Here is a 230,686-nt window from a genome sequence, read left to right on the forward strand (position 1 = left end):
GTTGGCGTGCCACGGATGGTGCGGGCTCTCGCCGAACTCGAGGTGGCGGTGCCACAGGCGGCGCCCACTGTCGTCATGAACAAGGTGCGTTCCTCCTCGGTCGGCAGGGCACCGGAGCGCCAACTGCGCGACGCCTGGGCGCGGTTCGGCCCCCAGGCCGAGCTCGGGGCCTTCCTGCCGTATGACCCGGAGGCCGCCGACGCGGCCCTTCTCTCTGGATCGCTGCTGCTCGAGGTGGCGCCCGACTCAGCGCTTCGACGATCGATCCACGAACTGATTTGTGCACCAGAACAGCGAAAAGCCAAATCCTCTGTATTTTCTTCCACACCACGTCGAGGAGCAAAAGGCTAGGCTCGCCATAAGAGCTGCAACGGTGCGGCGGATATCTCTGATGGAGGCGTTGTCGATGTCGTCTGGATCCAGTGTGGAGGACCAGCCCCTTTCCATTGAAGGCTTTGAAGGCTTCCTGGGGGACTATTACCAGCACCTGGCAGAGGAGGATGCCCGAAGCTACTCCCGGGATGTTTTGGAAGCCCGCGCGGAGGAGCACCGCCGCACAGCCTCCGAACGTCAGCCCGGTCAGGCGAACATCTCCATCATCGAAGAAGAGGACAGCAGCGTCATCTTCATCGTCACCGATGACATGCCGTTCCTGGTCGACTCGGTCAATGCCGAACTTGTCCGGCAGCACGCAGCGATCAGGCTCGTGGTCCACCCTTTGTTCGTGGCCACCAGGAACCGCGAAACTGGCGAACTGGTCAAGGTCAACCGGGTCCCGGCACACCTCGGCATTTCCAGCGGCGACACGGCGGCGATGCCCAACCTTTCCCACCTCATTGCGCAGGGTGAAAATGCCTCGCACATGGAGTCCTGGATCGCCGTCGAAATCAACCGTGTTTCCGGCGACGCGAAGACTTCGCTGCTCTCGGGCCTGACCCGTGTTCTGAACGATGTCAGGGCTGCGGTCGAGGACTGGCCCAGGATGCGCCAAAAGGCGCTGGAAATCGCTGAAGGCCTGGACAAGGTTGCCAATTCCGCCCAGATTGCCGAGTTGCGCCAGGCAAAGGACCTGCTGCGCTGGCTTGATGACGGGAACTTCACGTTCCTGGGCTACCGCGAATACGATCTGCTCAATATTGACGGCGAAGATGTCCTGGAACTGCGGGAAGACAGTGGGCTGGGGCTCCTCAGGGCCGCCGCGGATTCTCCGCACATCCAGCACCTAACCGACACGGGCCGTAAGAAGGCACGGGAAAAACGCGCACTGGTCATCACCAAGGCCAACTCGCGGTCCACCGTGCACCGGTCGGCGTATCTGGACTACATCGGCATCAAGAGCTTTGACGCCGCGGGCAACGTCAACGGCGAGCGCCGCTTCATTGGCCTCTTCGCCACCAGTGCCTACGCCGGTTCCGTCCGCGACATTCCCATCGTGCGGGAAAAGGTGGACGCCGTGCTCCAGAACGCCGGCTTCCCGCCGGACTCGCACTCGGGCAAGGACCTGTTGGGAATCCTCGAAACCTATCCCCGCGATGAGCTGTTCCAGATCGAAATTCCCGATCTGGCCGCAACAGCGTTCGGCATCCAGAAACTGCAGGAACGGCGCCGCACCCGGCTGTTCCTGCGGCCCGATATCTATGGGCGGTTCATGTCCGCCGTTGTCTACCTGCCCCGCGACCGGTACACCACCAACGTCCGGCTCCGCATCGAGCAGGAACTGCGGGAAACCTTCCAGGCAGTCTCGATCGACTACGAAGCCCGCATGACCGAGTCCGCACTCGCACGTTTGTTCTTCCGCATCCGGCTCCCGAAGGACGCTGACGTCAGCCATGTCAACAGCGACGAGCTGGAAAAGCGGTTGGTCCGGGCGGCGCGGTCCTGGAGTGAAGGTATTGCCGAGGTCCTGCGCGAGGGCCGGGACCCGGCCGAGGCCAAGGACTTGGCCGCCACGTGGGCCGAGGCATTCCCTGCCGGCTACCGGGTCGATTACGAGGTGGAGGACGCCCTCGAGGACATTGCGCGCTTCGAAAAGTACGGGGCAGCCGCCGAACGGAACACCGGTGCGCGGCAGGAACGTCCCGGCGTCCACGTGTACCTGCCAGAAGGCGCTGGTGCAACGCTGGAAGAGGATGCCCGGGTCAAGCTCTACATGCTGGAGCCCAAGAGCCTCAGCCAGATCCTGCCCTTCTTCCACAACCTCGGACTCGAGGTGCTGGACGAGCGTCCGTTCGAAATCGAAACAGCCGACCATCGGGACTTCTTCCTCTACGACCTGGGCCTGAAGTACCCGGCAGGAGTGGACGCCCTCTCTACCGGCGCCCTGCTTGCCGACTCCTTTGGCGCGGCCGTCACCGGCGCCGCGGAATCGGACAGCTTTGACCGGCTCGTGTTGCGGGAGGGGCTGCAGTGGCGGCAGATCACCATGCTGCGCGCCTACGCCCGGTACATGCGCCAGATGGGAAACAGCAGTTCCTTTGGCTTCATGGCGGACACGCTCCTGGCCAACGCCGACGTGACCAGGGGACTGACCGAGCTCTTCGCCGCCCGTTTCGATCCCACCATCAGTGACGATGAACGCGCAGGGGCCCAGGCGTCGGTGCGGCTGGAACTGGCAGCATCGATCGAAAAGGTTCCCACCCTCGACGCCGACCGCGTGCTGCGCACCTTCGTCAACCTGATCGAGGCCACCCTCCGCACCAACTTCTACCAGGACAAGCCGCACCTGAGCTTCAAACTGGATCCCGCCCGGATTGACGGGTTGCCGTTCCCGCGTCCCATGTTCGAAATCTGGGTCTATTCACCCCGTGTCGAGGGTGCGCACCTCCGGTTCGGCAAGGTGGCCCGCGGCGGGCTCCGTTGGTCCGACAGGCGCGAGGACTTCCGGACGGAGGTCCTGGGGCTGGTCAAGGCGCAGACGGTCAAGAACGCCGTCATCGTGCCTACAGGAGCCAAGGGAGGCTTCTTCGCGAAACAGCTCCCGGACCCGGCAACCGACCGCGCCGCCTGGATGGCGGAGGGCGTTGAAAGCTACAAGACGTTTATCCGCGGGTTGCTGGACCTTACGGACAACCTCCTTACTGAGGGCGACGGCGAACGGCTCGTGCCGCCGTCGAACGTTGTCAGGCATGACGACGACGACTCGTACCTCGTGGTGGCGGCGGACAAGGGCACGGCTACTTTTTCGGACATAGCCAACGGACTGTCCGCTGAGTACGGATTCTGGCTGGGGGACGCATTCGCCTCCGGCGGTTCCGTGGGCTACGACCACAAAGCCATGGGCATCACCGCCCGCGGTGCTTGGGAATCGGTGAAGCGCCACTTCAGCGAGCTGGACCTGGACACCCAGACCGAACCCTTCACCGTGGTTGGTGTGGGCGATATGTCCGGTGATGTGTTCGGCAACGGAATGCTGCTTTCACGGCACATCCGGCTGCTTGCGGCGTTCGACCACCGGCACATCTTCCTCGATCCCAACCCGGACGAGGAGTCCTCGTTCGCGGAGCGCCAAAGGCTGTTCGACCTGCCCAGGTCCTCCTGGGACGACTACGACAAGTCGCTGATCAGTGAAGGCGGCGGGGTCTTCGCCCGCCAGGCCAAGTCCATTCCTGTCTCACCGCAGGTGCGGGCCGCGCTGGGGCTGCCGTCGGAAACCTCCGAGCTCAGCCCACCCGAACTCCTGCGCGCCATCCTGCTGGCGCCTGCCGACCTGCTCTACAACGGCGGGATCGGAACCTACGTCAAGGCGTCCTCCGAATCCAACGCGTCGGTGGGCGACAAAGCCAACGATTCCATCCGGGTCAACGGCCGGGACCTGCGGGTCAAGGTCGTGGGCGAAGGCGGCAACCTGGGAATGACCCAGCGCGGCCGCATCGAAGCAGCCCTGCAGGGCGTCATCCTGAATACGGACGCTATCGACAACTCCGCCGGTGTTGACTGCTCCGACCACGAGGTCAACATCAAGATCTTCGTTGACCGGATGGTGGCCGCCGGAAAGCTGCCCGCAGACGAACGCGCAGACTTCCTTGCCTCCATGACCGATGAAGTGGGCCGCCTGGTCCTTGAGGACAACATCGACCAGAACATCCTGCTCCTGAACGACCGGACGCGGGTGGCGGAGTGGAGCCCGAGTTACGAGCGGCTCATGGACTGGCTTGAGAAGAGCGCGGACCTGAAGCGTGACCTGGAGGCGCTGCCCACCACTGAGACGCTGCGCGACCGGTTGCAGCAGGGACAGGGCCTGACGTCTCCGGAGCTGTCAGTGCTGGCCGCCTACGCGAAGATTGAGTTGGCGTCCGCCCTGCGGGACAGTGACCTTGCCGATGACCCCTGGTTCAAGGACACACTGCGTTCCTACTTCCCTCATCAGCTGCGTGAACGTTTCGACGCCGAGCTGGACACACACCCGCTGCGCCGCGAAATCATCGCCACGGTGGTGGCCAACGACATGATCAACCTTGGCGGCATCACCTTCGCCTTCCGGGTGATGGAGGAGACGTCCGCCAGCGAGGTCGCGGTGGCCAAGGCGTTCGTGGCGCTGCGCGAGGTGTACGAACTGGATGCGATGGTGGGGGAACTGAACGGCTTGCCCGCCTCATTCCCCACGGAGCACTGGAGCACCGTCCACCTGGACATCCGCCGGCTTCTGGACCGGGCGGTCCGCTGGCTCCTCAGCCAGGAAAGTGTTTCCCGTCCCATCGCCGAGGTGGTGGCTGAGTTCAAGCCGCTGATGGATCCCATGCGCGCCCGCCTGCTGGATTACCTTCGCGGGGATGACCACGAGCGGGTGGCGGAGTGGCTGGCCAAGGGCCGCAGCTGGGAGCTGCCGGAGAGCCTCGCCCTGCGCTGGGCTGAATTGTTCGAGAGCTTCGTGCTGCTGGACATCGCCAAGATCGCCCGCTCCAGGGAGGACCGGGTGGAGGACATCGCAGCCGTTTACTACACCGTGTTCAACCGGTTCCACGCGGACTCGCTGCTGGAACGGATCAGCAGCCTTCCCCGGCAGGACCGGTGGCAGGCGCTGGCCCGGGCGGCCTTGCGCGATGACCTGTACTCAACGGTGTCTGACATGACGACGGCGGTGCTGGACGCGACATCCGGCATCGGCTCGCCGGATGCCCGGCTCGAGGACTGGGAGGCGCAGAACGCCGAGCAGTTGGGCAGGGCAAAGAGCATGTTCGACGAGGTGAACGCACTGGAGGCCGACGACATGGCTTCACTGTCGGTAGCATTGAGGCTCTTGAGGTCAATCGTCCGGCGCTAGGAATACGGCGCCGCAACTGGAGGTGCAGTGGCAATCTTTACGGACCCCATCAGGGAACATGCTGATTTTGGGCCGGGCGATGCTGAGTGGCTGCACCTTTTGGTGGGGGACTGGCAGATGGTCGCAGACCTTGCGTTTGCCGACCTGGCGCTCTGGTTCCCCCACCCGGAGCTTGGCTACATTGCCCTGGCACACGTCCGTCCCTCCACCACGCACACCGCTTTTCACAGCGACTTCGTGGGTGAGGGGATCCGGTCCGACCTGCAGCCGCTCGTGGATAAGGCGTGGAACAGCAGGTCCATTGAGCGTTCCAGCGAGACAAACTGGAACAGCGAGATGGCCCTGCGGGTCGAAGCGGTGCCGATGGTGCGCAACGGGCGCACGCTGGCGGTTGTCACGACCCATATGGACCTCTCCAGCTCGCGGATGCCGTCCCGGCTTGAGCTGACCTACCGGCAGTGCGCCTACGACCTTCTTCGGATGGGCACGTTGGGGTTGTGGCCGGACTTTGCCTCACCCACCGGCTCCCGCCGCGGCGCACCGCGCGTGGGGGATGGGCTGATCAGGCTGGATGCCGACGGTGTGGTGCAGTACGCAAGCCCCAACGGCGTTTCCGCCTTCCGCCGGTTGGGCGACGGGGAATCCCTGGAGGGACGCTCACTTGCAGAAGTCACCGCCGGGCTGCTCAAGGACCGCCGGCTGGTCGACGAGACCCTGCCACTGGTGGTCACCGGCCGCATGCCCTGGCGCAGCGAGATCGAGTCCCGCGGAGTGAGCCTGTCCTTGCGTGCCATTCCGCTCCGGGATGAGCAGCAGCGGTTCGGTGCACTGGTCCTCTGCCGCGACGTCTCCGAGCTGCGCCGCCGCGAGATGGAGCTGGTGACGAAGGATGCCACCATCCGCGAAATCCATCACCGGGTCAAAAACAACCTGCAGACTGTGGCCGCGCTGCTGCGGATGCAGTCGCGGCGCATGGTGAGCGATGAAGCGAAGCAGGGTTTGGAACAGGCGATGCGCCGGGTGGCCACCATTGCGCTGGTCCACGAGACGTTGTCGCAGGGGCTCACGCAGAGCGTCGACTTCGATGAACTGATCGGACGCCAGTTCCGGCTCTCCGCCGAAGTGGCTTCGCCTTCACAGCAGGTCCGGACCGAACGCTCCGGAAGCTTCGGGGAGCTTCCCAGCGACCTCGCCACTCCGCTGGCCCTGGTCATTAACGAACTGGTGACCAACGCTGTGGAGCACGGCCTCGAGGGGAGGGCGGGAACGGTGTGGCTCGTTGCGGACCGGTCCGAGGGCGATGACGGCGAGGAACTGACCGTCACCATCGCCGACGACGGGGTGGGCCTGCCACAGACCCCCCACGTGGAGGGACTCGGCCTGCAGATCGTCCGGACCCTCGTTACGAGTGAGCTGGGCGGGACAATCACGTGGGAGCGGCGCGAGGGCGGTGGGACCGAGGTCAAGATCCGGCTCAGCCTGGCCGGCAAATAGCGAGGCTGTCCCGGCCCGGGACAGCCTGCGCGTGGAAATGGACGCAAAGAGGCCCCGTGACAATCCAGCGTGGATTGTCACGGGGCCTCTGTCATCCGGGTACGGCGTTTGGTGCCGTGCCGCAGCAGCGCCTAGGAGGCGCGGCGTGCGCGGGCGGCCCGCCGCTTGAGGGCGCGTCGCTCATCTTCGCTCATGCCGCCCCAGACTCCGGCGTCCTGGCCGGATTCGAGGGCCCACTGCAGGCAGGTGTCGACAACAGGGCACCGGCGGCAGACGCTCTTGGCTTCCTCGATCTGCAGCAGGGCCGGACCTGTATTCCCGACGGGAAAGAACAGTTCCGGGTCCTTCTCAAGGCACGCTGCGCGGTTACGCCAATCCATGCTGATCAGTTGCTCCATTTCTGGGAAGTGCCTTTGTGAAATTATTCACTAGTGGCTACAAAGGAAAGGGGCCCTCTGGGCCCCCTTGGTCATCTGCATCAAGCCTGTCATGTTAACGCTGTGTAAACAAGGGGTAATAACGCCTGATATCCCTCGAAACCTGAGCGATGCATCACAGTGGCGGCTCTGGCCCTCACCAGTGTCCGACTATGTCCGGTAGGGTGCCAGTGTGTCAAGACCCCCGGAAAACCCAACAGGTACACCCCGCTCGTCGGATGATCCCCGCGGCGGCCCCGGCGCCGGGACCGCTGGTCTACAGGGCGCGGTGCCCGGGGCTGCGAAGGTGGTGGCGGCCGTGGCGGCCGCCGAGGCCACCGCCCTCCTGGCAGCGGCCGGCTGGTATGCCTATGAACTGCTCAGCGGCAGCCCTGTCCTCTCTTTTTGGGGCGCCGTCTTCACCTTGGCGCTGCTGTTGGCTTTTTCGGCCTGGCTTTATGCAGTGGCAGTCTTCCTCTATCGGGGCTACCGCTGGACCAGGGCAGCTGCCCTGGTGGCCCAGCTGTTCGTCCTGACGATCGGGGTGCCCACTGTGACCAGCGGACTGGTCCTTCCCGGGCTGGCGATGCTTGTCCCGGCGCTCACTGCCATCGTCCTCCTGTTTACCAGCACGGTGGTCCGCCATGCCTCCCGCACAGGGAGCGAGCCCCCAGCCCTCTGATTCGGCAGTTCCCGCGGGAAGGACCCGGCCATGCGCGTTGGGTGATCTCCTGGAGTGTCACGCTTCTGCTCCGGCCCACGCAACCTGGAGCGGGGTGGAGCGGCCTCCGGTGATCAGGGCGGCGCGCCCCGGCGGTGGATTGGATTCGACGTCGAACCGTACCCCGAAAAGGTCGCCGTCAGCCACGGACCGCGGCCCCATCAGCAGCCCGACACCCGATGACCTTGCAGTCATCAGCAGCGGTACGCGCTGGTACAGGACGGGGCTGAAGGCAGCGGTGACCACCAGGGAGTGGCCCAGCGCATGCAGGTGGTCCAAGTCCTTCAGCGCCGAAGCGGGGAGTTGGTCGACGTCGTCAACCAGCAGGATCGTCTCCCGCGGAAGGGAACCATCGCCGGCGTGCCTGACGATGCCGGCCCAAAAGTCATCCGCATCGTGGTGCGCGCCGCTGTGCGCGCACCATTTTCGGCCCGGGTTGAGTGCCTCCAGCGCGCGCAGGGTGTTGCTCTTGCCGCTCCCCGGATTACCGAGAACCGCGACAACTCCGCTGGCGGGAATCTGGAGGGACTGTGCGGCCAGCTCATCCCCGGCCACACCCAACACGGCATCCCCTGGCTTCGCGGAGGCTATCCGCATCCCCGCCGGGTGGGCGCTGGCAGGCGGGCCCTGGCTTGGGCGAACCTCTACTGACAGTTCCCGTTCGAGCGCTGCCAGCGCCCTGACTTCCGCGACGTTGATGGCCGCAGGAAGGGGATCCACCCTGAAGGGGCGCAGCGAAGCCGGGGCGAATGCGGCGCCACTCATATTCGCTGACGACGCGGTGGTGCGGTAGAACTGGCAGACCGCCGGTCCGGGACCGACGACAGGGCCGAAAGCGGCGGCCCTGCCTTCAACGGAAGGCATGGCAGGCATCCGCGGCCACATGGCACGGCCTTCCTCCGTTGATCCGGCCGGAAAGTAGAAGCGGTTGGGAAGGGCGCCGAAAAACCTGGCCGTGACGAGTTCGCGTTCGCCCGAGAGCAGCAGGGTGATTCCTGCCTGGGCGCCGTCCCGTGCCAGGTCCTGGACCAGGTCCTCGGCCCACGCCAGCGGGCCCGAACGGAACGCCGACACCCAGGACCCCCAGCCGGAGATGACGAGGACCAGCGGCACTTCTGCGGAGGCGGGATGGCTTCGTCGTTGTCCCAGTTCCCGGACCATTCTCTGCAGGATCCGAACCCCGCGCCGCAGATCGTCCAGTCCGGCCAGCGCACCGATCCGGCCGGCACTGACCAACGGGAGGAAATCTCCCCCCGCGTCCAGAATGTAAAAGTGAGTCTCACCAGTCCCGGCAACCAGCTTCCGGACGGCCAATTCCAAAGCCGCCCTGGCTCCGGACGCAGGGCCGCCAATAAACGCTGCGTGGCTGTGGCGGGCAGGGCTCCACACCAGGGCATCCACCCGTTGCCGGTCCGGTACATCCGCCAGGCCCAGGGAAAACCCACTGTTCCGGTCCGCGGATTCCAGGAGCCTGGAGTCCGGAACTGCCGAACCGCCGGGATTTTCTTCCAGTTTTTCCGGCAGGGGAGGGGCGACAGGCTTCCTGGGGGCCTCCCTCTCCTGCTCGGTGCAGAGTCCCCGCACCATGGCGGCCAGCGGTTCAACCGCCTGCGCTGGGGTAGGCAGGGGAATTTTGGCGTGGCCTGGTCCGGTTGTGCGCCCGGCGAGAAGGTCCGTTGTTCTGAGGACACTCACAGGCTCGGGCTGCGCGCCTGTGGCCACCGATGTCAGTGACGCGCATTGGAACTCCGCGGCTGCCTCCGTCCCGCGTGCCAGGAATGCCCGGCCGGGAGCATCGACACTGATGGCCGCGGCACCCCTGCAGTTGACGATGTCGACGGACTCCATTTCCGATTGCACGCGAAGGGCGATGCTGGACGTGACGTTGGCGCGGATGTCCGCTGTCAGCGCTCCCTGCGGCCTCTGTGTTGCCATGATCAGGTGGATGCCCAGGGAACGCCCGATGGAAGCTATCCGCAGCAGTTCACGGAGCACCTCGGGCGCATCGTCAACCAGCATCCTGAACTCGTCGATGACGATGACAAGGTGCGGCAGGGCGAAGTCCTCCGCTGCCTTGGTGGATCGGTACGCGGAAAGGTCGGGTACGCGGGCGGAGGCAAGGCAGCTCTCCCGGAGCCGCACCTCCGCGCGCAGTGAGGCCAACGTCCGTTCCATCTCGAAGGTGGAAAGATCAGTCTGCAACCCGACACAGTGGGCGAAGCCGCTCAGCGGGCCAAGCCCCGAGCCGCCCTTGAAATCGATAAAGAAGAAGTTGACCCTGTCCGGCGGGTAGGACAGTGCGAGTGCGATGGTGAGGCTGCGGAGTAATTCGGTTTTTCCTGAGCCAGTGGTCCCGGCGACCAAAAGATGCGGACCGTCCTGCTGCAGATCAATACTCCTGATCCCTGCCGCGCTGACCCCAAGGGGTACCGCCAACCCATCCTTTTGTCCGTTGGAGCTCCAGCGGTTTGCGGTGGCAGCAGGTGTCAGCTGCAGAATATCGCCAAGGCTGCAGTCAGCGGGAACGGAAGCCGGTTCTCCTTCGTCCTTCTGCCGTTCTGCTGCCATCCGCCGGCAGAACGATGTGAAGACGTTCTCCGGGACCAGATCCGGGACAAACACGGTGTCTCCATGCTCCTGAACCAGGGTGGACCTGTGTCCGGAAAGAAGAAGGTCAGGCGGAAGCAGTTCTTCCTCTCCAGGCCGGAAGTGAATCACCTGCCATCCGTGACGAATCGCAGCATCCCTTACTGGGTCATCCGAGGACCCCGCGGAGCCCTCTCCGCGAAGCAAGAGGACGCCGCGCTCGCAGCCGCGGGGATGGGGGCTGCTGATAACGCTGAGGGCCGCCTGGGGTGTTGCGGCCAGGGTCACCCGTGGCAAAAAGCGGGCGGCGAGGGGCAGGCTTGCAGGCGCTCCCCAAACCAGCACCTGCGTGGTGCAGGCGAGGGGATAACCTGCCAGCTGCATGATGAAGGACCGGATGGCACCGTCCACGGCCGACGCTTGACCGCCAACGGTGGTGAGTTGGCGGTCAGGATTGAGGACGACGGGAACCGTCCCTGCCAGTGGAATCGCGGGACCGGTTCCGGCTGGTTCAATCCTGACATTGGCTGGCTGCCCAGTCTGGCCCAGCCGTAACCAGATGCCTCCGCCGGAAACGTTATCCGGTGCTTCCACGCCTCCTGGTGCTGCCAACGCTACGAGGGGCAACGACGGTGCGCTGCGTCGGCGTCGTTCCCTGTCTTCCTCCACCGCAGCCCGCACGGCGGCTGACACCGCCCGTTTCTGCCGGCGTCCACTGGCGGCAGGAATCAGGACGGACAAGGCGGAAGCCGCGGAAAAGGCGAGGAACATCCACATCCCCGTGATGACAGCCAGCAACACCCCGAGAGCCAAAGGGAGGACGGCTGTCAGGATGAGAACTGACCGGTTTCCGGCATCAGCGCTGGCGCGCACGACGATGGGTTCCGCCGCGGACCGTCCGGCATCCGCAAGTGCGCCCCCGGGCGGTTCCACGAACATCAGTGACAGGTCCGATTGTCCGCAAGTGATGGTGGACGCTGTGGAGATTACCGTGTTCCGTATCCGTTCACCGTCGACGTAGGTGCCATTGGCGCTGTCCAGATCGACCAGCAGGATGGCCGTGTCGGTGACCACCACCCGCGCGTGTTCACGTGACAGTTCAGGGTCGGGGATGACGATCTGCGTGCCGCTTCGACCGATGGTGTAGCTGCCGCGCCGCAACGGAACGACTGTTCCCGCCGCCGCTCCGCTGTTGATGGCCAGAGCCAGATGGGGCGCTGCTTCGATCGACTGCCGGCGCCTGGGCCGTCCGCACGATGATGCGGTGCCGCCGTCGACAAGGACCGTCCCCTCCACCAGGGGCGGCACTCCAAGCCTCAAGGACCGTAAGTCCTGCCCATCCACCGTGACGGCGCCAGTGCGGAACTTTTGCGCGAGGTGCCGGTGAACCATGTCGCCAGGCGTGCCGGTGGGGGCAATGATGGATAGTTCGATGGGCGCGTGGTCCGGTGACGCTCCCGGGGAGCCAACCAGGGTGCAGTTGAGTGTCATCGCTTGGGAACCTCCGTGCATGTTCCAACACGCTAGTTAAGGAGTGCAGGGCCGGTCAGGCCCGGCACTGCCTATGTGGATAAACGTGCGGTTTTCTGGGTCCCAGGACGGGCGCGGCGCGGTTAGGATCGCTACACCCCGGATCCGGCTGGGCGGTCCGGCAACGGCGAAGGAGTCTCCTTGAACATGATTGCTGACAGCGCGGACATCGATGCCCGGGCTTGGATAGGGCCCGGAAGCAAGGTGTGGCATCTCGCCCAGATCAGGGAGTCGGCCAAGCTGGGGGAGAACTGCGTCGTTGGACGCGGTGCTTACATTGGCCCCGGCGTGGTCCTGGGTGATAACTGCAAGGTCCAGAATTACGCGCTGGTGTACGAGCCCGCAGTGTTGGAGGTAGGAGTCTTTATTGGCCCTGCCGTGGTACTGACCAACGACGTGTTTCCCCGTGCCGTGACACCTGACGGCAGCCTGAAGACGGAGGACGACTGGGACAAAGTGGGTGTCACCGTCCGGCAGGGAGCCGCCATAGGCGCGCGGGCCGTCTGTATAGCACCCGTAACCATCGGGGCGTGGGCGATGGTGGCGGCAGGCGCCGTCGTCACCAAGGACGTGCCGGACTTTGGTCTCGTGGCGGGGGTCCCGGCACGCCGTATCGGTTGGGTCGGTAAGGCAGGCCGGCCCCTGCAACGGCAGGATGGGCGGTGGATCTGCCCGGAAACGGGGGAAGCCTATGTTGATGAGGACGGCGTGCTGCGCCCTGCTTGATGGGCGCTGTGCGCCGCCTCACGGCGGGCTTCCGATTCGACCGGCCCCGCAGACTCTCGGGTAGGCTGGAGCAGCAGACAATGCGCCTATTTGCGCTGCCCGCATTCGAACCAGGAGATTTTGTGACCGCTGACCTCGTCATCGTAGGGTCCGGCTTTTTTGGCCTGACAATCGCAGAACAGGCCGCTACTGAGCTCGGCTTGAAGGTGGTCGTTATCGACCGCCGCCACCACATTGGCGGCAACGCATACAGCGAAAAGGAAGAGCAGACCGGGATCGAGATCCATCGGTACGGGGCCCACCTTTTCCATACCTCCAACGAACGCGTGTGGGAGTACGTCAATAGGTTCACTACCTTCACCGACTACGTGCACAAGGTTTACGGGGTCCATAAGGGCGAGGTTTACTCGCTGCCCATCAACCTGGCCACGATCAACCAGTTCTTCCGGGCCAACCTCACGCCCGGGCAGGCCAGGGACCTCATCCAGGAGCAGGCCGGCGAACTGGCAGGAACCGACCCCCAGAACCTGAACGACAAGGGCATCCAGCTGATCGGCCGGCCGCTGTACGAGGCGTTCATCAAGCACTACACCGGCAAGCAGTGGCAGACGGATCCCAAGGACCTGCCGGCCGGAATCATCTCCCGGCTTCCCGTCCGGTACAACTACGACAACAGGTACTTCAACGACAAGTACGAGGGCCTGCCCACAAACGGCTACACCGCGTGGATCGAGAAGATGGCGGAGCACCCCAACATCGAGGTGCGGCTCAACACCGACTTCTTCGACGAGTCCCACGAATACAGCAAGGACAAAGTGGTGGGCAACATCCCCGTCGTCTACACGGGCCCGGTTGACCGTTACTTCGACTACGCCGAGGGTGACTTGTCCTGGCGCACCATCGATTTCGAAGAAGAAGTCCTGGACGTCGGGGATTTCCAGGGGACTTCGGTGGTGAACTACAACGACGACGACGTCTCCTACACGCGCATTATCGAACCCCGCCATTTCCACCCTGAACGCGACTACCAGACCGAGAAGACGGTTATCATGCGCGAGTTCTCGCGGTTCGCGGAAAAGGGCGATGAACCCTATTACCCCGTCAACACCTCCGCTGACCGGGAGCGACTCCTCAAGTACCGCGACCTTGCAGCAGCTGAGAAGGACGTCCTCTTTGGCGGCCGGCTGGGCACCTACAAGTACCTGGACATGCACATGGCCATCGGAGCAGCGCTGAGCATGTTCGACAACAAGATCAGGCCGCACTTTGAAAGCGGCGTTAAGCTGGAAAGCGGAGGCGTGGACGCATGATCGGTTCGCCGGGCTGGGCGACACTCCAGCGGGTGATATTCCCGCCGGAGTCCGGAGCTGACACCATGTCGCTCTATGCGGACCCCGGCCCGGCGGCAGGAATCCGCTTCCGGGAAAGCGACGAGTCGGCGCGCAATCCCAAACGGGCAGAAGACAAGCTGCAACTTGTCGGCTCCAGCCAACGCGAAGTGCACTTCGACGACCTGCTGTCCCGGTTTTCCATCCGGGTTCGTTCCGGAGAGCAAATCTCGCTGGGAACGTATTTCAACGCGTTTCCCGCCAGCTACTGGCGCAGATGGACCCACCTGCGCGAGGTCCGCCTTGTCGTTGAGACGTCCGGCCACGGCTCCATCACCGTCTACAAGTCAAACGCGCGGGGCACCATTCAACGTGTGGATGGAACCCGGGTCGACGGCGGTGCGCGGACCGAATTCAATCTCTCCATCAAACCCTTTGGCGACGGCGGATGGCTGTGGTTCGATCTTGCCTCAAGCCGGGGTGACCTGGTCCTGGAAGAGGCCCGCTGGGAGGGGGCGCCCGCAGAACGCCCTCTCGAAACGGCTACGATCCAGATCACCACGATGAATAAACCCGACTTCTGCCTCGCCAACGTCCGGGCTTTGGCCGAGCACCCGGAAGCCCTTGAGGTGGCCCGGGAAGTACTGATCGTGGATCAGGGCACCGCAAAGGTGGCTGACCACCCCGGGTTCGCTGACGTTGCTGCCCGCATCGGCCCCAAGCTGAGGATCATTAACCAGGCGAACCTGGGTGGTTCCGGCGGGTTTGCCCGCGGCATGTATGAAGCAGTGGAAAACGGCAGCGATTACGTCCTGCTCCTTGATGACGACGTCGTCATGGAGCCGGAAAGCATCCTGCGCATGAAGGCGTTCTCCAGCCGATGCCGTAAGCCCACAATTGTCGGCGGCCACATGTTTGATTTGTACAGCCGCAGCACTCTGTATTCCATGGGCGAAACGATCGATCCCCGCCGGTTTTCACCCAGCCAGCCCCACCAGGATATGCAGATGCGGCACGATTTCAGCGTGTCGAACCTGCGGCAGACGCCGTGGCTGCACAGGCGCATTGACGTCGACTACAACGGTTGGTGGATGTGCCTGATACCCACGTCCGTCATTCGCGACATCGGTCTCCCACTGCCTTTGTTCATCAAATGGGACGACTCGGAATACGGGCTGCGTGCCCAGGCAGCCGGCTACCGTACCGTTTCACTGCCGGGCGCGGCGCTCTGGCACATCTCGTGGATCGACAAAGACGACCTGGTTGGCTGGCAGGCATATTTTCATATCCGCAACCGCCTGATCACCGCGCTCCTCCACAGCCCTCAATCAAAGGGCGGCTCCGTTTTGCGGGAATCCTTCCAGGAAGACGTGAAGCACCTCGTTTCGCTTCAGTACTTCACCGTGCAGAACCGGCTGACGGCGAGGACGGACCTGGTGACAGGTCCTTCGCACTTGCATCCGTCCCTTGCCACCAAGCTTGCGAGTATCAACAAGCTGCGCGAATCCTTTTCAGATGCGCAGCTGCGAGAGGACGTGGATGATTTCCCCGCGCCTTCCCTCGGCGCCGGGCTCCCGGGGCAGGCCGACAGCCAGATGCCAGCCAAGAAGGACATGGTGAAGTGGGGCTTGACCACAGTGGCCAGGCAGTTGCTCAAGCAACCTTCCGAAGCCTCGCTTGAGCGCCCGCAGGGTTACCTTGCGCACGTGGATAATAGGTGGTTCCGTACGGCGCAGTATGATTCCGTGGTGGTATCCAACGCCGAGGGCACCGCTGCTTCGTGGTACAAGAGGGACCCCAGGAAGCTGAAGGCCATGCTAAGGCAGTCGGCTCTTCAGCACGCGGCGCTCTACAAGAACTGGGATGTGCTGGCCGCGGACTACCGCGCTGCGCTTGCAGATTTGGTATCCATGAAGGCATGGGCTCAAACCTTCGATAAACATGGATAGCTTGGCGAAGACAAAGAAACGGCTGCCGGAATTGAATCCGGCAGCCGTTGCTCTTTAATGCCTGCTACGACAGCTCTGCGTGTTCTCCGTGCGTACCCGGCAGCTTGGGCCGGCTGGATTTTGTTGTGAGAAGGCGGTACAGGCACACAGCGCCGGCGGTCAGCACCACTATGTAGACCACGGTGAGACCCTGCCAGGTCAGCGGAGGCTGCCAGCGCGGATCAAACATTTCGGTCCAGTTGACGTGGTCCTGGATGCCGATGGTGTAGCGCCGCAGCCCCTCGAGGAATATGTACGTGTGGGCGAGCACCCCCAGGACCAGCCCCCAGCGAATCATGGACTTGGACCAGGGGGTGATCCGGAACTGGCGGAACCGGGTAGTTACCCCGGCCGCGAGGATGAGTGTCACCACCATGGCGAGGGCATAGCGGCCTTGCCAGATCCAGCCAAGCTTTTCGCTTGAACTTGCCTGGAGGGCGGTGGGCACGGCGATCACCGTGACGGTGAGCAGGGCCATGGTCCAGCGGCCGCGGACGGGTCGCGCCGTGTAGGCGAGGAACAGCAGGGCTCCGAAGCCCAGCACCCAGGTGTAGAGGGTGGCCGGGGGAGGCAAGGTGTCAATCCAACCGAGGACCCCGACGTACTCGACCATGAAGAACACAGTCTTATCCAGCATGGCGACCGCCGCATCCTCTGCCGGGATCGGAGCACCCGCAAGAAGGCTGTCAAAGCTCTTTGCGTAGAAAACCCACCACAGGGCGAACGCACAGGACACTGCGCTGATAATCATCGCGATCTGGAATCCGCGCTGGGCCAAGGTCTTCATGAGTGTTCCGAAGCCATAGCAAAGCACGGCGGCGATTGCTGCCAGCGCCAGCCAGAGGAGTGACAGCGGGCGAGTATGGGCAAGGAGCGATGCTGACAGCGTAAGCAGGACCAGCGGCAGCCGCTGCAGGGGTGCCCGGCTGGCTGCCTGTTCAAAGACGGCGCAGAGACTAAGGAAAACGGCGCCCGTGGCAGCAATCTCCAGGGCGTTGGGATTTATTGCACCAGTAAGGAAGAAGACTGCCGGCGTCAAGGCGACAGCCGCGGAAATCACCGGGCGCCTAAAATGGCGAAGGGAATACGCGGCTGCGAATATTGCTGCAAGGAAGAATCCAACCAGCCAGCTGCTGATGATTCTCATGGCGTAAATTGCCGGCTCGCCGCTGAGGCCCCTGCTCCCCATCCCGACTATCCCGTAATAGACGGGGTTGTAATTACCGGCCGACGTTTTCCCTTCGGTCCACCCGCGATCGGTCGCGTCAATTGGCTTTGCGCAGTCCGCCGTTATATTCGAGTGTTGGGCGAAACAACTGCGGACGTTCAAGCCGGCGATGTAGCCGGGAACCTGGACTACGAGCGGATCACCCTGCACGCCTGACCCAGTGCCCATGAGTTGGCCTCTGGCCACTGCGGCAGCCTTGATGGCATGGGCCGGTTCGTCGGGAACCGACATCAGCGGCGACGCAAAACTCCAGATGCTGCCGATGGAGCCGAATATCAGCCACGCAATGAAAAGTACCTGAAGCGCCGAAGGAGGAAGGCGACTTGAACCGCCTGGCTTGGTTTTGGGCATGGGCAAGGAGCGAGTGGAATTCGGCATGATAGTTTTAAGAATACTTGGAGGCGGGCTGTGCAGAGGCTGAACACTCCGCAACCGTGAGAGGATCACCCACCCATGCCAACACCGCCGTCAGGCAGGTCTTCATCGCCGGAAACCCCCGTTGACGCCGCTCCAGCGGTTCCGGGGATGGTGATGGGGCTCTATCAGCACCCGGTGGTCAGGTTCCTGCTTGTTGGTGGCGTTTCTTTCGCCTTGGACCTGGGCCTGTTGGCCATTCTCCACGAGATATTCGATGTCGCGCTGTGGATAGCGACGCCTATTGCGTTCATCGTCAGCCTGGTCTTCAATTTCCTGCTGCAGCGCCTCTTTACTTTCCGTGCCAACAACAGCGGCAGCGTCAGTGCGTTGAAGTACATCCTGCTGGTTGTGGTCAACATCGTGATCAGCGATCTTATCGTCACCGGGTTTGACGCCGTCGGCTGGACTTATGTCATCGGCAAGACGGCTGCCACGATCCTTACGACAGCCTGGAACTATTTCCTGTACCGCCACTGGATTTTCAAGCGCACTCCCGAGGACGCAAACGCCTAAGGCAGTTTGCCCGGTCCCTCGCGGACTTCCAGCGTTGCACGCCGACGTCGGCCCTCGGTACGTTGCTGCCCGCAACCTTTTCTGACGGGGCCAGATCCAGATTCAGGGCCGTCCTGAAACAATCCGCAGGCCGCAGAGCTGTCCAGAACCCAGATGCAAGCCGCATCGGTATCTGCGGGCGGCAGGCATGGTGAAGGGCTCCCTCGATGCCGGGGCAGGACTGCCCTCAGCAGCGGGGAGCCCCCGACGTCCTAGGTGGACTGCCGCAGGCCTTCGCCTGAACTCAAATACTCTTGGCTCCGGACGCCGTACCTGAGGCCGCCGGCTCGCCGTCTTCCTGCGGGGCCGTCTCCGCTGCGGGAACATCCTGGACGCTCCTGATTCCTGGCTTCCGGAACAACGAGCCATTGACCAATGGGGTTCCCGGGTGAAGGTAGCGGAAGAGGAGGAGCGCACCGACGGCCGTGACCAACAGGTACAGGATGGTCAGGGCCAGCCAGCCCAGGGGCGGCTGCCAGTGCGGTGAAGAAAAGAGTGTCTGCCAGTTGGCAATTTCGCTGATTCCCACGACGTACCTGCGGAGAACGTAGACGAAAGCGAGTGTGTGGCTCCCAACGATGAGCCAAAAGAACACCCGGGATATCCGCTGAGCCAGAGCCCCTCCAGGGAACCTCAGCTTTCGCAGGCCAAGGCCCACACTGATGAACAGCACCACCACCAAAGGCAGCGTATAGCGGCCCTGCCAAATGAATCCCATCCCACGCCACAATGCCGTTTGCAGAAGCGCCGGAACCAGGTACAGCATGGCCAGCGCTACCCAGTAACCCGTCCAGTTCCGCAGCGGGCGGACGCAGAAGGGCACCACAAGGCCGGCGATCATGAGACCGCCCCACACAAGGGCAACCAGTTCAGGGACTGGTGTGTCCAGCCAACCCATGGTGCCGATGTACTGAGGGAAGAAATCGTATGTCTGGTCGAGCATGATGATGAAGCCTCTGTACAGGGGAGCATCGGGGTGCGGGCTGGCGATGCCTTCGGGGGCAACGCCCACGTTGGCGGGTCCATTTGCTGCGATGTACATCCACAGCAGGCCAAGCAGGGCCCCCGGAACCGCGAGTGCCACGGCTGTAAGCACTCTCCGGTCCTTGAAAACGGTCACCACCCTGCGCAAGCGGAATGAGCAAACCCCTACGATGAGTGCGCACAGCAACCACACCAGTGAGATTTGCCGGGCATTGGCCAGTACTACCGTGGCGGCCGCAACCGTGGCCAGGGCCGGCAGTACGCGTTTGGTTCCCTGCCTATTGTCCAGAACGACGACGAAGCCTGAGAAGGCGGCCATCGTTGCGGCAATTTCCAGTGAGTTGGGGTTGATGCCCCCTCCCAGGAAAAGCACCATGGGGGTCATGGCAAGGGCTGCCACGAGGACTGCGTACTTGGGCCTCCGAAGTTCCGTCAATGCCGTGAAGCCTGCGGCGAAGAAGACGGCGCACAAGAGTGCGCTTACCAGGCGCATGCCATAGATTGCGGGGGCGCCGGACAGGAAGAGGGTCGGCAACCCTACTATCCAGTAGTACATGGGGTTGTAGGAGCCTGCGGAGGTGACGCCAATGTTTGTGAAGGTGTCATCCACGTAGATGGGGGCGGCACAGTCGGCTGCCTGCGTCCTGTTGAACTTGTAGCAGCTCTGGGCATGGAGACTGGCAATGTAGTTGGGAACGCGGACGTGCACTCCGTGGCCAAATGATGTGCCGTCCTCAACCAGGACCTGGCCCCGGACCACGGCTGCCGCCTTGATGGCGTGTGCCGGTTCGTCAGGCACGCCCATGAGCGGTGTGGCCAGCGACCAGAGGCTGAACAGCAGGAAGAAGATCCCGGTCAGGAGCGCAAAGGTCGGCAGTGGCCGGGGAAGGGCACGGCCGCGAACATTTCTCAAAAATAGACTCACTGTCCGTCTCCAATTGCCTTGACGAGGGCGCGCCCTTCGTTCATCGCCTTCTTGCTTGGCGACATGACGAAGGCGTATGCGTTCGCGTTCTTCTGTGCTTCTTCGCTGAGTGCGCTCTCACCGAATGAGCGAACCAGTTGGCCCATCCGTTCGTCCGTGTACTGCCGGCACAGATACATATAGATGACAGTTGCCAAGGCATAACCCGACCGTCCGTCGAGTTCCTGGGTGATGGCGTCAGCCGACACGGTTACATTTCCGGTGGATACGGCGTCCACCACGGAGGAAGCCTGGAGCCGTTGGGGTTTGCCGTCAAAGACAAGCTGGGCAGCGACGAACCTGTTTCCAATGATGCTTCCATCCAGGATGGACAGGCCTCCATTCGTGTCATCCAACTTGTTCGCGAGATCAAGTGGGGGAGACTGGACCTGCCCTTTTACGCTGCCCGGCCACCGATCCTCGGCTGGTGGATTCCAGTTGGTTCCCGCGTCCTTGAGGTAGCTATTGACGGGGCGGACAGTATCTGCCGGGCCCTCCTGCACCAGGACGGTGATGGCGACGTCAGGAAGTTTTGCGTCCGGATTGAGCGCTGCGACGGCGGGGTCGTTCCAGCGAGTGATTCCGCCCTGCAGGATCTGCGCCAGTGTTTTGGCGTCAAGGATAATGTCGTTGACACCCTTGAGCTTGATGGCGACGCCCACGGGGAGGACGCCGGCAGCTATGGACATGGCCCCCTTGGTTGTGCACATACCCCGCACGGAGGAAGCCTGGCTGTCCGTGAGCGGGGCGGATCCAACGGCGAACTGTGCCTGCCCGTCCTGGAATGCTTTCAGCCCGGCAGCGGATCCGTCCGGGGAGTAGCTGACGTAGGTTCCCTTCACAGAGCTTCCCCACGAGAGGCCCCAAGCGCTGACCGCGCCTTGGCCGGCGTTGCTTCCGATTCCGGTGAGGGCACCTTCGATAGTTCCCGGCGGCGTGGTTGCGCATGCAGAGAGGGGGAGGAGTGCAGACAGCAGGACAGCGGCACCGATTTTAGTTCGTCGAGAAACGGGAATCACCTATCCAGCCTAATGGTCCAACCCTGCAGGTACGGGACAGCGCCGGTGCCGAACCCATGGAGGCCATATTCATTGACACCCGGAAATCCGGTAAAGCCGTGCGTCCTCGCCTTGCGAGTCGACGAGGGTCAATCCCTTGGCCGGCGCAAGATCGGTCAGGGCCGGGTACTTTTCGGACCCTGGGAGGTCAATCAGGTAGCGCGACCCGAAATCCAGGACATATTGAACCTTCTTGTTGCGGAGGGCGTTGCAGATGGCGGGGTTGCCGGCTGCGTCTCCGAGCTTTTGGTTGATGAGTTCGGTGTCGGGGTCGTCCGTTGAAAACAGGTGTGTTGTCAGGACACGCCGCCCGGTGTAGGCATACGCCAGCGAGCTTCCGTTCCAGGGATTGTCAGCTATGACCGCATCGGAGGGTACGTGGGTTGGAATCCGCTGTATCAGGGCCAACTCATCCGGTGTCAGGAGTTCTGATTGTGCATCGAACCGGTACACGGACGATGCGCCGTTGATGTAGTGGGTCAGCGGACCTGCGAATGAAGCGACCAAGGTGAAAACTACCACGGCTGCTGCAGACAGGACGGTGCTCCCGCTCGCACCCGTGCGGCTGATGGAGGCTTCCCATGATTCCCATTTCCGCGCTCCCAGGCGTGAGTTGCGGGCCTGGTCCCACAAGCGCAATCCGCCGATTACGGCAAGTGGGGTCACAAGCAACGGCAGGAGTGCAGCGAGGCGGTAGGTGTCCTGGTACCACGTGCCGATCAGGATGTCGCGGATGCTGCCTTTCGGGAACGACGCCGCAACGATGTAAAGGCCTCCGAGTACCGCGTAGCACGCAGTCATCCAGCGCCACTTCCGTACATTGAAAGTGGTGAGGAGACCGTAGACCGACAGGATGGAAACCACCACGGCCGGTATGGCTGACTGCATTGTGCTGGCGGTGAGAATTTCCCCGACGGCGGCGCCCGGCTTCACGGTTGGCCCCCAGTTGTCATAGGGGGCAGGGCGCAGCTTCAACCACAGGAGCGCGGCGATGGCGAGGATCCCGATGGTCCCGGCAGTGAACAGCCACGCTCCGGCCGGCCTGGCCCGCCACGTGTCACGGTGCGGCATGAACCGCCACCACAAAATGGCGAGGATCGGAAGGCCAAGCGCCACCGTGATGTTGATGGAGCTCGTGTGGGCAAAGGCGAGACCCGCCAGCGACAGCACGAGTGCCGCTGCCCAGCTGGGAAGTGGGTCTGTCCGCGTCCGGCCGATGCGGACCAGCGCGGCGAGTTCTACGATGACAACCGGCATCATGCTGAGGGCCATGGCGTAGGGGAACAAAGGTCCCCAGACAATCATGAGGAAGGGGAAGGCAACCTGTGTGCCGGCGATTACCGCGGTAATGATGAGGGCAGCCGGCCGGCGCGAGATGGTCTTCGTGACGAGGAACAGGCAGGACGCCGGCCAGAGAAGCACCACAATGACCAGGTTCAGGACGTTCTCAGCGGTAGGAATGTCCACTGAAGCCAGTTGCACCAGGAGGGCCGCAAAAGAATGCCACGCCGCGGGATAGACCGCGTCAAGGCCCTGCACTCCCTGGATCGACGCCAGCGTCAGCGACGAGGCGTTTCCAGTGTCGAGGATGAAACGGATGGCATTGAGGTGGAAGACGTTGTCGAAGACCTGTGACGGGTGGTCCGGTGACCCCACCAGTTGGATGACCCGCCAAGTCATGGGCAGCGTGGCCAGGGCAAGTGCAGTGAACGGCAGCAACGTCCGCCAGGAGGGTGCAGCCAGGCGCCACGGAATACGGCGCGTGAGAAGCAAAGATCCGACAGCAAGGAGGGCGCTCACCAGAAGATACGGGAGGACGCTCCACGGAACCTGCAGGAATCCGCCGATGACTCCGGCAAGTCCGGCGGCTGCTGTTGAGAGCAGTGGGGCAATGCCGAGGACACCGCCCAACCGAAACTTGAGGCACGAGGCGATGGCGGCACCGGGGATATACAGGAGCAGGATTGCAACTGCCGACGCCGGAAGAATGGTCAGCCAGGTCACGACGGTATTCCCTCAGTCCTGTCCTGCGCCGATGGTCCCCGCAGCAGGCGGACGATGGCGCGCAGCTGTATGACCGTTACGGCAACTTCGCCAACTACCAGACCCAGGGCGCCGCCCGGGCCGCCCATCAGGTGCGCCAGGATAACCATGGAGGGGAGCCCGACAAGGGCTCCAGTAATGGTGCTGGAGAAAACTACCCGCATCTGCTTGGCAGGCACCAGCCAGTGCGCTCCCGTGGAAGTTGTCACGCAGACGAGGAGGAACGACAGACCGAACCAGAAACAGGTCCAAAAGTCAGCTGCGTAAGCTGCGCCAAATATGGTGGTGCTGACCCAGGGGCCGAGGACGGACAGCATCAGCCAACCTGCTGCGCCCAGGACTGACAAAGCCAGAAGGGAGAACCTTCGCCGCTCCTTGTGGTCCGAGCCGAATTCGTTGACCCAGCCCTGAAGGCTGTTGCCCAACGCGGCCGTCGCGAGTTGCCCAATGCGGTACAGCTTTTCCGCTGATATGAACGCAGCCAACCCGGACGCGGAGATAGAAGCCTGCACCACAAGGACGGGAGTGGAAGCATACGCCCCTGCAGCGACCGTCACGCCCGCTCCGCCCCTCAGCTTCCAGATTTCCCGAATCACGGTGCGGGGAGTCAGCCCGTGGAAGTCCGCCCGTTGAGCGTGATCCTTGTTGAACCACAAGGTTCCCGCGAGGCCGAGCAGCAGCAGAGCCAGTGGGTAGATGAAGATCCCACCGGTCGCGAACAAGAGCGGGATGACGCCCAGGGTCGCGACCATACGGGGGATAACGTCGTACTTGGCAATCCTGCCGGCGTGCCCCGTCGCTATGCAGTACCACGCCGGAGTAAGCCCTGCAGCCGCCTGGGCACAGGCCATCAGGAAAGCGACCCAGAACTGCTCTCTAACACCCGTCAACGAGAGGACGCCTGCCATAAGGGGAACGGCGCAAACAAAGACATAAGAGCGGGTAACGAAACTGGTGGCATAGAGTCGGCGGCGGGTAACGGCGTCGCTTTCCGATGCGACGGCGGCAGGACCTGTCAATGGCCACCCGAGTCCGATGACAATTGCCGCGATTGCCCCTACAGCCTGGCCCACGGCCAGGGAATTCCAGACCGGCGGTCCACCAATTGTGGCGATGATGGGCAAGAGGATAAATGACGCAAGCGAGGCGAGCAGCGGCAACCCGGCGAAAGCCGCAATTCTTTTGATCATGCCGTCGTTCCGGCCGCCGTGGGTCGACTACACGTAGTCATAGGCATCCTTGCCCAGACGGCCGTTGACGAAGACGTCCTCAACCTCCCGCTTGAACCGGGATCGTTCGTTGAGGATGGTTTCGCGGTAGCTGCCTTGTTTCGCCACTTCCTGCTCGAAGTTGGCGATGAGCCGTGGCAGCATGGCTGCAGCGGTGGCAACTTCGGTGTCTCCGGGAGTGATTTTGTGTTCCCAGGGGATGGGAACGTCGGCGTAGAACGCGCCTGAACCCCGGCGGGCAACGATGGTCAGCGCGCCGGAGAGTGTTGCCTCCCGCGGCATGCGGTCTTTTCCGGGGTGGTGTCCCAGGTCCAAATAGACGCCGCATTGCTGCAGGGTCGCAACAACCTCGGCGCGGGTCATTCCGACGATGGGCTTCCACTCGATGCTGGGTGGGCTTGCCGCCTTCACCGCGTCGATGATGTGTCCGCCCTTGGCAGGGTTGTAGGTGACGAGTTGGCGGTTGCGCTCCGCGGGGGCCGTGGTTTGGAATTCTCCGGTGGGGGTGTAGTCGGACACCAGGGAGGGCACCACGTCCAATCTGGTGGCGACAAAGGCCCACGCATAAGAGGACTGAACGAGGTGGATGACATCCTTGTCCGTGCGCAGTTTTGCCGGCATCACGCCGTTCTTCCACATCCGGGCGAAGGGGACGGCCGCTTCCTTTGCCTTTTCAAACAGGCCGGCCGTGCTCCGGTACCACATGCGTTCGGCCATGAAAGTCAGCGAGTTGTCGATGCTGAGCCACCAGCACATGCGGCGGGCATGTTTGATATGGGACATCTCGTGGACGTAGGTCTCCGGATAGACCACCACATTTTCGGCGGAATCGATGATTTCAGGCGCCTCCGGGGCGTCGTAAACCCCGTACTGCTCCACCCTGTCGTTGCCTGTTGTGTGCGGGTGCGGGACCAGATAGGCGTCCTGCCCAAGCTCACGCAGCATATCAACGAGCTGATGGAGGGCTTCGGGCCCTCCGGTGCGCAGGCCGCGGTGATAGAGGACGAAGATTGATCCTGAGTTGGTGGTCATGAGTTTTCTTTCGATGTTGACCGGGCAGTGCAGGGGAATGGGGGAGCCGGCGCCTAGCGCAGGCGGGCCGCGAGGGCGTCGTCTATCTTGCCCATCCGCTGACGAACAGCGTCCCGGATGCCGGCTGCGGCGGCCACCGCGTGTTTGCGCCGGTTGGGACCAAATCCGAAGCGCACAATGTTGCTTTGGATTTCCATATAGATTCTGCGTAGAACCCAGGCCGGCTGTTTCAGCGCGTACCGGCGTGCGAGTGTCAGCGAGTTCCGGGTGATGTAGTAGACGCGGAACGGCGCGTGGTAGTAGATGTAGAGCTTCTTGGCCCCGATGTGCGCATGCCAGCCGAGGATCTTCATCGGCCGTGCGCTGCCCAGACTGTGTTCGAGGTTGCAGCCACGTCCAGCCAGTGCCCGAAGTCCTTGCTCGCGGAGCCGTGCATTGAATTCAGAATCCACGCAATCGATGAAGAACCCTTCATCGAAGAGGCCAACTGCATCGAACGTGCTTGCGCGCACCAACGTGCCGCTGGTCATGGGGTCGAAGATTTGGGGCTCATCGCGGCTGCCCCATACCGGCAGGGGGATATGGTTGTGCGACTCAGCGCACACCATGCCTACGCTCTGCGGGTCACGGGACGCTGCCGCAGTGGCCAGAGCGGCATCGATGTAGTCCCCAGTGAACCTGGAGTCCTGGTCCATGGTGACGATCCACTCCGGGCTCCAGCGCGCAAGAGCTTCCTTGATTCCTGTGTTCAGGGCACGGGCAATCCCGGAGTTGGTACCCTGGCGCAGAACCACGGCACCTGCCTGTTCCATCTCTGCCAGGGCCTGCGATACGTCATCGCGCGAGCCGTCGTCCACAACAATCACGTGGGCTACAAAGCGCAACAGCCACTGTACGTTGGCAACATTTTCTGCGCCGGGGTTATAGGCCGAGACGACGCCGCAGACATTCGGGTGCGGATTGACGGGGCTCGGTTCGGGCTGCGCCATTATGCCTGCCTCGCCTGCAGGGAGCGTCGTACGGCAACGTAGACGTTGCGCAGGAAGGCAATCCGTGCGCGGACTATTTTTGAAGCAGAACGGATACCGTGCGGCGTCAGGTTTTCGCCGTGAAGTCTATGCAGGATGGTGTCTTCTTCCAGGTAGACGATGGAGCGGTTGACATTGCCCACGGTCGCCAGCCACTGATCGTGCGATTCGTTCATGTAGTGCGGGAACGGCAGCGCCTGTTCCAAGAGATTCCGCCGGACTGCCATCGCGCACCCCCAGTGGAGCCGGTAACCCACCACGATGCCCAGGATGTTGCGCAGGTGATGAGTTGAATCCTTGGCCCGCAAGCGGATCTCGTGGAAGGCCCCGGTTGCGCCGTCAAAGTGCTTGCAGTTGCTGACCACCATCCCCTTGCCGTCCAGGGCTGCAATCATGCGTTCCACCCTGCCCGGCAACCAGACGTCGTCCTGGTCCGACAGGAAAACGAACTCTCCGCGTGCCTCCCCAAGGGCTCTTTCAAACGTTGCAACGTAGCCGCGGTTCACTCCGGCTTCGATCAGGCGGATACGGCTGTCGCGGACAGAGGCGACGACGGCGGACGTGTTGTCGGTGGAACAGTCGTTGACGACGATCACTTCGTCGTTGGGGCCGAGCTCGGGAAGGATCGAGTCAATCTGTTCTTTGATATGGCGCTCGCCGTTATAGGCAGCCATGCACACGCTGATGCGCGGCCGTGGGGTTGTGGGCTCCAAAAGTAATTCTCCTCACTCCGGGCGGTGCCAGCGGGGCGGGCAGGACCCCAAGCAGTCTAGCAAGCCATGCCTGACAGGCCCGACACGGGCAGGTCAACTATAATCGTGGGGAAACCGCCGAGTTCTTCGAGCGGAGCCCACGGAAGGAATCCCAGGTCCATGACCGTTGACGTAATGCTGCCCTACTACGGCGATGTCGATCAGATGAAGCTCGCAGCCCGAAGCGTGATGAACCAGGAAAATGAAGACTGGCGGCTCATCGTCATCGACGACGGTTACCCGGACCCCGAGCCGGAACGTTGGTTCTCAACGATCACTGACCCTCGCGTTACGTACCTTAAGAACGAGAAGAACCTCGGAGCCAACGGCAATTACAAGAAGGCTTTGACGATGGTCGAAGCGCCCTACGTGGTGATCATGGGCGCAGACGACATCATGCTGCCCAATTACCTGGACGTTGTGGTGGACGCATTCAAGACGTACCCGCACGCCAGCGTCGTCCAGCCCGGCGTCCAGGTTATCGACGAAAAGGGTATCGCCTGCACGCCGTTGGCTGATGCCGTCAAGAAGGCCTACGCACCGAAGACCCGCGAGCGGATTGAACTCAAGGGCGAGCAGATGGCCACCAGCCTGGTCCGCGCTGACTGGGCATACTTCCCGTCATTGGCTTGGCGGTCAGAGACGGTTGTGCGGATTGGTTTTACCGAGGGCCTGGATGTCGTCCAGGACCTCGCCCTTTTGCTGGACATCGCAGCTGAAGGCGGCTCGTTGGTCGTGGATCCTACGTTGTCTTTCCTGTACCGGCGGCACTCGGCATCGGACTCTTCCGTGCGTGCCCTGGACGGGCGCCGCTTTGATGAAGAGCGGCGGTTCTTTGAAGGACAGGCAGCCCGGTTCAAGGAACTGGGCTGGAACCGGGCCGCCCGCGCTGCGTCCTTCCACACCACGTCGCGGCTGAATGCGGCATCCTTGGTGGTCAAGTCCGTGGCAATGGGCAAGGTGGACTCCCTCCCGCGGCTGGCTAAGCACATTTTCGGCTGACCGGTTGCACAGGAAAGGGAGCGCCCCACGGGGCGCTCCCTTTTTTGTATGGTCCGCCAATCCTGTGGCCGGCGGGACTCTTCCTGCTAGGCAGTGGGGCCGGTGGTTCCGTCCTGTCGCGGGTGGGACCCCACCTTCTGCTGCAGCGCCGAAAGCTCTACCTTCAACAAGGCCACCTCTTCGCAAAGAATGCGTACCTCATCCTCGGCCTGCGACTGCTCACGGGACAGGTGGAGGCAGACCCCGACAAGGAGGACCAGGGTGGTGATAAAGAGGAGGTTTGCGGGGACCTGGATTCCGAGCAAGCCGCTGGCTTGTTCGAGCAGGGCGGGGAAAGCCGCCAGCAGAAGTGTGCCGATGCCGATAACGATCCAGAGAACCGCATATTTTTCGCGCAACTTTTGACGCCGGAGCATTTCGAAGACGAAGAAGAGAATCGCCACGACGACGATGGAGCCCATAAGGAGGGACATGTGGATTCCTAGTTGGTCGAAGGTGTAGATTTCTTGCGCGTCAGGGCGAACAAGAGCGCCATCCCTGAGCGGCCGAGGTAGATGGCCGCCTTGATCGGGTCATGGCTGGGCGTGCCTCCCTGGCGCTCCCTCATGGAAACGCCAACCTGGCGCACAGTACAGCCTGAACGGATGGCCACGACGAGTGAATCTATCGTGTCGCCCAGGTACTCGGCGGGGTAGTGATCCAGGTATTGGCGGATGGCTTTGGTGTTCGCTGCGCGGAAACCCGAGGTGACGTCGGTGAGCTTGGTCCGTGCCAGCCGGGATATGGTCCACGCCAGGACATTCATGGCCCACTTTCGGGGACCGCGAACGGTGTAGTTGCCCGCATCCGCAAACCGGGCACCGATGGCGATATCGGCGTCGCGCAATCCGTCCAGGACTGCCTTGATGTCCCTGGGGTCATGCTGGCCATCGGCGTCCACCTGGATGACTTGCCGGTAACCGTGCATCTGGGCATATTTGAAGCCGGTCCGCATGGCGCCGCCGACGCCCATGTTGAAGGGCAGCTGCACCACTGTGGCGCCGGCTGCCCGTGCTACGCGGGCTGTGTCGTCACGGGAGCCGTCATCGACAACCAAGACGTCGCAGGCCGGGCCAAACTCCAGGACTTCGGCGATGGTGTTGCCGATTGCTTCCGACTCATTCCAGGCCGGCATGATGACAAGGGTGTTGTGGCGCGCTTCAGTCATGCTGGAAATCCGCTCGTGGTCGCTTCAACGTACTCGGTCAGGCGCTGCCGGGCAGACGGTGCCTCGAAGCCGGCGGCCTGGATCTTTGAGAGGTCCAAGACACTGTTGAGCGGCCGAGGGGCGGCATCCTTCCCCTCGAAGTATTCCTTCGTGCTCACGCCCGTCACTGCTGTCCTGCTTTTGCCGGACAATTCGTAGACGTCCGCTGCGATGTCTGCCCACGATTGCGGGTCCCCGTCGTTACTCAGGTTGTACGTACCGAAGGGTGCGCGGATGTCCAGCAAATGCCGAATACCCGCCGCGATGTCCTCGGTGAAAGTGAGGCGCCCGTACTGGTCGTTCACCACGGAAGGTTCCACTCCGCGCGATGCGAGCGACGCCATGGTGCGGACAAAGTTGTTACCTTCCCCGATGACCCAACTTGTGCGGACGATGTAGTGCCGGGGGACCACGCTGACCACAGCGTCGCCTGCTGCTTTGGTCTGACCGTAGACACCAAGCGGGGTGAGGGCTTCCGTCTCCGCATGGACTTCCCTGGCTCCGTCGAACACGTAGTCAGAGGAGACGTGCACCAGGGTGAGGTCGTGCTCAATGGCAATTCGCGCAAGCTGGGTCAACCCGGTCACGTTGGTGGCCCAGGCGGCTGCGCGCCCTTCCGATGTCTCTGCCGCGTCGACTGCCGTGTAGGCCGCCGCATTGATGACGGTGGAATAGTTTTTCCAGTTGCGGCTAATCAAGGCGTCCGGATTGCTGAGGTCCAGCTCACTGCGCGATGCAAACTCAACGGAAGCATCGCCGTCGTACGTTTTCCGCAGTGCCTTGCCCAGTTGGCCGTTGGCTCCAATCACCAGGGTTTTCTTCGGTGGCATGGGCACGACGTCAGCAAGGCGGGGGTGCGCCTTGTCCTTGTCGGAAAGTTCGGCTTCGGAGAGCGGGATGGGCCATTCGATGGCCACGGTTTCGTCTGCCAGGTTCAGGAAGGTGTACTGACCCTGCGCGTCCGCGGACCAGTGGTCATTGACGAGGTACGTATACGCGGTCGTATCCTCAAGCGTCTGAAAAGCGTTGCCGACACCGCGCGGAATGAAGATCGCCTGGCTCGGATCAAGTTCAGCGGTGAAAACGGCGCCGAATGTGGGCCCCTGCCGCAAATCCACCCACGCTCCGAAGATCCGTCCAGTGGCTACCGAGATGAACTTGTCCCAGGGCTCTGCATGGATTCCCCGGGTGGTGCCTGCCTTCTCGTTGAAGGAGATGTTGTTCTGAACGGGCCGGAAGTCCGGCAGGCCGAGGGCTACCATCTTTTCCCGCTGCCAGTTCTCCTTGAACCAGCCGCGGTTGTCTCCGTGGACGGGAAGATCGTAGAGGACGACGCCAGGAATGGGCGTTTCGTGGGCAGCGAGCTTTTTGGAGAACTCGATGGACATGCCCTACTGGCCCTGTTCCTTGTACTTGGCCTCGGTGGCGGCCTTCTGCGGGCGCCACCAGTCCTCGTTGGCGCGGTACCAGGCAATGGTGTCCTCGATGCCGGTGTCGAAGTTGGAGAACCGGGGTTCCCAGCCGAGTTCGGTCCGCAGCTTGGTGGAGTCGATGGCGTAGCGCAAGTCGTGGCCGGCCCTGTCCACCACGTGGTCATAGGCGTCCGGCGCCTGGCCCATGTGCTTCAGGATCAGTTCGACGACGTCCTTGTTGTTCTTCTCACCGTCGGCACCGATCAGGTAGGTCTCACCGATGCGCCCCTTGGCGATGATTGCCAGGACAGCGGAGGAGTGATCGTTGGCGTGGATCCAGTCGCGCACGTTTTCGCCCTTGCCGTAGAGCTTGGGCCGGATGCCGTCGATCACATTGGTGATCTGCCGCGGGATGAATTTTTCAACATGCTGGTACGGACCGTAGTTGTTGGAGCAATTGCTGATTGTAGCCTGCAGCCCAAATGATCGGACCCAGGCGCCGACCAGCAGGTCGGACCCGGCCTTCGTGGAAGAGTACGGGCTGGACGGGTTATAGGGCGTCTGTTCCGTGAACCGCTCGGGGTCATCGAGTTCGAGGTCCCCGTATACCTCGTCCGTGGAAATGTGGTGGAAGCGTTTGTTGTGCTTCCGTGCTGCTTCGATGAGGGTGTAGGTACCAATGATGTTGGTATCGAGGAACGGCCGGGGATCGTGCAGGGAGTTGTCGTTGTGCGATTCTGCCGCATAGTGGACCACGACGTCGGCGTCGGCAATGAGACCGTCCACGAGCGCTGGATCGGCGATGTCCCCCTGGACGAAGGAGAAGCGGTCGGCTGGAAGCCCTTGGAGCGATGCGACGTTGCCGGCGTAGGTCAGCTTGTCCAGAACAGTGACATGGTCTTCCGTGTTCTCAATAACGTAGTGGACAAAGTTTGAGCCAATGAAGCCGGCGCCGCCGGTAACAAGAAGTCGCTGCATAATTCCCAAGACTACCGGATTTGCCGCTGCACTTAGCTAAAGGAAAGATAGGTGCATGCGCGGAATAATACTCGCCGGCGGTACCGGCTCGAGGCTCCACCCCATCACCTTGGGCGTCAGCAAGCAGCTGGTCCCGGTGTACGACAAGCCCATGATCTACTACCCGCTCTCCACCCTGATCCTCGCGGGCATCCGGGACATCCTCATCATCACCACCCCCCACGACGCTGAGCAGTTTGAACGCCTCCTTGGTGACGGGTCGCGGTTTGGTGTCTCCATCACTTACAAGCAGCAGCCGTCCCCCGATGGCCTCGCACAGGCGTTCGTGCTCGGTGCCGAGCACATTGGCGACGACAGTGTGGCCCTTGTCCTGGGAGACAACATTTTCTACGGGCATGGGATGGGCACGCAGCTGCGACGCTTCGAAAACATCGACGGTGGTGCAGTTTTCGGCTACTGGGTGGCCGACCCGAAGGCCTACGGCGTGGTGGAGTTCGACGAGAACGGCAAAGCCGTCTCGCTGGAAGAGAAGCCTGCAGAACCCAAGAGCCACTATGCGGTGCCCGGGCTTTATTTCTACGACAACGATGTTGTGGACATTGCCAGGAACTTGAAGCCCTCCGCCCGCGGAGAACTTGAGATCACCGATGTGAACCGCACCTACCTGGAGCGGGGCAAGCTGCAGGTTGAGATTCTTCCGCGGGGAACAGCGTGGCTGGACACAGGAACTTTCAACGACCTGAACGACGCCTCGAACTTCGTCCGGACCACCGAGAACCGGCAGGGCCTCAAGATCGGGGCACCCGAAGAAATTGCCTGGCGTTTGGGATTCCTAACGGACGATGAACTGCGTGACCGGGCTGAGCCTCTCGTCAAGAGCGGTTACGGTTCCTACCTCATTGAGCTCCTGGAACACGGCCGCTAAAAGGTAGACAAACAAGAGGGGCGGGACCGCGAATGCGGTTCCGCCCCTAATTGTTTGCAGTGGGGGTTCAGTTGAGGCGGGTCTTCACCCCGGCCGTGGAGCTCCAGGTGATGGTTCCGCCCTGGAAAGTCTGGCTGCAGGAGAGCTTGTCCGAAGTGCATGTCTGGCCGCTCGTGGGGAAGGCCAGCGCTCCGTTTTCGAAACCCTGCCCGGCCCAGCTCTGTTGAATGGGTCCAGGCATCATCACTTGGGCACCGCTCGCGGCGGACCACATGATGGTTCCCTTCTCGAAGTTCTGGAAGCAGCCGCCGTTCCGCAGGCCGCAGATGGCCCCGCTTGTGGGGTAGCCCAGTGAGCCACCCTCGAAGCCCGTCGTGGCCCACCTGTCCCGGATGGGTGCCGAAGACATGGTCTGGGCGCCGGTAGCGGGCGAGTACATGACCGTCCCGTTCACGAAGTTCTGGAAGCAGCCGCCGTTCCGCAGGCCACACATCTGTTCACTGGTGGGGTAGCCAAGGATCCCGTTCTCGAAACCGGACGCTATCCACGCGTCCCGGACCGGGCCGAATGACATGGCATGTGCGCCGCTGGCATTGGACCACATCACGGTGCCGCCCAGGTAGTTCTGGAAGCACCCGGCACCGACGAGTCCGCAGATCACATTCGACGCAGGGTAGCCAAGTGCACCATTTTCGAATCCCTGCTTCTGCCAGAAGTCACGGATCGGACCCAGCAGGCTGGGTTGTGCGCCCGCTGCGGGGGAGTACATGAGGGCGCCCTTGGCAAACATCTGGAAGCATCCGCCGTCTTTGAGGCCGCAGATCTGGGCAGACGTGGGGTAGCCGAGGGCACCTCCTGACGCGCCGAGGCTTGTCCAGGCCTGGACCATTGGCCCGGCCGGGACTGTCTGGATCGTGGTCGCGGGGGAGTAGGCCACGGTGCCCTTTTCAAACGACTGCCAGCAGTCGGTCTGAACGGCGCCGCAGCTGGCCGGGCCTGTGGGATAGCCGAGTTTGCCGTTTTCAAAGCCGGATTGTGCCCAGTAGTTGAGGATTTTGCCCGTCATGGCATAGGCGCCCGTCGCCGGCGAGAAGAGGATGCTGCCACCCTGGAACAGCTGGTAGCAGCCACCGCCCCGAAGCCCGCAGACCTCCTTGGCCACGGGAAGTCCGATCGGTTCCCCCTTTGCCCGTGCAGCCTTCCAGGTGTCGCCGATGCCCATGTAGACGGGCCACGCACCGGATGTGGAGGTCCACCCAATGACGCCGCCGGTGAACAGCTGGGTGCAGTCGGACGCCGTGCACGTTGCATCCTTGCTCGGGAATCCGAGGAGGCCGTTCTCAAAGCCGTCTTTCGCCCATGCGTCCAAAACCGGACCGGATTTCACCAGGTGCGCGCCGCTGGAAGTGCTCCACAGCACGGAACCTGCCTGGAACAGCTGGAAACATCCGCCGTACCGCAGTCCGCAGGTCGCATTGCTCGTCGGGTAGCCCCATGATCCGTTTTCATAACCCTGGGCAGCCCAAGCGTCCCGGATGGGACCGAACGGTACAAATGCGGCGCCAGTGGCGGGGGACGACATGATGCTGCCGCCCTGGAAGTTCTGGAAGCAGCCGCCGTTCTTAAGTCCGCAGATCAGGTCGCTGGTTGGGTAGCCGGCGGCGCTGCGTTCAGCGCCGAGAGCCTGCCACGCGCCGGTGACAGGACCGGCAGACACGGCGAAGGCCTTTGAAGCCGCGGACCACATGACTGTTCCGCCCTGAAAGCCCTGGTAGCAGCCCCCGCTGGTCAGCCCGCAGGTGATGGGTGTGGTCAAGCTGCCCAAAGCCGGGTGGCTGCTTGCGTACGCTTCTATCTGCTGGGTGGCCTGTGCCGGGACCTGGATGGCGGCAGCACCCGTTCCCGCGAAACGCTGGAGAGACGCGTAATCACCGTTCCAGACGTTCGAGTCACCAGCGAACGGACCCTGGCTGCTGTACTGCCAAATGCTGTATGTGCTCCAGCCCGCTGGCAGTACCCCGGGGGAAGAAGCCGGAGACATGGGATAGGCGGCGATCCACAGCGGGTAGTTGCTGAACGACGCAGAGTTTTTGGTGCACTGCGTCCACCAGTCCGTGGTCGAGTAGATCACCGGCAGCCGGCCCGTCAGCGCCAGCATGGTGGAGCCAAAGTCCTGGATCCAACCCGTCATCTGGGCGGGCGTCATGTCGTAGCAGGTGTTGCCGTCGTAGGGGTTGTATTCAATGTCAAGAACGGGGGGCAGCGTGTAGCCGTCAGCGCTCCATCCGCCGCCGTTGTTGACGAAGAAGCGTGCCTGGGCAGCCCCGGAGCTCGATGACGGGTGAGCGAAGTGGTACGCACCGCGGATCATACCCACGTTCCGTGCGCCCTGGTATTGGGAATTGAATAGCTCGTTCGTGTAATAAGTGCCTTCTGACGCCTTCACGTAGGCAAAGCGGGCACCCTTGTTCCACTCGCCTTGCCAGTCGACGCTTGGCTGCCACTTGCTCACATCCAACCCGAGAACCCCAGACGTGGGAGACCATGTGCCTTCAGTGGACAAGGATTGCGTTGACAAAGCTGAACCTGACGCAATGGCCTTATCATGTGTCACCCGTGCAGAACGTTGGCCCATCTGGGCCCCGCCAGCGGCGAGCAGCTCCTCTTTGGACAACTTCTTCGCCGCAGGCACAGCCGGGGCGCTCGTCGTGGGAGGCGTCGTGGCGGGAGGTGCAGGTGGCGTTGTTGGCGCCGGAGCGGGCGTCACCGCTGCGCCCGACGGAGTCGGCGCCGGCAAAGGCGCGGCCTGGGATTCCACTGTCATGGAACTGGGTGAAGGAGTAGGAGTCGGGCCGGAATCGACAGCGTAGGCGACTCCGCTCAAACCTGGCCCTGCCAACAAGGAGCAGGCAAGTGTTATCAGCCCGAAAGATTTCAGGACTGCGCGACGGGACTGAGACAGGTTCCGCTTCATATGTGCTCCGGAGACAATGGGGCGCTCCCCCAAGCGCCTCTTTGGATACTGCTCAGGTGAATTCCCCCAGGAATGCACCTGATAGTGCTATTTCGATAAATAACGCGCTCACCATAACACCCGTGTTACTGACGGAACCAGTGATTCTGATGTTACTTATGTGAATCTTGTTGTCATACCGGGAAATTCCTGAGGCCTGCTGGAGGGAATCTTGAGGTTCATCAGTTATCCACATTGCAGTCTGATGACTTGTTGCCGCCGGTGAAGCTCCTTAGGCTGTAGCCCAATCGCACTGCCTCCATCGGGGGCGGCAGTTGTATGGGGGAACGAATGGACGCGCTGGGAATCGTCGAGGACGAAGTCCGCGAGCTTATCCGCCGCCGCGGGCTGGATCCGCTGAGCCAGGCGGCTGAGGTCCGGCGGTTGGTGGAGGCCGCGGTCACCGACTACGACGAACGGGCCCTGATGGGTCCACTGCCGCCACTGGGGCCCCTTGATACGGCCCGTCGGTTCCTCTTCGACGCCGTCGCCGGATTCGGTGTACTCCAGCCCCTTCTCGACGACCCCTCCATCGAGGAAGTCTGGCTCAACTCACCGACCGAAATTTATGTTGCCCGCAACGGGGAATCGGAGCTGACGTCGCTGAGCCTCACGGAGCAGCAGGTCCGCGATCTTGTGGAACGCATGCTCAAAAGCTCCGGCAGAAGGCTCGACATGTCTTCGCCCTTTGTCGATGCCGCGCTGCCCGATGGCTCCAGGCTCCACGTGGTAATTCCCGACGTTACGCGCCGCCATTGGGCGGTGAACATCCGCAAGTTCGTGGTGAAGGCCAGCCGCCTGGAACATCTGGTGGAGTTGGGAACGCTGACGCCACAGGCTGCCCGCTTTCTTGGCGCGGCCGTGTCCAGCGGCCTCAACATCCTCGTGTCCGGGGCAACCCAGGCAGGCAAGACCACCATGCTCAATTGCCTGGCAGCGAGCATCGGAAGCCGGGAGCGTGTGATCACCGTAGAGGAAATCTTTGAACTGCAGTTTCCCCTCCGCGACGTTGTGGGCCTGCAATGCCGCCAACCTAATCTTGAAGGCGAAGGAGAGATTCCGCTCCGCCGCCTCGTGAAGGAAGCCCTTCGGATGCGTCCGGACCGGCTGGTGGTGGGGGAGGTGCGCGAAGCCGAAAGCCTCGACATGCTCATCGCCCTTAACAGTGGACTCCCCGGGATGTGCACCGTCCACGCTAACTCGGCCCACGACGCCGTCACCAAGATCTGCACGCTTCCGTTGCTGGCGGGCGAGAACATCTCAAGCGCCTTCGTCGTGCCTACTGTCGCGTCGTGCATTGATCTCGTTGTGCACTGCAGCAGGCACCCCGATGGGCGGCGGCAAGTCACGCAGATCCTTTCGCTGGGCCGCCGGGTGGAGGACGGCATTATCGAATCATCGTTGGTCTTTGGCATGGAGGACGGGGTCCTACACCCCCGCGCCAACGCCATGCCTTCTGCGGAGAAGTTCTCGAGGGCGGGGTACGACGTTGCTGCCCTGCTGGATGCGCGATGATGGCCACGGTGGTGGGAACGGTGGCGGGGGTTGGCCTTTTCCTTATCTGGTGGTCCTGCTGGGAAACGCCCAGCCGTGGTAAGCGCGAGCGTAGGCCTGGACGCCTCGCAGACCTGCTGGCGGCCGCCGGGGTGGATAAAGTCTCGGCGCGCGGACTGCTCGGCACGTGCTGTGGGCTGGGCATCTTTGTGGCACTCCTGTTTTACGCACTTAGCCGCTCATCGCCCATTGCCGGTTGCTTTGGCCTTTTCGGCGCGTGGCTCCCGATAACCATCCTCCGGTGGCGGGCCCGGAAGCGGACGGCGATGCTGCGCCAACTGTGGCCGGACGTCGTCGATCACCTCCGCTCTGCAATCCGGGCCGGCCTGCCTTTGCCTGAGGCGTTGATCCAGCTCGGCGACAAGGGGCCGGAGGAACTGCGGCCCGTCTTTCGGGAGTTCGGTGCCGATTACCGCGCTGGAGGTCAGTTCGATGGGTCCCTGAACAAGCTCAAACACCGGCTTGCCGATCCTGTGGCCGACCGCATCATCGAAGCGCTGCGGCTGACAAGGGAGGTAGGCGGCTCCGACCTCGGGAAGCTCCTGGGCACACTGGCCGAATTTTTGCGCGAGAATGCCCGGACCCGCAGCGAGCTCGAGGCCCGGCAGTCCTGGACTATTAATGCCGCCCGGCTTGCCGTTGCGGCGCCCTGGATTGTGATGACCCTCCTCGCCACCAGGCCGGAAGCAATCCAGGCATACAACACGCCCATGGGTGCTGCGGTACTGGTTGGGGGGCTGGTGGTCTCCCTGGTCTGCTACACGGTCATGTTGAAGATCGGGGCCCTCCCGCAGGACGAAAGGGTGCTCCGATGATGTTTCCCTCTCCGGCAGCGTTAATGTGCGGACTCGGCCTGGGCCTCGGATTGTGGCTCGTGATCTTCCGGTCGCCACCGATGCGCCCCCTGACCCTCTCGGAGCGCATCGAGCCCCAGCTAAAGTCGCAGAACCTGGAATCGCGGCTCCTCCGTGAAGGGGAGCAGAACCTGACACCGTTCGGACCCCTGGAACGGATCCTCCGCCCCGTATTCAAGGACTGGCTCTCAGCACTGGCCAGGCTCAACCCCTCACCCGGTGCCACGGGCCGTCGGCTGGCCCAGGCAGGAATCAACAAGTCACCGATCGACTTCCGCGCCGAACAGCTGTTGTGGGCAGCAGCCGGCTTCGTGCTCTCGCTGACAGTTATCCTCATCGGTGCCGCAGCGGGCAGGTTCAACCCTTTCCTGGCAGCAGCGGTGATTCTCGGCAGCGCGGCCGCGGGCTTCGCGCTGCGGGACTACTGGCTTGGCGAGCAAATCCGCCGGCGCGAGACCCGGATGATGGCAGAGTTTCCCAGCCTCGCCGAGCTGATGGCCCTGGCCGTCGGTGCGGGGGAAAGCGCAACAGGTGCTTTGGACCGCGTTTGCAGGAGCGCAAAGGGGGAACTGTCCAAGGAGTTCTCGAAAATCCTGGCTGAGACACGGGCCGGCAAGCCGCTGGTCCTGGCGTTGCAGGAGTTCTCCGCGCGCACCGATCTTGCACCGTTGGTCAGGTTTGTCGACGGGATCATTGTGGCAGTCGAAAGAGGTACCCCACTGGCAGATGTGCTTCGTGCCCAGGCGCAGGACGTCCGCGATTCGGCGAAGCGCGATCTCATGGAAGCCGCAGGGAAAAAGGAAATCGCCATGATGGTTCCCCTGGTGTTTGGGGTGCTACCCCTAACGGTGGTTTTCGCTGTGTTCCCCGGCCTCGCGGCGATCAACCTGGGCTTCTGACGATGGGAGCGCCCCGAAGCCCGCATGTCAGCAACACTTGCAAGTCCCCTCAACGAAACAGGAATAGGACGCAAAGATGAAAACCATGGGAATCCGCTGGGCGATGCTGCTTCTTTCCCTGGCGGCCTTGCCGCAACTCCAGATGATCCGGGCCGTTCACCTGCAGCCTCGTCGGGCGCCCCAGCGCCACGGCGGTATGGAAACCACAAGCGATCATCCGGAGCGTGGCGACGTACCCGGCTGGGTGATGATTACCTTGATGTCAGCTGTCCTGGTTGCAGCCCTGCTTGCGCTCGCAGGCCCGGCACTTGAGGCCATGTTCAACCAGGCCATGGACAAGGTGGGGAACTGACCCAGGGCAGCCCCGCCTGTCACGTGGCGGAACGGCGGCCGCTGCGCCGGCCCGACGAGCGGGGCTCCGCTGTAGTGGACTTCGTCCTGGTCGGCGGACTCCTGACGATGTTCTTCCTGGCAATCGTCCAACTGACCTTGGTCCTGCACGTCAGGAACACGCTCATTGACGCTGCCGCATCCGGCGCGCGGTACGGCGCCCTCGCAGACCGAACCGCCTCGGATGCCGAAGAACGGACCCGCAGCCTCATCAGCGTGGCACTGAACCCGGGCTTCGCCGAACAGGTCAGCACCCGGGAAGTAAACCTGCAGGGCATGCGCACCCTGGAAGTCACCGTCCGCTCGCCTATGCCTGTCATTGGCCTCATCGGGCCACGGGACCTGCTGGAGGTGAACGGCCATGCAGCCATTCAGCCCTAAGCCGTTCGATCGGGCGCCCCGCCACTTCATTCCGCCGGCCTCTACGGCGCCCGCAGCCATCCGGGCCCGCCTGGCGGAGGTACTGTGCAGGGACGCGGACCGTGAACGGGGGAGCGCGGTGGTCGAGTTTACGTTCCTCGCACTGCTGCTGATGGTCCCGCTGGTGTACTTCGTGATTACCGTTGGTCAGATCCAGGGAGGTTCCTTCGCGGTGGTGGGAGCCGCCGACCAGGCCGTGAAGGTCTACGTGGCCCAGCCTGATGCCTCATCCGCCCAGGCCGCTGCAGAGCGGGCAGTAGCACTTGCCCTCTCCGATTTCGGCCACCAGCCGGACCGGGCCAGCATGGTCACAGCCTGCAGTCCCGCCGACTGCCAGGCGCCGGGCACCACCGTGACGGTGACCGTCAGCCTGAGCGTGCCACTGCCGTTCATCCCCTTCGGCGAAGGCCTGTCCGCCACAGAGGTGCAGGCTTCTGCCTCCCAGCTGGTGGGGCGGTTCCGGTGACCTCCGGAAAATCGGACGAGGACGGCCAGCTGATGGTCATGATCCTCGGCTACGTGGCCCTGGCCCTTCTGGTGGCCACGGTGGTCATCGGAATCTCCTCCGTCTACCTCGAGCACAAACGCCTCCTGTCCCTGGCGGACGGGGCATCGCTTGCAGCTGCCGACAGCTACACGCTCGGCGAAGTCTCCACGCAGGGTGGCAGCCCGTCGGCGGTCCTCAACTCTGCCCGCGTCCGGAACGTGGCAGCTGACTTTGTCGCCAGGAGTCCGGCGTCGCAGCGTTTCTCCGGGCTCGCCGTCGCCGGGGCCACGGGCACTCCGGACGGCTCCACCGCCGTCGTGGTTCTGACGGCCGCTGTGCACCCGCCCGTGGTGAACTTCCTGATTCCCGACGGGATCCCCATCGAGGCAACATCCACCGCGCGCTCGCGGCTGACGCGGTAAACGGCAAGGCCCGAGCCGGACCGCATTCCCTCATAGCGTAGGCTTAAACCACCATGGCCAATATTGACTTTCCCGCTGAAATCCGCGCACTTCGCGCCACCTACGAGTCCATCGAACGCGTCACCGACGTGGAGGCGCTCAAGGAAGACATCGCCGAACTCAGCGAGCGGGCGGGGGAGCCAAACCTTTGGGACGACCCCGCCGCAGCCCAGAAAGTCACCTCCAGGCTCTCCCACCGCCAGTCCGAGCTGGAACGCCTCACCAACCTAGAGTCCCGGATCGACGACCTTGAGGTCCTCGTTGAACTCGGGCAGGACGAGGATGACGCCGACTCGATGGGGGAGGCGGCTGCCGAACTCGAGTCCATCAAGAAGGCACTCAAGGACCTGGAAGTGGTCACTCTGCTGTCCGGCGAGTACGACGAACGCGAAGCCGTGGTGTCCATCAGGGCGGGCGCGGGCGGCGTGGATGCCGCAGACTTTGCCGAAATGCTCATGCGGATGTACTTGCGCTGGGCTGAGCGGCACGGATACCCCACCACTGTCATGGACACCTCCTACGCAGAGGAAGCCGGACTGAAGTCGGCCACGTTCGAGGTCAAGGCCCCTTATGCGTACGGCACGCTCAGTGTGGAAGCCGGCACCCACCGCCTGGTCCGGATCAGCCCCTTCGACAACCAGGGCCGCCGCCAGACCTCGTTCGCGGCCGTCGAGGTCATCCCGCTGATCGAGCAGACGGACTCGATCGAGATCCCGGACAACGAAATCCGCGTGGACGTCTTCCGGTCCTCCGGCCCGGGCGGCCAGTCGGTCAACACCACCGACTCCGCGGTCCGCCTCACCCACATCCCTACCGGCACGGTGGTGTCGATGCAGAACGAGAAGTCCCAGCTGCAAAACCGTGCCGCTGCCATGCGCGTCCTGCAGTCCAGGCTCCTGCTGCTGAAGAAGGAACAGGAGGACGCGGAAAAGAAGGCCTTGGCCGGCGACGTCAAGGCCTCCTGGGGTGACCAGATGCGCTCCTATGTTCTGAACCCGTACCAGATGGTCAAGGACCTGCGGACCGAGCACGAAGTCGGCAATACGTCGGCTGTGTTCGACGGCGAGATCGACGACTTCATCGACGCCGGCATCCGCTGGCGGACTGACAACCGCAACGCCGAAAAGTAGCCGGGCCGGCCGGTCGGCTGCGGGCCGATCGGGCGACACGCCCCCAAAGCCCGTCCAACCTGCGGACGTTTTGCGTATAGTCAAGGGGCCGGGGCCCTACTTTCCCCAAACGATAACCCGTGCACCGGCTGCAGAACTGGGCTGCATCAGACGGATCAGCCATGCCCTGCAGGGTACTTAGGGCCATGATCCGATTCGAAAATGTCACCAAGGTTTACGACCAGAAAGCCCGCCCGGCGCTGGATGCCATCAACCTTGAGATTGACCGTGGTGAATTCGCCTTCCTCGTGGGTGCCTCCGGTTCCGGGAAGTCCACCTTCCTCCGGCTGGTGCTGAAGGAAGACCGCGCCACCTCCGGGGCCGTGTACGTGGCCGGCCAGAACGTCGCAAAGATCTCCAGCTGGCGCGTTCCCCGCCTCCGCCGCGGGATCGGCGTCGTCTTCCAGGACTTCCGCCTCCTCCCGCAGAAAAACGTGTTCGCCAACGTTGCCTTCGCCATGCAGGTAATCGGGAAGAGCCGCAGCGTCATCCGGGACACCGTCCCCGAGGTCCTCAAAACCGTGGGCCTGGAAGGCAAGGAACACCGCATGCCGCATGAGCTTTCCGGCGGCGAGCAGCAGCGCGTCGCGATCGCCCGCGCCGTGGTCAACCGGCCCGGGATCCTCCTCGCGGACGAACCCACGGGAAACCTGGACCCCACCACCTCCATGGGAATCATGGGCGTGCTGGACAAGATCAACCAGAACGGAACCACGGTGGTGATGGCCACCCACGACGACGACATCGTCAACGAGATGCGCAAACGCGTGGTGGAACTCAAGAACGGCGTGGTGATCCGCGATGAAGCCAGGGCCCTTTACACCTCGATGATCCCCGTGGTTGGCCAGTCACGGCGCCTGAAGGACGCCAGCGGCAGGGAAACGCCCGACGCCGGCCTGCCGGGCAATGCTGCCGAAGGCGAGGCCCAGCGGTGAGGCTCGCATTCATTCTGTCCGAGATCGGCAGCGGCCTGCGCCGCAACCTTTCCATGGTGGTCTCCGTCATCCTGGTCACCTTCGTGTCGCTCACCTTCGTGGGCGCGGCCGGCATGCTGCAGATGCAGATCAACCAGATGAAGGGCTACTGGTACGACAAAGTCCAGGTGGCCATCTTCCTCTGCAGCGACGGCTCGACGGCGCCGGGTTGCGCCTCAGGGCCCGTCACCCCCGAGCAGCAGCAGGGCCTGAACGCGCTCCTGGAGTCCCCGGCCGTGGCGCAGTACATCAACGACTTCCAGTTCGAGTCCAAGGATGAGGCGTACAAACACTTCAAGGACCAGTTCTCCAACTCGCCCATTGTCGACTCCGTGACGCCGGACCAGCTGCCGGCATCGTTCCGGATCAACATGAAGGACCCGGAGAAGTACCAGATCATCAGTGAGACGTTCTCCTCCCAGCCGGGTGTGGAAACTGTCATCGACCAGCGCCAGCTGCTCGAGCGCCTCTTCTCGGTGATGAACGGAGCCTCCCTGGTGGCGGTGGGCATTGCAGGCGTCATGATCGTCTGCGCCATCCTGCTGATCGCCACCACCATCAGGCTCTCCGCGTTCAGCAGGCGGCGCGAGACCGGGATCATGCGGCTCGTGGGCGCATCCAAAACCGTGATCCAGCTGCCGTTCATCCTCGAAGGCGTCATCGCAGCGGTTATCGGCGCAGCCTTGGCCTCGGGCACCTTGTGGGCGGTGGCGCAGTTCTTCCTGGGCGACTACATGTCCCGCCAATACCCCGACACGGCCTTCATCTCCTCCGGCCAGACCCTGATCCTCGCGCCGGCACTGCTGGTCCTTGGTGGATCCTTGGCAGGAATTTCGTCTCTCTTGACCTTACGCAGATATTTGCGCGTCTAGGCTGTGCACACCGACCAAGGAATGCCCATGAACGAAGTTGATCAAACCCTGCCCCGCCCCCGGCGGGCCGCTGCCCGCCGCCTGGGCATCGTCAGCGGAGTGCTCACCCTCATCCTTTCAGCAGGCATGGCCGTCGCCACGCCCGTCGCATTCGCCGACGACCTTGAAGACCGCAAGGCAGCGCTTGAGGCCGAGGCGGCCCGCGTCCAGGCGTCCCTTGAATTCGTGGATTCGAGGATTGCAAAAGCCGCCGGTGACCTGGTGATCTACCAGGGCCAGCTCCCGGGCGCCCAGCAGGCCCTGCTGGAAGCGCAAGGACGGGTGGCGGGCGCCGTCAAGGAAGTCGAAGCCCTCTCAGCCCGCGTAGACATGGCCCAGCAGAACAAAGCCAAAATCACCCAGCAGATGGAAACAGACAAGCAGAAGATCGCGGACACCAAGAAGCTGATCGGCCAGATCGCAACCCAGGCCTACAAGTCCGGCGGTGTCCCCTCCAACCTGTCGCTCTTCTTCGGTTCCAACAGCGGGAGCAGCCTGACCGAAACCATGGACTTGGCAGACCAGGCCATGCGCAGCCAGAACGCAGCCATGGACAAGCTCAGCCAGCAAAACGCCACGAACGTTAACTCGGAGGCCCGCCTCCAGGCTGTTGAAGCGGAGATCAAGGACCTCAAGGCCAAAGCCGACGCCGCCCTGGAACGGGAGAAGGCGGCCCGTGATGAGGCCGCAGCCAAGAAGGCCCAGGTGGACCAGCTGATTGCTGACACGACCCGCCTCGACAATGAGCTGCAGGCAGCCAAGCCGGGAATCCAGGCCCAGCTCGCCGGCGTCCAGGCCAACCAGAACCAAGTGGCCAACGAAATTGCCGAACGTGACCGCAAGGCACGCGAGGCATGGGAAGCCGAACAGCGCCGGCAGGCGGAAGCGGCGGCTGCCGCCGCAGCCGCTGCAGCCGCGGCAGCGAACCGACCGGCTCCTCCCGTGCAGCCGTACATACCGCCGGCGGCCGGTTCGCCGTCGGCCTTTGGCCTCCGCCATCCCTTCGACGGCAGCATTCCCATCACCTCCGGCTTTGGCTACCGCTCCACTCCGCCGGGAACGATCGACTTCTACGGGACCGGCGGGTACATGCACACCGGAATTGACTTCGGTGCTGCCTGCGGGACGCCCGTTTACGCCGCTGCAGCCGGGGAAGTCTTCAGCTCAGGGTGGAACTCCGCCGACGGCGGCGGCTGGCGCGTCAAGATCGATCACGGTGTAAGCCAAGGCAACACCCTCACCACCATCTACTACCACAACTCCAGCATCGTGGTTTCGAACGGACAGCGGGTCTCCCAGGGCCAGCTGATTGCCTACTCAGGCAATACGGGCAACTCCACCGGCTGCCACGCCCACTTCGAAACGTGGCTCAATGGCAGGGCTGTGGACCCCATGGGCCTGCTGTAGGGCAAACCGCGCTGCCGTAGACTTGTAGAGCTCCGTGCCGAAGGTCCGGAGTCACCCAACCCGAAACGAGGAGTTCTCCCGTGCCTAAAGAAAGTGGCCGGAAGGTAGTGGCCACCAACCGCAAGGCCCGGCACGACTATCACGTGCTGGACACTTACGAGGCCGGCATCGCCCTGATGGGCACCGAGGTCAAGTCGCTGCGCGAGGGCCATGCCTCGATGGTGGACGGATTCTGCACGTTCTACAACGACGAGTTGTGGATGGAAGCCATCCACATTCCCGAGTACAACCAGGGCAGCTGGACCAACCACGCTGCACGCCGCCGCCGCAAGCTGCTGCTGCACCGCGAGGAACTCATCAAGATCTCCCGCAAGGTCCAGGAAGCCGGATACACGATCGTGCCGCTCCAGCTCTACTTTGTGGACGGCAAGGCCAAGGTGGAAATCGCCGTGGCCCGCGGTAAGCGGGAGTACGACAAACGGCAGACGCTGCGCGAACAGCAGGACAACCGTGAAGCCCAGCGTGAGATGCGCGAACGCAACCGGCGCCGCTAGGAATTATTTCGGCGGGGCGTGCGTTAGTATGGATAGTCCGGCAGGCTTGCCAGCCGGTTTGGTAACAAAATACGGGGATGATCGGTTTCGACGGTGTTAGTCGCGACAGGTGAAGCGGGCCGAGGATGCAGAATTATCTCGTAAACGCTTTCTGCAAACCAATAAGTGCCGAATCTAAGCGCACTGACTTCGCTCTCGCTGCCTAAGCAGTAAGACAGTCCGTCAGCCCGGGGTTGCTATCGCCCCGGATCCTGGCGTCATTTAGATAGCCACTGCTGTTTGCTCCCGTCACCGGAGTAAACGGGACTTTTAGGTGACTGGGCCCGGATCAGCCAGCTGTTTGCGGCATGGCTGGGGCCGAGAAAATCCGACGCAAACTGCGCCCGGAGAAGCCCTGACAACACGACATCGGACGGGGGTTCAATTCCCCCCATCTCCACCCCCGTGGGCCGGGCATCCAACAGGATGCCCGGCCCACTTGGTTAACACCCCGGCCTTTGGCCGGGGTGTTTTTCTTTGCCCCCACCAACCAACGTCCGGGCCTAAAGGCTCTAGACCGCCTTTCCGGCCCGGCGCTACTTTCGTGGGTATGCACAACGACCCGGCGCAGCTGCCTACTGAAGTCCTGGATGCCGAAACGTGCTGGGACCTGATGCGCGGCGTATCCGTCGGTCATCTGGCCGTACTGGTGGACGGCTATCCGGAAGTCTTTCCGGTCAACTACAAAGTGGATCAACGGTCCGTCCTCTTCCGTACCGGGGAGGGGACCAAGCTCAGGGCAGCCGGGGGACCATTCGCCGTCGCGCTTGAAGCTGATGGCCACGACGACACGCAGGCGTGGAGCGTGCTGGTCAAAGGCAAAGCCTTGGTCCTGGACCCTTCGGACGAACTCCTTGCCGGTGCGGGCCTTACGTTGTTCCCCTGGCAGGCCGGCGAAAAGGACCACTTCGTCCGCATCGTTCCCACGTCCATCAGCGGAAGGCGCTTCACCATCACCTCGCCCCTGACGTGGTGGAATCACGTGGCTGCGCCTGCGGGGAAGAACACTGCCTAGCCACCTGCGGGCCAATGGACCCTTTGCTGGACGCTTCCTTGCTGGTACCACTGACCTATGACCGCGTCCCCCACCGCAGCCGCTGCCAAACCTCCGTTCGACGCCGTCATCTTCGACCTGGACGGCGTGGTCACCAACACGGCGCTGGTCCATCAGGCCGCATGGAAGGACGCCTTCGACCGCATCCTTCGGGACCCCAGGATTCCGCCCGGCACGAACCGCGCTCCGTTCAGCAGGACCGACTACCTCACCTTCGTCGATGGCATGCCGCGCGAGGAGGGGGTGGTGCGGTTCCTTGCCAGCAGGGGAGTGGAAATCGGGAAGGGACAGGAGACGGACGAAGCGGGAGCGTGGACGGGATTTGGCCTGGGCCGGTGGAAGAACGGCCTGTTCCTTGAACACCTCCGGCAGGACGGCGCCCAAAGCTATCCTGGAACGCTCCAACTGCTGCAAAGCCTCTCAGACGCGGGCGTGCCAACGGCCGTGGTCACCGCAAGCCGGAACGCGGCAGCGGTTCTGGACGCAGCGGGCATCCGTGGCTTCTTCACCGTGGTCCTCGACGGGGCGGACGCGGCAGGCCGTGGACTCAAGGGAAAGCCGGCTCCTGACGCTTTTTTGGCAGCAGCGGCAAAGCTGGGAGTCCCGCCGTCGCACACGGTGGTAATCGAGGACTCGGCCGCAGGCGTTGAGGCCGGGCGGCGGGGCGGTTTTGGCCTCGTCGTGGGGATCGACCGCACCGGCAACCGCAGGCAGCTCGAAGCCGCGGGCGCCGGCACAGTGCTCAATGACGTGGGCGAGCTGGACCTGGGCCAGGTCATCGGCAATGCCTGGCACCTCGTCTTTGAAGGATTCGACGCCGCCCACGAAGGGCACCGGGAAGCCCTCACCACACTGGGAAACGGCTACCTGGGTGTCCGCGGGGCGGCGCCGGAGGGTGGGCCGTCCAGCTACGCGGGGATGTACCTTGCCGGTGTCTACAACCGGGTCAGGGCCAAGTCCGCCGATGAGACGCTTTTGGAAGAACACATGGTCAACGCGCCCGATTGCCTCCCCCTCGATCTGCGCATTTCCGGCCAGCAGTGGTGGTCGGAAGGCGGAATGACGGTAGTGCGCGAGCGGAGGGTCCTGGACCTCAGGAGGGCGGTGCTGGAGCGAAGGCTGTTACTGGAAGGTCCCGGCCGGCGTCGCTTGGAGGTGGTGCAGACCCGCTTCGTGTCCATGGCCGAACCCCACCTGCTGGCCCTGCAAACGGTTATCACCCCGCGTGGCTGGAGCGGAGAGGTTGAGGTCCGCAGCGGCATCAACGCCGGCGTCCGCAATGCCAACCTGCCCGAACCCGCGCAGGGGTCCGATGTCCACCTGGCCGACAGGACGGCACCGGAGGATCCGGATCGGGACCTGGATGTGCCGGCGGTCGTCGAAGTGGAAACCACCCATAGCCTCATCCGTATTGCGGCAGCCGTCCGCACCCTGGTATCCACTGCGGCGGAGGGAGTATTGCCGGGCAGGAACGGTGCCTGCCACTTCCGGACGCTGCGGCTGTCCGTGCAGGCCGGCGCGGCCGTCAGCATCACCAAGACAGTGGCGGTGGTGACCTCCCGCGACGCTGCCATCGCATCGCCGGAAACGGGCGCCCGTGCGGTGCTTGAGCGTTCCGGGGGCGACTTTCAGGCGTTGCTGGCCGCACACGGGGAAGCCTGGCGGCGCGAGCTGCGCCCGTTCCTGGTGGAGATTGATGCACCGGTACAGGTCCGCCTGGTCCTGAACCTGCACATTTTCCATCTCCTGCAGACCTTGACCCACCATACGGCCGAACTGGATGCCGGCGTCACTGCCCGGGGCCTCCACGGCGAGGGCTACCGGGGCCACGTCTTCTGGGATGAGCTGTTTGTCCTCCCGGTCCTCACCTCAAGGACGCCTGATATTGCCCGTTCGGTGATCGACTACCGTTGGCGCCGGCTGCCCGCTGCCCGGCACGCGGCAGCAATGGCGGGGCTTGCGGGCGCAAAGTTCCCCTGGCAAAGCGGAAGCGACGGAACCGAAGAAACCCCAAAGTGGCTGTATAACGACAGGTCCGGCAGGTGGGTCCGGGACCACTCGCACCTGCAGGTCCACTCCGGGCTGGCTGTTGCCTTCAACGCCTGGCAGTACTTCCAGGCCACAGGAAACAAAATCTGGCTCCTTCACAAAGGCGCTGAGCTGATCATTGAGGTTGCCCGGTTCTTCCGCTCCCTGGCGGTATACGACGAGCAGGCAGGCAGGTACCACGTAAGGGGCGTCGTGGGACCGGACGAGTACCACACCGGCTATCCCGGCAACGGCAAACCCGGTTTGGACGACAATGCTTACACGAATGTCATGGCGGCGTGGGTCTGTTCGCAGGCGGCAGGCATCATGTCCTTCCTGCACGGCAGCGAGCGCGCCGGGCTCATGGAACGACTGGGCGTCACCGACGAGGAAACGTCAGGATGGCTGCACATGGGAACTTCGATGTACGTCCCCTTCCATGAGGACGGCCTCATCAGCCAGTTCGAAGGGTACGGGGACTTGAAGGAACTCGACTGGGAACATTACCGGGACCGGTACGGCGACATTGAACGCCTGGACCTGATCCTGGAAGCGGAAGACGACGCGACCAACGGCTACAAACTGGCCAAGCAGGCGGATGTCCTGATGCTCCCGTACCTCCTGGGACATGAAGGGCTCATCACCATCCTGCAACGGCTGCACTATGGCTTTACCCAGGACCAACTGAACCGGACCATCGAGTACTACCTGGAACGGACGGCCCACGGCTCCACGCTAAGCCGCGTTGCGCACGCATCGGTGCTGGCGGGCCTGGACGCGGACCGGGCGTGGGACAGCTTCCGGGAAGCGCTCGACGCCGACCTCGACGACACCCAGCACGGCACCACCCGCACGGGCATCCATTTGGGCGCGATGGCAGGAACCATCGACGTGGTGCAGCGCAGCTTTGCGGGGCTGCGTTTCAGCGGGGACACCATCCTGTTCGCACCCAACATGCCCACCGGGCTGCGCGCCGTAGCTTTTGAAGTCCTGTACCGGGGCCACCGCCTCCGGGTCCATCTCAAGGACGGGCATATGAGCATTGCTTCCGCTCCCGGCGATGCAGGCCCAATCACCGTGCGTGTGTCCGGTGCCGATGTGGTCCTTCCGCCGGGCCAGACCCGGCAGTTCCCCTTGCCCGCGCGGGATACGAAGGCGGCGGCGTCGTGAAGAAATTGGGGATCCTTACCAGCGGCGGTGACTGCCCGGGTGTGAACGCGGTCATTCGGGGCGCCGTGCTGGGCGGGGACGTTGCGCACGGGTACGAATTCCTGGGTTTCCGGGATGGGTGGCGCGGTGTCCTCGAGCAGGACATGGTGCCCCTGCCCCGGACGCGTGTGCGGGGGATTTCTCGCCTGGGCGGAACCATCCTTGGCACGTCCAGGACCAATCCACTGGCAGGGGACGGGATCGACGGCGTCCGCGCCTGCTTCCAGCGCAACGGGCTCGACGGCCTGATCGCCATAGGGGGAGAGGGCACCCTGGCCGCGGCCCGTGAACTCTGCGGACTGGGCATCAATGTGGTGGGAGTGCCCAAGACCATCGACAATGACCTTGGCGCCACGGACTATACGTTTGGCTTTGACACCGCTGTCCAGACTGCCACCGAGGCCATCGACCGCCTCCGGACCACTGGTGAATCCCACCACCGCTGCATGGTGGCCGAGGTCATGGGCCGCAACGCGGGCTGGATAGCGTTGCATGCCGGGATGGCGTCCGGCGCGCATGCCATCCTGATGCCTGAACACCCGGTCTCGCTGGACCAGGTCTGCTCCTGGGTGGTCTCGGCCCGTGACCGCGGAAGGGCACCCCTGGTGGTAGTGGCCGAGGCCTTCGCTCCGGAAGGCCACCCGGCTCCCTACGCCCCCCGCGGCCTGGATACCTTTGGACGACCGCGCCTGGGAGGCATTGGCCTGCTGCTGGAGGGGGAATTGCAGATGAGGACCGGCATCGAGACCCGGGCCACCGTGCTGGGCCACATCCAGCGCGGGGGCGAGCCGACAGCCTTCGACCGTGTCCTTGCCACGCGGCTGGGCCTCGCTGCTGTGGAGTCCGCAGCGGCAGGCAGATGGGGCACCATGGTCTCCCTCCGCGGCACCGATATTGTCAACGTTGGCCTGGAGGAAGCGCTGGGGGCACTCAAGGTGGTCCCGGAGGCCCGCTACCAGGAGGCAGCCGTTCTGTTCGGTTAGCCCGTCCCACTGACCCGGAGCACCGAGGACCCGGAGCACCGGACCGGCCAGGGCCTACCCTGCCGTCCGATCCGGCCGCACCCGCAGGACGGCTGAGCCGGTAACCCTGTCCGCCGCCAGGTCCTCCAATGCTTTGTCAGCTGCCTCAAATGGGTACGCCGTGGTGGTGAGTTCCAGGGAGAGCCGGGCAGCGAGGGCCAGGAACTCACGGCCGTCGGCCCGCGTATTGGCTGTCACGCTGCGCACCTGGCGTTCGTTGAAGAGCTCCCTGCCGTAATCCAGGGCTGGAATGCTGCTCAGGTGGATCCCCGCGATGGCCAGGGTCCCGCCCCTGTCCAGGGCGCGCAGGGCGACCGGAACCAGGCCGCCTGCCGGGGCAAAGAGGATGGCAGAATCGAGCAGTACCGGTGGGTTGTCGTAGGCGTCTCCGGCGTACTCTGCTCCCAGCTCCAGGGAGAGCGCCCGGGCGTTCTCTGAACGCGTCATGACGAAGACGGAGGCGCCCTGTTTGAGTGCAAGCTGGGCGGTGATGTGGGCGGAGCTGCCGAAACCGTAAATGCCCAGGCGCCCACCCGGCGGCAGGGCGGAGCGCTTCAGTGCCCGGTAGCCGATGATGCCCGAACACAGCAGCGGCGCGGCCTGCTCGTCGGTGAAGACCGAAGGGACCGGGTAGGCAAAGTCTTCCGCAACGGTCATCTCTTCGGCATAGCCGCCATCCCGGTCCCATCCGGTGAACACCGGGGACACGCACAGGTTTTCGTCGCCTCGACGGCAGTAGTCACAGCTGCCGCAGACTCCGCCCAGCCACGCCACGCCCACCCTGTCGCCGACGCTGAACCGGGTGCAGTCCGGCCCCGTTTCAATGACGACGCCGACCGCCTCGTGGCCGGGAACCACCTGCGGGTGCCGCGGTGGGAGGTCGCCCTCAGCGAGATGGAGGTCGGTGCGGCAGACGCCGCAAACGCTCACCTGCACCAGGAGTTCACCGGCCGTCGGCCGTGGTGTTGCCCGGTGACCCTGCACCAGTGGGCGTTCGGAAATGGGTCCGGGTTGGCCGACCCACCATGCACGCACCGTACCTCCTGCGGGAGCCGGGTGATCCCTTGCTTCCGGGCTCCGCCTATTCGAAGCCGGCCCGGGTTGCGTCGTCCAGTGGGGACTGCCACAGAAGGGGAGCGCTCATGGTGAAACGCCGTCCGGTGACCGATTCGGGAGTTATCCGGATGAAGTGCTCCTGCCCCACGCCCTGCCACGGAAACAAGGCGCGCCGGATGTCATCCAGGGCAGGCCCTGTTGGCACCGTTTCGGCAGCTTTGCCCTTGACCACGACGCTCCAGGCAAGGCCGAATTCTGCGCTGACGGCATCTGCTTCCAGCGCCACGATGGCGTCCGACTGGATGGCCTGCTGTTTGGTCCCGGGGCCGGTGCGGAAGACCAGTGTTTGGCCGTCCACCTTGTAGTTGACGGGAAAGACGTCGGGGTGGCCATCTGCGATGACGGCCAGCCGCCCCACCCCGGTTTGGCCAAGGAGCATCCAGCACTCTTCCGGGTCGAGGATTTCCGGGACAGGTATGTTCGTGTTGTCAGTCATAGGGCACAGCGTAGGCAACTCTCCTGCGCCGGAAAAGGGCACAAAGGCCCGGCGGCGGATGCAGGCAGGGGGTGGAGAGGGCGGCGGCCTGAACGGCCCTTACCTAAAGCCAGTCCGCGGAGAAATCGACCGGCGGCCACCAGCGCGAACGTGACCTGACGGCAAACCGGCGCCCGGTGATGTCCGTGGGGGTGAGGGCCACCAAATGGTCCTTGATCCCCGGCTCCCACGGTTCCCGGTCGGCATCGCTTTCAGGAAGGACCATCCGTTTGTCATCGAACGGTTCCGGCCTGCCTTTGGCCACCACGCTCCACACCTCCGTGGCATAGGGGTTGAGCCCGTCCACCTCCAGCGCCGCGACCGCGCCGCTGAGCAGAGCCCGGAGCTTGGTACCCGGCGCCGTCCGGAACATCAGTGTCTCCCCGGCGACCGAGAAGTTGACCGGAAAGATCTCGGGAACATCGCCGTTGATGACTGCCAGCCGGCCGATGTAGGAGGACCGAAGATAGCGCCAGCATTCGTCGGCATTCAACAGTTCAGTTCGAGGCCCGGCAGCGGAATCTGTCATGCTTCCGATCCTAGAGCCTTGACAGCAGCCGCGCACGGGCAGGCGCCGGGGCAGGGACGGAACCTGGACGCTGGAACAGGAACGTCAATCCGCACCGCCTGAAGAGGGACTCAACCCCCACGCAGGCTGCGATGACCGCTGCGGTCAAGGCGAGCGGATAGATCAGCGCGACCGGCAACGACGTGGAAATGGCCGGCCCAAGGGGGGCGAGAGGCCCATGGAAGGCCAGGACCAGGAAGTCCATGATCGGAGTGTGCAGAAGGTAGATGCCAAGCGTGCGCCGCCCTACCCACGAGCCCGCCACCGCAATGGGCCGGTACCTCGTCAGGGCGCTGATGAGCGCCACAAGCGCGGTTGCAGCTGCCAGTCCCTGGAGGATGAAGACGGCCTGGTCGAGGCCCGGGTGGATTTCCGGCAGCGCCATCAGGGCAGCGAAGGCGGGGAGCGCCACAGCGAGGTAGACCAGCCGTCGGTCGCCGGCGATGCGCATGAAGACGGCTTTTCCGTACACACCCGCGGCAAAGAACACCGCAAGTTCAGGCACTTTGCCCCACTGGCCGGCAGTACTGTCCATGAACATTGCGGTGCCGATGCTCACGGCAGCCAGCGCAGCCAGCACCACCGACGCCGGCAGCTTCCTGCAGAGGGTCAGCAGCGGAACGTAGACGGCGAGGGCGTAGATGAACCAGAGCGGTGTGTCCGGAGCAACGAGCTGCAGGAAGAAGTCGCCCACGGAGCCAACCCGCTGGGGCCGTGGCGAACCCGCCAGGACGATGCTGAGCAGGGCATAGATCAGCAGCCACACCGCGTACAGGTAGTAGTTGCTCAGGCTGGAGCTCCATGCTTTGCCAGTGCCGAACCCGCCGCGGACCTTGGACGCGGCGAGAATACCGGAGACGGCGAGCAGCAGCGGCATGCGGACCGATCCGAGCGCTGTTGCCACCATGCCCCAAAAAGTGAACGCTGCACTGGCATCATGTTCGAAACGGAGGAAGTGCCAAAGCCCCACATGGAAAAGCACCACCGCGACGACGCAGAGGCCCCTGGCCGCATCAATCCATTCGATGCGGGCCTTTGCTGCCGGCCCAGTGATGGCTGTTTTGTTATTCCCCCGTGACATTTTCCAAAGCTAACAGCGCCGCCCGCCCCATTCCTCGACTTGATGGAATATTGAGGGGGTAGGGGGTACCCCCCCCAAGTGCCCCTATCCTGACGGGCGGGCCGGAAGGGGGTATGGCTGAACGTCTACGGGCTGACCGGGGGCGCTTCCACGTCAGCGATGCCTACGAAACGCGTCCCCACACCGTCGTACTCACTCCGGACAAAGCCCGGGCGGGCGACGGGAACGTCGGACGGGGCGTGGTGTCCGCACACCACGTAGGTGAAGTCGGGCCACCATTTTTTGGGCCGGGCCGCTTCCTCGTACCCGCAGACCGCGCACACCAGGTGCACCCAGACGGGCCGCTTGCCGGTCCGGTTGGCCCGCGACTGCACCAGCCAGGGCGGGGGATTATCCATGATGCCGCGGAGTTCGGCCTCGGACATCCATTTGGGCAGGCCATGGCGCTGGGCCATCTCAAGGGGAACATCCAGGGTAATTGCTGCGTCGCGTCTGCTGATCATCACCTTCCACCATACGGGAGGCGGCCAAATCGGCAGCGGGTGACTGGGCTAGCTGTCCAGGATGCAGCCTGGGTGAGGGGTGTCGCTGGAGACCCACAACGCTGAGGCGATTTCATCGGCGAGGTCGTAATCGCGGGTGCCGCCGGGCCCATCGATGCGGACCATCAGGGCACCGCCAAACGGCCGCCTGCCCAGGACCTCCACACCGGCATCGAGGTCGATGTCCTGCGCGGCGAGGTACCGCAAGAGTTCAGGATTGTCATCGCTGATCCGGGTGATTTTGCCGCTGTGCCCCTGGTCCAGGCCCGCAAGGAGGTGGGCCCGGGGCATCAGCACCTGGCCGTCCGCTGTGGGGATGGGATCACCGTGCGGGTCCCGTGCCGGGTTCCCCAGTTTGGCGGCCACCCGTTCGATGAAGGTATCGGAAACGGCGTGTTCCAGCTGTTCCGCCTCATCGTGCACCTCATCCCAGCTGTAGCCGAGCCGCTGGACGAGGTAGGTCTCGATGAGCCGGTGGCGCCGGACCATTGCCAGCGCCAGTCGCAGGCCTTCCCCGGTCAGTGTGACGGCACTGTAGGGCTTGTGGTCCACCAGGCCTTGGTCCTTGAGCTTGCGTACCATTTCGGACACCGAAGAGTTCGCCACCCCCAGCCGCTGGGCCAGCTGGGATGAGGTGATGGGCTTGTCCTGCCATTCGGTGAAGGAATAGATGACCTTGACGTAGTCCTCGATCGAGGAGGAGGGCGCGCTGGTCTTCACCTGTCCAAGCCTACCGGTTCGGCCGCCGGAGCAGCATGCGCGGCCGCCCCGCCGCGGACCCCGTGCGTCACGCTTTGGTGGCCCGCCAGGCCAGGGTGAGGTAGGGAAGGCCCAGTTCCTGGCCGGGGGCATGGCCCAGGTGTTCGTGCAGGTACCAGTCCAGGTTGGCCAGGACTTTGGCCCGCGTCGATTCCCCGGCCCGCAAATAGTAGCTCCGCGACTTGGTGAGGTCCATCAGATCCTCCGTGGTCACGCTGTCCTGCCAGTGCGTCACGTGCCCTTCGAGCCCCTGGAATTCGGGTCCAACAACCGGTTTATGGCCCGGCCGGTACACGTCGCCGGCGTGCATGATCCGCGAGAGCCGGTGCACCCATGGGACTGAAGTGTCCAGCTGGTTCCAGACCAGGCCGAGTGTTCCCTGCGGGCGCAGGACGCGCGCCAGCTCGGTGCTTGCCGTGAGGGGGTCGCACCAGTGCCAGGCCTGGGCTACGGTGACGACGTCGAAGGTGGCGTCGGGAAGGCCTGTCGCCTCCGCAGTCCCCGGGACGGCCGTGGCGGCAGGGCAGTGGGCGTGCAACTGGGCGAGCATGTCTGCGGAGGGGTCGACGGCGGTGACCTCCAGTCCCATCGCCAGGAGCAGGGCGGTGAACTTTCCGGTACCCGCGCCGACGTCCAGGGCATCCTGGGCGCCGGCGGGTATTAGCCACCGTGCGGATTCCACCGGGTAGCCGGGACGGACCCGCTGGTAGTGCCGTCCGCCGTCCTGGAAGCTCTGCCCAAGCTCCTTGCGCCGGCTGTGATCAAGCCTGGGGCCACCCCGAACCACGCGTGGCCTCCTTCTGGTGCTGCCTGCGGATCTTCCTCGAATTTACCGCATGCCCGGCCTCAGCCGGCAGCCGCCGTTAGGCCGGCTCAGTCGTCAATGCAGGGGGCGGCTCCTGCCGTGCCCGGGGTGTTGGGTGCCCAGTGCGGGTAGGTGCGGAAGTCGTTGGCGGGAACCCACCGGCCCGCGTCCACCACGTAGTCCCAGCCCAGTCCATTGCGCCGCAGGGTGCGGATGCCGGTGAGGAGGCGTTCAGCGTCCTCCAGCCGGGAGCCTACGCCGAAACTTGCCCGCAGGGAGCCTGACGGCAGGCCCAGGCGTTTCAGCAGGGGGTGGGCGCAGAAACGTCCGTCGCGCAGGCCAACGCCATGTTCTGCGGAAAGGTAGGCGGCCACCAGCCCCGCGTCGTAGCCCTCTACCGAGAAGTTGACCACACCGATGGTGTCCGTTTCCGGGTTGGTGTCCTTGAAGATCTGGTGGACGGTGACACCTTCGATTTCCTGCAGGCCTTCCACCAGGAAGGAACGGATGGCGGATTCGTGGGCGTGCCACCGGTCCTGGTCGAGTCCGGCGATGACCTGGGTGGCCCGGGCCAGGGTGGCAGCTCCCAGGACGTTGGGTGAGCCTCCCTCGTGGCGGGCCGGGCCGGTGGCCCAGCTGACGCCGTCGAGCCGTGCTTCCTTGACGGCACCGCCGCCGGCCAGGTGCGGGACGCCCGCGTCCAGCCAGTCGGGGCGTCCCACCAGGACGCCCGCGCCAAACGGAGCGTACAGCTTGTGGCCCGAAAAGGCGAGGTAGTCGACGCTGTCAGCGCTGATGTCCACCCGGCGGTGCGGCGCGAGCTGGGCCGCATCAACCACGATCCGGGCACCGTGCCGGTGCGCCAGTTCGGCCAGCTGCCGGATGGGAAGAATCTCACCGGTGACGTTTGAGGCACCGGTGACCGCCAGCAGGCTGACCCCGCCCTGTTCCAGTTCGGCCCGGACGGCGTCAAGGGTGCCCGCCACCGTGTCCGCGGCAACGATGCTGCGGTGCGGGACGCCCTGCCACGGCAGAAGGTTGGCATGGTGTTCGATGTCCAGGTAGAGGACCTCGCCATCGTGACGGCCCCCGGTGGTTGGCAGGCAGCCGGCCAGGAGGTTCAGCGAATCGGTGGTGTTGCGCGTGAAGATGACCGAATCATCCGCGCGGCCGCCCACGAAGTCCCTGACGATGCTGCGCGCATTCTCGTACACGGAGGTGCTGATTTGGGAGGCGTACCCGGCCCCGCGGTGGACGCTCGCGTAGTAGGGCAGGATCTCGTTGAGGTAGGCAGAAACCACGGAGAGCGCCGGAGCGGACGCGCCATAGTCAAGGTTGGCGTACCGGACGTGGCCGCCGGAAATCAACGGCGCCTGGATTTCGGCGCCGGTAACGGCGGCGAGGGGGCGGCCCGCAACGGCCTGGCGTTCGCCGGCGGTCCCGGATTCGACGGTGGCGGGGTTGGGGGAGACGGTGGCAGTTGTCACAGAGACCTCACTTGACTACAGGACTCCGGCACAGGGAATCCGCGCTTGCCGTATCCACTCCGGACCGGCCTGGTCGTCACCCGGGGCACCCCGCCGCGAATGGAGGGTTGCCGGCCAGCAAACCGGGGTTTTGCGCTGGCACTCGTGACCTGCCTAAAAGCGTAGGACATGGGGCGGCCAGGATTAAAGCTGCGGCAATTGTTAAGGACTTTGTTACGCCCGCCCGAATAAACGACGCCGGACACCCCTCAGTGGAGGTGTCCGGCGTCGCAATATTCGTCTAAGTGGGAAAACCGTGCTTGTTAGAGCAAGTCGTCCAGGTAAGGGTTGAGGCGGTGCAGCACCTCTGAATGCAGGATCGAATTGGTGGCCAGCGCGTTTCCTCCGAACGGGCCGTCCTCACCCTCCAGGGACGTGAACCGGCCGCCGGCCTCCACCACGATCGGCACCAGGGCAGCCATGTCATAGAGGTTCAGTTCGGGTTCGCAGGCGATGTCCACGGAGCCCTCCGCCACCATGCAGTAGGACCAAAAGTCGCCGTACGCCCGGGTCCGCCAGACGTCCTCGGTCAGGCCAAGGAACTCATCAAGGTTTCCGCGTTCCTTCCAGCCGGTCAGGCTTGAGTAGGAGAGGGAGGCGTCGGAGAGGCTGGACACGTTGGAGACGCGGAGCCGGGTGGCCGCCGCCAGGGACCTGCCCATGTATGCGCCCATGCCTTTTGCGGCCCACCAGCGCTTGCCGAGCGCCGGGGCGCTGACCACGCCCACCACGGGTTCGCCTTCATCCACGAGGGCAATAAGGGTGGCCCAGACCGGAACGCCGCGGACGAAGTTCTTGGTCCCGTCAATGGGATCGATGATCCAGCGACGCGAACCGTGGCCGGTGCTGCCAAATTCCTCGCCCAGGACGGCGTCGCGGGGCCGGGAACGGGAAAGCTGGCCGCGGATGGCCTCCTCGGCTGCCTTGTCGGCGTCGGTGACGGGCGTCAGGTCCGGCTTGGTCTCAACGTGGAGGTCCTGGGCCTTGAAGCGGCTCATGGTCTGGTCATCCACGGAGTCGGCCAGGACATGGGCCAGGCGCAGGTCATCGTTGTAGCTGGAAGCGGGTTGGATCATGGTTACAAACTACCGTCTGAAGACGTTTCTGCCGGGAGAACGCGTCAGTTGACGCTGCCGAGCTCCTTGGTTTCCTGTGCTTCCATGCGCGGGTCAGCGCCGAGCAGCCGCCGCAGCGAAGCCAGGCGCGCCGGGCCGGTGGGGCCCGCGTGTCCGCCGTCCACCCAGTTATCGAGGCCGCAGTCCACCGCGGTTGCCGTGTGCTTGCAGCCGCGTTCACAGTTTTCGATGCCGGGGGAGAGGTCAGGGAAGGAACGCAGGATCCGGTCCGGGTCCACGTGGGCCAGCCCGAAGGACCGGATACCGGGGGTGTCGATGATCCAGCTGCCGGCCGGCGCATCCGCCAGGCGCAGGGCCAGGGCCGACGACGACGTATGGCGGCCACGCCCCGTCACCGCGTTGACGCCGCCCGTTGCCCGCTCGGCGCCGGTCAGGGCGTTGACCATGGTGGACTTGCCGACGCCGGAGTGCCCCAGCATCACGGTGACCTTGCCGTCGAGGTGGCCGCGGAGGGCTGCCACGGCCGCACTGTCCAGCCGGGCCGAGAGGCCGTCGTCGGATCTCGCGTCAATCCCGGAGGCCTGCGCGTCCGCGGTGCGGCTGATGATGACCGGAAAGTCCAGGTGGGTGTAGTTGGACAGCAACTCCGCGGGGTCCTTGACGTCCGCCTTGGTCACCAACAGGATCGGCTCGATTCCGGCGTCGTAGGCGGCCACCAGGGCGCGGTCGATGAATCCGGTCCGGGGCTCCGGGTTGGCGGCGGCCACGACGATGACCAGCTGGTCGGCGTTGGCCACCACGGCCCGCTCGACGGGGTCGGTGTCGTCGGCGCTGCGGCGCAGGAGGGTGTGGCGGTCCTGGATCTTCACCAGACGGGCCAGCGTGTCCGGTGCCCCGGACACGTCCCCCACCAGCGAGACGAAGTCGCCGGCAACCACGGGCGAGCGGCGGAGTTCGCGGGCACGGGCAGCGATGACAACGCGCTCATTGTCCGAGTCCTCGCCCACCACTGCCGTGTACCGGCCGCGGTCCACCGTGATGATCCGCCCGGTCACGGCGTCATCGTGGCTGGGCCGGTCCTTGGTGCGGGGCCGGGAGCCTTTCTTGCTGGGCCGGATCCGGACGTCGGACTCGTCCCAGGAGTCAGTGCTGCGCGCCACTGCCGCGCCCTTCAGGCACCGGTGCCACGGCGGCGTTCTGGGCCAGCATGCCTGCCCAGAGCTGCGGAAAGTCGGGCATGGTCTTGGCGGTGGTGGCGATGTCCTCCACCTGGATGCCCTGGACTGCAAGGCCCAGTATCGCCCCGGCGGTGGCCATGCGGTGGTCGGCGTAGCTGTGGACAACCCCTGCGTGCAGCGGGGCCGGCCGGATCACCAGGCCGTCGCTGGTTTCCTCGGCGTCGCCGCCGAGCCGGTTGATTTCCGCGACCAAAGCCGCCAGCCGGTCCGTCTCGTGTCCGCGAAGGTGGGCAATTCCACTGAGCCGGGACGGGCCCGAGGCCAGGGCGCACAGGGCCGCAACGGTGGGGGCGAGTTCGCTGGTGTCAGCAAAGTCGCCGCCCTTGATCTCCGGGCCGCCGGTGACGGTCAGGACACCGTCAGTGAGGGTGACGGTGGCACCCATCCTGGCCAGGATGCCCCGCCAGAGGTCGCCCACCTGCTGGGTCTGCGTGGGCCAGTTGGGGATCCGGACCGTGCCTTGCGAGGCCAGGGCCGCAGCCAGGAAGGGGCCCGCGTTGGAGAGGTCCTGTTCGATCCGTTGGTCGAAGGCGCGGATGGGCCCCGGCGCCACCACCCAGTGGTTGGGGACGGAGTCGTCCACGGACACGCCGGCGCCGCGGAGGACAGCGACCGTCATGTTGATGTGGTCCAGGCTTGGGACCGGTTTCCCGACGTGCTCAAGGTGCAGGCCGTCGTCGAACCTTGCTCCTACCAGGAGGAGGGCGGAGACGAACTGTGATGAGGCGCTGGCATCGATCACCAGGTGGCCGCCCCGGACTGCGCCGGTCCCTTCCACGACGAACGGGAGCGACGACGGAGCGCTGCCGTCTTCGGCGGACACGGCCACACCCAGGGCCTTGAGGGCCTCGATGATGGTTCCCATGGGACGCTTCCGGGCATGCGGATCGCCGTCGAACACGCTGGCGCCGCGGCGGAGCGCGGCAAGCGGCGGGACGAACCGCATGACGGTGCCGGCCAGCCCGCAGTCGATCCTGGTGGTGGATGGTGCGGCTGACGCGGGAATCGGAACAACCTCCAGGTCAGGACCGAAGTCACCGTCCCCCGGAACTTCGGTGACCGTGGCGCCGAGCTGCCTGAGCGCCTCGACCATGAGGGCGGAGTCCCTGGAATGCAGGGGCGCCCGGAGCCGTGACGGGCCGTCAGCGAGGGCCGCGAGGACCAGGTACCTGTTGGTCAGGGACTTCGATCCCGGCACCGTCACGGTGGCGTTGACGGGCCGGGACGCGAAAGGTGCGGCCCAGTGCTGGACGGGTGTTCCGGAGGCGTCCCGGGTGGCAGCTGCTGCGGTCATTCCTGCTTAGGCTCCCGCAGCGTGTTCGACGGCGCGGCGCACGGCCTTGTCCGCCTTGTTCAGCTTCTTGGTGGTGGTCCGGCGGGCATCGGCAGCCAGGTGCGAGGCGTTGCGCCGCGCGTCGGCAGCCAGGTGCTCGGCGCGCCAGGCCAGCCCGGGCCTGCCTGCCGTGTCCACGGAGGCAAGCAGGGCGCCGCCACTCAGGGAGAGGTTCTTGAGCAGCTGGTTGCGGCGGTTTTCGCGCCCTTCCTTACTGCTGATGTCAGCACTGCGCCATTCGACGAAGGTATTCAGGAGGGAAACCACGGTCAGCAGCCCGGCGGAAAGGCGGGAGAACTTGCCAAGGCCAAACAGGACGCCGGCGCCAACCTGTGTTCCGCCGATGACGCGGGCCAGGGTCTTCTCGCTCGTCTGGAAGGGAAGTGAGGCCGCAGCCTTGCGGAGCAGGGGTGAAAGCTGCTGTGCCGTGTCGTCGGAGTTCTTGAGCTTATCCAGTCCGGCAAAAACGAAACTGGAAGCGAGCATTGGCCTGGCGAGCGTGCGGACAAACGACATGGATTTCCTCCTGGATGGACGAGCCGCGCCGAGCGGCGGAGTCGGTCCTAGTCTTGCACTTTTGGGGAATATTTGCCCGCGGGAGGCGGTTATGTTGACTGGGTCCGCGACGTGGGCCCGGCGATCATCCACCCGATACAGAGCGGAGTTAAGCCTTGCGGAAGGTGTTGGACGGGACCAGACAGACTGGGCCGGTGGCAGTGGACAAGCTGGCCGCCGAGCCGCCCCAGTACGGCACGCCCTTGGCGGCACGCCGGACAGTAGACTTGAAGGCAATGAACACCCTGGATCCGGCCGTCGCGGCCATGTATGAAGCTTCCCCCGGCGAAGCGAACGGCAGGGCCGGCACCAAGCCGCTGTCCGCCGGGCAGGCAGGAACCGGTTCTCCGGCAGTTGCAGCGGACGCGGAAGACAGCGCCCTGGACGTTGCCGCAGAGAGCACGGAGCAACGCCGTCTGCGCTTTGAGCGTGACGCCATGCAGTACGTCGACCAGCTGTACTCAGCGGCGATGCGCATGGCCCGGAACCCGTCAGACGCGGAAGACCTGGTACAGGAGGCCTATACCAAGGCTTTTTCCGCTTTCCATCAGTACAAGCCCGGCACGAACCTCAAGGCCTGGCTGTACCGGATCCTGACCAACACGTACATCAACCTGTACCGCAAGCGGCAGCGGGAGCCGCTGCAGTCCAACTCGGACAGTATCGAGGACTGGCAGCTGGCGCGGGCTGAATCGCACACATCAAGCGGGCTTCGCTCTGCGGAGGCGGAAGCCCTGGACCACCTGCCGGATTCGGACGTCAAGCGCGCGCTCCAGGATATTCCTGAGGAGTTCCGGCTGGCGGTCTACTTCGCTGACGTGGAGGGGTTCGCCTACAAGGAAATATCGGACATCATGAACACGCCCATCGGCACCGTGATGTCCCGGCTCCACCGCGGCCGGCGAATGCTGCGGGACATGCTCGCGGAATATGCCGCCGAGCGGGGATTCAAGACAGCCGCGGATGCGTCGGATGCGGCAGGAAGCAAAGCACAGGAGAACAGGAAATGAGCGACTGCCAGGGATTGGGCGACTGCGACGATACCCGGATGCAACGCATCTACGAGTACCTTGACGGGGCACTGACCCGCGAGGATATTACCGAAATCAAGAACCACCTTGATGACTGCCCCGAGTGCACGGAACAGTACGACCTTGAATGCGTCATCCGCAACATGGTCAAGCGCTCGTGCACCGAGTCCGCGCCGGACAACCTCAAGAACGCCATCCTGGACCGGATCCATGCCATCCGCCCCGTGGAGGCTTAGCCACCGGACGCGATTGCCCGAAAGGCCGCAGACAGCAAAGGACCCCGTAAGCCGATTGGCTTGCGGGGTCCTTTGCTTGAACCGTAGTCCCTGGCATTTGCCTAGGTGTTGGGGCGCTTCCCGTGGTTCGCGCCGCCACGCTTACGGTCACGACGCTTGCGTGCACGCTTGCTCATAGCTGGCCTCCTAACTGTTGGTACTCAAAAGAGCTGCCCTCCAGTCTCCCACATGATCTGGCGGCCCGCGAACCGGGAAACGGCCGATGACCCGCGTTGGTGCCGCGGGGAGTGGTGCTAGGGCTGCAGTGTTTCGCGGATGTCCGCGCGGGCCTGGTCCAGGGCCGACCTCACGGTGGCCACTGTCAGGGGACTAATGGGGTGGTGCAGGGCCTGGCGCCGCAGGTCTGCACGGAGTTCGTCGCGGAAATCCTGCAGCAGCAGTTCAGCTTCCCGGAGCAGCTGGCCCCTGCGCGCAGCCGGCCGGACTGCCCCTGGCTGGGCCGCCGCGGACAACGCAGCTGTACGGGCGGCCTCTGCGGCTGCCGCGAGGTCGGTGCGAAGCTCGCGGACGCTCTTGCGGATGTCCTGCCTCAGGGCTCCGGAAAGCCGCTGCACTGATGCCGCGATGTCGTTTTCTATTCCGGCGAGGTCCTCCCGGCGCCGGTCCAGCTCGGCAATGCCGGCTGCCGTAATCCGGTAGTTGGTGCGCCGTCCCGCCGGTTCGGTAGCCACCAGGCCATCCTCTTCCAGCTTCCCCAGGCGGGGGTAGACGGTTCCGGCACTGGGTGAATAGGTACCGCCAAACCGGTCCTTGAGCGCCTTGATCAGCTCGTAGCCGTGCTTGGGGCCGCTCTCGAGAAGGAAGAGCAGATAGAGGCGCAACGCACCATGTGCGAAGACGGGGGCCATCAGCGGCCGGCTTCCCCGTGGGGGTCGACGTTTGCGGATGCGTGGGAAATGGACGTCTTGCCGGACACCGAGTTGGTCCTGACGAGCATCAGCTGCCCGTCAGGTCCTGAGATGGTCTCCACGGTGCCGTTGGCCAGGATCACCTGCCGGCCGTCCAGGATCACGGCGCCGCCGGCGGACTTGGCCACAAGGTCCACGCCCACGTCAGCCGGCAGGGTGATGGCGAGGTCCCCGGAGACGGAATTGGAACCAAAATCCTGGGTGTAATCGAGGAGGTCGAAGCTGAGGTGGCCGCTGACGGTGTTGGTGCGGACGTGGCTGAAGCGGCCCGAAGCGTTGATTTCGCCGGAGATGGACTTGGCGGTGAGAACGCCTTGGTGGTTCCTGACGGCCACGGCGCCGCTGACCGTATTCAGCTGGAGTTCGCCTGAAGTATTTTCTGCCGCAATGGAGCCGGACACGGTGTTCAGGCGCAGGTGTGCCGAAATGCCGGAAACGGTTCCTTCCCCGCTGGCCGTTCCTGCCTCCACGTCCACCCCGGGAGGAACCGCCACGGTGATGACGGCGAAGTTGTCACTGTTGTGGTTAACGGTTTCCATGAGGTTCTTGAACCAGCCTTGTGCACCGTGCAGCTGGTGCCGGACTTCCAGCCTCCCGTCGTTCAGGGACACTGCCACCGGGTCGCCGTGCACCTCGGAAAACTCCAGCCGTACCGTGGGCCCGTCGTACCCCACAATCTCGAACCTGCCCCTGACCATGCCCAGCTTGACGGAAGACACGGCGTCGACGTCGATGGTTTGCGGGCCGGCAACAGTCCAGTTTTCCCCGGTCATGGTCCCCTCCAGAAGACGATATATCGCGTTATGCCTTCAACGTATCGCCGCCTGGTGGGGAGGTCAAGATATATCGCGAGAAGAGGCTACTGGGGTGCGTCCAGGCGCAGCCACTGGAACCAGCCGCGGTGCAGCACGAGCCAGGCCATGAGGCCGTACCCCGCCTGGCCGGGTGTCCCTCCGTTGGCGGCCAGGTCCTGGCGCCACTGTTCATGGTTCAGCAAGGGCGAGAATGTGTCGACGTACAGGTGCTTCCTGCGGGTGGTGACATCCGCAAACGCGGTGTTCAACTCGTCCAGCCGGCGGTTTTGGGCGGGGTCGAGCGTGGGGGGCGGACCGACGACAAATACTTCGATCCGGTTCTGTGATGCCGAGTCCAGGATGTTGGCCAGGTTCAGCCGGCTCCGTGCAGTGGACAGGCCAAACTCGACGTCGCGCCCCGAGAGGCCGATGACCAGACGGTTCTCTGCCTGGGCGCTGAAGCGCCGGCCGGCTTCATCCAGCCAGCGCGCAGCGAGGCCTTCCGTACCTTCCTGCGGGCAGGGGAGGGCGTAGCTTTCCAGCAGCATTCCGTCCTGGGGAGTGCGGGCCAGGACGCGGCCCAGCCAGCCAAGGGCCCGGGGGTCACCCAGCCCAGCCAGCAGTTCGTCTCCTACAGCCGCGATCCGCAGCTTCCTGTCTTCCACGCGTTCCTCTTTACTTTGGTACGGGTTTGCTTCGATACGGCCGCTGCCATGCTTGCCCCCCGCATATGCGGCGGTCCAGGGAGGCGCTGTCAGTCCATTAAACAGAACTGCCCGGCCGGAGTCTGGTATTTCGACTCCGGCCGGGCAGCCTTATTGCTTACTTCCGTGCAAATGCCTGCTTCAGGAGGACATCCTGCTCGGCAGCGTGCCGCTTCATGGAACCGGCCGCCGTGGAGGCGGATGCCGGCCGGGACACCAGGCGGACCCGGCGGTCCAAGCTCTCCGGCAGGTGCAGCCCCATGAACGGCCACGGGCCCTGGTTTGCAGGCTCGTCCTGGGCCCACACCACTTCGGCGTTGGGGTACTTGTCCAGTTCCGCCTGGATCTCGGCCTGAGGCAGCGGGTAGAGCTGCTCCACGCGGACGATCGCCGTGGTCTTGTCCCCGGTCTTCTGCCGGGTGGACAGGAGATCGTAGTACAGGCGGCCGGAAACGAGGAGAACGCGTTCGACGGCGGTGGCCGGCAGCTGCTCGTGGTCACCGATGACGGGGCGGAACGTGCCGTTGGTGAAGTCCTCGACGGACGACGCGGCAGCCTTGAGGCGCAGGAGCTGCTTGGGGGTGAAGATAATCAGCGGCTTGCGCGGGCGGCTGTACGCCTGGCGGCGCAGCAGGTGGAAGTGCGAAGCTGCCGTGGTGGGGTTGGCCACGATCATGTTGTCCTCTGCACACAGCTGCAGGAAGCGCTCGATCCTCGCGGAGGAGTGGTCCGGGCCCTGTCCCTCGTAGCCGTGCGGCAGCATGAGGACCAGCGAAGAGCGCTGGCCCCACTTCTGCTCCGCGGACGAGATGAACTCGTCGATGATGGTCTGTGCACCATTGACGAAGTCACCGAACTGGGCTTCCCACAGGACCAGCGCGTCCGGGCGCTCCACCGAGTAGCCGTACTCAAAGCCCATGGCGGCGTATTCAGACAGCAGGGAATCGTAGATCCACAGCTTGGCCTGGTCATCGGAAAGATTGCCCAGGGGCAGCCATTCCTTGCCGTTGGCGCGGTCGTGGAAGACGGCGTGGCGCTGTACGAACGTGCCGCGGCGGGAGTCCTGGCCGGCCAGGCGCACGGGGACGCCTTCCATGATCAGCGAGCCGAAGGCCGCGATCTCGCCGAAACCCCAGTCGATGCCGCCCTCGCGGGACATCTGTTCGCGCTTCTCGAGGAGCTGCTTGAGCTTCGGGTGGACCGTGAAGCCGTCGGGGATCTCGACGTGGGCCTTGCCGATCCGGGCCAGGGTGTCGGCGCTGATGGCTGTAGAGGCCGGGGCGTTGACACTGGAGTCCGACTGCTGGGCCATGGGCCGTTCGATGTCTGAGACGGCAGCGGAGTCCGCGGTCACGATCGGAATCGGCGAGGTCTGGGCGGCGTGGGTCTCGGCGAAGACCCGCTCCAGCCGTTCCTGGTAGTCGCGGAGCAGCTGCTCGGCTTCTTCCTCGGTGATGTCGCCGCGGCCGATGAGTGACTCGGTGTAGAGCTTCCGGACTGAGCGCTTGGCTTCGATGAGGTTGTACATCAGCGGCTGGGTCATCGAGGGGTCATCGCCCTCGTTGTGGCCCCGGCGGCGGTAGCACACCATGTCGATGACAACGTCCTTGTGGAAGCGCTGGCGGAACTCGTAGGCGAGCTGGCCAATGCGGACAACAGCCTCGGGGTCGTCGCCGTTCACGTGGAAGACGGGCGCCTGGATCATCTTGGCGACGTCCGTGGAGTACGTGGAGGACCGCGATGAAGACGGGGCGGTGGTGAAGCCCACCTGGTTGTTGACCACGATGTGGATGGTTCCGCCCGTGCGGTAACCGCGGAGCTGGGACAGGTTGAGGGTTTCAGCCACAACGCCCTGGCCGGCGAAGGCGGCGTCACCGTGCACCATGATGGGCAGGACCGGGAAGGATTCGCCCTGGTCCAGCCGGTCCTGCTTGGCCCGGACAATGCCTTCCAGGACGGAGTCCACGGCTTCGAGGTGCGACGGGTTGGCGGCGAGGTAGACCTTGGTCTCCTTGCCGTTGTCCGACGTGAAGGTGCCTTCGGTGCCCAGGTGGTACTTGACGTCACCGGAGCCCTGGACGGAGCGCGGATCCTGGGTGCCTTCGAACTCGCGGAACACCTGGGCGTACGTCTTGCCGGCGATGTTGGTCAGTACGTTCAACCGGCCACGGTGGGCCATGCCGATGGCTACCTCGTCCAGGCCGTCGTCGGCGGCATCGGACATGATGGCGTCCAGCAGCGGGATGAGGGACTCGCCGCCTTCCAGCGAGAAGCGCTTCTGGCCCACGAACTTGGTCTGCAGGAACGTCTCGAAAGCCTCTGCGGCGTTCAGCTTGGAGACGATGCGCAGCTGCTCCTCGCGGCTGGGCTTGGAGTACGGGTGTTCCAGCTGGTCCTGGAACCACTTGCGCTCGGCAGGTTCCTGGATGTGCATGTACTCAATGCCGGTGGTGCGGCAGTAGGCGTCGCGCAGGACACCGAGGATGTCGCGGAACTTCAGCATCGGCTTGCCGCCGAAGCCGCCCGTGGGCCATTCGCGGTCCAGGTCCCAGAGGGTCAGGCCGTAGGTGAGCACGTCCAGGTCCGGGTGCTTCCGCTGCACGTATTCCAGCGGGTCGGTGTCCGCCATGAGGTGGCCGCGCACGCGGAAGGAGTGGATCAGCTGCTGGATCCGGGCGACCTTGTTGATCTCGTCTGCCGGGTCAACCTGCAGGTCGGGGCTCCAGCGGACGGGCTCGTACGGGATGCGCAGCGCTTCGAAGATCTCATCGTAGAAGTTCTGTCCGCCCAGCAGCAGCTGGTGGACCAGCTTGAGGAACTCGCCGCTGCCTGCGCCCTGGATGACGCGGTGGTCGTAGGTCGAGGTCAGGGTGAGGACCTTGCTGATGGCGTTCTGGGCAATGATCTTTTCGCTGGCGCCCTGGAATTCTGCGGGGTAGTCAAGGGCGCCGACGCCGATGATGGCGGCCTGGCCCTTGGAGAGGCGCGGGACAGAGTGCACAGTGCCGATGCCGCCGGGGTTGGTCAGGGACACGGTGGTGCCCTGGTGGTCCTCGGCCGTGAGCTTGCCGTTGCGGGCCCGCTTGATCAGGTCCTCGTAGGTGTGCCAGAACTCGGCAAAGTTGAGGGTCTCTGCCTTCTTGATGTTCGGGACCATGAGCAGGCGGGTGCCGTCGGGCTTGGGCATGTCGATGGCGATGCCGAAGTTGACGTGCGCAGGCTGGACGGCGACGGGCTTGCCGTCCACTTCGTCGTAGTACACGTTCATGGAGGGGAACTGGGACAGCGCGCGGATCACGGCGTAGCCGATGAGGTGGGTGAAGGAGACCTTGCCGCCGCGTGCGCGGGCCAGGTTGGAATTGATGACCACACGGTTGTCGATGAGCAGCTTGGCCGGAATGGCGCGGACACTGGTGGCGGTGGGCACCTGGAGGCTGGTGACCATGTTGGTGGCGATGGCCTTTGCCGGTCCGCGGAGGACGGAGACGACGTCCTCTTCGGGGGCGGTAGGAGCCTTGACGTTCTTGGGCAGCTGCGCCGGGATGGGCTGCGAGCCGGTGCCTGCCTCAGTCTTCTTGCCGCCGTCGCGGGCTTCCGTGGCCGGGGCCTTCTTGACGGGTGCGGGGGCTGCGGGTGCTGCGGGGGCCGGTGCGGCGGCGGGCGCAGCAGCCGGCGACGGTGCCGATGCTGCGGGGGCCTGCTTTACGACCGGGAGTTCCCGGGTGGGGGGATTGGCGACATGCGCGGAATTTCCATTGGAAGAAGAACCGTTGCCCGAGTCGAAGGATTCGAACAGGGGCCACCACTTGGCATCCACGGCGTTCTTGTCCTGCTGGTACTGCTCGTACAGTTCGTCAACGAGCCACTCGTTTCCGCCAAATTCCTCTGGTAGACGGTGGCTTGGCTGCTCTGGCACTTGAAATACGCCTCTTCCATGAGTTTGATTTCTCTTTGGCCCCCCGGTGCTTCAGCACTACGTTCGAACCAGTCTCTGTCCGCTGAACCCGGACCTTTGCAAGTCTAGTGAGCATCCCGTGTTAACTGCCAATAAGGGTGACCCAAATCATGAAGTGACGGACAAAGGTCCGAATATGGCATTGGCGGGGACGCCCCGAAGGCCTCGCCAGCCGGTGGTCGTGGCCAGGCAGGACGTGCGCTTCCCGCCTTCCCGCCAGCGGGGCGGCAGGGCCTGCTCCTGTAGACTGAAATTCTTATGGACAGTAAATCTAGGTGCCGGCCTGGGCGCTGTCAGCGGAGCTCCACGAGCGCCGCGCAGTCCGCCCCCAGAGCCGGCAAACCCCGACAGCGCGCCCATCACCAGCCCACGGCCCAGCTTGCCGCTACCCGCACGGACCAGGCATCGGTTTCCGCCGACCATCCTCCGCCGGGACGAAACAGCGTTTTCTCCCTCCGAACATCCGTCCTCTGTGCGGGTCCCGCAATCCAGGCGGGATGCTGAATGGAGTGGATCCTCGTTGCAGCAGGCCTGCTGCTGATCGCCGGCACGGGCTTCTTCGTTGCTGTCGAGTTTTCCCTTATCGCCCTTGACCAGGCAACCGTCCAGCGGGCAATCGACGACGGCGACACCCGCGCGGTGCCGCTGCTCACCTGCCTTAAGTCACTCTCAACCCAGCTGTCCAGCTGCCAGCTGGGCATTACGCTGACCACGCTGCTTACCGGCTACGTCATGGAGCCGTCCGTGGGCCGCCTCCTCAGGGCGCCGCTGGGCGCCGTCGGGCTTCCTGCTGTGGCGGTGGAATCCGTGTCGCTGGTCCTGGCGATGGTGGTGGCAACGCTGCTGTCCATGCTCCTGGGCGAGCTGGTGCCGAAGAATATGGCCATTGCACTGGCGTTCCCCGTGGGCCGGGCTTTGGCCGGACCGCAGTTGGTCTTCACCACCATCTTCAAGCCCGCCATCCTGGTCCTTAACGGTTTTTCCAACAAGGTCCTGCACGTTTTTGGGCTGGAAGCCAAAGAGGAGATCTCCGGGGCCCGGACGCCGGCAGAGCTTGCGTCGCTGGTCCGCCGGTCCGCAGCGATGGGAACGCTCGACGCCGGGACGGCCAACTTCGTTGCCCGCACCCTTAATTTTTCCACCCGCACTGCGGCGGACGTGATGACGCCGCGCATCAGGCTGGAGACGATCGACGCCGACCAGCCGGTCTCCGACATCGTCGATGCTGCGCGGCGGACCGGGTACTCCCGATTCCCTGTCATTGGTGATTCAGCCGATGACATCCGTGGGCTGGTCCACGTCAAGAAGGCCGTCGCCGTCCCTTGGGACCGCCGGCAGAACCTTGAAGCGGGCGCCATCATGACCGAAGTGCTGCGCGTGCCCGAAACCATCCACCTGGACGCCCTCCTGGCCGAACTGCGGGAGGGGAACCTGCAGTTGGCTGTGGTGCTCGATGAATACGGCGGAACCGCAGGCATTGCCACCCTGGAAGACCTGGTGGAGGAAATTGTGGGCGAGGTGGCGGACGAGCACGACAAGGTCCGCCCCGGACTCCTGCAAAGCGCCTCGGGGGACTGGTACTTCCCCGGTCTGCTGCGGCCCGATGAGTTGTCCGAGCAGATTCCCGGCCTGAGCGTTCCCGACGAGGCAGCCTATGAAACCGTCGGCGGTTACGTCATGAGCAAGCTCGGCCGGATCGCGGCTGTCGGCGATGCGGTTCCTGTCAACGGCGGGACACTCAGCGTGACGCGCATGGACGGCCGCAGGATCGACCGCATCTGCTTCCACCCGGAAGCGGAGCCAGCCCCGCTGGATACCAACAACAGGAGCAAGCCATGAGTGACTGGGCCGGAATCCTGTGGCTCGGCGTCCTCCTGCTGGGCAACGCCTTCTTCGTGGCAGCGGAATTCGCCATCATGTCCGCGCGCCGCAGCCAGATCGAACCCTTGGCGGACGAAGGCTCCAAGCGTGCCCAGACCACCCTGCGCGCCATGGAAAATGTCTCGCTGATGCTGGCGTGCGCACAGCTGGGCATCACGGTCTGTTCGCTGCTGATCCTGCTGGTGGCCGAGCCGGCGATCCACCATCTGCTTGCTGTGCCCATCGAATCGGTGGGCTTGCCCGCGGAAGTGGCCGACGTGGCAGCCTTTGCCGTGGCCCTGATGCTGGTGACCTTCCTGCACGTGACCTTCGGCGAGATGGTGCCAAAAAACATTTCGGTGTCCGTGGCGGACAAGGCGGCCCTGTTCCTGGCCCCGCCGCTGCTGTTTATCTCGCGGCTGGTCCACCCCGTGATTTCGGTCCTCAACTGGTCCGCGAACCACATCCTCAAAGCGATGCGGATCGAACCCAAGGACGAGGTGACGTCCTCTTTCACCTTGGAGGAGGTCCAGTCGATCGTCCAGGAATCCACCCGCCACGGGCTGGTGGACGACGACGCCGGCCTGATCACCGGTGCGCTCGAGTTCTCGGAGCACACGGCGGAGGACATCATGGTCCCGATCGAAAACCTGGTCATGCTGGGCGCATCCACCACGCCCGTGGAATTCGAGAAGGCCGTGAGCCGCACGGGATTCTCCCGTTTCCCGATGCTTGACGACGAGGACATGCTGTACGGCTACCTCCACGTGAAGGACGTGCTGTCCATTCCGGAGTCCGCCTATGAACGGCCGATCGCCGAGAGCCGGGTGCGCTCGCTGGCAAACCTGGCCCTGGGTGACGAGATCGAAAAAGCGATGTCGGTCATGCAGCGCACGGGCTCACACCTGGCGCGTGTCATCGGGCCGGACGGCACCACGCGCGGCGTCCTCTTCCTCGAAGACGTCATCGAACAGCTGGTCGGAGAAATCAGGGACGCGACGCAGGCCACCGGCATCCGCCGCCTGGGCCAGCCGAACGGGGGCTGACGCTCCGGCACGGGCCCCTGCCGCCTTGGCAGGGGCCCTTCCGCTGCCGTACGTAGTGGTGGAAGTCAACCTAAATAGGAATCATTCGCATTTAGGTATAGGCTGGGGATTGTTGTCCTCCCCATCCTGTGTGAACTGAGGTTATCCGTGCGCCGTCCAGCCGCTGCCAGCTCTTTCCTTGCCGCCCTCGCAGGGCTCGGCCTCCTGCTCAGTGCCTGCAGCCCGCAGCAACCCCAGGCCGCGAACCAAGGACAGGAGATCAGCGTCGTAGCGTCAACGAACGTCTACGGTGACATTGCCCGCACCATTGGTGGTGACAAGGTCCAGGTGACGTCCATCATCAACAGCGCAGGGCAGGACCCGCACTCCTACGAGGCGACCGCCCAGGACCGGCTGGCCGTGTCCAAAGCCCGGCTCGTGATCGAAAACGGCGGCGGCTACGACGACTTCCTCCACACCCTGGTGGCAAGCAACAAGCTGGACGCCGAGTCGGTGCTGACCGCCGTCGACGTTTCCGGCCTCGCCCAGCCCGGCGACGCTGCCACTGACGGGACCACGGCCACCCACGACGCCGGGGACGGGCACGACGGGCACGACCACGGCGGCCTCAACGAACACGTCTGGTACAGCCTCCCTGCCATGGAGCGGATTGCCGACGGCATTGCCGGCAAGCTTGCCGCCCTGGACCCCGGTTCAGCCGCCACTTTCACCGCCAACGCGGACTCCTTCAAGTCCTCCTTGTCCGACCTGCACGGCCGGCTCGATGCCATGAAATCCGCCGGGGGAGGCGGCAGGGTGGCCGTCACCGAGCCTGTCCCGATGTACCTGCTGGAAGACGCGGGGCTGTCGAACGTGACACCGGAAGAGTACACGGCCGCCATCGAGGAGGGCGCAGATGTTCCGCCCGCCGTCCTGAAGGAAGCCACCGATCTGGTCGGATCCAGGACAGTCCGCCTGCTGGCCTACAACGCGCAGACGGAAGGGCCGCAGACTGAGGCACTGAAAAAGGCGGCAGAAAACGCAGGGGTACCGGTGGTGGACTTTACCGAGACGCTGCCCGAAGGCAAGACCTACCTGCAGTGGATGACGGACAATGTGAACAACATCAGCAAGGTTCTGGAGACAAACAGGTGAAATCCGTCGTCAGCCTCAAAGGGGCGTGCCTCAAGTTCGGCCAACGCACGCTCTGGGAGGACCTTGACCTGGACATCAGGCCCGGCGAGTTTTTCGCCGTGCTGGGTCCCAACGGCAGTGGCAAGACCAGCTTCCTGAAAGTCCTGCTGGGCCTGCAGAAGCTGCACGCGGGAGAAGTGTCGCTTGGCGGGAAGCCTGTGGAGCGCGGCAGCAGCCTGATCGGCTACATTCCCCAGCAGAAGTCCTTTGCGCCGGACACGCCCATGCGGGCCCGCGACCTGGTGGGACTCGGAGTGGACGGCCACCGCTGGGGTATCCGGCTCTCGCCTGCCAGGACAAACCGCAAGGTGGACCAGCTCCTGGAGCTGGTGGGTGCCTCCGACTACGCCAATGTCCCGGTGGGCCAGCTCTCCGGCGGCGAGCAGCAGCGGCTTCGGGTGGCCCAGGCCCTGGCAAACGATCCGCAGGTCCTGCTCTGTGACGAACCCCTGTTGTCGCTTGACCTGCACCACCAGCAGGCTGTGAGCGCGCTGATCAGCAAGGAAAGCCGTGAGAACAACAGCGCGGTGGTATTCGTCACGCACGAAATCAATCCGATTATCGAGTACGTGGACCGTGTCCTCTACCTCGCCGGGGGCCGTTTCCGGGTCGGCGCCCCGGACGAGGTCATGACCACCGAGGTACTCTCGGATCTTTACGGCAGCCATGTTGAGGTGATCCGCGCCAATGGCCGGCTGGTGGTGGTCGGCCTTCCCGACGCCACCACCCATCACCACGCCGGGGCGGACGCGATGGCAGGGGAGGTGGCGTAATGGACGCCGACAGCATCCTGGGTGCGATCTTCAATTTCGACAACTACGGCGAACTGCTGGTCCTGGTCCAGAATTCCATCTGGGCGGGCGCCATCCTGGGGCTCCTTGGCGGCCTGGTGGGCACCTTCGTCATGAAGCGGGACCTTGCCTTCGCCGTGCACGGCATCTCCGAGCTGTCCTTTGCCGGGGCAGCCTTTGCGCTCCTGATCGGCGCGGACGTGGTCTTCGGGTCGCTGGTGGGATCGGTGGCGGCCGCGCTGCTGCTGGGCCTGATGGGCGTCCGGGCGCGGGACAAGAATTCAATCATCGGGGTCATCATGCCGTTCGGCCTGGGACTGGGCATCCTGTTCCTGTCCCTGTACCAGGGCCGGGCCGCCAATAAGTTCGGGCTGCTGACCGGGCAGATCGTCTCCGTCGACACAGTCCAGCTCCAGGTACTCGCCGGAACTGCCGTCGTCGTCATCCTTGTGCTGGCGGCCGTCTGGCGGCCCCTTAACTTCGCCAGCGTCGATCCGGAACTTGCCGAAGCGCGGGGAGTCCCAGTCCGCAGCCTGGCCCTCGTCTTCATGATTGTCCTGGGCGTCAGCGTGGCCCTGTCCATCCAGGTGGTGGGTGCACTCCTGGTCCTCGCCCTGCTGATCACCCCGGCTGCCGCGGCAATGCGGGTAACGTCCTCGCCGGTGGCGGCCGTGGTCCTCAGCGTGGTCTTCGCCGTGACTGCCACAGTGGGCGGCATCCTGCTGGCTCTGGGCGGACGGATCCCCATCAGCCCCTATGTCACCACGTTGTCGTTCCTGATCTACGTGGTGTGCCGGGGCATCGGATCGGTGCGGGCGTCCAAGGGAATCAACGGACGGGTGCTTACAGCTTCCCGGCAGCCTTAAGGGCGGTGCAGTCCGGGCACAGCCCGAAGATTTCCACCGTGTGGTCCACTTCGGTGAACCCATGCTCCGCCGCCGTGCGCACGGCCCATGTCTCCACGGCGGGGGCCTCCACCTCCACGGCCTTTCCGCAGTTCCTGCACAGCAGGTGGTGATGGTGGCCGGTCACAGCGCAGCGGCGGTACACGGCCTCCCCGTCCCCGTTGCGCAGCACGTCCACCAGGCCCTCATCGGCAAGGGACTGCAGGATCCGGTACGCGGTGGCCAGCGATACGGACACGCCCTGGTTCTGCAGGATCCGATAGAGCTCCTGCGTGCTGACGAAGTCGTCAAGCCTGTCCAGCGCGGCACTGACGGCCTTGCGCTGCTTGGTGACACGCTGTTCCTTGCCGCCTCCTGCCGGGGACAGGGCGGCGGAATCAGCCTTGGCGCCGATCGGCATGGACGAACTCGCTTCCGTGGGGGGCAAACATCAAGATTACCAGCCGGATCTTCATGGACAGCGTTCCGGAACGGACCCTAGGCTGGCGCGTATGAAGCTGACCAAATACACCCATGCCTGTGTCCGGCTCGAGAAGGAGGGCCAGGTCCTGGTCCTCGATCCCGGGACCTTTTCCGAATCCGAAGAGGCGCTCTCAGGAGCCCACGCCGTCCTGGTGACGCACGAACATGCAGACCACCTGGACGCCGAGGCAGTGCGGACAGCCATGGAGGCCAACAAGGGCCTTGAGCTCCACGCACCCGCGGGCGTGGCACAGCAGCTGCGCCAGGATGGCCCGAGTGCCGCGGACCGCATCCATGACGTGGATCCGGGGGCCTCGTTCCAGGCGGCAGGGTTCGACATCCGCAGCTTTGGCGGCCAGCATGCCCTGATCCACCCCCAGATCCCCATGGTGGCCAACATCGGCTTCCTGGTGGACGGGAACGTCTACCACCCGGGGGATTCCTTCGTCATCCCGGACGGCATCAGCGTCCAGACGCTCCTGGTCCCGCTGCACGCACCCTGGAGCAAGTCAGCCGAGGTGGTCGACTTCGTGATCGGCGTCCGGGCACCGCGGGCGTTCCAGATCCACGACGGCCTGCTCAATGCCACCGGGCTCGGCATCGTCGAAAGCCACGTCAAGCGGATTGGGGCCAAATACGGCACGGATTACCGTCATCTGGAGCCCCGCGAGTCAGCGGAGGTCTAGCCCGCCCATTCCCCGGTGTCCAGGAAACGCGCAATGACCGCTTCGTACGGTGCCGGATCCAGCCCTTGGCCAGCCAGCCAGTCCTGGTTCCAGTAGCTGCCCGCATAGCGGTCGCCGCCGTCGCACATCAAGGACACCACACAGCCGCGGCGGCCTTCCGCCGCCATGCCGGCAATGGTCTGCCACACACCCCACAGGTTGGTGCCGGTGGACGGCCCCGCGTGCAGTCCGGCGTAGGAACGAAGGTGCCGCATCGCGGCTACGGACGCCGCATCCGGTACCTGGACCATTCTGTCGATCACTGTCGGGATGAAGCTGGGCTCCATGCGTGCCCGCCCGATGCCTTCGATCCGGGACGGCAGGCCGGTGGGCTTACCGGCTGGTTCCCCCAGCCAGCCGGGGTAGAACGCGGAGTTTTCCGGGTCCACCACCAGCAGCCTGGTGGGATGGCTGTGGTAGCGCAGGTAGCGGCCGATCGTGGCGCTGGTTCCGCCGGTGCCGGCCCCCACCACGATCCAGTCCGGCACCGGGTGCGGCTCCAGGCCCAACTGGCCGAAGATCGATTCGGCGATGTTGTTGTTGCCGCGCCAGTCCGTGGCCCGCTCGGCGTAGGTGAACTGGTCCATGTAATGACCGTTGCAGGTGGCAGCCACCTCTTCGGCGGCCGCGTACACTTCTGACGCGTTCTCCACCAGCAGGCATGAGCCGCCGAACTGTTCGATCAGCGCGATCTTTTCGGGACTGGTGGTGCGTGCCATCACGGCGACGAACGGGAGCCCCAGCAGTTGGGCGAAGTAGGCTTCCGAAACAGCAGTACTTCCGCTGGACGCCTCAACGATGGTGGTGTCCTTGCGGATCCAGCCGTTGACCAGGCCAAACAGGAACAGCGACCTGGCCAGCCGGTGCTTGAGGCTGCCGGAGCGGTGCGTTGACTCGTCCTTGAGGTACAGCTGGATGCCCCAATGCTCCGGCAACGCCACGGAGTACAGGTGCGTGTCCGCTGACCGGTTGTTTTCCGCAGTGATGGTCCGGATGGCCTGGTCCGCCCAGTCGCGGTCCGTTCCACTGGTGCCCGTGCCGGTGCTGCCCTCGATCTTCACCGCACCAGCCTACCCGCGGCAGCCGGATTGCCCGTCTAAAGTTGGACCGTTGCCCGCGCCGGCAGATGGCGCTGATCCCGCAGAAGGAGCACCATGAAGCCGCTGATTGACGTTCCCGGCCTTGACGCCAGGATTGCTGCCGGACACCGGACGGTGCTGCTGGACGTGCGCTGGGCGCTCGGAGATCCGCACGGCCGCGACCACTACCTGGCGGAGCACCTCCCGGGCGCAGTCTTCGTTGACCTGGCCACGGAGCTGGCAGATCCGGCCGTACCGGACCGGGGGCGGCACCCCTTGCCGTCCCGCGTCCGTTTCCAAGAGACGGCCCGTCGATGGGGTGTGCGTCAAGGCGACGTGGTGGTTGCCTACGACGACAGCGGCAACATGGCGGCGGCGCGGCTCTGGTGGATGCTGCGCGACGCCGGCCTGGCGGAGGTTTACCTGCTCGACGGCGGCCTGGGCGCCTGGCGTGCCGCGGGCCTGCCGCTTGAAGCGGGCAGCGTCCACCCCGTCCCCGGCGACGTCGAGCTGGGCAGCGGGCAGATGCCCGTGGTCGACGCCGGTGCTGCCGCCGCCTGGCCACAGGGCGGCCTGCTGCTCGATGCGAGGGCGGGGGAGCGCTACCGGGGCGAGGTTGAACCGGTCGACCCCCGGGCCGGCCATATTCCCGGCGCAGTCAGTGCGCCCACCACAGCGAACGTGGACCAGTCCGGGAAATTCCTGGCACCGTCGGAGCTGCGGCAGAGGTTCGAATCCGTGGGCGTCCAGGACGGCCGCCCGGTGGCCGTGTATTGCGGCTCCGGCGTCACGGCAGCCCATGAGGTGGCCGCACTGGAACTGGCCGGGTTCTCCGCTGCCCTCTACCCGGGCTCCTTCTCCGAATGGTCGAACCGCGCTGACCTGCCGGTGGCCACCGGCGCGGAACCGGGGGACGGTGCCGGTCCGGGTGGAAACTACGGTCAACCCGGGGGTAGCGTCGCACTATGACTCCAGGACGCCCCGTACCACCGCCCCTTGCCCACCCGATCCCGACGGCCGCCGCCGCACCGGCAGCAGCCGAAGACACAACAGCCGCAGGCACCGGCGTGCTGGCAGCAGCGTACGGCGCAGTGTCCGGAGACAGCGGCCTGGTGCCGCTGACAGTCGCCCGGCGCGCCCCCAAGCCGGACGACGTGGAGATCGCCATTGAGTTTTGCGGACTCTGCCACTCCGATGTGCACGCCACCCGGGGAGAGTGGGGCGGCCAGGCATACCCGTTGGTCCCGGGCCACGAAATCGTGGGAAAGGTCAGCAGGACAGGCGCTAACGTCACCGACTTCGCGGTGGGCGACCGCGTGGGCGTTGGCTGTATGGTGAACTCCTGCCGCGAATGCGAGAGCTGCCTGGACGGCCTTGAGCAATACTGCGAAAACGGGATGACCGGCACCTACGGCGCCAAGGACCGGCGCAACGGAGACGCCGTGACCCAGGGCGGCTACGCATCCTCGATTGTGGTGGACCGCCGCTACGTCCTCCGCGTCCCGGAATCGTTGGATCCGGCAGCCACCGCGCCCCTGCTGTGTGCCGGCGTCACCACCTTTTCGCCGCTGCGCCACTTCGACGTCGAGGAAGGTGACGTGGTGGGCGTGGTAGGACTTGGCGGACTCGGCCACATGGCCGTCAAGCTGGCCAAGGCCATGGGGGCAAAGGTGGTGGTGTTCACCACCTCCGAATCCAAGGTTGCGGCCGCCCTCGAACTTGGAGCGGATGAGGTGGTGCTGTCCCGTGACGAGGACGCCATGGCCGCCGCAAACCGCACCATCGACCTCATCATCGACACTGTGGCCGCGCCACACGACCTGAACCCGTTCTTCCGCACCCTGCGCGTTGACGGCGCACTGTTCCAGCTGGGACTCCCCTCCGAGGCCATGCCGCCGGTCAACCCGGGTGCCCTGATCCGGCGCAGGATTGCCTACGCAGGGTCGCTGATCGGGAGCATCGCCGAAACGCAGGAAATGCTCGACTTCTGCGCTGAACACGGCGTGGTGGCCGATATCGAAATGGTGTCCGCCGGCCAGCTCAATGAGGCCTACGACCGGATGGTCGCAGGCGACGTAAAGTACCGCTTCGTGCTGGACGCCGGCACGCTCCAGGCAGCAGCAGGAAAGGCAGACGCATGAGCACACTGTTCACGAAGATCCTGAAGGGCGAGATTCCCGGCCGGTTCGTCTGGCGCGAGGACGACGTCGCGGCCTTCCTGACCACCGGCCCGCTTGCCGACGGCCACACCCTGGTGGTCCCCACCGCAGAAGTGGACCGCTGGACCGACGCGTCGCCGGAGACCCTTGCCAGGGTTATGGAAGTGGCGCGCCGGATTGGTGCCGTCCAGGTGGATATCTTCGGCGCCCGGCGGGCCGGCCTGATCGTAGCGGGCTACGAGGTCAACCACCTGCATGTGCATGTGTGGCCCTCGCAGAGCATGGCTGATTTCGACTTCGGGTCAGCGGACCAGAATCCCGATCCCGCAGTACTGGATGCCAACGCCGAAAAGCTGCGCAGTGGCCTCCGGTCGGCAGGGTACGGGGCATTCGTCCCGGCCGCCTGACGTCCCGCCCCGTCCTGCGTGCCCGGTTTTTCCGGCCGGGCACGCGGGACGCATTGAGCAGCAGAAGATGTTCAGGCCGGGGCGAGGGCCTTGTTCAGAACTGTTCGGATGCGCTTCTCGGACACGGAGTAGGCCGTTCCGAGTTCGACGGCGAACAGGCTCACCCTGAGCTCTTCGATCATCCAACGCACCTGGGTTAATTCCCGGCCGGCGCGCCGCCCCGGCAGCAGCGCCGACACGGCGTCGTCGTAGTCGTCCTCCAGCCGCTGCACCACCGCCATGTTCAAGGCGTCGCGCTGCACGTTTCCGGGCAGGCGCTCCAGGCGTTTTTCGATAGCCGTAAGGTACCGCGGGAGCTGGCTCAGCTGGGCGTAGCCCGTGCGTGCCACAAAACCCGGATACACCAGTTGTTCCAGCTGGCTCTTGATGTCGTTCAGCGCGCTGATCAGGGCCAGGCTGGAGGTGCCCTTGAGCTGCTTTTCAATCCGCCGGGTGCTGGCCAGGATGCGCTCCACGACGGCGGTGACGGTGAACACGGTGTCGATCAGTTCAGCACGCACCACCTCATACAGGGCATCGAATGCCGGCCGGTCCCAGGGGAGTTCCGCGGGAGTCAGCTTGTCGATGGCCGCCAGTGCGCAATCGGCAATCAGGGCAGTCACCGAGCCATGCGGGTTCTGGCTGAAGGTAAGTTTCTCGGTGTTGCTCAGGTGCTCCAGGACGTAGCGGTCCGGTGCCGGAACACGCAGTGCCAGCAGCCGGATCACCCCGCCGCGCATTGCATCGAGCTGTTCCTCTGCCGTCTGGAACACGCGCAGCGCCACCGCCTGGCCCTGGTCCACGAGGGCCGGATATCCAGTGACCGTGTGGCCCTTGACCATGCTGCTCACCTGGCGCTCCACGGCGCCGAAGCTCCATTCGGTCAGGCCTTCCCGTTCCACGAACCCTGCCGTGGCCGGGGCGCCCGGCGCCCCGGTGCCCTGCTGACCGGCCGGCCGCCCGGCGTCGGACGTCTTTCCCTTCCGGCGCTGCCCATTGGTGGCGGCACCGGGCGCAGTTGAGGCCGGGGTGGCGCCAAGGGATTCGGCAATGGCACGACGGGTGGCGGGGGCGAGCTGCTCCTGCAGTCCGGCCAGGTCCTTGCCCTCGCCCAGGATTTTGCCTTGGCTGTCCACCACCTTGAAACTGACGCGCAGGTGCGGGGGAACGGCGTCCCAATTCCAGGAGCCGGGCGGGATGACTGCGCCGCGGATCCGCCGCAGCGCCAGCTCCAGCGAGGGCTCCAGCCCGTCCGTGGCGGGATCGAAATCGGACTCGAGGAGCGCAACGGCCTGCCGGGCAACATCGGGCGCGGGAACGAAGTTCTTCCGGACCTGCTTGGGCAGCGACTTGATCAGGGCGGTCACCAGCTCCACCCGCTGGCCGGGGATCAGCCACCGGAACGGGGCGTCGTCGAGCTGGTTGAGGAACAGGACCGGCACTTCGGCCGTGACGCCGTCGGACGGATCCGGTGCGGACCCCGGCGCCACGGGATGGAACTCATAGGTCAGCGGAAGCTCGAAGCCTTTGTGCAGCCAGGTCTTCGGATAGGCCGAATCATCGAGGTCGTCCGCGTCGTCGCTCAGGAGCAGCGACTTGTCGTAGTCCAGGAGGTCCGGGTTCTCCCGGCGGGCGTCCTTCCACCATTTGTCGAAGTGCCGTTCGGACACCACATCGGGGCCGATCCTGGCGTCATAGAACTCGAACAGGGTTTCGTCATCCACCAGCAGGTCCCGGCGGCGCATGCGGGCCTCCAGTTCCTCCACCTCATGCAGGAGGGCCCGGTTGCGGTGGAAGAACTTGTGGTGGGTGCGCCAGTCGCCTTCCACCAGTGCATGCCTGATGAACAGCTCACGGGCCACCACCGGATCAACCCGGCCGTAATTGATCCGCCGCTGGGCGATGATCGGAACGCCGTAGAGGGTGACCTTTTCGTAGGCCATGACGGCACCCTGCTTGGTTGACCAGTGGGGTTCGCTGTAGGAGCGTTTCACCAGGTCCGGGGCTACCTGTTCAGCCCACACCGGATCGAATCTGGCCGCCACCCTGGCCCAAAGCCGGCTGGTTTCCACCAGCTCGGCTGCCATGACGAACGTGGGGGACTTCTTGAAGAGCGCGGAGCCCGGGAAGATCGCGAAACGGCTGCCCCGGGCGCCGGCGTATTCCCGCTTCCGCTCATCAAGGATGCCGATGTGGCTCAGGAGTCCGGAGAGCAGGCTGATGTGGATGCCATCGTGGTTTCCTACCGGATCCACCAGGCGCTTGTTATCCAGCGTAATTCCCAGCGGCCGGGCAAGCTGGCGCAGCTGGGCGAAGAGGTCCTGCCACTCCCGCACCCGCAGGTAGTTGATGAATTCAGCGCGGCACAGGCGGCGGAAGGCCGAGGACGAGAGTTCCTGCTGTTTCTCCTGCAGGTAATTCCAAAGGTTGAGGTAGCCGGTGAAGTCCGAGTTCTCGTCCCGGAAGCGGTTGTGCTTTTCCGCGGCCAGCTGCTGCTTGTCGGTGGGCCGTTCGCGTGGGTCCTGGATGGTCAGGGCGGCCGCCAGGACCATGACCTCGCGGACGCAGCCGCGTTTTCCCGCCTCCACGATCATGCGGCCCAGGCGGGGATCCACGGGAAGCTGGGCCAGTTTCTGCCCGACGGCGGTGAGGCCGCCGCCCGTCCGGCCGCCGGTTTCCCCCGGCTTGGTGCCGCTGCCCTGGGCACGTGCGGGGGCCAGGGCACCAAGCTCGCGAAGGAGCGTGACGCCGTCGTTGATGGCACGGGTTTCCGGCGGTTCAACGAAGGGGAAGTCTTCCACGTCCTTTGGTCCCCTGGCCACGCCCATGGCGGTCATCTGCAGGATGACGGCGGCGAGGTTGGTCCGCAGGATCTCGGGGTCCGTGAAGCGGGGCCGGGACTCGAAGTCCTCTTCGGAGTACAGGCGGATGGCGATGCCGTCCGAAACACGGCCGCAGCGGCCCGAGCGCTGGTTGGCGGAGGCCTGCGAGACGCGCTCGATGGGCAGGCGCTGGACCTTGGTGCGGTGTGAGTACCGGGAAATGCGGGCGGTGCCGGTATCGATGACGTACTTGATGCCCGGAACCGTCAGCGACGTTTCCGCCACGTTGGTGGCCAGCACGATCCGGCGTTTGCTGCCGGGATGGAAGACCTTGTGCTGCTCCTGCAGGCTCAGGCGGGCAAAGAGGGGGAGGATCTCGGTGTTGGCCAGCCTGCGGTTGGACTGGATCCGGGACTGCAGTGCCTCTGCGGCATCCCGGATTTCGCGCTCGCCGGAGAAGAACACCAGGATGTCGCCCGGCGCCTCCGCGGCGAGCTCGTCCACGGCATCGCAGACGGCGTCCAGCGGATCCCGGTCCTCTTCGAGTTCGTCGTCAGAGGCGTCTTCTTCGTCCTCTTTCGGCTGCGAGAGGGGGCGGTAGCGGATTTCCACCGGGTAGGTCCGGCCGGACACCTCGACAATGGGTGCCGGGTCTTCCGGGGTGCCAAAGTGCTTGGCGAACCGTTCGGGGTCGATGGTGGCCGAAGTGATGATGACCTTCAGGTCCGGCCGCTGGGGGAGGACCCGCTTGAGGTAGCCCAGGATGAAGTCGATGTTGAGGCTGCGTTCGTGGGCCTCGTCGATGATGATGGTGCTGTATTTCCGGAGCAGTTTGTCCCGCTGGATCTCGGCGAGGAGGATGCCATCGGTCATGAGTTTGACCTTGGTGGCCTTGCTGACCTCGCCCGTGAAACGGACCTGGAAGCCTACTTCCTGGCCGATCTCGACGCCGAGCTCCTCCGCGATGCGCTCGGCCACCGTACGGGCTGCCAGCCGCCGGGGCTGGGTGTGGCCAATGAGGCCTTTCTCGCCCAGTCCCAGTTCCAGGCACATCTTGGGGATCTGGGTGGTCTTTCCGGAACCGGTCTCGCCGGCGATGATGGTCACCTGGTTGGCGGCGATGGCCGCCATCAAGTCCTCGCGGCGCTCGGAGACCGGCAGCTCGGCGGGATAGGAGATATGAAAAGTCATGGCTGCAGACAGTCTACTGCCGCAGGGAACCGCACCTTCCGGTTCCAGGCCGCCGCGGCGTCAGGCAGGCGCGTCGGTGTCCGCGCCGGGAAGCTGACCGCCGGCTGCCTCGGCGGCGGCGCGCGCCGTATCAACCAGGATGCGCCACGGGCCGGTCAGGGCATGTTCGGGCAGGGCAGCCCTGCGCTGCCCCGCAGTGATGGAATAGATGAAACGGTCCGGCTGGGGCGCCTGGAAGGCCGCCGCGGCTGCCCGTGGAGTGCTGGGAACCGCATCCCACGGGCAGGCTTCGACAATGGGCTGCCACTGGTTGAGGTCGCTGTCCGTCCGGGCATCAACCGTCCACACACGGTTGATCGCCGCGATCCCGCCGGTGCGTTCCACCTTGATCTTCATGGCCTGGCCCTGGGCTTCCGTGCAGCCCGGGAGCCGGTGAGTGGCCGCCGGGGAGTGGTTAAACCTTGACCTTTACAGTTTCCCACGCCGACCCTACGGCGTCATGCTCCTTGGACCCGGAACCGAAGAGATCCGTAGCTGCACGCACCGTGGCGCGGGCAAAAACACTGAAGGTCGCCGATGGCGGCAGGGAGCCGTTGGTCAGGGTCTCGTACCAGATGCGGCCTGGTGCCTCCCATGCGTGGCCGCCCAAGGCCTCCGTCACGAGGTAGAAGGCGCGGTTGGGGATGCCGGAGTTGATGTGCACCCCGCCGTTGTCTGCGCTGGTGCGGACGTAGGAGTCCATGGAGTCAGGCTGCGGATCCTTCCCCAGCACGTCGTCGTCGTACGCCGTTCCGGGCGCTTTCATGGACCGCAGTGCCTGTCCCTGGACTTTGGATGTGAAGAGTCCTTCTCCGATGAGCCAGCTGGCCTGGGCCGCGGTTTGTTGTGCGGCGTACTGCTCGACGAGTGCGCCGAAGACGTCCGACATCGACTCGTTCAGGGCACCCGCCTGGTTCCGGTAGACAAGCCCGGCGGAATATTGGGTGACGCCGTGGGCAAGTTCGTGGCCGATGACGCTCAGTGATTTGGTGAAGCGTTCGAAGACGTCGCCGTCGCCGTCGCCGAACACCATCTGGCTGCCATTCCAGAAGGCATTGTCGTACAGCTTGCCGAAGTGCACCGTGGCGTCCAGCTTCATGCCGCGCCCGTCCACCGAATCACGCCCGAAGGCGCCGGCATAGAGCCGGTGCGTGGAGCCCAGTCCGTCGTAGGCCTCGTCAGTGGCGGGATCGCCGGTAGCCGGTCCGCCCTCTTCGCGGACCACCCTGCCGGGCAGGGTTTCCGCTCCGGCGGCATCGAAGACGGCGCGGTTGACGGGCCCGGGTTTTTCCAGCCGCAGGCCCGGCGGGAGCGCCGGGACAGCCTGTGACCGCGCAGCCTGGAACGATTCCACGTGGCCCAGTGCTTTCCTGGCGGCGCTGGCTGCGGACGAGAAATCCGGTGCGTCCAGCTGTGCCAGCCGGCGCAGCATGTACGGCGGAACAATGGAACAGAATGCAACATGCATGGCGTACCCCCTCGACTTGGTGGATTCAGCCTAAGAGGAGCCACTGACAATGGCTGGGACGCCACTGCCACGAATTCTCTCCGCCTGGGCGCCGTAGCGGGCCGGGCTGGGTACGGTAGGCGCATGGCCGAATCCGAGAAGCGAAACAAATCAAGCTCCACCCTGCTGACAGTCATCATTGCCTTCGTGGCGAACGTGCTGGTGGCCGCGGCAAAGTCGGTGGCCGCGGTGCTTTCCGGTTCGGCCTCGATGGCTGCGGAAGCAGCGCATTCCTGGGCTGACACCGGGAACCAGGTGTTCCTCTTTTTCGCGGAGCGGAGGTCTGCCCGGCCCAGGGACAAGAGCCACCCGATGGGATACGGCCGCGAAGCCTACGTCTGGTCCATGTTCGCCGCGTTCGGCCTTTTCACCGCCGGCGCAGTGGTGTCCATCATGCACGGCATCCAGGAAATCATTGCCCCGGAACCGGCATCGGACTTCACCGTGGCGTACATCGTCCTTGCCGTGGCTTTCGTTTTCGAGGGAGTGTCCTTCATCCAGGCGTTCCGCCAGACCCGGAAGGCAGCCCATGAGCTGGAACGGCACACCCTTGAACAGGTCCTGATCAGCTCCGATCCCACCCTTCGGGCAGTCTTCGCCGAGGACGCTGCCGCGTTGATCGGCCTCGTGGTGGCGTTCGTGGGCGTGTTCCTGCACCAGATCACCGGATCGCCGCTGCCGGATGCGATCGGTTCGATCGTCGTGGGCGTCCTGCTCGCCGTCGTCGCAGTTGTCCTGATCGACCGCAACAGGCGCTTCCTGGTGGGCCAGGGCGTGACGCCCGACATTGAGCGGTCCATGGCCCGGCGGGTCCTGGAGCACCGGGACATTGCCCGGCTGACGTACCTGCACCTGGAATTCGTGGGCCCGCGCAAGCTGTACCTGGTGGCAGCCGTGGACCTGCAGGGGGACCACCCTGAGCATGAGGTAGCGGTGGCCCTGCGCCGGATTGAGCGCGAACTGGAGGACCACGCAACGGTTGAGGAAGCCGTGCTGACCCTGGCGACCCTGGACGAGCCGGCCCTGCGGTTCTGATCTGCGGCTCACGGCCGGATGACGGCAACGAAAAACCCCCGCCGCTTCTACAAAGCGGCGGGGGTCTGACTGTGCCCTCGATAGGATTCGAACCTACGACCTTCTGCTCCGGAGGCAGACGCTCTATCCCCTGAGCTACGAGGGCATTTTCCGGGTATCCTGCCGTTCCCGGCGGGACGTCCTAGAGCTTAGCAGGAAGGTGGCCCGCAAGGGAAAACGCCGCCCGGAGCAGCCCGGGGTGGTTGCCGGAGCGGCTTCAGTAGCCTGCGAAAGAGTCGGTCCTGACCCTGCGGGCCCCGGCCTTCCTGGCGGCGCGCCGAAGGGATGCAACGCTTGCCGGGGAGCCGGAGACATAGACGTCCCGCCCTGCGATGTCCGGGACCATCGCCGCAAGCGCCTGTCCGTTGAGCCGCCCGCTTGCGCCCGAGCCGGCGCCGGCAGCGGACGCCAGGCCCGACGGCGGCGTGGAGCCATCCGCCATCAGCACCAGGACACGGACACCCGAGTCCCGGAGTTCGTCCGCGTAGGCCACTTCACCGGCGCTCCTGGCGAGGAGCAGGAGCACGGCGTCCCGGCCCCGCAGGCCACCGGACGCCAGGTAGGAAACGAAGGGCGTGATGCCGATGCCCGCCGCAATGAGCAGCACCGGCCGGCGGGTATTCCGCGGCAGGACGAAATCGCCGCCCACGGCGGTGGCTGTCACTTCCTCGCCGGGCCGCAACGCCAGCAGCGCCGCCTTGGCCGCCGACACGGGGCCGGCCGTCCGGACACCGAACGTCACCAGGGGTTGGCCCGGGGAACCGGTCAGGCTGAACACGCGGCGCCGGCCCTTTCCGTCCGGCCTGGCCTGCGGCAGGTCCAGTTCCATGTACTGTCCGGGCAGGAAACGCACCGGCCGGGCGGGCTCGAACGAGAACTCGGCGGTGGTGGGCGTCAGCGGACGGGTTCCCGCGAACCGAAGCTTCACCGCCCCGCGCTGGCCTGCAAGGAACGCCAGCAGGTTTCCCGCCAGCAGCGCCGCTTCGGGGGAGTTGGCCACAACACCCAGGTTCCAGGGAACCGCGAAGAGGACTCCGACCACAGCGGCGAGCGCCAGCTGGTGGCGGCGCCGCGGCGGCAACGTCAGCGGTTCGGTGAGCATGAAGCCCACGAAGAAAAGCACCGGACGCTGGGCAAGGGCCTGCCAGAGCCCCATCCCGGCCGTCATGCCGGAGCGAAGCAGCTCTGCGGTGATGACGGCGGTTGCCACAGCAGTGAAAACGGCTGCCATCAACAGCTTGCGCGTCCGGTGCAGGACCAGGAGCACCCCCGGCACCAGCAGCCAGAGCATGGCAGGCGTCGCTGCCCACCACGTCGCGATGTTCAGCCCAGTGAGTCCGGTGGCGAAGGCGCCGGCCGCGGCAGGGTTGAAGATGTGCCGTCCGCGCCAGGCAAGGGCATACTTCGACGCCGAAGCCAGGACGCACGCCAGCGCCACCCCCGCCACGTCCATTGGCTGCAGGGACGGCCAGAACAGGAAGTAGAGCAGCAACCCGGTGATCAGCGAGGACTCCGTATGGGGATTCACCCGGAACAGGGCCGCCAGTGCCCGGTTGGTGGCCCAGGTCAATCCAAGGCACAGCACCAGGTGGGCCAGCATCTCCGGAACGCCGAACGTCAACCATCCCAGCACGTCCAGGAGCACGCTGTAGGCGGCAAGTGCCGCCAGGACCACAAGGATCATCCGGTACATGGTGAGCCGCCCAGAGATGGTTCCGATCCGGCCCGCCAGGGTGGGTGCCGGACCCGTTTGCGGCGTGTCAACGGGGCTCATGCAAACAGCTTCCCTTCAAATTCGGCGGAATAGGCTGCGCTTCCGTCGGAAAAAACAGTCAGCCAGGAAAAATCGAACGTCTCCTGGAGCAATTCGCCGGGGACGAAGAAGAGAGCCGTGGCCAGGGCATCGGCCACCATGGCCGTCTCCGCCAGGGCCCAGGTTGCGACGGCGGTCCGCACGGGCTGCCCGGTGGTTCCGTCGAGGACGTGGTGCAGTCCGTCGCCCCAGGCGCGCCGGTTGGCGGCCGAGGCGCACAGCGCCCGGTCCTGCAAATCCACCACGCCAATCGCCTGTGCCGTGTTGTAAGGGTGTTCAAGCCCCACGCTGACGGTCCCGGCGCCCTGTGCCAGCAGGTCGCCGCCGGCGTCGATCACGAAGGCGCCTTCCCCCGCTGCAGCCAGTTCTGCGGCCAGCAGGTCCACCAGAAGTCCCTTCCCCGCGGCGCCGATGTCCAGGACCACCGGCGCGCTGGCCGTCAGGACCGTTCCGGCCCATGTGAGCACCGATTCCCAGGGCGGAGCCGGCAGTGGCGGCCCGGCTGCCCGGAGGGAGTACCCGGGGTCATATCCCAGGCGCTCCAGGCTGCCGCCAATGAGGGGGGTCATGGCGCCGTTCGTCAGCCGGTAGAGCCGCTGGTACAGCTCACCCAGCGGGGCAGCCTCCTCCGGGAACAGGTAGCGTCCGGGCTGCCGCGCCATGGCAGCAACCAGGGAGTCGGCACGGAAACGGGACCACCCGGCGTCGAACGTTTCCACCCTGCCCAATACCCGTGTGCGCACGGCCGGCGGCAGCGGCAGGGGAGTGGTGATGTGCCAGTCAGTGCCGATTCCCTGGAATGAAAAAGCCTCCTGGTCTGCCGCGGGCACCGCTTACTGCGCCTCCGCCTTGATCTTCGCCAGGGCCTGGTTGAACCCCCCGCTGGTCAGAGAAGACCCGGAAACTTTTTGGACGTTGAGTTCGTCGATGTTCTTCCCCACCACCTGCGCCGCGATCCCCCCGGCGAACTGGCCCTGGAATTTGCGGGTGTTGGGATTGGAAGGGTGCTGGGTGATCTTCACGTCGGAGACTTTTCCCGCGGCGAGTGTCAGCTGCACGCCCACCGTCTCGGTGCCGTTGGGTGAGACGTAATTGCCGTCGGCGCTGTAGGTGCCGTCCTTGTACGTGGCGCCGCTCCCGGCCAGGGCGGAAGATCCGGCAGGAGGTGCCCCCGTTTCCGCAGGTGTGCTGTCGGCAGTGGACGGCGCGCAGCCTGCAACCGCTCCCGCCAGGGACAAGCCAGCGACGCCGGCGAAAAAGCCTCTCCGGAGAAGGGCTCCTGCAGCCGCGGCGTCCCGGGCGACGGCGAAAGCACCTGCGGGGGGAAGGGGGTTTTGCGGGGTGGAGGGTCTCATGAAGGCTCTCGTTTCACTTGGGCTGTTCCGGCAGTGGCTACGGTTTAGACAACGCCGGATCCCGCCGAATGGTTCACGGAACCGGCTTGGAACGTTCGTCTCCATGACGCCGTACCAGGTTCAGGGCCGCCAAATTCTTTGCTGTCACTGCCCCCCGGTAGGCTAGAGGGGTGACTCCCGAAGAACTTTCCCTCGCCATATCCGCCTGCCTCAAGGACGCCGTCGCCGCCGGCGATATTGCCCTTGCGGCATCAGCCATTCCGGCTGAGGTGCGCGTGGAGCGGCCCAAGAACCGGGACCACGGAGACTGGGCCACCAACATCGCCCTCCAGCTCGCCAAGCAGGCCGGGACCAACCCGCGTGAATTCGCCGCCGTCCTCAGCAGCCGGCTCAAGTCCATCGACGGCGTCTCCGCCGTGGATATCGCCGGCCCGGGCTTCCTGAACATCACCGTTGACGCTGCAGCCGCCGGTGCCCTGGCCAAGGCCATCGTCGAGGCCGGCAAGGAGTACGGCACCAACACCGCGCTCGCCGGCCGCACCGTCAACATGGAGTTCGTCTCCGCGAACCCCACCGGGCCGCTGCACATCGGGCACACCCGCTGGGCAGCCCTGGGCGATTCGATCGCCCGCGTGCTGCGGGCGTCCGGCGCGGACGTGACGGCCGAGTACTACATCAACGACGCCGGCTCGCAGATGAACACCTTCGCCAACTCCGTCTACTCCCGCCTGCACGGACTTCCGGTACCGGACGGGGGCTACCCGGGCCAGTACATCGCCGAACTGGGCCACGAAGTCCTCACCGCGCACCCGGACATCCGCGAGCTCACCGAAGTCGCGGCCCTGCCGGTCATCCGTGCGGCCGCGTATGAGGCCCAGATGAAGGACATCAAGGCCACCCTGGCGGACTTCGGCGTCGAGTTCGACGTCTTCTTCTCCGAGCAGGAACTGCACGACGCCGGCGCCATCGAGAGTGCCGTGGCGCGCCTTCGCGAACAGGGCCACGTGTTCGACGACGGCGGCGCGGTCTGGCTCCGGACCACGGACTTTGGCGATGACAAGGACCGGGTCATGATCCGCGCCAACGGCGAGCCCACCTACTTCGCCGCGGACGCCGCCTACTACCTGTCCAAGAAGGACCGCGGCTTCACGGAGAAGATCTACCTCCTGGGCGCCGACCACCACGGCTACATCAACCGGCTCAAGGCCATTGCGGCCGCGGCCGGGGATGATCCCGAGGTCAACATCGAAGTGCTGATCGGCCAGCTGGTGTCCGTCAACGGAGCCAAGCTGTCCAAGCGCGCCGGCAACATCATCGAGCTCAAGGACCTGATCGAGTGGCTGGGCAAGGATGCCGTCCGCTACTCCCTGGCCCGGTTCCCGGCCGATTCGCCGTTGACGCTTGATCCGGAGCTGCTGAAGAAGCACAGCAACGAGAACCCCGTGTTCTACGTCCAGTACGCCCACGCCCGTTCCCGCGGCGCCGCGCGCAACGCGGTAGCCGCCGGTGTGGAACGCCAGGTGGACGGCCAGGACAGCTTCGACGCTTCCCTCCTTGACCACGCCACGGAAAATGAGCTTCTGTCCTACCTCGGCAGCTACCCGTCGATCGTGGCCAAAGCCGCGGAGCTGCGCGAACCGCACCGGGTTGCACGGCACCTCGAGGCCATCGCCGGCGCCTACCACCGCTGGTATGACGCCTGCCGCATTGCCCCGATGGGCGAAGAGTCCGTCACCGATGTCAACCGCACGCGGCTCTGGCTCAATGACGCCACCAGTCAGGTACTGGCCAACGGCCTTGACCTCCTGGGCGTTTCCGCGCCGGAACGGATGTAGGGACCCATGACGCACACAGCAGCCCAGGGATCTCCGCTTGCCCCGGAGTGGCTTGCCGTTCCGGAAGACCTCAACGCCCTCCACGAGCCGATGTGGGCCGGTGACGCAGCGCGCAACGCTGACGGTGAACTCGCCATCGGCGGCATTCCCGTCAGAGAGTTGCAGCGGCAATACGGGACGCCGCTCTTCGTGATGAGCGAGAACGACTTCCGTGCCCGGGCCAGGGCATTCAGCGACGCCTTCAACGACGCCTTCGCGGACATCTGCGGGGGCGTGGATGTCTACTATGCCGGCAAGTCGTTCCTCTGCACCGCGGTGGTCCGCTGGGTGGAGGAGGAAGGGCTGCGGCTGGACACGGCTTCGGGCGGCGAACTCGCGGTGGCCTACCGCGCCGGAATTCCCGGGGCCGACGTCGCCCTGCACGGCAACAACAAGTCCGACGGCGAGATCCACAGGGCGCTGGACATGGGCCTGGGGCGGATCGTGGTGGACAGCCTCGATGAGCTGGCGCGCGTCGGTGCGATCGCGGAGGGGCGCGGGGAGCAGGCGAAGGTGATGCTGCGGCTCACCCCCGGCGTGCATGCCCACACCCACGAATTCATTGCCACCGCCCACGAGGACCAGAAGTTTGGCCTCTCCATGGCTGCCGACACCACCGATGAAGCGGGCATTTCCGCCGCCGAGGAAGCGGTGGCCGCCGCAACAGCGCATCCCGGCATCGAGCTGCTGGGCCTGCACTGCCACATCGGATCCCAGATTTTCGAACCAGATGGCTTTGCCCTCGCTGCCGAGAAGCTGCTGCGCTTCCTGGCCGCCATGCAGGAAAAGTACTCCATCACCCTGCCGGAACTGGACCTCGGCGGCGGCTACGGGATCGCCTACACGCCGGTGGACACCCCGCGCCCTGCCGCTGAGATCGCCAACGCGATGGCCGCCGTCGTGCGTTCCACCTGCGCAGAGCTTGGCATCGACGCGCCGCGCATCTCCATCGAACCGGGACGCGCCATCGTGGGCAGCACCACCTTCACGTTGTACGAGGTGGGGACGCTGAAGACGGTCCGCGTGGACGCACCCGGCACCTCCGGTGACGGTGATGCGGGCGACAACGTTACGTATCCCCGCCGGTATGTTTCGGTGGACGGCGGCATGAGCGATAACGCCCGACCGGTGCTGTACGACGCGGATTATTCGGCCGTCCTGGCCTCCCGCACCTCCAACGCCGCCCCGCAGCTGTCCCGCGTAGTGGGCAAACATTGCGAGAGCGGCGACATAGTTGTTAGAGATGTATATCTGCCCGAGGACGTGGCAGCCGGTGATCTGCTTGCTGTACCGGGGACCGGCGCCTACTGCTGGGCCCTCTCGAGCAACTACAACTATCTGGCCCGGCCGGGCGTTGTCGCGGTGCGCGACGGATCTTCCCGGCTGATTGTCCGCGGGGAAACCGAAGAAGATCTGCTGAACCGCGACATGGGAGCCTGAATGACGGAAATGCGAACGCTGAAAGTAGCCCTGCTGGGCTGTGGCAACGTTGGAGCCCAGGTTGCGCGGATCCTCATTGAGGACGCCGACGCCCTCGCTGCCCGCACCGGTGCCCGCCTGCAGCTCAGCGGCATCGCCGTGCGCAACGTCAACGCGGCCCGCGACGTGGACCTGCCGCAGGAGCTCTTCACCACCGATGCCGAAACCCTCGTCAAGGACGCGGACCTGGTGATTGAACTGATGGGCGGCATCGAGCCTGCCCGCACCCTGATCCTCTCCGCGCTGCGCAACGGCGCCTGCGTTGTCACCGGCAACAAGGCACTCCTGGCCCAGGACGGCCCCACGCTCTACGAAGAAGCGGACAAAGCCGGCGTCCAGCTGTCCTACGAGGCCGCGGTGGCCGGTGCCATCCCCATCCTGCGTCCCATCCGCGACAGCCTCTCCGGCGACCGGATCACCCGCGTGCTGGGCATCGTCAACGGCACCACCAACTTCATCCTTGACCAGATGGACTCCACCGGTGCCCAATTCGCCGACGCCCTCGCGGAAGCCCAGCGCCTTGGCTACGCCGAAGCGGACCCCACAGCCGACGTCGAAGGCCACGACGCCGCCGCAAAGGCCGCCATCCTGGCGTCGCTGTCTTTCCACACCCGCTTCTCCCTGGACGACGTCCACTGCGAGGGAATCACCTCGGTCAGTGCCGCGGACATCGCCGCCGCGAAAGACGCCGGCTTCGTCATCAAGCTGCTGGCCATCGCGGAGAAACTGACCGGCGCCGACGGCAAGGAAGGCGTGTCCGTCCGCGTGCACCCCACCCTGCTGCCCCGCGAACACCCGCTGGCCGCTGTCCGGGGCGCCTTCAACGCTGTGTTCATCGAGGCCGAAAACGCCGGTGAGCTGATGTTCTACGGCCAGGGCGCCGGTGGCACCCCCACCGCATCCGCCGTCCTGGGCGACCTTGTCTCGGCAGCCCGGCGCCTGGTCCTGGGCGGTCCCGGACGGACCGAAACCACCACGGGCCACGTGCCCGCGCTGTCCATCGATGCCGCCACCACCAGCTACTACATCGGCTTGGACGTCGCCGACCAGCCCGGCGTCCTGGCGAAGATCGCACAGCTGTTCGCCGAGCAGGGCGTGTCCATCGAAATCATGCGGCAGACCATCCACAGGGATTCAGCTTCCAACGTGGAGTCGGCCGAACTGCGGATCGTTACCCACCGCGCGTCAGAGGCCGCCCTTGCGGCCACCGTCGAGGCCGTGAAGGGCCTGGACGTCATCAATTCAGTTACATCCGTTTTGCGGGTAGAAGGAGTCTAAGTGGCTCACCAATGGCGCGGTGTCATCCGCGAATACGCTGACCGTCTTCCCGTGACGGAGTCCACCCGGGTCATCACCCTGGGCGAGGGCGGCACCCCGCTGGTACACGCGCAGAAGCTCTCCGAACTCACCGGTTCAGAGGTCTACCTCAAGGTGGAAGGCATGAACCCCACCGGCTCCTTCAAGGACCGTGGCATGACCATGGCCATGACGGCAGCAGTTGCCTCCGGCGCAAAAGCCGTGGTGTGCGCTTCCACCGGCAACACGTCGGCGTCCGCTGCCGCCTACGCCACGGCAGCCGGCCTGAAATGCGCCGTCCTGGTGCCTGAAGGCAAGATCTCCATGGGCAAGCTCAGCCAGGCCATCGCCCACGGAGCCACCCTGCTCCAGGTGGACGGCAACTTCGACAACTGCCTGGACATCGCCCGCAAGCTGGGGGAGTCCTACCCCGTCTTCCTGGTGAACTCCGTCAACCCCGCCCGTATCCAGGGCCAGAAGACCGGCGCTTTCGAAGTGGTCGATTCGCTGGGTGACGCGCCGGACATCCACGTCCTGCCCGTTGGCAACGCCGGCAACATCACGGCCTACTGGAAGGGCTACAAGGAATACTCCGCGCCCTACGAATCCGAAACGGCCGGCACGCTTCCGGCCGTGTCCACCAGGACGCCTGCAATGTGGGGCTTCCAGGCCGCCGGTGCTGCGCCCTTCGTGGCGGGCCACCCCATTACGGAACCGGATACCATCGCCACCGCCATCCGCATCGGAAACCCTGCGTCCTGGGAAGGTGCCGTGGGGGCCCGTGACGAGTCCGGCGGACTCATCGAGGCCGTCACCGACGAAGAAATCCTGAACGCCCACCGCTGGCTGTCATCCAGGGAAGGCGTCTTCGTGGAGCCGGGTTCGGCCGCCGGTGTGGCGGGCCTGCTCAAGAAGCACGCAGCCGGCGAAGTCCCCAGCGGAAAGACCATCGTCATAACGGTCACCGGCCACGGACTGAAGGACCCCCAGTGGGCCCTGCGCACCGAGGACGGCAGCGATGTGCAGCCGGTCAAGGTTCCCAACGACGTCGTTACCGTTGCAGCTGAACTGGGACTGGAAGAAAAATAACCGTGGACACCACCTCGCAGGCCGCCGTTGGACTGCAACTGATTGAGCCGGGCCAGCGCGTCACAGTCCGGGTTCCCGCCACCACGGCCAACCTCGGCCCCGGCTACGACAGCCTGGGGCTTGCCCTGGCCCTGCACGACACCCTGACCGTGGAAAGCCTGGACACGGACGAACTCGTCTTTGAGTTGACCGGTGAAGGCGCAGACACACTGCCACGCGATGCCAGCCATCTGGTGGTCCGTGCCATGGAGGCGGCCTTCGAACGGTTGGGGTTCCGCCACGGCGGCCTGAAGGTGACCGCCGAAAACGTCAACCCGCACGGCAGGGGACTGGGCTCGTCCGCCTCGGCGGTCGTGGCGGCTGTGTCGGCCGCAAATGCCATGGTCCCGCAGGACAGCCAGCGCGGCCGGGACTGGATCCTGCAGCTCACCAGCGAGATGGAAGGCCACCCGGACAACGTCGCACCCGCGATTTTCGGCGGACTGGCGCTCTCATGGCAGGACAGTGAGCAGTACAGCAGCACCAGTGCCACGGTTGCCGGATCCATCACCCCCATCGTTGCGGTTCCCGACTTCGAGCTCTCCACCGAGGCAGCCCGCGCGCTGCTGCCAGCCTCCGTGGGACACCACGCGGCGGCGATGAACTCGGGCCGCGCGGCACTGCTGATCCATGCGCTGACGCAGAAGCCTGAGTTCCTGCTTCCGGGCACCGAGGATTACCTGCACCAGAGCTACCGCGCGGAGGCCATGCGGCCCTCGGCGGCACTGATCGGCGCACTCCGCAAAGCAGGCTATGCAGCAGTGGTTTCCGGCGCCGGGCCAACCGTCCTGGTGCTGGCCAATGGTGAAGCGCAAGCCAGTGATGCGCTGGCCTTCATTGAGGCCTTTACCGCAGAGAACACGCCGGAGGTTGGCTGGCGCGTGCTGAAGCTCGCAGTGGACGTTGAAGGTGCTAAGGTGGACGTGCACCGGCGGTAATTCCGCCTATCTGATCTGCTCCTGCATTCAGTTGCTCTTTGATCTATCACTGTGAATATATTCCGGTGCCGCCTGCTTGGTCTGTCGCAGGAATCTGCAGCATCCAACTGCCCCTGAAGCGTCAGCCAGGCGTTGCGCCGTGGGCGCAGCGCAAGGCGAATCAGTATCCGGCCCTGCTGGCCGAAATCCAACCGGCAAGGCTGAAATCCGGCTGCAGATCTGAACTGCAGCCCAGATCAAATCATCGCGTCCAGCTCCCAGTCTGGACGCCGTCGAGGGGGAAGGATCCTTCGTGACCGAAACCACTGAGCTGTCGCCAGCTGTGGACCACACATCTTCTGCTGCCGAATCATCGGCCGCACCCGCCAAGAGCAGCGGCCTCGCCGGCCTGAAGCTCGCCCAGCTGCAGGCCCTCGCCAGCCAGCTCGGTATCTCCGGCGGCTCCCGCATGCGCAAGGGGGACCTGGTTTCGGCCATCTCCGCCCACCGTGCCGGGACCCTGACCGTCAAGACTCCTGCGAAATCTGCAGAAAAGGCTCCGGAAAGCAGCGTGGCTCCCGCAGCCGCGCCGGAAGCTGCCGCAGCTGAAGCTCCCGCCGCGGAAGGCACCCGTGCCCGTGGACGCGGCCGCAGCCGCCGCGCTGTCAGCGACGGCGTGGTTGCCCCGGCAACCGACGCTGCCGTCGTCGAGAACGCTGCAGCACCTGCTGCCGCAACTGTAGAGGCGCCGTCGGCCGCCCCCGCGGAAACCACCGAGGCACCGGAAGGCGCCACCGAGCGCCGCCAGCCGCGCACCCGTAACCGCCGCCGCGGCGAAGCCGCCGCCTCCGTCCAGGAAGCCCCGGTGGAAACCCCGGCAGAGCAGCCGGCCGCGGAACAGCGTGGCGGCGAACAGCGCACCGAAACTTCCCCGGAAGCGGGCGACGCCGGCCAGCGCACCGAGCGCCGTGACGGCGGCCGCACCCGCAGCCGTGACAACAGCCGCGATTCCGACGGCAACCGCGACAACGCCGGCAGCCGCGACGCAGGCCAGCGCGACGGCGGCCGGGACAACCGCGACAACGACGACTCCGACGGCGGAAGCCGCCGCAACCGCCGTAACCGCCGCGACCGGAACGACCGGAACGACCGCTCCGGCGGCCAGGACCGGGACAACTCCCGCAACGACCGCTTCCGCGACCGGAACGACCGCCGCCGCGGCCGCAACCAGGGCCCGGACGTGGACGACGTCGAGGTCACCGACGACGACGTCCTGCTGCCGGTCGCCGGCATTCTCGACGTCCTGGAGAACTACGCGTTCATCCGCACCTCCGGTTACCTTCCCGGCCCCAACGACGTCTACGTCTCCCTGGCCCAGGTAAAGAAGTACAACCTGCGCAAGGGCGACGCCGTTGTCGGCGCCATCCGGGCACCGCGTGAAGGCGAAGACCGCAACCAGCAGTCCACCCGCCAGAAGTTCAACGCCCTGGTCCGCGTCACGTCCGTCAACGGCAAGACGCCCGAAGAGCTCAAGGACCGCGTCGAGTTCGCCAAGCTCGTTCCGCTCTACCCGTCGGAGCGACTGCGCCTCGAGACCGACCCCAAGAAGATCGGTCCCCGCGTCATCGACCTCGTGGCACCGATCGGCAAGGGCCAGCGCGGCCTGATCGTCTCCCCGCCCAAGGCCGGCAAGACGCTCATCCTGCAGTCCATCGCCAACGCCATCACCACCAACAACCCTGAGGTCCACCTCATGATGGTGCTGGTTGACGAACGGCCCGAAGAAGTCACGGACATGCAGCGCACCGTCAAGGGTGAGGTCATCGCCTCCACCTTCGACCGTCCCGCCGACGACCACACCACCGTGGCCGAACTCTCCATCGAACGCGCCAAGCGCCTCGTGGAAATGGGCATGGACGTGGTGGTTCTGCTGGACTCCATGACCCGCCTGGGCCGCGCCTACAACCTGGCAGCACCGGCCTCCGGCCGCATCCTGTCCGGTGGCGTGGACTCCGCCGCGCTGTACCCGCCCAAGCGCTTCTTCGGCGCCGCCCGCAACATCGAAAACGGCGGCTCGCTCACCATCCTGGCCACCGCGCTCGTCGAGACCGGCTCCAAGATGGACGAGGTCATCTTCGAAGAGTTCAAGGGCACCGGCAACATGGAACTCCGCCTGTCCCGCCAGCTGGCAGACAAGCGCATCTTCCCGGCCGTGGATGTCAACGCATCCGGTACCCGCCGCGAAGAGAACCTGCTCTCGCCCGAAGAGGTCAAGATCATGTGGAAGCTGCGCCGCGTCCTCTCCGGACTCGAGACCCAGCAGAGCCTTGAACTGCTCACCAACAAGATCCGGGAAACCCAGAGCAACGTCGAGTTCCTCATGCAGGTCCAGAAGACGACGCTTGGTGCGAAGTCGGATAACGACAAATAAGGCTCAGGGGCGCGGCTGATCTGCTGCCCCGGTGCCGACGCCGCACGGATTTTTCCGCCCCCGCCCCTACGCTGGGAGGCTGTCGATCTTCGATCGTCAGCCTCCCAGCTTCGGCAGGCCCGATGCCACTCCCGGGGCGGAAAAATCCGTGCGGCTTTGTCGTTAAGCCACCAGCCGCTGTCCCGGTTTTGTTTGTTACTAGACTTGTACAAGTCGAAAGAGGTTTATAGATGTTTGAGTCCGTACAGGGCCTGCTTGATGAGCATGACTCCATCCAGGCGCAGCTGGGGGATCCTGCTGTTTATGCTGACCAGAGGCTGGCCCGGAAGCTTGGGCGGCGGTCGGCTCAGCTCAATGGCATCGTTGAGGCCTACCACAAGTGGGAAGGCATCCGGGATGACCTCTCCGCGGCCAAGGAAATGGCTGCCGAGGATCCCGAGTTCGCTGCCGAGGTGCCTGAGCTCGAAGCCGCGCTGGAAACTGCCGCTGCCAGGCTGCGCCGCCTGCTGATTCCCCGCGACCCGGACGATGCCCGCAACGTGATCCTTGAGGTCAAGGGCGGTGAAGGCGGCGACGAGGCTGCCCTGTTCGCCGGCGACCTGCTGCGCATGTACACCCGCTACGCGGAATCCCGCGGCTGGAAGACCGAAATCATCTCCGCCACCGAATCGGACCTGGGCGGCTACAAGGACGTCCAGATGGCCGTCAAGGGCAACTCCAACGACCCCGCCGAGGGCGTCTACGCCCGGCTCAAGTTCGAAGGCGGCGTGCACCGCGTCCAGCGCGTGCCCGTCACCGAGTCGCAGGGCCGCATCCACACTTCCGCCGCCGGCGTGCTGGTGCTGCCCGAAGTGGACGAACCCGAAGAGCTCGAAATCAACCAGAACGACCTCAAGATCGACGTCTACCGGTCCTCGGGCCCCGGTGGCCAGTCCGTGAACACCACGGACTCCGCGGTCCGCATCACGCACCTTCCCACCGGCATCGTCGTCGCCATGCAGAACGAGAAATCGCAGCTGCAGAACCGCGAAGCCGGCATGCGCGTCCTCCGCGCCCGCATCCTGGCGCACCAGCAGGAGCAGATCGACGCTGCCAACTCCGAACAGCGCAAGTCCCAGATCCGCACCATGGACCGCTCCGAGCGCATCCGCACCTACAACTACCCCGAGAACCGGATTGCGGACCACCGGACCGGCTACAAGGCCTACAACCTGGACCAGGTCATGAACGGTGACCTCGAACCGGTCATCCAGTCCGCCATCGAGATGGATGAGCAGGCCCGGCTCGACGCCATCGGCGACTAACCGGAGGCTGCATTCCATGACCGAGCCCACCTCTCCGGTGCCCGCCCAGAGCCTGGGCGATGCCGTCCGTGAGGCTGCGGCCCTCCTGGGGGAGGCCGGTGTTCCCAGTCCCCGGGCGGACGCAGAGCTCCTGGCGGACCATCTCCTGAACGTCGGACTCGGACGCCTGCGCTCCCTGATGCTCGGTGACACTCGTGCTCCCCAGGGATACGCAGAACTCGTCGCCGAACGTGCCCGGCGCATCCCGTTGCAGCACATCACCGGGGTGGCGTACTTCCGCTACCTGGAGCTGGCGGTGGGCCCCGGAGTGTTCATCCCGCGTCCGGAGACCGAATCCGTCGTCCAGCTGGCCATCGACCACGTCCGCGGCATGGACAGCCCGCGCATAGTGGACCTGGGAACGGGTTCCGGTGCCATCGCCGGCTCGCTCGCCTCGGAGATCCCCGGAGCCGAGGTGCACGCCGTCGAGTTCAGCCCGTTCGCCCACGCCTGGGCGGCGAAGAACCTGGCGCCCCTGGGCGTCAACCTTGTCCTGGGGGACCTGCGCGACGCCTTCCCGGAGCTGAACGGAACCGCCGACGTCGTGGTGTCCAACCCGCCGTACATCCCCGCGGAAGCCACCCCCAACGAACCCGAAGTTGCCCTGCACGACCCGCCGGAGGCCTTGTACGGCGGGGGAGCGGACGGCATGGAACTTCCGACGGCGGCTGCGGCTTCCGCTGCCAGGCTGCTCCGTCCCGGGGGCTACTTTGTCATGGAACACGCGGAAGTCCAGGCCGGGTGGATTGCCGCAATGCTTTCCAGGACCGGAGCTTGGACGGCCATCACAACGCACCTGGACCTCAACGGCAAGGAACGCGCCACGAGCGCCGTGCTCAAGGACCAGGCCACACGGAATGAAAGAATGGGCCAGTGACCACAACATATGACTGCACCACCGAGGACGAGCGGGCCCGGGGCCTCGAAGACGCCCAGCGTGCCATCAGCGAAAAGAAGTGCGTCGTGCTTCCCACGGACACGGTGTACGGGATCGGCGCAGATGCCTTCTCGCCGCAGGCCGTCACCATGCTGCTGGTATCCAAGGGGCGCAGCCGCACCATGCCGCCGCCCGTCCTCATCCCGCGCATTAACGCCCTGGACGGACTGGCCACGGACGTCTCCGCGGACGCACGCAAGCTGGCGGAAGCCTTCTGGCCCGGCGGCTTGACGCTGATCCTGCACGCACAGCCGTCCCTGGACTGGGACCTCGGCGAAACCAAGGGGACCGTGGCGCTGCGGATGCCCGCCGACGAGGTCGCCCTGGAACTGCTGACCCTCACGGGCCCCCTCGCAGTCTCCTCCGCCAACCGCACCGGACAGGCCGCCGCCCAGACCGCGGCTGCCGCCCGCGAACAGCTGGCCGAATCCGTGGAGGTGTACCTCGAAGGCGGCCAGCGTCCCCTGGAGGGCGAAGCCGGGGTGCCGTCCACGATCGTCGACGCCACCGGCCCCATCCTGCGCGTGGTGCGCAACGGTGCCGTGAGCCTGGACCAACTCCGGGAGCACGTCCCCGGCGTGCTGGGCCTGGGAGAAATCCCCATGGCCGAAGACGAAGCCCGCCCCGAAACCGCCAGCACTGAGCCGGAAGGCACCGAAGCAACCAATGCTGGACCGGCTGACGCGGTGCAGGCCGGCACGGGCACGGACGATGCCGGCCAGCCGGACGCGGGCCCGGCGGGGAACCAGCAGCCTTGATGACACTGGAGCGCCAGCAGATTCCTGTCCTGGGCGTTCACGCCACTCCGCTGCGGGTCCAGGAACTGGTCGCGGAACTCACCAGGTTCATCGCGGAGGGCGGCACCCACACCGTCCTGGGCCATAACCTGCACAGCGTCACGCTTACCCTGTCCGACGACGGCTTCCGTAGCCTCTACGACAACAGCGACATCGTGCTGCTCGACGGCGCACCCGTACTGTGGCTGTGGGGGAGGACCGGCAAAGCCGAAGGCCCCGTCATGGATTACCGGCTGGGGTCAACTGACTGGCTGCCGGCGCTGCACCAGGTGCACGGCCTGGAACGGATTGCCGTGATCGGGGCCGGTGCGGAGGCGAACGCGGGGGCAGTCAGCAGGCTGCAGCAGATCGTTCCGGGCGCCCGCGTGTCAGGCTTTCCCGGCGAAGGATGGGGTCCTGCACTGGAAGAGGACGCCGTTGCCTGGCTTCACCGTGAGCAGCCGCAGCTGGTGCTGTTCGGGCTGGGCATGCCGCTCCAGGAGGAAGTGCTGCAGCGGCGGCTGGCCGGGATGCCCCCTGCCGTGTACTGCGCCGTGGGCGGCGCCATCGAACAGTTGGCGGGCGTCCAGAAGCTTGCCCCGCGGTGGCTGGGAAGGATGGGCCTGGAATGGGCCTGGCGCCTGCTCCTGCACCCCCGCCGCGTGGCCTACCGCGTGCTGGGGGAGCCGTGGGTCCTGCTGTGGCTCCTGGCCGGCCGGAAACTCGGCAGGACCCGGCCCGGCAAGTAGCCGGGCTGGACAGGTCCGCGGCGTGCCCGGCGCAGCGCAGGCTCCCGCCTAGAACTTCTGGTCTTCCAGCGGGGCGAAGCCCTTGCCCCGTAGTCCGAGGCTGAACGAACGCGCCCACCCCAGGAACCCTGGAAGATCGCGGCGCTGCAGGAAGTAGCCCGCGTAGCCGCCGACGTCCGCCACCAATGAACGCACCCGGACATAGCGGCGGATGAGGTAGCCGCGGTTCCGGTAATAGTAGTAGCGCTTGAAAGCGGAGTCCGGCACGATCACGTGCCAGCGTGCGCCGTAGACATGCTGCGTTTCACTGAAGGCGTGCGGGTGCGTGATGGCGGTAGTGGTCACCGTCCCGAACCGGATTCCGGCCTTGCGCAGCCGGATGGTGAAATCAACCTCGTCGCCGCGGATGAACAGGCGCATGTCCGGCAGGCCCACCTTGAAGAACACATCAGAGCGGATCAGCGCACCGTTGAAAAAATGGCCATCGTTCGCCAGGAACCCGAGCTTCTCAACCTCGGCCCGGTCGTGCGTGACCTTGCCGTCAAGGCGGAAGAAAAAGGACAGCCGGTCGGGATGGCCGGGCGCCGTGACCAGGGGGACCACCGCCTCCAGGTCCCGTGCCTCAGCCTCACGAAGCAGCGTGGCGAGGCACTCCGGGTCGGCCGGTTCGGCGTCGTCGTCCATCAACCAGATCCAGCGGGCACCGCTGGCCACTGCCTTGAGCGCGGCGAGTGCAAAACCGCCGGCACCGCCGAGGTTCGCCTCGGAGCGGACATAGTCCACGTTGGGGTGCGCCGCCGCTACCTCCGCAGCCGGGACGGTACCGCTGTCCACCAGGCAAATCGTGTCCACCTGCCGGCTCTGGGCGTTGATGGAATCCAGCAGGACGGAGAGTTCCTTGGGCCGGTCAAACGTCACGGCGGCAACCGCAATGCGGGGGGTCATGGGGGTCCTTTCAGCATGGCTGCCAGGGAGTTCCCCGCCGGTCATGCGCCCGTGTGGCGCGGAGCCATGGTGCCTGTGGCACTAGTATCTTTGACTAGAGTCCACTGTAATACAGCCCTGTAAGGCGCTGCGTGCACGTCTGTGCGCACTGCCTGCCGCGCTCGGCGACGGAGAAGTTTCATTTATCGAAGAACAGATTCCCGGCCCGTGAGCCCATACACCCGGAACCGCCTGCCACTGCAGCCGAACGGCGCCGGCACCTCCATCTTGACTCCAGTTGCGGTTGCCGTCCCATGATCATGTACCTGCTCATGGGGCTGACCGCCGCCATCGTCTCCTACGCAGCGACCTGGGGCGCCCGTGTCGTTGGCCACCGGCTGGAACTGCACCTGCCCATCCGCAGCCGCGACATGCATTCCACGCCGGTGTCCAGGCTCGGCGGGGTGGCGATCTTCCTGGGGGTCATGGTGGCGCTGGTCGTGGCCAGCCAGTCCTTCTTCGTCAAGGACATTTACCGTAACAACTTCTCACCCTGGGGCGTATTGGCCGGGGCTGCCGTGATCGTCCTGGTGGGCGTCGCGGACGATCTCCTGGACATCCGCTGGTGGGTAAAGCTGATCGGGCAGAGCGTCGCCGCGTTGACGGTGGCCACCTGGGGGGTCCAGATGACCATCGTCCCCTGGATTCCCGAGCCCATCTACCTCGAGGATGGAACGCTCCGGATCGTGCTGACGGCCGGGCTGATCGTCACCACCATGAACGCCTTCAACTTCATCGACGGACTGGACGGGCTCGCCGCAGGTGTGGCCATCATCGGCGGCACGGCATTCTTCTTCACCGCGTACTGGGTGCACCGGAATGCGGTACTCCTGGACTACTCAGACCTGGCAACCCTCATTACCGCCGTGCTGGTGGGTGGCTGCCTCGGCTTCCTGCCGCACAACTTTTTCCCGTCGAAGATCTTCATGGGCGACTCCGGCGCCATGCTGATCGGACTCCTCATGGCCTCGGCGGGCATCGTGTCCACAGGGCAAATCACGTCGGGCCTCTATGACCGTGCCAACGGCATCTCCACCATCATCCCCATCCTCCTTCCCTTCGCTGTGCTCTTCCTTCCGCTGCTGGACCTTGGACTCGCGGTCGTGCGGCGGACTGCCCGTGGACGGTCTCCCTGGTCCGCGGACCGCGGACACCTGCACCACAAACTGCTGGACATCGGCTACTCGCACCGCACTGCGGTCATCCTGATGTACCTCTGGACCGCCGTCCTGTCCTTCGGTGGCCTGGCGTTCGCTGTCTTCCCCTGGCACATCGTCCTCGCCGTGGACATCTTTGCCACGTTGGTCATGGGGCTCGTGACAGCGTGGCCGTACCTGTCCCGCGGCAACGGGGAAACCGCGGCGTAACAGCTGTTCGGAATTATTTCTATCTCATGTAGAATTTAGGGGCAGCCCAAGCTGCCACTCCACCCCCTGCCTCCTGGCGATCCGTCATGTGGTGACGACGATTGGGATCTCATGACCTCCAACGCCGAGTCCGGACCTGCCTCCGGCAATGGACCCGTTGGTACGTCTGGTCCCACCCGTTCGCTCTGGCTGAACCTGCTCAAGCGCAGCTCTGTTGCTGCAGTTGCCGGACTTGTGCTGTGCGCAATCCCGGCCGCTGTCCTCAACGGGGCCACCGGGGCGGTCTCCAGCGTCCTGGGCGGCCTGCTGGTGATGCTGTTCTTCAGCATCAGCCTGCTGGTGGGCCACTTCGTGGGACGAAGCAACCCATCGGGTGCAATCGGAATGTTCGTCGCCACCTACTTCATCAAAGTGGTTGGCTTCGCCGTTGTCCTGTTCGTCATCGGTGCTCCTGAATGGCTCCACGGCCGCTGGTTCATCATCGGCGCCATCGTGGCGGTGGTCCTGTGGCAGGCCGCAGAGATCCATGGCTTCAGCAGGGCGCGCCTCCAGATCTACAACGATCCAGAAGACAAGGGAGCATCCAATGCGTGATCGGAAAAAAGCCGCAGGCGCCGCACATGGCAAACGCGGATCAACCGACTCCACGCAGGGTGCTGCCGACGTGTCCACCGATGGGGGCTACAACGCTGGAATGGCTGTATTCAGCTACATCATTGGCGGAATCATCGTCTGGAGTTTGATAGGGTGGGGACTGGATTATCTGTGGGGAACGCGCTGGATTGTGCTCGCAGGCGCTCTGCTTGGAGCCGTCGGAGGTTTCTACCTTTCCCACATGCACGGCCTCACCAGTTCCCGAAAAATTGCTGATGGGCGCCATGCTCCCAGCGCACCGTCCCAGGACGGAAAAGATAGTGCCAAATAATTTCACAGGGGGAACAGCAGGCTGTCACGCTGCCGGACCCCGCCCAACGCCCAATGATGGACACTGCAGAGAGGAAACGCGTTGATCGCGCTTGCGCTCCCGGCCCAAGATTCAGGAGAGTTCACTCCTCCTGGTATTAACGAAATGCATTTGCCGGCAATCCTGCCGTGGGGTGCCGCAGAAGGATTCTCCAAGCAGATGCTGCTGGTCCTCCTCTCTGTCGTCTTTATCGCCGTCTTCTTCGTGCTCGCCGCACGCAAGCAGCAGCTGGTACCCGGCAAGCTCCAGTTCGCCGGCGAAGCCGCTTACGGCTTCGTCCGCAACGGTATTGCCAAGGACATCATCGGCGGCAGGGACTTCATTAAGTACGTCCCCCTGCTGTTCAGCCTGTTCTTCTTCATCCTGGTCAACAACATCTACGGCGCCATCCCGGTGTTCCAGCTCCCCACGTTCTCGCACGTGGGTGGAGCGTATGTGCTGGCCGGCCTGGTGTACGTCACCTGGATCGCCATCGGCGTCAAGAAGAACGGCCTGCGCTACTTCAAGCTTGCAACGGTCCCCTCGGGCGTGCCGTGGTACATCCTGCCGATCGTCATCCCGATCGAAATCATCTCCAACTTCGTTGTCCGGCCCGTCACGCACAGCCTCCGTCTGTTCGCGACCATGCTCGCCGGCCACCTGATCGTGATGATCGCCGGTTCCGGCATCGAGTACCTCATCATGCAGGAGAACGTGCTGCTGAAGGGAACCTCGATCCTGGTTCTCGCCGGTGCCATCGCCATGTACATGCTTGAAGCCCTGATCATGGTCCTGCAGGCCTACGTCTTTACGCTGCTGACCGCGATCTACATCGAAGGCGCACTGCACGCCGACAGCCACTAGGCACGCCAGCCGGGGCAACACGCACCGGCGGCACACCACAGTCTTCCCCTAGCGGGGATGAAGCAACCCAAACAACCTGCCACACAAGTGGCATCTTGAAAGGAAAAAAAATGGAAGGCTCCATCAACGGCTCCCTCAACCTCATCGGCTATGGCCTCTCGGCTATCGGCGGTGGTATCGGTGTGGGTCTCGTGTTCGCTGCCTACATCAACGGCGTTGCACGCCAGCCGGAAGCCCAGCGCGTCCTGCAGCCGATCGCATTCCTCGGCCTGGCCCTGACCGAAGCACTCGCCATCCTGGGCCTGGTCTTCGCTTTCGTTCTCAAGTAAACCCTTCAGAACTCAGCGAACATTCAGAACCGAGTAGATAAGGACGGGTGAAATATGCATCAGCTGATCATCTCAGCCGCCGCTGAAGGCGACGTCAACCCCCTTGTTCCCAATGGCTGGGAAATGCTGGTTGTCTTCGTGGGCTTTGCCATCCTCTTCTTCATCGTGGTCAAGTTTGTTGTCCCGATGTTCGAGAAGACCTTTGCAGAGCGTGCCGAGGCCATCGAAGGCGGTATCGCCAAGGCTGAAAAGGCCCAGGCTGAGGCGTCTGCTGCACTCGAAGAGTACAAGCAGCAGCTGACCGACGCCCGCACCGAAGCCAACCGCATCCGTGAGGAAGCCCGCGCCGAAGGTGCCCAGATCCTCGCGGATCTCAAGGAGAAGGCGGCAGCAGAGTCTGCCCGCATCACCGCACAGGCCCACGCACAGATCGAATCCGAGCGCCAGGCGGCCGTTGTGTCCCTGCGCTCTGAGGTAGGCACCCTGGCCACCACCCTTGCCGGCCGCATCGTGGGCGAGTCCCTCGACGACGACGCACGCGCAGCACGGGTAGTGGACCGTTTCCTGGCAGATCTGGAGTCCCAGAACGCAGGTGCAGCTAAGTAATGGCAGGCGTATCGAGCGAATCGCTGGCAACAGCCCTTGCCGGTTTGGAAGCGAAACTTCCTACGGCGTCGCTGCAGCTGGCAAAGGAACTCTTCGGAATTCTGGGAATGGTGGACAGCTCGGCTGGCTTGCGCCGTGCCCTGACTGACCCCTCGCGCAGCGGTGACGAAAAGTCGGCGCTGGTGCGGCAGCTGGTTGGCGGAAAAGTCTCCGCTGATGCTGCTGAGATTGCGGCCGGACTGGCCAGCTCACGCTGGGCATCGGCACGTGACATCGGCGATGCACTCGAGACTCTTGCCGCAACGGTGGTCATTTCCGTTGCTGAAAACAAGTCGGCCGTTTCTGCCTCCGGAATCACTGGCCTGGAAGAGCTGGAAAACGATCTGTTTTCCTTCAACCAGGCTGTTGCCTCCAACCACGAGGTACAACGTGCTCTGTCCGAACCGCAGGCATCGGGTGCAGCTAAGGCTGGCCTTGCCGAGAAGCTGGTACCCGGCGTCAGCGAGGAAGCCAAAGTCCTCATTACGCAGGCTGTCAGCGAACCACGCGGGATCAAGCCCACCCGGCTTGTGGAACGGTTCGCCGAACTGGCGGCCAAGCGGCAGCAGCGCTGGATTGCAACGGTCAGCGTAACCCGGCCCTTGTCGCAGACGCAGCTGGCACGCCTCCAGGCGGGCCTGAACGCGCTGTACGGGCGGGAACTCAAGGTCAACATCAACGTTGACCCCTCGCTTATTGGCGGAATCCGCGTCCAGGTGGGTGACGAAGTGCTTGACGCTTCGGTACTCTCCCGGCTGGGCGAACTGCAACGCCAGCTGGCCGGCTAGCCGGACAAGCACAACCAAACTGATAGAAAACCCGGTCACCGTTTGCGGTGATCACAAACAGGAGAGCAGGGACTGCAGATGGCCGAATTGACCATCAACGCCGACGACGTCCGTAATGCGTTGAACGAGTTCGCGGCGTCCTACGAACCCGGAAACGCAGAGCGCGTAGAGGTTGGCCGTGTAACGACCGCAGGTGACGGCATCGCCCGTGTTGAGGGCCTTCCCTCGGTCATGGCGAACGAGCTTCTTCGCTTCGAAGACGGCACGCTGGGCCTGGCCCAGAACCTTGACGTCCGCGAGATCGGTGTCATTATCCTCGGCGACTTCCAGGGCATCGAGGAAGGCCAGGAAGTACACCGCACCGGGCAGGTTTTGTCCGTTCCGGTTGGCGACGCCTTCCTCGGCCGCGTGGTTGACCCCCTGGGCCAGCCCATGGACGACCTTGGCGAGATCAAGGCTGAAACCACCCGTGCCCTGGAACTCCAGGCGCCCGGCGTGACCCAGCGCAAGTCGGTCCACGAACCGATGCAGACCGGCCTGAAGGCCATCGACGCGATGATCCCGATCGGCCGCGGCCAGCGCCAGCTGATCATCGGCGACCGCCAGACCGGCAAGTCCGCCATCGCGATCGACACCATCATCAACCAGAAGGCCAACTGGGCTTCGGGCGATGTCACCAAGCAGGTCCGCTGCATCTACGTCGCCATCGGCCAGAAGGCGTCCACCATTGCCGCCATCCGCCAGACCCTCGAGGACAACGGCGCGCTTGAGTACACCACCATTGTGGCCTCTCCCGCGTCCGACCCCGCAGGCTTCAAGTACCTGGCACCGTACGCGGGCTCGGCCATTGGCCAGCACTGGATGTACGGCGGCAAGCACGTCCTGATCGTGTTTGATGACCTGTCCAAGCAGGCCGAGGCATACCGCGCCGTGTCGCTGCTCCTCCGCCGCCCGCCGGGACGCGAAGCCTACCCGGGCGACGTGTTCTACCTGCACTCCCGCCTGCTGGAGCGTTGTGCAAAGCTCTCCGACGAGCTCGGCGCCGGCTCCATGACGGGCCTGCCGCTGATCGAGACCAAGGCGAATGACGTGTCCGCCTACATCCCGACCAACGTCATCTCCATCACCGACGGCCAGATCTTCCTGCAGTCGGACCTCTTCAACGCCAACCAGCGTCCCGCTGTTGACGTGGGTGTCTCGGTGTCCCGCGTTGGCGGTGCCGCCCAGGTGAAGTCCATGAAGAAGGTCTCCGGTACCTTGAAGCTGGACCTCGCCCAGTACCGCGACATGCAGGCATTCGCGATGTTCGCATCCGACCTGGACGCCGCGTCCCGCCAGCAGCTGACCCGTGGTGCACGCCTGATGGAACTGCTCAAGCAGGGCCAGTACTCGCCGTTCCCGGTGGAGGACCAGGTTGTGTCCATCTGGGCCGGCACCAACGGCTACCTGGATGACGTTCCCGTCGAGGACATCAGCCGCTTTGAGGCCGAGTTCCTGGAGCACCTGCGCCACAAGTCCTCGATCCTGACCACGCTGGCCCAGACCAACGTTCTGGACGATGACACCGTTGCCGCTCTGAAGTCCTCGATTGTGGACTTCAAGAAGGGCTTCTTCGGCGAAGGTGACAACCACCTGGTAGGCGCCGGCCACGAGGAGCATGACGCTATCTCCGAGGGCGAAGTCGACCAGGAAAAGATCGTCAAGCAGAAGCGCTAGTTCCGCATCGCCGGGTGTGCCGGGCCCCAGGGTCCGGCACACCCAGCGACGGAATGTTAGGAAAGGATAAGTATGGGAGCCCAGATCCGGGTCTACCGCCAGAAGATCAGCTCGACCACGTCGATGCGCAAGATCTTCAAGGCGATGGAACTGATCGCTACCTCGCGCATCGGGAAGGCCCGTGCGCGCGTAGCAGCTTCACTGCCTTACGCGAACGCGATCACGCGCGCTGTTTCTGCTGTCGCCAGCCAAAGCGAAATCGACCACCCGCTGACCACTGAGCCGGAGCAGATCCGCCGTGCCGCCGTCCTGGTAATCACCTCGGACCGTGGCCTGGCAGGATCCTACTCGGCGAGCGTGCTCAAGCAGGCGGAAGGTCTCTTCGAGCTGCTCCACGACGAAGGCAAGGAAGTCAAGACCTACCTCGTGGGCCGCAAGGCCCAGGCGTACTTCGAATTCCGGAACCGCGAGTACACGCGGGTCTGGACCGGAGGAACCGACGCTCCAGAGTTCGGCACCGCCCGTGAAATCGGCGAAGCGCTGCTGGCAGATTTCGCCACTGACTTCGAAGAGGGCGGCGTGGACGAAATCCACGTTGTCTACACCCGCTTCAAGTCCATGGTTACCCAGGAGCCGACGGTCATCCGCCTGCTCCCGCTGGAAGTAGTGGAAGAACAGGCTGCTTCCGAATCAGAGCTCCTGCCGCTGTATGAGTTCGAGCCGGAAACGGAGCGTGTCCTTGACGCCCTGCTGCCGCGCTACATCGAATCGCGGATTTTCGCAGCCATGCTGCAGGCGGCAGCTTCCGAGCTTGCGGCCCGCCAGCGGGCGATGAAGTCCGCAGGCGACAACGCAACGGACCTGATCAAGAAGTACACGCGTCTGCGCAACACGGCCCGCCAGGCCGAAATCACGCAGGAGCTCTCCGAGATTGTGGCAGGTGCCGACGCCCTAGCGTCGTAGCCTGCCGCCCCTCGGTTCCGCGGAACCAGCACCACCACAGATAGACTTAACCCCATGCCATCTACTGAATGAAGTGAGAGAGATGACTGCCACTGCTACCGAACACGTAGCCGCAACGTCCGGTGCAACCGGCCGTATTGCGCGCGTAATCGGCCCGGTTGTCGACGTCGAATTCCCGGCTGACGCAATCCCGTCGATCTATAACGCCCTCACCACCGAGATCACTCTCAACGGTGAGACCAAGACCATCACCTTCGAAGTTGCGCTGCACCTCGGCGACAACCTCATCCGCGCCATCTCGCTGCAGGCAACTGACGGCCTGGTCCGCGGCACCGGCGTCGTCGATACCGGTGCCCCGATCTCCGTTCCCGTGGGCGACGGCGTCAAGGGCCACATCTTCAACGTGCTGGGCCAGCCCCTGGACGTTGCAGAGTCGGAACTGGAAGTCAGCGAACGCTGGCCCATCCACCGCAAGGCTCCCAGCTTCGCTTCGCTCGAAGGCTCCACCGAGATGCTGGAAACCGGCATCAAGGTCATCGACCTTCTCACCCCGTACATCAAGGGTGGAAAGATCGGCCTGTTCGGCGGCGCCGGCGTGGGCAAGACCGTTCTGATCCAGGAAATGATCACCCGTGTTGCCCGCAACTTCGGTGGTACTTCCGTGTTCGCCGGTGTTGGCGAGCGTACCCGTGAGGGCAACGACCTCTGGGTTGAAATGGAAGAGGCAGGAGTCCTCAAGGACACCGCCCTTGTATTCGGCCAGATGGACGAGCCGCCGGGAACGCGCCTGCGCGTGGCACTGTCCGCCCTGACCATGGCGGAATACTTCCGCGATGTCCAGAACCAGGACGTGCTGCTCTTCATCGACAACATCTTCCGGTTCACCCAGGCAGGTTCCGAGGTTTCCACCCTGCTGGGCCGCATGCCGTCCGCCGTGGGCTACCAGCCCAACCTGGCTGACGAAATGGGCCTCCTGCAGGAGCGCATTACCTCCACCAAGGGCCACTCCATCACCTCGATGCAGGCCATCTACGTTCCCGCAGATGACTACACCGACCCGGCTCCAGCCACGACCTTCGCACACCTCGACGCGACCACGGAACTTTCCCGTGAAATCGCCTCCCGTGGTCTGTACCCGGCCGTTGACCCGCTGACGTCCACCTCGCGCATCCTGGATCCCCAGTACATCGGCAAGGACCACTACAACACGGCCGTCCGTGTGAAGCAGATCCTGCAGAAGAACAAGGAACTCCAGGACATCATCGCCATCCTTGGTGTCGATGAACTCTCCGAGGAAGACAAGATCGTCGTGTCCCGTGCACGCCGCATCCAGCAGTTCCTGTCGCAGAACACCTACACCGCCAAGCAGTTCACCGGCGTGGAAGGCTCCACGGTTTCCATCAAGGACACTGTTGAAGGCTTCTCGGCCATCTGCGACGGCGAGCTCGACCACATCGCCGAGCAGGCGTTCTTCAACGTCGGCGGCCTCGATGACGTTGAGCGCCAGTGGGCCAAGATCCAGGAACAGACCAAGTAATATGGCTGAGCTTGAGGTTGAGATTGTCGCAGCGGACCACTTTGTGTGGTCCGGAGCGGCCAAGATGGTCAAGGCCCGCACCAGCGATGGTGAAATCGGAATCCTGCCCGGCCACTCGCCCCTGCTGGCGATCCTGGCCGAGGGTGAACTGGCAATCCAGCCGGTGTCCGGTGATCGCATTGCGGTGGACGTGGACGGTGGATTCTTCTCCGTCGACAACAACCGCGTGGTGATCGTTGCTGACAACGCCCAGCTGGGCGGCTCGGCTACCGCTGGGATCCGCTAGCACGACCTTGATGGACGCACCGGGTATTTCGTTCATCGCACTGGCAATCGCCTTCGGATTGCTGATTATTGCACTGTGCCTTTCGGGGGTGCGCCGCTTCAACCTGCGGCGTGCCCTCGGCACGGTGGACGCCTCCATTTGCGTAGCTGGAAACAGCTGGCAGATGGGGGTTTGTCGTTATCAGGACAACGACCTTGAATGGTTCAGGCTCATCTCCCTGAGCGTCCGTCCCAAATACACCTTCAAACGCAGCTCACTGGAGCTGCTGGGCCGCAGGAAACCCACGGAAGCCGAAGCCGTGAAGGTCCAGCCGGACGTCGTCATCGTCGAACTCAGGTATGAGGGCCAGGACCTGCACTTAGCCATGAAATTCGATGCCTACACGGGTCTCTCATCCTGGCTCGAAGCTGGTCCGGTCATCGGCGTGGGGACCTGGCGCTAGCCAACGTGGACTGGTTTTCAGACATCCGGCTCACGGACGGTCCGCTGTACGGAACGGTCCTGGTGCTGGGAGTTGGCGGCGCTGCCTACCTCCTGGTGCCGCCCTGGCGCGCTTCCCTGACACCAGCGCACCGGGCGAGGGCCTGGGGCCTGCGCATCATTCTGGCAGCCGCAGCCGCGTCCGCCCTGGTGGCCACGGTCCACTGGGCCCTCATCAACGTTTTCACAGTCTTTCCGGAGGATCTTCCGGACCCAGTGCTGCTGTGGCTGGTGCCCGGAGTCGCGGCGATCATCCTGGGCGCACTCCGTTTTCCCCGGACAGGCTGGGGCGGGCGCAGCAGCGGTGTCCTCGCCGCCGTGCTGGTGGTCCTGCTGTCCGCAATCCAGATCAACGCCTACTTTGGCCTGAACAGGACGGTGAGCGACCTCTTGGGAACTGCCCTGGCCCGCATCCCCGCCCTCGGCCAGGACGTGATGCGCCACCCGGGCGAACCCGACGGCGTACCGCTGCAGGGATGGACGCCTCAGGGCGGGCTTCCTGCCGGGGGTGAACTGCGGCGGTCTCCCATCCCGGGAACAGCGTCCGGCATGAACACGCGGGAAGCCTTCATCTATCTTCCCCCGGCTTACTTCGCCGCCAACCGGCCCGCATTGCCGGTCCTGGTCCTGGTGGCTGGACAGCCGGGTGGTCCCGCGGACTGGCTGACGGGCGGAGCGATCCGCGGCCATATGGACTCCTTCGCTGCCGCGCACGGGGGAGTGGCCCCCGTAGTGGTCATCCCGGATCCGAACGGATCGCAGTCGGCGAACACCATGTGCATGGACAGCCGCATTGCCAAGGCAGACACCTACCTGTCGCAGGACGTACCCCGCTGGATCAGTTCCACACTGGCGGTGGATACCAACCACAGACACTGGGCTGTGGGCGGTTTCTCCTTCGGTGGCACTTGCGCGGTGCAGATGGGAACCCGACATCCGGACATCTACGCAGATGTGCTGGCCTTTTCCAGCGAAGCCGAGCCCGCCATTGCCAAGGAGCGGCAGAAGACCATAGACGCGGCCTTCCCCGGAAACCCCGAAGAATTCACCAGACAGACCCCACTGGAGATCATGAAGCACCAACGGTTCGACTCCAGCGGCATGTACCTTACTGCAGGCCAGAACGATCCTGAGTTCGTGGGGAACCTCCGCACGCTGGCCGCTGCGGCGGAGGGTGCAGGCTTCACCGTCCGGGCGTACGAAGTGGAGCACACCGGGCATTCCTGGGACACCTCGTCCAAGCGCATTGCCGATGCCCTGCAGTTCCTTGGCACCCAGTGGGGACTGCAGTGGTGATCACCAGGAAACCTGACCGTACCGTCGCCCTGATGTGGGCCGCCGTCGGCCGCCCTGCCCTGGGGCAGGCGCTGGCAGCGCTGAAAGCGATGCCCTTCACCCTGGCCGTGGTCATTGCCTTCCTCGCTGCCGCAGCCCTGACCGGAAGCTTCCTGGACGGACCGCCGGAAAAGCTCCTGGGACTTGCATCCGTCAGCGGACCGGGCCTGCGCGACGGGCACTGGTGGTCCCTGTTCACCAGCCTCTTCTTCGCCACAAACCCGCTGGCGTACCTCACCGCATCGCTGATGATGGTCCTGCTGCTCGGCCTCGCGGAACGCAAGCTTGGCCGCCGCGCCGCAGCGGGACTGTTTTTTGGCGGCCAGTTCGCCGCCGTCACGGTGTTCCTGCTGGTGACCCAGCTGGCGGGCTACATCGGGGACGGCTGGCTGGACCGGATGGTCCATGACAACCTGATCGGCCCCTACGCGCCGCTGCTGACGGCCGGCCTTGCCGCCAGCGCCAGGATCACGCTGCTGTGGCAGCGCCGGCTCCGTACGGCCGTGCTGTCCATCTCCATCCTGCTGGTCCTGTATGTGGGCCACGCCGAAACGGTCATCGGCCTCATCGGTGCCCTCCTGGGCCTTCTGGCGGGCTGGTGGATCCAGGGTGACCAGGGACGGCTCCACCGCCACCGCTCCACCGGCAGGGAGACCAGGAACCTCCTGGCCCTTACTGTCGCCGTGTTCGCCGTGGGACCCATCCTGACGGGAATCACGAGGGCCCCCACCGGTCCTTTGGCGCTCCTTCGGGACGTGGTGCTGAGCCCCATGCCCACACTCAGCGAGCTGGTCTTCAACTGCGGCGCCACCGTGGACGCATCCTGCCTGGAGACGGGACGGGCAGGGTTCGCCGGTCCGTTCGGCCTGGCCCTGGCGGTGGTCCCCGTCATCCTGCTGCTGATCTGCGCCGACGGCATGCGCCGGGGCCGCCGCCTGGCGCTGAACATAGCGTTGGCGATCCAGCTGGCCGTCACAGCCCTGGCAGCTGTCTACCTTGCCCTCTTTGCCCTGGTTCCTTCGCGCCTCCAGGGCGCACACGCAACGCCGCTGTCCTCGGCCTTCGCCCACGTGCTTCCCCTCGTGGTTGTGCCGCTCCTCCTGGCCGTGGTGCTGTGGCTGAACCGCCGGCAGTTCCGCGTGCAGACCCGCCCGGGTGCCCGGCGGACCCTCGGGGCCGTGGTCTGCGGGACATGGCTTGTCCTGGCCGGCTCCTACACGGTTGCCTGGTTCTGGTCCGGCGGGCTGGCCCGCGACGGCGGCCTGCTGGGTCTTTTCGCTGAACTGGCGCGGCAGTACGTTCCGGTACCCATACCGCAGCATTTCCGCCGGGTCTTTCCGGAGCGGGACAGCGCGGAAGCACTGCTGTTCGCCTACTCAGGCCCGGTCTTCTGGCTGGTGGCCCTGGTGGCTGTGTGGTGGGTGCTGGTGGGGCGCCACCACGGCCTGAATTTCGGCCGGCAGGACCGCGACCGTGCCCGGCAGCTGCTCCACCAGGGCGGGGGACCGCTGTCCTGGATGGCGCTGTGGGAGCCCAACACCTACTGGTTCAGTCCGGACGGTGCCGGTGCAATGGCCTTCCAGCAGCACGGGACGGTGGCCCTGACCCTGGGCGGCGCCTTTGGTGAGCGCAGCGCCGAGCAGCGCGTGACGGAAGGCTTCCTGGACTATTGCCGCAGCCAGGCGCTGATCCCCGCGCTGTATTCGTGCGACGATTCCCTGTGGCCGGCACTTCGCGAACGCGGCTTCTCCCGGGTAGCCGTGGCCCAGGAAACCCGGCTGGCGCTCAACGAGCTTGAATTCAAGGGAAAGGAATGGCAAAACGTCAGGACGGCGCTGAACCGTGCCACCAAGTTGGGGGTCCACGCAGTCTGGGGTTCCTACCATTCGCTGCCGGCGGCCCTCCGCTCACGGTTGAACGAGGTGTCCGAAGAATGGGCCGCCGGTAAATCCGTTCCCGAGATGGGCTTCACGCTGGGGGGAGTGGATGAACTCGACGACGAGGAAGTCCTTTGCTGCCTGGCCGTGGACGGCAACGGCGCGGTCCACGGCGTGACCAGTTGGCTTCCGGTATACGACGGCGGGCGGCTGGTCAGCCGGACGCTGGACGTCATGCGGCGGGGCAGCGAAGGCTTCCCGGGCGTGATGGAATTCCTGATCGCCTCCGCGGTCCTTGAACTGCGTGATTCCGTGGACATGATTTCCCTCTCCGGTTCGCCGCTGGCAAGCCGTCCGGAGGGCCAGGCCGGGCAAGGCGACGGTCAAAGAGAGACCGTTGCCGGCGGTGAGGGGACGGAAACGGTCAGCGACCAGGACGCGGCAGCCACCGATGAGGGCGCTCAGAACCTGGTGCGGATCCTTGACCTGGTGGGCCACGCACTGGAGCCCGTTTACGGCTTCCGCTCGCTGGCCGCCTTCAAATCGCGGTTCAAGCCCGAGTACCGGGCACTGTACCTGTACTACCAGGACCCCCTGCAGCTGCCGGCGATCGGCAGGGCGCTGACCCGCGCCTACCTTCCGGGACTGTCCCTGGCACAGGGCGCCCGGCTGGTGCGCAAGCTGGTGACCTGAACCGGCCGCCGGCAGGCAATGGCAAAGTCGCGTGTGGGATGCGCAGGTTTACTTAAACAAATGATCCCCGGCAACTGCCGGGGATCATTTGTTTAACCTTCAGCCACCGTCAGCGGCCGGGCGGTTATTAGACCAGCGTTACGCCGGTGGCCTGGGGGCCCTTGGCGCCCTGGCCGATTTCGAACTGAACGCGCTGGTTCTCGTCGAGCGTCTTGAATCCACCGGTCTGGATCTCGGAGTAGTGGACGAAGACATCGCCATCGGAGTCGTCCGGGGTGATAAAGCCGAAGCCCTTTTCAGCGTTAAACCACTTGACGGTTCCCTGTGCCATTTATTTCTCCTCATTGTGGAACTTTTTAAGACCGGCACACCTCGTGCCGCCCTTGGTCACTCCGCGAGAAGAATCCTGGATTGCCTTGCCTGGAAAAGGTCCGGCGCTGCAGGAGCTTCGCGCTCGCAACATGTCTTGCGAGCATGAAAAACACCTACACAAAGACTGAGATAAGAATTTCATGCCCGTTCCCGCAGGTCAACGGGCCAAACGGCAAAAAAGAGAAAATTTAGGTAAAAAACAGGTGACAACGAAAGCGGACCGGAAAGCCAGGAAATTAGGTGCCCAAAGCAACAGAAGAAATCCTAGAAGAGCCTGGATTCACTGTCATCGACTCCGCGCATTGCGTCATAGTCGAGGGTGACGCAGTCGATGCCGCGGTCATTGGCCAGCACCCTGGCCTGCGGCTTGATCTGCTGGGCCGCGAAGATCCCGCGGACCGGTGCCAGCAGGGGGTCGCGGTTAAGCAGCTCCAGGTACCTGGTGAGCTGCTCCACGCCGTCGATGTCCCCGCGGCGCTTGAGTTCGATGGCCACGGTGGCGCCGTCCGCGTCCCGGGCAAGGATGTCAACGGGGCCGATCGCGGTGAAGTACTCGCGCCGGATCAGGGAGTAGCCCTGGCCCAGGGTTTCAATCTGGTCGGCCAGCAACCGCTGGAGGTCCGCCTCCACGCCGTCCTTGATCAGCCCGGGGTCGACGCCGAGGTCGTGGGATGACTCGCTGACCTTTTCGTGGATGTTGATGATGAGCCGGTCGTCGGTCTTGGCTGACTGCACTGTCCACTGCTCCACCACGCCCAGTTCAAGGTCCACATCGTCCGGGGACGAAACCCGCAGGGTTGCCGGCGGGCTCATCCAGTTCAGCGGCTTGTAGGAACCGCCGTCGGAATGCACCAGCACGGAGCCGTCCGCCTTCACCAGCAGGAGCCGGGTGGCGAGGGGGAGATGGGCCTTGAGCCGGCCAACGTAATCAACGGAGCAATGGGCTATGACGAGTCGCACGCCGTACAGACTATCGCGTGGGCAGGCAGGGCGTGCCCGACGGCGGACGGCCGGGCGGGACGGCAGGGCACCTGTGGCGCGGCGCGGGGCGGTGGATCCGCTGGGGCAGAATGGATACATGCCGCGTTCCAACCGTCCCCGCCGTCCCGCGTCCGGCAAGGGCCCCGTTTCCGGCCGCGGTGCAGGGCGGAAGGGGAATGCGGATGTTCCGGAGCTGGACCTCGAACGGGCACGCGCAGGCATCGCCCGCCGGGAAAGCGCCCCCGACGGCGAGTGGATGGTCCGCACCATGACCGCGAAGAATGCCGAGAAAACCTACATCTGCCCCGAATGCTCCACGGCTGTCCTGCCCGGCGTTGCGCACCTGGTGGTATGGAAGGACGACCACCTTTTCGGGGCGGCCGCCGGCCTGGCAGAACGCCGCCACTGGCACACCAACTGCTGGATGACGCGCAGCTACCGGTACCGCTGACCCGCGCGGGCACGAGTCCCGCGCTGTGGCTAAGCTGGCAGGCATGACTTTTGATCCGGCGTCGTACGAATTCAGCCCCACCCGAGGCCCCGCTCCCATCCGGGCCTCCACCGTCCTGCCTGCCCGGCGCGAGAACATCGAGCTGCAGACCGAGGACGGCCACACCCTGGTGGGGGAGCTGGCAATGCCGGAATCGGGTCCCGTCCGGGCCACGCTGATCACGCTCCACCCGCTGCCCACGCACGGTGGCTTCATGGATTCCCACGTCTACCGGAAAGCCTCCTACCGGCTGCCGGCGCTGGCGGGCATCGCCGTGCTGCGCTTCAACACCAGGGGCACCGCCTCGCCGCGCGGCACCAGCAGCGGCGCCTTCGAGGAAGGGGTGGGCGAGCGCTACGACGTGGAGGCTGCGGTCCGCTTCGCCGTGGAACGCAACCTGCCCAACCGCTGGCTGGTGGGCTGGTCCTTCGGGACCGAGCTGGCCCTGATGTACGGCGCCGTGGAGCCTGTGGCCGGGCAGATCGAGGGGGCGGTGCTGCTCTCGCCTCCGCTGCACCGGGCCACGGACAAGCACCTGCAGCTGTGGGCGGAATCCGGCAAGCCACTCACCGTCCTGGTGCCCGAGCATGACGATTTCCTGCAGCCGGCCGAGGCCGCGGAACGCTTCAGCCTGGTGCCGCAGGCCCATGTGGTGGGCGTGGCCGGCGCCAAGCACCTGTGGGTGGGGGAGAAGTATGCCGCGCGGGTCCTGAACGACATTGCGTCCCGCGTCAGTCCCGATCCCGCCCGTGCGGAACTGCCACAGGAGTGGGATGGTCCAGCGGCTACCGCCGGCGCCTGAGGCAAGGCCTAGTGCTGGTCCTGCCGGACGATATAGATCTCGCGGACCAGCAGCAGCACGGCTGCGGCAGTGGGGATGGCGATCAGGGCGCCCAGGACACCCAGCAGGCTGCCGCCGGCGATGACGGAAATCACCGCCACGGCGCCCGGCACTGCAACGGCCTTCTGCATGATGCGCGGTGAGATGAAGTACGCCTCGAACTGCAGGTACGCGAAGTAGCAGATGGCGTACACGGCCGCCACCTGCCAGCCCTCGGTGAGCGACACGAGCGTCACCACAATGCCTGCGATCATCCCGCCCACCAGCGGGATGAAGGCGAGCAGGACCACCACGAACGCCAGGAGCAGGGCAAACGGTATGCCCACGATGGACATCACCACGAAGGCGAAGGTGGCATTGAGCAGGGCGACGCACGCCTGGCCGATCACGTAGTTTCCCACCGACCGGGTGATCTCCTCCGAGAGCGCGGCAACGCGCTTCCGCCGGGAGCGGGGAGCCAGCCGGTAGCCCCACTTCTTCATGGCCGGCAGCGCAGCCAGGAAGTACAGGCTTAGTACCAGGACGATCAGGGCGCCGAAAAGACTGTTGGCCACGGTGGACCCGAAACCAACCACGCCGCCGAAAATGCCGCCCATGGCGGCGGGGTCGTTGACGAACTTGTTCAGTTCCTCGGTGATCCGGTCGCGAACGCCGAACTGGTCATCGAGGCTGCGGAAGAAATCCGAATCCATGAAGTTCCGCACCCAGTCCGGCGCCTGGCGCACGATCTCGGAGACCTGTTCAACGATGGTGGGGATGAGGGTGGCGAAGAACCCGACCACCGCACCCATGAGCACGGCCACGGAGACCAGGATGCCCACGGGCCGGGGGATCTTCCGGTTTTCAAGCCAGCCCACCACCGGTTCCAGGCCCAGGGCGATAAACAACGCCGCCACGATCCACAGCAGCAGCTGGGTGGTGTGGGAACCGATCCAGTAGACCAGGAGCGCCAGTCCCACGCCCACGGTGCCCATGAATCCCATGTACAAGGGGTGCTGGGGGGACATGCGTGGTCCGGGGTGGCCGAACTGCGGCTCCTCGTCGTCGCCGCGGTCTGCGTCGGGAACCTGGCCGGTGTATTCCGGCGGCATTTCGAACCGAAGCCTGGGCTGCGCCCCGGGCAATGGCTGGCGGAGCCGGCGGACCACATGGCCCAGTGCTGCGGCGGCTGAACCCCCGCGGCGTGCCGCCATGCCCAGCGGCGGCACGGTGGCAGGGACGGGACCCCTGGGATCCCCTGGATTTCCGGCTGCAGCCGAGGGCGGGTCCGTCTTGTCAGTCAATGGATTCGGGGGCCTGTTCCGTGCGTGGCACCGCCTGCGCGGGCCTGTGTGATGATCATCGCAAACACTATCAGCAGGCTTGTCACCACCCGCCGGAGCCGCCACCTGACTCCCTGGTGAGCCTTGGCCGGAACGGCCAAAAGGGTACCCGTGGTAACAAAAAGGTTACTATTGAAGGTAAACCCCCGCTGATGATAGGTGTTTCCCTTGCGTTTAAAGACTGCAGCCGCACTTGTGCTGCTCGGCCTCCTGACACTTTTGGCCGGTATCGGCCAGAGAACCATCTGGGCTCCTTCGGAGACGTTTACCGCGTCCGTGCCGGCGGATGCTGCCGCGGCCCCGCTGACCGTCATTGACCAGAAGCTGCGCACGCTGCACGGCGGCACGGTCAAGATCAACGTCCAGGGCGACGGCAACTTCATGCTGGCTTCCGGCCGGCCGGACGACGTCGACGCCTGGGTGGGCAAGACAGCCCACAACACCATCACGGGGGTTTCCGAGGACGAGAAGTCGCTCTCTGTTGAGCACGCCGACGGCGAGGGCACCGCCCCGAACCCGGCCGGATCCGACCTCTGGGTCACCAACGAGAACGCCAGCGGTGAACTCGATTACACCTGGACGCCGCCCGCTGACGGGGAGTGGACCCTCCTGCTCGCCTCGGACGGCACCAAGCCGGCACCGGCCACCGTGTCCATGACCTTCCCGAACGACACCTCCACCCCCTGGGCCGTCCCGCTGATGGTCCTGGGCAGCCTCCTGATCGTGGGTGGAATCGTCCTGGCGCTGCTGTCCGCCCGCCGGAAGAACGGTGAAGGCGGGGACGCCGACGGTGCCGCCCGCGGCGGCAGTGACGCCAATGCGCACGACCAGGGCCCGTCGTCGTCCTCATCCGCCAACCGGGCCACCATGGTGGCTGCCGGTGTGGTTGCCGCTGTCCTGGCCGGGTCCGGCACCGCCGCCCAGGCGGCCAGTCCCAGCCCCCAGCCGTCCGGCAGCGCGTCGGCGCCGGCCAAGGAATCCGCCGGACTGCCGGTCCTGCTGGACGCACAGTTCCGGCGGATCCTGGAGCAGGTCTCCAGCGCCACCGATGCGGGGGATGCCGCCAAGGACGCAGCCAAGCTGGCAGACCGCGTTGCCGGTCCGGAGCTGGAAATCCGCACCCAAAACTACAAGATCCGCTCACAGGTGGGTTCCTACGAGCCCCGCATGCCGGTCCGTTCCACGAAGCTGCTGACCACGGTGGTCACCACCGACCGTAACTGGCCGCGGTCGGTCCTGGCCGTCACCCAGGGCGAGGGCAACGTTGTGCCGCAGATCCTCACGTTGGTCCAGCAGTCGCCCCGCGAGAACTACAAGCTCATGGAAACCACGCCACTGCAGCCCGGCACCACGTTCCCCAGCATCAGCCGCGGGGGAACCGAAACCCTGGCCGCAGCGGACAAGTCCGGACTGCTCTACAGCGGCGAGGAAGCCATGGCCGGCCTCGCCGACAGGCTCACCACTGCGGACTCACCGTTCAAGGACAAGCTCGTGGAGGGCGACTCCTCGCCGTACATCGCCGACACCCTGTCCTACCAGGCCGAGGTGGTCAAGGCCGGCGAGAACGGCAACTTCGCCTTCACCCACAAGGTGGTTCCGGACAGCACCGTGGTGTTCCGGACCTCGGACGGCGGCGCCCTGGTCCTGGGCCGCATCAACTTCGGCTTCGAAGGCACCCCCAAGGCCGCCGGCGACAAGCTGACCATCGGTGACGATGCCGCGGCACTGGCCGGTGGCAAGGAAACCACCACGGGCATGGTGCTGAACTTCGCCGAGTCGATGGCCGTCTACGTTCCGCCGGCCGGCTCCACTGACCCGATGAAGCTCGTTGCCGCCACCCGCGGCCTGGTTGGCGCCAGCTTCAAGTAGCGCCCGACCGTATTACCACCGGCAGCGGCCGGAGTGGCTAGAGTGGGAAACATGAGTTCGCCAGCTTCCCGCCCAGTCCCTCCTGCCGCTGCCAACCCGATTAACCTGCGTGGCGCCGTCGACCTTTCCGCCCTGAAACGCCCTGCTGCTCCGGCCGGTGCTGCGCCGTCAGGCACACCTCCCGCGGGACCGCCCGCAGGTGCGGCGCAGGCAGGACAGCCGGATGCCGGCGGACCTGAGCTCAAGGTCGAGGTCACCGAAGCAAACTTCCAGCAGCTGGTGGAACTTTCGGCCAAGGTCCCGGTGGTGTTTGCCCTGTGGGCCTCCTACTCGCCGGAGTCCGCCAGGATGGTGGAGACGCTGGACCGCGTTGTTGCCGCCTACGGCGGCCGGCTGGTCCTCGGCGCCGCCGATATCGAAGCCTTCCCCCAGCTTGCGCAGGCATTCCAGGTGCAGGCCGTTCCCACTGCCGTTGCGGTCCTGAAGGGTCAGCCGGTCCCGCTTTTCCAGGGCTCGGCGGAGGAGCCGCAGGTGCGCAGCCTCTTTGACGAACTCCTCAAGGTGGCCGCCGCCAACGGTGTTACCGGAAGCCTCGACGCCGGAGGTGCCGGTGAACCGGAGCCCGCACCGCTGCCGCCGCTGCACCAGGCGGCCTACGACGCGATCGAAGCCGGCAACTATGCCGCCGCCGCCGAGGCCTACCGCCAGGCGCTCAGGGAAATGCCGTCGGACCATGAAGCCAAGGCCGGGCTGGCCCAGGTGGAGCTGATGGACAGGATGCAGTCCCTGTCGGCCCCGGACAGTGAAGCGCTGCGCTCCTTGGCGGCAACGGAACCGGACAACCTTGACGCCCAGCTGGGGGTGGCAGACCTGGATGTTGCCGGCGGCCACGTCGAGGACGCGCTGAACCGGCTGGTGGCCTTCATCGGCAGGAACTTCGGCCCCGAGCGTGAAACCGCGCGCGTGCGGTTGCTGGAGCTGTTCGAGGTGGTGGGCTCCGGGGACGACCGCGTCGCCAAGGCGCGGCAGGCGTTGGCCCGGGTGCTGTTCTAGTGCCGGCCCTGTTCCAGCCTTTGGCGCTCCGGTCCATGGAGCTGCAGCACCGGGGCTGGGTTTCGCCCATGTGCCAGTACAGCTGCGACCCCGACGACGCCCCGGGTGTCCCGACCGACTGGCACCTGGTGCACCTGGGCGGGTTCGCCGTGGGCGGCGCCGCAATGATCCTCACGGAAGCCGCCGCGGTAAACGCCGAGGGCCGGATCAGCCCCCGCGATGCCGGCCTGTACAACGACGAGCAGGCGGCGGCCTGGCAGCGGATCATCTCCTTCGTCCACCGTAACGGCGCGGCCGACACCAAAATCGGCGTCCAACTGGCGCACGCCGGCCGGAAAGCGTCCACCTACTGGCCGTTCTCCGGCAAGCAGGGCAGCGTGCCCGCTTCCGACGGCGGATGGGACACCGTAGGTCCGTCCGCCTCTGCCTTCGAAGGCTACGCAGCTCCCGCAGCCATGTCCGTGGAACAGATCCACGGCGTCATCGCCGATTTCGCCGCTGCCGCCGAACGTGCGGTGGCCGCCGGTTTCGACACCATGGAGATCCACGGGGCGCACGGCTACCTCCTGCACCAGTTCCAGAGCCCGCTGATCAACCAGCGTGAGGACGAGTGGGGCGGGGACGAAGCCGGGCGCAACCGGCTCATGCTGGCCGTGGTTGATGCGGTCCGCGCCGTGATTCCTGACTCGATGCCCCTGTTGCTTCGGATTTCGGCCACTGACTGGGCACCCGGTGGAGTGGACCAGGCAGCATCGGTCCGGCTGGCCGGCCAGGCGGCCGCCCAGGGTGTGGACCTGGTGGATGTCTCCAGCGGCGGGGCGGTGGCCCATCAGCAGATCAAGCCGGGCCTGGGGTACCAGACCGGATTCTCTGCCGCGATCCGTGCGGAGACCGGAACGCCTACCGGCACGGTGGGCCTGGTGACCACGCCGGGCCAGGCGGAACACGCCATTGCCACCGGCCAGGCCGACGGCGTCTTCATTGCCCGGGCTGCGCTGCGCGATCCCCACTGGTGGCTCAGGGCGGCGTTTGAGCTGGGCCACGAATTGGCGTGGCCGCCCCAATACGAGCGGGCCATCCCGCGGCGCACGTTCTGAGCCGCACCCGTGGACGCGGTGGCACGGCATGACACGCCCTGACGGGACAGTCCCGCCCACCCCGGTTGGCCGGGAGCTGGAAGCGAAGATCCTGGAACTGCTGGCAGCCCGGGCGGCGACCTCCACCATCTGCCCGTCCGACGCCGCGAGGGCAGTAGGCGGCGACGACTGGCGCGACCTCATGGAACCGGCCCGGGAAGCGGCGCGGCGCCTGGTTGACGCCGGCCAGGTCCACATCACCCAGGGCGGGTCCGTCGTCGACCCTGCCACGGCGAAGGGGCCCATCCGGATCCGCAAGGCTCCGTGACGGCCGGCTGTCAGCCCAGCAGGTCGTCCACGTAGCACCAGCGCCATTCCTCGCCGGGTTCGATGCTGCGCATGACGGGGTGGCCTGTTTCCTTGAAGTGGCGGCTGGCGTGCCGCCCGGCCGAAGAGTCGCAGCAGCCAACGTGTCCGCACGCCAGGCACATCCGCAGGTGCACCGGAGCGGTGCCTTCCCGTTCGCAGCCTGCACAGGTTGGGTCCTCGGGAACCGGTGACGGCATGGCGGACGTCAGGTGGTCGCAGGCGCCGCCGGGCTGGGAGAGCCCCTCTCCGCCGCCGGCCGCATCGGCGGAACCGAGTTCGTTGAAAGAGGCATCCAGCATGGATTCCTCCACGTCCAGCCGTTCCAGGACTTCACTGAGGACCTCGTGGGCAAAGTCCCCGCCGCGCCTGAGCTCCAGGACCTTCCCGCGCTCAGCCTCCAGCATGGCCATCCGCAGTTGGGCGTACCGCTGGCTGGGGGTGGCCGACTCGGCCGCGGGCCTGCCCAACCGCTCCCAGGCTGCCAGTCCCCGCTCCTGGGTCCGCCGCCGGAGCATGTCCATGACTTCGGGCGGATCACTGTCGCGGCGGAGCTCCTCCAGCCGCTCCATGCCCGCCGTGGTGGCCAGCTGCATCAAGGATGCCTGGTTCAGCGCGTCCTCGCGCCGGTCCGGTCCCGGCAGGCCAAGCGTCCGGACCAGGACCGGCAGCGTAAAGCCCTGCAGCACCAGCGTGCCGCCCACCACCACCATGGCGGCCAGGACCAGGACGTTGCGGTGCTCCAGGTCGTCGGGAAGGGTCAGGACGGCGGCCAGGGTGACCACGCCGCGCATGCCCGCCCAGGACACGATAGCGGGGAACTGCCACGGCGGCGCGGGATCCTTCCGCTGCACCGATGGGATCAGGCGGGGGAGGTAGGTGGCGGGGAAAACCCAGATCGGGCGGAGCACCAGCACGGCCAGCAGGATCACGGCGCAACCCAGCCATACCCGGCCTGCCCCGAGCGAATCATCCTGGACGCTGTCGATGATGGTCCGGACCTGCAGCCCGATCAGCAGGAACACGGCGTTCTCCAGCAGGAACTGCACGGTGTCCCAGTTGCTGCGGGCGCTTTGCCGCGCCGCGCCGTTGGGCATGGACGGCGCCTTGGTGCCCATCACCAGGCCGGTGACGACGACGGCGAGGACGCCCGAAGCGTGGATGGCCTCCGCCGGGAGGAAGGCAACGAACGGGGCCATCAGCGAAGTTGAGGTGTTGATGGCCACGTTGCTGACCCTCTTGCGGATTTCGGTGAGCACGTAGGCGGCGGCGAGGCCCACCACCAGTCCGCCGCCGGCCGCCACCACAAAACCGCCTGCCACATCCAGCGCCGACACCGAACCGGCGATCGCAGCCACAGCCGCGCGGAGGCATACCAGCGCGGTGGCGTCGTTGACTAGGGACTCACCTTCGAGGATGTTGACGATCCTGCGGGGCATGCCCACCTTTCGCGCGATCGCCGTGGCCGCGACGGCGTCCGGAGGAGCCACGACCGCCCCCAGGGCGATGGCGGCGGCCAGGGGAATTTCCGGAAAGAGCCACCAGACCACCACACCCACGCCCAGGGTGCCGAAAATGACGTAACCCACCGAGAGCAGCCCAATGGAGCGGCGGTTCGACGTGAAGTCGAACAGCGACGTGCGGAACGCGGCTGCATAGAGCAGCGGGGGAAGCAGGCCAATGAGGACCAGCTCGGGGTTCAGCTCCACCGGGGGGAAGAACGGCAGGAAGGACCCTGCCACGCCCGCCAGGACCAGCAGGAGGGGAACCGGAAGGTTGAGCTTCCTCCCCACCGCGCTGCCGGCGCACACTACCGCAACGATTACCAGCAGGCCCAGCGCAATGTCCATGAGGCTAGTTTCGCACCCCGGAGCACCGGCCCCCGGACAATCCAACTAGGCTGGCACCATGAGTGCTCCCATCCCTGACCAGGCATCCAGTCCCGGCACCGTGGCTGCCCTGTCCATCCGCGGGCTGGCCAAACGCTTCGGTGGCAAGATCGCCGTGGACGGTATCAGCCTGGAAGTCCCGGCGGGTTCGTTCTTCGGCATCGTGGGCCCCAACGGTGCCGGTAAGACCACCACCCTGTCCATGGCCACCGGCCTCCTGCGGCCGGACTTCGGCACCGCCGTGGTGCACGGCGTGGATGTTTGGCAGCAACCCCTGGAAGCCAAGCGGCTCATGGGAATCCTGCCCGACGGCGTCCGGTTGTTCGACCGGCTCACGGGAGAGCAGCTGATTACCTATGCCGGACTGTTGCGCGGCATGGACAAAGCCGTGGTGGCTGCAAGGGTAGGGGAGCTGTTGGCCGCCATGGACCTGGCCCAGGATGCAGGAACCCTGGTGGTGGACTACTCGGCTGGCATGACCAAGAAGATTGCCCTGGCCTCCGCCCTGATCCATGCCCCCCGGCTCCTGGTGCTGGACGAGCCGTTCGAGGCCGTGGACCCAGTATCAGCCTCAAACATCCGCTCCATCCTGGACCGGTACGTGGACTCGGGCGGAACAGTGATCGTCTCCAGCCACGTGATGGACCTGGTGCAGCGGATGTGCGACCACGTTGCGGTGGTGGCCAAGGGACGGCTGCTGGCGGCAGGGACCGTCGATGAGGTACGCGCCGGCCTCTCCCTTGAGGACCGGTTTGTCCAGCTCGTCGGCGGGCACAGCCACACGGAAGGCCTGGAATGGTTGCGCACCTTCTAAGGCTCAAGCTCACGCTGCTCCGCAATGGACTGCGCCGCAGCCCGTGGCAGCTGGTGGGCATGGCCATCGCCGGGCTCTATGCGCTGGGCGTGGTGGCAACCCTTGTCATCGCCCTGGTCCTGCTGCGCAAGGCCGGGTTGGAGACCGCCCACACGGCTGTGGTTCTGGGGGGCTCCGCCGCAGTCCTGGGGTGGGGCGTTGTTCCCGTCGTGGCGTCGGCCACGGACATGACCCTCGATCCGGCCCGCTTCACCACTTTCGCGGTTCCCATGAAGCAACTGCTCGCCGGCCTCGCCCTGGGCGGCCTGATCGGCATTCCCGGGCTGGCCACCGCGCTGGTGGCACTGTCCACGGTAGCCACGTGGTCCAGGGGCGTATTCCCAGCGCTCGCAGCCCTGGCCGGAGCGTGCCTGGGCGTCATGACCTGCATCGTCCTGGCCAAGGTGGTTACCACCGCCACGGCGGGCCTGGCCGCATCCCGCCGCTTCAAGGACATCAGCGCCATTGCCTTCATGGTGCCGCTGGTCCTTCTTGGCCCCATCGTGGCGGGGGTGGGCCGCGGCATCTCCGCCTCCACGGGTTTCCTGCCGGAGTTCGCCCACACCCTGTCGTGGACGCCCCTGGGCGCCCCCTGGTCACTTGGCGGCGACGTCGCGTCCGGCAGGCCTGGCCAGGCCGCCGTGAAGCTGCTGCTGTCCGTGGCCGTCATCGCAGCGCTGGCCTGGTGCTGGAAGCTGCTGCTGGAACGGGCACTCGTCACCCCGGCCTACGCCGGCACCGGGAAGCGCAGGGGCGGCCGGCTGGGACTGTTTGGCCTGCTGCCGGCAAGCCCCGCCGGTGCCGTCATGGCACGGTCGCTGACGTACTGGCTCCGAGACCCGCGCTATTCCGCCTCGCTGGTGGTGGTCCCGCTGCTTCCGGTGGTGCTTGGTTTCCAAGGGGCGCAGACCGGCAGCTACGGCAGCCTGGTTTTCCTCGCCCCGGTGACCGCCTTCATCCTGGCCTGGTCCATCTCTGCCGACGTCTCCTATGACAACACCGCTTTTGCACTGCACGTGGCCACCGGCGTCCGCGGAGTGGCAGACCGGCTGGGCCGTGCACTGGCCTGCCTGACCTTCGCCCTGCCCGTGGTGCTGGTGTTCTCCGTGGGGTATGCGGTGTTCACCGGCAGCTGGACAGGGCTGCCCGGCCAGCTGGGGCTCAGCCTGGGGATTCTTTTCACGGGCCTGGGCCTGTCCTCGGTGGTATCGGCCCGGTACACCGTCACCGTACCGTTGCCCGGGGACAGCCCGTTCAAGAAGCCTCCCGGCAACGTCGGCCAGACGTTGGCCGTGCAGTTCGTGGGGATGCTGGTCCTGATGGCCCTGGTCCTGCCCGAGGCCGCGCTGCTGGTCACCCAGGCCGTTACCGGCAACATCCTGTTCGGGTGGCTGAGCCTCGCCGTGGGGATCATCCTGGGCCTGGCACTTTTCGCCGCCGGCGTCCGGCTGGGCGGGAAGTGGCTGGATTCCCGCGGGCCGGAACTCCTCGCGCAGGTCACCGTCAACCGCTGACAGTTCCAGGAAAGGAAGACCATGGAAGTTGTGATCCTCGGCGGCAGGCAGGCTGGAAAGCTTGCGGCAGACGCCATCGAACATTTGCTCCGCCGCAAGCCGGACGCGGTGCTTGGCCTCGCCACGGGCTCCTCGCCGCTGCCGGTCTACGATGAGCTCGCCGCCCGCCATGAACGGGGCCTGGACTTCAGCCGGGCCTCGGCCTTCGCGCTCGATGAATATGTTGGCCTGCCGGCCGGCCACCCCGAGTCCTACCGGGAGGTGGTCCGCCGGGAATTCACCAGCCGCGTGAACATCGCCCCGGGGAACGTCCACGGGCCCGACGGATCCGCCGCCGACATCCCTGCCGCCTGCGCAGCTTACGAAGAGGCCATCGCGGCAGCCGGAGGGATTGACCTGCAGCTGCTGGGCGTCGGCACCGACGGGCATATCGGCTTCAACGAACCAGGATCCTCTTTCACGTCCCGGACCAGGATCAAAAGCCTCATTGAGCAGACACGCCGGGACAATGCCCGGTTTTTCGGCAGCCTCGCCGAGGTGCCGCACCACGTCCTCACCCAGGGGCTGGGAACCATCATGGCGGCGCGCCACGTGATCCTCCTCGCCACGGGCGCGCAAAAGGCCCAGGCCGTCAGCGATTTCATCGAGGGGCCGGTGGCCGCCGTCTGTCCCGCATCGATCCTTCAATTCCACCCGCACGCCACCATCCTGCTGGACGAAGCAGCCGCTTCGGCCCTGAAACTCGCCGATTTCTACCGCCATACGTATGACAACAAGCCTGCCTGGCAGGGGCTGTAACACGGCCCGCGGGAACCCCGGCAGGGAGCAAAAAAATGCGACGGCGGCCGGTTCCGGACCCCGGCGCGGGCGTGCCGCCGTCGAACGCCCGGCCGCCGGAAAGGCTAAGATGGATGCCATGACTGACATGACGGACCCTCTCGAAAACGACCCGATGCGCGAGCTTTCCGGGGCAGGAACGTCCACGGCCACCATTGAGCGCGAGGAACTGCGCCAGGAAGTGGAACCAGGGGACCGGGAGCGCTTTGCCCACTACGTGCGCAAGGAAAAGATCATGGAGTCCGCCCTGACCGGGGAACCAGTCATCGCCCTGTGCGGCAAGGTCTGGACGCCGGGCCGGGACCCGCAGAAATTCCCGGTCTGCCCCGAGTGCAAGGACGTCTATGAGGGCCTCCGGCCGGGCAATGACGGCGGGAAGGGTCCGGGAGACTCGGGCAACAACAAGTAGTGACGGAGACGCTTTTTGGCGGTCCCACCCTGCCTCCGGCCTACCCGGAACGTGCAGCCTGGGGAACCGCCCCGAAACTCCGTGCCTGGCAGCAGGAAGCCCTTGACCTCTACCTGAAGAACAGCCCGCGCGACTTCCTCGCCGTGGCAACCCCGGGTGCAGGTAAAACCACGTTCGCGCTGCGTATCGCGTCCACGCTGATCGATTCCGGCGCGGTGAACCGCGTGACGATCGTGGCGCCCACGGACCACCTCAAGCGCCAGTGGGCGGATGCCGCCGCCAAGGTGGGCATTGCCATCGACCCCAACTTCAAGAACTCCGACGGACAGCACGGCCGGGGGTTCATCGGCGTGGCCGTCACGTACGCGCAGGTGGCCAGCAAACCCCTGCTGCACCGTGCCAAGACAGAGGCCGCCCGCACCCTGGTGATCCTTGACGAGATCCACCACGGCGGCGAGGCACTCTCCTGGGGCGACGGCCTGCGCGAGGCATTCGATCCCGCGGTGCGCCGGTTGTCCCTGACCGGTACGCCGTTCCGCTCGGACACCTCGCCCATCCCGTTCGTGGAGTACGCCGAAGACCGTGACGGCATCCGGCGGTCCAAGGCCGACTACACCTATGGCTACGGCAACGCCCTCCGTGACCATGTGGTCCGGCCTGTGATGTTCATGGCGTACTCCGGCCAAATGCGCTGGCGCACCAGCGCCGGCGAGGAGATGGCTGCCTCCCTTGGGGAGGCCGCCGTGACCAAGGACATCACCAGCCACGCATGGCGGACCGCCTTGAACCCGGCGGGCGAGTGGATCCCCGCTGTGCTGGCCGGTGCCGACAGGCGGCTCAGCGAAGTCCGGCGCACCGTGCCGGACGCCGGCGGCCTGGTCATCGCCACGGACCACGAGGACGCCCGCGCCTACGCGGGCCAGTTAAAGCGGATTACCGGGGAGTCGCCCACGGTCATCCTGTCCGACGACGCCAAGGCCTCCAGCAAGATTGAGGAATTCGCCGCCGGCGACAAGCGCTGGATGGTGGCAGTGCGCATGGTGTCCGAAGGAGTCGACGTGCCCCGGCTGTCCGTGGGCGTGTATGCCACGTCCACCTCCACGCCGCTGTTCTTTGCCCAGGCCGTGGGCCGCTTTGTGCGTGCCCGCAAGAGGGGCGAAACGGCTTCAGTCTTCCTGCCGTCCGTGCCGCAGCTGATGGCGCTGGCCAACTCCATGGAGATGGAGCGGGACCACGCACTGGACCGTCCCGAAAAGGAAGACGCCGACGGCCTCTTCAACCCGGAAGACTCGCTGATGGCGGAGGCCAACCGCGAGGACAAGGCCTCGGACAGCCTGACCAAGGGGAAGTTCGAGGCACTGGACTCCCAGGCGTCCTTTGACCGGGTACTGTTCGACGGCGGCGAGTTCGGCACCGGCGGTGAAGTCGGGTCCGACGACGAGATGGACTTCCTGGGGATCCCCGGGCTGCTGGACGCAGAGCAGGTGGGAACGCTGCTGCGCCAGCGCCAGCATGAGCAGCTGAACCGGAAGAACCGGAAGGGACCGGCAGCAGCGGAAACCGTAATACCCGCAGTACCGGACCACCGGATGCTGATGGACCTCCGCAACGAGCTGGCCAAGAACGTGGCGGCCTGGTCGGCCCGGACCGGAACCCCGCACGGAGTGGTGCACACCAAGCTGCGCACCGTCTGCGGCGGGCCGCCGGTGGCACAGGCAAACGAGGAGCAGCTGAAGTCCCGGCTGCGCAAGCTCCAGGACTGGTTCGTGGGCCGTAAGTAGCCTTTAGGCGATCTCTGCCCCGCCAAGTTCCATTTCGGCTACGGCGTCTTCCAGGTCCTCGGCGATGCCGGCGGTCAGCCGCCGCACCACGGTCACGCCGTAGCCGGCCTGGACGGCGTCGAGCGCGGTGGCCTTGACGCAGTAGTCGGTGGCAATGCCCACCACCACCACGTCCTCCACGTCGTGGCTCTGCAACCAGTCATCGAGGCCGATGGCATCCTCGTCGCTTTCCAGGTCCGCCTGGCCGCCGGGCAGGGCGCCTGGCTGGCGTTCGCCGGTGGGGACGGCGTCCTCAGGGGCCAGCAGTCCCTCAAAACCCGAGTAGGCGGCCGCGAACTGGCCTTTCCGGAAGTACGCGTCGATGTATTCCGTATCCAGGTCCGGGTGGAGATCGGCTCCACGGGTGCCTGCCACGCAGTGCCGGGGCCAGCTGTCTTTGTAATCGGGCGCCTCGGAAAAGTGGCTGCCGGGATCGATGTGCCAGTCCTGGGTGGCCACCACATGGTCGAATTCGGTGTGGTGGGCATCCAGGTATTCGCTGATGGCGCCGGCAACGGCGGCACCGCCCGCGACAGCGAGCGAGCCGCCCTCGCAGAAATCGTTCTGGACGTCCACGATGATCAAAGCGCGGGACATCAGTGCTCCTCGTAGATGGTGGGGATTGCGGCCTCGCCGCGCTGCAGGCGGTTGACCACCGGCGGAAGTTCAGCCATGGAATCGGCGTGGCGCTGCCGTGCACGCACAACGCCTTCGTGGCCGGTCCAGCCCGGCAGCAGTTCGCCGTTCTTCATGAACTGCTGCAGCAGCGGGCGGTCGTTGCCGTCGTCTTCGGGCCGGTGGCCCACCCCCACCACTTCCGCGGTGGCGGTCCCGCGTTCGTCCAGCTTCCGCAGTGCGTACTTGCGTCCGCCCACGCTTGCCTTGTTCTTGGCCGCCTTGGCAACGGAGACGAAGTTGCCGTCGTCGTCCGCGCGGCTGACCAGCTTGTAGACCATGCTCGCCGTCGGGGCGCCGGAGCCGGTCACCAGCGACGTTCCCACCCCGTAGGAGTCCACGGGAGCCGACTGCAGGGCCGCGATGGCGTATTCGTCAAGGTCCGAGGTGACCACGATCTTGGTGTGCTCGTTTCCGAGGTCGTCCAGGAGCCGCCGCACCCATTGGGCCTGGGCCACCAGGTCGCCCGAGTCCAGCCGGACTCCGCCCAGCCCCGGCCCGGCCAGCTCAACGGCCGTGCGGACTGCCTTCTCGACGTCGTAGGTGTCCACCAGGAGGGACGTGCCCTCGCCCAGCGAGTCAATCTGCGCCTGGAAGGCTTCCCGTTCAGTGTCATGCAGGAGCGTAAACGAGTGGGCTGCAGTGCCCACGGTCTTCACGCCGTAGCGGATGCCGGCTTCAAGGTTGGACGTACTGTCAAAGCCGGCAATGATCGCAGCGCGTGCGGATGCGGTGGCCGCTTCCTCGTGGGTGCGCCGGGAACCCATTTCAATGCAGGGGCGGCCGCCCGCCGCGGTGACCATCCGGGACGCGGCAGAGGCGATGGCGGTGTCATGGTTGAGGACGGACAGCAGGTAGGTCTCCAGCATGCAGGCTTCGGCGAACGAGGCCTCCACCACCAGGATGGGGGAGTTGGGGAAATACGCGTCCCCCTCGGCGTAGCCCCAGATGTCGCCGGAGAACTTGTAGGTGGCCAGGTATTCCAGGGTTTCCCGGTTGACCACGTTGGTGCGTTCCAGGAAATCCAGTTCAGCCTCGCTGAAACGGAAGTTTGCGATGCCCTCCAGGAGGCGCCCGGTGCCGGCCACAATTCCGTAGCGCCGCCCGTCCGGCAGGCGCCGCGCAAACGCCTCAAAAACGGACCTGCGGTGGGCCGCCCCGGAATGGAGGGAGGCCTGCAGCATGGTCAGCTCGTAGTGGTCGGTATAAAAGGACGTGCGGGGATGGTCCCAGCCGGCTGAGGTGCTCACGAAAATCACTCTACTGGCCAGCCACATAGAATGGACAGATGACCATAAGCGTTGCGCCCGGCCCTGATACACAGGAGGGCATCCGGACCGGCACTGCAGAGTCCACCGACTCCCTGACCGCCCCGGACATCCCCTGGAACCTGGTGATCTGGAACGATCCCGTCAATCTGATGAGCTACGTCAGCTACGTTTTCCAGAGCTACTTCGGCTACGCGGAAAGCAAAGCCAACAAGCTCATGATGGAGGTCCACAAGAAGGGCCGTTCCATCGTTGCCTCCGGCAGCAAGGAACAGGTGGAGCGCCACGCTGTGGCCATGCACGGGTTTGGCCTGTGGGCCACGGTGGAAAAGGCCAGCGGCGGCCCCGGCGGCAGCGCAGGCAGGTCCGGCGGTCCGGGCCAGGGTAAGGGGAAACGTGGCTAAGGCATTCAAATACGGACTCAAGGGCATCACGGGCTACCTGGAACCCGCTGAGCGGGACCTGCTCCGCAGCCTGATCGCCGACGTCATCTCCATGCTCCAGCCAGAGGACCGCACGGGGCAGGACCCGCTCGCGGCACTGATCGGCCTGGACATGGACGTGGCTGAGCCCACGGACCGTGCCGTCAAGCGGCTGCTGCCCAACGTGGTGAAGGACGACGGCGCCGCATCCCTGGAGTTCCGCCAGCTCACCGAGCGTTCACTGCGGGAAACCAAGATTGGTGCCCTCCGCGCGGCCGCCCTGGACCTGGACAAGGACGAAGTTGTGCTCACCCCCGACGGGGCGCGGCACTGGTCCATGGCGTTGAACGACGTGCGGCTGGTCCTGGCGGAGCGGCTGGACATCCGGGACGAGGCAGACGCAGAGCACGTCCACCGCATGCAGGACTGGTCCCAGGCGGAGGATGTGGAGAGCTACCTGGCGCTGGTGTACAACTTCACCACCTGGCTCCAGGAGTCGCTGGTCCAGGCCATGCTGCAGTCCATGGAAACCCGGCGGTGAGCTCCGGCGGCCCGGGGGAGGCCGTCCGCTGTGACACAGCAGACATGAGGTGCCGGACACAAGATGATGGCTGACGCTTCCGGGACCCCCTATCCTCGAATAATCATGACAACAGCCCCGAGCATGGAACCACCGGCGGAAACGCAGCCCGCCCCCGGCCACGGCGACCTTCCGGCCACTGCCCCGGAAGCCCGTCCCATTGGCGTCTTCGACTCCGGCGTGGGCGGACTCACCGTTGCCCGCTCCATCATCGACCAGCTCCCCAACGAGTCGATCCTGTATGTGGGGGATACCGCCCACGGACCCTACGGACCGCTCCCCATCGCCGAAGTGCGGGCCAACGCACTGGGTGTCATGGACGAACTGGTGGACTCCGGCGTCAAGCTGCTCACCATCGCCTGCAACTCGGCGTCGGCCGCTGTCCTCCGGGACGCCCGCGAACGCTACACCGCCAAGTACGGCATCCCCGTCATCGAGGTCATTCAGCCTGCCGTCCGGCGCGCCGTCGCAGCCACCCGCAGTGGGAAGGTGGGCGTGATCGGCACGTCCGCCACCGTGGGATCCCGCGCCTACGAGGACACCTTCGCCGCCGCGCCCGACCTGGACATCACGTCGGTGGCGTGCCCGGAGTTCGTCAGCTACGTGGAGGCCGGCATCACCACCGGCCCCGCCCTGCTCGCCGTCGCCGAGGAATACCTGGCGCCGCTGCAGGCGGCCGGCGTGGATACCGTGGTGCTGGGCTGCACCCACTACCCGCTGCTGACGGGCGTCATCTCCTACGTCATGGGCGCCGACGTCACTTTGGTCTCCAGTGCGGAGGAAACCGCCAAGGACGTGTACCGCGCCCTGGCCACCCACAACCTGCAGCGCACCTCCGAGGCCCCGCCGGAACACCATTTCGTGGCCACCGGCGATGCCGCGCAGTTTGAGGCGCTCGCCCGCCGGTTCCTGGGCCCCGAGGTGCTCTCCGTCCGGCACGTGGACCACGTAGCCGCGCAGTACCCCACCGGAAGCCTTGCCCGGATCACCCCCGAAATGATTGCCGCCGCGCAAAGCGCGCGCAACCGCCCCAGGATCTCCAACTTCGTGGGCAACGGGTTGGCCGGAGTACGCCGCGGCGGAGGGGCCGGCCTGTGAAGCTGACCATCGTCGGATGCACGGGCTCGTTCCCCGGACCCGGCTCACCGGCGTCGTGCTACCTCCTGACCGCCACCGACGGCGAGCGGACCTGGAAGGTGGTAATGGACCTCGGCAGTGGAGCCCTCGGTGCCATCCAGCGCTACACCGACCTGGAGGACATCGACGCGATCTTCCTCACCCACCTGCACCCGGACCACTGCATGGACCTGTGCGGGCTGCATGTCGCCATCCGCTGGAAGCCCGGGGGCTGGGGCCGCGGGCGGATCCCCGTGTGGGGTCCCGCCGCGACGGCGGACCGGATGGCCACCGCCTATGGCCTGCCCATGGACCCCGGCATGCACGAGGAATTCGACTTCACCAACTGGACGGAACGCCAGCCCGTCACCGTAGGCCCGTTCACCATCACCCCCTTCGCGGTGAACCACCCCATCGAAGAGGCCTACGCCCTCCGCGTGGAAGTAGTGGAGCCCGGCAAGGACGGCGTGCCGGTGTCCCGGGTCCTGACGTATTCGGGGGACACGGACTCCTGCGTCGGCCTCGAGGAGGCGGCCAAGGACGCCGACCTCTTCCTGTGCGAGGCAGCCTTCGAAGAGGGCCGCGACGACGGCATCAACGATGTGCACCTGACCGGCAAGCGCGCCGGTGAGGCCGCTGCGGCGGCCGGCGCACGGCGGCTCCTGCTGACCCACATCCCGGTGTGGACGTCCCAGACCACCGTCATGGCCGAGGCGCGCCCGGTGTTTGCCGGCGACGTCGCGGTTGCCGTGGCGGGCGTGCACTACACCATCTAGCGGCGCCTGGAAGCGGGTGCCCGGTTGCTGAACTGGCACCCGATAGTGCACTCGATAAGCTAAAGGCATGACATCTGAAGCAACTGCAGGACCCATCGTGCGCGCCGACGGCCGTGCCCCCGACCAGCTCCGGCCCATCAGCATTACCCGCGGATGGTCCAACCAGGCTGAGGGATCGGCGCTGATCGAGTTCGGCAACACCAGGGTGCTGTGCACGGCGTCGCTGACTGCCGGTGTTCCGCGCTGGCTTAAGGGCGAAGGCCGCGGCTGGGTCACGGCCGAGTACGCCATGCTGCCCCGCGCCACCAACACGCGCTCTGACCGCGAATCCGTCAAGGGCAAGATCGGCGGCCGCACGCACGAGATTTCGCGCCTGATCGGACGGTCACTGCGCTCCATCATTGACACCAAAGCCCTGGGCGAGAACACGATCGTGCTGGACTGTGACGTCCTCCAGGCTGACGGCGGCACCAGGACCGCCGCCATCACCGGCGCCTACGTAGCGCTTGCCGACGCCATCCGGTTCGCCCGCGACACCAAGCTCATCGCCAAAAATGCCCAGCCGCTGATCGACACCATCGCCGCCGTGTCCGTGGGCATCATCGACGGCGTGCCCATGCTTGACCTGCCGTACGTGGAGGACGTCCGGGCCGAAACCGACATGAACGTGGTGGTCACCGGCTCCGGCAAGTTCGTTGAGGTGCAGGGGACCGCCGAGGGTGCCCCGTTCGACCGGGACGAGCTCAACCAGCTCCTGGACCTCGCCCTGCTGGGCACCGGACAGCTGGCCGCCATCCAGCGCGAAACCCTTGCGGACGCCCTGTGAGCGGTGCTCCACGCCTGGTCCTGGCCACGCACAACAAAGGCAAACTTCGCGAACTCCGTGAACTGCTGCGCGGACAGGTCCCGGGGCTCGACGTCGACACCCAGGTGGTGGACGCCGCTGCGGCGGGTGCGCCGGACGTCGTCGAGACCGGCGTGACGTTCGCCGAGAACTCGCTGCTGAAGGCCCGCGCCGTAGCGGGCGCCACCGGCCTGGTGGCCATTGCCGACGACTCCGGGCTGGCCGTGGACGTGATGGGCGGGGCCCCGGGGATTTTCTCCGCCCGCTGGGCGGGACGGCACGGAGACGATGCCGCCAACCTGGAGCTCCTCCTGAACCAGCTCTCGGATGTTCCCGACGAACACCGTGGCGCCGCGTTTGTGTGCGCCGCGGCCCTGGCCATGCCCTCCGATGCCGGGGGACCCGGGCGCGAGGTGGTGGAGTACGGGCAACTGGAGGGCGTGCTGCTCCGTGAACCCCGGGGCGCCGGTGGATTCGGCTACGACCCCGTCCTTCAGCCGTCAGGCGAAGACCGCAGCTGCGCCGAACTGTCGGCCGAAGAGAAGAACGCCATCAGCCACCGGGGCAAAGCCTTCCGGGCCCTGCTGCCCTCCATCGTGGCGGCACTCGACGCGTCAGCCCAGGGCTGACCGGCACGACGGCAGGAACACAAAAGGTGCGCACCCCGCGGGGTGCGCACCTTTGTCGATTCCGGGCGGCTGCTACTCGGGCCGGCCACCGTGGATATTGCGGGGAGTCTTCTGCTCCTCTTCCGGTCCGTGCTCTTCGATGAACTCATCAACGGCGTCGGTTCCGTAGGCTTCCGCCTGGCGACGGGCGGAGAGGCCGCGCAGGAGTTCGATGCCGATGGGGATCACCGACACGAGCACGATGGCGATGAAGATGATGTCCAGGTTGTCGCGGACCCACGGCACCTTGTCGCCCAGCAGGTAGCCGAGCAGCGTTACGCCGCCGCCCCACAGGACCGCGCCGATGACGTTGAAGATGAAGAACTTCCTGCGGCTCATCTGCGCCACACCCACGATCACGGGTACGAAGGTCCGGATGATCGGAACGAAACGGGCCAGGATGAGGGCCTTGCCACCGTGCTTTTCAAAGAATGCGTGGGCATTTTCGACGTTTTCCCGCTTGAAGAGCCGCGAGTTTGGCTTGTTGAAAATGGCCGGGCCGGCCTTGGACCCGATGAGGTAGCCGGTCTGGTTGCCGATGATGGCCGAGACGACGATCAGCAGGGCCAGCAGCCAGATATTGAACTTGATGGTGTCCGTGGCCACCAGCAGGCCGGCGGTGAACAGCATGGAGTCGCCCGGCAGGAAGAACCCCACCAGGAGGCCGGTTTCGGCGAAGACGATGCCGCACACCAGCAGGACCACCCAGGGGGCGAGCGCGGGGTCGGCCAGGAAGACCTGGGGGTTCAGCCAATCGGGCAGGAAGGACGCCATTTTCGGCTGGACCGGTCCCGCACCGCCCAGCATGGACACAGCGAGGTCATTCATCACAGGAAAGTTCACCCTTCAAGGTTACTTGACGGGCCTGTGCTTCCCCGGGCAACTGCTTCGCGGCGGTAAGGTAGGGGCCGTGGGTTTGGACTTTACGGCGATCGACTTCGAAACGGCCAACGGCTTCCGGGGCTCCCCGTGCTCCGTGGGGCTGGTGAAGGTAAGGGGCGGAAGGATCGTCGCAGAGGCCTCCTGGCTGATGCGTCCGCCGCCGGGCTATGACTCCTTCGACCACCACAATGTCAGGATCCACGGCATCACTGCCGCCGATGTGGCCGGGCTGCCCCGGTTCGGCGAGCTGTTCGCCGAAATCGGCGCCTTCATCGGCGACGACGTGCTGGCCGCCCACAATGCATCGTTCGACCTCGGCGTCATCCGCTCTGCGCTGGAGGTCTCGGGTCTGCCGGGCCCGGCCTACGACTACGTCTGCACCGTCATGCTGTCACGGCGCTGCTACTCGCTGGTGTCCAACTCGCTCCCGTTCGCCGCCGAGGAAGCGGGCGTGCCGCTGGTCAACCACCACGACGCCACGGAGGATGCGCGGGCCTGCGCCGGCATCCTCATCGATATTGCTGCGCGCAACGGCGCCAACAGCATCGCCGAACTGTACCTGTCCCTGGGGCTGGAGATGCCCCGGCAGCACGCCTTCGATCCCGCCACCGGGGACCTTTCAAAGCCCAGCCTCACCGCCATGGCCGCGGCTTCCGGCAACGGGGCTGCCCTGGTCAGCAGGTTCCAGTCCGGCTGGCCCGAGGAAGGGGCAAACCCGGAGCCCAACCCGGATGCCGAGCCCGGACACCCGCTGTATGCCCAGACCGTGGTGTTCACCGGGCAGCTCACCATCAACCGTCCCGAAGCCAAGCAGCGCTCGGCCCAGTTCGGGGCGAGGACCGAGAGCCGGGTCACCGGACGGACCACCGTCCTGGTAGTGGGGGACGGGTTCGTCGCCTCGGATCTCCGCTCCGGCAGGCTGACCGGCAAAGCCCGCCGGGTCCTGGAGCTCCACGAGCGGGGGCAGGCCATTGAAGTGCTGTCCGAGGGGGAGTTCCTCCAGATGGTGGGCGGCGGGTCCGTGGCCCCGGTAGGACCTGCGGCCGCCGGGGGAGCCTGGGTGGACGCCCGGGTACGTGCCGCCAGCGCCTGATCTACCAGGCGGCAGGTGCGCGGCAGTCATGCAGCGCAATAAAGCTTGGCCGCTCCGGCGGCCGGCTCCTACCCTTGCGGGATGGCCTCCCTGTTCGAATTCCCCAACCCCGTCAACGAGTACGCCGCCCGCACCACGGCAGCGCTGGTGGTGCTGCTCGCCGTCGTCACTGCCGTGACGAATTCCGGCTGGGGGCTGGCGGCCATCGCCGTGGGATTCTGGCTGCGGCTGCTCTTCGGCCCGCGCATCTCGCCGCTGGCCCTGCTGTCGGTGAAAGTCATCACGCCCCGGCTGGGAAAGGCGAAGCTGGTCCCCGGGCCGCCCAAGCGTTTCGCCCAGGGCATCGGCGCGGCCGTCTCCACGGCGGCCCTGCTGCTGCTTGCCGCCGGTGCGGCACCCGCAGCCTGGACGCTGCTTGGCGTCCTGGTCATTGCGGCGTCCCTGGAGGCGTTTGCAGGATTCTGCCTGGGCTGCACCATCTTCGGGTTCCTGCAGCGGCGCGGGATCATTCCGGAGGACGTCTGCGAGGCCTGCAACAACATCAGCCTTCGCCGGTCGTAACCTTCACCAACTGCCCGGCCATGCCCCGGATGACGTCCGGCGCTTCCAGGGCCGCGAGCCACTGGGAAGGAAGGCAGTCCTCACCGTAGAAGGCACCCAGGATATTTCCTGCCAGCGAGCCCGCTGTATCGCTGGCGCCACCCTGGTTCACGGCCACCGCCAAAGCCTCCCGGAAATGCCTGGCGGGGTCCATGTCCGCCCCCTCCGCCGGTGCGGTGGCAAGGACGGCATAAAGCGCGACGGCGAGCGCCTCCTCCGCCGTCCGGCCTTGGCCCAGCGCGTGGTGCAGTTCATCAGGGCCGGCCACCGCTTTGTCCGCGAGCCGGAGGGCGGCTGCCAGCCGTTCGGGAAGCTCCGGTGCCACCTCCGGGAGGGAGGCGGCGTGCGCTGCCACCCCGGCGGCCGCATCCATCAGCGACTCTCCGGACACCAGCCGGTGGATGAGGAGGCTGAAGATGCCCGCACTCTGCCGTGCCGCAGGGTGGCCATGGGTCAGGGCGGCGGCGTCGGCACTCAACTTGTAGACGGCGTCTGGCGTGATGTGCGGCACCAAACCGAATGGCGCCGAACGCATGACGGTGCCCGCACCCCTGGCCCCGGCGTTGACCGGCCGCATTGAGGTTCCCATCTCACCGGTGGCCAGTCCGGCAATACAGTCGTTATCGGGGTGCCTGCGTTGCCGGAGCACCTCGTTGCCGTCGATCCACCGCGGCTGGGGTGCCGGTGCGGACGGCCCGGCATCCTCGCCCTGGGTGGCAAGCCAGCGGAGGTAGGCCAGCCACAGGCAGGCATTCACGTCCGCCCCTACACCCGAGTTGGCCCATTCCAGCGCCTCCACCAGCCCATCAACCGTGTACAGGGTGAGCTGGGTGTCGTCGGAAAATTTGCATGGGCCCTGCAGGTCCTCGAACCCTGCCAGGCCCCGCGCCCCAAACCGCCCCCTGATCTCTGCGGCGGAATCGGAAGCCACCGAATACCCCAGGGCGTCCCCCAGTGCCCCGCCCAGCAGGGATCCATGGATGCGGGACGTGAGGGTGGGCGCGGAGGCAGGGTCAAAGCTCATGGACTAAATTTACCGTCAGCGGCCGACGCCCCGCGCCGAATCCGGCGGCCCTTCCAGCCGGCGGCCTTTCAACCGGCGTCCAGCGAATCCACAGCCAGGGCTGGCATACTGCTCGGGTTGCCCGGAGCCACCCGCGCCGGCAGCGACGGCACAGCCGGAGGGCCTCAGGGCCCGGGCCAGGCAGCAGCCGGACGTCATACCCCACAAGAAAAGGTCCCACCATGAGCACCCCTGTCCCAGCCCGCGACGCACTGCAGCCAGGCGGCACCGCTGCCGCCCGTACCGGCCTGCTGCCCCGCCTGGTGGCCGAGGCCTTCGGCAGCCTTTTCCTGGCGGTGGCAGGCCTGGGCGTGCCACTGTTCAGCATTCCGCAGTCCAGCCCCGTGCCCGCCGCCCTGGCTGCCGGCCTGGCCATCACGGCGGCCATGCTCGCCTTCAGCCATATTTCCGGCGGCCACTTCAACCCGGCCATCACCCTGGGGCACCTCCTGGCCGGACGGATCCGGGCCGGGGCGGCGGCCGCATATGCCGCCGCCCAGGTCGTCGGGGCGCTGGTGGGCGCCCTGGCGCTGTTCGGGATCCTGCGCACCCTGCCCAGCATTCCGGACAGCCGTACCGCGTTCGACACGGTGGCTGCCGGATTTGGTGAGCATTCCATCATCCAAGCCCCCCTCGCGGCCGCAGTCCTCCTGGAATTCCTGGGCGCAGCCATCATCGTGGCCGTCTTCCTGGGAGCCGCCGGGCGTGAAAACGGCAGCCGCACGGTGGCGCCCATCGCCGTCGGCCTGTCCTTCGCCGCCCTGCTGCAGCTGGGCCAGTCGGTGGGAAACCTGCCGTTCAACCCCGCCCGCGCCGTCGCTTCCGCCGTTTTCAGCTCCGGATGGGCAGTGGAGCAGCTCTGGGTCTTCCTGGTGGCGCCGCTGGCAGGAGCCGCCATCGCTGGACTGGTGTTCCGGATCGGAGCGGTGACCGGGTCCCCGGCGCCCGCTGCGGCCACGGCGGATGACGCCGGCGCCTCTGCCGACACCGGCGATACGGCCGACGGCGGCGACGACGCCGGTGCCGTGGACCAGCCTGCGCCTGGTCCCGTTGCCCGCCCGGAAGACTCACGCGGCGTGAGCGAGGCGCAGGAGTTTTTTGACGGCAAACGATCCTGAACGCCGTTTGCCGCGGCGGTTTTCCGCACTGTCAGTGGCTGCCGATAGCGTAGGAATATGCGGTTACTTCACACCTCGGACTGGCACCTGGGCCGTTCCTTCCACGGCGTTGGAATGCTGGACGCCCAGCGTGCCTTCGTTGACCAGTTGGTGGCGGCGGTCAAACGGGACAGCGTGGACGTTGTCCTGATTGCCGGTGACGTCTACGACCGCGCGCTTCCGGGCGTGGACGTGGTCCACCTTCTTGACGACGCCCTGGTCCGGCTCACGGCTGCCGGCGCACAGGTGGTCCTCACCAGCGGCAACCACGACTCCGCCATCCGGCTGGGGTTCGCGTCCCGGCTCCTGGAACGCGGGGGATTGCACCTGCGCACCAGGGTGGAGGACCTAGACCAGCCACTGCTGCTGCCGCTGGGAACGGATGCTGCCGGCAAGGAGGCCACCCTGGCGCTCTATGGCATCCCGTGGCTCGAGCCCCGGATGGTTGCCGACCAGCTGGGGGTGGAAACGGCAAGCCATTTCGAGGTCACCCGCGCGGCAACCGCGCTGATCCGGGAGGACCTCGCCCGGCGCTGCGCTTCAACCACCGTCCACTCCGTGGTGCTGGCGCATACTTTCGCCAGCGGCGGCATCACGTCCGACAGCGAGCGGGACCTCAGCATCGGCGGCGTGGGAGCCGTCCCGCTGGATCTCTTCGACGGATTCAGCTACACCGCGCTGGGGCACCTGCATGGCAGGCAGAAGCTGTCCGAATCAGTGCGGTATTCCGGCTCGCCGCTGGCGTACTCGTTTTCGGAGGCCGCACACCGGAAAGGCGCCTGGCTGGTGGATGTCGGTCCGGAGGGCGTGGAATCGGTGGCTGAGGTCGTCTGGGAGGCACCACTCCCGCTGGCCGTCCTCCGCGGCCCGCTGGAGGACCTGCTGGCGGACCCGGACCATGCCTGGGCGGAAACGGCCTACTGCCAAATCACCTTGACGGACCCGCAGCGTCCCTCCCGCGCCATGGAGCGGCTGCGCGCCCGTTTCCCTGACACCCTGGTCCTCGCCTTTGATCCGCAGGGTGCCGCCGCCGCCACCGAAGCCAGCTACAGCAGCAGGCTCGCAGGTGCGCCGGATGACCTCGCCGTCTGCTGTGGGTTCCTGGACCACGTGCGGGGAAGGAGTGCCGACCCGGCGGAAAGGGCAGCGCTCGCAGCCGCCCTGGAAAACGTCAGGCTCCTGGAGGTGTCGCGGTGAGGATCCACCACCTTCGCATCTCCGCGTTCGGGCCATTCGCCGGAACCGAGGACATCGATTTTGACCGTCTCAGCGCGCACGGCCTGTTCCTGCTCAACGGGCCCACCGGCGCGGGCAAGACGAGCGTGCTGGACGCCATCTGCTTTGCCCTTTACGGCTCCGTGCCCGGAGCGCGGCAGGATGGCAAGAGGCTGCGCAGCGACCATGCGGAACCCGGGAAGGAACCCGCCGTCACCTGCGAATTTTCCGCCCAGGGGCGCCGCTTCGAAGTGACCCGCTCACCGGCGTGGGAAAAGCCCAGCGCCCGTGGGAAAAACGGCTTCACGCTCCAGCAGGCCAAGACGCTGCTCCGCGAACGGGTTGGCGGGGCCTGGGTGGAGAAGTCCGCCCGCAATGATGAAGCGGGCGCGGAGATCATGTCCCTGCTGGGCATGGACCGGGAACAGTTCACCCGGGTGGTGATGCTGCCGCAGGGTGACTTTGCTGCGTTCCTTCGCTCCAAGGCTGCCGACCGGCTGGACCTGCTGCAGAAGCTCTTTGGCACCCAAAGGTTTGAGGCGCTGGAACAGGAACTTTCCCGGCAGGCCGCCGCCGCACGGGAGGACGTGGCCGTGCTGTCCGGGCAGCTTGGCATCCTTGCCTCCCGCGCGGAGACCGAGGCCGCCCCGCTTCAGCTTCCGGAGGAGGAGGCGCCGCCAGTGGAGGACATCCCCCGCCGCCTCGAGTGGCTGCAGGCGGCTGCTGCCGTGCGCCTGGCGGACCTCACGGAACAGTCCGCCGCCGCCGAGGCCGTCAACCAGGCCCGCCGCGAGGAAGCTGAGCAGGAGGCTGCCCGCCATGAACGGCACCGGAAACTCGACGCTGCCCTGGTGCGGCAACAGGCTGTTAAGGCCGGGGCCGGACGGCAGGAGGAGACAGCTTCCCGGCTCGCCCGGCACCGGCAGGCGGAGGTCCTCCAAGGCCAGTTGCAGGCTCTCGACGCTGCGGCCGCCAAAGTCAGTGGCGCCCAGGCCGCGGCCGAATCAGCAACCACGCTGCTGCGCCTCGCCGCGGGGGATGGCGGCGAACTGGCACAGCTTGGCGTGGACGAAAAACAAGCCGCGGGCGCCACCTCCCGGACCGCGGAGAACGCCTGGGGGACCGTGCCGGGGGCTCCGGAGGAACTCGGCCGCCTGCGCTCGCTGCGGGCCGTCGTCGAGGCCCGGCTGCCTGACGAGGAGAGGCTGCAGACGCTGCGCGAGCGGCACCGCGGCCTGGCCGGCAGGTTTGGTGAGCTCCAGCTCGCCGCGGACTCGCTGGGGCGGCGCACTGCAGGTTTAACCGCTGAACGTGAAGTGCTGGCCGACGGCATGGAGCAGCTGGGGGCCCGTTCCGTGGAAGCCGCACTGCGGCGCAAGGAGGCTGCGGCCGCCGCAGAGCTGCTTGACGTTGTCCGGCGGTATGCAACTGCCCTCGAACGCAGGAGCCGGGTCAAGGGCCGTCACGAGGACTCACGGGAGAACCTCCTTGAGACGAAGCGCCGATGGCTGGACCTGCGGGAGGAACGGCTGGCCAACGCGGCATCGGAACTGGCCGCTGGACTGGTCCCCGGAGAACCGTGCCCGGTGTGCGGAAGCGGACACCATCCCGGCCCCGCAGATGCGGGCACCGGGGGCCCTGCCCTGGCCCAGGAAGAGGATCAGGCCCACCAGGAGTACGAGGCCGCCGAGGCAGCCCACGCAGTGGTTGCCGCCGACCTCGCTGAGGCAGAGCAGGCGGTGGCCGTCCTCGCAGGCCAGGGCGGGACCACCCCGGTGGAGGAGGCCCGCTCCGGAGCGGTTGACGCCCTCGCCGCGGCAGAGGACGCTGAACAGGCAGCGGAGGAACTGCAGCAGAGGCAGCAGCGGCTGGACGCCCTGGACGCAGGCCTTACCCAGTCCCGGGCCATGCTGGCTGAAACTGAGGCGGAGGTGTCCCAAACCGAAACTTCCCTCGCTGACCTGGCCGAACAGATCGGGTCGCTGGACGCTGCGCTGGCCGGCCTGCGGGGCGGACACCCCAGCCTTGACCGCCGGCTGCGGGCACTCGAGGACGCCGTGGCCGTCCTGGACAAGGCCGTCGAAGCGCAGGCACGCCTTGACAGTGCCCGGCTGCAGGCGGCCGAAGCGCAGGAGCACCTGGAACGGGCCCTTCCGGACGCCGGCTTTTCCAGCGCGGACGAGGTCCGCAGCCAACTCCTCGGTGCGCCGGAACTTTCCGCCCTTGAAGCCGCCATGCGTGCTGCCCAGGATGAGGCCTCCCGCGTTGCCGGGCTGTTCGAGTCAGAAGACATCGTGCGTGCGCTTGACGAGGCGGCCGGCGGCTTTCTGGCAGACGGGGAACGGCTGGCATCCCTGCAGTTGGAGGCTGCGGCCGCGCGGAACGGGGCACGTGAAGCCGACCTGGCCGCCGGCCTGGCAGCGCGCTGCCTTGCCTCGTTGAAATCCCTCGCGGCCGAGTACGAGGCGCTGGTCCGCTCCTCCCGCGAGCCGGCGGAGCGGGCGCAGATGCTTGCCGGACTGGCTGACGCCGCAGCCGGCCGCGGCGAAAACACCTACCGGATGAGCCTGACCAGCTACGTCCTGGCCGCCCGGCTTGAACAGGTGGCCCTCGCGGCTTCTGAACGCCTGGTGGCCATGAGCGACGGCCGCTACCTGCTCCAGCACACCGATGCGAAGGCGGCCCGCGGCGCAAAGTCGGGACTCGGCCTGGAAGTGGTGGACCAGTGGACAGGTTTCCGGCGTGACACGTCCACGTTGTCGGGCGGTGAGTCCTTCATGGCTTCGCTCTCGCTGGCGCTGGGACTTGCCGACGTGGTGCAGCAGGAATCCGGGGGAGTGGAAATCGAAACCCTGTTTGTCGACGAGGGTTTTGGCAGCCTGGACGACCAATCCCTGGAGCAGGTCATGGATGCCCTCGAAGGACTCCGGGACGGCGGAAGGGTGGTGGGCCTGGTCAGTCACGTTGCGGAAATGAAACAACGGATCAGCACCCAGCTGCAGGTGGTCAAGAGCCGGAACGGCTCCACGCTGCAGATCTCTGAAAGCCTGGACGCCGCACGCTGACCCCGGCCGATATACTTGATCACGTTACCGGGTTGGGCGCATCGGGAGGAGGGACGATGCGCGCGTACTGAGCGAGCCCCGAAGTGACACCTCCAACCAGCCCCTCCCACACCGGCACCACACCTGACCACGCGGTAGCAGTCGGTGAACACCCCGGTCCCGCCGACCAGCGGGAAGCGCGGGGGCGCTTTTCGCGCCTACCCCAGCTGGCAGGGAAGGGGTTCATACCCTTGGGCCTTTTTGCGCGGCTCCCTCTGGCCATGCTGGCCATGGGCACCCTCACCCTCATCACCTCTGCCAGCGGCTCCTTTGCCACCGGCGGCACGGCAGCCGGCGCAGTGGGCATCGGCTCCGCGCTGGGGGCACCCGTCCTGGGGTCCCTTGCAGACAGGAGGGGACAGCGCCCGCTCCTGCTGCTGGCGGCCGTGCTCAACACCGTGGCCGTGCTGGCCCTCGTCCTTGCCGCCAACGCTCCGGCAGCGTCAGCCGGTTTTCCTTTCGCGGTCTTTGCTGCTGCCTTTGCAGCGGGTGCCACCTGTCCGCAGGTGGGGCCCCTGGCCCGGGTCCGCTGGATGGCACTGACGGCCGGCTCCGGGGGACCGGCGGCACCGGCCGACGGGACTGGCCGTGACCTGGACACGGCGCTGTCCTACGAAAGCACTGCGGACGAAGTGACCTTTGTCCTTGGACCGGCCCTGGTCGGGATCCTGGCCAGCCTCGTGGCACCATGGCTTCCGCTGGTGCTGGCAGCCGCCATGACCATCACGCTGGTGCCTGCCTTCGCCGTCCACCCCACCCACCTGGCGGTTCCGGCCACCCGGCGCACGCCAAAAGAGAAGCGCAACGGTGCACGCCATGGCGCCAAGCTGCCGTGGGCGGTAGCCCTGCCCGTTCTTGCCATGGCCTGCATGGGCACGTTCTTCGGTTCCACCCAGGCTGCGCTGAGCGCCTTCTCTGCCGGGCTTGCCGGCCCGGAAATCGCGGGCCTGCTCTATGCGGTCATGGGGCTCAGTTCCGCCGGCGCCGCTCTTTCAGTGGCCTACTGGCCGCGCCATGCCGGCCTTGCGCTGCGCTGGGTGTCCTGCGCCGTGCTGATGTCCGGCCTTGCGGTCCTGCTCCTGCTGCCCTCATCGCTGGCCATGATGGCAGTGGTCCTCCTTGTCCTGGGGCTCCCGGTGGGACCTGTGATGGTGACTGTCTTCGCCGTGGGCGGGAAAGTGGCCCCCGCCGGAAGGCTCGGCACCGTGATGACCGCGCTGGCCAGCGGCATCGTTGCCGGCACCGCCGTCGGTTCCTCCCTGGGTGGACAACTGGCCCAGTTCAACGGGGCTGCGGCTGCGTTTCTTGTTCCCGTTTGCGCAGCGGGGGCGCTGGCGCTGCTCGGCGCCGGAGCCACCGTCGTACTCCGCCGCAGGGCTTGACCTGGAACCCGCGCTTGGTCTCGGCGGGAAGTTGGCCGCCTGACCGGAGGCGATGCTACGCCAGCTGGCGCTCGATCCTCGCGGCACTCTCCGCGATGGCGGCGCCCACAGCGTCCGGATCGTGGGCGGAACGGATGTAGACGACTGCCAAAGCGGCCGGACGCCCGCCGGGTACCCGGACGGGTGCTGCCAGTGAGGAGACCCCGGCGATCACCTCGTCGTGGCTGGCGGAGTAGCCCCTCCGCCGTGCCTCCGCGGCCTCCGGACGGTAGGACACCCCGGTTGCCAGCTTGTCCCACTCTTCCTCCGAGAGGGCGGACTGGATGGCAATCCCGGGTGCGCCGGCGTTGATGGGGTGGCGTGTGCCGGGGTGCTGGGCGACGGTTGCGCCGGAATGCCTCGGCTCGACGGTGACGAGCGTGATGCAGTCGTGGTGGTCCCACACCGCCACGAACGCCGTCATGTCCAGCGAATTGGCCAGTTGGGTGAGCTCCGGGAGGGCCGCGCTCTGCAGGCTGCGCGACACACCGCGTGCCAGCACCGCGAGGCCGGGACCTGGCTGGACCCTGCCGGCGTCGTCACGGACCAGGAGCGAATGGTCTTCGAGTGTGCGCAGGATCCGGTAGGCCACCGAACGGTGAACCGCCATGGCATCAGCCAGTTCCGCGATGGTCAGGGGTCCAGGCGCGGCTGCCAGTATTTCGAGGGCACGAATCCCACGCGAGAGGGTCTGGGATGGGGAAGCCTGCGGCGCGGCCCCCGTTCCGGCTGCGGCTGCTGGAGGAGTCATGGAGTCCATCCTAAGTTGGCGGACCCGCAAATCCGTGACTCTTGTCCGCACGCCCGGCTGGCGGTAGTGTCCTCTATACGAACGCGACGTTCAAATATAGAACTTGTTGAGACGCTGCCGTTCGTCGCAAATTTCGACCACCCAGTGTTCCGCATCACACTTTCCGTAGTACCCTACTAACTAACTGACCGTTCTGTCGGTAATTCAGAAGGCGTACGGGCGGCGCTGCTGTCCTATAAACAATGGAGTTTCAATGACCACACCTTCCAAGGTGGATACCATCACCGGTCCCAGCAGCCGGCATGAGGAACGCAAGGTCCTCGCCGGAACCCTCGTAGGCACCACCATCGAGTGGTACGACTTCTTCATCTTTGCCCAGCTGACCGCAACGCTGCTGTCACCGCTGTTCCTGGCACCGCTGAACGAGTCCAACCCGGGACTGGCGCAGATCCTCTCCTTCGCACTCATTGGCATCAGCTTCCTTTTCCGCCCCCTCGGCGCAGTGATCGCCGGGCACCTGGGCGACCGCCTGGGACGGAAGGCCATGCTGGTCTTCACCCTGGTGATGATGGGCGCAGCCACGGCACTCATCGGCATGCTGCCCACGTACGCGCAGATCGGCGCCTGGGCCCCCGTGCTGCTGATCCTGCTGCGTGTCATCCAGGGCTTCTCAGCCGGCGGCGAGTGGGGCGGCGCTGCCCTCATGGCCGTCGAACATGCGCCCGTCAACCGGCGCGGCCTCTTCGGCGCCTACCCCCAGATCGGCGTGCCCGTGGGCATGATCCTGGCCACCGGACTGCTGTTCTTCCTCAACACCAGCATGTCAAAGGAAGATTTCGCAGCCTGGGGCTGGCGGGTGCCGTTCCTGCTGTCCATCGTCCTGATCGTTGTGGGCTACCTCATCCGCCGCGCCGTCGCCGAAAGCCCGGTCTTCCAGGAAATGGCACTCCGGAAGAAGGAAAGCAAGGCTCCCCTGGGTGAGCTGGTCCGGAACCACAAACTGCCCGTCCTGTACTCCACCCTGATCTTCATCGGCAACAACGCGGCCGGCTACCTGCTGATCGCGTTCTTCATCTCCTACGCCACCAAGACCCTGAAGATGCCCACCCCGCAGATCCTCCTGGCCACCACCCTGGCCTCGTTCGGCTGGCTGATCTTCACCCTTGTGGGCGGATGGCTGTCCGACCGTATTGGCCGCGTCAAGACCTTCCTGATCGGCTACGCCATTGTCTTTGCGTGGATGATCCCCATGTTTGCCCTGATCGACACCAAGAACATCATGCTGTACGGCGTTGCCCTGTTTGTCCTGACGATCGGCCTGGGCCTGTCCTACGGACCGATGTCCGCCATGTACGCCGAAATGTTCCCGGCACACGTCAGGTACTCCGGCATCTCCATCGGGTACGCCTTCGGGGCCATTCTCGGCGGCGCTTTTGCAGCCACCATCGCTGAGGCGCTGCTGCAGTCCACCAAATGGACTGGGTCGATCGGCATCTACATCATGATCCTCTGCGTGATCTCGGCTGTGGGCGTGGTCCTGGCCAAGGAGACCAAAGGCCGCCCGCTCGGCGTCAGCAGCCACCACTGATCCCACCGGCACCCTGGCCCCACTAAGGTCAGGGAAGCCGGACGGCGGGTCCCACCCGCCCCACCGCGGCCTCCACCCGTCGCGGAACCGCACCACCAGCAGCCCGGACCGCTAGGTCCGGGCTGCTGCTGCGTGCGGGGCTGTTCTGCCCATCGCCGGGATTGACCGGCTCCCGGTAGCGTTGGCCCGGGGGCCGATAGCTGCGTGCCAACCGTGGGGCAGGATCAAACATGTGGGGGCAAGGTGGCGGGAGAAGCCAGCGGTTCAAAAATTTGGCGTGGACGCCGTTCATCCCGTGGGTGGCGTGCATCGACCATCATGCCCGCCACCCTCGCCCGCAGCGTGGCGCCCCTGGTTGCGGCCAGCCTTCTGGCGGCACTGGCGGCATGTTCGCCCGCCATGGACTCCCCGGCCGCGGGCCTGGATCTTGCCAACGCGAAACAGTCCCTTCTCAGCCAGCAGGACGAGCTGAAGGCAGTGGTGCGGCCGGACGAAGTGACCACGTGGACGCGGACCGAAAAGTCCCGTGCGTTGTTTGAATGCGGAAACGGCGGCTACTACTGGCCGGGAACGATGGAGGTGGTCCTTACGCCGGATGCCGACGCCCCGTCCCTGCTGCCGCAGATCGAAGCCGAGTGGTCCGCGAAGCCTGGTTGGACGGTCCAGTCCGGGACGGGCATCAATGGAATCCCCGAACTGGTCGTCGTCAGCGGGGACGGGTACCGGCATTCAATCGAGTACAACCCGCAGCGGAACTCACTTTATGTGCTGTCCTCCTCCGCGTGTTTTCACATGGAGGGAAGGCCTGACCCGGGAGTTGACTACTGACCCGGGGCCAACTGTCCGCAGGGTCCGGACAGCCTAAACGGCCAGGAACGAGATGGCGGCCTGCTTGAAGGCCCTGCTGGTGATGGCGTTGGTGTGGTTCCGGCCCGGCAGGACCAGTTGCTCGGCCATGGATCCGGCACTGCGGGCAAGTTCGGCGAGCCTGGGCAGGGTGTGGGCCCGTTCGTCCTTATCGCCAACCACCAGCAGCATGGGAACGTGGGGTACCGCTTCGGCGGGGTCGTACGGTTCTGCCTTGATGGCCTCCACCAGGGACAACAGCGCGAAGATGTTGTTGCTCGGCAGGAGCAGGGCCATCTTGAGCAGCAGGGCGGTGGATTCGTCCTTGATCGGCGTGCCGTCCGCCAGGTAGTCCTGGGCGGCCCGAAGATCGAACTCGGCCAGCGGGTCCGAATCGTTGGGTCCGCCGAGCACCAGCCGGTGCACCAGCTCGGGCTGCGTTGCGGCGAACTCCCACGCCAGGCGGGAGCCCAGGGAATAGCCCACAACGTCCAGCCCGCTGGCAGGGTCCCCGTCGTGCAGGGGGCGGGCTCCGGCGTCGAACGCCGCCTGGAGCAGATCTGCCCTGATCTTGCTGGGGGAGTAGGAATCGCGGTCCTCCGGCGCGCCGCTGCGGCCGTGGCCCGGAAGGTCAACGGTGATGATCCGGCGGCCCGCCTCAAGCAGTGCCGACACCCAGCCGGTGTCCTCCCAGTTGAGCTTGGAGGAGGACGAAAAGCCGTGCAGCAGGAGGACTGGCCGGAGGCCCGCGTCGCTGGCGGGCTCGTGGACCGCCACGTACAGCTGCGGGTCGGTCCCTTCGACGGTGTGCCCCTGCTGCTGTCCGGTGTGCCTGCCGCTCATGGTGTCAATTCCCCAATCAGGTACGGCGCCTGGGCGGGCCCGGCGCGTCGGTGCGTCTTCCTTTGAAAGGTACCCGCCACTTTACCTGTTGGCCAACCGGTTACGGCCGGCCAGGCGGGCCGCGGCGGCGCACGCCAGCGCAATGCCGGCGATCAGGGCGAAGGTGCTGAAGAGCTGGACGCGGCTGCTTTCTGCGCTGAAGCCGACAGCGAAGATGAGGCCCAGCAGGACCAGGCCCAGGATGGTGAGTCCAGGGAATCCTTTCATCCGCAGGGGCAGGGGTGAGCCGTCCCGGTCTGCCCGCCGGCGCAGGATCAGCTGCGAGACCAATGCGCTGCCCCACACCACCAGACACGTGGATCCCACCAGCTGGAAGAGTGCCGGGAGGATCCTTTCGGGGAACAGCAGCTCCAGGACGGTGGCGATGAAGCCAAAGGCCACGGATACCGCCACTGCCAGCAGGGGCACGCCGGCCTTGTTGAGGCGCGTGAGGACCCGGGGTGCCTCGCCGCGCTGGGAGAGTGAATAGGCCATGCGGGACGCGCCGTAGAGGTTCGCGTTCAGTGCCGAGAGGAGCGCGACGACGGCCACGAGGGTGATGGCGGTCGAGGCGCCGGGGATCCTGGCAGCATCCAGCACGCCGGCAAAGGGCGATGCGAGGCTTTTGGACGTGGCGGGCAGGACCGCGGCAATGACGAACACGGAGCCGATGTAAAACACCAGGATGCGCCACACCACGGTGCGGATGGCCTTGCCGACGCTGCGCTCGGGATCCTCGGTCTCGGCTGCGGCCACGGAGACGATTTCGGTCCCGCCGAAAGCGAAGATCACCACGAACAGGGCCGCGGCAACACCGCCCAGCCCCTGTGGGGCAAAGTTTCCCGTGAGGTTTGACGCGCCGGGGGATTCGACGCCGGGCAGCAGGCCCAGGAGCAGGGCGGCGCCGACGGCCAGGAACAGGACGATGACGGCCACCTTGAGGATGGCGAACCAGAACTCAAACTCCCCGAAGTTCCGGACACCGGCAAGGTTGATGCCGGTGAAGACCACCATGAACAGCAATGCCAGTGCCCAGACGGGGACGACCGGCCAGACGGAGAACAGGAGCCCGGCGGCGCCCAGGGCCTCGGCGGCGATCACCACCACCAGCTGCAGCCACCACAGCCATCCGATGGTGGCTCCCGCTGTCCGGCCCAGCGCCCGCTCCGCGTATACGGAAAAGGCGCCGCTGGTGGGGTTGGCTGCGGCCATCTCGCCCAGGGCCCACATGACCAGGATGATCAGGGTTCCGGCCACGAGGTAGGAGACCAGCACCGCAGGTCCAGCTGCCTGGACGCCCGCGCCGGACCCCAGGAACAGCCCCGCGCCGATGGCACTGCCCAGCCCCATCATGGTGAGCTGGCGCGGCTTCATGGTGTGGCCGGCTGTGGCGTTCGTGGGGATGGCGGCGGACGTGGTCCGGCCAGACTTCGTCGTCATGGAGGCAATGCACCTTCTGGGGCTGGTGGGTGGGCGGGCCGCTGGGGGTCCGGGGTCCTTGTGGGACCTTTTGAATTTACCGCCTCCGGAACGTGCCCGGAAACGCCGCCAGGAACGCCAGGCGCGGAACGCCGGCGAAACGGCTTCGTGGCACGCCGCCTGAGGTACCAGGCGGAAGCGGCAGAAATATTTCCATTTCGGGCGGGCGCGGCCGTAGAATTAGTTTTGGTCAAGATGACCATAACTAAAGATGGCGCCCACAGGGTGGTCGACGGAGACGGAAGGCGGTGAAGCGGGTGTACTACAGTTCGGCGAACGTTTCCGAGCGCCAGGCCGCGCCGCCGTCGCTGGCCATCTCCACGGTGATCTTCGCCCTGCGGCCCAGCGAGTCCTCTGGCCGGCCCACGTTGTGGCTTCCCCTGGTCCGCCGCATCCGGGAGCCCTTCAAGGGGCTGTGGGCCCTCCCGGGCGGACCCCTCAGCCACGACGAGTCACTCCAAAGCGCCGCGGCCCGCAACCTGCAGGAGACCACGGGCCTGGCGCCCCGGTACCTGGAACAGCTGTATGCCTTCGGCGGCCTGCACCGCTCGCCCACCCAGCGGGTGGTGTCCATCGTCTACTGGGCGCTGGTCCAGCCCACGGAAGCTGCGCTCGCCGACGAATCAGAGAACGTGAGGTGGTTCCGGGCGGACCGTTTGGGCCACCTTGCCTTCGACCACAACGCCATCGTGGACTACGCCCTGGGCCGCCTTCGGAACAAGCTGGCCTATGGCTCGGTGGCCTACCACCTGCTGGGCGAGTACTTCACGCTGGCCCAGGTCCGCGAGGTCTACGAAGCCGTCCTGGACCGGCAACTGGACCCGGCCAACTTCCGCCGGCAGCTCAAATCGACCCCGGAAATCGAAGAAACCGGGGAATACCTCCAGGGCGGCAAGCACCGCCCGCCACGCCTCTACCGCTACACCGGCCGGCCCGGCCTTGACCCAGACAACAGGAGCACACCATGAGCAGCGTCAATACGGCAATCCAGCTGATCACGCGCGAACAGGCCGAGAAAGGCGCCGCCACAGGCAGCACCTGCAGCCCGGCACTGGCCAGGGGCCCGTGGGACTACGACCTGGCAGAGGCACTCGCCGGCGTTCCCGCCTACGGCCCGGGTGCCTCCAGTGCGGACCCGGCCCCTGCCACCACTCCCCGCCAGGGCCAGCTGCCCGAGGAATACAAGCGGGCCAGCGACGCCGAACTCGGCGAACGGATCAAGGCCGCCAAAGACATCCTGGGTGAGCGGGCCGTCATCCTGGGACACTTCTACCAGCGCGACGAGGTGATCCAGTACGCCGACTTCGTGGGGGACTCCTTCCAGCTCGCCAACGCCGCGCTTACCAGGCCGGACGCGGAAGCCATCATTTTCTGCGGCGTCCACTTCATGGCCGAAACCGCTGACATCCTCTCCACCGCAGAGCAGGCCGTCATCCTGCCCAACCTCGCGGCAGGATGCTCCATGGCCGACATGGCAGATGCGGACTCCGTGGAGGAATGCTGGGAACAGCTCGCAGAGATCTTCGGCACCGAGCCCGACGCCGAAGGCCGGGTCCCGGTCATCCCCGTCACCTACATGAACTCCTCCGCAGCCCTGAAAGCTTTTTGCGGCGAGCACGGCGGCATTGTCTGCACGTCCTCGAACGCCAAGACAGTCCTGGAGTGGGCGTTCCAGCGGGGCCAGCGGGTCCTGTTCTTCCCCGACCAGCACCTGGGCCGCAACACGGCGAAGGCACTGGGCGTGCCCCTGGAGAAGATGCCCATGTGGAACCCGCGCATGGACCTAGGGGGCAATGACGAACAGGCGCTCCTGGATTCCCGCGTTATCCTCTGGCACGGGTTCTGCTCGGTCCACAAGCGCTTCAGCGTCGCCCAGATTGAAAAGGCCCGGGCGGACTTCCCCGGCGTGCAGGTCATCGTGCACCCCGAATGCCCCATGGAAGTGGTGGACGCCGCGGATTCCGCCGGCTCCACGGACTTCATTAAGAAGGCCATCGCCGCCGCCACCGGGCCCACCACGTTCGCCATCGGCACGGAAATCAACATGGTCAACCGGCTTGCCGCCGAGTATCCGCAGCACACCATCTTCTGCCTGGACCCGGTGATCTGCCCCTGCTCCACCATGTACCGGATCCATCCCGGGTACCTCGCCTGGGTGTTGGAGGAACTGGTGGCCGGCCGCGTGGTCAACCGCATCACCGTGGACCAGGACGTGCAGGCCAACGCCAGGACGGCGCTTGAGCGCATGCTCGCCGCGAGGCCGTGATGACGCGCAGGCTGGCCGTCGTCGGAAGTGGCATCGCGGGCCTCTACGCGGCTCTGCTCGCCGCCGACGCCGGCGCTGACGTGGTGCTGCTGACCAAGGGCACGCTGGACCAGAGCAACACCTGGTACGCCCAGGGCGGCATCTCCGCCGTCCTCGCCGAGCCATCGCCCGGAGACACCGTCGCCGCGCACATCGCTGACACGCTCCGCGCCGGCGCCGGGCACTGCAACGAGGCAGCAGTCCGGCTGATGTGCACGCAGGCGCGGCAGGACATTGCCGCCCTGCAGCGATACGGTGTCGCCTTCGACGCGGGCCACGCCGGCGCAGGAGTGCGCAAGGCAACGCACGACGACGGCCCGGCCCTTGGGCTCGAAGCAGCCCACAGTGCCCCGCGGATCCTGCATGCGGGAGGGGACGCCACGGGTGCCCGCGTCGCCGGCGCACTGATCCAGGCCGTCCTGTCCCGGAAGGAGGACGGAAAGCTCACCATCCGCGCGCACGCCCAGGCCACCGCCCTGGTGACGAGGGACGGGCAGGTGGCAGGAGTCGAGTATCTCCAGGACGGCGTGCTCTCGGTCCTGGACGCGGATGCCGTCCTGCTCGCCACCGGGGGAGCAGGACAGCTGTACGCCCAAACCACCAACCCCGCGGTAGCCACCGCCGACGGACTGGCGCTCGCCGTCCGCGCCGGAGCGGCAGTGGCAGACCTTGAGTTCTTCCAGTTCCACCCCACCTGCCTGGTCAGCTCCGCCACAGCCCATCCGGCCCGGCTGGACGGGCCACTGCTGATCTCCGAAGCCGTCCGCGGCGAGGGGGCCATCCTGCTGGACTCGGGCGGCCGCCGCTTCATGCAGGCCTACCACCCGGACGCCGAACTGGCACCCCGCGACGTCGTCTCCCGGAGTATTGCCCTCCACTTGGCCAAGCTGGGTGATCCCAACGGGCATGTCTACCTCGACGCCCGGGGCATCGAGCAGGTGCGGGGCGAGGGCTTCCTCCAACGGAGGTTCCCCACCCTCACCCGTAAAACCCTCGACGCCGGCATCGACTGGACGCGCGAGCTGGTCCCGGTCGCCCCAGCCGCGCACTACTGGATGGGCGGGGTACGCACGGACCTTTCCGCCCGCACTACCCTTCCCGGCCTCTATGCCGCCGGGGAGGTTGCGTGCACAGGCGTCCAAGGGGCAAACCGGCTGGCCAGCAACTCCCTCCTCGAGGGACTCGTTTTCGGCCGCCGCGCTGTTGAAGACTTTCTGGCGGGCAGCTCCGCAGGTCCCTCGGCGCCTGCGCTCGCGCCTCGCACCGGCGAACGCCTCGCAAGCTCGGCGGCCGATGCGGACGCTCACGCGACAACGGCGCTTTCGGGACCTCCGGAACTGCCGCACGCTTCCGCGCCCCTGCCGCGAAACGCGAGTGCGCACGTTACCGTCCCTGCTGCTTTAGAAGGCGCGGCGGATCGCTCAGGGGTGCTGGCAGGGAGCGGGCCGTCCAGCTCCGGTGGGGGAGAAGGGGCCGGTGAGCCGTTTTCCCGGGAGGCTCTGCGCCGCCTTATGACGTCGCATGCCGGGGTGCTGCGGTCCGGGGAATTGCTGGCCGAGGCCCGCCGCACGCTTGACCACTGGGCCGGCGTCGTCCGTCCTGACCTGGCCGGCGCTGCTGACCCTGGTGCCTGCGAGGACCGCAACCTCCTGCTGGCCGCGCAGCTCTTGGTCGGCGCCGCCCTGAAACGCGGTGAATCGCTGGGGGCGCATTACCGCAGCGATGAACCCGCTGAAACTGCCAACCTGTCTTCCCTCCGCCCGAAAGCGAGCCTGCTCCATGACTGAACCCGCCGTGATCGACCAGGCCGTGTCCCGGCGCTTACCGCTGGACCTGACCCTTCCGCCGGCCCCCGTCAGGGACATCCTGGAGCGGGCCTTCGCCGAGGACGCACCCTCCGGCGACATCACCTCGCAGCTGCTCATCCCCGCCGGCGCCCGGGCCACGGCCGTCCTTAACGCCCGCGTTCCGGGGGTCCTCAGCGGCATCACCGTGTTCCGGGACGCCATGGAGCTGGTGGACCCCGCCACGCAGGTGGAGCTGCTGGTGGCGGACGGTGAACCCTTCCACGCCGGAACGCACCTTGCGCGGGTCACCGGCAGTGCCCGCTCGGTGCTGCTGGCAGAGCGCGTGGCACTCAACCTGGTCCAGCGGATGTCCGCCATCGCCACGAAGACCGCCGAATTCGTGCGGCTCGCTGAGGGCACCCGGGCCCGCATCACCGATACGCGCAAGACCACCCCAGGGCTGCGCATCCTGGAACGGTTCGCGGTCCGCTGCGGCGGCGGTGCAAACCACCGGTACAGCCTTTCGGACGCCGTGCTGGCCAAGGACAACCACCTCGCCGTGATGACCGGCGGGGACCCGGCGAAACTCACCGCGCTCCTCCTGGCCGCCAAGGCACAACTGGGCCACACCACGCACTTCGAAGTCGAGGTGGACCGCATGGACCAGATCGAACCCGTGCTGGCCGCCGGAGTGGACACCATCATGCTGGACAACTTCAGCATCGACGAGCTCAGGGCCGGGGTTGACCTTGTGGCAGGGCGGGCCCGGGTGGAAGCCAGTGGAAACGTCAACACCGGCACGGTGGCAGCCATTGCGGCCACCGGCGTGGACGTCATCTCCATTGGCGCACTCACCCACACCGTGGCAGCACTGGACCTGGGCCTCGACGTCGAACTGGCCGCCGGGTGAGGCTGCCGTGATCTTCCTGGACGCAGCCGCCACCACCCCGGTCCGCCGTGAAGTACTGGACGCCATGTGGCCCTACCTCACCGGCGGTTTCGGAAACCCTTCCAGCCACCACAGCCTCGGTGAAGCGGCGGCCGCGGGACTCGCGGACGCGCGGCGGGCGGTGGCTGGCGTCCTTGGCTGCCGGCAGGGCGAGGTGGTGTTCACTGCGGGAGGTACCGAGGCGGACAACCTGGCGGTCAAGGGCATTGCCCTGGCCCGGCAGGCGGCCAACCCGCTGCTGGACCGGCTGGTGATCAGCGCCGTCGAACATCCCGCCGTGGAGGAATCCGCCCGGTACCTGGAGCGCTTCCACGGCTTCGCCGTCGACGTGGTCCCGGTGGACGCAACCGGCCGCGTCACGCCCCAAGCGCTTGCCGCCGCGTTGCGGCCGGAAACGGCCCTGGTGAGCATCATGTACGCCAACAACGAGGTGGGCACTGTGCAGCCCATCGCAGCCCTGGCGGAACTGGCCCGGGCCCAGGGCATCCCGTTCCACACCGACGCCGTCCAGGCGGCCGGCTGGCTGCCGCTGGACACCCGCGCGCTGGGTGTGGATGCGATGAGCATCTCGGGGCACAAGCTGGGGGCACCCAAAGGCTGCGGCCTGTTGTTTGTCCGCAGCCGGATGCGGCTGGAGCCGGTCCTCCATGGCGGCGGCCAGGAGCGGGGCCGCCGGTCCGGGACGGAGAATGTTGCCGGCGCGGTGGGGCTGGCCACGGCCCTCACGCTTGCCCGGGACCGCCAGGCAGGGGAGCAGGCGACGGTTGCCAGGCTGCGTGACCGGTTCATCGCCGCTGTCGTGTCAGGCGTTCCGGATGCCATCCTTACCGGCCATCCGTCGGAACGGCTGCCATCGGTGGCTTCCTTCTGCTTTCCCGGCACCAGCGGCGAGTCGGTGCTCCTGGAACTGGAACGGCGCGGCGTGGTCTGCTCCAGCGGGTCGGCGTGCGCTGCCGGCTCGGACGCACCCTCGCCCGTCCTGACGGCGATGGGTTTTCCGGCCGGGGTGGCACAGACGGCGGTCCGGTTCAGCTTCGATGCCTCGGTGACGCAGGAAGACCTCGACGCCGCCGCAGCTGCCGTCCTGGAGGCCGTCGCCGTTGTGAGGAACCTGGGCGCGGGCCAGGGCCGGTAGCCGTTCTTCCCGGACGGCCAGGTCCCCGGGGCCTAGCGGTGGCGGGCCCGCCGGAAGATCCAGTGCCGCAGCATGCTGAAGCGCACCGCGGTGGCCAGGAAGCCGGAGAGCGTGGTGGCCACCAGTTCGTCCCCCACGGTGGCGTCCGGGTTGAACCAGTGCAGCACGCCCAGGCTGCTGCCGGTGATCACCAACGCTACGGCGATCACCACCAGGCCGTTGAGGTGGTCGCGGGTGCGGCGCTGCTGACCGGCGATCTTGAACGTCAGCCGCCGGTTCAGGGCCGTGTTCAGCAATGACGTGAGGACCAGCGCCACGGCGTTGGCCAGCTGGGCGCCAAGCCACGGGCGCAGCAGGGCGTAAAGGCCCAGGGACGCCGCGGTGCAGATGATTCCCACGCCGGAGAACCGCAGCAGCTGCCGGATGACCGGAAACCGCAGGACACCGCGGTGGCGCCTGGTGGCAGGAAAGCGCCGGGTATCGGTTTCCGTGGGAGCGGGTGCGGGTGCGGGTGCGGACAGACCTTCCCTCACGCGGCGTTACCGGGGACGGCCGGCATCAGTACAGTTCACCCACGGGAATTTCCACGGCCAGCCGGTTCGACGGCCCGGGCAGCGGGCAGGCCCATGCCTCGTTGTAGGCGCACGAGGGGTTGTAGGCGAAGTTGAAGTCCAGGACGAAGGTGGCGCCGGGTCCCGAACCGTTGACGCCGTGGAACGCGCCTTTGATGGTGTCCAGCAGGTAGCGGCCAGCCCCGTAGCTTCCGCCGGGCTGGCCGGCCGTGGCGTCCCGGAACGGAACAAAGATGCCGCCGCCGTATCCGTGGATTTTCCACACTCCCAGCTGGCCCATCTCGGGAAGATCGAAAGTGCCCAGCCGGACAAAGTTGACCACGCCGTCGGTTCCCGTGTCCACGCTCATCTCCCGGCCGGCGCCCTCCTTGGTGAGCGGGACGTGGAAACGGTAGATGGGATCGTAGTCGGCGGTCCTCAGGCCGGAAAAACGCGCTTTGCCCGCCGCCGTCAGCGCGGACGCCGGATGCGTAGCGAACATCAGGTCCCGCTGGTGGCGCCAGTACGAGTGCGCCTCGGACGGGCTGTCGGCGGAGATCCGCCGGACGTTGTCGTAGAGCGCAAAGGTCCGGAGGCGCCAGTCGGCAATGTCCAGGGCGGAAATGTCCGCGGGGTTCTCTTCGGCTGCGCCGTGCTGCTCTTCCGACATAGCCTCCAGCCTAGTCCCAGGCAGGGGTGGTCAACGTCCGACGGCGACACGCCGGGCAGGTGCCGCAGCCGGCGGGCGGTTGGCAGGCCGGCCGGGCGGGGTCCTGGTGCGGGTGTCCGGGAGGCAGGAAACACTGCGGTGGCAGGCGCCAGCGGGGGGATGGGGCCCGTTAGGCTGGGCCTCATGACAGGCGCGCCCGTGAAGGCTGTTCTTTCCGGCATTTCCCTCGCAACTGCTGCGGTGCTGCTGGCCGCCTGCTCCGGACCCCAGCCGGAGGGCCCCGGATGGACAGCACAACCGGATTCCCCGGCTGCGCCGTCCTCCGGAACGGCTTCACCGGGTGGGAGCGCAGCAGCACCGGCTCCACCGACGGCAGCGGCCTCCGGCGAGTTCCAGGCGGTGCCCACCGCAACGTCGTGGAAGACCTACACCGATCCGGCGAAGACCGTCAGCTTCGAGTTACCGGCGGACTGGATCGCGCAGTCAGTGGCGCCGGAGGAAGGTGTCCTGCCGGGCGGACTGAAGGTTGAGGTGAAGAAGCCCGACGGAACGTTCATGGCTGCGCTCCGGACGGGACTGCCGCCGTCGTCCGCCGACTGCCCGGGCAGTGCCGGCCGCCCCTACACAGTGCTCAGCAGCGTGCCCTTCGACCTCGCCGCGGACGGCGGGGAGGGAACCATCCCGCCCCGCATGGTGTACCGGGTGATTCAGGGGTACCGCTTCTTTGGGTCCTACGGCATCACCAATCTGGTGGGTGGAACCGACGGGACGGCGTGCGGGCTGCGCAACGTGGTGCGTGGCCCGGCCGGGAAGGGGGACTTTTCATTCGGGGATGTTGTGGTCCTCAAGGCCTTCGCGCCCGATGAGAAGGTGGCCCCGGCAAAGGCGTTCGACACACTGGACCAGGCGGCCCAATACGTCAACGGGAGCCCGGACTTCGCCAACGTGCAACGGATGCTAATGTCGCTGAAGGTCAAAAACTAGTCCCGCCTCCCGCAGCCCACCAGGTGACGGGGCGCCCGACCTGCCTTCCACCCCCAACACCCCCGGAGATTCATGGAACGCTCTGTGTCCGCACGCCTGGCCTTCAGGACCATCGCCAACACCAAGGTGGCCATGGCCATCGCCGTGGCCAGGAACAGCGGCTACTCATCCTTTGCGGAATCCCTGTCCGTGACGGCCGGGGGAGCGGAGGTTCCGCTCACGGAGATTTCAGACCACCACGGCGGCAGGTTCCACTACATGGAGTTCGCCGAACCCGCCGACGTCGCGGTGGAATATTCGGCCACTGTTGCCGGCCGCGCCGTGCCCGAGGAGGCGGACCTGGCGGACCGGATCCGCTACGTACGTCCCAGCCGCTATGCCGAGTCGGACCGGCTGCTCCCGACGGCCTACGCGGAATTTGGCGGCGTCCACGGGGCGGACCTGGTGCGCGCGGTCCGCGAGTGGGTGAACGGTGAACTGCGGTATATCAGCGGCTCATCCCGAGGCACGGATGGCGCCGTGGAGACGCTCCTGAGCAGGCGGGGAGTATGCCGGGACTTCGCCCACCTCGCCATCGCCCTGCTGCGCTCCAAGGACATCCCCGCCCGCCTCGCGGCCGTCTACGCCCCCGGCCTGAATCCCATGGATTTCCACGCCGTGGCGGAGGCCTATGTGGAGGGCGCCTGGCATGTCATCGACCCCACGGGGCTTGCCCCGCGGGAGTCGATGCTGCGCATTACCGCCGGCCGCGACTCGTCGGACACGGCCTTTCTTTCGACGGTGGGCGGCAGCCTGGTGCTGAACCAGCTGCGCGTCACCGCCGTGGTCAACGGGGACCTGCCGGCCGAGGATGCCACTTCGCTGGTGCAGCTGGGCTAGCGCTTCCCCAGCGAATTCCGCAGCTTGTCGGTGAGCCTCATGAGCTCCTTCTGCTCGGCTGCGGTGAGCGCCGGGCCCACCAGGGCCGAGATGTCACGGACGTGCTCGCGGCCGATCTCCTTCTGCAGTTCACGGCCCTCGTCCGTCAGCTGAAGCAGCACGCCGCGCCCGTCCTCCGGTGCCGGCATGCGGGCCACGAGGCCCCGCTTTTCCAGCCGCTCCACCAGCCGGCTGAGGCTGGACTGGCTCAACAGCACGTTGTCGTTGAGCTCATTGAGCCGCAGCCAGCCCGACGGGCAGCGCGAGAGCGTGAACAGGACGTCGTACTCGTTCACCGCAAGTTTCCGGAAGGCGGGTCCGGACTGCAGCTTCCGCATGACCGCAACCTGTGCGCGGAACAAGGACTCCCAGGCTTCCGCCGCCAGCCGTACCGGAGACTCCAATCCTCCCGTTGCCATTACGCCACCGGGGTGGCGTTGCCGGCATCCTGCGACGCGAGCAGGGCGGCCACGCGGCCTGCGTGCGTGGGCGGTTCCGGAACATGCGCGGGCTTGAGGGCTGCATACTCCTTGCGCAGGACCGGCAGCACCTCCTCGCCGAACAGGTCCAGCTGCTCCAGGACGGTCTTCAGCGGCAGCCCCGCGTGGTCGATCAGGAACAGCTGCCGCTGGTAGTCGCCGAAGTACTCGCGGAAGGTCAGGGTCTTTTCGATGACTTCCTGCGGGCTGCCCACGGTCAGCGGGGTCTGGGAGGTGAAGTCCTCCAGGGACGGCCCGTGTCCGTAGACCGGTGCGTTGTCAAAGTAGGGACGGAATTCCTTCACGGCATCCTGGGAGTTCTTCCGCATGAAGAACTGGCCGCCGAGTCCCACGATCGCCTGGTCCGCCTTGCCGTGGCCGTAGTGCTCGTACCGCTCCCGGTAGAGGCCGATCAGCTGCTGGTAGTGCTCCTTGGGCCAGAAGATGTTGTTGGCGAAGAAGCCGTCGCCGAAGTAGGCGGCAACCTCGGCGATCTGCGGCGTGCGGATGGAGCCGTGCCACACGAAGGGAGCCACGCCGTCGAGCGGGCGGGGGGTGGAGGTGAAGTTCTGCAGCGGGGTGCGGAACTTGCCGGACCAGTTCACCGTGTCCTCGTCCCAGAGCTTGCGCAGGAGGCTGTAGTTCTCGATGGCCAGTTCCACGCCGTCCTGGATGTTCTTGCCGAACCACGGGTACACCGGAGCGGTGTTGCCGCGGCCCAGGACCAGGTCCACGCGGCCGTCGGCCAGGTGCTGGAGCATGGCGAAGTCCTCTGCGATCTTCACCGGGTCATTGGTGGTGATCAGCGTGGTGGCCGTGGACAGGATGATGCGTTCGGTCTGGGCCGCGATGTAGGCCAGGGTGGTGGTGGGGGAGGAAGAGAAGAAGGGCCGGTTGTGGTGCTCGCCGATGGCGTAGACATCCATGCCGATTTCCTCGACCTTTTTGGCGATGGCCACCGAGGCCTTGATGCGCTCGTGTTCGGTGGGGGTGCGGCCTGTGGTGGGGTCCGTGGTGATGTCGCTGACGCTGAATACACCGATCTGCATGACGTGTGCCTTTCCGTTCCTGGACTTTCCGGGCTTGGGTCCAGTCTAGACCAATGTAGATGCATTTGCATCTATTGCCCTTTGTAACGCCATGCCGCAGGGTTTATTCCCCTGCCACGGCGGGGATGGGCGGAACGCAGCGATGCCCGCACCGGTTTCCGGTACGGGCATCGCCAATCCACATCCCTGCCTACTCTGCGCCGCCGGGGGCTGCGCGGCGGCCGCTGACCTTGGGGACCTGGCCTGTGGTCCAGTCCCTGAACTCGGCGTCGATGTCAGATCCCGGGCCGGCCTGCGGACGGGCCTGGAGGTCCCGCAGGAGCGCCTTCTTTTCGCGCCGGCCTTCCACCAGCCGGTAGAGCACCGGAACCAGGACCAGGGTCAGCGCCGTGGAGGACACCAGGCCGCCAATCACCACCACTGCCAGCGGCTGGGAGATGAAGCCGCCGCCGCCCGTGAGGCCCAGGGCCATGGGCGTGAGGGCGAAGACCGTGGCCAGGGCCGTCATGAGGATGGGCCGGAGCCGCTGCCTGGCGCCGTTGGTGATGGCGTCCGCCACATTCATGCCGGGCCGGCCGTCGCGCGGCTGCCGGTACTGGTTGATCAGGTCGATCAGCACGATGGCATTCGTGACCACGATTCCCACGAGCATCAACATGCCGATCAGCGACGGCAGTCCCAGCGGTACCCCCGTGAGCAGCAGCAGGGCCACCGCGCCGGTGGCTGCAAATGGCACGGAGACCAGCAGGATCAGCGGCTGGATAAGGGATTTGAAGGTGGCCACCATGATCACGTACACAATGGCGATGGCGGCCAGGAGGGCCAGGCCCAGCTGCCGGAACGACTCTGCCTGCTGGGTGGTGGCGCCGCCGATGGTGGCGGTGACCCCCGGGGGCAGCTGGACATCCGCCAGGCGCTTTTGGACTTCGGTGTTCACGGCACCCAGGTTGGAGCCCGACGGCGTGATGGACACCTTGGCGGTGCGCTCACCGTTGCTTGAGGTGATGGAGACGGGGACGTCCACCTGTTCCACGGAGGCGATGCTTCCCAGCGTCACCGGCCGGCCGCCGGCCGGGAGCGGGATGTTCCTGACTGCATCGATACTGGTGAACTTTGTGCCCTGGCCGATCCGGACGGGGAAGTCATTGGTGTCGATCCGCACCGTGCCGGCCGGGATGGGGCTGATGGTGGCGGCCAGGACGCCGGCCACCTGGCCTTCGTTCAGGCCGGCGGCCGTCGCTTTGGCCCGGTCCACCTTGACCTGGACTACGGGGTTGCTGGCTGCGAGGTTGCTGGCGACTTCGCTGGTGCCTGGCACGCCGGTCATGGCAGCCACCATGGTGTCGCTGGCGGACTGCAGGTCGGCGCTGCTGGCGGCCTTCAGCGTGATGTCAACGGTGGACGAGGTGCCGAAGCCGCCCTGCTGCGTGCCGACGGAGATCTTTCCGGAATCGGGCACCTTGGCCAGCTCCGAACGCACGGTGTCCTGGAGCTGTTCCTGGTCGGCCTTTTCGTCGGTGACCACGGTGAACGTTGAGTTCGAGGAACCGGTGGAGGTGAGGGCGGCAAAACCGGCCTGGGCATTGCCGGACGTCACCTGGACGTCCTTGATGCCGTCGATGCCCCGGAGGACACCTTCCAGGCGGATGGCGGCGGCACTGGTGTCGGCCAGGCTGGTCCCCGCCGGCAGGACCTGGCGCACGGTCAGGCTGTTCTGCCCGGAATTTCCCAGCAGGTTCGTGGCGAGCAGCGGCGTCATGGCTGCCGTGGCACCGAGTACCAGGACGGCCGCCACCAGGGTAATCACGGGGTGCTTTTGCGTGGACCGGAGGATGGGGAGGTAGCCGCGCTGCAGGCGGCTGCGCTGCTCGGCGTCGTGGGCCCGTGCCTTTGCCTCATCTGCAATGCGCCGGGCCTCGGGGGAGCCTGCGGCCGCGGTGGCGGGACCGCCCTTGGGGTTCTTCAGGAACCAGTAGGCAAGCACCGGAACGATGGTCAGGGAGACCAGCAGCGATGCCAGCAGGGCCATGGTGACGGTCAGGGCGAACGGCCGGAACAGTTCACCGGCCAGGTCGCCGACAAATGCGATGGGCAGGAACACCGCCACCGTAGTCAGGGTGGAGGCGGTGATGGCTCCTGCCACCTCCTTGATGGCGGTGAGGATCGCCGTCGACTTTTCCTCCCCGTAGCTGAGGTGCCGCTTGATGTTTTCGATGACCACGATCGAGTCGTCCACCACGCGCCCGATCGCGATGGTCAGGGCGCCCAGCGTCAGGATGTTCAGCGAGTAGCCGGTGGCTGACAGGCCGATGAAGGTAATCAGCAGGGACAGCGGAATGGAGACGGCCGTGACCAGCGTGGACCGCGCGGACATGAGGAAAAGCAGGATGACGGCCACAGCAAAGCCCAGGCCCAGGAGGCCTTCCGTGGTGAGGTCCTTGATGGACTTTTCGATAAATGGCGCCTGGTCGAAGACCGGGGTGAATTTGGCGTTGGAGCCCAGCTCGGCCTCGAGGTCATTAAGCGAATCCCGCACGGCGTGGGAGATGGCCACCGTGTCACCCTCGGGCTTCTTGGTGACGGAGACGGCAAGCGTCTCGGCGCCATTGGTGCGGGTGATGGAGGTGCGTTCGTCGTCCTTGAGGGAAACGTCGGCCACGGAACCGATGGTGGCCGCGTCCTTGGCGCCGGACAGCGGGAGGGCCTTGATGGCGTCGAGGGAATCGACCGGGCTGCCGATCTGCAGCGAGAGGGTCCTGCCCTGGTCTTCAAGGGTTCCTGCCGGGACCAGGGCACCGTTGTTGGACAGGGCGTCGCGGATGGCGGTCACGCCCACCCCGGCCGCGGCCAGGGCGTCGGTGCGGGGGAGGACCTCAATGTGCTGGCTGGCGCCGCCGGTGACGTCGGCGCTGCGGACGCCGTCGATCTTCTGCAGCCGGGGGACGCTCAGGCGCTGCAGGTCAGCGTTCAGGTCGCTGAGTGGCTTGTCCGAGGAAACAGCGAGGAAAACAATGGGAAAGTCGCTGATGCTGCCGGCGATGGCCTGAGGCTGGACGTCGCTGGGCAGAGTCCGCTTGGCGTTGGAGATGGCACGGTCGATCTGGTTCCGGGCCCGGTCCAGGTTGGACCCGTACGTGAACACCATGGTGATCTGCGAGACGCCCGTCCGGGACGTGGAGGAGGTGGATTCCAGCCCCTCCACGCCGTTCAGCGCCTTTTCCAGGGGTCCGCTGACCTGCTTGTCCACCACGTCCGGAGAGGCTCCAGGCATGGCGGTGAGCACCGTGATCTGCGGGAACTCAATGGAAGGGATGAGCTCCTGTTTCAGCGATGTCATGGTGATGACGCCGAAAACGGAGGCGAAGACGGTGATCAGCGCGATCAGGGCCCGGTTCGCCAGGGAAAGGTACGCCAACCGGAACATGGGTGGTCTCCTGGGGGTCTAAGTGACTGGTACAAGCCCTGGGGGTGCCAGCCGCTGGCCCCGCAGGGTCAGTGGCTGGCGGAAACAGTCTCCAGCTGGAGGGACGCGGCCGTTGCCCGTTCCAGTTCCGCGGCGAGGTCAGGATTCTCATCCAGCTTCACCCCGTAGCCGGGCATCATGTCCTTGAGCTTGGACTGCCAGCCCTTGAAGTTCTTGGGGAACGTCTTCTGCAGCAGCTCGATCATGATGGGGACAGCGGTCGATGCCCCAGGCGAAGCGCCCAGGAGCGCGCCGATGGAGCCGTCACGGCCGGCGATCACTTCAGTGCCGAACTGGAGGATGCCGCCCTTTTGCGGGTCTTTCTTGATGATCTGTACACGCTGGCCGGCGGTGATGAGTTCCCAGTCACCGCCCTTTGCCTCCGGGTAGTACTCCTGCAGCGCCTCAACCTTCTGGTCGTGCTTCTTCACGACTTCCTTGACCAGGTAGGCGGTGAGGTCCATGTTGTCCTTGGCAACGGCCAGCATCGGGATGATGTTGGACGGGCGGATGGACAGCGGCAGGTCCAGGTAGGAGCCGTTCTTCAGGAAGTTGGTGGAGAACCCGGCGTACGGGCCGAACAGCAGGGAGCGCTTGCCGTTGACGTAGCGGGTGTCCAGGTGCGGAACGGACATCGGCGGGGCGCCCACGGAGGCCTGGCCGTAAACCTTGGCGCTGTGCTGGGCGGCGATGGTTTCGTCCGTGCAGCGGAAGAACTGGCCGGAAACCGGGAATCCGCCGTAGCCCTTGCTTTCCGGGATGCCGGAGGCCTGGAGCAGGTGCAGGGCACCGCCGCCGGCACCGACGAAGACGAACTTGGCGTGGATCTTGCCGTGTTCCCCCGACCGCGGGTGCTTCAGCGTCAGGTCCCAGCCGCCGTCGGAGGCGCGGGAGATCCCGGTGACGTCATGGCCGTAGTTGATCTCGACGCCGTTGTTCCCCAGGTAGGAGGTCAGCTCGCGGGTCAAGGCGCCGAAGTCGACGTCGGTGCCCTCGGCGGCGCGCGTGGCGGCAATGCGCTGCTGGGGGTCGCGGCCCTTGACGATCAGCGGAGCCCACTTGGCGATCTGGGCGTGGTCTTCGGAGTACTCCATGCTGCGGAACAGGGTGTGCGGCTTCAATGCCTCATACCGGGTCTTCAGGAACCGTGCGTGATCCTCGCCGATCACGAAGCTCATGTGCGGGACGGTGTTGATGAAGCCCTTGGGGGAGCCGATGAGGTTGTTGTCCACCAGGTGGGACCAGAACTGGCGGGACAGCTGGAACTGTTCGTTGATCAGCAGTGCCTTGTTGGGGCTGACGGAGCCGTCCTTGGCTGCGGGGGAGTAGTTCAGTTCGCAGAGGGCGGCGTGGCCGGTCCCGGCGTTGTTCCAGGGATCCGAGCTTTCGAGCCCCGGCTGGTCCAGCCGTTCGAACAGGGAGATGGTCCAGTCCGGCTCCAGCTGCTTGAGGAATGCCCCCAGCGTGGCGCTCATGATGCCGCCGCCTATCAGGACAACGTCGGCGTGTGGGGTCTTGGAAATGAAGGTCACGATCAGTCTCCGATTGCAGCGGCTCTGGCTGTCACAGAATATCCCCGCGCAGCCCGCATACTGAAATTGGCCGGGGCCGTCAAGGCTTTAGCTGGACCTTCGTGAAAACTTCATTTAAGACCGGTGATGCCGGGTAGCTGAGCACGCGGTCCGACAGGGCAAGAGCGGAGATGGGGAAGGCGATGGGAACCGCGGGGACCGTCGCGGCGATCTGGGTGTTGATGGTGTGATAAAGCTCATCCCGCTCCTTCCCGTCCGGGAGCCCCCGCGCGCGGCTGATCTTCGAAAACACCTGGGGATCCTGGTAGCCGAATTCGCCGTTCTTTTCCCCGAAAAGGGGGCCCACGAAATTGTCGGCGTCAGAGTAGGAGCCGTTCCAGCCGAGGATGTGGAGCGCATGGTCGCCGGCGGACTGGACCTTCTGCAGGTAGCCGTCCGACCAGTCGATGGGGACGGGCCGGATGTTGAATCCGACGGCGGTGAGTTGCCGGCTGAGCTCGGCGTAGACCTTTTCGGGGGTGGGCAGGTAAGGCCGGGTGACATTGAGGGGGTAGTAGAACTTCAGCTCTTCGCCCGCGTAGCCGCCCTCCTTCAGGTAGTCCTTGGCTTTGGCGGGGTCGTGGCCGAGTTCCGGCGCGTCGTTGTTGAAGCCGCTGATTTTGGGCGGGACAAACTGGGTGGCCTTTGCGGTGTTGTCGATGAAGAACTTCCGGATCAACGTTTCCTTGTCGATCGCGAGCTCCACCGCCTGCCGGATCTTCTGGTTCTGGAGTATCGGGATGTCCTGGTTCATGCCCACATACATCACGGAGAACGGGTCGCGCTGCACGATCTGCTTGCCGCGCTTGACCAGCTGGTCGAAGTTCCCCACGGTGACGGCGTCGTAGCCGTCGATGGTGCCGTCCAGCAGGGCCTGGAGCCGGCTCTGGGGGTGGTTGTACGCCAGGAAATTGATGGTGGCGATCTGGCCGCGGTCTCCCCAGTAGGTCTTGTTGGTGGCGAGGGTTACCGTGTCGGTACCCCAGGCGGCCAAGGCGAAGGGGCCGGTGCCCACGGGGTTCGTGGCGAAGGCGGACATCGCCTGGCCGCCCCGGTTCTGGTCCAGGACGTCTGCCTTGCCGGAGGCCAGGGCTGCGGGGGATGCGATGGCGAAGGCGGGAAGCGTCAGCGCCTGGAGGAACGCGGTGAAGCGCTGGGTGAGGTCGATCTGTACCGTATCCGCCGCCACTGCCGTGCAGCTCTTGAAAATCGACAGTCCGGGCTCATCGGAGTGTGCCTTGAATACGCCCTTGAAGGAGCTTCCCGGCGCCTGCCTGCGCAGTTCTGCGGGGAAAGCGAACCAACGGTTGAAGTTGGCGCAAACAGCGTCGGCATTAAACGGGGTGCCGTCCTGGAAGATGACGCCGGTGCGCAGCTTGAAGGTGTAGGTCCGGCCCTCATTGGTTTCGTTCCATTCCGTTGCCAGCAGCGGGGTTGGTTTGCCCGTGGTCTGGTCCACGCCCACCAGGCCCTCCAGGATCTGGCGGGTGATCCGCTGGGATTCCACGTCGTTGGAGAGCGCCGGGTCCAACCCCAGGGGCTGCGCCGCGGTGCCAAAATTAAAGGTCGCTGAGGGTTCTGCCGTGGTGGAACCCGGCGGCCCGGACGTAGGGGAGGGGGACGGCATGCCGGTGCACGACGTCACGCCCAGCGCCATGAGGACGGCACCGGCCTTGATGACCGTCCGCCGCGATGTACTGCTGGGCACCTAATAATCACCTCTGGATGCTGCCGGCACCGCCGCTTGCGGGCCGGGACCCAGTCTAAAGGACGGCGCTTGCGGGCGGTCCCAGGCGGCCCCTGACGCGCCAGGGCCGGGTCCACCGTCGTACTGGCGGACCCGGCCCTGGGGTTGGGGTAGAGCGGGGGTGGTTACTTGGGCATCAGCACGGAGTCGATCAGGTACACCGTTGCGTTCTTGGTCTTGACGCCGCCGCAGATCACGTTGGCGTCGTCAACCTTCAGGTTGTCTCCGCTGCCGGTCACGGTGACGGAGCCGCCCTGGACGGTTGCGTGCGTGCCGGCGATCTTGTCGGGGGTGATCTGGCCGGGCACTACGTGGTAGGTGAGGATCTTGCTCAGCAGCGCGTCGTCGGTCTTCAGCGTTTCGATGGTGGCGGGGTCGATCTTCTTGAAGGCGTCGTCCACCGGAGCGAAGACCGTGAACTCGCCGCCGTTGAGGGTGTCAACCAGGTCAACCTTGGGGTTCAGCTTGCCGGAAACAGCGGCAGTGAGAGTGGTCAGGATCGGGTTGTTGGAGGCAGCGACTGCTACCGGGTCAAGGGCCATGCCCTCAACCGAGCCTGCACCGGTGGGAACCTGCTGGGCGTAAGCGGCGCAGCCCGGGCCTACCAGGTTGGCAGCCGGATCCATGGTTCCGGCCGAGGGGGAGGCCATGGCGGAGCTCGAGGGGGACGCCATGCTGGAGCTGGGAGCGGATGCCATCGGTTCGGACGACGCCGACGACCCGGAGGTGGTGCCGGAACCGCCACATGCCGTGAGGCCGAGCAGAGCGGCCGCTGCAACGCCGGCGACGGTGAGAGTGGTGCGCTTCTTGGTCTGCATTTGGTTTCTCCTTGGATCGTTTTCCTGCCGCCACGGATGGTGTTGCCATGACGTGCAGCCTGCCTTTGGGGTGGGCACCTGCCCTTGGCTGGTGTCTCAATGGCTATTCGCCGGGTGGGCTGCGGTGGATGGGTGGATCTTTGGAATTTTTCTAATCGGGGCAGAAAAAGGTGGCCGGAGACCCTGCGCTTAACGCAGGAATCCCCCGGTCGGGGCCGGGGGATTCAGTGTGCGCAAGGGGGGACTTGAACCCCCACGCCCGAAGGCACAGGAACCTAAATCCTGCGTGTCTGCCAATTTCACCACTCGCGCTTGGCGTCCTGCCGCGACGATAAATGTCCGACGGCGGACGCCAGTGACCATTGTAGCGGTGCCAGCGGCGCGTGCCGGGTCAGTCGTCCAGGTTGAGGTCCCGGCGCAGTTTGGCCACGTGGCCGGTGGCCCGGACGTTGTACTGCGCCAGGGCCACGCGGCCTTCCGGGTCCACCACAATGGTGGAACGGATCAGGCCCTCGTACGCCTTGCCGTAATTCTTCTTTTCGCCCCAGGCACCGTAGGCCTCAGCCACGGCGTGGTCCGCGTCCGAGAGCAGCGGGAAGGTCAACGACTCCTTGTCCGCGAACTTTGCCAATTTCTCGACGGGGTCGGGGGATATTCCCAGGACGTCGTAGCCGGCACCCTGAAGGGAAGCGAGGCTGTCCCGGAAGTCGCAGGCTTCCTTGGTGCAGCCCGGAGTGGAGGCTGCCGGGTAGAAGTACACGATGGTGGAGCGGCCGGGCCGTGCCGCCAGGCTGACGTCCTTGCCGGTGGAATCCTGAAGGGTGAAAGCCGGTGCCTTGTCGCCGGTAACGAGTCTTTCAGCCATTGTTTTTCTCCTTGTTGCGGGCGGGACACAACAGCCTAGTAAGCAGGGGGAACGAGTGCTAATCGGCATTTGGCTATACTGGCTGCTATGCCTGATATGGATCACTGGCCCACAGGGCGCCTTCTGTCCACTGCTGCGCGACTCGTTGAGCACTCCTGGAACGAAAAACTTGGCGCCATCGGCCTCACCCATGCCGGTGTTATCGCCATTGAGGTCCTGGATGCACAAGGACCCATGACCCAGGCGCAGCTTGCCCAGTACGTCCGCGTGCAGGCCCAGACCATGGGTAAGACCCTGAGCCGCCTCGAGGCCCACGGACACATTGCCCGGGTGCGCAGCACGTCGGACCGCAGGAGCCACGTGGTGTCCTTGACGGAGCAGGGCAAGGAGGCTGTGGCCCAGGCCGTTGAGATGGAGCGGTCGGTCCTGGCTTCGGCATCCATCGATCCTGAACTGCTCCGCCAGGAACTCAAAGCCGTGGTCCGGGAACTGGCCAGCCAGTTCTCCACTACCCCCAGCAATGCCGGCGCCCTGATGGATAACGTGGCCAAGTAGGAATTGGCGCTGACAGCAGCGTAAGGAAGGCGCGGCCCCGGTTCGGACGAACCGGGGCCGCGCTTTTTTGTGACCGCGCGCGCCGCCGCGACCATCGATTGCTCCGTAGTTGTCCTTTTGGGCCCTGAAAACGGCAGGTACGGAGCAATCGATGAAGTGGGCGTAAAACAAAACAGCCCCCGGCTTGTGTTTCCACAAGCCGGAGGCTGTTTTCCCAGTGGTGCACCCCCCGGGACTTGAACCCGGAACCCATTGATTAAGAGTCAATTGCTCTGCCAATTGAGCTAGAGGTGCATCTTCTTTGCTTTCATCCCCGGGCTTTTTCTTTCCCGTTGATCTCCGCAACGACATGAAACTCTACACGAACTTTTGGTGCAAGTGAAATCGGGCCGCCGGTGGGCGTCCGGATCAGGGTGACAGCCGCAAAACCTGCGCAAAATCAGGGTTTTTGCCGTTGGTCAGCAGCCATAAAGCTCCGTTGGGGGCCCAGATGACGTCGCGGATCCGGCCGAACTCCCCTGTGAAGTAGGACACAGGTTGGCCCGGTTCTGTTCCCCGCAGCGGCACGGTCCACAACCTTTCACCGCGGAGTGCGCCGAGGTAGGCCGTGCCGTCCATGATTTCGAGCCCGCTGGGGGAGGACTCGCGCGTTGAGGGCCAGACCACCTTCGCGTCCTGGAAGCCCTCGCGGTGGGGCGCCCCCGTCACTTCGGGCCAGCCGTAGTTGCCGCCGGGCAGGATCAGGTTCAGCTCATCATCCACGTCGGGTCCGAACTCGCTGGCCCAGAGCCTGCCGGACCCATCCCAGGCGAGGCCTTGGACGTTCCGGTGGCCCAGGCTGTACACCGCGTTCCCGAACGGGTTGCCCGGCGCGGGGCTGCCGTCGGCGCTGAGTCGAAGGATCTTTCCACCAAGGGCCGCAGGGTCCTGGGGTTGCTCGCGGCGCTGGGCGTCGCCCGTGCCCACATAGAGGTAGCCGTCCGGGCCAAACCGGATCCTGCCGCCGTTGTGGGTGCCGGCTTTGGGTATCCCCGTGAAAACTGCATCGGGCCGGCCCAATTGCAGTGAGCCCCCGGCGTCCCTTTCGAGGGTCATCTTGAGCACGCGGTTGTCCTCCCGCGTGGTGGCGTACGCAAAGAGCGTGCGGTCAGCGTCAAAATGCGGCGAAAGCGCCAACCCCAGCAGGCCTCCCTCCCCGGCGGGTGCCACGCCAGGCACTTTCCCGACGGTGGAGGCCTTGCCATCCCTTGCAGCCTTCAGCAGCGCCGTGCCACGTTCGGAAATGATTGCCGTGCCGTCCGGGAGGAACACCGCTGCCCACGGAGTGTCCAGTTGCAGCTCCAGCCGCTCCTGCGCGGCCGGGGTGGGCGCGGCCGGGGTGGACGTCGCGACGCCGGCTCCAGGCGACGTGGCGGCACCGGCATGGCTTGTGCCTGGTGCGGGCTGCCCTGGCGTGCCCGTGCACGCTGCCAGCACCAGGGCCAGGGCGAAGAAAGGAAGGCCCGCCGCAATGCGGCGGGCCTTCCCCCGGCTAGAGCCGTTTGCGCCGTGGAGCGCGGAAGCCGGCGGCTTCCGCATGCGCGGCAGATTCAAACCAGACTTCCGCCCGCGTCTGCTCATACTCAGGATGTCCTTCTTCGTAATAGACCATGGCACCGGCATCGCCCTTGACGGTGTAGTCCGCCGGCCCACTGCCGTCGGCTGCGGCTGCTGCGGAGCCTGCGCCGTATGGCTCCTGGGCTGCCAGGTGTCCGGCAGGCTCGGCGGCAGGTGTGCCCTGGACGGGCGCAAAGGACTGCACTGGCGCTTCCGCGCCGTCCTGTTCCTGCCCGGAGGGCTGGTGGTGGTCCGCGGCATTCTCCACCAGCCCCGAGGACTGGGTGCGTTCCAGTGTCTCGGCGGTTCCCACGTCCATCGGCCGGCCGGCGGACGCCGTTGACGCCTGTCCGTGATCCGTGGCTGCGCCGGTGGACTCCGCACGGTGCTGGGGCGCCGGACGGGATGCCGTGGCGCCAGGCGGTGTTCCGGCGTCGTCCAGGCTCTCCACTGCCGCCGTTTCCGCCCCGGGAAGCGTGGGGGCATGGGCGGCCGTGTATTCGTCGTGGTGGGCAGGCGCGCCGCCGTCCACTCCCGGGCCGGACGCGCGGTGTTCTGCCCCGCCTGTCGCCTCAGTGGGGACTTCAGTGGGCGTTTCGGCGGCCGGGGGAGTGGACGCCGGTGCGGCGGGGACGGAATCCGCTGCGGAGTCGGCAGGTTCCTCCGCGGTGGCAGGGGCCGCCGGCTCTGCCGGCTTTCCGAATCCGGCCGCTGTGGGGATGCCCGTGGTGCCGGCAGCCGCGGCAGATGCTGCGGCGCTGCCCCCTTCGAGGGCGCCATCGGCACGGGGCCGCTCGGGAGCTGCGGCGGCCGACGCTCCACCGGCCGAACGGCCGGACTTGTTGCGGTTGACCAGCCACCACACGACGGCGGCGATGACGGCGATGGGTATGACCCAGAAAATAATGTCCATGGCAGGCCCTTCTGTAGGGGTAGTTGTCCTGTCCCCGACGCTACGTGGGGTCACTACCAGTGTCCAGACATCAGGCGGAGGAGCGGGGAGGCGGGGCCGCTGCAAGCGGCGGTGGGGGATGGGCCGCCGGGGCCGCGGGCAGCGGCGTCCCACTATCCCGGTTCTCCGCCCACCGTGTGACCCCCGGTTCGCCCTTTTCTGTAAATCCCCGGCCGGCAGTCGTTCCGGGCACGATCGCGCCCTAGACTTTCCCCTATGACTGACGACCAAAGGACAGCCGGCGGCAAACCGGACATCAAACCGCGCAGCCGCGTCGTCACCGACGGAATCCATGCCGCGCCCGCGCGCGGGATGTTCCGGGCGGTCGGCATGGGTGACGACGACTTCGCCAAGCCGCAGATCGGCGTCGCGAGTTCCTGGAACGAAATCACTCCCTGCAACCTTTCCCTGAACCGGCTCGCCCAGGGCGCCAAGGAAGGCGTGCACGCCGGCGGCGGGTTCCCTATGCAGTTCGGCACCATCTCCGTGTCCGACGGGATCTCCATGGGCCACGAGGGCATGCACTTCTCCCTGGTCTCACGCGAAGTCATCGCCGACTCCGTGGAAACCGTCATGCAGGCCGAGCGGATCGACGGCTCCGTCCTGCTGGCCGGCTGCGACAAGTCCCTCCCCGGCATGCTGATGGCGGCGGCCCGCCTGGACCTGGCCAGCGTCTTCCTCTATGCCGGCTCGATCATGCCCGGCTGGGTCAAGCTCGAGGACGGCTCCGAAAAGGAAGTCACCCTGATCGACGCCTTCGAGGCCGTGGGCGCCTGCGCCGCCGGCAAGATGAGCATGGAGGACCTGACCCGCATCGAAAAAGCCATCTGCCCGGGCGAGGGTGCCTGCGGCGGCATGTACACCGCCAACACCATGGCCTGCATCGGCGAGGCCCTCGGCATGTCCCTCCCCGGCTCCGCCGCGCCGCCCTCGGCAGACCGCCGTCGTGATGATTTTGCCCGCAAGTCCGGCGAGGCCGTGGTGAACCTGCTTCGTCTCGGCATCACCGCCCGCGACATCATGACCAGGAAGGCTTTCGAGAACGCCATCGCCGTCACCATGGCCTTCGGCGGCTCCACCAACGCGGTCCTGCACCTGCTCGCCATCGCCCGCGAGGCAGAGGTGGAGCTGACCCTGGACGACTTCAACCGCATCGGCGACAAGATCCCGCACCTGGGCGACCTGAAGCCCTTCGGCCGCTACGTCATGACCGACGTCGACCGGATCGGCGGCGTGCCGGTCATCATGAAGGCGCTGCTCGACGCAGGCCTGCTGCACGGCGACTGCCTCACGGTCACGGGCAGGACCGTGGCGGAGAACCTTGAGGCCATCAACCCGCCGGACGTCGACGGCAAGATCCTGCGCGCCCTGGACAACCCGATCCACAAGACCGGCGGCATCACCATCCTCCACGGCTCCATGGCCCCGGAAGGCGCCGTCGTTAAGAGCGCCGGCTTCGACGCCGACGTCTTCGAGGGCACCGCCCGCGTCTTCGAACGGGAGCAGGGTGCCCTTGATGCTCTCGACAACGGCGGCATCAAGGCCGGCGACGTCGTCGTCATCCGCTACGAAGGTCCCAAGGGCGGGCCCGGCATGCGCGAAATGCTCGCCATCACCGGCGCCATCAAAGGGGCGGGACTCGGCAAGGACGTCCTGCTCCTGACCGACGGCCGCTTCTCCGGCGGCACCACCGGCCTGTGCATCGGCCACGTGGCACCGGAAGCGGTCGACGGCGGCCCCATCGCCTTCGTGCAGGACGGGGACAGGATCCGGGTGGACATCGCCGCACGCTCCTTCGACCTGCTGGTGGACGACGCCGAGTTGGAAGCACGCAAGGTGGGGTGGGAGCCGCTGCCTGCCCGGTACACCAAGGGCGTGCTCGCCAAGTACGCCAAGCTGGTCCACAGCGCCAGCCAAGGCGCCTACACGGGCGTGTGATCCCTTCCCGGCGGATGCGGCGCGGCCGCCGCATCCGCCGGGGTAGGATCAAAGGGTGGACATTAAAGTCCACATGGTGAGATAGGGTTGTTGCTCGTTGACACCTATCTTGCCAAGAGGGAAAACTGAACGCATGACTTTCGTTACCGCCGGCACCGTCGTCGTCGTCCTTACCAAGCGCGTGGCACCTTAGCCCTGGTAACGAGCCGTCACGCGCAAACCCCTCACCAAGCCGCCAGGCCGAGGGGTTTTTTTATTTCCCACCGTTCCACATCAATTCCAGAACCAGAAGATCCACAAGGAAGAGTCCGATGAGCAAAGGATCGCCCATCAGCCCCTCGCTGATGGCCACCAAGTCCGCTGGAGCCCCCAAGGCCCCGGAACGCGCCGACCGGACGGCTGACCACGCCGCCGTCGTCGCTGACCTTGCTGCCGTCTCTCCTGTCCTTGGGCCGAACAACGTCGTACCCCCGACGGTGATGACCGGCTCGCAAGCAATCGTCCGCTCGCTCGAAGAACTCGGCGTCGACGACATTTTCGGTTTGCCTGGTGGCGCGATCCTGCCCACCTACGACCCCCTGATGGCCTCCACCATGAACCACGTGCTGGTCCGTCACGAACAGGGAGCCGGCCACGCCGCGCAAGGCTACGCCATGGTCACCGGGCGGGTGGGCGTCTGCATCGCCACCTCGGGTCCCGGAGCCACTAACCTCGTCACCGCCATCATGGATGCCCACATGGACTCCGTGCCGCTGGTGGCCATTACCGGCCAGGTCTCCAGTGGCGTGATCGGCACCGACGCGTTCCAGGAAGCCGACATCGTGGGCATCACCATGCCCATCACCAAGCACTCCTTCCTGGTGACCGACCCCAACGACATCCCGCATGTCATGGCAGAGGCCTTCCACCTGGCCTCCACCGGACGTCCCGGCCCCGTGCTGGTGGACGTCGCCAAGGATGCCCAGGTGGGTCAGATGACCTTCTCCTGGCCGCCGAAGATCGACCTGCCGGGCTACCGGCCGGTCACCCGTGGCCACAACAAGCAGGTGCGCGAAGCGGCCAAGCTCATTGCCGCCTCCACCAAGCCCGTCCTGTACGTGGGCGGCGGAGTGGTCAAGGCGCACGCCTCGGCCGAGCTGCTTGCCCTCGCCGAAGCCACCGGCGCCCCTGTGGTGACCACCCTGATGGCCAAGGGCGCGTTCCCCGACTCGCACCCCCAGCACGTGGGCATGCCGGGCATGCACGGCACCGTCTCGGCCGTCACGGCCCTGCAGCAGTCCGACCTGCTGATCACTCTCGGTGCCCGCTTCGATGACCGCGTCACCGGCGTGCTGAAGACCTTCGCGCCCAACGCCAAGGTCATCCACGCCGATATCGATCCTGCGGAGATTTCCAAGAACCGCACCGCCGATGTGCCCATCGTTGGGTCCGTCAAGGAAATCATCCCGGAACTGACCGAGGCTGTGCGCAGCCAGTTCGATGCTTCCGGAACCCCGGACCTCACCACCTGGTGGGCCTTCCTGAACAACCTGAAGGAGACCTACCCGCTGGGCTGGACCGAACCGGACGACGGCCTGATCGCCCCGCAGCGGGTCATTAAGCGGATTGGCGAGCTGACCGGACCTGACGGCGTATACGTTGCAGGGGTGGGCCAGCACCAGATGTGGGCCGCCCAGTTCATCAAGTACGAGCGCCCGCATGCCTGGCTGAACTCCGGCGGCGCCGGCACCATGGGCTACGCCGTTCCGGCAGCCATGGGTGCAAAGGTGGGCAACCCGGACCGCGTGGTCTGGGCCATCGACGGCGACGGTTGCTTCCAGATGACCAACCAGGAACTGGCCACCTGCGCCATCAACAACATCCCCATCAAGGTAGCTGTCATCAACAACTCCTCCCTGGGCATGGTGCGGCAGTGGCAGACCCTCTTCTACGAGGGCCGCTACTCCAACACCGACCTCAATACCGGCCATGACACCGTCCGCATCCCGGACTTCGTCAAGCTGGGGGAGGCCTACGGCTGCGCGTCCTTCCGCTGCGAACGCGAAGAGGACATTGATGCCACCATCCAGAAGGCCCTCGAAATCAACGACCGCCCCGTGGTGATCGACTTCGTGGTGAGCCCCAACTCCATGGTGTGGCCGATGGTGCCCGCCGGCGTGAGCAACGACCAGATTCAGGTTGCCCGCAACATGACCCCGGAATGGGAAGAGGAAGACTGAGCATGAGCCGCCATACACTTTCCGTCCTGGTTGAGGACAAGCCCGGCGTCCTGACCCGCGTGGCCAGCCTCTTCGCCCGCCGCGCCTTCAACATCAACTCCCTGGCCGTTGGCCCCACCGAAGTGCCGGGCGTGTCCCGCATGACCGTGGTGGTCGACGCCGACGGCGACCTCATCGAACAGGTCACCAAGCAGCTCAACAAGCTGGTGAACGTCATCAAGATCGTTGAGCTCACCCCCGAATCTTCCGTACAGCGCGACCACATCCTGGTCAAGGTACGTGCGGATGCCGCAACACGCCTGCAGGTAACCCAAGCCGCAGACCTGTTCCGCGCCTCAGTGGTCGACGTGTCCACCGACTCCGTCGTCATTGAAGCCACCGGCCACCCGGAAAAGCTCACAGCCCTGCTTTCAGTGCTGGAGCCCTTCGGCATCCGCGAAATTGTGCAGTCCGGCACCCTGGCCGTTGGACGGGGATCCCGCTCCATGAGTGACCGGGCGCTCCGCTCCGCCTAGGCATTGCGCCCAGGCGGGACCATGCGCCCGTGACCGCAGCACCGCAAGACCACTATCTACAACCACTCAAGAGGAGTTACGCAAGTGACTGAAATGTTCTACGACGACGACGCCGATCTCTCGATCATCCAGGGCCGCAAGGTGGCCATTGTTGGCTACGGCTCCCAGGGCCACGCCCACGCGCTCAACCTGCGCGATTCCGGCGTCGAGGTCGTTATCGCACTGAAGGACGGCTCCAAGTCCACCGCCAAGGCCGAGGACGCCGGCTTCACGGTCAAGAATGTTGCCGACGCCGCCGAATGGGCCGACGTCATCATGATCCTCGCGCCGGACCAGCACCAACGCGCCATCTACAACGATTCCATCAAGGACAAGCTGACCGCCGGCAAGGCCCTGGCCTTCGCCCACGGCTTCAACATCCGTTTCGGCTACATCAAGGCACCGGAAGGCGTCGACGTCATCCTGGTTGCCCCGAAGGCTCCGGGCCACACCGTGCGCCGCGAGTTCGAGGCCGGCCGCGGCATCCCGGACATCATCGCCGTCGAGCAGGACGCATCGGGCAACGCCTGGGAGCTGGCCAAGTCCTACGCCAAGGCCATCGGCGGCACCCGCGCCGGCGTCATCAAGACCACCTTCACCGAAGAAACCGAAACCGACCTGTTCGGCGAGCAGGCAGTGCTTTGCGGCGGCGTTTCCCAGCTGGTCCAGTACGGCTTCGAAACCCTGACCGAGGCCGGCTACCAGCCGCAGATCGCCTACTTCGAGGTGCTGCACGAGCTCAAGCTCATCGTGGACCTCATGTGGGAGGGCGGCATCGCCAAGCAGCGCTGGAGCGTCTCCGATACTGCAGAGTACGGCGACTACGTCTCCGGCCCGCGCGTCATCACCCCCGAGGTGAAGGAAAACATGAAGGCCGTCCTGGCCGACATCCAGTCCGGCGCGTTTGCCAAGCGCTTCATCGAGGACCAGGACAACGGCGGCGTTGAGTTCAAGGAGCTGCGCGCCAAGGCCGAGCAGCACCCCATCGAGGCTGTTGGCCGCGAGCTGCGCTCCCTGTTCTCCTGGCAGCAGCAGGACGTGGACTACGTGGAAGGCTCTGCAGCCCGCTAAGGCTGCCAGCCCAACCGCATAGACCCCAATGGTGAGGCCGGGTTCACACTTAACAATGTGAGCCCGGCCTTTCCGTCGGCCTAGACTTGTTTCCATCCCCAGGACTGCAACGCAGAGGATCAGCCGTGTCAAAACCCGTAGTACTGCTCGCCGAAGAACTTTCCCCCGCCACCGTCGAGGCCCTTGGCCCGGACTTTGAAATCCGACAGACCGACGGCGCCGACCGTTCCCAGCTGCTCTCGGCGATCAGTGACGTTGACGCCATCCTGGTCCGCTCCGCCACCCAGGTGGATGCTGAAGCCATTGCCGCGGCCAAGAACCTGAAGGTCATCGCCCGTGCCGGCGTGGGCCTGGACAACGTGGACATCAAGGCCGCCACCCAGGCCGGCGTGATGGTGGTCAACGCTCCCACGTCCAACATCGTCTCCGCCGCGGAACTCACCGTGGGCCACATCCTCAGCCTGGCCCGCCACATCCCGCAGGCAAGCGCCGCCCTCAAGGACGGCGAATGGAAGCGCTCCAAGTACACCGGCATCGAGCTCTTCGAAAAGAAGATCGGCATCATCGGCCTGGGCCGCATCGGCGCCCTGGTGGCAGCACGGCTCAAGGGCTTCGACACCAAGATCCTGGCCTACGACCCCTACATCACGTCCGCCCGTGCCGCGCAGCTCGGTGTCCAGCTGGTCACCCTTGACGAGCTCCTGGCCCAGTCCGATTTCATCACCATCCACATGCCCAAGACTCCGGAGACGGTGGGCATGCTCGGTGCGGACGCGTTCAGGAAGATGAAGTCCACGGCCTACGTGGTCAACGTGGCCCGCGGTGGCCTGGTCGACGAGGAAGCGCTCTTCACCGCCCTGCAGGACGGCCAGATTGCCGGCGCCGGCGTGGACGTCTTCGTCAAGGAACCCAGCACCGACCTGCCGTTCTTCAAGCTCGACAACGTGGTGGTCACCCCCCACCTGGGCGCCTCCACGGACGAAGCCCAGGAGAAGGCCGGCGTATCCGTTGCCAAGTCAGTGCGTCTGGCCCTCGCCGGCGAGCTGGTCCCGGACGCCGTCAACGTCGCCGGCGGCGTCATCGCCCCCGACGTCCGCCCCGGCATCCCGCTGATCGAGAAGCTGGGCCGTATCTTCACGGCGTTGACCCATGCCTCGCTGACCCAGTTCGACGTCGAAGTCGCAGGGGAAATCTCCTCGCTGGACGTCAAGGTGCTGGAACTCGCTGCGCTGAAGGGCATCTTCGCCGACGTTGTGACCGAACAGGTCTCCTACGTCAACGCCCCCGTCATCGCCGAGCAGCGCGGCATCAACGTCCGCCTCATCACCACCCCGGAGACCGAGTCGTACCGCAACGTCCTGACCCTCCGCGGCGCGCTCAGCGACGGCAGCCAGATCTCCGTGGCCGGCACCCTGACCGGCCCCAAGCAGATCGAAAAGCTCGTGGGCATCAACGGCTTCGAGGTCGAAATCCCCATCAGCGAACACCTGGTGGTGGTTGCCTACACCGACCGCCCCGGCGTCATCGGAACCATCGGCCACATTTTGGGCATGAACAACATCAACATCGCGGGCATGCAGGTGGCCCGCTCGGACGAGGGCGGCAAGGTCCTGGCCCTGCTGACCATCGACAGCTCCGTCCCCCAGCAGGTGCTGGACGCCATCAAGGCCGGCATCGGCGCGGAAATGGTCCGGGAAGTGGACCTGGAGGACTAACGCGACACACCGGCCGAAACGCCGGTAGCCGCTTCTCCGCGGGGTACGCCCGGGCGGAGCCACGTATGATTGGCCGGTCTGCTTACAATGGCTGGGTCCTGTTTCAGGGCCGCAGCCGGCAGACCGGCCAATTCCTTTTGCACATCCGTCCGTCATTGCCCATGTCTGCCAGGGGGACGGAAGTGCGCGCACGCAATCCAGGTCTCAGGGAGTTCCATGAACGCCGTCCAGAGGTTCATCAGAAGCAGGGTGCTGCTGTTGACCGCGGCCATCTTAATCGCAGCCATGTGCTTGTCGGTCCTCGTCCAAAGCCAGTCGCAGGCTGCCCTCAACCGGACGGTTGATGAAAACTCGAGGGGGCTCTACGACATCCTGGTCCAGGCCAAGGCGCCCTCCGGCGCCCTCCTGCAGCCCGAAATCGCCAACGGGGCGGGCGGCATTGGCTTCGACCAGCTGGACTCCATCAGGAACCTCTCCGGCACCTCCGTGGCCGCCCCCATCAGCCTGGTCTCGCGCGTTACCCAGAACCTGGAAACCCCGCGGCTGGATGCCATGGACTACCTCGGCTACAACGCCGGGCTGGCCGGCACCGCCACGGCGGACCAGGCGGCCGGCGCCACCGCCCCGGACAAGTGGCCCGCAGCCGAATCCGTCCTGACCGACGCTGCCAAAAAGTACCGCCTGACGGCCAGCGCCGTCAGCTCCGACGGGCACTCCGAGCAGACGCTCTTCAAGACCACGGCCGAGGGAACCCTGGGCAAGGCCCGCCTCGTGGAGGAGAAGGCGCAGGGCGGCAGCAGCATCCGCATCGCTCCGGCCGCAGGGGAGACCGGCATCAAGTTTCCCGCCCCCGCGGGCGGTTCCGAGCACAACCTGTTCAACCTCTCCGTGGCGCTGCCGCTCGCCCCTGAGGTCACTGAATCCGTGGTGGCCGTGGACCCGTCCGCCGAGCGTGCACTGCTCGGTCCGGCCGGTGACTTCCTGGCCCCGCTGGAGAAGGCGCCGCCGGCTGACGCACGTGACGCCGGGGCCGTGGGCCGCTACCTGGAGGGGCTCTTCACCAAGGGCATCAGCATGGACCAGCTGAAGGAAGGCCCGGACTTCCTGGGGGTCAAGCTCAAGTACTGGGCCCCCCTGATGACCCAGTACCAGCAGGCCAAGCGCACCGGAGACCTGACCAGCGGCTCGCAGGCAGTGCCGCTGATCGTCCGCTCCGGCACCTCGCTGGACCTCAAGTACAACGTCAAGATCGAGGAAATTGACGACGCCGGCAAGGTGGTCAAGGACGTCGGTACCGTTTCGAAGTCCCTGGGCAAGGATTACCTGCCGTTTGTTTCCAAGGACCCCTTTGTTCTGTCCTGGCCCGGTTCCACGGACCACTCATCCCTGCTGGGCAGCAATGGAAACTTCAACCCCGGCCTGTACACGCCCGCCAAGTGGAGCACCAATTTTGCCGGCGCCCCCAAGTACACCGACGCAGACACCGCCTCCAACGGCGCCGTGGACAAGACCGCCGTGCCCGGTGAGTGGGTCACCGTCAACCGTCTCCCGGACAAGGCCGCCAACGGCGCACCCGTTGACCAGACCCAGCGCGACCCCGTGGACGAGCGGTCCTACCGGGACAACCTGCCCACCGGCCAGCAGCAGGCCGCCACGCCGCTGCCCATGGTCTACGGAACGTTTGATCCGGCCGCCGTCGAGGCAGCCTCGGGCGATATCAACAAGCTCCCGCTGGGCGGCTACGACCCCACGCCGTTCACCCTGACCAAGGACGCGTCAGGCAAGGATGTTCCCGCCGCGGAACTGAAGCCGTCGCTCAGCGCAAGCGGACTGGCCAGCCAATCGGCCGGTGCCATCACGGACTACTACGGCCTTGCTGCCGCACGCGGCTACAAACAGAACGCCTCAGTCATCGACGCCGTCCGCGTCCGCGCCAAGGCCCCGGGCAGCTGGAAGGACGCCCAGCCGGAGGTGGAGAAGCTGGCCGCCGAGATCCGGGACATGGGCCTGGACGCCACCGTGGTTGCCGGTTCGGCCCGCGAGGACACCAGCATTTTTGTGCCGGGCTACTCCAAGGACGGGGCAGGCAAGGAATCGGCGCTGGGCACCGTCCAGCAGTCGTGGGTCCGGCAGAACGCCGCCGAGGCCGTGGCCGGAGCGCTTTCCGGCACCAACATCACCCTGCTTTTCCTGACGCTGTGCGGGGCAGCCCTCCTGACGGGTGCGTCGACCGTGAGCTACATCCGCAAACGCCGGAGCGAGGCAGGAACCCTGCGGGCCATGGGCTGGACCCAGGGGCGGATCCGCAGCTGGGTCCTGGAGGAATTCGGCGTCGGAGCCGTATTGCTGGCCGCCGCAGGCATCGTGCTCAGCCTGCTGAGCTGGAGCCTCGCCACAGCCCTGGTGTGCGCCGCCGTCCTGGTGCTCTACTGCGGGGCGGCACTGTTCGCCGCCCGGCAGCTGCGGCACCGCGACGTCATTGACCAGGAGCCGCAGCACGACGAACGCCTGATCCCGGTCGATTCGCCGCTGACCTTCGCCAACCGGCAGCTGAGCACCAACAAGTTCAACACCTTGTCGCTGGCCGTCGCCGTCGGCGTCTTCGGTGCCGCCGTGGGCGGGCTGATCGCCTTGCTGATCGACATTCCGCGCGCTGCCGGCGCAAGCGCCCTGAGCGGCCTGGCCGCGGCGAGCGTGACGCTGCCCAGCATCCTGCTGGCGATTGCCGGCGTAGCGGTGGGGCTGGTGCTGACCCTGGTGACGGGACGGTTCGAGCTCAACGCCAAGCGGCAGTACCTTGGCATCCTCCAGGCCATGGGCTGGAACCCGGACATGCTCCGGCAGGTCCGTTTGTTCGAAAATGCACTGGTGGGAACCGTGGCCCTGCCCCTCGGCGTGCTGGGCGCCTTGGGCATCGGCCTGCTGCTGGCCCCCTATGCAGCCATGTGGGCTGCCGTGGCCGGGCTCGTGGCTGTAATTTGCTGGATACCGATTGCAACGAAAGTGGTCCAATGACAAACCCGACGAACGTCCAGCGCAGCCGCCGGAGCGGCTCCAACGAGGTACCGCTGCAGACCCGGGCCAACACCATCGTCAAGTCGGCTGACCACGCCACCCCGCTGGAAATGCGCGACATCACCATCCGCTACGGCGGCGGAAAGGGCGGCTCCGAGGCCGTGAGCGTGGTGGAAGGTTTCGACCTGACCCTGCACGCCGGGGAGATGCACTGCGTGGCCGGCCGAAGCGGTTCGGGCAAGACCAGCATCCTGACCGTCGGCGCGGGCCTGACCCTGCCGACGTCGGGCCGGGTGTTCTGGGAAGGTGATTCGCTGGAAAGCATGGGCGACGACGAAATCGCCGACCGCCGTCGTGCGCTGATCGGCTACGTCGACCAGGGCGGTGCCCTGATCGACGGCATGAGCGCCCTCGAAAACGTCCTCCTGCCCGCCGTCCCCGACGGCGAAGTGGAGCAGCGGCGCGACATGGCCAAGGACCTGCTGGACCTGGTGGGCCTGGGCCGCCGCATGCGGCACCGCCCCGCCCAGCTCTCCGGCGGTGAACGCCAGCGCGTGGCCATCGCCCGCGCACTGATCCTCGGCACCAGGGTCCTGGTGGTGGATGAGCCCACTGCCTCCCTGGACCGGGCCTCCGCAAACCGCATTATCAGCATCCTGAAGGACACCACCTCCGACGGCATCGCCGTCCTGGTTGCCTCGCACGACCACGAACTGGTCCGCCTGAGCGATACCCTGACAGAACTGATCTAGTCCGCCCACCCCGCACCGAAGGTAAACGCCAGACCGTGACTGCTCCAGAAAAAACGCCGTTCTACATCACCACGGCCATCACCTACCCCAACGGCGTGCCGCACATCGGGCATGCCTACGAGTACATCGCCACGGACGCCATGGCGCGTTTCAAGCGGCTGGACGGCTACGACGTGATGTTCCTGACCGGAACCGACGAGCACGGCATGAAGATCGCCCAGACCGCGGAGAAGGAAGGCATCACGCCCAAGGAGCTCGTGGACCGGAACGCCGAGGTCTACCAGGCCGCCCACGCAGCACTGGGGATCAGCTACGACCGGTTCATCCGCACCACGGATGCCGACCACTACGCCGCCTCGCAGGCCATCTGGAAGAAGATGGAAGCCAACGGCGACATCTACCTCGACAAGTACGAGGGCTGGTACTCCGTCCGGGACGAGGCCTTCTACGCCGAGGACGAGACGGTGGTGAAGGACGACGGCGTGCGCTGCTCGAAAGAGACGGACACCGAGGTCACGTGGACGGCGGAGGAGAGCTACTTCTTCCGGCTCTCCGCCTACCAGGACAAGCTGCTGGCACTCTACGAATCCCGCCCGGAGTTCGGCGCACCCCAGTACCGTTTCAACGAGGTCATCAGCTTCGTCAAGCGTGGCCTGGAGGACCTGTCCATCAGCCGGACCACCTTCGACTGGGGCGTCCCCGTCCCGGGCAACGACAAGCACGTCATGTATGTCTGGGTGGACGCGCTGACCAACTACCTGACCGGCGTGGGGTACCCGGACGAGAACTCGGAGAAGTTCCGGAAATTCTGGCCCGCCGATGTCCACATCATCGGCAAGGACATCTCCCGGTTCCACGCCATCTACTGGCCCGCCTTCCTGATGAGCGCCGGGCTGGAACTGCCCAAGCGCGTCATGATCCACGGCTTCCTGCACAACAACGGGGTCAAGATGTCCAAGTCCCTGGGCAACGTGGTGGCACCGGCGGACTTCGTGGCCCGCTACGGCCTGGACCAGGTGCGGTTCTTCTTCCTGCGTGAAGTTCCCTTCGGTGCGGACGGCAGCTACAACCACGAGGCCATCGTGGGGCGGATGAACGCGGACCTGGCGAACAACTTCGGCAACCTGGCCCAGCGCTCCCTGTCCATGGTGGCCAAGAACTGCGGTGCCGCCGTACCGTCGCCTGGAGCCTTCACGGCAGAGGACGACGCCATCCTCGCCCAGGCCAAGGGACTCCTGGACGCCGCACGCGCCGCCTTCGACAAGCAGGAGTTCAGCCGCGCCCTGGAGGCCATCTGGAGCGTGCTGCACCACACCAACGCCTACTTCGCCGACCAGGCGCCCTGGGTCCTGCGGAAGACCGACGTCGAACGCATGAACACCGTGCTGTACGTGACGCTGGAAGTGCTGCGGATTGTGGCCATCCTGGCGCAGCCGGTGATGCCGGACGCCACGGCCAAACTGCTGGACGCGCTGGGCCAGGCTGAGGGGGAGAGCAGGCAGTTCACGGCGATCGCCACACCGATCGTGCCCGGCACCGCACTGCCCGCTCCCACCCCGGTGTTCCCCAAGTTCGAGGAACCCGCCGAAGCCTGAGTCCTGACGACGCCGGATGCGCTCATGTGTCCAAAATTTGAGATGGTTTGCCCAGCATATGGATGACTTGGCTAACCTGAGGACATGAGCGCATCCACCATCGATCTTGCAGTTATTCCCGGCGACGGCATCGGCCCCGAGGTCATCGCCGAGGCCCTCAAAGTCCTGGAGAAGGCTGTGGCGGCGGAGGGCGTGGAGCTCAAGCCGACGCACTACGAACTCGGTGCCGCGCACTGGCTCGCTACGGGCGAGACCCTGCCGGACGAGGTCCTGGCAGACCTGAAGACGCGTGACGCCATCCTGTTCGGCGCCGTGGGTGCCGCCCCCGGTGATACCCGCATCCCGTCCGGTATCATCGAGCGCGAACTGCTGCTCAAGCTGCGCTTCAGCCTTGACCACTACGTCAACCTGCGGCCCTCACGGCTCTACGGCACCGTCGGCAGCCCCCTGGCCAATCCCGGCACCATCGACTTCATCGTGGTCCGCGAAGGCACCGAGGGCCCGTACGTGGGCAACGGCGGCACGCTGCGGGCCGGAACCCCGCACGAGGTAGCCACCGAAGTTTCCCTGAACACCGCCCACGGCGTGGAGCGCGTGGTCCGTGACGCGTTCCGCCGCGCCAGCCTGCGGGAACGCAAGCACCTGACCTTGGTCCACAAGCACAATGTGCTGGTCTTCGCAGGGCACCTGTGGAAGCGCACCGTCGAAGCTGTGGCCCCCGAATTCCCCGAGGTCACGCACGACTACCTGCACGTGGACGCGGCGACCATCTTCATGGTGACGGACCCGTCCCGCTTCGATGTGATCGTCACGGACAACCTGTTCGGCGACATCCTCACTGACCTTGCAGCAGCCATCACCGGCGGGATCGGACTGGCTGCCTCCGGCAACATCAACATGGACCGCACCGCGCCGTCCATGTTCGAACCTGTCCACGGATCCGCGCCGGACATTGCCGGCCAAGGCAAAGCGGACCCCACCGCGGCCATCCTCTCCGCAGCGCTCCTGCTGGACCACCTGGGCTACGCCGACGCTGCCCGCAGGATTGAAGCGGCCGTCGTTGCCGACGTCGAGAAGCGCGACGGCACCGCACGCAGCACCAGCGCCGTGGGCGACGCCATCGCCGCCGGCCTGTAGCCCGCGCCGGGGCCGCCGGCATCGGGCGTAAGCTTTATTCGAATCACCAAATGCCGCCTTCCCGTTCAGCGCTGAACCCCGGGCGGCCGATCGTGGAGGAACCATGACTCAGACCGCCCATGGCGTCGAATTCACCCGGCAGCCCTCGGAGAACCCGAAGTCTGCCGAGGAGCGTGCAGCCATCCTGGCCAACCCGGGATTCGGCAACTACTTCACCGACCACACCGCCATCGTCGACTACAGCGTGGACGCGGACGGCAACGGCGGCTGGCACGACGCCCGGATCGAACCGTACGGTCCGATCGTGCTCGATCCGTCCGCTGCCGTCTTCCACTACGGCCAGGAAATCTTCGAAGGGCTCAAGGCCTACCGGCACGCCGACGGCTCCGTGTGGACCTTCCGTCCCGAGGCCAACGCGGCCCGCCTGAACAAGTCCGCCCGCCGGCTTGCCCTGCCTGAACTGCCTGCCGAATACTTCCTTGGCGCCATCCGTGAGCTCGTGGCCGTGGATAAGGAGTGGGTCCCCGCCGGCGACGGTGAAGCCCTGTACCTGCGGCCCTTCATGATCGCCACCGAGGCCTTCCTGGGTGTCCGGGCTGCCCGTGAAGTGTCCTTCCGGGTGATCGCCTCACCGGCGGGGAACTACTTCGGCGGCGAGCTCAAGCCCGTGTCCATCTGGATCTCGCGCCAGTATGCCCGTGCAGGCCGCGGCGGCACCGGCGATGCCAAATGCGGCGGCAACTACGCAGCCTCGCTCATCGCCCAGCAGGAGGCAGAGGCCAACGGCTGCAAGCAGGTGCTGTTCCTGGACCAGGCCAATGACAATGCCGTGGAAGAGCTGGGCGGCATGAATGTGTTCTTCGTCATGAAGGACGGCTCGCTGGCCACCCCCGCCCTCACCGGCACCATCCTGGAAGGCGTCACCCGGATGTCAGTGATCCAGGTGGCCAAGGACATGGGCCGCGAGGTTTCCGAGCGGAAGATCACCCTGGACGAGTGGCGGGACGGCGTGGCCTCCGGCGACATCGCGGAGGTCTTCGCCTGCGGCACGGCCGCCGTGATCACCCCCATCGGGGTCCTGAAGGACGCCACCGAGTTCATCGGGTCCGAGGATGCCAAGGCCGGCGAAGTCACCATGGCCATCCGCGGGAAGCTCCTGGGCATCCAGACCGGTGCCGAGCCGGACACGCACGGCTGGCTGACCCGTCTGGCGTAGCGCGGCACCTTCGCTAAGCACGACGGCGCCTGCCGGACTTTGGTCCGGCAGGCGCCGTTCTGCGTTGCGGCCGACGGCGGTGGTCAGCGCCGCGCTGCCTTGCGGGCAGCGTTCTTCATGGCCTTGCGCGAGACCGGCTTGAGTGCCTTGCGGGCCGCTTCTTCGGCGAGGGCCCGGTTCCGGCGGGCATCGATGATGTCATTCCAGAGCGTGGTGGCAAAGACGCCGCCGTCCTGGGCGTAGACGTCGTAGGGGTAGCCGGCGTACACGGACGGTGTGCTGCCGCCGGTGAACGGTTCCTTCCCGTTGGCCTTGGCCACGGCGTCGCCAACGGCCCATGCCCGCGTCAGGTGGCGGGTCAGGTTCTCCTGGACGAACACTGTCGCATCGCTGGACCTGGAGGCCTCTTCAAGGAGTCTTTCAAGGTCCGCCGCGAGCAGTGCCGCACCGGCCTGGTCCGCGGGAGCGGAGGCACCGGCCAGGTCCGCGCCGATGTTGCTGACGGCGTCGGTCCAGTCCTGGGTTTCGCGGAACTTCTTCCAGGTGGGGAACCAGATGATGCTGCCGGTGGCGTGATTGTGGATGTGCAGCAGTCCCGTCGCCTTTTCGGTGGCCGAATGGTCGTGGCCGTCGGCGTCCGCCTGGGCGAGAAGGTCTGCGAGTGATGCTGTGCTCATGGGTGGTGTCCGGCTTCCTGCTGAAGATCGTGGTGCTGTCACTGGTGGCAACCTGTGGCCCGTGCCGTTCTATTCCGCCGCCGCGGATGGGTGGTCCCCGGGGAATGGCCGCCGGTGGATGCAAGGATGGAGGTGTGACTTTCAACTCCGGCCCGGTCCTGCAGCGCAGCAGCATGCTGACGCAGTTCATCCTTGCCCCCAATCCCGGCCCGATGAGCCTGGACGGCACCAATTCGTATGTCCTGCGCGGGCCGGGGCAGTCCGCCGTGGTAGTGGTGGATCCTGGTCCCCAGGACGAGACGCATCTGGCCGCCCTGGCCGGCGTTGGCCCTGTGGACCTGATCCTGGTGACCCACCGCCACGCCGACCATACCGCCGGGTCCGCGCGCCTGCACCAGCTCACGGGCGCACCGGTGCGCGCCGTGGACTTCGCCCACTGCCACGGCGGGGGAGAAGTCCTGGTCCACGGGGAAGTCATCCACGCGGCGGGCCTGGAGATCGCAGTGCTGGCCACGCCGGGCCACACCTCCGACTCGGCCTGCTTCCATCTCCCCGCGGATGGACCGGACGGGGCGGTACTGACGGGGGACACTATCCTGGGCCGGGGAACCACGGTATTGGACTTTCCGGACGGCACGCTGGGGGATTACCTGGCGTCCCTTGACCTGCTGGAGGCCCTGGGCCCTGCATGGGTCCTCCCGGCGCACGGCCCGGTGCTGGCATCCCTGGAATCTGCGGCCCGCGGCTACCGTTCGCACCGGGAGGAACGGCTGGGTCAGATCCGCACCGCCCTGGACCGGCTGGGCCGGGACGCCACTGTGGGTGAGGTGGCGGATGCGGTCTATGCCGGCGTCGGGCCTTCCGTCCGGCGCGCTGCCGAACTGTCCGTGGCGGCGCAGCTTACGTACCTGCGCGGCGGCGGTGAAGGGCGGGCAGTGCCGCCGGGACGGTAGGGTAGGAGCCATGCGTATTGCCAGGTTTGTCGTCGATTCCGATCCCCAGTACGGCGTTGTGGAAGGTGCCCCCGGCAGTGAGGAAATCACTGTCATCCACGGCGACCCATTCTTCAACGGCGTGGAGCGCACGTCTGTGCGCCACAAGCTGGAGGACGTCCGGCTGCTGGCGCCCATCATCCCGCGCAGCAAGGTGATCGGCGTGGGCCGGAACTTCGTGGAGCACGCCCGTGAACTCGGCAACGAGGTGCCCGCCCAGCCGCTGCTGTTCCTGAAGCCCAACACGGCCGTGGTGGGCCCCAACGACCCCGTGGTGCTGCCGGACTTCTCCGAAGAGGTCTCCTTCGAGGCCGAACTCTGCGTGGTCATTGGCCGCATCTGCAAGGACGTGCCCGAAGACCGCGTGGACGATGTCATCTTCGGATACACCTGCGGCAACGACCTCACGGCCCGCGACGTCCAGAAGACCGACCTGCAGTGGACCCGCGCCAAGGGATTCGACACCTCCGCCCCGCTGGGGCCCTGGATCGAAACCGACCTGGACACGGAGGACCTGCAGATCCAGGGGCGGCTCAACGGCGAGGTGCGCCAGGACGGCAGCACCAGCCAGATGATCCGCGGCGTGCGCGAACTGGTGTCCGTCGTGTCGCAGGCCTTCACCCTCCTGCCCGGCGACGTCATCATGACCGGCACGCCGGCCGGCGTGGGCCTGGTCAAGGAGGGCGACCGCTTCGAGGTGGAGATCGAGGGCATCGGCCGGCTCTCCAACCCGATCGTCCGCCGCTAAGGCCGTCACTCCGGGCGGGAAGCCGCACCCGGCCGGGCGGGTAAAGTTGAAGCCACTATGAGTATCGCTTCTTCGTCACCTGCCGCCGCCATTCCCCCCGTCACCGCCGACACGCCCGTACGGGTCCGTTTCTGCCCCTCGCCCACGGGCACCCCGCACGTGGGACTGATCCGGACAGCCCTGTTCAACTGGGCCTACGCGCGCCACACCAAGGGCACGCTGGTCTTCCGGATCGAGGACACGGACGCGGCGCGCGACAGCGAGGAAAGCTACCACCAGCTGCTCGACGCACTGAAGTGGCTGGGCATCGACTGGGACGAGGGCGTGGAAGTGGGCGGCCCCCACGAGCCGTACCGGCAGTCACAGCGCGGCGACATCTACCAGGATGTCATCAAGCGGCTGCACGAGGGCGGATTCATCTATGAGTCCTTCTCCACCCCGGAAGAGATCGAGGCCCGCCACCGCGCCGCCGGCCGGGACCCGAAGCTTGGCTACGACGGCTTTGACCGCCACCTGACCGATGAGCAGCAGGCCCAGTACCGGGCGGAGGGCCGGCAGGCTGTCCTGCGCCTGCGCATGCCGGACGAGGACATCACGTTCACCGACCTGGTCCGGGGCGACATCACCTTCAAGGCAGGGTCCGTCCCCGACTTCGCCGTGGTGCGGGCCAACGGTGCACCGCTCTACACCCTGGTAAACCCCGTGGATGACGCCCTGATGGGCATTACGCATGTGCTCCGCGGTGAAGACCTGCTGAGCTCAACGCCCCGCCAGGTGGCGCTTTACCGGGCCCTGCATGCCATCGGCGTAGCCGAGTACATGCCGGAATTCGGCCACCTGCCCTACGTCATGGGCCAGGGCAACAAGAAGCTCTCCAAGCGTGATCCCGAGTCCAGCCTGTTCCTGCACCGGGAGCGGGGCTTCATTCCGGAAGGCCTGCTGAACTACCTGTCCCTGCTGGGCTGGTCGCTGAGCGCGGATGAAGACATCTTCACGGTGGAGCAGCTCGTGGAGCACTTCGACATCCACGACGTCCTGGGCAACCCCGCCCGCTTCGACCTGAAGAAGGCCGAGGCCATCAACGGCACCCATGTCCGGATGCTTGAACCCAAGGTCTTCCGGGACCGCGTTGCGCACTACCTGCGCGAGGCGGGCCTGGTGGGGGAGATCCTGACAGACCGCGAGGAGGAGATCCTCACCGAGGCAGCCCCCCTGGTGCAGGAGCGCATCACGCTGCTGGGCGAAGCGCCCGAGATGCTGGCTTTCTTCTTCAAGGCCGACGACGCCGTGGACGTTGCCGATGACGCCCGCAAGGGCCTGCCGGCAAACCTTGCCGAGGTGCTTGACGCTGCCATCGCCGCCCTGGAACCGGTGGAGGAGTGGACAGCGGAGAACATCCAGGCTGCCCTCAAGCAGGCACTGGTGGAGGACCTTGGCATCAAGCCCCGCCTGGCATTCGGCCCGGTCCGCACGGCCATTTCCGGCCGCCGGGTCTCGCCGCCGTTGTTCGAGTCCATGGTCATCCTCGGCAAGGAGTCCGCGCTGCGCCGGCTCCACGCCTTCCGCGGCTGATGACCGCCCCCAGCCGGGCTGCCGCCGCTACGTTGGAGACACCCTTCGGGGCCGTCCGCGGCGTCCTGTTCGACATCGACGACACGTTGGTGGACCTCGAATATTCGATGACCACCGCCCTGCGCGAGGTCAGCGAACACCTCCTGCCCGGCCTGGACCAGGCCGGGTGGGAGCGGTTCGGACGCATCTTCACGCACGAAACCACGCATTACTACGACCGCTACCTTGCCGGAGAGCTGACGTTCAACGAACAGCGCCTGCTGCGGGGCAGGGCGGCACTGGGACACTTCGGCGTTGAACTGGCAGACGGCGAGGAGTCCCACCGCTGGCTCAGTGCCTATGTGGAGAAGCAACCCGCGTACGTCAGGCCGTTTCCCGACGTCCAACCCCTGCTGGACCTCCTGGACCGTGCAGGCATCCCTTACGGTGCGGTGAGCAACAACGTCCACGATTACCAGCGGGCCAAGCTGGACGGTGCCGGACTGGAGCGGATTACCCACCTGGTAGGCACCGATACGATGGGCGTCGCCAAACCCCATCCGGCCATCTACCTTGAAGGCGTCAGGCTCCTTGGCACGCCCGTTGCGGAGACACTGTATGTGGGCGACAACCGCCTGCTGGACGCTGAAGGGGCGACGGCGGCCGGCCTGGTGGGCGTATGGCTCAACCGGGCGGGCGAGGTCGTGGAGGAGTTCGGCGGCGGAATGGTTTCGTCCCTGGAGCAGCTCCTCGGCTAAGCATCCGCACGCAGCGGCCGCGCCTTTCCAGCCGGAACCGCGGCCGCTGCGTCGATGAAAGCACTTTGGGCGTCAGCCGGCTGTATCCAGCCGGCTGGAACGCCGGCGCAGCACCAGGTACGCCCCCGCAGCGGCAGAGACCAGCACTGCCATCAGCAACAGCGCAACCACGGGGTTGTCCAGCCATGACGACGGCGACACAGCCGCCACTTTGGCGTGCAGTTCCTGCGTGCCGGCCGCAATCCTCGCATTACCGTCGGCCAGCTTGCCTGCACCGTCGGCGAGTTTCCCCGAGCCGTCATCCAGCTTGCCGTTGCCGTCAGCCAGCTGCCCGGTTCCGACAGCGAGCTGGGCTGATCCCGTCTGCAGCTGCCCTGTGCCGCGGCTCAGCGCAACGGTGCCGTCCGAGAGCGCCTCGGTTCCGGCCAGCAGGCCCGGGTTGGCCGGGTCCCCGTCACCAGTGATCCCTGCACTGAGTTTGGTGGTCCCGTCCTGCAGGCTGTTGGCGGCGTAAATCAGGCCGGGGCTGTCCGGGTTGCCGGGTACCCCGTCCATTCCTTTCCGGATCTTTGCCGTGCCCTCTGCCAGCATGGACGTTCCCAGCACCACGCCGGGGTTCTGCGGGTCCGTTGCATTGAGCTTTTCGGCCAGAGTGGCGAAGCCCGCTTTCAACCGCCCCGCGCCGTCGTCCAGCTGTCCCGCTCCGGCGGCGAGGCTGCCGGTTCCGGCCTTAAGCTGCCCGGCGCCGTCGTTAAGCTTTGCTGCCCCCGCATCCAGCTGGCCCGCTCCCGCGTAGGCACGGCGGCCGCCGTCGGCCAGCTTCGCGATCTGGTCCTTGATCACAGCCAGGGGAACCAGGCCCTGGGGGCCGTTCGCGGCCGCTTCCAGCTGGTCCAGGCCCTGGCTGAGCGCGGCGAGGCCGTCGCCCTGGGCTGGATCGTTGCCCGTGCCCGGGTAGCCCTTCAACGTGGCCGTTCCGTTCTTCAGTGCCGCAGTCCCCGCGCTCAAGCTGGTGGCGCCGGCATCGAGCTGCACGGCGCCCACGGCAAGCCGGGCAGTGCCTGACTGAAGCTGACCCGCGCCGTCGGCAAGGTTGTCCGGTGCGTTTCCTGCGGCCGTGGGCGTCAATGCCGCTGACAGCGCCACGGCGCCGGCCTGGAGCTTCCGGGCGCCGTCATCCACCTGGTAGACGCCCGGGACGAGCTTGTTCACCACGTCGTTCTGCAGCTTCGTGGTGCCGGCGTGCAGCTTGTCCACTCCCGGTGCCAACTGGTCACGGACTCCGGAAAAGATCTTCCCGGCGCCCGCCTGCAGGGCAGCAGCTCCTTTATCCAGCTCGATGCTTCCGGTCCTGATCTTGGCTGAGCCGTCTTTGACCTGCGCCGCGCCCAGGTTGGCTGCGCCCGCCCCGGCCGCCAGCTTCCCACTGCCGTCCTTGAGCTGTGACGCCCCTGCCGCAGCCTGTTGGGCTCCGTTCATGAGCTGGGCGGATCCGCTGGAGATCTGGCCGGTGAGGTAGGTGTAGAACGCAAGGAACAGGGCGAGCAGAACGGACAGGGCAATGATCGCCATGGACTGGGAGCGGGGTCTGTGCTTTGCTGCGGCAATGGTTGCTGTGCGGGTGGTCAACGCTGACACTTCCTAACTTTTCCGCCGGACGACGCTGCCCGGGGGCGAAAACCGTGGCTGGTAAGGCGTTCCCGTTTTCCTCGTGGGTGACCCCCAGCAGGGGGAGGGGAGAGTGTTACCGATGAGTAACTTACTCGAGAGTAACCACATGGTTGGAGAGCGGGCAAGGGTTTTGCGGCAACGGTCCACAGGGTGGCCGGCCGCCCGCTTGGCGCTCGATTTGTGCGAGCGGAAAGTCTCGGGTAAAGTAATTTCTCGTGCTGAGGCGCACGGAGCAGGGAAAATCCCCTGAAAACCGGCCCGAAAGTGCCATTGGGATATGGTGTAATTGGCAACACTACGGTTTCTGGTACCGTCATTCTAGGTTCGAGTCCTGGTATCCCAGCTCTGGTTTGATTGCTTGTTTCAGCAGCAAAACAGTGTGTTTCAAGCCGGTTCGCCGATTTGAAATCAAGGCAAAGTGTGTGAAATACTCACTGAGCTTGAGCAGCGGAGACGCTGCCGGAAGTACATGGCCCCATCGTATAGCGGCCTAGTACGCTGCCCTCTCACGGCGGTAACGCGGGTTCGAATCCCGCTGGGGTCACCAATATAAATGGTCCCGGGCAACTGCCCGGGGCCATTTCTGTTTCCCCGGCCATGGCCCGTTTGGGACCGCGGCCGGATGCGGCGCGCCGGGCCCGGTTCCCGCGTCTGCTCAACTGGCATGATGTTCCTGTGACCTCCCGCAACGAGCACGTCCCTCACGCCCAGCCACCGAACTCCTTGGCGGCGGTGGCACTCCTTGAGGAGATCCGCAGCGGACTGGACGGGGTCACCCTGCCACTGGCACTGCCGGGCGCCGAGCAGGCACGCCGCGATGCCGCCGCCGCGAAGGCCCAGCTGGATGACTACATCCTTCCGCGCTACCGCAGCCTGGACGCTCCGCTCCTCGCCGTGGTCGGCGGTTCCACGGGCGCGGGCAAATCCACGCTGGTCAACGGACTCGTGGGGCATCCGGTCACGCGCGCCGGCGCCATCCGTCCCACCACCCGCCAGCCCATCCTGCTGCACAATCCCGCCGAAGCCGCCTGGTTCGAAGGCCAGCGAGCCCTGCCGGGGCTGACCCGTATCAGGGGCACGCTGGCAGCCCACCCGGCGCCCGGCGGCCACGCGGCCGAGAAGTCCGGGCCTTCCGACTCCCTGGTCCTGCTGGCTGATGCAGCAGTACCTGCCGGCATCGCACTCCTCGACGCGCCCGACGTCGACTCGATCTCCGACCAGAACCGCCTGCTCGCCGGACAGCTGCTGGCGGCCGCCGACCTGTGGGTGTTCGTCACTACGGCAAACCGGTACGCCGATGCGGTCCCCTGGAAGCTCCTCCTCGACGCCGCGTCCCGGGACATCACGGTGGTCGTGGTGCTGGACCGGGTGCCGCAAGGAGCAGAAGAGGAAGTGAGCCAGGACCTCCGGGGCCTGCTGGACCGCGAAGGCCTTGCCGGCAGCCGCCTGTTCATCATCGCCGAAACTGTCCTGGATCCGCGCGGGATGCTGCCCGCCGGGGCCGTGGAGGAGCTGCGGGAGTGGTTGGCGTCGCTGGCGAACGATGCCTCGGGGCGGACCGACGTGGCCCGGCGCACGCTGAACGGCACCGTCCGGGCGCTGGCCCAGCGGATCGCCGGCCTCGCCGGATCCGTCCGGGAACAGGAACAGGCAGCTGCCCGGCTCGAAGCCGACGCCGTGGCGGCATATGGGGATGCGGCCGCCCGGATCCTGGACGCCACCCGCGACGGAGCCCTCCTGCGGGGCGAGGTGCTGGCGCGCTGGCAGGACTTTGTGGGCACAGGCGAGTTCTTCCGTGCCCTCGAGCAGAATGTTGGCCGCTTCAGAGACCGCTTGGGAGCGTTCTTCCGTGGTGAACCGGCGCCCGCAGTCCGGGTTGAGGCAGCCATCGAAACCGGCCTGCAGGCCGTCATCCTGGACGAGGCAGCCAACGCCGCCGAGGATACCGACCAAAGGTGGCGCTCGGACCCGGCAGGCCGTCAGTTACTGGGCCCGGATGACCTCGCCGGCACGGATCCGGCCTTCGCGGACCGGGCGGCTGCGGAGATCAGGGCCTGGCAGGAAGCGCTGATGGAGCTGATCCGCACGGAAGGGCAGGGTAAGCGCACCCAGGCGCGCTGGCTGTCGTTCGGCATTAACGGCCTCGGTGCCGCGCTGATGATCGTGGTGTTCTCGATGACGGCAGGGCTCACGGGGCTGGAGGTCGGCGTGGCCGGCGGCACCGCCGTCGTGGGCCAGCGCCTGCTGGAGGCCGTCTTCGGCGAGGACGCCGTGCGCCGGATGGCGGACAAGGCTCGCGAGGACCTGGCAGCGCGCTGCCACCAGCTGCTGCTGGATGAACAACAGCGGTTCCTGCGGCGCCTGCCGGCGGACAACCCCGCCCTGGCGGAGACTCTGTCCGCACAGGCCGGCGCACTGGCCCGTCTGGCGGAGCGCGCATGAGCCGGCACGGCGCGGCCCGCCAGTCCTCGCGGCTGGATGCCCGGCTCCAGGCCCTCCAGGACGCACGCGAACTGGGGGAGGGGGTGCTCCCGGACCAGGCGCTGCAGGAAGCGTTCGATGTCCTGGAACGGGCAAGTTCGCGCCGGTCCCTGTCCGGCGACCACACCGTGGTGGGCTTCTTCGGGGCAACGGGAAGCGGCAAGTCGTCCCTCTTCAACGCCGTCAGCGGGGCGGAAATTGCGACGGCGGCTGCCCGCCGTCCCACCACCTCCGAACCGTTGGCGGGGGTCTGGGGAGCGGCGGGCAGCGAAGCGCTCCTTGACTGGCTGGAGGTGGGGCACCGGCACCAGGCGGCGCCGGTAGAGGGCTTCGCGGACGAAGGGACCGGACTGATCCTGCTGGACCTTCCGGACTTCGACTCCACCCGCGCCGCCAACCGGGAGATCGTGCAGCGCATGGTGGGCATGGTGGATGTCCTGGTGTGGGTGCTCGATCCGCAGAAGTACGCCGACGCGGCCGTCCACCACGGGTTCCTTGCCCCACTGGCCTCCCATGGGGCCGTCACGCTTGTGGTCCTCAACCAGGTGGACCGGCTGCCCGGCCACGATGTCCAGCCGGTGCTCGATTCGCTGCACGCGATCCTTGCCGGCGAAGGGCTGGGACAGGTCCGGGTGCTTCCCGCATCCGCCCTGACCGGGGCAGGCATCCACGAGGTGCGCGCAGCGATCCGCAAGGTGGCAGTCCAGCGGCAGGCCCAGTCCCGGCGCTTGGAGGCAGATATTTCCAAGGCCGCGGAGGACCTGCGGAGTGCCTCCGGTGACGGTGACGCTGCAGGGATCCGCTCTGCCGACAGGGCCCGGCTTGCCAATGAACTGGCTATCGCGGCCAATGTCCCTGCGGTGGTGCGCGCGGTGGGACAGTCGTACCGCCTGGAGTCCGTGCGCCGCACCGGCTGGCCGGTAATCCGCTGGCTCTCGCGGTTCCGGGTTGACCCGCTGCGGCGGCTCAACCTGCGCAGCAGCGCCCCGGCCGGACTGAACCGGACATCGCTGCCGCCGGCCGGCGCCCCGGAGCGGGCGCGGACCGACGCGGCTGTCAGGGACTTTGCGGACTCGGCCAGCGCCGGCGCACCCGGCCCGTGGCGGGCAGCGATCCGGGCGGCTGCAAGGGCCGCCCGGGAACGCCTGCCCGATGCGCTGGACCAGGCCATCGCCGGCACCGACCTGGGTGCCAACCGCGTGGCGTGGTGGTGGGGCGCGTTCAACGTGGTGCAGTGGCTGGCGCTGCTGACGGCCCTGGGCGGACTGGGCTGGCTGGGCGTCCTGGCCGGGCTCGGCTACCTTCAGCTGCCGGTGCCGGAGGTCCCGCGTGTGGAGGGATGGCCGGCGCCCACCCTGATGATCGCCCTCGGCGTGGTGCTGGGACTTTTCCTGGCCGTCACAGGGCGGATCATTGCGGCCGGAGCCGCCCGGGCCAGGTCTGCCAGGGCACGACGCCGGCTCAACAGTGCCGTTGCAGGCACGGCGCAGGAGCTGGTGGTGGAGCCCGTGGAGACGGAGATTGGCAGGCTGGCGGCCTTTACCAAGGCCCTGAAGAAAGCCCGGCAGGACTAGGGACTGTTAGCTAGCCCGCGTCGAGGGCCTGGGCGGCGTCGCGGACCTTGACCAGGGTACGCAGGTTACGGGTGGTGGTTGCGGCCTTGAACTTTGTCCTGGAGCTGATTTTGCTGAAGGGGCTGTCCAGGGTTCCACCCACGGATGCCAGCCACGCAAGAGCCTCCGGGGCCAGCCGCTGCTGGTCATGGCCTTCCAGCCCTGAGCCGGCCGCCTCCAGTTCGTCGAGGACGGCCGGGTCGGAGGACAGGGTGATGTAGGTGTGCGTTGACTTGTCGTCTTCAGGGTAGGGGCAGGATTCCACCAGGCTGCCTACCCGTGCGGCGTCCAGCACCACAACCCAGGCCTCGTAGCCGAAGGCTGCACGGAGGCATGTCTCGCACTCCTGTTTCACGGCTGCGGCATCCAGGCTGCTGGAGAGCACCACGTTGCCGCTCGCCAGGAGCGTCTTTGCATCCTGGAAACCGCAGTCCTTCAGTGCGTCCCTGAGGTCCGCCATTTTGATGTTGATGCCGCCCACGTTGATGCCGCGGAGGAACACTGCGTAGCTGCTCATCGCCACAGCCTAGCCGCGTAGGTGGCCGGTAGCCGGAAGGGCTTAGTCGTTGTTCTTCCGCAGCGCCTCGGTCAGGATGCGTCCGGCATTGCAGACCACTTCCGCGTGGAGGCGTCCCGGCTGCCGGGTCAGACGCTCTATGGGGCCGGAAATGGAGACGGCGGCAATCACCCTGCCGGAGGGGCCCCGCACCGGTGCCGAGACGGAGGCGACTCCCGGCTCGCGTTCGCCAAGACTCTGTCCCCAGCCCCGGCGTCGTACCCCTGCCAGGACCGTGGGAGTGAAGCGGGCCGACTGCAGGCCCTCCAGGAGCCGGTCGTGGTCCTCCCAGGCCAGCAGCACCTGGGCTGCCGACCCTGCCTTCATGGACAACTGGGTGCCCACCGGGATGGTGTCGCGCAGGCCGATGGGCCGCTCGGCCGAGGCGACGCAGACGCGCCAGTCGCCCTGGCGGCGGAAGATCTGGGCGCTTTCGCCGGTGGCGTCCCGCAGCTGCATGAGGACGGGGCCGGCGGAAGCGATCAGGCGGTCCTCGCCGGCTGCAGAGGCGAGCTCAACCAGCCTGCTGCCGAGCACGAACCGGCCCTGGATGTCGCGGCTGACCAGCCGGTGGTGCACCAGCGCCAAAGCGAGGCGGTGGACGGTGGGCCGGGCCAGGCCTGTGGCGGCCACGAGCTGTGCCAGGGTGGTGGGCCCTGCCTCTAAGGCATCAAGAACCTGGGCCGCTTTATCAATGACACCGACTCCACTAGAATTGTCCATGTAATGATATTGCCGTCTCATTATCTGAGATGCAAATCTTTCGGGTGGCGCCGCGCAGAGCCCTCCTGATTCAGTTGGACTATTCAGCCAAACAGCAGTGAAGGGAGAGGGCCATGGGAAAGACATTGGCCGAGAAGGTCTGGGACGCACACGTGGTGCGCAAAGGTGACGGCGATGGTGCCAGCGCCCAGCCCGACCTCCTGTTCATCGACCTCCACCTGGTCCACGAAGTGACGTCCCCGCAGGCTTTCGAGGGCCTGCGGCTGGCCGGCCGCAAGCTGCGCCGGCCGGACCTGACCATCGCCACCGAGGACCACAACACCCCTACGCTGGACATCGACAAGCCCATCGCCGACCTCACCAGCCGCACCCAGATCCAGACCCTGCGCAACAACTGCGCCGAGTTCGGCGTCCGGCTGCACAGCCTGGGTGATGCAGAACAGGGCATTGTCCACGTTGTGGGTCCGCAGTTGGGCCTCACGCAGCCCGGCATGACCATTGTCTGCGGTGATTCGCACACGTCAACCCACGGTGCCTTCGGTGCCATGGCCATGGGCATCGGCACCTCCGAGGTGGAGCACGTCATGGCCACCCAGACCCTGTCACTGAAGCCATTCAAGACCATGGCCGTCAATGTGGAGGGCACGCTGCGCCCCGGCGTCAGCGCCAAGGACATTATCCTCGCCGTCATTGCCAAGATCGGCACCGGCGGCGGCCAGGGCTACGTGCTCGAGTACCGGGGTTCGGCCATCCGGGCCCTGTCCATGGAAGCGCGGATGACCATCTGCAACATGTCCATCGAGGCAGGCGCCCGGGCGGGCATGGTGGCCCCGGACCAGACCACCTACGACTACATGCTGGGCCGCCCGCACGCGCCGGAGGGCGCGGAGTGGGACGCCGCCGTCGAGTACTGGAACACACTGCGGACCGATGATGACGCCGTCTTCGACGTCGAGGTGGACCTGGACGCAGATACCCTGGAGCCGTTCGTCACCTGGGGCACCAACCCCGGGCAGGGCGTGTCCCTGTCCCAGGCGGTTCCCTCGCCCGGGGACTTCGGCGACGAAAACGCCAAGGCCGCCGCGGAACGCGCCCTGCAGTACATGGGCCTGGAAGCTGGCACACCGATGAAGGATATCCGGGTGGACACCGTCTTCCTGGGCTCCTGCACCAACTCCCGGATGGAAGACCTCCGGGCCGCCGCGGACATCATCCGCGGCCGCACCAAGGATCCCAACGTGCGGATGCTGGTGGTTCCCGGGTCCGCGCGCGTCCGGCTCGAAGCCGAGGCGGAAGGCCTGGACAAGGTCTTCAAGGACTTCGGTGCCGAATGGCGCTTCGCCGGATGTTCCATGTGCCTGGGCATGAACCCGGACCAACTGGAGGTGGGGGAGCGCTGCGCCTCAACGTCCAACCGCAACTTTGAGGGGCGCCAGGGCAAGGGCGGCCGCACGCACCTGGTCTCGCCGGTCGTGGCCGCAGCCACCGCCGTGCGCGGCACCCTCAGCTCGCCCTCGGACCTTGAACCGGCGCCCGAACCCGCAGCCATCCGCATCGACGCAGCCTAGGACAACACCATGGAAAAGTTCACCAAGCACACCGGCATTGGCGTCCCGCTGCGCCAGAGCAACGTTGACACCGACCAGATCATCCCCGCGGTGTACCTCAAGCGGATCACCCGCACCGGTTTCGAGGACGCCCTGTTTTCGGCATGGCGGAAGGACTCCTCCTTCATCCTGAACCAGGAGCCCTACAGCGCCGGCTCCGTCCTGGTGGCCGGACCGGACTTCGGTACCGGTTCCTCCCGCGAACATGCCGTCTGGGCGTTAAAGGACTACGGCTTCAAGGCCGTGCTGTCATCCCGCTTCGCCGACATCTTCCGCGGCAACTCGGGCAAGCAGGGGCTGCTGGCCGCGCAGGTGGCCCAGGACGACATTGAGCTCATCTGGAAGGAACTCGAGAACGCCCCCGGGACCGAGGTCACGGTGGACCTGGAGTCCAAGACCGTGGTGTGCGGCAACATCGTGGCGCCCTTCGAGATTGACGACTACACCCGCTGGCGGCTCCTGGAAGGCCTGGATGACATCGGGCTGACCCTCCAGCACGAGGCCGACATCACGGCCTACGAGGCCACCCGCCCGTCCTTCAAGCCCAAGACCCTGCCGGCCAAGGTTTCCTAGGCACCCTGCCTGCATCCCGGCGGGGCGCGGCAGGTCCGCCACGCCCCGCCGCCGGTGCCCCCTTATTTCGGTTCGGTAACGCGACCTCCTATGCTTGGTTGGAGCCTTTGCAAGGTTTTGGGGGCTAGTGATCGTGAGGAAACCGGTATATGAGTAGTGTTCTGACAATCCGCGGCGGTGTCCCGCTTACAGGCCGCGTCAGCGTCCGTGGGGCAAAGAACCTTGTCCCCAAGGCAATGGTGGCGGCGTTGCTGGGCAACGAACCCTCGGTGTTGCGGAACGTGCCGGAGATCAAGGACGTGGAGGTGGTTACCTCCCTGCTCCAGCTGCACGGCGTGACCGTGGAGAAGGATCCCGTCAACGGCGACCTGACCCTGGACCCCAAGGCTGCCAAGACCGCGCCCAGCACCGCGATTGATGCCCACGCCGGCGACTCCCGCATTCCCATCCTGCTGTGCGGACCGTTGATCCACGCGATCGGCGAAGCGTTCATCCCCGACCTGGGCGGCTGCAAGATCGGTGACCGGCCCATCGACTACCACCTGGACGTCCTGCGCCAGTTCGGTGCCGTCGTGGAGAAACGCCCCGGCGGCATCCACATTTCGGCCCCGAAGGGCCTGCACGGCGCCAAGATCTCGCTGCCGTATCCGTCCGTCGGGGCCACGGAGCAGGTCCTGCTGAGCGCCACCCGCGCGGAAGGCATCACCGAACTCTCCGGTGCCGCCACCGAACCGGAAATCATCGACCTCATCGCGGTGCTGCAGAAGATGGGCGCCATCATCAGCGTCCAGACGGACCGCACCATCCGCATCGAGGGTGTCCGCGACCTCGGCGGGTACAACCACCGCGCCCTGTCCGACCGCAACGAGTCGGCGTCCTGGGCGTCCGCGGCGCTGGTCACGCGCGGCGACATCTTCGTCGAGGGCGCCTCCCAGCGCGACATGATGACCTTCCTGAACACCTACCGCAAGGTCGGCGGCGGAATGGACATCGGCGAGGACGGCATCCGCTTCTACCACAAGGGCGGAAAGCTGACCCCGCTGGTCCTGGAAACGGACGTCCACCCCGGCTTCATGACCGACTGGCAGCAGCCGCTGGTCGTGGCGCTCACCCAGGCGGAGGGCGTCTCGATCGTCCACGAGACCGTGTACGAGAACCGCTTCGGTTTCACGGACGCGCTCATCCGCATGGGCGCCAGCATCCAGGTGCACCGCGAATGCCTGGGCAGCGTCCCGTGCCGGTTCGGCCAGCGCAACTTCCTGCATTCCGCAGTGATCTCCGGCCCCACCCAGCTCAAGGGCACCGACATCGATGTACCGGACCTCCGCGGCGGCTTCAGCCACCTGATTGCCGCCCTGGCCGCCACGGGAACGTCGCGCGTCACGGGCATCGACATCATCAACCGCGGCTACGAGCGTTTTACCGAGAAGCTCGCCGGCCTTGGCGCCGATTTCGACATCACCAGCACGAAGTAGAGCGGACCAGTGAAGGAATCTGCCAAGAGCAGGGCCACGTTCGTGTTCATCGCCGGCATCGTCCGGCCGCTGATGAACCTCATGATGTCCAAATCGTGGGAGGGCACGGAGAAGCTTCCCGCGGGCGGTTTCATTGCCGCGCCCAACCACTGCACCGAAATCGACCCCCTGGTGGTGGGGCACATGCTTTACAACCAGAAGCGTGCCCCGCACTTCCTGGCCAAGGCGGGGTTGTTCAAGGTGCCCGGCCTCGGCCCGCTCCTGCGCGCCACCAAGCAGGTACCGGTGGAGCGGTCGACGGCGGGAGCCAACCGGTCGTTGCAGGTGGCCCAGGAGATCGTGGCCGAGGGTGGCGCCATCATCATCTACCCGGAGGGCACGCTGACCCGTGACCCCGGCCTGTGGCCGATGAAGGGTCACACCGGCGCAGCCCGGCTGGCACTCGAGGGCGGCATCCCGGTCGTCCCGATCGCGCACTGGGGGGCGCACGAGGTCTTTCCCCGGTACGGCAAGCGGTTCCACCTGTTCCCGCGGAAGCGCTCCCGCGTGGTCGTCGGCGATCCCGTGGACCTCAGCGCCTTCGCGGGCCGTCCTCTGGATAAAGCCACCCTTGCCGAGGCCACCGAGCTGATCATGGACTCCATCACCGGGCTCCTGGCGGGTCTGCGCGGTGAGCAGCCTCCCGCGGAGCGCTGGGATCCGGCCAAGCAGCAGCAGGCCAAGCATGGACGGTTCGTCGAACGCGGCCAGCAGCCCGGGACCGGAACGGACGCCCAGTGACCGCTGACAGAAAGCCGGGAGCGGCCCACACCGTGGCCGTCCTCGGTGCAGGGTCATGGGGAACAACGTTCGCGAAGATCCTGGCCGATGCTGCCATCGCCACCGGGACGCCGCGCACCATCAGGCTGTGGGGCCGCCGCGCCGAAGTGGTGGAGGAAATCAACACCAGCCACCGCAACAGCGACTACCTCAAGGACATCGTCCTGCCGGAGAGCATCACGGCCTCAACGGACGTCCGCGGGGTGCTTGCGGACGCCGAGCTCGTGGTACTGGCCGTTCCGGCGCAATCACTGCGCCCGCAGCTGCGTGAGTGGAAGGACATGATCGCCCCCGGGGCCGTCGTCGTCTCCCTCATGAAAGGCCTGGAGCTCGGAACGGACGCCCGCATGAGCGAGGTCATCAGCCAGGAGCTGGACCTGCCGCAGGAACGCATCGCCGTCGTCTCCGGCCCCAACCTCGCCATGGAAATCGCCCGCGGGGAACCCACGGCCTCCGTGGTGGCGTGCACGGATTCGGCGACGGCGGGTTGGCTTGCCAGGAGCTGCACCGCCCCCTACTTCCGCCCGTACACCACGGCGGACGTCGTCGGCGTCGAAATCGGCGGCATCGTCAAGAACGTGATCGCGCTGGCCGTGGGCATTTGCGAAGGCAAGCAGATGGGGGACAACACCAAGGCCTCGGTCATCACCCGGGGGCTTGCCGAAACATCCCGCCTGGCCCTTGCGCTGGGCGGTGAAGCCAAAACCATGGCCGGGCTCGCAGGGCTTGGCGACCTCGTGGCAACCTGCTCGTCCGCGCTGTCCCGGAACCATACTGCCGGCCGGCTGCTGGGCGAGGGCCTGACACTTGAAGAGGTGGGCCGGAAAATGACCCAGACTGCCGAGGGCATCAAGTCCGGCCAGGCCGTCCATGAACTTGCCGGCAAGCTCGGCGTCGAAATGCCCATCACTGCCGCCGTCGTGGCGGTGCTGGCAGGCAAGCTGTCCGTTGACCAACTGGGGCCGGTTCTGCTGTCCCGGGAATTGAAACCTGAAGGCGATTACTGACCATGCCCCAAGACAACCCCACCACGGGACACGCAGCCGCCGACAGGAAGCCGCGCGTGGCCGTCCTTTTCGGCGGCCGTTCCAGCGAACATGCCGTGAGCTGCGTGACCGCGGCAGGCGTGCTGGGTGCCATCAACAAGGACAAGTACGACGTCATTCCCATCGGGATCGCCAAGACCGGCCAGTGGGTGCTTGCGCCCGCCGAAACAACCCAGTGGTCCCTCGCCGCCTCGTCGCTCCCTGAAGTGGAGCCGTCGCCGGAAACCGTTACGCTGGCCGAGATCGGCGGCGAACACCAGCTGATCGTGGCATCTCCCAACCAGGTTCCGCAGGAACTGGGTGCCGTTGACGTGGTCTTCCCGCTGCTGCACGGCCCGTTCGGTGAGGACGGCACCATCCAGGGCCTGCTGGAGTTGTCGGACACTCGCTACGTGGGCGCCGGGGTCCTGGCATCGGCTGTCGGGATGGACAAGCACTACATGAAGGTGGTTTTCGAGGCTGCCGGCCTGCAGGTAGGCCCCTACGTGGTGGTGACCGACAGGCAGTGGCGCAAGGACCCCGAAGCTGTGCGGAAGCAGGTGGACCGCCTGGGATTCCCGGTCTTCGTCAAGCCTGCCCGGGCGGGGTCCTCCATGGGCATCTCGAAGGTCGACTCCCTCGACGGGCTGGATGCCGCCATCGAGGAAGCCCGCCGCCATGACCTCAAACTTGTGATCGAAGCCGGCATTGTGGGACGCGAAATCGAGTGTGCGGTCCTGGAAGGCCGGGACACGGACGCGCCCAGGACATCGATGCCCGGCGAAATCTCCGTAGCGGGCGGTGCCCACGAGTTCTACGACTTCAACGCCAAGTACGTGGAGGATGACGCTGCGGCCCTGAGCTGCCCCGCAGACATGCCCGCAGAAGACATCGCCCGGGTCCGCGAGCTGGCCGCCGCAGCCTTTGACGCCGTGGGCGCGGAGGGGCTCAGCCGCGTGGACTTCTTCTACACGCCGGGCGGGGAACTGATCATCAATGAGATCAATACGATGCCCGGGTTCACGCCCAAAAGCATGTATCCGCAGATGTGGGCAGCCACGGGCATGGATTACGCCGATCTGATCGACGAACTGATCTACCTGGCACTCAACCGCAAAACCGGCCTGCGCTAGTACCCGGCTGCCCGGGCGGCCCGCCCGGGCAGCCTACTTGCTGCCGGGAAGGTTCTGCAGCTCCTCCTGGCCCACGCAGCTCCGCGACGACGGGACCTTGCCCGCCGCTGCTGCCAGGTCCGCCAGCACTGTCGCGGAGCTGACCTTGTCCGGGTCCATCAGGATCTCCGTGGCGGGTTCCCTGCCGTAGGTGGTCAGCGTCCACACCGGGTCGCCTTCCTTAATCACCCAGTCGACGCCGTTCACGGTCACGCAGCGGTCCGTCGTCGGCCCGGGAACGTTGACCCCGCATCGGAGAATCACCAGGGAGGGGTCGCCCCAGGCCGCCGTGCCCTGGCTGTTGGTCTTGCGCAGCCGTGAATCGCCGATTGCGTCCGGCAGTGCCACCATCATCGGCGCGCACGCCGGGTTGGCAGCATCCTTGGCTGCCGTGACATCCACGGCGGGGGAGCAGGCAGCCAGTGACAGGGCGGCAATTGCCCCAACCGATGCAATCCTTGCGGCGCGGGCGGACAGGGGCAGCTGGGGATGGTGCATGATTCCACCCTATCGCCGCGGCTGTCCCGGTCCGGACACAATGTCGGCCGGGCGCGGTAGCGTAGTGGCGTGCCTGAAGACCTCCGTAACCGCGTTGACCGCCAGCCCACCGTGGCCGGCCTTTCCGAAGCCGACCTGCTGGCCCGGATCTTTCCGCGCCTCCACCTGGACGCTGGCCACACGTCAAGCACACTGCTGGGCCCCGGGGACGACGCCGCGATCATCGCGGCCCCGGACGGCAAGACCGTCATCAGCATCGACACCCAGGTCCAGGACCAGGACTTCCGGCTCCTGTGGCCCAACGGCTACCGCACTACCGGCTTCGACGTCGGCTGGAAGGCTGCGGCGCAGAACCTCAGCGACATCAATGCCATGGGTGCCCACGCCACCTCCATGGTTGTCAGCCTGACCCTTCCCGTTGATACGCCGGTCAGCTGGGTGGAGGACCTGGCGGACGGCCTGACTGCCGGCATCACCGGGCTCGGCGCGTACCAGTGCTCCGTGGCCGGCGGCGACCTTGGCCGGGGACGGGAAATTTCCGTGACCGCGACCGTCCTGGGGTCCCTCGATGGCGGTGGAGCCGTCCTCCGGTCCGGCGCCCGGCCAGGGGACATCCTCGCGCTGGCCGGCACCGTTGGCCATGCGGCAGCGGGTCTCGCCCTGCTCGAATCGAACATTCCCCTGGAGACCCTTAGCCCGGCAGAGCGCGCCTTCGTCGACCTGCAGTGCCGTCCCCGGCCGCCGTTGGACGCCGGCCCGGCAGCCCGGGCAGCGGGCGCCACGGCAATGCTGGACATATCGGATGGACTCCTGCGGGACGGCGGGCGGCTCGCCGCAGCCAGCCACGCCGCAGTGGCGCTCGACCCCGCGCACCTTCGCCGGTTCGCGGATGTGCTGTCCCCCGCCGCGGCACGGCTGGGGTCCGACGCCGCTGCGTGGGTGCTGGGCGGCGGGGAGGACCACGGGCTGCTGGCCACATTCCCGGCCGGTGTTCAGCTGCCACCCGGATTCACTGCGATAGGCTCGATACATGCACTCGGCACCGACGAAGGCCCGGGTGTCCTGATAGCTGGCCGGGCCGCGGACACCGGGGGATGGGATCACTTTGCACACTAAGGTTGCCGCCAACGCGCTGGCGATGAAGAGGTGGCTGGGCAAGGCTGAAACTGCCCTGGGAAACCACAGCGACCGGCTCAACGCCATCAATATCTTCCCAGTCGCCGACGGCGATACGGGCACCAACCTCTACCTCACGGTCCGCGCTGCGGCCCGCTCACTGGTCCTGGAAGCGGACCAGCCGGCCCCGGTGGACGTCGGCGAAGTCCTTTCCAGGGCCGGGCAGGCGGCCATGGAAGAGGCCCGGGGAAATTCCGGCACCCTGTTCGCGGTCTTCCTGTGTGCCGCGGCGGAGCCGCTGGCCGGTCATACCCGCCTGACGTCCACCCTCCTCTCGGCAGCCCTCAACCGTGCGCAGATCCGCGCCTGGTCTGCCCTGAGCGATCCCGTTCCGGGAACCATGCTCTCCGTCATGGAGGCGGCGGCCCGTGCGGCTGCGGCAGTCGACGCCGGCCATGACGGCGATGACAGCAACCACGCCCTTGGCCTTGCGCTGGACGCGGCAGTGGAGGGCGCGCTGGTTGCCGTGGTCCACACCGAAGAGCAGCTCGATGCACTCCAGTCCGCCCATGTAGTGGATGCAGGGGGCGTGGGAATGCTGCTGATCCTGGACTGCCTCCGCTCCGCCGTCATGGGGGAGGAACTGCAGGGCGAGCTCCTGGACGGGCTGCACGGCTACGACGTTTCCGATCCGCATATCCACGCAGCCATGCCTGACGACGACGGCGTGGAAGTCATGTGCACCATCAACCTCTCGCCCCTGAACGCCGCCACCCTGCGGCAGCGGCTGGACGAGATAGGCGAGTCCGTGATCATGAGCCAGGTGGGCAACGGGCCGGACGCCGAAGGCAATTACCGGTGGCGGGTGCACGTCCACGTCCCGGACGCCGCGCCGGCTGAGTCCATCATCCGGTCACTGGGCGAACCGTCCCAGCTCAGCATCAGCGAGCTGGCGCTCCCGCGGGATCCTGGTGCGGATGCGGTGAACACCGGCGGGCATGAACGCTGAACTGCAGCTGCCCCTCGAACGGCGGATCGGTAAGCGTTCGGCGGCGGTCATTGAGAAACACCTCGGCATCACCACCGTGGAAGGCCTCCTCAACTACTTTCCGCGCCGCTACATGAGCCGCGGTGAACTGACGCCCATCACCGAGCTTCCGCTGGACGAGGACGTCACCCTGATTGCGCGGGTGCTCTCCAGCAGCACCCGGCACATGCAGGCGCGGCGCGGCACCATCACGGACGTCATCGTTTCCGACGACGACGGGCAACAGGGGCTTCGGCTGGTGGGCGGCCGGGATTTCACCGGTAAGGTCCCCGGCACGCTCAAGATCAGCTTCTTCAACGGGTTCAAGGCGAAAAGCGAACTCCTCCAGGGGCGCCGCGCCCTTTTCTCCGGCCGGGTCACCAGTTTCAAGGGGAAGCTTGGCCTCACCAACCCGGACTTCCAGCTCCTCGATGAAGATCCGTTCAGCGACTCCGGAAAAGACCCTGGAAAACTCGCCGCCATGCCCATCCCGGTCTATCCGGCCACGGCCAAGCTTCCCAGCTGGAAAATCCAGAAGGTGATCGCCACGCTGCTGGAGACCTTGGATCTTGGCTCCATGCCGGACCCGGTTCCTGCGGCCGTTGCGGCCAGGCAGGACTTCCTGCCCGTGGCGGACGCCTACCGCCTCATCCACGTGCCGGAAACCGCTGCCGACTGGAAGCGCGCCCAGGACCGGTTCCGCTACCAGGAGGCATTGGTGCTGCAGTCGGCTCTCGCCCGGCGCCGTGCCCAGCTCGCCGCCGAGGAAGCCACCGCCCGCCGCCCCGTCAGCGGGGGGATCCTGGCCGCCTTCGACCAAAACCTGCCCTTCACGCTTACGGCGGGCCAGGCCGCCGTCGGCACCACGCTCGCCGCTGAACTGGCACAGGACACCCCCATGAACCGGCTGCTCCAGGGCGAAGTGGGCTCCGGAAAGACGGTCGTGGCGCTGCGGGCCATGCTCCAAGTGGTGGACGCCGGCGGGCAGGCCGCGCTCCTGGCCCCCACCGAGGTGCTCGCCGCCCAGCACTACGACTCCATCCGCCGCACCCTGGGTCCGCTCTCCAGCGATGGACTCCTGGGCGGCCTGGCCGCGAGCGAAGGGGCGTCGGTCCAGGTCACGCTGTTGACCGGGTCCATGCCCACGGCGGCACGGAAGCAGGCCATGCTGGACGCCGCCTCCGGGTCCGCCGGGATCGTTATCGGCACCCACGCGCTGCTCAGCGACAACGTCTCTTTTTATGACCTGGGCCTGATCGTGGTGGATGAGCAGCACCGCTTCGGCGTGGAACAGCGTGACGCCCTGCGGGGCAAGGCCCGGAAGCCGCCGCACCTGCTGGTCATGACCGCAACGCCTATTCCGCGCACCGTGGCCATGACCGTGTTCGGCGACCTTGAAACCTCCACCCTGGATGAATTGCCCAAGGGCCGGGCGCCCATCACCACCCACTTGGTGGGCCTTGCCGAGAATCCCGGCTGGGCGGGGCGGATCTGGGCGCGGGCCAGGGAGGAAATCGACGCCGGCCACCAGGTGTACGTGGTCTGTCCCAAGATCCGAACGGACGACGACGGCGACTTCAGTCCGGGGGAGGACGCACCACCGGGGGTGGAGTCGGAAGAGGGCCGGGAACTCGCGTCGGTCACCGGCGTCGTGGACCACCTGTTGGGTGAGCCTGCCCTGGCGGGGGTTCCGCTGGCGCCCCTCCACGGGCGCCAGGACCCCGAGCTGAAAACCGGCACCATGGCCGGGTTCACCGCCAACCGCATCAAGCTGCTGGTGTCCACCACCGTGATCGAGGTGGGCGTGGACGTGCACAACGCCACCCTAATGGTCATCCTCGACGCCGACAGGTTCGGGATCTCCCAACTGCACCAGCTCCGCGGCCGCGTGGGCCGCGGCGGCCTGCCCGGGACCTGCCTGCTGGTCACCGCCCTTGAACCCGGCCACCCCAGCCGGCGCCGGCTGGAGGCCGTCGCGGCAACCACGGACGGTTTCCTCCTGTCGCAGGAAGACCTCAAGCTGCGGCGCGAGGGCGATATCCTTGGTGCTTCCCAGTCCGGGGGACGGTCCACCCTGAAACTCCTGCGGGTCCTGGAACACGAAGACATCATTGCCCGGGCCCGGGACGACGCCCAGGCCATTGTTGGCGGCGACCCCCTGCTGGCCGGCCACCGCGAACTCGCCGATGCAATCGAGCAATACCTCAACCCCGAGAAGGAGGCGTTCCTTGAACGCGGATAGCAACGAAGGCGCAGCCCCGCTGCGGTGGCCGGCATGACGCGGATTATTTCCGGGGCCGCCGGCGGCACACCCCTTGCCGCTGTCCCGGGGTCCTTGACGAGGCCCACCACGGACCGGGTCAAGGAAGCGCTGTTCTCCCGTCTCGACGCCTTTGACGTTCTCAACGGCGCCCGGGTGCTGGACCTCTATGCCGGGTCAGGTGCCCTGGGCGTGGAGAGCGGCAGCAGGGGCGCCCTGGCTGTGGACCTTGTCGAGTGCGACGCCAAGGCCAGCGGTGTGTGCCAGCGAAACGCCGACCTCATCAACGGCGTGCTGGGCCGCAAGGCCGTAACCGTCCACCGCTCCAGGGTGGAGCCGTTCCTGGACCGCGCCGGCGTCAACGCCGCCTGGGACCTGGTCTTCCTCGATCCGCCGTACCCGCTGGAGGAAGCCGGATTGTCAGCAGTGCTGGAGAAACTGTCCGCACATCTGGCGCCGGGAGCCGTTGTGGTGGTGGAACGTTCTTCCCGGTCCCCGGAGCCCGGATGGCCTGGCGGAATGACGAAATTCGCCGAAAAAAAGTACGGCGAAACCCGGTTGTGGTTCGCCGAACCCTTCGTGCCGGATGCCATTGCCCCTGGGGACCTGGCCGAGGACACCGGGCCCGGACCCCTCGGCGCCGGCGAACCTTCCGCGGAGGCTTAGTCCGAGTAGGGGTCCAGGTCCACCCCGGCCAGGACCCTTGCGGGGTGGGGGCCCCGCGCCGTCAGCTCAGCTGTCCAGGATTCCGGCCAGGGCCCCCGGGTGCCCGCCAGGATGATGTTGCCCGGGTACCTGCCGTCAAACATGCCGGCTTCTGCGACTGCGCCCACCCCGGCCATCGCCCCGCGCATCGCCGCCACCTGGCTCCTGACGAGGGTGAGCGCCGGCTCGTCGCCCACGTTGACGATCAGGATCCCCTCCGGCCCCAGGCGCTCGCCGGCTTCACGGTAGAATCCGCCGGTGGCAATATGGGCCGGCGCCTCCGGCCCGGAGAAGATGTCCAGGATTATGACGTCGAACGTGAGGCCGGGGTCAAGTGCACCGAGGGCTTCACGGGCGTCGCCAATGACAGTAGTCAGGTTTGTTCCGTCGGGCATGGGAAGGTGCCGCAGCACGAAATCCAGCAGTTCGCGTTCCAGCTCCACCGCGGATTGGACCGAGCCGGGGCGGGTGGCCTGGATGTACCTGGCCAGCGTCAATGCTCCTGCTCCCAGGTGCAGCGCCTTGATCGGTTCCCCGGACGGGGCGGCAAGATCCACAAGGTGTCCGATCCTGCGGAGGTACTCGTAAAAAATCTCCTCCGGCCGGTCAACGTTGACGTGTGACTGTTCGGCTCCGCCGATGCTGAGCACGTATCCGCCGGCAGTGAATGCGTCCGGCTCGATCGTGGCATGCTGGCCCGTGGTCCGCAGGAACCGGCTCGCGGAAGTGCTGCCGCCGCCGGCCATCACAGCCTGCCGCCCAGGGTCGCCAGCCGATCGGCGGCCTCCTCAAGGACCTCCGTCTTCTTGCAGAAGGCGAACCTGAGCAGGCTTCGGGTCCGTTCCGCGCCTTCGGGGTGGCAGAAAACAGGGACGGGGATCGCCGCCACTCCCACGAGTGACGGCAGCCGGCGGGCAAGGTCCACGGCATCGGTGACACCCAACGGAGCGGTGTCGACATTGACGAAATAGGTTCCCCGCGGCGTGAAGACGTCAAAGCCGGCGGCCCGGAGCCCTGCACTGAGGATGTCCCGTTTCCGCTCCAGTGCGGACGCGACGCCGGTGTAGAAGGCATCAGGCAGTGCCAGTCCGGTGGCGATCGCCGCCTGGAACGGAGTACCCGAGCTGTAGGTGAGGAACTGCTTTACGGTGCGGACCGCGGCGACCAGTTCCGCGGGCCCGCTGAGCCAGCCGACCTTCCAGCCGGTGAGGGAAAACGTTTTGCCCGCTGAGGAAATGGTGATGGTCCGGTCCGCGGCGCCCGGAAGGGTGGCCACGGGAGTATGGGCCACACCGAAGGTCAGGTGCTCATAGACCTCGTCGGTAATGATGATGCTGCCGTGCTTGACCGCGAGGTCCACCACACGCTGCAGCACTGCGGGCGCGAAAACCGCGCCCGTGGGATTGTGGGGATTGTTCAGCAGCACCACCCGGGTCCGCTGGCTGAAGGCCGCCTCCAGCGCGGCCAGGTCCGGCATGAAGTCCGGGGCCAGCAGGGGAACCGTGGTGTGGGTGGCGCCGGAAAGCCCGATCACCGCACCGTAGGAGTCGTAGAACGGTTCGAACGTGAGGACCTCGTCGCCAGGTCCAACGAAAGCCAGCAGGGCGGCGGCGATCGCTTCGGTTGCCCCCGTGGTGATGATGACTTCCGTCGCCGGATCCCGCGCCAGCCCGTAAAACCGTTCCTGGTGCGCAGCCACTGCCTCGCGCAGCTCCGGGATGCCCTTGCCCGGTGCGTACTGGTTGGCACCGGCAGCGATGGCCGCCCGCGCGGCGTCGCGGATTTCGGCCGGCCCATCCTCATCGGGGAAGCCTTGTCCCAGGTTGATGGCGCCCGTCTGGACGGCCAGCGTGGTCATCTCCTCGAAGATGGTGACGCCCAGGCGGCCGTCCGGTGCCAGGAGGTTCGCTCCCAGCGCGGTGCGCTGCCAGGGAGCAGGTGGCATGGGCGTGGAAAGTTCCCGTGCTGGATGCATCCAGTCATGGTATCCCGGCCTTTCCATGGGGTAGGTTCGGAGCATGAGACGCGCTGTGTGCCCCGGATCCTTCGACCCCATCCACAACGGCCATCTCGAGGTTATTGCCCGGGCTGCCGGTCTTTTCGACGAAGTCATCGTGGCCATCTCCACCAACTATGCGAAGAAGTACATGTTCAGCCTGGAGGAGCGGCTGGAGATGGCCCGCGAAACGCTGGCCTCGCTCAAGGGCATCGTGGTGGAACCCGTGGGTGAGGGTCTCCTGGCGGAGTACTGCCGCCAGCGGGGCGTGTCCGCCATCGTCAAAGGGCTCCGGTCGTCGTCGGACTTTGACTACGAACTCCCCATGGCCACCATGAACCGCCAGCTTAGTGGGGTGGAGACGGTCTTCCTCCCGGCCGAAGCCAGCTACGTCCATCTGTCCTCCACCCTGATCAAGGAGGTTGCGGCACTGGGCGGCCGCGTCTCGGACTATGTGCCCCGGTCGGTGCACCGGCGCATGGTCACCGGCGAGCCTTCGCCGGATCAGCTGCCAAGGCGGTAGGCTGGATGGGTACTTCGGCGCTGCCCGTTGCCGGTTTGAGTCAGCATGGCTCTTCAGGCTAGGATGGTACGTCGGTCATATGTTCAACAGGAGTTCTCATTAACAGAGATGCTGGTTCGCCCCTGGCGTTCGACGTCAAGGACCTCGGGCGCAGCCCGGGAAGCATGCGGACACTGACGGAACATGTACCCGCACCGGGTGATCTTGGTGTGGCGCTCATTGGTGTTCAGGAAGGCTCGGATGTCGAGCTGGACCTGAGGCTTGAGGCCGTACACGAAGGAATTCTGGTATCAGGTACCGTTATCGCCGAAGTAACCGGCGAGTGCGGCCGATGCCTGGATCCCCTTGCGTATGACCTCGAGGTCAATGTGCAAGAACTTTTCTTCTACGAGGGCACTCAGTTCTCGGACGGAGAAGAAGATGAAGAGCAACGTCGAGTCGAGCACGATGTAATCGATCTTGAACCGGTGTTGCGGGACGCGGTTGTCACCAATCTGCCGTTCCAGCCGGTGTGCCGGGAAGACTGCCAGGGCCTTTGCTCCGAATGCGGAGCTCGCCTGGAAGACGAGCCGGGGCACCACCACGAGGTCCTGGATCCTCGCTGGGCTGCCCTAGCTGATATGGCTAAGCCTGACCGGCAAAATTGATTTGTACGTGTTTGTCTAGAGAGAAATGAGTTAGCCGTGGCTGTTCCCAAGCGGAAAATGTCTCGCTCGAATACCCGCGCCCGCCGCTCGCAGTGGAAGGCGACCGCCCCCCACCTGGTGAAGACCGTTGAGAACGGCCAGGTCACCTACAGCCTGCCGCACCAGGCAAAGGTCGTTACCGACTCTGCTGGCACCGCGCTGTTCCTTGAGTACAAGGGCCGCAAGGTCGCTGACGTCTAATCGGCCCCGCAGGCTGAATGATGTCTTCAACTGAAGAGCTTCTGAAGCGTCTCGGTGTCACTATTGACGCCGGGACGCTTCGTCTTGCGCTTACCCACCGTTCGTACGCCTACGAGAACGGTGGCATTCCCACCAATGAGCGGCTCGAGTTCCTGGGCGACTCCATCCTGGGATTCTCCGTTACCGATGCCCTTTTCCGGGACAACCCGGACCTGCCCGAAGGCGAACTCGCCAAGCGCCGGTCCGCCGTCGTCAGCACCCGGGCCCTGGCCGGCATTGGACGCAGCCTGGGCATTGGCGAGTTCATCTACCTGGGCCAGGGCGAAAAGCTCACCCACGGTAAAAACAAAGCGTCCATCCTCGCTGACACCATGGAGGCCCTGATCGGGGCAACCTATGTCTCCAACGACATTGAGACCGCGCGCCAGCTGGTCATGCGGCTCATCGGACCGATGCTGAAGGACGCCGCCGTCCTGGGTGCCGGCACCGACTGGAAGACCAGCATCCAGGAACTGGCGGCCAGCCGGCAGCTGGGCACTATCCACTACGCAGTGGACGGCTCCGGGCCGGACCACGCCCGTACGTTCACCGCGGTCCTGAATATCGGCGGAACGGCTTACGGCAAGGGCTCCGGACACTCCAAGAAGGAAGCGGAGCAGGAAGCTGCTGCGGACGCCTGGCGCGTGCTTTCCCAGGCGGAGTCCCGGAACGCCGCCGCTGCCGCCACGGACTCCGTCACCGCCAAGTAGTGTCCCGTGCCTGAACTGCCCGAGGTCGAAGTGGTGCGCCGCGGCCTGGTCAATTGGGTCCGCGGCAGGACCATCACCACCGTTGACGTCCTGGATCCCCGCTCCATCCGCCGCCACGCCCTCGGCACGGCGGATTTCATCGGAAACCTCGAAGGCGCCACCGTGTCCGACGTGGTGCGCCGCGGCAAATTCCTCTGGATGCCGCTGACGGACAACGCACCGAGGCCGGACAACCAGCAAGGTGGTCCGGTCCCGGACGTGGCACTCATGGCCCACCTTGGCATGAGCGGTCAGCTGCTCATGCAGGATTCCGGCGTCCCTGACGAAAAGCACCTCAAGGTCCGCTTGCGCCTCAGCCCGCGCCCGGGCATGCCGGACCAGCTGCGGTTCGTGGACCAGCGGATTTTCGGCGGCCTGTTCGTCACGGCGCTGGTACCCACGGACGACGGCGGCCCCGGTGGCCTTGCCGAATCCCCCCTGCCGCTGATCGCTGCTGAAGCAGCCCATATTGCCCGTGATCCCCTTGACCCCTCGTTTTCCTTCGACCTCTTCTACCAGCGCCTGCGCAAGAGAAGGACCGGACTGAAGAGGGCGCTCCTGGACCAGGGGCTGGTGTCGGGCATCGGCAACATCTACGCCGACGAAGCACTCTGGCGTGCCCGCCTGCATTTCGCCCGGGCAACAGACACCCTCCGCAGGGGCGAGGCCCAGCGCGTCCTGGACAGCGCCCGCGAGGTGATGCTTGATGCCCTGGCAGCAGGGGGAACGAGCTTTGACTCTCTGTACGTCAACGTCAACGGCGCCTCAGGGTACTTCGACCGGTCCCTCAACGCCTACGGCCGCCAGGGCGAGCCGTGCAGGCGCTGCGCCGAGGCAGGCATCCACGCCGTGATCCGCCGCGACCAGTTCATGAACCGGTCCTCACACACGTGCCCGGTCTGCCAGCCACGGCCCCGTAACGGCCGCTGGTAGCCAGGCACCTGCTGAGTCGTCCTGAATCTGCGGATTCTGCGGTTCCTGAATGTGGAATCCGCTGGAACACTGGGTTTATGAAGCCCGTGGTTCAATTGACCAGCACAAGGTGGCCCTCATGACGGTTCTGAAACGGTTGTGCATGACGGGGGCAAGTGCCGCCGTCGCGCTGGCCGGCGTCGCCCTGCTGCTGAACCAGGCTGTGGCCGAGCCTGTGAACGCCTCGGTGGCCATGCCTGCATCCACGCAGTTCGCCGCCCTTGCCGCACCCGCCCGGCCCCAGGCGTCCCTGCCTGCGCAACCCGGTTCGGACCGTGGGCCGCGGCCACCGGAAGTCCTTCCTCCGGTCCAGGCACCGCCGCGTGCCCTGCCGCTCCCCGCTGCTCCGGCTCCGCTGATCCGGGGAGCACTCCCGGCGGCGGCCTCGGCGAGGAATTCGGTGGTCCGTGGGTTCCCCTCCACTATTGTGTCCTTCCCGGACAAGACCGTCCCGGTTTTCACCGCCGTGAGTCCGGGGGAGGGGGCCATGGAGTTCACAGCTGAGGGCATTACGCCGTTGACTCCGGAGCAGGCCCTGGCCCACTTCCAGCAGAGCCTGCTCAAGGTGGGATTCCGGAGCGACGTTGCACCCACCGGCCAGAGCATCGTCCTGGTCCGGGGCAAAGACCAGATCAGTGTTTCCGCCGCAGTGACAGGAACCGGCGCCACCCGCTTCAGCCTGCTCGGCAGGTTCCACACCGGCCCGGGCAAGTAGGAATGTATATTTCCGTCTCGGACCGCAATGGCGGCCAAGGCGGCACAGCGCTGGCGCGCACTTCTGTTCCCTTCCGGCTGGCCCCCACCATCGTGTGGTTGGGAATCGTAAGCCTGTTCACCGACGTTTCCTCGGAGTCCGTGGCCGCCGTACTTCCCCTGTACCTCACGGGATACCTCGGCCTTTCGGTGATCGCCTTCGGCGTCCTGGACGGTATCAACCAGGGGGCGGGATCCTTGGTGCGGATGGCAGCCGGCTGGCTTTCGGACCGCGCGGGCCGGCCCAAACAGGTTGCCCTGGCCGGCTACGGCCTGTCCGCCACTGCAAGGCTGGCGCTGCTTTTTGCCGGCGGATTCTGGGCCCTCACCGGCACCATGGCAGCTGACAGGATCGGCAAGGGGATCCGGACAGCCCCACGGGACGCCCTGATCACCGTCAACGCCCAGCCCGAACACCTGGCACGGCATTTTGGGGTCCACCGGATGCTCGACACTATCGGCGCCGCCCTCGGTCCCCTGCTGGCGTCCGCCATCCTCCTGTTGATACCTTCCGGGTATTCCACCGTCTTTGTTGTCTCCCTGGCTTTTGCCGTGATTGGGGTGGCGGCCCTGGCGCTGTTCGTTCCAGACCAGCGGGCAGTAAGGAAGCAGCCCGTCGCCGAAGACAGGAAGGTGAAGCCTGCACCCGGTATCCGTTGGGCCAGGCTGCACCACAGCGCACTCGGCCGCCTTTTGCTCACGGCGGGAGTGCTTGGCCTGCTCACGGTCGGTGATGGATTCATCTACCTGGCCCTCCAGAACCGCAATTCACTTGAACTGCAGTGGTTCCCCATGCTTTATGTGGGAACAAATGCCGTCTTCCTGTTACTGGCCATCCCGCTGGGGCGGCTTGCTGACCGATGGGGAAGGACGAAAGTGTTCATCGGCGGCCACCTGGCCCTTGTGGGGTGTTACTTGCTGGCGTCCCTTCCGTTCACCGGTGCATGCGCCGTCGCGGGGTGCCTGGTCCTCCTCGGTATCTTCTATGCTTCGACTGACGGGGTCCTGACCGCACTGGCCAGCCAACTGGTTACTCCCGAACATCTGGCTACGGGCATCAGCGCAGCCCAGACGGTGGTGGCAGTGAGCCGGATGGCTGCCTCGGCCGGGTTCGGCGTCCTGTGGTTCGCGGTGGGTCCCACCACTGCGCTTGTCCTGGTCGGAGGCCTGCTGGCCCTGGCAGTGCTGGGTTCGCCATTGCTCCTTCGCGGTCCCAAAAACAGCTAGGGTGCATGCATGACCCTTCGTGCCAGGCCCACCGGCAACAAAGGCCGGTGGGCCATACTGCTGCTTGTTGCGGCCATTGCCCTCGCGGGTGCCGGAATCTTCGCCGTCCAGGCCGTCCAGCGTTTTCAGGACGACCGTGCGGCAGCCTCCGAAGCCACCCTCGCCCCGGGAGGCCCGTCCCTGCCGGCAGAACCATTCGTGCTCTTCCGGAATACTGCTTCAGGCCAGGCCTACGGCCAAGCCGCCACGGTTTCCCTCTCCGACCCCAGTGGCGCCCGTTCGGTCAGCGGCGTGGACTGCGACCGGACCTACGGCTCCCGGACCTCAGTGATCTGCCTGCGGACCCAGCGGGGCGTGGTGACACGCTTTGAAGCGTCGGTGTATGACCGCACCTGGCAGCAACAGGCCAAGTGGCCGCTGCGCGGAATTCCCAGCCGCGCCAGGATGGACAACACCGGAACCGCCGTCGCCACCACAGTTTTCGTCACCGGCCATTCCTACGCCGGTGCAGGGTTTTCCACCGAAACCACCATCACGTCCGTCAAGGACGGCGGCGAATTGGGGAGCCTGGAGGGGTTCGTCCTGTTGGTAAACGGCGAACGGATCACGGCCGAGGACCGCAACATCTGGGGGGTGACATTCGTCCCTGGCCAGGCGGATGCCTTCTATGCCACGGCGGCATCCAGTGGCCGCATCTGGCTGGTCAAGGGCAGCGTGTCGGGCCGCACCCTGACGGCCGTGTATGACGGGGCAGAGTGCCCGTCCCTTTCCCCCGACGGTTCGCGCCTGGCCTACAAGAAAAATGCCGCCGGACCTCTCGATCCCCATTGGAATATTGCCGTCCTGGATCTGGCCGATGGCGGCGAGACTGTCCTCCAGGAAGCAGCAAGCGTCGACGACCAGGTGGAGTGGCTCGATAACAACACCCTGCTCTATGGACTTCCGCGGCCCGGGGAGCCGGGGGACAGCGACATCTGGCAGATCGCCGTCGCTCCCGGGTCCACCCCGGCCGTGTTCATCGAACATGCCTGGTCGCCCTCGGTGATCCGCTGATCCCCGGAGGGACTTCAGGCGGGATCGGGTGCGAAGACAACGTCGACAAAGTAATTCGTGGCGGCCGATGTCCTGTTCGGCACAGCCGTTCCCGTCCCATACCTGAACAGGCCGTTCTTGGCGGCCGGGGCAACCAGCACCCCACTGGTCCAGTCCTTTGTGAAGAAGTTGCTGGTGTACGAGTACTTGCCCGCCGGAGCGTTGTAGGACACCACGTACGTTGATCCCACTGTGAGCCTGACGGGCGTTGAAAGGACGGCTGTCTGCCATCCGCTGGCTGTTTCGTTGGTGAAAGTTACGCCTGCCACTTTGACGCCGGCCGGATCCCACAGGGCACCCGTGTGGACGCCCTTGTTGTTTGGCCCCTTGTAGAAGCGCAGGGCAGTCACCACCCCGGGGGCAGTTGTGCGGAACGCAGTACCCAGATCGATGGCCCGCGTTTCCGTCGACGTCGCCACCTTGGGCACCAGGCTGGAAAAGAGTGTCTGGCTGGGTGGAGGCGCTTTCGCGGTGGTGAACTGCCAGGAGGTTGGTGGGAGGACGGCACCGTCCGTGGACACCACATTGTTGGCGCTCGCCGCGATGGCAGTTCCCGCCGGAAGAAGCTGCGCCGGGCTGAACGTGATGGTCCGTCCGTCCGCGGACAATGCAGAACTGCCCGCGATGCTGGTTCCGCCGGCGGAGAGCGCCAAAGCCGAGCCCGGCTGCACTGCCGCTGACAACGTCAGCGAGGGCTTGGTGTCCACTGCCACCCCTGTGGCGTTCGCGGCGGGCGCGAACGAGCTCACCGTCAGCGGTGTTGGTGCTGGTGGAGGCGCCGTGCCGGTGAACACCACGTCCACCAGGTAGCTGTTACTGGATGAGTTCCCCGGGAAGTCAGCGCTGTACGAGTATCCGCCCGAGCCCTGCGTGGTGCGCAGCGGGCCGCTGGTGAAGCCGGTGGAGAATCCGCCCTGGGTGTAGGAGTAGGTGCCGGTGGGGGACTTGTAGGCGGCTATGTATTCAGTGTCGGCGGCTATGGCAACGGGCTGGCTGAAGGTTGCGGTCTGCCACCCGGCGGTGGATTCACCGGAGAACGTGACGCCCGCCAGCTGCTGCCCCGCTGCAGTGAACAGTGCCCCGGTATGGGTTCCGGTGTTTCCCGCGGCTTTGTAGAAGCGGACACCGGTGATGCTGCCGGCGCTTGAACTGGCAAACCGCACTCCCAGTGTCAGCGGTACGCCGTCTTTGACCTCAAGGACGGTAGGCGTCACCGTGTCCTGGTACAGCGTGCAGGGGCATGTGCCCTCAACCCGGGGCGGCGGGACCGTGGTGAAGGTCCAGCTGCCTCCGGCGCTGAGCTGCTGTCCTGTGCTGGACGTGGCAGTGACGGTTGCTGTGTAGGTTGAGGACGGGTTCAGGGGAGCGGATGGTGTGAACGTCACTTTCCCGGCCGTGGAGTTGAAAACCGTGGCCCCCGGTACTGGTGCACCATCCGGCCCGGTGAGGACCAGTGTGACCGTCGAGGCGGAGGCCGGCTTGGAGAACGCCGCCGAGACCATGGTGTCCAGGGGAACACTTGTCGAACCGGGCAGCGGTGTCTGGCCGGTGGCGGTGAACGGTGGATCAGCGTACTGGACCACGACGTCCACCAGGTAACTCGTCGTCGACCGGTTGCCCGGGAAGTCACTGGAGTACGAGTAGGCCCCGGCATCGGACACGGCCCTGAGGTTGCCCGACGACAGCCCGGACCCGAACCCATTGACCGTGGCCGAATACGTGCCGGTGGTGCTCTTGTACGCCATGACGTACTCGGTGTTCGCGGTCATGGGCACAGGCTGGTTGAAGTAGGCGGTCTGCCATCCGGACGTGGATTCATTGGCGAAGGTCACTGTCGCGAGGGTGCTGCCCGACGCCGAGAACAGGGTTCCGGTATGGGTTCCGGAGTTGCCGCCCGACTTGTAGAACCGCACGCCGGTCACCGTGCCTTCGGCAGTGCTTGAGAAACGCACTCCCAGGGTCAGCGGGGTGCCGTCCTTGACTTCCGGAAGACCTGGCTGGACCGAGTCGTCGTAGAAACTGCAGGGGCAGGTGCCGGGGGCCGGTGGAGAGACGACTGTCGTGAACGACCACGTTCCTCCGGCCGTCAGCGCCCCGCCGGTGGAAGCCGTTGCCGAGAGGACGGCGGTGTACGTCGTCGCCAGCGCCAAGGGAGCCGACGGCGTGAAGGTTGCCTTGCGGGTTACGGAGTCGTACACCGTTGAGCCTGCTGCCTGGGTCCCGTTCGCGGCTGTGAGGGTGAGCTGCACGCTGGAGGCCGTCACGGGCTTGGAGAATACCGCACCCACGGTGGTTGACTGGGGGACGCTTGAGGATCCCGGCAGCGGCCATTGGCCCGAAGCGGTCAGGGGGGTGTTGTCCGTGGTGTCGAAGACGGCGTCCACGAAGTAATTTCCGTTGCCGTAGGTGGCGGATGGGAAGGTGTCAGGGCTGCCGTAGACGCCTGCTGCCGGGCTGCCGAATCCTCCTGCGACCGTCATGGGCGGATCGCTGAAGCCGAAGTACGCCCACTGGTAGTCCTTGACCGCGTAGTGTCCTTTCGGGTCCGTGTAGGAGACGGTGTACGTCGTCCCCGCCGTGACGGCCACCGGCTGGGTGAAGAGGACCTTCTGCCAGCCCGATGCGGTCTCGGACGCGAACGCAGCGCTCGCGAGCCGTTGGCCATCGGCACTCCACAGCGACCCCACGTGGCTTCCGGTGTTGGACGTGCTCTTGTAGAAGCGCACCCCGGTGATGAACCCGTCAGTGGCGGGGGTGAACTTCATGCCGAGTTCGTAGGCTCCGCCGTCCTGGCCGTCCTCCACCGTGGGGACCTGCTGGCCAAAGACGGTGTACGGTCCGCTCAACGGGATGGTGATGCTGGCGGCGGCACCGGCGTTCGCGCTGTCGTCGATGGCGCGGACCCGGATTCCCGCGGTGGACAGGCCCTTTTGGATGTAGGTGTACGTCCAGTTCTGCTTTCCCTGGGCCGGACGCCAGGTCTTGCCGCCGTCCGTGGATACTTCGACGCCGGCCACAATGCCGCCGGAATCGGTGGCGGTTCCTGACACCGTCACGGAGGATCCGTGTGCGATGGTGGTTCCGTCCGCCGGGGCGGTAATGGAGACGACCGGTCCTGCCGTATCAGTGCTGGCGCTCGCCGTCGTCAATGATGCGTCAAGGGAGGCGGGCTGGGCTCCCATATCCGCCAGGAGATTGACCTGTGCCTGCTGCATCCGGGAGTCCGGTACGGCGCCGGGGCCGTCGTGCTGCTGGTCCAGCCCCCAGGTCCACTGCACGCTGCCGGCAGAGAACACCAGGGCCCCGCTGGCCGCCTTGTATAACGTGACGCTGTGCGTGGTGGTGCCGGGCTTCACCGTGTTCCCGAAGTCCTGCAGGTACTGGTCCACGCTTCCGGTCGTTGTGGAAAGCCGGACCAGCCCCGCCGGCCTGAAGCCGTTGTCCACATCCTCATTCGATTCGTAGCCCACAGTGTGGGGCGCAAGCTGGGCGGAACCTCCTGCCGGGAGCGAAGCAAGGGACGTGTTGCGCCAGAGCCGGGACTTTCCCTCCGCTGCACTCACGGTGACCGGCAGGTCGGTGAAGTTGGACATGTACATCGTGCCGGTGAGGCCGTTTTCCGGCCGCCCTGCACCGTTGGCGGGAGCGGCATAGCGTGGATCGCGCCACGTACCGGTCCATTCCGTGCTCGGATCGATTTTGGCGTTCGACCACGTTTCCTTATAGGAAACCAGGGTGCGGTACGCGGCCCCGTCCGCGTTCGACGGTTCGTACCGCGTACGCCAGTAGGCCTCATTGCCGGAGAGGAACTGCAGATTGACGCCGGCATCCCGGGCGGCCTCCACATTGGCGCGCTGGGCGCCGGACCAATACTCGTCATGGCCTACGGAGAGAAAGACTTTGTGGTTGAGCAGCAGTGGGCCGCTGCGGTCCGTGTCCACCCCGCTGATGTAGGAGACGTCGTAGCCATTCTTTTCCAGGAACCGCACCAGCGGGTACTCATTACTGAAGTAGAAGTCGCGCCCGTCCGGTCCGCTGCGGGTGTTTACGGGCCGGTTGTAGCTGATCTTGTACGCCCGCCCGTTGGCCCCGCCTTCGTAGAAGTCGGAACCACCGTAGGTGTTGTACGCCTGCCAGGTCGGGTCGGAGGTCTGGAAAACCACAGGGGATCGGCTGCTGTCGTTGCGGACGATGAACGTGATGTGGCTGCGCCCTCCGGTGTCCGCACGGTTGAGGACGGCGATGTAGACGCCGGAGACGGCTGTTGACGGTACCTGCCAAGTGGCGGAGACTGCCCAGGTGCCGCAGTCGTACAGTCCGGTGGCCACATCCGAGGTGCACTGGGGCTGGGCCTGCCGGAATGCCGAGGGGACCACGTCCGCG

The 230,686-nt window shown here is 66.0% G+C and carries 200 protein-coding genes, 5 tRNA genes, 1 other RNA gene and 1 riboswitch (2 of these 207 cut by a window edge); of the genes, 132 read left to right on the forward strand and 74 right to left on the reverse strand.

What is annotated here, in order from left to right; all coding sequences use genetic code 11:
* The 3 genes in view from HNO81_RS02390 to HNO81_RS02400 are tightly spaced (at most 55 nt apart) and all read left to right on the forward strand, a layout consistent with a single transcriptional unit that may run on beyond the window.
* A protein-coding gene (locus HNO81_RS02390; protein ID WP_175316544.1) for a P-loop NTPase crosses the window boundary here: on the forward strand, positions 1–351 show its 3' end. It extends 954 nt beyond the left edge of the window; the window shows 351 of its 1,305 coding nt (coding positions 955–1,305); its start codon lies off the left edge, out of view; the stop codon is at positions 349–351.
* Positions 352–406: 55 nt separating this feature from the next.
* Positions 407–5,260: an NAD-glutamate dehydrogenase gene (locus tag HNO81_RS02395; RefSeq protein WP_175316545.1), complete on the forward strand. Its 4,854-nt coding sequence runs from the start codon at positions 407–409 to the stop codon at positions 5,258–5,260.
* Positions 5,261–5,287: 27 nt separating this feature from the next.
* Complete coding sequence (locus tag HNO81_RS02400; protein ID WP_175316546.1) at positions 5,288–6,754, forward strand: PAS domain-containing sensor histidine kinase; 1,467 nt, start codon at positions 5,288–5,290, stop codon at positions 6,752–6,754.
* A 131-nt stretch (positions 6,755–6,885) separates the two neighbouring features.
* On the opposite strand, the gene HNO81_RS02405 is transcribed toward HNO81_RS02400, so the two are convergent.
* Complete coding sequence (locus HNO81_RS02405; RefSeq protein ID WP_015937605.1) at positions 6,886–7,134, reverse strand: WhiB family transcriptional regulator; 249 nt, start codon at positions 7,132–7,134, stop codon at positions 6,886–6,888.
* Between the two features lie 229 nt (positions 7,135–7,363).
* Here HNO81_RS02405 and HNO81_RS02410 point away from each other — a divergent pair, with 229 nt between their 5' ends.
* On the forward strand, positions 7,364–7,852 hold the full coding sequence (locus HNO81_RS02410) for a hypothetical protein (RefSeq protein ID WP_371818144.1): 489 nt from the start codon (positions 7,364–7,366) through the stop codon (positions 7,850–7,852).
* Positions 7,853–7,909: 57 nt separating this feature from the next.
* Here the strand turns inward: HNO81_RS02410 and HNO81_RS02415 are convergent, their stop codons facing one another.
* Positions 7,910–11,968: an FtsK/SpoIIIE domain-containing protein gene (locus HNO81_RS02415; RefSeq protein WP_175316547.1), complete on the reverse strand. Its 4,059-nt coding sequence runs from the start codon at positions 11,966–11,968 to the stop codon at positions 7,910–7,912.
* Between the two features lie 186 nt (positions 11,969–12,154).
* Between HNO81_RS02415 and HNO81_RS02420 the strand changes: the two genes are divergently transcribed.
* The 3 genes from HNO81_RS02420 to HNO81_RS02430 all read left to right on the forward strand — a co-directional run bounded on the left by HNO81_RS02420 (position 12,155) and on the right by HNO81_RS02430 (position 16,010).
* Entirely contained in the window at positions 12,155–12,733 is a 579-nt protein-coding gene (locus HNO81_RS02420; RefSeq protein ID WP_175316743.1) for an acyltransferase, read from the forward strand.
* Positions 12,734–12,855: 122 nt separating this feature from the next.
* The gene (gene glf / locus HNO81_RS02425) at positions 12,856–14,043 is read left to right on the forward strand and encodes a UDP-galactopyranose mutase (protein ID WP_175316548.1); all 1,188 of its coding nucleotides are present in this window, start codon (positions 12,856–12,858) and stop codon (positions 14,041–14,043) included.
* A complete protein-coding gene (locus HNO81_RS02430) occupies positions 14,040–16,010 on the forward strand; it encodes a glycosyltransferase (protein WP_175316549.1) in 1,971 nt (656 codons plus the stop codon). Before glf ends, HNO81_RS02430 begins: the two co-directional genes overlap by 4 nt.
* 64 nt (positions 16,011–16,074) lie before the next feature.
* On the opposite strand, the gene HNO81_RS02435 is transcribed toward HNO81_RS02430, so the two are convergent.
* Positions 16,075–17,655 carry a DUF2142 domain-containing protein gene (locus tag HNO81_RS02435; RefSeq protein ID WP_371818152.1) on the reverse strand — a complete coding sequence of 527 codons (1,581 nt, stop codon included), beginning with the start codon at positions 17,653–17,655 and terminating at the stop codon, positions 16,075–16,077.
* A 75-nt stretch (positions 17,656–17,730) separates the two neighbouring features.
* Here HNO81_RS02435 and HNO81_RS02440 point away from each other — a divergent pair, with 75 nt between their 5' ends.
* A complete protein-coding gene (locus HNO81_RS02440) occupies positions 17,731–18,207 on the forward strand; it encodes a GtrA family protein (RefSeq protein WP_254703268.1) in 477 nt (158 codons plus the stop codon).
* A gap of 283 nt (positions 18,208–18,490) precedes the next feature.
* On the opposite strand, the gene HNO81_RS02445 is transcribed toward HNO81_RS02440, so the two are convergent.
* The 7 genes from HNO81_RS02445 to HNO81_RS02475 form a co-directional block, all read right to left on the reverse strand.
* Positions 18,491–20,143, reverse strand: a complete 1,653-nt coding sequence (locus HNO81_RS02445; RefSeq protein ID WP_175316551.1) for a DUF2142 domain-containing protein — start codon at positions 20,141–20,143, stop codon at positions 18,491–18,493.
* Between the two features lie 8 nt (positions 20,144–20,151).
* Positions 20,152–21,213 (reverse strand): substrate-binding domain-containing protein, encoded by a 1,062-nt coding sequence (locus tag HNO81_RS02450; protein WP_175316552.1) that lies wholly within the window; start codon positions 21,211–21,213, stop codon positions 20,152–20,154.
* A 69-nt stretch (positions 21,214–21,282) separates the two neighbouring features.
* Complete coding sequence (locus HNO81_RS02455) at positions 21,283–23,256, reverse strand: DUF6541 family protein (protein ID WP_175316553.1); 1,974 nt, start codon at positions 23,254–23,256, stop codon at positions 21,283–21,285.
* Entirely contained in the window at positions 23,253–24,485 is a 1,233-nt protein-coding gene (locus HNO81_RS02460; RefSeq protein WP_175316554.1) for a lipopolysaccharide biosynthesis protein, read from the reverse strand. Before HNO81_RS02460 ends, HNO81_RS02455 begins: the two co-directional genes overlap by 4 nt.
* 27 nt (positions 24,486–24,512) lie before the next feature.
* Positions 24,513–25,556, reverse strand: coding sequence for a hypothetical protein (locus HNO81_RS02465; RefSeq protein WP_175316555.1), 1,044 nt, complete (start codon positions 25,554–25,556; stop codon positions 24,513–24,515).
* 53 nt (positions 25,557–25,609) lie between these two features.
* Positions 25,610–26,545 carry a glycosyltransferase gene (locus HNO81_RS02470; RefSeq protein ID WP_175316556.1) on the reverse strand — a complete coding sequence of 312 codons (936 nt, stop codon included), beginning with the start codon at positions 26,543–26,545 and terminating at the stop codon, positions 25,610–25,612.
* A complete protein-coding gene (locus HNO81_RS02475) occupies positions 26,545–27,264 on the reverse strand; it encodes a glycosyltransferase (RefSeq protein ID WP_371818153.1) in 720 nt (239 codons plus the stop codon). The genes HNO81_RS02470 and HNO81_RS02475 overlap by 1 nt, the downstream gene beginning before the upstream one ends.
* A 192-nt stretch (positions 27,265–27,456) precedes the next feature.
* On the opposite strand from HNO81_RS02475, the gene HNO81_RS02480 reads away from it, so the two are divergent.
* Positions 27,457–28,338 carry a glycosyltransferase family 2 protein gene (locus tag HNO81_RS02480; RefSeq protein ID WP_175316558.1) on the forward strand — a complete coding sequence of 294 codons (882 nt, stop codon included), beginning with the start codon at positions 27,457–27,459 and terminating at the stop codon, positions 28,336–28,338.
* 86 nt (positions 28,339–28,424) lie between these two features.
* On the opposite strand, the gene HNO81_RS02485 is transcribed toward HNO81_RS02480, so the two are convergent.
* Genes HNO81_RS02485 through rfbB form a run of 4 tightly spaced genes read right to left on the reverse strand, consistent with a single transcriptional unit; the run spans position 28,425 to position 31,974 of the window.
* Positions 28,425–28,811, reverse strand: coding sequence for a DUF2304 domain-containing protein (locus HNO81_RS02485; protein ID WP_175316559.1), 387 nt, complete (start codon positions 28,809–28,811; stop codon positions 28,425–28,427).
* An 8-nt stretch (positions 28,812–28,819) separates the two neighbouring features.
* Positions 28,820–29,545, reverse strand: coding sequence for a glycosyltransferase family 2 protein (locus HNO81_RS02490; RefSeq protein ID WP_175316560.1), 726 nt, complete (start codon positions 29,543–29,545; stop codon positions 28,820–28,822).
* Positions 29,542–30,972: a bifunctional dTDP-4-dehydrorhamnose 3,5-epimerase family protein/NAD(P)-dependent oxidoreductase gene (locus HNO81_RS02495; protein ID WP_175316561.1), complete on the reverse strand. Its 1,431-nt coding sequence runs from the start codon at positions 30,970–30,972 to the stop codon at positions 29,542–29,544. Before HNO81_RS02495 ends, HNO81_RS02490 begins: the two co-directional genes overlap by 4 nt.
* Before the next feature lie 3 nt (positions 30,973–30,975).
* Complete coding sequence (gene rfbB / locus HNO81_RS02500; RefSeq protein WP_175316562.1) at positions 30,976–31,974, reverse strand: dTDP-glucose 4,6-dehydratase; 999 nt, start codon at positions 31,972–31,974, stop codon at positions 30,976–30,978.
* 55 nt (positions 31,975–32,029) lie between these two features.
* Here rfbB and rfbA point away from each other — a divergent pair, with 55 nt between their 5' ends.
* A complete protein-coding gene (rfbA, locus tag HNO81_RS02505; protein WP_175316563.1) occupies positions 32,030–32,899 on the forward strand; it encodes a glucose-1-phosphate thymidylyltransferase RfbA in 870 nt (289 codons plus the stop codon).
* A gap of 67 nt (positions 32,900–32,966) precedes the next feature.
* On the opposite strand, the gene HNO81_RS02510 is transcribed toward rfbA, so the two are convergent.
* Complete coding sequence (locus tag HNO81_RS02510; protein ID WP_254703270.1) at positions 32,967–35,534, reverse strand: GH25 family lysozyme; 2,568 nt, start codon at positions 35,532–35,534, stop codon at positions 32,967–32,969.
* Positions 35,535–35,565: 31 nt separating this feature from the next.
* Between HNO81_RS02510 and HNO81_RS20075 the strand changes: the two genes are divergently transcribed.
* From HNO81_RS20075 to HNO81_RS02590, 17 genes are all read left to right on the forward strand, one after another.
* Positions 35,566–35,769, forward strand: a complete 204-nt coding sequence (locus tag HNO81_RS20075; protein WP_254703271.1) for a hypothetical protein — start codon at positions 35,566–35,568, stop codon at positions 35,767–35,769.
* A 434-nt stretch (positions 35,770–36,203) separates the two neighbouring features.
* A complete protein-coding gene (locus tag HNO81_RS02515) occupies positions 36,204–37,427 on the forward strand; it encodes a CpaF family protein (protein ID WP_175316565.1) in 1,224 nt (407 codons plus the stop codon).
* Complete coding sequence (locus HNO81_RS02520; protein WP_371818154.1) at positions 37,427–38,281, forward strand: type II secretion system F family protein; 855 nt, start codon at positions 37,427–37,429, stop codon at positions 38,279–38,281. The genes HNO81_RS02515 and HNO81_RS02520 overlap by 1 nt, the downstream gene beginning before the upstream one ends.
* The gene (locus HNO81_RS02525; protein ID WP_175316567.1) at positions 38,278–39,219 is read left to right on the forward strand and encodes a type II secretion system F family protein; all 942 of its coding nucleotides are present in this window, start codon (positions 38,278–38,280) and stop codon (positions 39,217–39,219) included. The genes HNO81_RS02520 and HNO81_RS02525 overlap by 4 nt, the downstream gene beginning before the upstream one ends.
* Positions 39,220–39,295: 76 nt before the next feature.
* On the forward strand, positions 39,296–39,571 hold the full coding sequence (locus HNO81_RS02530) for a hypothetical protein (protein WP_175316568.1): 276 nt from the start codon (positions 39,296–39,298) through the stop codon (positions 39,569–39,571).
* 23 nt (positions 39,572–39,594) lie between these two features.
* Positions 39,595–39,990 carry a TadE/TadG family type IV pilus assembly protein gene (locus tag HNO81_RS02535; protein ID WP_371818145.1) on the forward strand — a complete coding sequence of 132 codons (396 nt, stop codon included), beginning with the start codon at positions 39,595–39,597 and terminating at the stop codon, positions 39,988–39,990.
* Between the two features lie 118 nt (positions 39,991–40,108).
* Positions 40,109–40,495, forward strand: coding sequence for a hypothetical protein (locus HNO81_RS02540; protein WP_175316569.1), 387 nt, complete (start codon positions 40,109–40,111; stop codon positions 40,493–40,495).
* A 32-nt stretch (positions 40,496–40,527) separates the two neighbouring features.
* Positions 40,528–40,938, forward strand: a complete 411-nt coding sequence (locus HNO81_RS02545) for a pilus assembly protein TadG-related protein (RefSeq protein WP_175316746.1) — start codon at positions 40,528–40,530, stop codon at positions 40,936–40,938.
* A 53-nt stretch (positions 40,939–40,991) separates the two neighbouring features.
* Entirely contained in the window at positions 40,992–42,107 is a 1,116-nt protein-coding gene (gene prfB / locus HNO81_RS02550; RefSeq protein ID WP_175316570.1) for a peptide chain release factor 2, read from the forward strand.
* A gap of 185 nt (positions 42,108–42,292) precedes the next feature.
* The gene (ftsE, locus tag HNO81_RS02555; protein WP_175316571.1) at positions 42,293–43,081 is read left to right on the forward strand and encodes a cell division ATP-binding protein FtsE; all 789 of its coding nucleotides are present in this window, start codon (positions 42,293–42,295) and stop codon (positions 43,079–43,081) included.
* On the forward strand, positions 43,078–43,992 hold the full coding sequence (ftsX, locus tag HNO81_RS02560) for a permease-like cell division protein FtsX (protein ID WP_175316572.1): 915 nt from the start codon (positions 43,078–43,080) through the stop codon (positions 43,990–43,992). Before ftsE ends, ftsX begins: the two co-directional genes overlap by 4 nt.
* A 27-nt stretch (positions 43,993–44,019) precedes the next feature.
* On the forward strand, positions 44,020–45,438 hold the full coding sequence (locus tag HNO81_RS02565) for a M23 family metallopeptidase (protein ID WP_175316573.1): 1,419 nt from the start codon (positions 44,020–44,022) through the stop codon (positions 45,436–45,438).
* 80 nt (positions 45,439–45,518) lie between these two features.
* Positions 45,519–45,992 carry an SsrA-binding protein SmpB gene (gene smpB / locus HNO81_RS02570; protein ID WP_138132248.1) on the forward strand — a complete coding sequence of 158 codons (474 nt, stop codon included), beginning with the start codon at positions 45,519–45,521 and terminating at the stop codon, positions 45,990–45,992.
* Positions 45,993–46,065: 73 nt separating this feature from the next.
* Positions 46,066–46,434: a transfer-messenger RNA gene (gene ssrA, locus HNO81_RS02575) on the forward strand.
* A 147-nt stretch (positions 46,435–46,581) separates the two neighbouring features.
* Positions 46,582–47,046, forward strand: a complete 465-nt coding sequence (locus HNO81_RS02580; protein WP_175316574.1) for a pyridoxamine 5'-phosphate oxidase family protein — start codon at positions 46,582–46,584, stop codon at positions 47,044–47,046.
* Between the two features lie 57 nt (positions 47,047–47,103).
* On the forward strand, positions 47,104–50,283 hold the full coding sequence (locus HNO81_RS02585) for an HAD-IA family hydrolase (protein ID WP_175316575.1): 3,180 nt from the start codon (positions 47,104–47,106) through the stop codon (positions 50,281–50,283).
* Complete coding sequence (locus tag HNO81_RS02590; RefSeq protein WP_175316576.1) at positions 50,280–51,305, forward strand: ATP-dependent 6-phosphofructokinase; 1,026 nt, start codon at positions 50,280–50,282, stop codon at positions 51,303–51,305. The genes HNO81_RS02585 and HNO81_RS02590 overlap by 4 nt, the downstream gene beginning before the upstream one ends.
* Positions 51,306–51,359: 54 nt before the next feature.
* On the opposite strand, the gene HNO81_RS02595 is transcribed toward HNO81_RS02590, so the two are convergent.
* From HNO81_RS02595 to HNO81_RS02650, 12 genes are all read right to left on the reverse strand, one after another.
* Positions 51,360–52,379: a zinc-dependent alcohol dehydrogenase family protein gene (locus HNO81_RS02595; protein ID WP_175316577.1), complete on the reverse strand. Its 1,020-nt coding sequence runs from the start codon at positions 52,377–52,379 to the stop codon at positions 51,360–51,362.
* A gap of 46 nt (positions 52,380–52,425) precedes the next feature.
* Positions 52,426–52,896 (reverse strand): pyridoxamine 5'-phosphate oxidase family protein, encoded by a 471-nt coding sequence (locus tag HNO81_RS02600; RefSeq protein WP_175316578.1) that lies wholly within the window; start codon positions 52,894–52,896, stop codon positions 52,426–52,428.
* Between the two features lie 103 nt (positions 52,897–52,999).
* On the reverse strand, positions 53,000–53,464 hold the full coding sequence (locus HNO81_RS02605; protein WP_175316579.1) for a pyridoxamine 5'-phosphate oxidase family protein: 465 nt from the start codon (positions 53,462–53,464) through the stop codon (positions 53,000–53,002).
* Positions 53,465–53,474: 10 nt separating this feature from the next.
* Positions 53,475–54,584, reverse strand: coding sequence for an acyltransferase (locus HNO81_RS02610; protein ID WP_175316580.1), 1,110 nt, complete (start codon positions 54,582–54,584; stop codon positions 53,475–53,477).
* A gap of 125 nt (positions 54,585–54,709) precedes the next feature.
* Positions 54,710–55,087 carry a hypothetical protein gene (locus HNO81_RS02615; RefSeq protein WP_175316581.1) on the reverse strand — a complete coding sequence of 126 codons (378 nt, stop codon included), beginning with the start codon at positions 55,085–55,087 and terminating at the stop codon, positions 54,710–54,712.
* 48 nt (positions 55,088–55,135) lie between these two features.
* Complete coding sequence (locus tag HNO81_RS02620; protein ID WP_175316582.1) at positions 55,136–55,846, reverse strand: metal-dependent transcriptional regulator; 711 nt, start codon at positions 55,844–55,846, stop codon at positions 55,136–55,138.
* Between the two features lie 67 nt (positions 55,847–55,913).
* Positions 55,914–56,672, reverse strand: coding sequence for a class I SAM-dependent methyltransferase (locus HNO81_RS02625; RefSeq protein ID WP_175316583.1), 759 nt, complete (start codon positions 56,670–56,672; stop codon positions 55,914–55,916).
* Between the two features lie 86 nt (positions 56,673–56,758).
* Positions 56,759–58,177 (reverse strand): aminotransferase class V-fold PLP-dependent enzyme, encoded by a 1,419-nt coding sequence (locus HNO81_RS02630; protein WP_175316584.1) that lies wholly within the window; start codon positions 58,175–58,177, stop codon positions 56,759–56,761.
* A gap of 36 nt (positions 58,178–58,213) precedes the next feature.
* A riboswitch (SAM riboswitch) is annotated at positions 58,214–58,327 on the reverse strand.
* A gap of 152 nt (positions 58,328–58,479) precedes the next feature.
* The gene (hisN, locus tag HNO81_RS02635) at positions 58,480–59,292 is read right to left on the reverse strand and encodes a histidinol-phosphatase (RefSeq protein WP_175316585.1); all 813 of its coding nucleotides are present in this window, start codon (positions 59,290–59,292) and stop codon (positions 58,480–58,482) included.
* Positions 59,293–59,336: 44 nt separating this feature from the next.
* The gene (locus tag HNO81_RS02640) at positions 59,337–60,452 is read right to left on the reverse strand and encodes a ribosome small subunit-dependent GTPase A (RefSeq protein ID WP_175316586.1); all 1,116 of its coding nucleotides are present in this window, start codon (positions 60,450–60,452) and stop codon (positions 59,337–59,339) included.
* Positions 60,436–61,824, reverse strand: a complete 1,389-nt coding sequence (aroA, locus tag HNO81_RS02645) for a 3-phosphoshikimate 1-carboxyvinyltransferase (protein WP_175316587.1) — start codon at positions 61,822–61,824, stop codon at positions 60,436–60,438. The genes HNO81_RS02640 and aroA overlap by 17 nt, the downstream gene beginning before the upstream one ends.
* A gap of 6 nt (positions 61,825–61,830) precedes the next feature.
* Positions 61,831–62,379, reverse strand: coding sequence for a DoxX family protein (locus HNO81_RS02650; protein ID WP_175316588.1), 549 nt, complete (start codon positions 62,377–62,379; stop codon positions 61,831–61,833).
* A gap of 194 nt (positions 62,380–62,573) precedes the next feature.
* Between HNO81_RS02650 and HNO81_RS02655 the strand changes: the two genes are divergently transcribed.
* Both HNO81_RS02655 and rsrA read left to right on the forward strand, forming a co-directional pair.
* A complete protein-coding gene (locus tag HNO81_RS02655) occupies positions 62,574–63,428 on the forward strand; it encodes a sigma-70 family RNA polymerase sigma factor (protein ID WP_371818146.1) in 855 nt (284 codons plus the stop codon).
* A complete protein-coding gene (gene rsrA / locus HNO81_RS02660) occupies positions 63,425–63,685 on the forward strand; it encodes a mycothiol system anti-sigma-R factor (protein ID WP_056334975.1) in 261 nt (86 codons plus the stop codon). The genes HNO81_RS02655 and rsrA overlap by 4 nt, the downstream gene beginning before the upstream one ends.
* 101 nt (positions 63,686–63,786) lie before the next feature.
* On the opposite strand, the gene HNO81_RS20360 is transcribed toward rsrA, so the two are convergent.
* The 5 genes from HNO81_RS20360 to HNO81_RS02680 form a co-directional block, all read right to left on the reverse strand.
* Positions 63,787–63,861: a 50S ribosomal protein bL37 gene (locus tag HNO81_RS20360; protein ID WP_369299106.1), complete on the reverse strand. Its 75-nt coding sequence runs from the start codon at positions 63,859–63,861 to the stop codon at positions 63,787–63,789.
* A 117-nt stretch (positions 63,862–63,978) separates the two neighbouring features.
* The gene (locus HNO81_RS02665; RefSeq protein ID WP_175316589.1) at positions 63,979–64,593 is read right to left on the reverse strand and encodes a PadR family transcriptional regulator; all 615 of its coding nucleotides are present in this window, start codon (positions 64,591–64,593) and stop codon (positions 63,979–63,981) included.
* Entirely contained in the window at positions 64,593–65,426 is an 834-nt protein-coding gene (locus HNO81_RS02670; protein WP_175316590.1) for a DUF4097 family beta strand repeat-containing protein, read from the reverse strand. Before HNO81_RS02670 ends, HNO81_RS02665 begins: the two co-directional genes overlap by 1 nt.
* Before the next feature lie 86 nt (positions 65,427–65,512).
* Entirely contained in the window at positions 65,513–66,112 is a 600-nt protein-coding gene (locus HNO81_RS02675) for a GDSL-type esterase/lipase family protein (RefSeq protein WP_175316591.1), read from the reverse strand.
* A 157-nt stretch (positions 66,113–66,269) separates the two neighbouring features.
* Positions 66,270–70,067: a multifunctional oxoglutarate decarboxylase/oxoglutarate dehydrogenase thiamine pyrophosphate-binding subunit/dihydrolipoyllysine-residue succinyltransferase subunit gene (locus HNO81_RS02680; protein WP_175316592.1), complete on the reverse strand. Its 3,798-nt coding sequence runs from the start codon at positions 70,065–70,067 to the stop codon at positions 66,270–66,272.
* A gap of 543 nt (positions 70,068–70,610) precedes the next feature.
* Here HNO81_RS02680 and HNO81_RS02685 point away from each other — a divergent pair.
* The 5 genes from HNO81_RS02685 to HNO81_RS02705 all read left to right on the forward strand — a co-directional run bounded on the left by HNO81_RS02685 (position 70,611) and on the right by HNO81_RS02705 (position 75,842).
* A complete protein-coding gene (locus tag HNO81_RS02685) occupies positions 70,611–71,945 on the forward strand; it encodes a hemolysin family protein (RefSeq protein ID WP_175316593.1) in 1,335 nt (444 codons plus the stop codon).
* Positions 71,942–73,012, forward strand: coding sequence for a hemolysin family protein (locus HNO81_RS02690; RefSeq protein WP_175316594.1), 1,071 nt, complete (start codon positions 71,942–71,944; stop codon positions 73,010–73,012). The genes HNO81_RS02685 and HNO81_RS02690 overlap by 4 nt, the downstream gene beginning before the upstream one ends.
* Before the next feature lie 147 nt (positions 73,013–73,159).
* The gene (locus HNO81_RS02695) at positions 73,160–74,146 is read left to right on the forward strand and encodes a metal ABC transporter solute-binding protein, Zn/Mn family (protein ID WP_175316595.1); all 987 of its coding nucleotides are present in this window, start codon (positions 73,160–73,162) and stop codon (positions 74,144–74,146) included.
* Positions 74,143–74,958: a metal ABC transporter ATP-binding protein gene (locus HNO81_RS02700; protein WP_175316596.1), complete on the forward strand. Its 816-nt coding sequence runs from the start codon at positions 74,143–74,145 to the stop codon at positions 74,956–74,958. Before HNO81_RS02695 ends, HNO81_RS02700 begins: the two co-directional genes overlap by 4 nt.
* Positions 74,958–75,842 carry a metal ABC transporter permease gene (locus HNO81_RS02705; protein ID WP_175316597.1) on the forward strand — a complete coding sequence of 295 codons (885 nt, stop codon included), beginning with the start codon at positions 74,958–74,960 and terminating at the stop codon, positions 75,840–75,842. Before HNO81_RS02700 ends, HNO81_RS02705 begins: the two co-directional genes overlap by 1 nt.
* Here the strand turns inward: HNO81_RS02705 and HNO81_RS02710 are convergent.
* The gene (locus tag HNO81_RS02710) at positions 75,820–76,281 is read right to left on the reverse strand and encodes a Fur family transcriptional regulator (protein ID WP_175316748.1); all 462 of its coding nucleotides are present in this window, start codon (positions 76,279–76,281) and stop codon (positions 75,820–75,822) included. The genes HNO81_RS02705 and HNO81_RS02710 overlap by 23 nt on opposite strands.
* 91 nt (positions 76,282–76,372) lie before the next feature.
* On the opposite strand from HNO81_RS02710, the gene HNO81_RS02715 reads away from it, so the two are divergent.
* On the forward strand, positions 76,373–77,029 hold the full coding sequence (locus HNO81_RS02715) for an MBL fold metallo-hydrolase (protein WP_175316598.1): 657 nt from the start codon (positions 76,373–76,375) through the stop codon (positions 77,027–77,029).
* Here HNO81_RS02715 and HNO81_RS02720 read toward each other — a convergent pair.
* Complete coding sequence (locus HNO81_RS02720; RefSeq protein WP_175316599.1) at positions 77,026–78,129, reverse strand: PLP-dependent cysteine synthase family protein; 1,104 nt, start codon at positions 78,127–78,129, stop codon at positions 77,026–77,028. The genes HNO81_RS02715 and HNO81_RS02720 overlap by 4 nt on opposite strands.
* 93 nt (positions 78,130–78,222) lie before the next feature.
* On the opposite strand from HNO81_RS02720, the gene HNO81_RS02725 reads away from it, so the two are divergent.
* From HNO81_RS02725 to HNO81_RS02735, 3 genes are read left to right on the forward strand one after another with little or no spacing between them, the layout of a single operon-like run.
* Positions 78,223–79,116 (forward strand): sulfurtransferase, encoded by an 894-nt coding sequence (locus tag HNO81_RS02725; RefSeq protein ID WP_175316600.1) that lies wholly within the window; start codon positions 78,223–78,225, stop codon positions 79,114–79,116.
* Positions 79,113–80,288 carry an NAD(P)-dependent alcohol dehydrogenase gene (locus tag HNO81_RS02730; protein ID WP_254703272.1) on the forward strand — a complete coding sequence of 392 codons (1,176 nt, stop codon included), beginning with the start codon at positions 79,113–79,115 and terminating at the stop codon, positions 80,286–80,288. Before HNO81_RS02725 ends, HNO81_RS02730 begins: the two co-directional genes overlap by 4 nt.
* A complete protein-coding gene (locus tag HNO81_RS02735; protein WP_175316601.1) occupies positions 80,285–80,713 on the forward strand; it encodes an HIT family protein in 429 nt (142 codons plus the stop codon). The genes HNO81_RS02730 and HNO81_RS02735 overlap by 4 nt, the downstream gene beginning before the upstream one ends.
* A 71-nt stretch (positions 80,714–80,784) precedes the next feature.
* On the opposite strand, the gene hrpA is transcribed toward HNO81_RS02735, so the two are convergent.
* The 3 genes from hrpA to HNO81_RS02750 are packed head-to-tail and all read right to left on the reverse strand — an operon-like array spanning position 80,785 to position 86,272.
* Positions 80,785–84,765, reverse strand: coding sequence for an ATP-dependent RNA helicase HrpA (gene hrpA / locus HNO81_RS02740; RefSeq protein WP_175316602.1), 3,981 nt, complete (start codon positions 84,763–84,765; stop codon positions 80,785–80,787).
* 60 nt (positions 84,766–84,825) lie between these two features.
* Positions 84,826–85,161, reverse strand: coding sequence for a protealysin inhibitor emfourin (locus HNO81_RS02745; protein ID WP_175316603.1), 336 nt, complete (start codon positions 85,159–85,161; stop codon positions 84,826–84,828).
* Positions 85,162–85,219: 58 nt separating this feature from the next.
* Positions 85,220–86,272: a M4 family metallopeptidase gene (locus tag HNO81_RS02750; protein WP_175316604.1), complete on the reverse strand. Its 1,053-nt coding sequence runs from the start codon at positions 86,270–86,272 to the stop codon at positions 85,220–85,222.
* A gap of 123 nt (positions 86,273–86,395) precedes the next feature.
* Between HNO81_RS02750 and HNO81_RS02755 the strand changes: the two genes are divergently transcribed.
* Entirely contained in the window at positions 86,396–87,346 is a 951-nt protein-coding gene (locus HNO81_RS02755) for a cation diffusion facilitator family transporter (RefSeq protein ID WP_175316605.1), read from the forward strand.
* A gap of 72 nt (positions 87,347–87,418) precedes the next feature.
* Here HNO81_RS02755 and HNO81_RS02760 read toward each other — a convergent pair.
* The 4 genes from HNO81_RS02760 to HNO81_RS02775 all read right to left on the reverse strand — a co-directional run bounded on the left by HNO81_RS02760 (position 87,419) and on the right by HNO81_RS02775 (position 90,436).
* Positions 87,419–87,491, reverse strand: a tRNA-Arg gene (locus tag HNO81_RS02760).
* 111 nt (positions 87,492–87,602) lie between these two features.
* Positions 87,603–89,159: a ferredoxin--NADP reductase gene (locus HNO81_RS02765; RefSeq protein WP_175316606.1), complete on the reverse strand. Its 1,557-nt coding sequence runs from the start codon at positions 89,157–89,159 to the stop codon at positions 87,603–87,605.
* Positions 89,156–90,028: an FAD:protein FMN transferase gene (locus tag HNO81_RS02770; RefSeq protein ID WP_175316607.1), complete on the reverse strand. Its 873-nt coding sequence runs from the start codon at positions 90,026–90,028 to the stop codon at positions 89,156–89,158. Before HNO81_RS02770 ends, HNO81_RS02765 begins: the two co-directional genes overlap by 4 nt.
* Positions 90,029–90,031: 3 nt before the next feature.
* A complete protein-coding gene (locus tag HNO81_RS02775) occupies positions 90,032–90,436 on the reverse strand; it encodes an FMN-binding protein (RefSeq protein WP_254703285.1) in 405 nt (134 codons plus the stop codon).
* Positions 90,437–90,723: 287 nt separating this feature from the next.
* Here HNO81_RS02775 and argS point away from each other — a divergent pair, with 287 nt between their 5' ends.
* From argS to HNO81_RS02825, 10 genes are all read left to right on the forward strand, one after another.
* On the forward strand, positions 90,724–92,388 hold the full coding sequence (gene argS, locus HNO81_RS02780; RefSeq protein WP_175316609.1) for an arginine--tRNA ligase: 1,665 nt from the start codon (positions 90,724–90,726) through the stop codon (positions 92,386–92,388).
* 6 nt (positions 92,389–92,394) lie between these two features.
* Positions 92,395–93,867: a diaminopimelate decarboxylase gene (lysA, locus tag HNO81_RS02785; RefSeq protein ID WP_175316610.1), complete on the forward strand. Its 1,473-nt coding sequence runs from the start codon at positions 92,395–92,397 to the stop codon at positions 93,865–93,867.
* The gene (locus HNO81_RS02790) at positions 93,868–95,184 is read left to right on the forward strand and encodes a homoserine dehydrogenase (protein ID WP_175316611.1); all 1,317 of its coding nucleotides are present in this window, start codon (positions 93,868–93,870) and stop codon (positions 95,182–95,184) included.
* Complete coding sequence (thrC, locus tag HNO81_RS02795) at positions 95,185–96,291, forward strand: threonine synthase (protein WP_175316612.1); 1,107 nt, start codon at positions 95,185–95,187, stop codon at positions 96,289–96,291. It begins immediately after the preceding gene.
* 2 nt (positions 96,292–96,293) lie between these two features.
* Positions 96,294–97,268, forward strand: coding sequence for a homoserine kinase (gene thrB, locus HNO81_RS02800; RefSeq protein WP_175316613.1), 975 nt, complete (start codon positions 96,294–96,296; stop codon positions 97,266–97,268).
* Between the two features lie 292 nt (positions 97,269–97,560).
* Positions 97,561–99,678, forward strand: a complete 2,118-nt coding sequence (gene rho, locus HNO81_RS02805) for a transcription termination factor Rho (protein ID WP_175316614.1) — start codon at positions 97,561–97,563, stop codon at positions 99,676–99,678.
* 230 nt (positions 99,679–99,908) lie between these two features.
* Positions 99,909–100,982, forward strand: coding sequence for a peptide chain release factor 1 (gene prfA, locus HNO81_RS02810; protein ID WP_175316615.1), 1,074 nt, complete (start codon positions 99,909–99,911; stop codon positions 100,980–100,982).
* A gap of 16 nt (positions 100,983–100,998) precedes the next feature.
* Entirely contained in the window at positions 100,999–101,898 is a 900-nt protein-coding gene (gene prmC / locus HNO81_RS02815; RefSeq protein WP_175316616.1) for a peptide chain release factor N(5)-glutamine methyltransferase, read from the forward strand.
* Entirely contained in the window at positions 101,895–102,716 is an 822-nt protein-coding gene (locus HNO81_RS02820; RefSeq protein WP_175316617.1) for an L-threonylcarbamoyladenylate synthase, read from the forward strand. Before prmC ends, HNO81_RS02820 begins: the two co-directional genes overlap by 4 nt.
* Positions 102,716–103,483, forward strand: coding sequence for a WecB/TagA/CpsF family glycosyltransferase (locus tag HNO81_RS02825; protein WP_175316618.1), 768 nt, complete (start codon positions 102,716–102,718; stop codon positions 103,481–103,483). The genes HNO81_RS02820 and HNO81_RS02825 overlap by 1 nt, the downstream gene beginning before the upstream one ends.
* A gap of 48 nt (positions 103,484–103,531) precedes the next feature.
* Here HNO81_RS02825 and HNO81_RS02830 read toward each other — a convergent pair whose 3' ends face one another.
* A complete protein-coding gene (locus HNO81_RS02830) occupies positions 103,532–104,428 on the reverse strand; it encodes a glycosyltransferase (protein ID WP_175316619.1) in 897 nt (298 codons plus the stop codon).
* Between the two features lie 293 nt (positions 104,429–104,721).
* On the opposite strand from HNO81_RS02830, the gene HNO81_RS02835 reads away from it, so the two are divergent.
* The 14 genes from HNO81_RS02835 to HNO81_RS02900 all read left to right on the forward strand — a co-directional run bounded on the left by HNO81_RS02835 (position 104,722) and on the right by HNO81_RS02900 (position 118,290).
* On the forward strand, positions 104,722–105,834 hold the full coding sequence (locus HNO81_RS02835; RefSeq protein WP_175316620.1) for an MraY family glycosyltransferase: 1,113 nt from the start codon (positions 104,722–104,724) through the stop codon (positions 105,832–105,834).
* Between the two features lie 111 nt (positions 105,835–105,945).
* On the forward strand, positions 105,946–106,428 hold the full coding sequence (locus HNO81_RS02840; RefSeq protein ID WP_175316621.1) for a hypothetical protein: 483 nt from the start codon (positions 105,946–105,948) through the stop codon (positions 106,426–106,428).
* Positions 106,421–106,759 (forward strand): AtpZ/AtpI family protein, encoded by a 339-nt coding sequence (locus tag HNO81_RS02845; protein ID WP_175316622.1) that lies wholly within the window; start codon positions 106,421–106,423, stop codon positions 106,757–106,759. The genes HNO81_RS02840 and HNO81_RS02845 overlap by 8 nt, the downstream gene beginning before the upstream one ends.
* Before the next feature lie 81 nt (positions 106,760–106,840).
* On the forward strand, positions 106,841–107,641 hold the full coding sequence (gene atpB / locus HNO81_RS02850; RefSeq protein WP_159631646.1) for a F0F1 ATP synthase subunit A: 801 nt from the start codon (positions 106,841–106,843) through the stop codon (positions 107,639–107,641).
* A 110-nt stretch (positions 107,642–107,751) separates the two neighbouring features.
* Positions 107,752–107,970, forward strand: a complete 219-nt coding sequence (atpE, locus tag HNO81_RS02855) for an ATP synthase F0 subunit C (RefSeq protein WP_003804776.1) — start codon at positions 107,752–107,754, stop codon at positions 107,968–107,970.
* Positions 107,971–108,024: 54 nt separating this feature from the next.
* Positions 108,025–108,576: a F0F1 ATP synthase subunit B gene (locus HNO81_RS02860; RefSeq protein WP_175316623.1), complete on the forward strand. Its 552-nt coding sequence runs from the start codon at positions 108,025–108,027 to the stop codon at positions 108,574–108,576.
* Entirely contained in the window at positions 108,576–109,403 is an 828-nt protein-coding gene (locus HNO81_RS02865) for a F0F1 ATP synthase subunit delta (protein ID WP_175316624.1), read from the forward strand. The genes HNO81_RS02860 and HNO81_RS02865 overlap by 1 nt, the downstream gene beginning before the upstream one ends.
* A gap of 78 nt (positions 109,404–109,481) precedes the next feature.
* Positions 109,482–111,119: a F0F1 ATP synthase subunit alpha gene (atpA, locus tag HNO81_RS02870; protein ID WP_141160059.1), complete on the forward strand. Its 1,638-nt coding sequence runs from the start codon at positions 109,482–109,484 to the stop codon at positions 111,117–111,119.
* 72 nt (positions 111,120–111,191) lie between these two features.
* Positions 111,192–112,082 (forward strand): F0F1 ATP synthase subunit gamma, encoded by an 891-nt coding sequence (locus HNO81_RS02875; RefSeq protein WP_159631649.1) that lies wholly within the window; start codon positions 111,192–111,194, stop codon positions 112,080–112,082.
* Positions 112,083–112,164: 82 nt separating this feature from the next.
* The gene (gene atpD / locus HNO81_RS02880) at positions 112,165–113,619 is read left to right on the forward strand and encodes a F0F1 ATP synthase subunit beta (RefSeq protein ID WP_175316625.1); all 1,455 of its coding nucleotides are present in this window, start codon (positions 112,165–112,167) and stop codon (positions 113,617–113,619) included.
* Between the two features lies 1 nt (position 113,620).
* Positions 113,621–113,905, forward strand: coding sequence for a F0F1 ATP synthase subunit epsilon (locus tag HNO81_RS02885; RefSeq protein WP_018760117.1), 285 nt, complete (start codon positions 113,621–113,623; stop codon positions 113,903–113,905).
* A 10-nt stretch (positions 113,906–113,915) separates the two neighbouring features.
* On the forward strand, positions 113,916–114,347 hold the full coding sequence (locus tag HNO81_RS02890; RefSeq protein WP_175316626.1) for a DUF2550 domain-containing protein: 432 nt from the start codon (positions 113,916–113,918) through the stop codon (positions 114,345–114,347).
* 5 nt (positions 114,348–114,352) lie between these two features.
* On the forward strand, positions 114,353–115,681 hold the full coding sequence (locus HNO81_RS02895; protein WP_175316627.1) for an alpha/beta hydrolase-fold protein: 1,329 nt from the start codon (positions 114,353–114,355) through the stop codon (positions 115,679–115,681).
* A gap of 32 nt (positions 115,682–115,713) precedes the next feature.
* A complete protein-coding gene (locus HNO81_RS02900; RefSeq protein ID WP_175316750.1) occupies positions 115,714–118,290 on the forward strand; it encodes a bifunctional lysylphosphatidylglycerol flippase/synthetase MprF in 2,577 nt (858 codons plus the stop codon).
* Between the two features lie 127 nt (positions 118,291–118,417).
* Here HNO81_RS02900 and HNO81_RS02905 read toward each other — a convergent pair whose 3' ends face one another.
* Together HNO81_RS02905 and nucS are read right to left on the reverse strand one after the other, a co-directional pair.
* Positions 118,418–118,621, reverse strand: coding sequence for a cold-shock protein (locus HNO81_RS02905; RefSeq protein WP_011692441.1), 204 nt, complete (start codon positions 118,619–118,621; stop codon positions 118,418–118,420).
* Positions 118,622–118,926: 305 nt separating this feature from the next.
* Positions 118,927–119,622 (reverse strand): endonuclease NucS, encoded by a 696-nt coding sequence (nucS, locus tag HNO81_RS02910; RefSeq protein WP_175316628.1) that lies wholly within the window; start codon positions 119,620–119,622, stop codon positions 118,927–118,929.
* Positions 119,623–119,740: 118 nt separating this feature from the next.
* On the opposite strand from nucS, the gene HNO81_RS02915 reads away from it, so the two are divergent.
* A complete protein-coding gene (locus tag HNO81_RS02915) occupies positions 119,741–120,094 on the forward strand; it encodes an ATP/GTP-binding protein (RefSeq protein WP_141181823.1) in 354 nt (117 codons plus the stop codon).
* A gap of 43 nt (positions 120,095–120,137) precedes the next feature.
* Positions 120,138–120,935 carry an alpha/beta hydrolase gene (locus HNO81_RS02920; RefSeq protein ID WP_175316629.1) on the forward strand — a complete coding sequence of 266 codons (798 nt, stop codon included), beginning with the start codon at positions 120,138–120,140 and terminating at the stop codon, positions 120,933–120,935.
* An 8-nt stretch (positions 120,936–120,943) separates the two neighbouring features.
* Here the strand turns inward: HNO81_RS02920 and HNO81_RS02925 are convergent, their stop codons facing one another.
* Positions 120,944–122,257 carry an AI-2E family transporter gene (locus tag HNO81_RS02925; protein ID WP_175316630.1) on the reverse strand — a complete coding sequence of 438 codons (1,314 nt, stop codon included), beginning with the start codon at positions 122,255–122,257 and terminating at the stop codon, positions 120,944–120,946.
* A 234-nt stretch (positions 122,258–122,491) separates the two neighbouring features.
* Between HNO81_RS02925 and HNO81_RS02930 the strand changes: the two genes are divergently transcribed.
* Genes HNO81_RS02930 through HNO81_RS02945 form a run of 4 tightly spaced genes read left to right on the forward strand, consistent with a single transcriptional unit; the run spans position 122,492 to position 126,622 of the window.
* The gene (locus HNO81_RS02930; protein WP_175316751.1) at positions 122,492–124,165 is read left to right on the forward strand and encodes a hypothetical protein; all 1,674 of its coding nucleotides are present in this window, start codon (positions 122,492–122,494) and stop codon (positions 124,163–124,165) included.
* A 51-nt stretch (positions 124,166–124,216) separates the two neighbouring features.
* The gene (locus tag HNO81_RS02935; protein WP_175316631.1) at positions 124,217–125,218 is read left to right on the forward strand and encodes a tetratricopeptide repeat protein; all 1,002 of its coding nucleotides are present in this window, start codon (positions 124,217–124,219) and stop codon (positions 125,216–125,218) included.
* Entirely contained in the window at positions 125,218–126,315 is a 1,098-nt protein-coding gene (locus tag HNO81_RS02940) for an NADH:flavin oxidoreductase/NADH oxidase (protein ID WP_175316632.1), read from the forward strand. The genes HNO81_RS02935 and HNO81_RS02940 overlap by 1 nt, the downstream gene beginning before the upstream one ends.
* 28 nt (positions 126,316–126,343) lie before the next feature.
* Positions 126,344–126,622 (forward strand): DUF3253 domain-containing protein, encoded by a 279-nt coding sequence (locus HNO81_RS02945; protein ID WP_175316633.1) that lies wholly within the window; start codon positions 126,344–126,346, stop codon positions 126,620–126,622.
* A gap of 10 nt (positions 126,623–126,632) precedes the next feature.
* On the opposite strand, the gene HNO81_RS02950 is transcribed toward HNO81_RS02945, so the two are convergent.
* Positions 126,633–128,510: a Na+/H+ antiporter gene (locus HNO81_RS02950; RefSeq protein ID WP_175316634.1), complete on the reverse strand. Its 1,878-nt coding sequence runs from the start codon at positions 128,508–128,510 to the stop codon at positions 126,633–126,635.
* A 58-nt stretch (positions 128,511–128,568) separates the two neighbouring features.
* Here HNO81_RS02950 and HNO81_RS02955 point away from each other — a divergent pair, with 58 nt between their 5' ends.
* The 5 genes from HNO81_RS02955 to HNO81_RS02975 all read left to right on the forward strand — a co-directional run bounded on the left by HNO81_RS02955 (position 128,569) and on the right by HNO81_RS02975 (position 133,943).
* A complete protein-coding gene (locus HNO81_RS02955; protein WP_175316635.1) occupies positions 128,569–129,363 on the forward strand; it encodes an ABC transporter ATP-binding protein in 795 nt (264 codons plus the stop codon).
* A complete protein-coding gene (locus HNO81_RS02960) occupies positions 129,345–130,916 on the forward strand; it encodes a transporter (protein ID WP_175316636.1) in 1,572 nt (523 codons plus the stop codon). The genes HNO81_RS02955 and HNO81_RS02960 overlap by 19 nt, the downstream gene beginning before the upstream one ends.
* Positions 130,917–130,937: 21 nt before the next feature.
* Positions 130,938–131,714, forward strand: a complete 777-nt coding sequence (nagB, locus tag HNO81_RS02965) for a glucosamine-6-phosphate deaminase (RefSeq protein ID WP_175316637.1) — start codon at positions 130,938–130,940, stop codon at positions 131,712–131,714.
* A 109-nt stretch (positions 131,715–131,823) separates the two neighbouring features.
* Complete coding sequence (locus HNO81_RS02970; protein ID WP_175316638.1) at positions 131,824–132,162, forward strand: DUF3039 domain-containing protein; 339 nt, start codon at positions 131,824–131,826, stop codon at positions 132,160–132,162.
* Positions 132,162–133,943 (forward strand): DEAD/DEAH box helicase, encoded by a 1,782-nt coding sequence (locus HNO81_RS02975; RefSeq protein WP_175316639.1) that lies wholly within the window; start codon positions 132,162–132,164, stop codon positions 133,941–133,943. Before HNO81_RS02970 ends, HNO81_RS02975 begins: the two co-directional genes overlap by 1 nt.
* Before the next feature lie 3 nt (positions 133,944–133,946).
* Here the strand turns inward: HNO81_RS02975 and HNO81_RS02980 are convergent, their stop codons facing one another.
* The gene (locus HNO81_RS02980; protein ID WP_175316640.1) at positions 133,947–134,579 is read right to left on the reverse strand and encodes an isochorismatase family protein; all 633 of its coding nucleotides are present in this window, start codon (positions 134,577–134,579) and stop codon (positions 133,947–133,949) included.
* Positions 134,579–135,907: a nicotinate phosphoribosyltransferase gene (locus HNO81_RS02985; RefSeq protein WP_175316641.1), complete on the reverse strand. Its 1,329-nt coding sequence runs from the start codon at positions 135,905–135,907 to the stop codon at positions 134,579–134,581. Before HNO81_RS02985 ends, HNO81_RS02980 begins: the two co-directional genes overlap by 1 nt.
* 38 nt (positions 135,908–135,945) lie before the next feature.
* Here HNO81_RS02985 and clpS point away from each other — a divergent pair, with 38 nt between their 5' ends.
* The 6 genes from clpS (at position 135,946) to rdgB (ending at position 140,292) form a co-directional block, all read left to right on the forward strand.
* A complete protein-coding gene (gene clpS, locus HNO81_RS02990; RefSeq protein ID WP_175316642.1) occupies positions 135,946–136,329 on the forward strand; it encodes an ATP-dependent Clp protease adapter ClpS in 384 nt (127 codons plus the stop codon).
* Entirely contained in the window at positions 136,322–136,888 is a 567-nt protein-coding gene (locus tag HNO81_RS02995) for a DUF2017 domain-containing protein (RefSeq protein WP_175316643.1), read from the forward strand. Before clpS ends, HNO81_RS02995 begins: the two co-directional genes overlap by 8 nt.
* Before the next feature lie 123 nt (positions 136,889–137,011).
* Positions 137,012–138,025, forward strand: a complete 1,014-nt coding sequence (gene murI / locus HNO81_RS03000; protein WP_371818155.1) for a glutamate racemase — start codon at positions 137,012–137,014, stop codon at positions 138,023–138,025.
* A complete protein-coding gene (locus HNO81_RS03005; protein WP_175316645.1) occupies positions 138,022–138,819 on the forward strand; it encodes an MBL fold metallo-hydrolase in 798 nt (265 codons plus the stop codon). The genes murI and HNO81_RS03005 overlap by 4 nt, the downstream gene beginning before the upstream one ends.
* A 67-nt stretch (positions 138,820–138,886) precedes the next feature.
* Positions 138,887–139,645: a ribonuclease PH gene (gene rph, locus HNO81_RS03010; RefSeq protein ID WP_217509014.1), complete on the forward strand. Its 759-nt coding sequence runs from the start codon at positions 138,887–138,889 to the stop codon at positions 139,643–139,645.
* Complete coding sequence (gene rdgB, locus HNO81_RS03015) at positions 139,642–140,292, forward strand: RdgB/HAM1 family non-canonical purine NTP pyrophosphatase (protein WP_175316646.1); 651 nt, start codon at positions 139,642–139,644, stop codon at positions 140,290–140,292. Before rph ends, rdgB begins: the two co-directional genes overlap by 4 nt.
* Before the next feature lie 72 nt (positions 140,293–140,364).
* On the opposite strand, the gene HNO81_RS03020 is transcribed toward rdgB, so the two are convergent.
* Positions 140,365–141,159, reverse strand: a complete 795-nt coding sequence (locus HNO81_RS03020; protein ID WP_175316753.1) for a DedA family protein — start codon at positions 141,157–141,159, stop codon at positions 140,365–140,367.
* 82 nt (positions 141,160–141,241) lie between these two features.
* On the opposite strand from HNO81_RS03020, the gene HNO81_RS03025 reads away from it, so the two are divergent.
* Both HNO81_RS03025 and HNO81_RS03030 read left to right on the forward strand, forming a co-directional pair.
* Complete coding sequence (locus HNO81_RS03025; protein ID WP_371818147.1) at positions 141,242–142,306, forward strand: exonuclease domain-containing protein; 1,065 nt, start codon at positions 141,242–141,244, stop codon at positions 142,304–142,306.
* Between the two features lie 81 nt (positions 142,307–142,387).
* Entirely contained in the window at positions 142,388–142,867 is a 480-nt protein-coding gene (locus tag HNO81_RS03030) for a DUF4395 domain-containing protein (RefSeq protein WP_175316647.1), read from the forward strand.
* Here HNO81_RS03030 and HNO81_RS03035 read toward each other — a convergent pair.
* The gene (locus tag HNO81_RS03035) at positions 142,848–143,930 is read right to left on the reverse strand and encodes an ADP-ribosylglycohydrolase family protein (protein ID WP_175316648.1); all 1,083 of its coding nucleotides are present in this window, start codon (positions 143,928–143,930) and stop codon (positions 142,848–142,850) included. The two genes, HNO81_RS03030 and HNO81_RS03035, sit on opposite strands and share 20 nt — an antisense overlap.
* A 221-nt stretch (positions 143,931–144,151) precedes the next feature.
* On the opposite strand from HNO81_RS03035, the gene HNO81_RS03040 reads away from it, so the two are divergent.
* The 4 genes from HNO81_RS03040 (at position 144,152) to HNO81_RS03055 (ending at position 150,827) form a co-directional block, all read left to right on the forward strand.
* Positions 144,152–145,087: an MIP/aquaporin family protein gene (locus tag HNO81_RS03040; RefSeq protein ID WP_175316649.1), complete on the forward strand. Its 936-nt coding sequence runs from the start codon at positions 144,152–144,154 to the stop codon at positions 145,085–145,087.
* A gap of 57 nt (positions 145,088–145,144) precedes the next feature.
* Positions 145,145–146,323 carry an exonuclease SbcCD subunit D gene (locus tag HNO81_RS03045; protein WP_175316650.1) on the forward strand — a complete coding sequence of 393 codons (1,179 nt, stop codon included), beginning with the start codon at positions 145,145–145,147 and terminating at the stop codon, positions 146,321–146,323.
* Positions 146,320–149,406, forward strand: coding sequence for an AAA family ATPase (locus HNO81_RS03050; protein WP_175316651.1), 3,087 nt, complete (start codon positions 146,320–146,322; stop codon positions 149,404–149,406). The genes HNO81_RS03045 and HNO81_RS03050 overlap by 4 nt, the downstream gene beginning before the upstream one ends.
* Positions 149,407–149,612: 206 nt before the next feature.
* Positions 149,613–150,827, forward strand: coding sequence for an MFS transporter (locus tag HNO81_RS03055; protein WP_175316754.1), 1,215 nt, complete (start codon positions 149,613–149,615; stop codon positions 150,825–150,827).
* Positions 150,828–150,882: 55 nt separating this feature from the next.
* On the opposite strand, the gene HNO81_RS03060 is transcribed toward HNO81_RS03055, so the two are convergent.
* Positions 150,883–151,617 carry an IclR family transcriptional regulator gene (locus HNO81_RS03060; RefSeq protein ID WP_175316652.1) on the reverse strand — a complete coding sequence of 245 codons (735 nt, stop codon included), beginning with the start codon at positions 151,615–151,617 and terminating at the stop codon, positions 150,883–150,885.
* Positions 151,618–151,870: 253 nt separating this feature from the next.
* On the opposite strand from HNO81_RS03060, the gene HNO81_RS03065 reads away from it, so the two are divergent.
* Positions 151,871–153,205: an MFS transporter gene (locus tag HNO81_RS03065; RefSeq protein ID WP_175316653.1), complete on the forward strand. Its 1,335-nt coding sequence runs from the start codon at positions 151,871–151,873 to the stop codon at positions 153,203–153,205.
* A gap of 318 nt (positions 153,206–153,523) precedes the next feature.
* Positions 153,524–154,033 carry a hypothetical protein gene (locus tag HNO81_RS03070; RefSeq protein WP_175316654.1) on the forward strand — a complete coding sequence of 170 codons (510 nt, stop codon included), beginning with the start codon at positions 153,524–153,526 and terminating at the stop codon, positions 154,031–154,033.
* A 33-nt stretch (positions 154,034–154,066) separates the two neighbouring features.
* Here the strand turns inward: HNO81_RS03070 and HNO81_RS03075 are convergent, their stop codons facing one another.
* Together HNO81_RS03075 and HNO81_RS03080 are read right to left on the reverse strand one after the other, a co-directional pair.
* A complete protein-coding gene (locus HNO81_RS03075; RefSeq protein ID WP_175316655.1) occupies positions 154,067–154,894 on the reverse strand; it encodes an alpha/beta fold hydrolase in 828 nt (275 codons plus the stop codon).
* 81 nt (positions 154,895–154,975) lie between these two features.
* Complete coding sequence (locus tag HNO81_RS03080; protein WP_175316656.1) at positions 154,976–156,373, reverse strand: amino acid permease; 1,398 nt, start codon at positions 156,371–156,373, stop codon at positions 154,976–154,978.
* 296 nt (positions 156,374–156,669) lie between these two features.
* On the opposite strand from HNO81_RS03080, the gene HNO81_RS03085 reads away from it, so the two are divergent.
* Genes HNO81_RS03085 through HNO81_RS03105 form a run of 5 tightly spaced genes read left to right on the forward strand, consistent with a single transcriptional unit; the run spans position 156,670 to position 162,588 of the window.
* Positions 156,670–157,380 (forward strand): NUDIX hydrolase, encoded by a 711-nt coding sequence (locus tag HNO81_RS03085; protein ID WP_175316657.1) that lies wholly within the window; start codon positions 156,670–156,672, stop codon positions 157,378–157,380.
* Positions 157,377–158,678 carry a quinolinate synthase NadA gene (nadA, locus tag HNO81_RS03090; protein ID WP_175316658.1) on the forward strand — a complete coding sequence of 434 codons (1,302 nt, stop codon included), beginning with the start codon at positions 157,377–157,379 and terminating at the stop codon, positions 158,676–158,678. Before HNO81_RS03085 ends, nadA begins: the two co-directional genes overlap by 4 nt.
* Positions 158,678–160,504, forward strand: coding sequence for an L-aspartate oxidase (locus HNO81_RS03095; RefSeq protein WP_175316659.1), 1,827 nt, complete (start codon positions 158,678–158,680; stop codon positions 160,502–160,504). The genes nadA and HNO81_RS03095 overlap by 1 nt, the downstream gene beginning before the upstream one ends.
* Positions 160,497–161,414: a carboxylating nicotinate-nucleotide diphosphorylase gene (gene nadC / locus HNO81_RS03100; RefSeq protein ID WP_175316660.1), complete on the forward strand. Its 918-nt coding sequence runs from the start codon at positions 160,497–160,499 to the stop codon at positions 161,412–161,414. Before HNO81_RS03095 ends, nadC begins: the two co-directional genes overlap by 8 nt.
* A 7-nt stretch (positions 161,415–161,421) precedes the next feature.
* Positions 161,422–162,588, forward strand: a complete 1,167-nt coding sequence (locus HNO81_RS03105; RefSeq protein WP_175316755.1) for a cysteine desulfurase family protein — start codon at positions 161,422–161,424, stop codon at positions 162,586–162,588.
* A gap of 32 nt (positions 162,589–162,620) precedes the next feature.
* Here the strand turns inward: HNO81_RS03105 and HNO81_RS03110 are convergent, their stop codons facing one another.
* Both HNO81_RS03110 and HNO81_RS03115 read right to left on the reverse strand, forming a co-directional pair.
* Entirely contained in the window at positions 162,621–163,121 is a 501-nt protein-coding gene (locus tag HNO81_RS03110; protein WP_175316661.1) for a GtrA family protein, read from the reverse strand.
* Between the two features lie 25 nt (positions 163,122–163,146).
* A complete protein-coding gene (locus tag HNO81_RS03115) occupies positions 163,147–163,809 on the reverse strand; it encodes a DUF1684 domain-containing protein (protein WP_175316662.1) in 663 nt (220 codons plus the stop codon).
* 183 nt (positions 163,810–163,992) lie between these two features.
* On the opposite strand from HNO81_RS03115, the gene HNO81_RS03120 reads away from it, so the two are divergent.
* Positions 163,993–164,793: a hypothetical protein gene (locus HNO81_RS03120; RefSeq protein WP_175316663.1), complete on the forward strand. Its 801-nt coding sequence runs from the start codon at positions 163,993–163,995 to the stop codon at positions 164,791–164,793.
* Positions 164,794–164,865: 72 nt separating this feature from the next.
* Entirely contained in the window at positions 164,866–165,672 is an 807-nt protein-coding gene (locus tag HNO81_RS03125; RefSeq protein WP_175316664.1) for a transglutaminase family protein, read from the forward strand.
* Here HNO81_RS03125 and HNO81_RS03130 read toward each other — a convergent pair.
* The 8 genes from HNO81_RS03130 to bcp all read right to left on the reverse strand — a co-directional run bounded on the left by HNO81_RS03130 (position 165,669) and on the right by bcp (position 175,703).
* On the reverse strand, positions 165,669–166,130 hold the full coding sequence (locus HNO81_RS03130) for a MarR family winged helix-turn-helix transcriptional regulator (protein ID WP_175316665.1): 462 nt from the start codon (positions 166,128–166,130) through the stop codon (positions 165,669–165,671). The genes HNO81_RS03125 and HNO81_RS03130 overlap by 4 nt on opposite strands.
* A complete protein-coding gene (locus HNO81_RS03135) occupies positions 166,130–167,239 on the reverse strand; it encodes an LLM class flavin-dependent oxidoreductase (RefSeq protein WP_175316666.1) in 1,110 nt (369 codons plus the stop codon). The genes HNO81_RS03130 and HNO81_RS03135 overlap by 1 nt, the downstream gene beginning before the upstream one ends.
* Before the next feature lie 190 nt (positions 167,240–167,429).
* Positions 167,430–170,663, reverse strand: a complete 3,234-nt coding sequence (locus HNO81_RS03140; protein WP_175316667.1) for an efflux RND transporter permease subunit — start codon at positions 170,661–170,663, stop codon at positions 167,430–167,432.
* Between the two features lie 68 nt (positions 170,664–170,731).
* Positions 170,732–172,234, reverse strand: coding sequence for a malate:quinone oxidoreductase (locus HNO81_RS03145; RefSeq protein WP_175316668.1), 1,503 nt, complete (start codon positions 172,232–172,234; stop codon positions 170,732–170,734).
* Between the two features lie 79 nt (positions 172,235–172,313).
* The gene (locus tag HNO81_RS03150; protein WP_175316756.1) at positions 172,314–173,930 is read right to left on the reverse strand and encodes an ABC transporter substrate-binding protein; all 1,617 of its coding nucleotides are present in this window, start codon (positions 173,928–173,930) and stop codon (positions 172,314–172,316) included.
* 215 nt (positions 173,931–174,145) lie between these two features.
* Positions 174,146–174,838, reverse strand: coding sequence for a fasciclin domain-containing protein (locus HNO81_RS03155; RefSeq protein ID WP_175316669.1), 693 nt, complete (start codon positions 174,836–174,838; stop codon positions 174,146–174,148).
* A 230-nt stretch (positions 174,839–175,068) separates the two neighbouring features.
* A tRNA-Leu gene (locus HNO81_RS03160) sits at positions 175,069–175,150 on the reverse strand.
* Between the two features lie 79 nt (positions 175,151–175,229).
* Positions 175,230–175,703, reverse strand: coding sequence for a thioredoxin-dependent thiol peroxidase (bcp, locus tag HNO81_RS03165; RefSeq protein WP_175316670.1), 474 nt, complete (start codon positions 175,701–175,703; stop codon positions 175,230–175,232).
* A 96-nt stretch (positions 175,704–175,799) separates the two neighbouring features.
* On the opposite strand from bcp, the gene HNO81_RS03170 reads away from it, so the two are divergent.
* On the forward strand, positions 175,800–176,258 hold the full coding sequence (locus HNO81_RS03170; protein ID WP_175316757.1) for a MarR family winged helix-turn-helix transcriptional regulator: 459 nt from the start codon (positions 175,800–175,802) through the stop codon (positions 176,256–176,258).
* Positions 176,259–176,476: 218 nt separating this feature from the next.
* On the opposite strand, the gene HNO81_RS03175 is transcribed toward HNO81_RS03170, so the two are convergent.
* The 3 genes from HNO81_RS03175 to HNO81_RS03185 form a co-directional block, all read right to left on the reverse strand.
* Positions 176,477–176,552: transfer RNA gene (locus tag HNO81_RS03175), tRNA-Lys, on the reverse strand.
* A gap of 114 nt (positions 176,553–176,666) precedes the next feature.
* Positions 176,667–177,836, reverse strand: a complete 1,170-nt coding sequence (locus tag HNO81_RS03180) for a sorbosone dehydrogenase family protein (RefSeq protein ID WP_175316671.1) — start codon at positions 177,834–177,836, stop codon at positions 176,667–176,669.
* Positions 177,790–178,767 (reverse strand): hypothetical protein, encoded by a 978-nt coding sequence (locus HNO81_RS03185; protein ID WP_175316672.1) that lies wholly within the window; start codon positions 178,765–178,767, stop codon positions 177,790–177,792. The genes HNO81_RS03180 and HNO81_RS03185 overlap by 47 nt, the downstream gene beginning before the upstream one ends.
* A gap of 255 nt (positions 178,768–179,022) precedes the next feature.
* On the opposite strand from HNO81_RS03185, the gene ilvD reads away from it, so the two are divergent.
* From ilvD to HNO81_RS03235, 10 genes are all read left to right on the forward strand, one after another.
* Positions 179,023–180,744, forward strand: coding sequence for a dihydroxy-acid dehydratase (ilvD, locus tag HNO81_RS03190; RefSeq protein WP_175316673.1), 1,722 nt, complete (start codon positions 179,023–179,025; stop codon positions 180,742–180,744).
* Between the two features lie 311 nt (positions 180,745–181,055).
* Positions 181,056–182,963 (forward strand): acetolactate synthase large subunit, encoded by a 1,908-nt coding sequence (locus HNO81_RS03195; RefSeq protein ID WP_175316674.1) that lies wholly within the window; start codon positions 181,056–181,058, stop codon positions 182,961–182,963.
* 2 nt (positions 182,964–182,965) lie between these two features.
* Complete coding sequence (gene ilvN, locus HNO81_RS03200) at positions 182,966–183,478, forward strand: acetolactate synthase small subunit (RefSeq protein WP_043453275.1); 513 nt, start codon at positions 182,966–182,968, stop codon at positions 183,476–183,478.
* Between the two features lie 84 nt (positions 183,479–183,562).
* Positions 183,563–184,588 carry a ketol-acid reductoisomerase gene (gene ilvC / locus HNO81_RS03205; RefSeq protein WP_175316675.1) on the forward strand — a complete coding sequence of 342 codons (1,026 nt, stop codon included), beginning with the start codon at positions 183,563–183,565 and terminating at the stop codon, positions 184,586–184,588.
* A 125-nt stretch (positions 184,589–184,713) separates the two neighbouring features.
* Positions 184,714–186,303, forward strand: coding sequence for a phosphoglycerate dehydrogenase (gene serA, locus HNO81_RS03210; protein WP_175316676.1), 1,590 nt, complete (start codon positions 184,714–184,716; stop codon positions 186,301–186,303).
* 216 nt (positions 186,304–186,519) lie between these two features.
* Positions 186,520–189,318 (forward strand): ABC transporter permease, encoded by a 2,799-nt coding sequence (locus tag HNO81_RS03215; protein WP_175316677.1) that lies wholly within the window; start codon positions 186,520–186,522, stop codon positions 189,316–189,318.
* Positions 189,315–190,070: an ABC transporter ATP-binding protein gene (locus tag HNO81_RS03220; protein ID WP_175316678.1), complete on the forward strand. Its 756-nt coding sequence runs from the start codon at positions 189,315–189,317 to the stop codon at positions 190,068–190,070. Before HNO81_RS03215 ends, HNO81_RS03220 begins: the two co-directional genes overlap by 4 nt.
* Positions 190,071–190,105: 35 nt before the next feature.
* Positions 190,106–191,665 (forward strand): methionine--tRNA ligase, encoded by a 1,560-nt coding sequence (metG, locus tag HNO81_RS03225; protein WP_175316679.1) that lies wholly within the window; start codon positions 190,106–190,108, stop codon positions 191,663–191,665.
* 84 nt (positions 191,666–191,749) lie between these two features.
* Entirely contained in the window at positions 191,750–192,802 is a 1,053-nt protein-coding gene (locus tag HNO81_RS03230; protein WP_175316680.1) for a 3-isopropylmalate dehydrogenase, read from the forward strand.
* A 103-nt stretch (positions 192,803–192,905) separates the two neighbouring features.
* Positions 192,906–194,018, forward strand: a complete 1,113-nt coding sequence (locus tag HNO81_RS03235; protein ID WP_175316681.1) for a branched-chain amino acid aminotransferase — start codon at positions 192,906–192,908, stop codon at positions 194,016–194,018.
* 83 nt (positions 194,019–194,101) lie between these two features.
* Here HNO81_RS03235 and HNO81_RS03240 read toward each other — a convergent pair whose 3' ends face one another.
* Positions 194,102–194,695, reverse strand: coding sequence for a hypothetical protein (locus tag HNO81_RS03240; protein WP_175316682.1), 594 nt, complete (start codon positions 194,693–194,695; stop codon positions 194,102–194,104).
* A gap of 104 nt (positions 194,696–194,799) precedes the next feature.
* Here HNO81_RS03240 and HNO81_RS03245 point away from each other — a divergent pair, with 104 nt between their 5' ends.
* From HNO81_RS03245 to HNO81_RS03260, 4 genes are read left to right on the forward strand one after another with little or no spacing between them, the layout of a single operon-like run.
* Entirely contained in the window at positions 194,800–195,648 is an 849-nt protein-coding gene (locus tag HNO81_RS03245; RefSeq protein ID WP_175316758.1) for an MBL fold metallo-hydrolase, read from the forward strand.
* Between the two features lie 10 nt (positions 195,649–195,658).
* The gene (locus HNO81_RS03250) at positions 195,659–196,435 is read left to right on the forward strand and encodes a fumarylacetoacetate hydrolase family protein (RefSeq protein WP_175316683.1); all 777 of its coding nucleotides are present in this window, start codon (positions 195,659–195,661) and stop codon (positions 196,433–196,435) included.
* A 57-nt stretch (positions 196,436–196,492) separates the two neighbouring features.
* Positions 196,493–198,007 carry a glutamate--tRNA ligase gene (gene gltX, locus HNO81_RS03255; RefSeq protein WP_175316684.1) on the forward strand — a complete coding sequence of 505 codons (1,515 nt, stop codon included), beginning with the start codon at positions 196,493–196,495 and terminating at the stop codon, positions 198,005–198,007.
* Positions 198,007–198,744 (forward strand): HAD family hydrolase, encoded by a 738-nt coding sequence (locus HNO81_RS03260; RefSeq protein WP_175316685.1) that lies wholly within the window; start codon positions 198,007–198,009, stop codon positions 198,742–198,744. The genes gltX and HNO81_RS03260 overlap by 1 nt, the downstream gene beginning before the upstream one ends.
* 72 nt (positions 198,745–198,816) lie before the next feature.
* Here the strand turns inward: HNO81_RS03260 and HNO81_RS03265 are convergent, their stop codons facing one another.
* On the reverse strand, positions 198,817–200,382 hold the full coding sequence (locus tag HNO81_RS03265; RefSeq protein WP_371818148.1) for a hypothetical protein: 1,566 nt from the start codon (positions 200,380–200,382) through the stop codon (positions 198,817–198,819).
* A 304-nt stretch (positions 200,383–200,686) separates the two neighbouring features.
* Here HNO81_RS03265 and HNO81_RS03270 point away from each other — a divergent pair.
* The 4 genes from HNO81_RS03270 to HNO81_RS03285 all read left to right on the forward strand — a co-directional run bounded on the left by HNO81_RS03270 (position 200,687) and on the right by HNO81_RS03285 (position 204,470).
* Positions 200,687–200,758, forward strand: a tRNA-Gln gene (locus tag HNO81_RS03270).
* A gap of 128 nt (positions 200,759–200,886) precedes the next feature.
* Positions 200,887–200,962, forward strand: a tRNA-Glu gene (locus HNO81_RS03275).
* 50 nt (positions 200,963–201,012) lie between these two features.
* Entirely contained in the window at positions 201,013–202,857 is a 1,845-nt protein-coding gene (locus HNO81_RS03280; protein ID WP_175316686.1) for a dynamin family protein, read from the forward strand.
* Complete coding sequence (locus tag HNO81_RS03285) at positions 202,854–204,470, forward strand: GTPase (RefSeq protein WP_175316687.1); 1,617 nt, start codon at positions 202,854–202,856, stop codon at positions 204,468–204,470. Before HNO81_RS03280 ends, HNO81_RS03285 begins: the two co-directional genes overlap by 4 nt.
* Before the next feature lie 10 nt (positions 204,471–204,480).
* On the opposite strand, the gene HNO81_RS03290 is transcribed toward HNO81_RS03285, so the two are convergent.
* Together HNO81_RS03290 and HNO81_RS03295 are read right to left on the reverse strand one after the other, a co-directional pair.
* Entirely contained in the window at positions 204,481–205,026 is a 546-nt protein-coding gene (locus HNO81_RS03290; RefSeq protein ID WP_175316688.1) for a DUF1697 domain-containing protein, read from the reverse strand.
* Between the two features lie 42 nt (positions 205,027–205,068).
* The gene (locus HNO81_RS03295) at positions 205,069–205,788 is read right to left on the reverse strand and encodes an IclR family transcriptional regulator (RefSeq protein ID WP_009356552.1); all 720 of its coding nucleotides are present in this window, start codon (positions 205,786–205,788) and stop codon (positions 205,069–205,071) included.
* A 113-nt stretch (positions 205,789–205,901) separates the two neighbouring features.
* On the opposite strand from HNO81_RS03295, the gene leuC reads away from it, so the two are divergent.
* The 6 genes from leuC (at position 205,902) to HNO81_RS03325 (ending at position 212,420) form a co-directional block, all read left to right on the forward strand.
* Complete coding sequence (gene leuC, locus HNO81_RS03300; RefSeq protein ID WP_175316689.1) at positions 205,902–207,356, forward strand: 3-isopropylmalate dehydratase large subunit; 1,455 nt, start codon at positions 205,902–205,904, stop codon at positions 207,354–207,356.
* 9 nt (positions 207,357–207,365) lie between these two features.
* The gene (gene leuD / locus HNO81_RS03305; protein ID WP_175316690.1) at positions 207,366–207,968 is read left to right on the forward strand and encodes a 3-isopropylmalate dehydratase small subunit; all 603 of its coding nucleotides are present in this window, start codon (positions 207,366–207,368) and stop codon (positions 207,966–207,968) included.
* A 149-nt stretch (positions 207,969–208,117) separates the two neighbouring features.
* Positions 208,118–209,443, forward strand: coding sequence for a UDP-N-acetylglucosamine 1-carboxyvinyltransferase (gene murA, locus HNO81_RS03310; RefSeq protein ID WP_175316691.1), 1,326 nt, complete (start codon positions 208,118–208,120; stop codon positions 209,441–209,443).
* Positions 209,444–209,452: 9 nt separating this feature from the next.
* A complete protein-coding gene (locus tag HNO81_RS03315; protein ID WP_175316692.1) occupies positions 209,453–210,223 on the forward strand; it encodes a lysophospholipid acyltransferase family protein in 771 nt (256 codons plus the stop codon).
* On the forward strand, positions 210,220–211,269 hold the full coding sequence (locus tag HNO81_RS03320; protein WP_175316693.1) for an NAD(P)H-dependent glycerol-3-phosphate dehydrogenase: 1,050 nt from the start codon (positions 210,220–210,222) through the stop codon (positions 211,267–211,269). The genes HNO81_RS03315 and HNO81_RS03320 overlap by 4 nt, the downstream gene beginning before the upstream one ends.
* 2 nt (positions 211,270–211,271) lie before the next feature.
* The gene (locus HNO81_RS03325; protein ID WP_175316694.1) at positions 211,272–212,420 is read left to right on the forward strand and encodes a D-alanine--D-alanine ligase family protein; all 1,149 of its coding nucleotides are present in this window, start codon (positions 211,272–211,274) and stop codon (positions 212,418–212,420) included.
* A gap of 33 nt (positions 212,421–212,453) precedes the next feature.
* Here the strand turns inward: HNO81_RS03325 and HNO81_RS03330 are convergent, their stop codons facing one another.
* Positions 212,454–212,957, reverse strand: coding sequence for a DUF3515 domain-containing protein (locus HNO81_RS03330; RefSeq protein ID WP_175316695.1), 504 nt, complete (start codon positions 212,955–212,957; stop codon positions 212,454–212,456).
* 69 nt (positions 212,958–213,026) lie between these two features.
* Between HNO81_RS03330 and thiL the strand changes: the two genes are divergently transcribed.
* The 4 genes from thiL to rsmD are packed head-to-tail and all read left to right on the forward strand — an operon-like array spanning position 213,027 to position 218,026.
* Entirely contained in the window at positions 213,027–214,073 is a 1,047-nt protein-coding gene (thiL, locus tag HNO81_RS03335) for a thiamine-phosphate kinase (protein ID WP_175316696.1), read from the forward strand.
* Between the two features lie 22 nt (positions 214,074–214,095).
* Positions 214,096–215,082 (forward strand): DAK2 domain-containing protein, encoded by a 987-nt coding sequence (locus HNO81_RS03340; RefSeq protein WP_175316760.1) that lies wholly within the window; start codon positions 214,096–214,098, stop codon positions 215,080–215,082.
* Entirely contained in the window at positions 215,072–217,342 is a 2,271-nt protein-coding gene (locus HNO81_RS03345; protein ID WP_175316697.1) for an ATP-dependent DNA helicase RecG, read from the forward strand. Before HNO81_RS03340 ends, HNO81_RS03345 begins: the two co-directional genes overlap by 11 nt.
* 33 nt (positions 217,343–217,375) lie before the next feature.
* Positions 217,376–218,026: a 16S rRNA (guanine(966)-N(2))-methyltransferase RsmD gene (gene rsmD, locus HNO81_RS03350; protein ID WP_175316698.1), complete on the forward strand. Its 651-nt coding sequence runs from the start codon at positions 217,376–217,378 to the stop codon at positions 218,024–218,026.
* Here rsmD and HNO81_RS03355 read toward each other — a convergent pair.
* Together HNO81_RS03355 and HNO81_RS03360 are read right to left on the reverse strand one after the other, a co-directional pair.
* Positions 218,023–218,811, reverse strand: coding sequence for a spermidine synthase (locus tag HNO81_RS03355; RefSeq protein WP_175316699.1), 789 nt, complete (start codon positions 218,809–218,811; stop codon positions 218,023–218,025). The genes rsmD and HNO81_RS03355 overlap by 4 nt on opposite strands.
* Positions 218,811–220,040, reverse strand: a complete 1,230-nt coding sequence (locus tag HNO81_RS03360) for an aminotransferase class I/II-fold pyridoxal phosphate-dependent enzyme (protein WP_175316700.1) — start codon at positions 220,038–220,040, stop codon at positions 218,811–218,813. Before HNO81_RS03360 ends, HNO81_RS03355 begins: the two co-directional genes overlap by 1 nt.
* A gap of 43 nt (positions 220,041–220,083) precedes the next feature.
* Here HNO81_RS03360 and coaD point away from each other — a divergent pair, with 43 nt between their 5' ends.
* The 8 genes from coaD (at position 220,084) to HNO81_RS03400 (ending at position 226,264) form a co-directional block, all read left to right on the forward strand.
* On the forward strand, positions 220,084–220,584 hold the full coding sequence (gene coaD, locus HNO81_RS03365; protein WP_175316701.1) for a pantetheine-phosphate adenylyltransferase: 501 nt from the start codon (positions 220,084–220,086) through the stop codon (positions 220,582–220,584).
* A 122-nt stretch (positions 220,585–220,706) separates the two neighbouring features.
* On the forward strand, positions 220,707–221,231 hold the full coding sequence (locus HNO81_RS03370) for a DUF177 domain-containing protein (protein ID WP_175316761.1): 525 nt from the start codon (positions 220,707–220,709) through the stop codon (positions 221,229–221,231).
* A 36-nt stretch (positions 221,232–221,267) separates the two neighbouring features.
* Positions 221,268–221,471 (forward strand): 50S ribosomal protein L32, encoded by a 204-nt coding sequence (gene rpmF / locus HNO81_RS03375; protein ID WP_009356569.1) that lies wholly within the window; start codon positions 221,268–221,270, stop codon positions 221,469–221,471.
* Positions 221,472–221,491: 20 nt separating this feature from the next.
* Positions 221,492–222,220 (forward strand): ribonuclease III, encoded by a 729-nt coding sequence (rnc, locus tag HNO81_RS03380; protein WP_175316702.1) that lies wholly within the window; start codon positions 221,492–221,494, stop codon positions 222,218–222,220.
* A 6-nt stretch (positions 222,221–222,226) separates the two neighbouring features.
* Positions 222,227–223,192, forward strand: a complete 966-nt coding sequence (gene mutM / locus HNO81_RS03385; protein ID WP_175316703.1) for a bifunctional DNA-formamidopyrimidine glycosylase/DNA-(apurinic or apyrimidinic site) lyase — start codon at positions 222,227–222,229, stop codon at positions 223,190–223,192.
* Positions 223,193–223,310: 118 nt separating this feature from the next.
* Entirely contained in the window at positions 223,311–223,946 is a 636-nt protein-coding gene (locus HNO81_RS03390) for a hypothetical protein (RefSeq protein WP_175316704.1), read from the forward strand.
* A 2-nt stretch (positions 223,947–223,948) separates the two neighbouring features.
* The gene (locus tag HNO81_RS03395) at positions 223,949–225,211 is read left to right on the forward strand and encodes an MFS transporter (RefSeq protein ID WP_175316705.1); all 1,263 of its coding nucleotides are present in this window, start codon (positions 223,949–223,951) and stop codon (positions 225,209–225,211) included.
* A gap of 9 nt (positions 225,212–225,220) precedes the next feature.
* Positions 225,221–226,264 carry a hypothetical protein gene (locus tag HNO81_RS03400; RefSeq protein ID WP_175316706.1) on the forward strand — a complete coding sequence of 348 codons (1,044 nt, stop codon included), beginning with the start codon at positions 225,221–225,223 and terminating at the stop codon, positions 226,262–226,264.
* Between the two features lie 14 nt (positions 226,265–226,278).
* Here HNO81_RS03400 and HNO81_RS03405 read toward each other — a convergent pair whose 3' ends face one another.
* Positions 226,279–230,686, reverse strand: partial view of a DUF4082 domain-containing protein gene (locus HNO81_RS03405; protein ID WP_175316707.1) — the 3' portion only. The gene runs 362 nt beyond the window's last position; 4,408 of the gene's 4,770 nt are visible here — the last part of the coding sequence; the start codon falls outside the window, past its right edge; it ends in the stop codon at positions 226,279–226,281.

Origin of the sequence: Pseudarthrobacter sp. C4D7 (assembly GCF_013359725.1) — a bacterium.
Taxonomy (GTDB): domain Bacteria; phylum Actinomycetota; class Actinomycetes; order Actinomycetales; family Micrococcaceae; genus Arthrobacter.

Bases quoted from the DNA above. Each gene is read 5' to 3' on its own strand.
- prmC (WP_175316616.1), top strand. From the start codon at position 100,999: ATGACCGAGCCCACCTCTCCGGTGCCCGCCCAGAGCCTGGGCGATGCC.
- ilvN (WP_043453275.1), top strand. From the start codon at position 182,966: ATGAGCCGCCATACACTTTCCGTCCTGGTTGAGGACAAGCCCGGCGTC.
- HNO81_RS02580 (WP_175316574.1), top strand. From the start codon at position 46,582: ATGCACAACGACCCGGCGCAGCTGCCTACTGAAGTCCTGGATGCCGAA.
- HNO81_RS03070 (WP_175316654.1), top strand. From the start codon at position 153,524: ATGCCCGCCACCCTCGCCCGCAGCGTGGCGCCCCTGGTTGCGGCCAGC.
- rfbB (WP_175316562.1), bottom strand. From the start codon at position 31,974: ATGCAGCGACTTCTTGTTACCGGCGGCGCCGGCTTCATTGGCTCAAAC.
- HNO81_RS03260 (WP_175316685.1), top strand. From the start codon at position 198,007: ATGACCGCCCCCAGCCGGGCTGCCGCCGCTACGTTGGAGACACCCTTC.
- HNO81_RS03140 (WP_175316667.1), bottom strand. From the start codon at position 170,663: ATGTTCCGGTTGGCGTACCTTTCCCTGGCGAACCGGGCCCTGATCGCG.
- HNO81_RS02750 (WP_175316604.1), bottom strand. From the start codon at position 86,272: ATGCATGTTGCATTCTGTTCCATTGTTCCGCCGTACATGCTGCGCCGG.
- HNO81_RS03035 (WP_175316648.1), bottom strand. From the start codon at position 143,930: ATGAGCTTTGACCCTGCCTCCGCGCCCACCCTCACGTCCCGCATCCAT.
- HNO81_RS03130 (WP_175316665.1), bottom strand. From the start codon at position 166,130: ATGGCAACGGGAGGATTGGAGTCTCCGGTACGGCTGGCGGCGGAAGCC.
- HNO81_RS03155 (WP_175316669.1), bottom strand. From the start codon at position 174,838: ATGCAGACCAAGAAGCGCACCACTCTCACCGTCGCCGGCGTTGCAGCG.
- HNO81_RS02515 (WP_175316565.1), top strand. From the start codon at position 36,204: ATGGACGCGCTGGGAATCGTCGAGGACGAAGTCCGCGAGCTTATCCGC.
- HNO81_RS02860 (WP_175316623.1), top strand. From the start codon at position 108,025: ATGCATCAGCTGATCATCTCAGCCGCCGCTGAAGGCGACGTCAACCCC.
- HNO81_RS02845 (WP_175316622.1), top strand. From the start codon at position 106,421: ATGCGTGATCGGAAAAAAGCCGCAGGCGCCGCACATGGCAAACGCGGA.
- HNO81_RS03330 (WP_175316695.1), bottom strand. From the start codon at position 212,957: ATGCACCATCCCCAGCTGCCCCTGTCCGCCCGCGCCGCAAGGATTGCA.
- HNO81_RS03020 (WP_175316753.1), bottom strand. From the start codon at position 141,159: ATGAATGACCTCGCTGTGTCCATGCTGGGCGGTGCGGGACCGGTCCAG.
- HNO81_RS02730 (WP_254703272.1), top strand. From the start codon at position 79,113: ATGACTCCAGGACGCCCCGTACCACCGCCCCTTGCCCACCCGATCCCG.
- HNO81_RS03150 (WP_175316756.1), bottom strand. From the start codon at position 173,930: ATGGCGCTGGGCGTGACGTCGTGCACCGGCATGCCGTCCCCCTCCCCT.
- HNO81_RS02600 (WP_175316578.1), bottom strand. From the start codon at position 52,896: ATGACTGACAACACGAACATACCTGTCCCGGAAATCCTCGACCCGGAA.
- HNO81_RS02565 (WP_175316573.1), top strand. From the start codon at position 44,020: ATGAACGAAGTTGATCAAACCCTGCCCCGCCCCCGGCGGGCCGCTGCC.
- HNO81_RS03215 (WP_175316677.1), top strand. From the start codon at position 186,520: ATGAACGCCGTCCAGAGGTTCATCAGAAGCAGGGTGCTGCTGTTGACC.
- rfbA (WP_175316563.1), top strand. From the start codon at position 32,030: ATGCGCGGAATAATACTCGCCGGCGGTACCGGCTCGAGGCTCCACCCC.
- murA (WP_175316691.1), top strand. From the start codon at position 208,118: ATGAGTAGTGTTCTGACAATCCGCGGCGGTGTCCCGCTTACAGGCCGC.
- HNO81_RS02825 (WP_175316618.1), top strand. From the start codon at position 102,716: ATGACACTGGAGCGCCAGCAGATTCCTGTCCTGGGCGTTCACGCCACT.
- gltX (WP_175316684.1), top strand. From the start codon at position 196,493: ATGAGTATCGCTTCTTCGTCACCTGCCGCCGCCATTCCCCCCGTCACC.
- HNO81_RS03075 (WP_175316655.1), bottom strand. From the start codon at position 154,894: ATGAGCGGCAGGCACACCGGACAGCAGCAGGGGCACACCGTCGAAGGG.
- HNO81_RS03290 (WP_175316688.1), bottom strand. From the start codon at position 205,026: ATGAGCAGCTACGCAGTGTTCCTCCGCGGCATCAACGTGGGCGGCATC.
- HNO81_RS03185 (WP_175316672.1), bottom strand. From the start codon at position 178,767: ATGGACATTATTTTCTGGGTCATACCCATCGCCGTCATCGCCGCCGTC.
- HNO81_RS02470 (WP_175316556.1), bottom strand. From the start codon at position 26,545: ATGGCGCAGCCCGAACCGAGCCCCGTCAATCCGCACCCGAATGTCTGC.
- HNO81_RS02495 (WP_175316561.1), bottom strand. From the start codon at position 30,972: ATGTCCATCGAGTTCTCCAAAAAGCTCGCTGCCCACGAAACGCCCATT.
- HNO81_RS02885 (WP_018760117.1), top strand. From the start codon at position 113,621: ATGGCTGAGCTTGAGGTTGAGATTGTCGCAGCGGACCACTTTGTGTGG.
- HNO81_RS03120 (WP_175316663.1), top strand. From the start codon at position 163,993: ATGACAGGCGCGCCCGTGAAGGCTGTTCTTTCCGGCATTTCCCTCGCA.
- HNO81_RS02525 (WP_175316567.1), top strand. From the start codon at position 38,278: ATGATGTTTCCCTCTCCGGCAGCGTTAATGTGCGGACTCGGCCTGGGC.
- HNO81_RS03125 (WP_175316664.1), top strand. From the start codon at position 164,866: ATGGAACGCTCTGTGTCCGCACGCCTGGCCTTCAGGACCATCGCCAAC.
- HNO81_RS02435 (WP_371818152.1), bottom strand. From the start codon at position 17,655: ATGCCGAATTCCACTCGCTCCTTGCCCATGCCCAAAACCAAGCCAGGC.
- clpS (WP_175316642.1), top strand. From the start codon at position 135,946: ATGACCATAAGCGTTGCGCCCGGCCCTGATACACAGGAGGGCATCCGG.
- HNO81_RS03170 (WP_175316757.1), top strand. From the start codon at position 175,800: ATGGATCACTGGCCCACAGGGCGCCTTCTGTCCACTGCTGCGCGACTC.
- HNO81_RS03355 (WP_175316699.1), bottom strand. From the start codon at position 218,811: ATGGCCGGCGGCGGCAGCACTTCCGCGAGCCGGTTCCTGCGGACCACG.
- HNO81_RS02755 (WP_175316605.1), top strand. From the start codon at position 86,396: ATGGCCGAATCCGAGAAGCGAAACAAATCAAGCTCCACCCTGCTGACA.
- HNO81_RS02865 (WP_175316624.1), top strand. From the start codon at position 108,576: ATGGCAGGCGTATCGAGCGAATCGCTGGCAACAGCCCTTGCCGGTTTG.
- HNO81_RS03095 (WP_175316659.1), top strand. From the start codon at position 158,678: ATGACGCGCAGGCTGGCCGTCGTCGGAAGTGGCATCGCGGGCCTCTAC.
- HNO81_RS02790 (WP_175316611.1), top strand. From the start codon at position 93,868: ATGACGGAAATGCGAACGCTGAAAGTAGCCCTGCTGGGCTGTGGCAAC.
- HNO81_RS02670 (WP_175316590.1), bottom strand. From the start codon at position 65,426: ATGACCGGGGAAAACTGGACTGTTGCCGGCCCGCAAACCATCGACGTC.
- rsmD (WP_175316698.1), top strand. From the start codon at position 217,376: ATGACGCGGATTATTTCCGGGGCCGCCGGCGGCACACCCCTTGCCGCT.
- HNO81_RS02415 (WP_175316547.1), bottom strand. From the start codon at position 11,968: ATGACACTCAACTGCACCCTGGTTGGCTCCCCGGGAGCGTCACCGGAC.
- nadC (WP_175316660.1), top strand. From the start codon at position 160,497: ATGACTGAACCCGCCGTGATCGACCAGGCCGTGTCCCGGCGCTTACCG.
- HNO81_RS02735 (WP_175316601.1), top strand. From the start codon at position 80,285: ATGAGCACACTGTTCACGAAGATCCTGAAGGGCGAGATTCCCGGCCGG.
- HNO81_RS03400 (WP_175316706.1), top strand. From the start codon at position 225,221: ATGACCCTTCGTGCCAGGCCCACCGGCAACAAAGGCCGGTGGGCCATA.
- HNO81_RS02685 (WP_175316593.1), top strand. From the start codon at position 70,611: ATGGAGTGGATCCTCGTTGCAGCAGGCCTGCTGCTGATCGCCGGCACG.
- hrpA (WP_175316602.1), bottom strand. From the start codon at position 84,765: ATGACTTTTCATATCTCCTATCCCGCCGAGCTGCCGGTCTCCGAGCGC.
- HNO81_RS02440 (WP_254703268.1), top strand. From the start codon at position 17,731: ATGCCAACACCGCCGTCAGGCAGGTCTTCATCGCCGGAAACCCCCGTT.
- murI (WP_371818155.1), top strand. From the start codon at position 137,012: ATGGAACCACCGGCGGAAACGCAGCCCGCCCCCGGCCACGGCGACCTT.
- HNO81_RS02960 (WP_175316636.1), top strand. From the start codon at position 129,345: ATGGTTGCGCACCTTCTAAGGCTCAAGCTCACGCTGCTCCGCAATGGA.
- HNO81_RS03195 (WP_175316674.1), top strand. From the start codon at position 181,056: ATGAGCAAAGGATCGCCCATCAGCCCCTCGCTGATGGCCACCAAGTCC.
- HNO81_RS03245 (WP_175316758.1), top strand. From the start codon at position 194,800: ATGGCCGCCGGTGGATGCAAGGATGGAGGTGTGACTTTCAACTCCGGC.
- HNO81_RS03360 (WP_175316700.1), bottom strand. From the start codon at position 220,040: ATGCATCCAGCACGGGAACTTTCCACGCCCATGCCACCTGCTCCCTGG.
- HNO81_RS02490 (WP_175316560.1), bottom strand. From the start codon at position 29,545: ATGACTGAAGCGCGCCACAACACCCTTGTCATCATGCCGGCCTGGAAT.
- HNO81_RS02970 (WP_175316638.1), top strand. From the start codon at position 131,824: ATGGATGCCATGACTGACATGACGGACCCTCTCGAAAACGACCCGATG.
- prfB (WP_175316570.1), top strand. From the start codon at position 40,992: ATGGCCAATATTGACTTTCCCGCTGAAATCCGCGCACTTCGCGCCACC.
- HNO81_RS02765 (WP_175316606.1), bottom strand. From the start codon at position 89,159: ATGAGCCCCGTTGACACGCCGCAAACGGGTCCGGCACCCACCCTGGCG.
- aroA (WP_175316587.1), bottom strand. From the start codon at position 61,824: ATGACCGCAGCAGCTGCCACCCGGGACGCCTCCGGAACACCCGTCCAG.
- HNO81_RS02905 (WP_011692441.1), bottom strand. From the start codon at position 118,621: ATGGCACAGGGAACCGTCAAGTGGTTTAACGCTGAAAAGGGCTTCGGC.
- HNO81_RS03325 (WP_175316694.1), top strand. From the start codon at position 211,272: ATGCCCCAAGACAACCCCACCACGGGACACGCAGCCGCCGACAGGAAG.
- HNO81_RS02830 (WP_175316619.1), bottom strand. From the start codon at position 104,428: ATGACCCCCCGCATTGCGGTTGCCGCCGTGACGTTTGACCGGCCCAAG.
- rph (WP_217509014.1), top strand. From the start codon at position 138,887: ATGACATCTGAAGCAACTGCAGGACCCATCGTGCGCGCCGACGGCCGT.
- coaD (WP_175316701.1), top strand. From the start codon at position 220,084: ATGAGACGCGCTGTGTGCCCCGGATCCTTCGACCCCATCCACAACGGC.
- HNO81_RS03345 (WP_175316697.1), top strand. From the start codon at position 215,072: ATGAACGCTGAACTGCAGCTGCCCCTCGAACGGCGGATCGGTAAGCGT.
- HNO81_RS03240 (WP_175316682.1), bottom strand. From the start codon at position 194,695: ATGAGCACAGCATCACTCGCAGACCTTCTCGCCCAGGCGGACGCCGAC.
- HNO81_RS03250 (WP_175316683.1), top strand. From the start codon at position 195,659: ATGCGTATTGCCAGGTTTGTCGTCGATTCCGATCCCCAGTACGGCGTT.
- leuD (WP_175316690.1), top strand. From the start codon at position 207,366: ATGGAAAAGTTCACCAAGCACACCGGCATTGGCGTCCCGCTGCGCCAG.
- nagB (WP_175316637.1), top strand. From the start codon at position 130,938: ATGGAAGTTGTGATCCTCGGCGGCAGGCAGGCTGGAAAGCTTGCGGCA.
- leuC (WP_175316689.1), top strand. From the start codon at position 205,902: ATGGGAAAGACATTGGCCGAGAAGGTCTGGGACGCACACGTGGTGCGC.
- HNO81_RS02465 (WP_175316555.1), bottom strand. From the start codon at position 25,556: ATGACCACCAACTCAGGATCAATCTTCGTCCTCTATCACCGCGGCCTG.
- HNO81_RS02420 (WP_175316743.1), top strand. From the start codon at position 12,155: ATGATTGCTGACAGCGCGGACATCGATGCCCGGGCTTGGATAGGGCCC.
- HNO81_RS02605 (WP_175316579.1), bottom strand. From the start codon at position 53,464: ATGACAGATTCCGCTGCCGGGCCTCGAACTGAACTGTTGAATGCCGAC.
- HNO81_RS03030 (WP_175316647.1), top strand. From the start codon at position 142,388: ATGGCCTCCCTGTTCGAATTCCCCAACCCCGTCAACGAGTACGCCGCC.
- HNO81_RS02840 (WP_175316621.1), top strand. From the start codon at position 105,946: ATGACCTCCAACGCCGAGTCCGGACCTGCCTCCGGCAATGGACCCGTT.
- HNO81_RS03045 (WP_175316650.1), top strand. From the start codon at position 145,145: ATGCGGTTACTTCACACCTCGGACTGGCACCTGGGCCGTTCCTTCCAC.
- HNO81_RS02460 (WP_175316554.1), bottom strand. From the start codon at position 24,485: ATGATCAAAAGAATTGCGGCTTTCGCCGGGTTGCCGCTGCTCGCCTCG.
- HNO81_RS03390 (WP_175316704.1), top strand. From the start codon at position 223,311: ATGACGGTTCTGAAACGGTTGTGCATGACGGGGGCAAGTGCCGCCGTC.
- HNO81_RS02585 (WP_175316575.1), top strand. From the start codon at position 47,104: ATGACCGCGTCCCCCACCGCAGCCGCTGCCAAACCTCCGTTCGACGCC.
- HNO81_RS02950 (WP_175316634.1), bottom strand. From the start codon at position 128,510: ATGGACATTGCGCTGGGCCTGCTGGTAATCGTTGCGGTAGTGTGCGCC.
- bcp (WP_175316670.1), bottom strand. From the start codon at position 175,703: ATGGCTGAAAGACTCGTTACCGGCGACAAGGCACCGGCTTTCACCCTT.
- HNO81_RS03180 (WP_175316671.1), bottom strand. From the start codon at position 177,836: ATGCGGAAGCCGCCGGCTTCCGCGCTCCACGGCGCAAACGGCTCTAGC.
- HNO81_RS02935 (WP_175316631.1), top strand. From the start codon at position 124,217: ATGAGTTCGCCAGCTTCCCGCCCAGTCCCTCCTGCCGCTGCCAACCCG.
- HNO81_RS02920 (WP_175316629.1), top strand. From the start codon at position 120,138: ATGACTTTTGATCCGGCGTCGTACGAATTCAGCCCCACCCGAGGCCCC.
- HNO81_RS03115 (WP_175316662.1), bottom strand. From the start codon at position 163,809: ATGTCGGAAGAGCAGCACGGCGCAGCCGAAGAGAACCCCGCGGACATT.
- HNO81_RS02710 (WP_175316748.1), bottom strand. From the start codon at position 76,281: ATGCCGATCGGCGCCAAGGCTGATTCCGCCGCCCTGTCCCCGGCAGGA.
- HNO81_RS02955 (WP_175316635.1), top strand. From the start codon at position 128,569: ATGAGTGCTCCCATCCCTGACCAGGCATCCAGTCCCGGCACCGTGGCT.
- HNO81_RS03295 (WP_009356552.1), bottom strand. From the start codon at position 205,788: ATGGACAATTCTAGTGGAGTCGGTGTCATTGATAAAGCGGCCCAGGTT.
- rsrA (WP_056334975.1), top strand. From the start codon at position 63,425: ATGAGCGACTGCCAGGGATTGGGCGACTGCGACGATACCCGGATGCAA.
- HNO81_RS02835 (WP_175316620.1), top strand. From the start codon at position 104,722: ATGATCATGTACCTGCTCATGGGGCTGACCGCCGCCATCGTCTCCTAC.
- HNO81_RS02405 (WP_015937605.1), bottom strand. From the start codon at position 7,134: ATGGATTGGCGTAACCGCGCAGCGTGCCTTGAGAAGGACCCGGAACTG.
- lysA (WP_175316610.1), top strand. From the start codon at position 92,395: ATGACGCACACAGCAGCCCAGGGATCTCCGCTTGCCCCGGAGTGGCTT.
- HNO81_RS03230 (WP_175316680.1), top strand. From the start codon at position 191,750: ATGAGCGCATCCACCATCGATCTTGCAGTTATTCCCGGCGACGGCATC.
- HNO81_RS02725 (WP_175316600.1), top strand. From the start codon at position 78,223: ATGAAGCCGCTGATTGACGTTCCCGGCCTTGACGCCAGGATTGCTGCC.
- atpA (WP_141160059.1), top strand. From the start codon at position 109,482: ATGGCCGAATTGACCATCAACGCCGACGACGTCCGTAATGCGTTGAAC.
- HNO81_RS02945 (WP_175316633.1), top strand. From the start codon at position 126,344: ATGACACGCCCTGACGGGACAGTCCCGCCCACCCCGGTTGGCCGGGAG.
- HNO81_RS02890 (WP_175316626.1), top strand. From the start codon at position 113,916: ATGGACGCACCGGGTATTTCGTTCATCGCACTGGCAATCGCCTTCGGA.
- HNO81_RS02875 (WP_159631649.1), top strand. From the start codon at position 111,192: ATGGGAGCCCAGATCCGGGTCTACCGCCAGAAGATCAGCTCGACCACG.
- HNO81_RS02715 (WP_175316598.1), top strand. From the start codon at position 76,373: ATGAAGCTGACCAAATACACCCATGCCTGTGTCCGGCTCGAGAAGGAG.
- HNO81_RS03285 (WP_175316687.1), top strand. From the start codon at position 202,854: ATGAGCCGGCACGGCGCGGCCCGCCAGTCCTCGCGGCTGGATGCCCGG.
- HNO81_RS02545 (WP_175316746.1), top strand. From the start codon at position 40,528: ATGGTCATGATCCTCGGCTACGTGGCCCTGGCCCTTCTGGTGGCCACG.
- HNO81_RS02665 (WP_175316589.1), bottom strand. From the start codon at position 64,593: ATGGCCCCCGTCTTCGCACATGGTGCGTTGCGCCTCTATCTGCTCTTC.
- HNO81_RS03065 (WP_175316653.1), top strand. From the start codon at position 151,871: ATGACCACACCTTCCAAGGTGGATACCATCACCGGTCCCAGCAGCCGG.
- HNO81_RS03235 (WP_175316681.1), top strand. From the start codon at position 192,906: ATGACTCAGACCGCCCATGGCGTCGAATTCACCCGGCAGCCCTCGGAG.
- HNO81_RS03395 (WP_175316705.1), top strand. From the start codon at position 223,949: ATGTATATTTCCGTCTCGGACCGCAATGGCGGCCAAGGCGGCACAGCG.
- HNO81_RS03135 (WP_175316666.1), bottom strand. From the start codon at position 167,239: ATGCAGATCGGTGTATTCAGCGTCAGCGACATCACCACGGACCCCACC.
- HNO81_RS03080 (WP_175316656.1), bottom strand. From the start codon at position 156,373: ATGACGACGAAGTCTGGCCGGACCACGTCCGCCGCCATCCCCACGAAC.
- HNO81_RS02480 (WP_175316558.1), top strand. From the start codon at position 27,457: ATGACCGTTGACGTAATGCTGCCCTACTACGGCGATGTCGATCAGATG.
- HNO81_RS02510 (WP_254703270.1), bottom strand. From the start codon at position 35,534: ATGGGCCAACGTTCTGCACGGGTGACACATGATAAGGCCATTGCGTCA.
- HNO81_RS02430 (WP_175316549.1), top strand. From the start codon at position 14,040: ATGATCGGTTCGCCGGGCTGGGCGACACTCCAGCGGGTGATATTCCCG.
- HNO81_RS02530 (WP_175316568.1), top strand. From the start codon at position 39,296: ATGAAAACCATGGGAATCCGCTGGGCGATGCTGCTTCTTTCCCTGGCG.
- HNO81_RS03280 (WP_175316686.1), top strand. From the start codon at position 201,013: ATGGCCCGTTTGGGACCGCGGCCGGATGCGGCGCGCCGGGCCCGGTTC.
- HNO81_RS02690 (WP_175316594.1), top strand. From the start codon at position 71,942: ATGAGTGACTGGGCCGGAATCCTGTGGCTCGGCGTCCTCCTGCTGGGC.
- HNO81_RS02705 (WP_175316597.1), top strand. From the start codon at position 74,958: ATGGACGCCGACAGCATCCTGGGTGCGATCTTCAATTTCGACAACTAC.
- ftsE (WP_175316571.1), top strand. From the start codon at position 42,293: ATGATCCGATTCGAAAATGTCACCAAGGTTTACGACCAGAAAGCCCGC.
- HNO81_RS02745 (WP_175316603.1), bottom strand. From the start codon at position 85,161: ATGAAGATCAAGGTGGAACGCACCGGCGGGATCGCGGCGATCAACCGT.
- HNO81_RS03040 (WP_175316649.1), top strand. From the start codon at position 144,152: ATGAGCACCCCTGTCCCAGCCCGCGACGCACTGCAGCCAGGCGGCACC.
- HNO81_RS02980 (WP_175316640.1), bottom strand. From the start codon at position 134,579: ATGTCCCGCGCTTTGATCATCGTGGACGTCCAGAACGATTTCTGCGAG.
- HNO81_RS02610 (WP_175316580.1), bottom strand. From the start codon at position 54,584: ATGTCACGGGGGAATAACAAAACAGCCATCACTGGGCCGGCAGCAAAG.
- HNO81_RS02915 (WP_141181823.1), top strand. From the start codon at position 119,741: ATGCCGCGTTCCAACCGTCCCCGCCGTCCCGCGTCCGGCAAGGGCCCC.
- HNO81_RS03220 (WP_175316678.1), top strand. From the start codon at position 189,315: ATGACAAACCCGACGAACGTCCAGCGCAGCCGCCGGAGCGGCTCCAAC.
- HNO81_RS03340 (WP_175316760.1), top strand. From the start codon at position 214,096: ATGAAGAGGTGGCTGGGCAAGGCTGAAACTGCCCTGGGAAACCACAGC.
- hisN (WP_175316585.1), bottom strand. From the start codon at position 59,292: ATGATCCAACCCGCTTCCAGCTACAACGATGACCTGCGCCTGGCCCAT.
- nadA (WP_175316658.1), top strand. From the start codon at position 157,377: ATGAGCAGCGTCAATACGGCAATCCAGCTGATCACGCGCGAACAGGCC.
- HNO81_RS02615 (WP_175316581.1), bottom strand. From the start codon at position 55,087: ATGATCAGCAGACGCGACGCAGCAATTACCCTGGATGTTCCCCTTGAG.
- HNO81_RS02900 (WP_175316750.1), top strand. From the start codon at position 115,714: ATGTGGGCCGCCGTCGGCCGCCCTGCCCTGGGGCAGGCGCTGGCAGCG.
- ilvD (WP_175316673.1), top strand. From the start codon at position 179,023: ATGACTGACGACCAAAGGACAGCCGGCGGCAAACCGGACATCAAACCG.
- rnc (WP_175316702.1), top strand. From the start codon at position 221,492: ATGTCTTCAACTGAAGAGCTTCTGAAGCGTCTCGGTGTCACTATTGAC.
- HNO81_RS02650 (WP_175316588.1), bottom strand. From the start codon at position 62,379: ATGTCGTTTGTCCGCACGCTCGCCAGGCCAATGCTCGCTTCCAGTTTC.
- HNO81_RS02485 (WP_175316559.1), bottom strand. From the start codon at position 28,811: ATGTCCCTCCTTATGGGCTCCATCGTCGTCGTGGCGATTCTCTTCTTC.
- prfA (WP_175316615.1), top strand. From the start codon at position 99,909: ATGTTTGAGTCCGTACAGGGCCTGCTTGATGAGCATGACTCCATCCAG.
- HNO81_RS02520 (WP_371818154.1), top strand. From the start codon at position 37,427: ATGGCCACGGTGGTGGGAACGGTGGCGGGGGTTGGCCTTTTCCTTATC.
- atpD (WP_175316625.1), top strand. From the start codon at position 112,165: ATGACTGCCACTGCTACCGAACACGTAGCCGCAACGTCCGGTGCAACC.
- atpE (WP_003804776.1), top strand. From the start codon at position 107,752: ATGGAAGGCTCCATCAACGGCTCCCTCAACCTCATCGGCTATGGCCTC.
- HNO81_RS03060 (WP_175316652.1), bottom strand. From the start codon at position 151,617: ATGACTCCTCCAGCAGCCGCAGCCGGAACGGGGGCCGCGCCGCAGGCT.
- HNO81_RS02395 (WP_175316545.1), top strand. From the start codon at position 407: ATGTCGTCTGGATCCAGTGTGGAGGACCAGCCCCTTTCCATTGAAGGC.